This window comes from Cyanobium sp. ATX 6F1, from assembly GCF_024346315.1.
Taxonomy (GTDB): domain Bacteria; phylum Cyanobacteriota; class Cyanobacteriia; order PCC-6307; family Cyanobiaceae; genus ATX-6F1.
Genome location: NZ_JAGQCS010000005.1, coordinates 1 through 223,834 on the forward strand (window position 1 = coordinate 1; position 223,834 = coordinate 223,834).

At 65.7% G+C, this 223,834-nt stretch carries 215 protein-coding genes, 5 tRNA genes, 1 other RNA gene and 3 pseudogenes (1 of these 224 cut by a window edge); 105 read left to right on the forward strand and 119 right to left on the reverse strand.

What is annotated here, in order from left to right; all coding sequences use genetic code 11:
* Together KBZ13_RS08530 and aroC are read left to right on the forward strand one after the other, a co-directional pair.
* Nucleotides 1-470 (forward strand): annotated as a pseudogene (locus KBZ13_RS08530) (photosystem II q(b) protein); the annotation flags it as partial.
* A 136-nt stretch (nt 471-606) separates the two neighbouring features.
* A complete protein-coding gene (gene aroC / locus KBZ13_RS08535) occupies nt 607-1,695 on the forward strand; it encodes a chorismate synthase (protein WP_255008237.1) in 1,089 nt (362 codons plus the stop codon).
* 216 nt (nt 1,696-1,911) lie between these two features.
* Here the strand turns inward: aroC and KBZ13_RS08540 are convergent, their stop codons facing one another.
* The 5 genes from KBZ13_RS08540 to KBZ13_RS08560 all read right to left on the reverse strand — a co-directional run bounded on the left by KBZ13_RS08540 (nt 1,912) and on the right by KBZ13_RS08560 (nt 7,413).
* On the reverse strand, nt 1,912-2,619 hold the full coding sequence (locus KBZ13_RS08540; RefSeq protein WP_255008239.1) for a hypothetical protein: 708 nt from the start codon (nt 2,617-2,619) through the stop codon (nt 1,912-1,914).
* A 76-nt stretch (nt 2,620-2,695) separates the two neighbouring features.
* A complete protein-coding gene (locus KBZ13_RS08545) occupies nt 2,696-3,379 on the reverse strand; it encodes a bifunctional 4-hydroxy-2-oxoglutarate aldolase/2-dehydro-3-deoxy-phosphogluconate aldolase (protein ID WP_255008720.1) in 684 nt (227 codons plus the stop codon).
* Nucleotides 3,366-5,210 carry an ATP-dependent zinc metalloprotease FtsH3 gene (ftsH3, locus tag KBZ13_RS08550; RefSeq protein WP_255008241.1) on the reverse strand — a complete coding sequence of 615 codons (1,845 nt, stop codon included), beginning with the start codon at nt 5,208-5,210 and terminating at the stop codon, nt 3,366-3,368. The genes KBZ13_RS08545 and ftsH3 overlap by 14 nt, the downstream gene beginning before the upstream one ends.
* A 53-nt stretch (nt 5,211-5,263) precedes the next feature.
* Nucleotides 5,264-6,433: a sulfate adenylyltransferase gene (gene sat / locus KBZ13_RS08555; RefSeq protein ID WP_255008242.1), complete on the reverse strand. Its 1,170-nt coding sequence runs from the start codon at nt 6,431-6,433 to the stop codon at nt 5,264-5,266.
* A 167-nt stretch (nt 6,434-6,600) separates the two neighbouring features.
* Entirely contained in the window at nt 6,601-7,413 is an 813-nt protein-coding gene (locus tag KBZ13_RS08560; protein ID WP_255008244.1) for a photosystem II manganese-stabilizing polypeptide, read from the reverse strand.
* Nucleotides 7,414-7,557: 144 nt separating this feature from the next.
* On the opposite strand from KBZ13_RS08560, the gene KBZ13_RS08565 reads away from it, so the two are divergent.
* A complete protein-coding gene (locus KBZ13_RS08565) occupies nt 7,558-7,902 on the forward strand; it encodes a hypothetical protein (protein WP_255008246.1) in 345 nt (114 codons plus the stop codon).
* A gap of 2 nt (nt 7,903-7,904) precedes the next feature.
* Here the strand turns inward: KBZ13_RS08565 and coaBC are convergent, their stop codons facing one another.
* Both coaBC and KBZ13_RS08575 read right to left on the reverse strand, forming a co-directional pair.
* Nucleotides 7,905-9,170, reverse strand: a complete 1,266-nt coding sequence (gene coaBC / locus KBZ13_RS08570; protein ID WP_255008248.1) for a bifunctional phosphopantothenoylcysteine decarboxylase/phosphopantothenate--cysteine ligase CoaBC — start codon at nt 9,168-9,170, stop codon at nt 7,905-7,907.
* On the reverse strand, nt 9,160-9,387 hold the full coding sequence (locus tag KBZ13_RS08575) for a DUF2555 domain-containing protein (RefSeq protein ID WP_255008249.1): 228 nt from the start codon (nt 9,385-9,387) through the stop codon (nt 9,160-9,162). The genes coaBC and KBZ13_RS08575 overlap by 11 nt, the downstream gene beginning before the upstream one ends.
* Nucleotides 9,388-9,430: 43 nt before the next feature.
* Here KBZ13_RS08575 and KBZ13_RS08580 point away from each other — a divergent pair.
* The 4 genes from KBZ13_RS08580 (at nt 9,431) to KBZ13_RS08595 (ending at nt 10,808) form a co-directional block, all read left to right on the forward strand.
* Nucleotides 9,431-9,503 (forward strand) — tRNA-Ala (locus KBZ13_RS08580).
* A gap of 259 nt (nt 9,504-9,762) precedes the next feature.
* Nucleotides 9,763-9,924, forward strand: coding sequence for a PCP reductase family protein (locus KBZ13_RS08585; RefSeq protein WP_255008251.1), 162 nt, complete (start codon nt 9,763-9,765; stop codon nt 9,922-9,924).
* Between the two features lie 89 nt (nt 9,925-10,013).
* Nucleotides 10,014-10,214 carry a hypothetical protein gene (locus tag KBZ13_RS08590; protein ID WP_255008253.1) on the forward strand — a complete coding sequence of 67 codons (201 nt, stop codon included), beginning with the start codon at nt 10,014-10,016 and terminating at the stop codon, nt 10,212-10,214.
* A gap of 255 nt (nt 10,215-10,469) precedes the next feature.
* Nucleotides 10,470-10,808, forward strand: coding sequence for a DUF565 domain-containing protein (locus tag KBZ13_RS08595; protein ID WP_255008255.1), 339 nt, complete (start codon nt 10,470-10,472; stop codon nt 10,806-10,808).
* A gap of 5 nt (nt 10,809-10,813) precedes the next feature.
* On the opposite strand, the gene KBZ13_RS08600 is transcribed toward KBZ13_RS08595, so the two are convergent.
* A complete protein-coding gene (locus KBZ13_RS08600; RefSeq protein WP_255008256.1) occupies nt 10,814-11,851 on the reverse strand; it encodes an aspartate carbamoyltransferase catalytic subunit in 1,038 nt (345 codons plus the stop codon).
* A complete protein-coding gene (locus KBZ13_RS08605) occupies nt 11,848-12,489 on the reverse strand; it encodes a DNA-3-methyladenine glycosylase (RefSeq protein ID WP_255008258.1) in 642 nt (213 codons plus the stop codon). The genes KBZ13_RS08600 and KBZ13_RS08605 overlap by 4 nt, the downstream gene beginning before the upstream one ends.
* A gap of 33 nt (nt 12,490-12,522) precedes the next feature.
* On the opposite strand from KBZ13_RS08605, the gene KBZ13_RS08610 reads away from it, so the two are divergent.
* Together KBZ13_RS08610 and KBZ13_RS08615 are read left to right on the forward strand one after the other, a co-directional pair.
* Nucleotides 12,523-12,918, forward strand: a complete 396-nt coding sequence (locus KBZ13_RS08610) for a DUF6165 family protein (RefSeq protein ID WP_255008260.1) — start codon at nt 12,523-12,525, stop codon at nt 12,916-12,918.
* 69 nt (nt 12,919-12,987) lie between these two features.
* Nucleotides 12,988-13,131 carry a hypothetical protein gene (locus KBZ13_RS08615; RefSeq protein WP_255008262.1) on the forward strand — a complete coding sequence of 48 codons (144 nt, stop codon included), beginning with the start codon at nt 12,988-12,990 and terminating at the stop codon, nt 13,129-13,131.
* 35 nt (nt 13,132-13,166) lie between these two features.
* On the opposite strand, the gene KBZ13_RS08620 is transcribed toward KBZ13_RS08615, so the two are convergent.
* Complete coding sequence (locus KBZ13_RS08620) at nt 13,167-13,466, reverse strand: DUF6679 family protein (RefSeq protein ID WP_255008264.1); 300 nt, start codon at nt 13,464-13,466, stop codon at nt 13,167-13,169.
* A 111-nt stretch (nt 13,467-13,577) separates the two neighbouring features.
* On the opposite strand from KBZ13_RS08620, the gene KBZ13_RS08625 reads away from it, so the two are divergent.
* Both KBZ13_RS08625 and gatC read left to right on the forward strand, forming a co-directional pair.
* Entirely contained in the window at nt 13,578-14,375 is a 798-nt protein-coding gene (locus KBZ13_RS08625) for a creatininase family protein (RefSeq protein WP_255008266.1), read from the forward strand.
* Between the two features lie 45 nt (nt 14,376-14,420).
* Nucleotides 14,421-14,714 (forward strand): Asp-tRNA(Asn)/Glu-tRNA(Gln) amidotransferase subunit GatC, encoded by a 294-nt coding sequence (gatC, locus tag KBZ13_RS08630; protein ID WP_255008267.1) that lies wholly within the window; start codon nt 14,421-14,423, stop codon nt 14,712-14,714.
* Nucleotides 14,715-14,747: 33 nt separating this feature from the next.
* On the opposite strand, the gene crtR is transcribed toward gatC, so the two are convergent.
* Nucleotides 14,748-15,773, reverse strand: a complete 1,026-nt coding sequence (gene crtR, locus KBZ13_RS08635) for a beta-carotene hydroxylase (protein WP_255008269.1) — start codon at nt 15,771-15,773, stop codon at nt 14,748-14,750.
* A gap of 58 nt (nt 15,774-15,831) precedes the next feature.
* Nucleotides 15,832-15,913 (reverse strand) — tRNA-Leu (locus tag KBZ13_RS08640).
* A 53-nt stretch (nt 15,914-15,966) separates the two neighbouring features.
* Here KBZ13_RS08640 and KBZ13_RS08645 point away from each other — a divergent pair.
* Together KBZ13_RS08645 and ileS are read left to right on the forward strand one after the other, a co-directional pair.
* On the forward strand, nt 15,967-16,617 hold the full coding sequence (locus KBZ13_RS08645; RefSeq protein WP_255008271.1) for a Ycf66 family protein: 651 nt from the start codon (nt 15,967-15,969) through the stop codon (nt 16,615-16,617).
* Nucleotides 16,618-16,642: 25 nt separating this feature from the next.
* Nucleotides 16,643-19,591 (forward strand): isoleucine--tRNA ligase, encoded by a 2,949-nt coding sequence (gene ileS, locus KBZ13_RS08650; RefSeq protein WP_255008273.1) that lies wholly within the window; start codon nt 16,643-16,645, stop codon nt 19,589-19,591.
* 9 nt (nt 19,592-19,600) lie between these two features.
* Here the strand turns inward: ileS and KBZ13_RS08655 are convergent, their stop codons facing one another.
* Nucleotides 19,601-19,900 carry a hypothetical protein gene (locus KBZ13_RS08655; RefSeq protein WP_255008275.1) on the reverse strand — a complete coding sequence of 100 codons (300 nt, stop codon included), beginning with the start codon at nt 19,898-19,900 and terminating at the stop codon, nt 19,601-19,603.
* The gene (locus KBZ13_RS08660; RefSeq protein ID WP_255008277.1) at nt 19,900-20,514 is read right to left on the reverse strand and encodes a DUF3177 family protein; all 615 of its coding nucleotides are present in this window, start codon (nt 20,512-20,514) and stop codon (nt 19,900-19,902) included. Before KBZ13_RS08660 ends, KBZ13_RS08655 begins: the two co-directional genes overlap by 1 nt.
* Nucleotides 20,515-20,572: 58 nt before the next feature.
* On the opposite strand from KBZ13_RS08660, the gene KBZ13_RS08665 reads away from it, so the two are divergent.
* From KBZ13_RS08665 to KBZ13_RS08680, 4 genes are read left to right on the forward strand one after another with little or no spacing between them, the layout of a single operon-like run.
* A complete protein-coding gene (locus KBZ13_RS08665) occupies nt 20,573-21,865 on the forward strand; it encodes an FIST N-terminal domain-containing protein (protein ID WP_255008278.1) in 1,293 nt (430 codons plus the stop codon).
* Between the two features lie 4 nt (nt 21,866-21,869).
* Nucleotides 21,870-22,613 (forward strand): tRNA (guanosine(46)-N7)-methyltransferase TrmB, encoded by a 744-nt coding sequence (gene trmB, locus KBZ13_RS08670; protein WP_255008280.1) that lies wholly within the window; start codon nt 21,870-21,872, stop codon nt 22,611-22,613.
* Nucleotides 22,614-23,927: an IctB family putative bicarbonate transporter gene (locus tag KBZ13_RS08675; RefSeq protein ID WP_255008282.1), complete on the forward strand. Its 1,314-nt coding sequence runs from the start codon at nt 22,614-22,616 to the stop codon at nt 23,925-23,927.
* Between the two features lie 34 nt (nt 23,928-23,961).
* Entirely contained in the window at nt 23,962-24,945 is a 984-nt protein-coding gene (locus KBZ13_RS08680) for an N-acetylglucosamine kinase (protein WP_255008283.1), read from the forward strand.
* Here KBZ13_RS08680 and glmM read toward each other — a convergent pair.
* Both glmM and KBZ13_RS08690 read right to left on the reverse strand, forming a co-directional pair.
* On the reverse strand, nt 24,932-26,332 hold the full coding sequence (gene glmM, locus KBZ13_RS08685) for a phosphoglucosamine mutase (protein ID WP_255008285.1): 1,401 nt from the start codon (nt 26,330-26,332) through the stop codon (nt 24,932-24,934). The two genes, KBZ13_RS08680 and glmM, sit on opposite strands and share 14 nt — an antisense overlap.
* A gap of 87 nt (nt 26,333-26,419) precedes the next feature.
* A complete protein-coding gene (locus KBZ13_RS08690) occupies nt 26,420-26,650 on the reverse strand; it encodes a hypothetical protein (protein WP_255008287.1) in 231 nt (76 codons plus the stop codon).
* Between the two features lie 47 nt (nt 26,651-26,697).
* Here KBZ13_RS08690 and KBZ13_RS15735 point away from each other — a divergent pair, with 47 nt between their 5' ends.
* On the forward strand, nt 26,698-28,716 hold the full coding sequence (locus KBZ13_RS15735) for a lytic transglycosylase domain-containing protein (protein WP_255008288.1): 2,019 nt from the start codon (nt 26,698-26,700) through the stop codon (nt 28,714-28,716).
* On the opposite strand, the gene KBZ13_RS08700 is transcribed toward KBZ13_RS15735, so the two are convergent.
* Both KBZ13_RS08700 and KBZ13_RS08705 read right to left on the reverse strand, forming a co-directional pair.
* Nucleotides 28,713-29,204, reverse strand: a complete 492-nt coding sequence (locus tag KBZ13_RS08700) for a hypothetical protein (protein ID WP_255008290.1) — start codon at nt 29,202-29,204, stop codon at nt 28,713-28,715. The genes KBZ13_RS15735 and KBZ13_RS08700 overlap by 4 nt on opposite strands.
* 21 nt (nt 29,205-29,225) lie before the next feature.
* Nucleotides 29,226-29,675, reverse strand: a complete 450-nt coding sequence (locus tag KBZ13_RS08705) for an NIL domain-containing protein (protein ID WP_255008292.1) — start codon at nt 29,673-29,675, stop codon at nt 29,226-29,228.
* A gap of 66 nt (nt 29,676-29,741) precedes the next feature.
* Between KBZ13_RS08705 and KBZ13_RS08710 the strand changes: the two genes are divergently transcribed.
* Nucleotides 29,742-30,311 (forward strand): thioredoxin domain-containing protein, encoded by a 570-nt coding sequence (locus KBZ13_RS08710; RefSeq protein WP_255008294.1) that lies wholly within the window; start codon nt 29,742-29,744, stop codon nt 30,309-30,311.
* Between the two features lie 54 nt (nt 30,312-30,365).
* On the forward strand, nt 30,366-31,088 hold the full coding sequence (thyX, locus tag KBZ13_RS08715; protein WP_255008304.1) for an FAD-dependent thymidylate synthase: 723 nt from the start codon (nt 30,366-30,368) through the stop codon (nt 31,086-31,088).
* Between the two features lie 31 nt (nt 31,089-31,119).
* Here thyX and KBZ13_RS08720 read toward each other — a convergent pair whose 3' ends face one another.
* The 3 genes from KBZ13_RS08720 to KBZ13_RS08730 all read right to left on the reverse strand — a co-directional run bounded on the left by KBZ13_RS08720 (nt 31,120) and on the right by KBZ13_RS08730 (nt 32,836).
* Nucleotides 31,120-31,629, reverse strand: a complete 510-nt coding sequence (locus tag KBZ13_RS08720) for a thermonuclease family protein (protein ID WP_255008306.1) — start codon at nt 31,627-31,629, stop codon at nt 31,120-31,122.
* A gap of 62 nt (nt 31,630-31,691) precedes the next feature.
* Nucleotides 31,692-32,285 carry a dCTP deaminase gene (gene dcd / locus KBZ13_RS08725; RefSeq protein WP_255008307.1) on the reverse strand — a complete coding sequence of 198 codons (594 nt, stop codon included), beginning with the start codon at nt 32,283-32,285 and terminating at the stop codon, nt 31,692-31,694.
* Nucleotides 32,285-32,836 (reverse strand): cob(I)yrinic acid a,c-diamide adenosyltransferase, encoded by a 552-nt coding sequence (locus tag KBZ13_RS08730; RefSeq protein WP_255008309.1) that lies wholly within the window; start codon nt 32,834-32,836, stop codon nt 32,285-32,287. Before KBZ13_RS08730 ends, dcd begins: the two co-directional genes overlap by 1 nt.
* 308 nt (nt 32,837-33,144) lie before the next feature.
* Between KBZ13_RS08730 and ntcA the strand changes: the two genes are divergently transcribed.
* From ntcA to KBZ13_RS08745, 3 genes are all read left to right on the forward strand, one after another.
* Nucleotides 33,145-33,885, forward strand: a complete 741-nt coding sequence (ntcA, locus tag KBZ13_RS08735; protein ID WP_255008310.1) for a global nitrogen regulator NtcA — start codon at nt 33,145-33,147, stop codon at nt 33,883-33,885.
* Nucleotides 33,886-33,985: 100 nt separating this feature from the next.
* Nucleotides 33,986-35,197, forward strand: coding sequence for a DUF3084 domain-containing protein (locus KBZ13_RS08740; protein ID WP_255008312.1), 1,212 nt, complete (start codon nt 33,986-33,988; stop codon nt 35,195-35,197).
* Nucleotides 35,194-35,667 carry a RuvX/YqgF family protein gene (locus KBZ13_RS08745; protein ID WP_255008314.1) on the forward strand — a complete coding sequence of 158 codons (474 nt, stop codon included), beginning with the start codon at nt 35,194-35,196 and terminating at the stop codon, nt 35,665-35,667. Before KBZ13_RS08740 ends, KBZ13_RS08745 begins: the two co-directional genes overlap by 4 nt.
* Here the strand turns inward: KBZ13_RS08745 and KBZ13_RS08750 are convergent.
* From KBZ13_RS08750 to psbH, 4 genes and pseudogenes are all read right to left on the reverse strand, one after another.
* Nucleotides 35,645-35,902: a DUF3146 family protein gene (locus tag KBZ13_RS08750; RefSeq protein ID WP_255008722.1), complete on the reverse strand. Its 258-nt coding sequence runs from the start codon at nt 35,900-35,902 to the stop codon at nt 35,645-35,647. The genes KBZ13_RS08745 and KBZ13_RS08750 overlap by 23 nt on opposite strands.
* Nucleotides 35,899-36,552 carry an aminoacyl-tRNA hydrolase gene (pth, locus tag KBZ13_RS08755; RefSeq protein WP_255008316.1) on the reverse strand — a complete coding sequence of 218 codons (654 nt, stop codon included), beginning with the start codon at nt 36,550-36,552 and terminating at the stop codon, nt 35,899-35,901. Before pth ends, KBZ13_RS08750 begins: the two co-directional genes overlap by 4 nt.
* Nucleotides 36,553-36,793: 241 nt before the next feature.
* A pseudogene (locus tag KBZ13_RS15800) lies at nt 36,794-37,003 on the reverse strand (TatA/E family twin arginine-targeting protein translocase); the annotation flags it as partial.
* Nucleotides 37,004-37,019: 16 nt separating this feature from the next.
* The gene (psbH, locus tag KBZ13_RS08765; protein ID WP_254939294.1) at nt 37,020-37,220 is read right to left on the reverse strand and encodes a photosystem II reaction center phosphoprotein PsbH; all 201 of its coding nucleotides are present in this window, start codon (nt 37,218-37,220) and stop codon (nt 37,020-37,022) included.
* Nucleotides 37,221-37,353: 133 nt separating this feature from the next.
* On the opposite strand from psbH, the gene psbN reads away from it, so the two are divergent.
* Nucleotides 37,354-37,491 carry a photosystem II reaction center protein PsbN gene (gene psbN / locus KBZ13_RS08770; protein WP_255008320.1) on the forward strand — a complete coding sequence of 46 codons (138 nt, stop codon included), beginning with the start codon at nt 37,354-37,356 and terminating at the stop codon, nt 37,489-37,491.
* 2 nt (nt 37,492-37,493) lie between these two features.
* Here psbN and KBZ13_RS08775 read toward each other — a convergent pair whose 3' ends face one another.
* Complete coding sequence (locus KBZ13_RS08775; RefSeq protein WP_255008322.1) at nt 37,494-40,598, reverse strand: alpha-mannosidase; 3,105 nt, start codon at nt 40,596-40,598, stop codon at nt 37,494-37,496.
* A 100-nt stretch (nt 40,599-40,698) separates the two neighbouring features.
* On the opposite strand from KBZ13_RS08775, the gene KBZ13_RS08780 reads away from it, so the two are divergent.
* Both KBZ13_RS08780 and KBZ13_RS15740 read left to right on the forward strand, forming a co-directional pair.
* Nucleotides 40,699-40,818 carry a photosystem II reaction center protein I gene (locus KBZ13_RS08780; protein ID WP_255008323.1) on the forward strand — a complete coding sequence of 40 codons (120 nt, stop codon included), beginning with the start codon at nt 40,699-40,701 and terminating at the stop codon, nt 40,816-40,818.
* A 123-nt stretch (nt 40,819-40,941) separates the two neighbouring features.
* The gene (locus KBZ13_RS15740; RefSeq protein WP_255008325.1) at nt 40,942-44,004 is read left to right on the forward strand and encodes a DUF3769 domain-containing protein; all 3,063 of its coding nucleotides are present in this window, start codon (nt 40,942-40,944) and stop codon (nt 44,002-44,004) included.
* Between the two features lie 33 nt (nt 44,005-44,037).
* On the opposite strand, the gene KBZ13_RS08790 is transcribed toward KBZ13_RS15740, so the two are convergent.
* From KBZ13_RS08790 to KBZ13_RS08820, 7 genes are all read right to left on the reverse strand, one after another.
* Nucleotides 44,038-44,559: a pentapeptide repeat-containing protein gene (locus tag KBZ13_RS08790; RefSeq protein ID WP_255008327.1), complete on the reverse strand. Its 522-nt coding sequence runs from the start codon at nt 44,557-44,559 to the stop codon at nt 44,038-44,040.
* Nucleotides 44,560-44,670: 111 nt separating this feature from the next.
* Nucleotides 44,671-45,312 carry a 3-isopropylmalate dehydratase small subunit gene (locus KBZ13_RS08795; RefSeq protein WP_255008329.1) on the reverse strand — a complete coding sequence of 214 codons (642 nt, stop codon included), beginning with the start codon at nt 45,310-45,312 and terminating at the stop codon, nt 44,671-44,673.
* 4 nt (nt 45,313-45,316) lie between these two features.
* Entirely contained in the window at nt 45,317-46,726 is a 1,410-nt protein-coding gene (leuC, locus tag KBZ13_RS08800) for a 3-isopropylmalate dehydratase large subunit (RefSeq protein WP_255008331.1), read from the reverse strand.
* Between the two features lie 89 nt (nt 46,727-46,815).
* The gene (locus tag KBZ13_RS08805; protein ID WP_255008332.1) at nt 46,816-48,111 is read right to left on the reverse strand and encodes a competence/damage-inducible protein A; all 1,296 of its coding nucleotides are present in this window, start codon (nt 48,109-48,111) and stop codon (nt 46,816-46,818) included.
* Nucleotides 48,112-48,130: 19 nt separating this feature from the next.
* Nucleotides 48,131-49,285 carry a glycosyltransferase family 4 protein gene (locus KBZ13_RS08810; RefSeq protein ID WP_255008334.1) on the reverse strand — a complete coding sequence of 385 codons (1,155 nt, stop codon included), beginning with the start codon at nt 49,283-49,285 and terminating at the stop codon, nt 48,131-48,133.
* Between the two features lie 72 nt (nt 49,286-49,357).
* The gene (gene glyA / locus KBZ13_RS08815; protein WP_315859615.1) at nt 49,358-50,647 is read right to left on the reverse strand and encodes a serine hydroxymethyltransferase; all 1,290 of its coding nucleotides are present in this window, start codon (nt 50,645-50,647) and stop codon (nt 49,358-49,360) included.
* 129 nt (nt 50,648-50,776) lie between these two features.
* A tRNA-Arg gene (locus KBZ13_RS08820) sits at nt 50,777-50,850 on the reverse strand.
* Nucleotides 50,851-50,993: 143 nt separating this feature from the next.
* On the opposite strand from KBZ13_RS08820, the gene KBZ13_RS08825 reads away from it, so the two are divergent.
* The 3 genes from KBZ13_RS08825 to KBZ13_RS08835 are packed head-to-tail and all read left to right on the forward strand — an operon-like array spanning nt 50,994 to nt 51,868.
* The gene (locus KBZ13_RS08825; RefSeq protein WP_255008336.1) at nt 50,994-51,245 is read left to right on the forward strand and encodes a hypothetical protein; all 252 of its coding nucleotides are present in this window, start codon (nt 50,994-50,996) and stop codon (nt 51,243-51,245) included.
* A gap of 22 nt (nt 51,246-51,267) precedes the next feature.
* Nucleotides 51,268-51,558, forward strand: a complete 291-nt coding sequence (locus KBZ13_RS08830; RefSeq protein ID WP_255008338.1) for a DUF3181 family protein — start codon at nt 51,268-51,270, stop codon at nt 51,556-51,558.
* A 40-nt stretch (nt 51,559-51,598) separates the two neighbouring features.
* Nucleotides 51,599-51,868 carry a cytochrome-c oxidase gene (locus KBZ13_RS08835; RefSeq protein WP_255008340.1) on the forward strand — a complete coding sequence of 90 codons (270 nt, stop codon included), beginning with the start codon at nt 51,599-51,601 and terminating at the stop codon, nt 51,866-51,868.
* On the opposite strand, the gene murJ is transcribed toward KBZ13_RS08835, so the two are convergent.
* Nucleotides 51,865-53,490 (reverse strand): murein biosynthesis integral membrane protein MurJ, encoded by a 1,626-nt coding sequence (gene murJ, locus KBZ13_RS08840; protein ID WP_255008341.1) that lies wholly within the window; start codon nt 53,488-53,490, stop codon nt 51,865-51,867. The two genes, KBZ13_RS08835 and murJ, sit on opposite strands and share 4 nt — an antisense overlap.
* A gap of 68 nt (nt 53,491-53,558) precedes the next feature.
* Between murJ and sfsA the strand changes: the two genes are divergently transcribed.
* From sfsA to KBZ13_RS08860, 3 genes are all read left to right on the forward strand, one after another.
* Nucleotides 53,559-54,338: a DNA/RNA nuclease SfsA gene (gene sfsA / locus KBZ13_RS08845; RefSeq protein WP_255008342.1), complete on the forward strand. Its 780-nt coding sequence runs from the start codon at nt 53,559-53,561 to the stop codon at nt 54,336-54,338.
* 260 nt (nt 54,339-54,598) lie between these two features.
* Nucleotides 54,599-55,795, forward strand: coding sequence for a 4-hydroxy-3-methylbut-2-enyl diphosphate reductase (locus tag KBZ13_RS08855; RefSeq protein WP_255008343.1), 1,197 nt, complete (start codon nt 54,599-54,601; stop codon nt 55,793-55,795).
* A gap of 91 nt (nt 55,796-55,886) precedes the next feature.
* On the forward strand, nt 55,887-56,543 hold the full coding sequence (locus KBZ13_RS08860; protein ID WP_261358933.1) for a DUF1997 domain-containing protein: 657 nt from the start codon (nt 55,887-55,889) through the stop codon (nt 56,541-56,543).
* 10 nt (nt 56,544-56,553) lie between these two features.
* Here the strand turns inward: KBZ13_RS08860 and KBZ13_RS08865 are convergent, their stop codons facing one another.
* Nucleotides 56,554-57,015, reverse strand: coding sequence for a DUF4079 domain-containing protein (locus tag KBZ13_RS08865; RefSeq protein WP_255008344.1), 462 nt, complete (start codon nt 57,013-57,015; stop codon nt 56,554-56,556).
* A gap of 90 nt (nt 57,016-57,105) precedes the next feature.
* Nucleotides 57,106-58,704, reverse strand: coding sequence for a bifunctional phosphoribosylaminoimidazolecarboxamide formyltransferase/IMP cyclohydrolase (gene purH / locus KBZ13_RS08870; protein WP_255008345.1), 1,599 nt, complete (start codon nt 58,702-58,704; stop codon nt 57,106-57,108).
* 51 nt (nt 58,705-58,755) lie between these two features.
* Between purH and KBZ13_RS08875 the strand changes: the two genes are divergently transcribed.
* A complete protein-coding gene (locus KBZ13_RS08875) occupies nt 58,756-59,367 on the forward strand; it encodes an alpha/beta hydrolase (protein WP_255008346.1) in 612 nt (203 codons plus the stop codon).
* A gap of 22 nt (nt 59,368-59,389) precedes the next feature.
* Here the strand turns inward: KBZ13_RS08875 and KBZ13_RS08880 are convergent, their stop codons facing one another.
* Entirely contained in the window at nt 59,390-59,761 is a 372-nt protein-coding gene (locus KBZ13_RS08880) for a DUF3155 domain-containing protein (RefSeq protein ID WP_255008347.1), read from the reverse strand.
* Between the two features lie 367 nt (nt 59,762-60,128).
* Between KBZ13_RS08880 and KBZ13_RS08885 the strand changes: the two genes are divergently transcribed.
* Nucleotides 60,129-61,280 (forward strand): sensor histidine kinase, encoded by a 1,152-nt coding sequence (locus KBZ13_RS08885; RefSeq protein ID WP_255008348.1) that lies wholly within the window; start codon nt 60,129-60,131, stop codon nt 61,278-61,280.
* On the opposite strand, the gene KBZ13_RS08890 is transcribed toward KBZ13_RS08885, so the two are convergent.
* Nucleotides 61,246-62,034 (reverse strand): adenosylcobinamide-GDP ribazoletransferase, encoded by a 789-nt coding sequence (locus KBZ13_RS08890; protein ID WP_255008350.1) that lies wholly within the window; start codon nt 62,032-62,034, stop codon nt 61,246-61,248. The genes KBZ13_RS08885 and KBZ13_RS08890 overlap by 35 nt on opposite strands.
* A gap of 73 nt (nt 62,035-62,107) precedes the next feature.
* On the opposite strand from KBZ13_RS08890, the gene tgt reads away from it, so the two are divergent.
* Nucleotides 62,108-63,250 (forward strand): tRNA guanosine(34) transglycosylase Tgt, encoded by a 1,143-nt coding sequence (gene tgt / locus KBZ13_RS08895; RefSeq protein ID WP_255008352.1) that lies wholly within the window; start codon nt 62,108-62,110, stop codon nt 63,248-63,250.
* A gap of 32 nt (nt 63,251-63,282) precedes the next feature.
* Nucleotides 63,283-63,426 (forward strand): photosystem II reaction center protein K, encoded by a 144-nt coding sequence (locus KBZ13_RS08900; RefSeq protein ID WP_254939269.1) that lies wholly within the window; start codon nt 63,283-63,285, stop codon nt 63,424-63,426.
* Nucleotides 63,427-63,466: 40 nt separating this feature from the next.
* Here the strand turns inward: KBZ13_RS08900 and KBZ13_RS08905 are convergent, their stop codons facing one another.
* Nucleotides 63,467-64,198 (reverse strand): WecB/TagA/CpsF family glycosyltransferase, encoded by a 732-nt coding sequence (locus KBZ13_RS08905; protein ID WP_409995633.1) that lies wholly within the window; start codon nt 64,196-64,198, stop codon nt 63,467-63,469.
* A gap of 178 nt (nt 64,199-64,376) precedes the next feature.
* On the opposite strand from KBZ13_RS08905, the gene KBZ13_RS08910 reads away from it, so the two are divergent.
* Complete coding sequence (locus KBZ13_RS08910) at nt 64,377-67,553, forward strand: glycoside hydrolase family 15 protein (RefSeq protein WP_255008728.1); 3,177 nt, start codon at nt 64,377-64,379, stop codon at nt 67,551-67,553.
* Nucleotides 67,554-67,587: 34 nt separating this feature from the next.
* On the opposite strand, the gene KBZ13_RS08915 is transcribed toward KBZ13_RS08910, so the two are convergent.
* The 5 genes from KBZ13_RS08915 to KBZ13_RS08935 all read right to left on the reverse strand — a co-directional run bounded on the left by KBZ13_RS08915 (nt 67,588) and on the right by KBZ13_RS08935 (nt 71,820).
* The gene (locus KBZ13_RS08915) at nt 67,588-68,580 is read right to left on the reverse strand and encodes a Gfo/Idh/MocA family protein (RefSeq protein ID WP_255008355.1); all 993 of its coding nucleotides are present in this window, start codon (nt 68,578-68,580) and stop codon (nt 67,588-67,590) included.
* Between the two features lie 56 nt (nt 68,581-68,636).
* The gene (locus KBZ13_RS08920; protein WP_255008357.1) at nt 68,637-69,956 is read right to left on the reverse strand and encodes a hemolysin family protein; all 1,320 of its coding nucleotides are present in this window, start codon (nt 69,954-69,956) and stop codon (nt 68,637-68,639) included.
* A gap of 100 nt (nt 69,957-70,056) precedes the next feature.
* On the reverse strand, nt 70,057-71,091 hold the full coding sequence (locus KBZ13_RS08925) for an esterase-like activity of phytase family protein (protein WP_255008359.1): 1,035 nt from the start codon (nt 71,089-71,091) through the stop codon (nt 70,057-70,059).
* Nucleotides 71,092-71,146: 55 nt separating this feature from the next.
* A tRNA-Ile gene (locus KBZ13_RS08930) sits at nt 71,147-71,219 on the reverse strand.
* A gap of 10 nt (nt 71,220-71,229) precedes the next feature.
* Nucleotides 71,230-71,820 (reverse strand): Occludin/ELL family protein, encoded by a 591-nt coding sequence (locus KBZ13_RS08935; protein WP_255008362.1) that lies wholly within the window; start codon nt 71,818-71,820, stop codon nt 71,230-71,232.
* A 69-nt stretch (nt 71,821-71,889) separates the two neighbouring features.
* On the opposite strand from KBZ13_RS08935, the gene pyrE reads away from it, so the two are divergent.
* Both pyrE and KBZ13_RS08945 read left to right on the forward strand, forming a co-directional pair.
* Nucleotides 71,890-72,486, forward strand: coding sequence for an orotate phosphoribosyltransferase (gene pyrE, locus KBZ13_RS08940; RefSeq protein ID WP_255008363.1), 597 nt, complete (start codon nt 71,890-71,892; stop codon nt 72,484-72,486).
* On the forward strand, nt 72,483-73,460 hold the full coding sequence (locus tag KBZ13_RS08945; RefSeq protein WP_255008364.1) for a folate-binding protein: 978 nt from the start codon (nt 72,483-72,485) through the stop codon (nt 73,458-73,460). Before pyrE ends, KBZ13_RS08945 begins: the two co-directional genes overlap by 4 nt.
* A gap of 21 nt (nt 73,461-73,481) precedes the next feature.
* Here KBZ13_RS08945 and KBZ13_RS08950 read toward each other — a convergent pair whose 3' ends face one another.
* Nucleotides 73,482-74,957, reverse strand: a complete 1,476-nt coding sequence (locus KBZ13_RS08950) for a TM0106 family RecB-like putative nuclease (RefSeq protein WP_255008366.1) — start codon at nt 74,955-74,957, stop codon at nt 73,482-73,484.
* Between the two features lie 102 nt (nt 74,958-75,059).
* Between KBZ13_RS08950 and KBZ13_RS08955 the strand changes: the two genes are divergently transcribed.
* Complete coding sequence (locus KBZ13_RS08955; protein WP_255008368.1) at nt 75,060-76,511, forward strand: phosphoglucomutase/phosphomannomutase family protein; 1,452 nt, start codon at nt 75,060-75,062, stop codon at nt 76,509-76,511.
* Nucleotides 76,508-77,146, forward strand: a complete 639-nt coding sequence (rdgB, locus tag KBZ13_RS08960; RefSeq protein WP_255008370.1) for an RdgB/HAM1 family non-canonical purine NTP pyrophosphatase — start codon at nt 76,508-76,510, stop codon at nt 77,144-77,146. Before KBZ13_RS08955 ends, rdgB begins: the two co-directional genes overlap by 4 nt.
* A 5-nt stretch (nt 77,147-77,151) precedes the next feature.
* On the opposite strand, the gene KBZ13_RS15645 is transcribed toward rdgB, so the two are convergent.
* Complete coding sequence (locus KBZ13_RS15645) at nt 77,152-78,837, reverse strand: mechanosensitive ion channel family protein (RefSeq protein ID WP_315859616.1); 1,686 nt, start codon at nt 78,835-78,837, stop codon at nt 77,152-77,154.
* A gap of 83 nt (nt 78,838-78,920) precedes the next feature.
* Here KBZ13_RS15645 and KBZ13_RS08970 point away from each other — a divergent pair, with 83 nt between their 5' ends.
* The 9 genes from KBZ13_RS08970 (at nt 78,921) to KBZ13_RS09010 (ending at nt 86,415) form a co-directional block, all read left to right on the forward strand.
* A complete protein-coding gene (locus tag KBZ13_RS08970) occupies nt 78,921-79,952 on the forward strand; it encodes an HAD family hydrolase (protein WP_255008372.1) in 1,032 nt (343 codons plus the stop codon).
* 190 nt (nt 79,953-80,142) lie between these two features.
* Nucleotides 80,143-81,651, forward strand: a complete 1,509-nt coding sequence (locus KBZ13_RS08975) for an arylsulfatase (RefSeq protein ID WP_255008374.1) — start codon at nt 80,143-80,145, stop codon at nt 81,649-81,651.
* Nucleotides 81,652-81,658: 7 nt separating this feature from the next.
* The gene (locus tag KBZ13_RS08980; RefSeq protein ID WP_255008376.1) at nt 81,659-82,621 is read left to right on the forward strand and encodes a formylglycine-generating enzyme family protein; all 963 of its coding nucleotides are present in this window, start codon (nt 81,659-81,661) and stop codon (nt 82,619-82,621) included.
* Entirely contained in the window at nt 82,618-83,172 is a 555-nt protein-coding gene (locus KBZ13_RS08985; RefSeq protein WP_255008378.1) for a hypothetical protein, read from the forward strand. The genes KBZ13_RS08980 and KBZ13_RS08985 overlap by 4 nt, the downstream gene beginning before the upstream one ends.
* 3 nt (nt 83,173-83,175) lie before the next feature.
* Nucleotides 83,176-83,571 (forward strand): DUF1622 domain-containing protein, encoded by a 396-nt coding sequence (locus KBZ13_RS08990; RefSeq protein ID WP_255008380.1) that lies wholly within the window; start codon nt 83,176-83,178, stop codon nt 83,569-83,571.
* Nucleotides 83,568-83,957 (forward strand): YidH family protein, encoded by a 390-nt coding sequence (locus KBZ13_RS08995; protein ID WP_255008382.1) that lies wholly within the window; start codon nt 83,568-83,570, stop codon nt 83,955-83,957. The genes KBZ13_RS08990 and KBZ13_RS08995 overlap by 4 nt, the downstream gene beginning before the upstream one ends.
* Nucleotides 83,958-83,981: 24 nt before the next feature.
* Nucleotides 83,982-84,854: a bile acid:sodium symporter family protein gene (locus KBZ13_RS09000; RefSeq protein ID WP_255008384.1), complete on the forward strand. Its 873-nt coding sequence runs from the start codon at nt 83,982-83,984 to the stop codon at nt 84,852-84,854.
* Nucleotides 84,855-84,940: 86 nt separating this feature from the next.
* A complete protein-coding gene (locus tag KBZ13_RS09005) occupies nt 84,941-85,414 on the forward strand; it encodes a hypothetical protein (protein ID WP_255008386.1) in 474 nt (157 codons plus the stop codon).
* Nucleotides 85,411-86,415, forward strand: a complete 1,005-nt coding sequence (locus KBZ13_RS09010; protein ID WP_255008387.1) for a hypothetical protein — start codon at nt 85,411-85,413, stop codon at nt 86,413-86,415. Before KBZ13_RS09005 ends, KBZ13_RS09010 begins: the two co-directional genes overlap by 4 nt.
* A gap of 16 nt (nt 86,416-86,431) precedes the next feature.
* On the opposite strand, the gene KBZ13_RS09015 is transcribed toward KBZ13_RS09010, so the two are convergent.
* The 6 genes from KBZ13_RS09015 to KBZ13_RS09040 form a co-directional block, all read right to left on the reverse strand.
* A complete protein-coding gene (locus tag KBZ13_RS09015; RefSeq protein WP_255008390.1) occupies nt 86,432-86,908 on the reverse strand; it encodes a DUF1499 domain-containing protein in 477 nt (158 codons plus the stop codon).
* Entirely contained in the window at nt 86,908-87,219 is a 312-nt protein-coding gene (locus KBZ13_RS09020; RefSeq protein WP_255008392.1) for a YciI family protein, read from the reverse strand. Before KBZ13_RS09020 ends, KBZ13_RS09015 begins: the two co-directional genes overlap by 1 nt.
* The gene (locus KBZ13_RS09025) at nt 87,219-88,670 is read right to left on the reverse strand and encodes a carotenoid oxygenase family protein (protein WP_255008394.1); all 1,452 of its coding nucleotides are present in this window, start codon (nt 88,668-88,670) and stop codon (nt 87,219-87,221) included. Before KBZ13_RS09025 ends, KBZ13_RS09020 begins: the two co-directional genes overlap by 1 nt.
* 72 nt (nt 88,671-88,742) lie before the next feature.
* Complete coding sequence (gene hisB, locus KBZ13_RS09030; protein ID WP_255008397.1) at nt 88,743-89,351, reverse strand: imidazoleglycerol-phosphate dehydratase HisB; 609 nt, start codon at nt 89,349-89,351, stop codon at nt 88,743-88,745.
* Nucleotides 89,352-89,380: 29 nt separating this feature from the next.
* A complete protein-coding gene (gene fabI / locus KBZ13_RS09035; RefSeq protein ID WP_255008399.1) occupies nt 89,381-90,163 on the reverse strand; it encodes an enoyl-ACP reductase FabI in 783 nt (260 codons plus the stop codon).
* Nucleotides 90,164-90,225: 62 nt separating this feature from the next.
* Nucleotides 90,226-90,780 (reverse strand): hypothetical protein, encoded by a 555-nt coding sequence (locus KBZ13_RS09040; protein WP_255008401.1) that lies wholly within the window; start codon nt 90,778-90,780, stop codon nt 90,226-90,228.
* Between the two features lie 215 nt (nt 90,781-90,995).
* Here KBZ13_RS09040 and KBZ13_RS09045 point away from each other — a divergent pair, with 215 nt between their 5' ends.
* On the forward strand, nt 90,996-92,195 hold the full coding sequence (locus tag KBZ13_RS09045) for a DegT/DnrJ/EryC1/StrS family aminotransferase (protein ID WP_255008403.1): 1,200 nt from the start codon (nt 90,996-90,998) through the stop codon (nt 92,193-92,195).
* 26 nt (nt 92,196-92,221) lie between these two features.
* Here the strand turns inward: KBZ13_RS09045 and KBZ13_RS09050 are convergent, their stop codons facing one another.
* From KBZ13_RS09050 to folK, 3 genes are all read right to left on the reverse strand, one after another.
* Nucleotides 92,222-93,682, reverse strand: coding sequence for an FAD-binding domain-containing protein (locus tag KBZ13_RS09050; RefSeq protein WP_255008405.1), 1,461 nt, complete (start codon nt 93,680-93,682; stop codon nt 92,222-92,224).
* Nucleotides 93,682-94,242 (reverse strand): NUDIX domain-containing protein, encoded by a 561-nt coding sequence (locus KBZ13_RS09055; protein ID WP_255008407.1) that lies wholly within the window; start codon nt 94,240-94,242, stop codon nt 93,682-93,684. Before KBZ13_RS09055 ends, KBZ13_RS09050 begins: the two co-directional genes overlap by 1 nt.
* 67 nt (nt 94,243-94,309) lie before the next feature.
* The gene (gene folK / locus KBZ13_RS09060; RefSeq protein WP_255008409.1) at nt 94,310-94,927 is read right to left on the reverse strand and encodes a 2-amino-4-hydroxy-6-hydroxymethyldihydropteridine diphosphokinase; all 618 of its coding nucleotides are present in this window, start codon (nt 94,925-94,927) and stop codon (nt 94,310-94,312) included.
* On the opposite strand from folK, the gene bchD reads away from it, so the two are divergent.
* Nucleotides 94,926-96,986: a magnesium chelatase ATPase subunit D gene (gene bchD, locus KBZ13_RS09065; RefSeq protein ID WP_255008411.1), complete on the forward strand. Its 2,061-nt coding sequence runs from the start codon at nt 94,926-94,928 to the stop codon at nt 96,984-96,986. The two genes, folK and bchD, sit on opposite strands and share 2 nt — an antisense overlap.
* 5 nt (nt 96,987-96,991) lie before the next feature.
* On the opposite strand, the gene KBZ13_RS09070 is transcribed toward bchD, so the two are convergent.
* Both KBZ13_RS09070 and KBZ13_RS09075 read right to left on the reverse strand, forming a co-directional pair.
* A complete protein-coding gene (locus KBZ13_RS09070) occupies nt 96,992-97,993 on the reverse strand; it encodes an MlaD family protein (protein WP_255008412.1) in 1,002 nt (333 codons plus the stop codon).
* Nucleotides 97,994-97,997: 4 nt separating this feature from the next.
* On the reverse strand, nt 97,998-98,756 hold the full coding sequence (locus tag KBZ13_RS09075) for an ABC transporter ATP-binding protein (protein WP_255008733.1): 759 nt from the start codon (nt 98,754-98,756) through the stop codon (nt 97,998-98,000).
* Between the two features lie 221 nt (nt 98,757-98,977).
* Here KBZ13_RS09075 and yvcK point away from each other — a divergent pair, with 221 nt between their 5' ends.
* A complete protein-coding gene (gene yvcK, locus KBZ13_RS09080; protein ID WP_255008414.1) occupies nt 98,978-100,294 on the forward strand; it encodes a uridine diphosphate-N-acetylglucosamine-binding protein YvcK in 1,317 nt (438 codons plus the stop codon).
* On the opposite strand, the gene KBZ13_RS09085 is transcribed toward yvcK, so the two are convergent.
* The 3 genes from KBZ13_RS09085 to ndhC are packed head-to-tail and all read right to left on the reverse strand — an operon-like array spanning nt 100,288 to nt 101,947.
* The gene (locus KBZ13_RS09085) at nt 100,288-100,833 is read right to left on the reverse strand and encodes an NAD(P)H-quinone oxidoreductase subunit J (RefSeq protein ID WP_255008416.1); all 546 of its coding nucleotides are present in this window, start codon (nt 100,831-100,833) and stop codon (nt 100,288-100,290) included. The genes yvcK and KBZ13_RS09085 overlap by 7 nt on opposite strands.
* Nucleotides 100,826-101,542 (reverse strand): NADH-quinone oxidoreductase subunit NuoB, encoded by a 717-nt coding sequence (gene nuoB / locus KBZ13_RS09090; RefSeq protein ID WP_255008735.1) that lies wholly within the window; start codon nt 101,540-101,542, stop codon nt 100,826-100,828. Before nuoB ends, KBZ13_RS09085 begins: the two co-directional genes overlap by 8 nt.
* A gap of 42 nt (nt 101,543-101,584) precedes the next feature.
* Nucleotides 101,585-101,947: a photosynthetic/respiratory NAD(P)H-quinone oxidoreductase subunit C gene (ndhC, locus tag KBZ13_RS09095; protein WP_255008418.1), complete on the reverse strand. Its 363-nt coding sequence runs from the start codon at nt 101,945-101,947 to the stop codon at nt 101,585-101,587.
* Between the two features lie 115 nt (nt 101,948-102,062).
* Between ndhC and KBZ13_RS09100 the strand changes: the two genes are divergently transcribed.
* The 7 genes from KBZ13_RS09100 (at nt 102,063) to KBZ13_RS09130 (ending at nt 104,952) form a co-directional block, all read left to right on the forward strand.
* Nucleotides 102,063-102,548 (forward strand): rubredoxin, encoded by a 486-nt coding sequence (locus KBZ13_RS09100; protein WP_255008420.1) that lies wholly within the window; start codon nt 102,063-102,065, stop codon nt 102,546-102,548.
* Nucleotides 102,549-102,553: 5 nt separating this feature from the next.
* Nucleotides 102,554-103,552, forward strand: coding sequence for a photosynthesis system II assembly factor Ycf48 (locus KBZ13_RS09105; RefSeq protein ID WP_255008422.1), 999 nt, complete (start codon nt 102,554-102,556; stop codon nt 103,550-103,552).
* An 86-nt stretch (nt 103,553-103,638) separates the two neighbouring features.
* Complete coding sequence (psbE, locus tag KBZ13_RS09110) at nt 103,639-103,887, forward strand: cytochrome b559 subunit alpha (protein WP_255008425.1); 249 nt, start codon at nt 103,639-103,641, stop codon at nt 103,885-103,887.
* Nucleotides 103,888-103,890: 3 nt separating this feature from the next.
* Nucleotides 103,891-104,028 (forward strand): cytochrome b559 subunit beta, encoded by a 138-nt coding sequence (psbF, locus tag KBZ13_RS09115; protein ID WP_255008427.1) that lies wholly within the window; start codon nt 103,891-103,893, stop codon nt 104,026-104,028.
* 11 nt (nt 104,029-104,039) lie between these two features.
* Nucleotides 104,040-104,159, forward strand: coding sequence for a photosystem II reaction center protein L (locus KBZ13_RS09120; protein WP_255008430.1), 120 nt, complete (start codon nt 104,040-104,042; stop codon nt 104,157-104,159).
* A gap of 15 nt (nt 104,160-104,174) precedes the next feature.
* The gene (locus KBZ13_RS09125; protein ID WP_255008432.1) at nt 104,175-104,375 is read left to right on the forward strand and encodes a photosystem II reaction center protein J; all 201 of its coding nucleotides are present in this window, start codon (nt 104,175-104,177) and stop codon (nt 104,373-104,375) included.
* Nucleotides 104,376-104,499: 124 nt separating this feature from the next.
* On the forward strand, nt 104,500-104,952 hold the full coding sequence (locus tag KBZ13_RS09130) for a hypothetical protein (protein ID WP_255008433.1): 453 nt from the start codon (nt 104,500-104,502) through the stop codon (nt 104,950-104,952).
* A 29-nt stretch (nt 104,953-104,981) separates the two neighbouring features.
* On the opposite strand, the gene KBZ13_RS09135 is transcribed toward KBZ13_RS09130, so the two are convergent.
* Genes KBZ13_RS09135 through gmd form a run of 5 tightly spaced genes read right to left on the reverse strand, consistent with a single transcriptional unit; the run spans nt 104,982 to nt 110,578 of the window.
* A complete protein-coding gene (locus KBZ13_RS09135) occupies nt 104,982-106,028 on the reverse strand; it encodes an NAD-dependent epimerase (protein ID WP_255008434.1) in 1,047 nt (348 codons plus the stop codon).
* Between the two features lies 1 nt (nt 106,029).
* Nucleotides 106,030-107,415: a nucleotide sugar dehydrogenase gene (locus KBZ13_RS09140; protein ID WP_255008437.1), complete on the reverse strand. Its 1,386-nt coding sequence runs from the start codon at nt 107,413-107,415 to the stop codon at nt 106,030-106,032.
* The gene (locus tag KBZ13_RS09145; RefSeq protein WP_255008439.1) at nt 107,412-108,362 is read right to left on the reverse strand and encodes a UDP-glucuronic acid decarboxylase family protein; all 951 of its coding nucleotides are present in this window, start codon (nt 108,360-108,362) and stop codon (nt 107,412-107,414) included. The genes KBZ13_RS09140 and KBZ13_RS09145 overlap by 4 nt, the downstream gene beginning before the upstream one ends.
* A 24-nt stretch (nt 108,363-108,386) precedes the next feature.
* Nucleotides 108,387-109,406 carry a GDP-L-fucose synthase family protein gene (locus tag KBZ13_RS09150; RefSeq protein WP_255008441.1) on the reverse strand — a complete coding sequence of 340 codons (1,020 nt, stop codon included), beginning with the start codon at nt 109,404-109,406 and terminating at the stop codon, nt 108,387-108,389.
* Complete coding sequence (gmd, locus tag KBZ13_RS09155; RefSeq protein ID WP_255008443.1) at nt 109,403-110,578, reverse strand: GDP-mannose 4,6-dehydratase; 1,176 nt, start codon at nt 110,576-110,578, stop codon at nt 109,403-109,405. The genes KBZ13_RS09150 and gmd overlap by 4 nt, the downstream gene beginning before the upstream one ends.
* 98 nt (nt 110,579-110,676) lie before the next feature.
* Between gmd and KBZ13_RS09160 the strand changes: the two genes are divergently transcribed.
* A complete protein-coding gene (locus KBZ13_RS09160) occupies nt 110,677-112,035 on the forward strand; it encodes an exopolysaccharide biosynthesis polyprenyl glycosylphosphotransferase (RefSeq protein ID WP_255008450.1) in 1,359 nt (452 codons plus the stop codon).
* Between the two features lie 31 nt (nt 112,036-112,066).
* Here KBZ13_RS09160 and KBZ13_RS09165 read toward each other — a convergent pair whose 3' ends face one another.
* The 21 genes from KBZ13_RS09165 to KBZ13_RS09260 form a co-directional block, all read right to left on the reverse strand.
* Entirely contained in the window at nt 112,067-113,950 is a 1,884-nt protein-coding gene (locus KBZ13_RS09165; protein ID WP_255008452.1) for a polysaccharide biosynthesis protein, read from the reverse strand.
* Between the two features lie 410 nt (nt 113,951-114,360).
* Nucleotides 114,361-114,633, reverse strand: coding sequence for a hypothetical protein (locus tag KBZ13_RS09170; protein WP_255008454.1), 273 nt, complete (start codon nt 114,631-114,633; stop codon nt 114,361-114,363).
* Complete coding sequence (locus KBZ13_RS09175) at nt 114,634-114,837, reverse strand: CopG family transcriptional regulator (RefSeq protein ID WP_255008456.1); 204 nt, start codon at nt 114,835-114,837, stop codon at nt 114,634-114,636.
* A 101-nt stretch (nt 114,838-114,938) separates the two neighbouring features.
* The gene (locus KBZ13_RS09180; protein ID WP_315859617.1) at nt 114,939-115,742 is read right to left on the reverse strand and encodes a glycosyl transferase; all 804 of its coding nucleotides are present in this window, start codon (nt 115,740-115,742) and stop codon (nt 114,939-114,941) included.
* Nucleotides 115,743-115,983: 241 nt separating this feature from the next.
* Nucleotides 115,984-116,973, reverse strand: a complete 990-nt coding sequence (locus tag KBZ13_RS09185) for a hypothetical protein (RefSeq protein ID WP_255008458.1) — start codon at nt 116,971-116,973, stop codon at nt 115,984-115,986.
* A gap of 8 nt (nt 116,974-116,981) precedes the next feature.
* Nucleotides 116,982-117,569, reverse strand: a complete 588-nt coding sequence (locus tag KBZ13_RS09190) for a serine O-acetyltransferase (protein ID WP_255008461.1) — start codon at nt 117,567-117,569, stop codon at nt 116,982-116,984.
* Nucleotides 117,566-118,708 (reverse strand): NAD-dependent epimerase/dehydratase family protein, encoded by a 1,143-nt coding sequence (locus tag KBZ13_RS09195; protein WP_255008462.1) that lies wholly within the window; start codon nt 118,706-118,708, stop codon nt 117,566-117,568. Before KBZ13_RS09195 ends, KBZ13_RS09190 begins: the two co-directional genes overlap by 4 nt.
* A gap of 129 nt (nt 118,709-118,837) precedes the next feature.
* A complete protein-coding gene (locus KBZ13_RS09200) occupies nt 118,838-119,665 on the reverse strand; it encodes a glycosyltransferase family 2 protein (RefSeq protein WP_255008464.1) in 828 nt (275 codons plus the stop codon).
* 4 nt (nt 119,666-119,669) lie between these two features.
* A complete protein-coding gene (locus KBZ13_RS09205) occupies nt 119,670-120,821 on the reverse strand; it encodes an O-antigen polymerase (protein ID WP_255008465.1) in 1,152 nt (383 codons plus the stop codon).
* Between the two features lie 11 nt (nt 120,822-120,832).
* Nucleotides 120,833-121,564, reverse strand: coding sequence for a glycosyltransferase (locus KBZ13_RS09210; RefSeq protein WP_255008468.1), 732 nt, complete (start codon nt 121,562-121,564; stop codon nt 120,833-120,835).
* 791 nt (nt 121,565-122,355) lie between these two features.
* Nucleotides 122,356-123,390 (reverse strand): transposase, encoded by a 1,035-nt coding sequence (locus KBZ13_RS09215; protein ID WP_409995639.1) that lies wholly within the window; start codon nt 123,388-123,390, stop codon nt 122,356-122,358.
* Nucleotides 123,281-123,904: a transposase gene (locus tag KBZ13_RS15805; protein ID WP_409995634.1), complete on the reverse strand. Its 624-nt coding sequence runs from the start codon at nt 123,902-123,904 to the stop codon at nt 123,281-123,283. The genes KBZ13_RS09215 and KBZ13_RS15805 overlap by 110 nt, the downstream gene beginning before the upstream one ends.
* A 232-nt stretch (nt 123,905-124,136) precedes the next feature.
* Nucleotides 124,137-125,174: a glycosyltransferase family 2 protein gene (locus tag KBZ13_RS09220; protein WP_255008472.1), complete on the reverse strand. Its 1,038-nt coding sequence runs from the start codon at nt 125,172-125,174 to the stop codon at nt 124,137-124,139.
* A complete protein-coding gene (locus tag KBZ13_RS09225; RefSeq protein WP_255008473.1) occupies nt 125,120-126,421 on the reverse strand; it encodes a hypothetical protein in 1,302 nt (433 codons plus the stop codon). The genes KBZ13_RS09220 and KBZ13_RS09225 overlap by 55 nt, the downstream gene beginning before the upstream one ends.
* A gap of 231 nt (nt 126,422-126,652) precedes the next feature.
* Nucleotides 126,653-127,579, reverse strand: coding sequence for an NAD-dependent epimerase/dehydratase family protein (locus tag KBZ13_RS09230; RefSeq protein ID WP_255008475.1), 927 nt, complete (start codon nt 127,577-127,579; stop codon nt 126,653-126,655).
* 5 nt (nt 127,580-127,584) lie between these two features.
* Nucleotides 127,585-129,348 (reverse strand): thiamine pyrophosphate-binding protein, encoded by a 1,764-nt coding sequence (locus KBZ13_RS09235; protein WP_255008477.1) that lies wholly within the window; start codon nt 129,346-129,348, stop codon nt 127,585-127,587.
* Complete coding sequence (rfbH, locus tag KBZ13_RS09240; protein ID WP_255008479.1) at nt 129,345-130,880, reverse strand: lipopolysaccharide biosynthesis protein RfbH; 1,536 nt, start codon at nt 130,878-130,880, stop codon at nt 129,345-129,347. The genes KBZ13_RS09235 and rfbH overlap by 4 nt, the downstream gene beginning before the upstream one ends.
* Nucleotides 130,881-130,940: 60 nt before the next feature.
* A complete protein-coding gene (rfbG, locus tag KBZ13_RS09245; RefSeq protein ID WP_255008481.1) occupies nt 130,941-132,020 on the reverse strand; it encodes a CDP-glucose 4,6-dehydratase in 1,080 nt (359 codons plus the stop codon).
* Nucleotides 132,020-132,790 carry a glucose-1-phosphate cytidylyltransferase gene (rfbF, locus tag KBZ13_RS09250; protein ID WP_255008483.1) on the reverse strand — a complete coding sequence of 257 codons (771 nt, stop codon included), beginning with the start codon at nt 132,788-132,790 and terminating at the stop codon, nt 132,020-132,022. Before rfbF ends, rfbG begins: the two co-directional genes overlap by 1 nt.
* A 54-nt stretch (nt 132,791-132,844) precedes the next feature.
* Complete coding sequence (locus tag KBZ13_RS09255; protein WP_255008485.1) at nt 132,845-133,156, reverse strand: hypothetical protein; 312 nt, start codon at nt 133,154-133,156, stop codon at nt 132,845-132,847.
* Nucleotides 133,156-133,410 carry a hypothetical protein gene (locus KBZ13_RS09260; RefSeq protein ID WP_255008487.1) on the reverse strand — a complete coding sequence of 85 codons (255 nt, stop codon included), beginning with the start codon at nt 133,408-133,410 and terminating at the stop codon, nt 133,156-133,158. The genes KBZ13_RS09255 and KBZ13_RS09260 overlap by 1 nt, the downstream gene beginning before the upstream one ends.
* Before the next feature lie 323 nt (nt 133,411-133,733).
* Between KBZ13_RS09260 and KBZ13_RS09265 the strand changes: the two genes are divergently transcribed.
* The 3 genes from KBZ13_RS09265 (at nt 133,734) to KBZ13_RS09275 (ending at nt 138,641) form a co-directional block, all read left to right on the forward strand.
* Nucleotides 133,734-134,888 (forward strand): polysaccharide biosynthesis/export family protein, encoded by a 1,155-nt coding sequence (locus KBZ13_RS09265; protein ID WP_255008489.1) that lies wholly within the window; start codon nt 133,734-133,736, stop codon nt 134,886-134,888.
* Nucleotides 134,888-136,633, forward strand: coding sequence for a GumC family protein (locus KBZ13_RS09270; protein WP_255008491.1), 1,746 nt, complete (start codon nt 134,888-134,890; stop codon nt 136,631-136,633). Before KBZ13_RS09265 ends, KBZ13_RS09270 begins: the two co-directional genes overlap by 1 nt.
* A gap of 259 nt (nt 136,634-136,892) precedes the next feature.
* Nucleotides 136,893-138,641, forward strand: a complete 1,749-nt coding sequence (locus KBZ13_RS09275) for a hypothetical protein (RefSeq protein ID WP_255008493.1) — start codon at nt 136,893-136,895, stop codon at nt 138,639-138,641.
* Here KBZ13_RS09275 and KBZ13_RS09280 read toward each other — a convergent pair.
* The 4 genes from KBZ13_RS09280 to KBZ13_RS09295 form a co-directional block, all read right to left on the reverse strand.
* A complete protein-coding gene (locus tag KBZ13_RS09280; protein ID WP_255008504.1) occupies nt 138,638-145,153 on the reverse strand; it encodes a type I polyketide synthase in 6,516 nt (2,171 codons plus the stop codon). The genes KBZ13_RS09275 and KBZ13_RS09280 overlap by 4 nt on opposite strands.
* A 4-nt stretch (nt 145,154-145,157) precedes the next feature.
* The gene (locus KBZ13_RS09285; protein ID WP_255008506.1) at nt 145,158-150,089 is read right to left on the reverse strand and encodes a thioester reductase domain-containing protein; all 4,932 of its coding nucleotides are present in this window, start codon (nt 150,087-150,089) and stop codon (nt 145,158-145,160) included.
* A gap of 601 nt (nt 150,090-150,690) precedes the next feature.
* Entirely contained in the window at nt 150,691-151,965 is a 1,275-nt protein-coding gene (locus KBZ13_RS09290; RefSeq protein WP_255008508.1) for an MFS transporter, read from the reverse strand.
* A 198-nt stretch (nt 151,966-152,163) separates the two neighbouring features.
* Nucleotides 152,164-153,354: an aromatic ring-hydroxylating oxygenase subunit alpha gene (locus KBZ13_RS09295; protein WP_255008510.1), complete on the reverse strand. Its 1,191-nt coding sequence runs from the start codon at nt 153,352-153,354 to the stop codon at nt 152,164-152,166.
* 294 nt (nt 153,355-153,648) lie between these two features.
* On the opposite strand from KBZ13_RS09295, the gene KBZ13_RS09300 reads away from it, so the two are divergent.
* Complete coding sequence (locus KBZ13_RS09300; RefSeq protein ID WP_255008512.1) at nt 153,649-154,191, forward strand: 4'-phosphopantetheinyl transferase family protein; 543 nt, start codon at nt 153,649-153,651, stop codon at nt 154,189-154,191.
* A gap of 12 nt (nt 154,192-154,203) precedes the next feature.
* Here KBZ13_RS09300 and KBZ13_RS09305 read toward each other — a convergent pair whose 3' ends face one another.
* The 5 genes from KBZ13_RS09305 to KBZ13_RS09325 all read right to left on the reverse strand — a co-directional run bounded on the left by KBZ13_RS09305 (nt 154,204) and on the right by KBZ13_RS09325 (nt 160,562).
* Entirely contained in the window at nt 154,204-155,538 is a 1,335-nt protein-coding gene (locus KBZ13_RS09305) for a hypothetical protein (RefSeq protein ID WP_255008514.1), read from the reverse strand.
* Nucleotides 155,539-155,683: 145 nt separating this feature from the next.
* Nucleotides 155,684-155,950 carry an acyl carrier protein gene (locus KBZ13_RS09310; RefSeq protein ID WP_255008516.1) on the reverse strand — a complete coding sequence of 89 codons (267 nt, stop codon included), beginning with the start codon at nt 155,948-155,950 and terminating at the stop codon, nt 155,684-155,686.
* A 138-nt stretch (nt 155,951-156,088) separates the two neighbouring features.
* On the reverse strand, nt 156,089-157,933 hold the full coding sequence (locus KBZ13_RS09315) for a fatty acyl-AMP ligase (protein WP_255008518.1): 1,845 nt from the start codon (nt 157,931-157,933) through the stop codon (nt 156,089-156,091).
* A complete protein-coding gene (locus KBZ13_RS09320) occupies nt 157,930-159,228 on the reverse strand; it encodes a cytochrome P450 (protein ID WP_255008519.1) in 1,299 nt (432 codons plus the stop codon). Before KBZ13_RS09320 ends, KBZ13_RS09315 begins: the two co-directional genes overlap by 4 nt.
* A 95-nt stretch (nt 159,229-159,323) precedes the next feature.
* A complete protein-coding gene (locus tag KBZ13_RS09325; protein ID WP_255008521.1) occupies nt 159,324-160,562 on the reverse strand; it encodes a hypothetical protein in 1,239 nt (412 codons plus the stop codon).
* On the opposite strand from KBZ13_RS09325, the gene KBZ13_RS09330 reads away from it, so the two are divergent.
* Nucleotides 160,561-161,076, forward strand: coding sequence for an SRPBCC family protein (locus KBZ13_RS09330; RefSeq protein ID WP_255008522.1), 516 nt, complete (start codon nt 160,561-160,563; stop codon nt 161,074-161,076). The two genes, KBZ13_RS09325 and KBZ13_RS09330, sit on opposite strands and share 2 nt — an antisense overlap.
* Nucleotides 161,077-161,231: 155 nt before the next feature.
* Here the strand turns inward: KBZ13_RS09330 and KBZ13_RS09335 are convergent, their stop codons facing one another.
* Nucleotides 161,232-162,368: an MGDG synthase family glycosyltransferase gene (locus KBZ13_RS09335; RefSeq protein ID WP_255008523.1), complete on the reverse strand. Its 1,137-nt coding sequence runs from the start codon at nt 162,366-162,368 to the stop codon at nt 161,232-161,234.
* A gap of 20 nt (nt 162,369-162,388) precedes the next feature.
* Entirely contained in the window at nt 162,389-163,666 is a 1,278-nt protein-coding gene (gene hisS / locus KBZ13_RS09340; RefSeq protein ID WP_255008738.1) for a histidine--tRNA ligase, read from the reverse strand.
* Between the two features lie 58 nt (nt 163,667-163,724).
* Here hisS and galE point away from each other — a divergent pair, with 58 nt between their 5' ends.
* Nucleotides 163,725-164,795, forward strand: coding sequence for a UDP-glucose 4-epimerase GalE (gene galE, locus KBZ13_RS09345; protein WP_255008525.1), 1,071 nt, complete (start codon nt 163,725-163,727; stop codon nt 164,793-164,795).
* Nucleotides 164,792-166,960, forward strand: coding sequence for a selenide, water dikinase SelD (selD, locus tag KBZ13_RS09350; RefSeq protein WP_255008527.1), 2,169 nt, complete (start codon nt 164,792-164,794; stop codon nt 166,958-166,960). The genes galE and selD overlap by 4 nt, the downstream gene beginning before the upstream one ends.
* A 23-nt stretch (nt 166,961-166,983) precedes the next feature.
* Here selD and KBZ13_RS09355 read toward each other — a convergent pair whose 3' ends face one another.
* From KBZ13_RS09355 to KBZ13_RS09365, 3 genes are read right to left on the reverse strand one after another with little or no spacing between them, the layout of a single operon-like run.
* The gene (locus tag KBZ13_RS09355; RefSeq protein WP_255008529.1) at nt 166,984-167,304 is read right to left on the reverse strand and encodes a thioredoxin family protein; all 321 of its coding nucleotides are present in this window, start codon (nt 167,302-167,304) and stop codon (nt 166,984-166,986) included.
* 35 nt (nt 167,305-167,339) lie between these two features.
* Nucleotides 167,340-168,569, reverse strand: a complete 1,230-nt coding sequence (locus KBZ13_RS09360) for a CCA tRNA nucleotidyltransferase (protein ID WP_255008531.1) — start codon at nt 168,567-168,569, stop codon at nt 167,340-167,342.
* Nucleotides 168,569-170,995, reverse strand: a complete 2,427-nt coding sequence (locus KBZ13_RS09365; protein WP_255008533.1) for a UvrD-helicase domain-containing protein — start codon at nt 170,993-170,995, stop codon at nt 168,569-168,571. Before KBZ13_RS09365 ends, KBZ13_RS09360 begins: the two co-directional genes overlap by 1 nt.
* Nucleotides 170,996-171,197: 202 nt before the next feature.
* Here KBZ13_RS09365 and KBZ13_RS09370 point away from each other — a divergent pair, with 202 nt between their 5' ends.
* The 7 genes from KBZ13_RS09370 to KBZ13_RS09400 all read left to right on the forward strand — a co-directional run bounded on the left by KBZ13_RS09370 (nt 171,198) and on the right by KBZ13_RS09400 (nt 176,844).
* Nucleotides 171,198-171,827, forward strand: a complete 630-nt coding sequence (locus KBZ13_RS09370; protein WP_255008534.1) for a hypothetical protein — start codon at nt 171,198-171,200, stop codon at nt 171,825-171,827.
* A 14-nt stretch (nt 171,828-171,841) separates the two neighbouring features.
* Nucleotides 171,842-172,144 (forward strand): hypothetical protein, encoded by a 303-nt coding sequence (locus KBZ13_RS09375; RefSeq protein WP_255008536.1) that lies wholly within the window; start codon nt 171,842-171,844, stop codon nt 172,142-172,144.
* 108 nt (nt 172,145-172,252) lie between these two features.
* A complete protein-coding gene (locus KBZ13_RS09380; RefSeq protein WP_255008537.1) occupies nt 172,253-172,972 on the forward strand; it encodes a hypothetical protein in 720 nt (239 codons plus the stop codon).
* Nucleotides 172,969-173,985 (forward strand): glycosyltransferase family 2 protein, encoded by a 1,017-nt coding sequence (locus tag KBZ13_RS09385; protein WP_255008539.1) that lies wholly within the window; start codon nt 172,969-172,971, stop codon nt 173,983-173,985. Before KBZ13_RS09380 ends, KBZ13_RS09385 begins: the two co-directional genes overlap by 4 nt.
* A 172-nt stretch (nt 173,986-174,157) precedes the next feature.
* A complete protein-coding gene (locus KBZ13_RS09390; RefSeq protein ID WP_255008540.1) occupies nt 174,158-174,868 on the forward strand; it encodes a sulfotransferase family 2 domain-containing protein in 711 nt (236 codons plus the stop codon).
* A 208-nt stretch (nt 174,869-175,076) separates the two neighbouring features.
* Nucleotides 175,077-175,973, forward strand: a complete 897-nt coding sequence (locus KBZ13_RS09395) for a hypothetical protein (RefSeq protein ID WP_255008542.1) — start codon at nt 175,077-175,079, stop codon at nt 175,971-175,973.
* 10 nt (nt 175,974-175,983) lie between these two features.
* The gene (locus KBZ13_RS09400) at nt 175,984-176,844 is read left to right on the forward strand and encodes a glycosyltransferase family 2 protein (protein ID WP_255008544.1); all 861 of its coding nucleotides are present in this window, start codon (nt 175,984-175,986) and stop codon (nt 176,842-176,844) included.
* Here the strand turns inward: KBZ13_RS09400 and KBZ13_RS09405 are convergent.
* Nucleotides 176,841-177,917 carry a glycosyltransferase family 4 protein gene (locus tag KBZ13_RS09405; protein WP_255008545.1) on the reverse strand — a complete coding sequence of 359 codons (1,077 nt, stop codon included), beginning with the start codon at nt 177,915-177,917 and terminating at the stop codon, nt 176,841-176,843. The two genes, KBZ13_RS09400 and KBZ13_RS09405, sit on opposite strands and share 4 nt — an antisense overlap.
* Nucleotides 177,914-178,801: a glycosyltransferase family 2 protein gene (locus KBZ13_RS09410; protein ID WP_255008547.1), complete on the reverse strand. Its 888-nt coding sequence runs from the start codon at nt 178,799-178,801 to the stop codon at nt 177,914-177,916. Before KBZ13_RS09410 ends, KBZ13_RS09405 begins: the two co-directional genes overlap by 4 nt.
* 28 nt (nt 178,802-178,829) lie before the next feature.
* On the opposite strand from KBZ13_RS09410, the gene KBZ13_RS09415 reads away from it, so the two are divergent.
* Both KBZ13_RS09415 and kdsB read left to right on the forward strand, forming a co-directional pair.
* On the forward strand, nt 178,830-179,321 hold the full coding sequence (locus KBZ13_RS09415; protein ID WP_255008555.1) for an HIT family protein: 492 nt from the start codon (nt 178,830-178,832) through the stop codon (nt 179,319-179,321).
* A gap of 29 nt (nt 179,322-179,350) precedes the next feature.
* Complete coding sequence (kdsB, locus tag KBZ13_RS09420) at nt 179,351-180,121, forward strand: 3-deoxy-manno-octulosonate cytidylyltransferase (RefSeq protein WP_255008556.1); 771 nt, start codon at nt 179,351-179,353, stop codon at nt 180,119-180,121.
* 4 nt (nt 180,122-180,125) lie between these two features.
* Here kdsB and KBZ13_RS09425 read toward each other — a convergent pair whose 3' ends face one another.
* Nucleotides 180,126-181,124, reverse strand: coding sequence for an SIS domain-containing protein (locus tag KBZ13_RS09425; RefSeq protein WP_255008558.1), 999 nt, complete (start codon nt 181,122-181,124; stop codon nt 180,126-180,128).
* Nucleotides 181,125-181,280: 156 nt separating this feature from the next.
* Between KBZ13_RS09425 and KBZ13_RS09430 the strand changes: the two genes are divergently transcribed.
* The 10 genes from KBZ13_RS09430 (at nt 181,281) to KBZ13_RS09475 (ending at nt 194,309) form a co-directional block, all read left to right on the forward strand.
* Complete coding sequence (locus tag KBZ13_RS09430) at nt 181,281-183,122, forward strand: ABC transporter ATP-binding protein (protein WP_255008560.1); 1,842 nt, start codon at nt 181,281-181,283, stop codon at nt 183,120-183,122.
* Nucleotides 183,123-183,126: 4 nt separating this feature from the next.
* On the forward strand, nt 183,127-183,939 hold the full coding sequence (gene kdsA, locus KBZ13_RS09435) for a 3-deoxy-8-phosphooctulonate synthase (RefSeq protein WP_255008562.1): 813 nt from the start codon (nt 183,127-183,129) through the stop codon (nt 183,937-183,939).
* A 62-nt stretch (nt 183,940-184,001) separates the two neighbouring features.
* On the forward strand, nt 184,002-184,517 hold the full coding sequence (locus tag KBZ13_RS09440) for a KdsC family phosphatase (RefSeq protein ID WP_255008563.1): 516 nt from the start codon (nt 184,002-184,004) through the stop codon (nt 184,515-184,517).
* Nucleotides 184,510-185,637: a hypothetical protein gene (locus KBZ13_RS09445; protein WP_255008740.1), complete on the forward strand. Its 1,128-nt coding sequence runs from the start codon at nt 184,510-184,512 to the stop codon at nt 185,635-185,637. Before KBZ13_RS09440 ends, KBZ13_RS09445 begins: the two co-directional genes overlap by 8 nt.
* Before the next feature lie 293 nt (nt 185,638-185,930).
* Complete coding sequence (locus KBZ13_RS09450; RefSeq protein ID WP_255008565.1) at nt 185,931-186,794, forward strand: hypothetical protein; 864 nt, start codon at nt 185,931-185,933, stop codon at nt 186,792-186,794.
* Nucleotides 186,795-187,205: 411 nt separating this feature from the next.
* The gene (locus KBZ13_RS09455; RefSeq protein WP_409995635.1) at nt 187,206-187,703 is read left to right on the forward strand and encodes a hypothetical protein; all 498 of its coding nucleotides are present in this window, start codon (nt 187,206-187,208) and stop codon (nt 187,701-187,703) included.
* Complete coding sequence (locus KBZ13_RS09460) at nt 187,615-188,727, forward strand: IS3 family transposase (RefSeq protein ID WP_255008569.1); 1,113 nt, start codon at nt 187,615-187,617, stop codon at nt 188,725-188,727. The genes KBZ13_RS09455 and KBZ13_RS09460 overlap by 89 nt, the downstream gene beginning before the upstream one ends.
* Nucleotides 188,728-189,071: 344 nt before the next feature.
* Entirely contained in the window at nt 189,072-189,740 is a 669-nt protein-coding gene (locus tag KBZ13_RS09465) for a hypothetical protein (protein ID WP_255008571.1), read from the forward strand.
* A 2,007-nt stretch (nt 189,741-191,747) separates the two neighbouring features.
* Nucleotides 191,748-193,118, forward strand: coding sequence for a hypothetical protein (locus KBZ13_RS09470; protein WP_255008573.1), 1,371 nt, complete (start codon nt 191,748-191,750; stop codon nt 193,116-193,118).
* Between the two features lie 69 nt (nt 193,119-193,187).
* Nucleotides 193,188-194,309 carry a hypothetical protein gene (locus KBZ13_RS09475; protein ID WP_255008575.1) on the forward strand — a complete coding sequence of 374 codons (1,122 nt, stop codon included), beginning with the start codon at nt 193,188-193,190 and terminating at the stop codon, nt 194,307-194,309.
* On the opposite strand, the gene KBZ13_RS09480 is transcribed toward KBZ13_RS09475, so the two are convergent.
* The 4 genes from KBZ13_RS09480 to KBZ13_RS09495 all read right to left on the reverse strand — a co-directional run bounded on the left by KBZ13_RS09480 (nt 194,303) and on the right by KBZ13_RS09495 (nt 198,368).
* Complete coding sequence (locus KBZ13_RS09480; RefSeq protein WP_255008577.1) at nt 194,303-195,403, reverse strand: hypothetical protein; 1,101 nt, start codon at nt 195,401-195,403, stop codon at nt 194,303-194,305. The genes KBZ13_RS09475 and KBZ13_RS09480 overlap by 7 nt on opposite strands.
* Nucleotides 195,400-196,434, reverse strand: coding sequence for a glycosyltransferase (locus KBZ13_RS09485; RefSeq protein WP_255008579.1), 1,035 nt, complete (start codon nt 196,432-196,434; stop codon nt 195,400-195,402). Before KBZ13_RS09485 ends, KBZ13_RS09480 begins: the two co-directional genes overlap by 4 nt.
* Nucleotides 196,435-196,444: 10 nt before the next feature.
* On the reverse strand, nt 196,445-197,158 hold the full coding sequence (locus KBZ13_RS09490) for a heme oxygenase (biliverdin-producing) (protein WP_255008581.1): 714 nt from the start codon (nt 197,156-197,158) through the stop codon (nt 196,445-196,447).
* A gap of 496 nt (nt 197,159-197,654) precedes the next feature.
* The gene (locus KBZ13_RS09495; protein WP_255008583.1) at nt 197,655-198,368 is read right to left on the reverse strand and encodes a sulfotransferase family protein; all 714 of its coding nucleotides are present in this window, start codon (nt 198,366-198,368) and stop codon (nt 197,655-197,657) included.
* Between the two features lie 704 nt (nt 198,369-199,072).
* Here KBZ13_RS09495 and KBZ13_RS09500 point away from each other — a divergent pair.
* A complete protein-coding gene (locus KBZ13_RS09500) occupies nt 199,073-199,819 on the forward strand; it encodes an O-antigen ligase family protein (protein ID WP_255008585.1) in 747 nt (248 codons plus the stop codon).
* 24 nt (nt 199,820-199,843) lie between these two features.
* Here the strand turns inward: KBZ13_RS09500 and KBZ13_RS09505 are convergent.
* Nucleotides 199,844-200,877 (reverse strand): annotated as a pseudogene (locus tag KBZ13_RS09505) (glycosyltransferase family 4 protein).
* Between the two features lie 10 nt (nt 200,878-200,887).
* Nucleotides 200,888-201,601 carry a heme oxygenase (biliverdin-producing) gene (locus KBZ13_RS09510; protein ID WP_255008581.1) on the reverse strand — a complete coding sequence of 238 codons (714 nt, stop codon included), beginning with the start codon at nt 201,599-201,601 and terminating at the stop codon, nt 200,888-200,890.
* Between the two features lie 192 nt (nt 201,602-201,793).
* Between KBZ13_RS09510 and KBZ13_RS09515 the strand changes: the two genes are divergently transcribed.
* Entirely contained in the window at nt 201,794-202,045 is a 252-nt protein-coding gene (locus tag KBZ13_RS09515; protein ID WP_255008587.1) for a type II toxin-antitoxin system Phd/YefM family antitoxin, read from the forward strand.
* A complete protein-coding gene (locus KBZ13_RS09520) occupies nt 202,042-202,434 on the forward strand; it encodes a type II toxin-antitoxin system VapC family toxin (RefSeq protein ID WP_255008589.1) in 393 nt (130 codons plus the stop codon). Before KBZ13_RS09515 ends, KBZ13_RS09520 begins: the two co-directional genes overlap by 4 nt.
* Before the next feature lie 11 nt (nt 202,435-202,445).
* Here the strand turns inward: KBZ13_RS09520 and KBZ13_RS09525 are convergent, their stop codons facing one another.
* Nucleotides 202,446-202,889, reverse strand: a complete 444-nt coding sequence (locus KBZ13_RS09525) for a hypothetical protein (protein WP_255008591.1) — start codon at nt 202,887-202,889, stop codon at nt 202,446-202,448.
* Nucleotides 202,890-202,958: 69 nt separating this feature from the next.
* Here KBZ13_RS09525 and KBZ13_RS09530 point away from each other — a divergent pair, with 69 nt between their 5' ends.
* From KBZ13_RS09530 to KBZ13_RS09555, 6 genes are all read left to right on the forward strand, one after another.
* Nucleotides 202,959-204,404 carry an NADP-dependent isocitrate dehydrogenase gene (locus tag KBZ13_RS09530; protein WP_255008743.1) on the forward strand — a complete coding sequence of 482 codons (1,446 nt, stop codon included), beginning with the start codon at nt 202,959-202,961 and terminating at the stop codon, nt 204,402-204,404.
* Between the two features lie 23 nt (nt 204,405-204,427).
* Nucleotides 204,428-205,840 carry a (Fe-S)-binding protein gene (locus KBZ13_RS09535; protein ID WP_255008592.1) on the forward strand — a complete coding sequence of 471 codons (1,413 nt, stop codon included), beginning with the start codon at nt 204,428-204,430 and terminating at the stop codon, nt 205,838-205,840.
* 108 nt (nt 205,841-205,948) lie between these two features.
* Nucleotides 205,949-206,491: a hypothetical protein gene (locus KBZ13_RS09540; protein WP_255008594.1), complete on the forward strand. Its 543-nt coding sequence runs from the start codon at nt 205,949-205,951 to the stop codon at nt 206,489-206,491.
* 55 nt (nt 206,492-206,546) lie between these two features.
* Nucleotides 206,547-206,828, forward strand: coding sequence for a putative quinol monooxygenase (locus KBZ13_RS09545; protein ID WP_255008596.1), 282 nt, complete (start codon nt 206,547-206,549; stop codon nt 206,826-206,828).
* Nucleotides 206,825-207,211: a cupin domain-containing protein gene (locus KBZ13_RS09550; RefSeq protein WP_255008598.1), complete on the forward strand. Its 387-nt coding sequence runs from the start codon at nt 206,825-206,827 to the stop codon at nt 207,209-207,211. Before KBZ13_RS09545 ends, KBZ13_RS09550 begins: the two co-directional genes overlap by 4 nt.
* Before the next feature lie 7 nt (nt 207,212-207,218).
* Nucleotides 207,219-207,701 carry a hypothetical protein gene (locus KBZ13_RS09555; RefSeq protein ID WP_255008600.1) on the forward strand — a complete coding sequence of 161 codons (483 nt, stop codon included), beginning with the start codon at nt 207,219-207,221 and terminating at the stop codon, nt 207,699-207,701.
* A gap of 38 nt (nt 207,702-207,739) precedes the next feature.
* On the opposite strand, the gene KBZ13_RS09560 is transcribed toward KBZ13_RS09555, so the two are convergent.
* Nucleotides 207,740-209,071: a cation:proton antiporter gene (locus KBZ13_RS09560; RefSeq protein ID WP_255008601.1), complete on the reverse strand. Its 1,332-nt coding sequence runs from the start codon at nt 209,069-209,071 to the stop codon at nt 207,740-207,742.
* A gap of 49 nt (nt 209,072-209,120) precedes the next feature.
* Nucleotides 209,121-210,509 (reverse strand): four-carbon acid sugar kinase family protein, encoded by a 1,389-nt coding sequence (locus KBZ13_RS09565; RefSeq protein WP_255008603.1) that lies wholly within the window; start codon nt 210,507-210,509, stop codon nt 209,121-209,123.
* A 14-nt stretch (nt 210,510-210,523) separates the two neighbouring features.
* Here KBZ13_RS09565 and KBZ13_RS09570 point away from each other — a divergent pair, with 14 nt between their 5' ends.
* Entirely contained in the window at nt 210,524-211,750 is a 1,227-nt protein-coding gene (locus KBZ13_RS09570; RefSeq protein ID WP_255008605.1) for an FAD-binding oxidoreductase, read from the forward strand.
* Here KBZ13_RS09570 and KBZ13_RS09575 read toward each other — a convergent pair.
* A complete protein-coding gene (locus KBZ13_RS09575) occupies nt 211,729-212,556 on the reverse strand; it encodes a galactose mutarotase (protein WP_255008607.1) in 828 nt (275 codons plus the stop codon). The genes KBZ13_RS09570 and KBZ13_RS09575 overlap by 22 nt on opposite strands.
* A 6-nt stretch (nt 212,557-212,562) precedes the next feature.
* Nucleotides 212,563-213,450 (reverse strand): alpha/beta fold hydrolase, encoded by an 888-nt coding sequence (locus KBZ13_RS09580; protein WP_255008745.1) that lies wholly within the window; start codon nt 213,448-213,450, stop codon nt 212,563-212,565.
* A 51-nt stretch (nt 213,451-213,501) separates the two neighbouring features.
* On the opposite strand from KBZ13_RS09580, the gene KBZ13_RS09585 reads away from it, so the two are divergent.
* Complete coding sequence (locus tag KBZ13_RS09585) at nt 213,502-213,804, forward strand: hypothetical protein (RefSeq protein ID WP_255008609.1); 303 nt, start codon at nt 213,502-213,504, stop codon at nt 213,802-213,804.
* Nucleotides 213,805-213,808: 4 nt separating this feature from the next.
* On the opposite strand, the gene KBZ13_RS09590 is transcribed toward KBZ13_RS09585, so the two are convergent.
* Complete coding sequence (locus KBZ13_RS09590) at nt 213,809-214,351, reverse strand: methyltransferase family protein (RefSeq protein ID WP_255008611.1); 543 nt, start codon at nt 214,349-214,351, stop codon at nt 213,809-213,811.
* 146 nt (nt 214,352-214,497) lie between these two features.
* Here KBZ13_RS09590 and KBZ13_RS09595 point away from each other — a divergent pair, with 146 nt between their 5' ends.
* Genes KBZ13_RS09595 through KBZ13_RS09605 form a run of 3 tightly spaced genes read left to right on the forward strand, consistent with a single transcriptional unit; the run spans nt 214,498 to nt 220,479 of the window.
* Nucleotides 214,498-216,927: a phosphoketolase gene (locus KBZ13_RS09595; protein ID WP_255008613.1), complete on the forward strand. Its 2,430-nt coding sequence runs from the start codon at nt 214,498-214,500 to the stop codon at nt 216,925-216,927.
* 14 nt (nt 216,928-216,941) lie between these two features.
* The gene (locus KBZ13_RS09600; protein WP_409995640.1) at nt 216,942-219,446 is read left to right on the forward strand and encodes a glycogen/starch/alpha-glucan phosphorylase; all 2,505 of its coding nucleotides are present in this window, start codon (nt 216,942-216,944) and stop codon (nt 219,444-219,446) included.
* A 7-nt stretch (nt 219,447-219,453) separates the two neighbouring features.
* Entirely contained in the window at nt 219,454-220,479 is a 1,026-nt protein-coding gene (locus KBZ13_RS09605) for an acetate/propionate family kinase (RefSeq protein ID WP_255008615.1), read from the forward strand.
* Here the strand turns inward: KBZ13_RS09605 and KBZ13_RS09610 are convergent.
* The 3 genes from KBZ13_RS09610 to KBZ13_RS09620 all read right to left on the reverse strand — a co-directional run bounded on the left by KBZ13_RS09610 (nt 220,476) and on the right by KBZ13_RS09620 (nt 221,562).
* Nucleotides 220,476-220,952 (reverse strand): hypothetical protein, encoded by a 477-nt coding sequence (locus tag KBZ13_RS09610; protein WP_255008616.1) that lies wholly within the window; start codon nt 220,950-220,952, stop codon nt 220,476-220,478. The genes KBZ13_RS09605 and KBZ13_RS09610 overlap by 4 nt on opposite strands.
* A 54-nt stretch (nt 220,953-221,006) precedes the next feature.
* Complete coding sequence (locus KBZ13_RS09615) at nt 221,007-221,330, reverse strand: hypothetical protein (RefSeq protein ID WP_255008617.1); 324 nt, start codon at nt 221,328-221,330, stop codon at nt 221,007-221,009.
* Between the two features lie 158 nt (nt 221,331-221,488).
* A tRNA-Arg gene (locus KBZ13_RS09620) sits at nt 221,489-221,562 on the reverse strand.
* A gap of 59 nt (nt 221,563-221,621) precedes the next feature.
* Between KBZ13_RS09620 and rnpB the strand changes: the two genes are divergently transcribed.
* Nucleotides 221,622-222,006: RNase P RNA component class A (gene rnpB, locus KBZ13_RS09625), an RNA gene on the forward strand.
* Nucleotides 222,007-222,041: 35 nt separating this feature from the next.
* Entirely contained in the window at nt 222,042-222,755 is a 714-nt protein-coding gene (rnc, locus tag KBZ13_RS09630) for a ribonuclease III (RefSeq protein ID WP_255008618.1), read from the forward strand.
* Nucleotides 222,756-222,774: 19 nt separating this feature from the next.
* Here the strand turns inward: rnc and KBZ13_RS09635 are convergent, their stop codons facing one another.
* Complete coding sequence (locus KBZ13_RS09635) at nt 222,775-222,951, reverse strand: NAD(P)H dehydrogenase subunit NdhS (RefSeq protein WP_255008619.1); 177 nt, start codon at nt 222,949-222,951, stop codon at nt 222,775-222,777.
* 53 nt (nt 222,952-223,004) lie between these two features.
* Here KBZ13_RS09635 and rimM point away from each other — a divergent pair, with 53 nt between their 5' ends.
* Entirely contained in the window at nt 223,005-223,547 is a 543-nt protein-coding gene (rimM, locus tag KBZ13_RS09640) for a ribosome maturation factor RimM (RefSeq protein ID WP_255008620.1), read from the forward strand.
* Nucleotides 223,548-223,588: 41 nt separating this feature from the next.
* A protein-coding gene (locus KBZ13_RS09645; protein ID WP_255008621.1) for a mannose-1-phosphate guanylyltransferase/mannose-6-phosphate isomerase crosses the window boundary here: on the forward strand, nt 223,589-223,834 show its 5' portion. 1,215 nt of this gene lie beyond the right edge of the window; the window shows 246 of its 1,461 coding nt (coding positions 1-246); the start codon lies at nt 223,589-223,591; the stop codon falls past the right edge of the window.

The following is a 223,834-nucleotide window of genomic DNA, read 5'->3' on the forward strand; positions in this document are numbered from 1 at the left end:
GTGTGTTCGGCGGCAGCCTGTTCTCGGCCATGCACGGCTCGCTGGTGACCAGCTCGCTGGTGCGTGAGACGACCGAAAGCGAGTCCCAGAACTACGGCTACAAGTTCGGCCAGGAAGAGGAGACCTATAACATCGTGGCCGCCCACGGCTACTTCGGTCGCCTGATCTTCCAGTACGCCTCGTTCAACAACAGCCGCAGCCTGCACTTCTTCCTGGCTGCCTGGCCCGTGATCGGCATCTGGTTCACCGCCCTTGGCGTGAGCACGATGGCCTTCAACCTGAACGGTTTCAACTTCAACCAGTCGATCCTCGACGGCCAAGGCCGCGTGATCAACACCTGGGCTGATGTGGTGAACCGCGCTGGTCTGGGCATGGAAGTGATGCACGAGCGCAACGCTCACAACTTCCCGCTTGACCTGGCGGCCGCCACCGCCACCCCCGTGGCGCTGACCGCCCCGGCGATCGGTTGATTCGCAACGCGACCTCTATCGGTTGATGGCATGGCCCCCTCGAGAGAGGGGGCTTTTTCATGGGCCGCAGGGGAGCGGAACCGCCGCGCTCCCTGACAGCCCCGACTTTGTAGGCTCCAGCCAACGGGATTCAGCCATGGGCAGCAGCTTCGGGCAGCTCTTTCGCATCAGCACCTTCGGTGAATCCCACGGCGGCGGTGTCGGTGTGATCGTCGATGGCTGCCCGCCCCGGCTGGAACTCGATCTCGGCGCCATCCAGGCCGAACTCGATCGCCGCAAACCCGGCCAGAGCAAGATCACCACCCCCCGCAAGGAGGACGACCGCGTCGAGATCCTCAGCGGTGTGCTGGACGGGGTCACCCTGGGCACGCCGATCGCCCTGATGGTGCGCAACAAGGACCAGCGCCCTGGCGACTACAGGGAGATGCAGATCGCCTTCCGGCCCTCCCATGCCGATGCCACCTACCAGGCCAAGTACGGCATTCAGGCCAGCAGCGGCGGCGGCCGCGCCTCGGCCCGGGAAACGATTGGACGCGTCGCCGCCGGCGCCATCGCCCGCCAGCTCCTGGCCAAAGCCCATGGCACGGAGGTGATCGCCTGGGTGCAGCGCATCCACACCATCGAGGCGGCGATCGACGCCGCTGCCGTGAGCCGCGAGGCGGTGGAGGCCACGATTGTGCGCTGCCCTGATGCCGCCGTGGCCGATCAGATGATCGAGCGCATCGAGGCGATCGGCCGGGAAGGCGACTCCTGCGGCGGCGTGATCGAATGCGTGGTCCGGCGGCCCCCGGTGGGTCTGGGCATGCCGGTGTTCGACAAGCTCGAGGCCGACCTGGCCAAGGCGTTGATGTCGCTGCCGGCCACCAAGGGGTTTGAGATCGGCTCGGGTTTCGGCGGCACCCTGCTCAAGGGCAGTGAACACAACGATGCCTTCCTGCCCAGCGACGACGGCCGCCTGCACACCGCCAGCAACAACTCCGGCGGCATCCAGGGGGGCATCAGCAACGGCGAGGAGATCCGCCTGCGGGTGGGCTTCAAACCCACGGCCACGATTCGCAAGGCCCAGCAAACGATCAATGCCGCCGGTGAAGCGATGACGCTCGAAGCCAGGGGACGCCACGATCCCTGTGTTCTGCCTCGAGCGGTGCCGATGGTGGAGGCGATGGTGGCCCTGGTGTTGGCGGACCACCTGCTGAGGCAGCAGGGTCAGTGCAGTCTCTGGTGATCGCCGCCGGCCATTGCACCTGAACAGACGGGCCTGAAGGCCTTCACTCAGCAGGGGGCGCCGTGATCTTGGCGGCGGTGACGCCATTGGGGCTCGGGGCCGCACCGGTGCTGCCCAGTCGGGTGACCGCCTTGGCCATGCGCTGGGCCACCGAGGAACGGCTGGCCTTGCGCGGAGCGGTCTTGGCCGTGGACTTGGCGGCAGCCCCAGGCTTGCCTACGGTCTTGGCCGGGGGGTCTTGGCCGGAGAGGTCTTGGCCGGGGCGGTCTTGGCGGCAGCGGGCTTGGCTGTGGCTGTTTTGCGGGTTGTCGTCTTGCCGGCGGCGGGCTTGGTCATGGTTGCTTTGGAAGCGGTTGCCTTGGAAGCCGTTGCTTTGGTCGTGGTGACTTTGGTGGAGGTGGCTTTGCGGGCGGCAGGCTTCTTGAGCGCCGACGGCGCGGTGGCGGTCTTGGTGACCGCCGCTTTGGCGGCGCTGGTCCTGGTGGTCGTCAACTTCGCTTTCGCCGTCTTGGTGGCGGTTGGCTTCGCCCGGGTGGACTTGGCGGCGGAGGGCTTGGCCGCTGCTTTGCTGGCGGTCGGCTTGGTTTTGGCTTTGGCGAGAGGAGCCTTGCGAGCCGACGGCCTGGCGGCCCCACCGGAGCGGGTGCGGTGGCTGAGCACAATCGCCCACTCAGCGTCGGTGAGGTTGGCGGGCTTGCTGCCATGGGCATCGGCGACCTTCGCCGCCTTTTCGATGTCGGCGACCAGGTTGGTCCAGGAGGTGGCGAAGCGCTTGTCGGACTGTGACTTGGCACCGCTCTCGACGAGGGTTTCGATCACCCCGGCGGCAGAGACCTTCTTGCGACGCCGGTTGAAAATTTCCTTCTGAAGCTGGGCAATCAGGGCGTCGGCCTTATCGCTGAGCTTGATGGTGATCTGGGACATGTACGTGACGAGGCTGACGTATAACTAACACCTGGACTCAGAGTTGACAACTGATCGACAACCGCAGCGGTTGCGATCAGCGTGAAATCTTCTCCCCCCTGGGAGGCTTCTGGCCCTCCTCAAGCCCCCGCATCAGTTCGCCCAGGCGGGGATCGAGCAACGGCTCCTGGGCCGCGCCATCCAGGGGATCGGCAAAGAGACCCTGACCAAGGGCGACCGCATCCACCCCTTGCCGCAACCACTCCGGCACGTCGACGACCCTCAGGCCACCGGCAGCGATGCAGAACGGCAACGGCCCCATCGGCCCCAGGAGTGATCGCCAGTAGGTGGCTCCAACGCTGGCGGCGGGGAACAGCTTGACCAGGGCGCAGCCCAGGGTGATCGCCTGGTGCACCTCGGTGGGGGTCATCACCCCGGGCACCAGGAGGATGCCGAGATCCCCGGCCTGCTCGATCAGCGTCGGCTCGAGCACAGGAGCCATGGCATAGCCAAGGCCGGCTTCGGCGACGCTGGCCAGGGCCTCTGCTGAGCGCACGGAGGCCGCACCGAACAGCACCTGCGGAAAGCGCAACTGCAGTTCACGGCATTGCTCGGCCCAGGCCGGGTGGGCGCTGAAGGCGATCTCCACATGGCGCAGGCCCAGCCCATTGAGCTGGGCCACCCGGTCCACGAGCGCGAGGGGCTGTGGTGAGCGCAGTACCGCCAGCAGGGGCTGACTCCGCAGGGAGCTCAGCAGCGGTGCCGACTCAGACGTACTCAGCCACCTTCACGTCTCGGTTGATCAGCAGCTCCTGAAGCTCTTCTGCATCCACCGTTTCCTTCTCCACCAACAGATCAGCGAGTTCGTCAAGCACCGGCAGATTGTTCGAGAGCACCTCCCTGGCGCGCTTGTAGGCCTGGGCCACCAGCACGGACACCTCATCGTCGATCGCAGCGGCGGTGTCCTCGGAGAAGTCACGCTCGGCGGCGATGTCGCGGCCGAGGAACATACCCCCCTGGGTGCGGCCCAGGGCCACCGGGCCGAGGCGGTCACTCATGCCGAAGCGGGTGACCATCTGGCGGGCCACCCGGGCCACCTGCTGCAGGTCGTTGGAGGCACCGGTGGTGACCTCGTCCTCGCCGTAGATCAGCTCCTCGGCGACCCGGCCGCCGAGGGCCACGGCCATCTGGTTCTGCAGATAGGAGCGTGAGTAGAGGCCGGATTCCATCCGCTCCTCGCTGGGGGTGAAGAAGGTGAGGCCGCCGGCCTGACCACGGGGAATGATGCTGATCTTCTGAACCGGGTCGTAGTCAGGCATCAGGGCCCCCACCAGGGCATGGCCCGACTCGTGGTAGGCCACCAGCCGCTTGCGCTTCTCGCTCATCACCCGGTCCTTCTTCTCGGGACCCGCCATCACCCGCTCGATGGCGTCGTTGACCTCATCCATGGAGATCTCGGTGAGCTGGCGGCGGGCGGCCAGGATCGCCGCCTCATTGAGCAGGTTGGAGAGGTCAGCGCCGGTGAAGCCGGGGGTGCGGCGGGCGACCCGCTCGAGGTCGACATCCTTGGCCATGGTCTTGCCCCTGGCGTGAACGCCGAGAATCTGGAGGCGTCCGGCGAAATCGGGCCGGTCGACCACCACCTGACGGTCAAAGCGCCCGGGCCGCAGGAGAGCCGAATCGAGCACATCCGGGCGGTTCGTGGCCGCCACGATGATGATGCCGTTGTTGCCCTCGAAGCCATCCATCTCGGTGAGCAGCTGGTTGAGGGTCTGCTCCCGTTCGTCGTTGCCGCCACCCAGGCCCGCGCCCCGCTGACGACCGACGGCGTCAATCTCATCGATGAAGACGATGCAGGGGGCGTTCTTCTTGGCCTGCTCGAACAGATCGCGCACGCGGCTGGCACCCACACCCACGAACATCTCCACGAACTCAGACCCAGAGATGGAGAAGAAGGGAACCCCCGCCTCGCCGGCCACCGCCTTGGCCAGCAGAGTCTTACCGGTGCCGGGGGGGCCCACTAGCAGCACACCCTTGGGAATCTTGGCCCCGACGGCGGTGAAGCGGTCGGGGTTCTTGAGGAAATCGACCACCTCCGTGAGCTCAAGCTTGGCCCCCTCGATGCCGGCCACATCACCGAAGGTGACCTGGGTCTGAGGTTCCATCTGCACCCGTGCCTTGCTCTTGCCGAAGCTCATCGCCGGGTTGCCGCCGCCCCCCTGGGCCCGGCGCAGCAGGAAGAACAAGCCCCCCAGCAACAGCAACGGGAACAGCAGGCTGCCCACGGCCTGCTGCCAGGCCGCCGGCTCGCGGTTGGGTTGCACGGCGATGTCGACGTTGTGGTCGGTGAGCAGCTTGAGCAGGTCTTTGTCGGGGGCCAGGTTGACCACGGCCCGCTGGCCGCCGTTCTCCACCACCTGGGCGGTGCCCCGATCCGGAGAGATCAGCACCCGGGCGATCTGGTTGTCGGTGACCGCCTCGACGAAGTCGCTGTACCGCAGCACGCGCGGGGCGGTGGCTGGATCGGGCCGGTCCAGGAAGGCCGTGCCGATGGCGATCATCACGACCGCCAGCAGCACATACAGACCGGCATTGCGCCACCGCTTCTTCACGTTGCGATCTCCGCTCTAAAAAGGTAAAGGAATGTTAACCGGCGCTCAGGACCTCAGGCGGCCCGCAGCACCTCCACCACGCTACGGAAGGCGAACCATTCCGGAATCGCTTCACCGCTGCGCAGCAGCTTTCGGAACTGGGTCCCGCTCAGATTCTTCACATGCAACCCCCGGGCCTCGGCGTGCTCGGCGGTGACATAGCCCTCCTCCTCCGTGTACACCAGGTTCAAGGACGGCACCGTCTCCATGCCCAGTTCGGGGGCGTGGTCGCGGGCAAAATCCTGGGCCTGGTAGGGGCCGTAGAAATCCTGGCCGCTGATCGAGGATTTGCAGCCGGCCATGTCGCGGCCAATGATGAAGTGGCTGCAGCCGTAGTTCTTGCGGATGATCATGTGCTGGAGCGCCTCCCGCGGCCCGGCCATGTGCATCGAGTAGGGCAGGTAGGCCCAGCGGATGCGCGGATTGGCCACCTCTGCCGCCAGGCGCTCGTAGGTCTGAAAACGCACCTCACCGGCGATGTCATCCCCCTGGGTGGGGCCGCAGGTGGGGTGCACCAGCACCACCGCATCGGCGCTGACGTTGCTGGCGTGCAAGGCGCGGGTGAACAGCTCGTAGTGGGCGCGGTGGATCGGATTGCGGCACTGGAAGGCCACCACGTCTTCCCCCGGAGGCAGGGTGGCGCGCACCTCGGCGGGGGTGCGGCAGGGGAAGACGCGCTTGGGCAGCTCAAGCCCCTGGAGCGATCCGCCCAGGTAGTAGCGGCCGCGTTCGGCCATGATCATGCGCACCGCCGGGTGCTCGATCGAGGTGGTGCCGTAGCAGCCCAGCGCCTCGGCGGGCTTGTCAGGCTCCCAGCGGCTCTCGACGGTCATCACCGCCAGGTCCTGGCCCCGGTAGGTGAGCAACAAGCGATCGCCGACGCCGAGGCGGGCGTCGTTGGTGTCCATCACGATCGGCAGGCCGAACAGCAGGCCCGAGCTGGTGCGGTGCTGCTCGACCACCGATTCATAGTCTTCCTGGTGCATGAAGCCGCCCAGGGGCGAGAAGCCACCCACCAGCAGCAGTTCCACATCGCAGGCGTTGCGGTCGGAGCACTCGAGGGTGTGATCCACCCCCGCCCTGAGCTCCTCCCAACGGTCGTCCGGCAAGCGCAGGTCAACCAGCACACCGCCGTGGGGGGCGATCAAATCGTGGGAGCGGCCTGGGCTGGCGGTGGCGATCATCGAGTCGAGGGCGAACGGTTGGAGGCCATCAGGGGATTCTCCCAGAACGACCGCTGGCGAGGCGGTGGGACGTCTCTCACCCCTGCCCCATGGGGGCCCGTCCGACGCGGGCGCCCATGAAGAAGGGGGCCCAAGGGCCCCCTTTTGAGCACCTGTGGGAGGGCCGATCAGCCCTGCTCGAGGCGGCCATAGAGCTGGCCGGTGATCTTCACATCGACGGCCTTCTTGGTGCCCATGTCGGTGTCAGAGGGCTGAACCGCGGTGAACACGCCCGCAAACTCACCCGTGGCCGGGTCGACCTTGGTGATCGAGAACTCCATGGTGCCGGTGCCATCGACATAGCGCTTGATGCTCTCGCTTCTGAACTCATCCCCGGCGGGAACCAGGCCCTGGGCGTACTCGACACCGGTGGTCAAACCACGGCCCTTGGGATCAAGGAAGTTGCTCGTGCGGTAGCTGGGGGCACGGAAGGGCCCCGAGAAATCCGTGCTGGTGCTCAGGGCAGAGCCCTGGGCCTCAGCGACAAGCTCCTTACTCGAGAAGGTGAAGGTCACTTCTTCGCCGCCGGGGAGCAGCACGGTGATCGGCTGGAAGTCGATCCCACCGAGCTCCTTGAAGGAGAGCGTGTCGGCGTTGACGCTCAGGTCGCCATAGACCTGATCGAGGCTGGAGGTGAAGCGGGTGAGGATCCGGCCGGCCACGAACTTGGCTTCCTGGCGCTTGTTGGCCGGTTCGCCCTTGACGAACACCTCGGTGGGATGGAGGCAGATTTCCCGCAGCTGATAACGGCTGCCGGACGTGAGGGGGATGGAACCGCGAGCGGAATCGGGAAGGGTCGGGCAATCATTGGCCTTACCGGTGTTCACGATGTCGTCGTAGGTGACGTTGGCCCGTTCGACGGCCTTGGCACCCCCGCCACAGGCGGTGACCAGGGTGAGACAGAGCGCCAGCGCGAGGGCCAGCAAGGGACGGAAACGCATGGTGGGGGGGGAGCCGCACAGGCAGGAGAAAACCTCTAATCGGGGTGCGCCCGAGCGGGATCCTACAGGTCCAAAAACGTGATTCCGCGTAGCATGTCGCGGCTCTCAACAACCCGCCATGCGGGAGCTTGCCGCCCCCATTTCATGACCACCGCAGGCCACCCGCCGACCGCCCCCAACAGCCTCGACGACAGCCTCGAGTCCCAGCTGGGACCCCTGCTGGAAGCCATTGACAACCTGGCCCAGGAGCGCGCCTCCGACTCCTATGCCCTGCTGACCCTGCTGCGCCAGCTCGAAGGGCTGCACCGCTCCATCCAGGACGGACCCTTTCGTACCAGCCTGCCGGAACATCGCGAGCGCCTGTTCGATCTGCTGCAGAGCATGGAGCGCAGCGGCGGTTGGCCCTACATCCCGCGGCTGCAGTTGCGCACGTTCATGGATCTGCTCAACCGGGAGCCCGCAGACGAAGACAGCCCCCTGCCGGCCTGAGCTCAGGCCGGCAGCAGCGCCCCCAGGGCCGAGAGCAGCCGGTGGGCCACCGCCAGCTTGGTGGCCGGTTCGATCGCCTGCTCCCGCCCGCCTGGACCCAGCAGCCAGCCCTGGTTGAAGGCGGAGCCGAAGCCGGCACCGGGGCGATCGATCGGATTGGCGAAGAGCAGATCGCAGCCCTTGCGGAGGTATTTCTCCCGCGCCTGGGAGAGCAGATCACCGCTCTGGGCGGCAAATCCCAACAGCCGCTGACCAGCCGGGCGCCGGGCCACCAGTTCGATCAGCAGATCGGGCACCTCCTGCCAGCCCTGGGCCAGGGCCGCCGCCAGGGATCCCTTATCCATCTTTTCAGCCAGGGGCTGGGCGGGCCGGTGGTCCGCCACGGCGGCGGCCATGGCGATCGCATCGGCCCCCGGCTGCAGCTGGTGCAGGCGCTCCTGCAGCTGGGCCGCTGAGTCCACCCGATGGCAGACCAATCCATCGAGCCAGGCGGGCTCCACAGCCAGGGGGCCATGGACCAGATCCACCTCGGCCCCCCGCAGGCGAGCGGCCTGGGCCAGCAGCACCCCCATGCGCCCGGTGCTGGGGTTGGTGAGGCAGCGGGCGGGGTCCAGATGCTCCCGGGTGGGTCCGGCCGTCACCAGCAGGCGCCGGCCGCACCAGTCGCGGCGCCAGCCCCAGACCGCCAATGATTCCAGGGCCAGCAGCAGCGCCTCGGGTTCGGCCATACGGCCCTCTCCGCGGCGATCACAGGCCAGCAGGCCGGCCTGGGGCCCCAGGGGCAGCACCCGATCGAATCCCTGCAGCGCCTGCCAGTTGGCCCCCACCGCGGGGGCGCCCCACATGGCGGTATTCATCGCGGCGGCGGCCAGCACCGGGGCTTCGGCCGCCAGCAACACACTGGCCAGCAGGGTGTCTCCGAGGCCATGAACCCAGCGAGCGAGGCTGGTGGCACTCAGGGGCGCCAGCAGGATCAGCTCGGCCCACTCCGCCAGTTCGATGTGCAGCGGCCGCGGCGCCCGGTGGCTCCATTGATCCGCGTCCAGCAGCACCGGCTGGCGGCTGAGGCTGGCCAGGGCCACCGGGCTCACCAGCCGCTCGGCGCTGGGGGTGAGCACGCAGCGCACCACGGCCCCGCGCTGGGCCAGGGCACTGACCACCAAGGGCAGTTTCACCGCCGCGATGCTGCCGGTGATCGCCACCAGGATGCGCCGACCGGCGAGGGGGTCGGCCGGTGGCGGGATGGGGCCTTCGGCCTCACTCCTCATCGAAGGGTTCCTGGTCCACCAGGTGGACGTAGGGCCGGGCCAGCTCCGGGCGATGGATCGCCAGCGCCCGCATCAGGTGCCAGTCCTGGAGCGCTCCGAACGGGGTGGGGTAGTCGTCCTCATCAAGACGTTGAGCCAACTCAGCTGTGGCCGCTTCGTCGAACGCCTCCAGGAGCTCAGGGGTGATCTGGACCGAGGAGTCGGCAGTGGGGTCCACCAAGGCGGGAGGGCGTGAGTTTTCAGTGATAAGTTTCGCCCAGGGGGAATTAGCTCAGCTGGTAGAGCGCTGCAATCGCACTGCAGAGGTCAGGGGTTCGAGTCCCCTATTCTCCATCTGAGCGACCGCACAACCCAGTGGCCGAGGGACGTATCGCCGTCTTGAGGCGCTCCCCAATCCTGGCCTTCGGATCGGCCATAGGTGCCGATTCGGGTGCAGGTGGGAGACCTCGCCGTCCCAGGCGGCTCCGCGATCGGGAAGCATGCCCTTGCGGAGGAGCGGTGAGCACCGAAACCGGCGAAGGTCGGCCCCCCTGGGTTTTCCAGCGGCCAGCTGAGATCCTTTGATCCACCCCATGCGACCAGCTCAAAGCCCATGCCGTGGACCCCCGAAGCGGAAATCAAGCTCAAGGAGATCCCCTTCTTCGTCCGTCCGGCGGTTCGCCGGCGCATCGAGGCCCTCGCCGGCGACGCCGGCCTGGAGCTGATTTACGTCAGCTTTTACGAATCAGCCAAGCGTCAGTTCGGCCAGAAGTGAAGGTCCCTGCCGAAGGCGTTGGGGCGACAGCAAAACGGCCCGGGACGGCGATGGGGTAAAAGAGAGGTCGATCGAGGCTCCGTTTCTCCATGTCGCAGTCCAAGCGCGAACAGGTGGTCAGCCATCTGCGCTACATCCGTCAGGAGCTGCGCGAGATGCACCAGGGCGTGATGGACGACGGGCTGCTGCCGGAGGCCGGTGAGGTGCGGGGTGTGATGGCCCAGATGGAAGCGCTGCTGGAACTGCTCGAGGGCAAGGGCTCCCGCAAGAACAAGGATGCCGACGGCTGAAAGCGTCCGTCCAGCCCTTGACAAATCCGGCCGCATCTGACGGCTTGCCTGAGCGAGACCCCCAGGCTTTTCTGCAGCTGTCCCCATCATTCCGGCCCGGGCTTCGCCCGGGCTGTTTTATTGGAATCCCCTATCTGTGGTGGAGGAAGGCCACCAGTACGCCAGAAATGGTGTAGACAAGGGCCGGCAGGGCACCGGGCCGGGTGATGGGGATCATCCTGGGGGCTGTCCTGCCCCCTCTTCCCACCCAGGGTCGTGGTTCGAGCGCAGCAGACCCGATTGCACCTGAGCCTGGCCCGATCGGGCCAACGGCTGCAGCGCTGGGCTCAGAACCCCTGGCGGCGTGCCTCTCTGCTGCTGATCGTGCTGCTGAGCGCCTTCGCCTGCGGCAATGCCGTTGCCACGATCACCGGAGCCCTGGCCCTGCTCGATCCCGTGGCGGCCCTGGTGTCTGTGGTCCTGGTGGAGTCTGCCATCCGCCTGCGTCGGCCCCTGCTGCAGGCGGGAGGAGATCCCCTCACTCTGCAACTGCTTGACATGGCCCGGATCGGCCTGCTTTACGGGCTGCTACTGGAGGGCTTCAAGCTGCTCTGAGCCCGTCAGCGCGGTTCCCTGCTGCTCTCCTGATCGGCGGCGGCAAGCAGATAGAGCAGGGCCATGCGGACCGGGATGCCATTGCGCACCTGCTCCTCCACCAGGCTGCGCTCGGGGTCTTCCAGCAGGGCGCCACTGAGTTCCACGCCCCGGTTCACAGGCCCAGGGTGCAGCACCGGCACCGACGGACGCAGGCGTGCCAGGCGGGCATGGTCGAGCCCAAACTGGCGGTGGTACGTGTCCAGGCTGGTGAGCAGGTGCTGGTGCATGCGCTCCTTCTGCAGGCGGAGGGTCATCACCGCATCAGCTCCCTCCAAGGCCCTCTCCAGCTCACGCTCGATCCGCACCCGACCGCGGCCGCTCACCGGATCCTCGGCCTGACCGGGCGGCGGCGCCTCGACGAAGGCGGCGAAGGACTCCGGCAGCAGGGTGGCCGGACCACAGAGCACCACTTCGGCGCCGCAGGCCGTCAGCGCCCAGAGGTTGGAGCGGGCGACGCGGGAATGGAGCACGTCCCCCACGATCACGATCCGGCGACCCGAGAGGGCCTCAAGGGTGGGCTCGTCAGGGGCGAAGTGACGCGCCAGGGTGAACAGATCCAGCAACCCCTGGCTGGGGTGGCTGTGGAGTCCGTCGCCGCCGTTGAGCACCGCCACCCGCTCGCCGCTGGCCTCCAGGGCCCGGGCCAGGCTGGCGGGCACATGGGCGCAGCGATGGCGGACCACGAGCACATCGGCCCCCATCGCCACATAGGTGCGGGCGGTGTCCAGCAGGCTCTCCCCCTTGCTGAGGGAGCTGGAGGCGGGAGCGAAACTCTGCACATCGGCGGAGAGGCGCCGGGCCGCCAGCTCGAAGCTGCTGCGGGTGCGGGTGCTGGCTTCGAAAAACAGGGACACCACCAGACGCCCCTGCAGGGCCGGCAGCCGGCGGGAGCCGCTGCTCGGCAGGTTGCGGAAGCGCTGGGCCAGCTCCAGCACGGTGGCGAAATCGTCTCGGCTGAACGCCGCCAGATCGAGCACATGGCGGTGGCTCCAGCGGCTCATGGGTTCATGGCCCCCTGAACACTCCAGGCCTGGGAGGGGGCTGGGGGACGATCCCCCGGAGCGCGGCGACTGACACTCCGGCTCGCCCGCAGGTACCAGCGCCAGGGCAACTCCTGGCCCCGGGAGACCCCGATCCGCGTGGTCTGCACCAGATCCAGGGGCTGCGGCAACCCTGCGGTGCGGGGGGCCAGCCAGAGGCCACTGGCCAGCGTGGCCGGCAGCCCGTCATGGGAGCGATCGAAGCCGAACCAGCGCGCCAGCAGACCGGGGCCTGCGGCGCGGCGCTCACCCCCCTCCGGCAGGGCAATGGCCCGCAGCAGAACGCCGCTGGCCCAGTCGCTGTGGGCGGTCACCACGTTCACGCAGTGATGGATCCCGTAACTCACGTAAACGTAGAAGCGGGCGGGCGCTCCGAACAGCGTCTCATTGCCTGGTGAGCGGCGACGGTGGCCGTGGCAGCCCGGTTCGCTCTGGTCATAGGCCTCGGTTTCCACCACCACACCCCAGCAATGGTCACCAGTGGCGAGCCGGCGCACCAGCAGGCAGCCCACCAGCTCGGGCGCCACCTGCTCGGCGGCACGCTCGAAGAAGGCCAGCGGCAGCGCCTGTTCAGCAGCGGCGGGGATGGAACGACTCACGGGGCCATGATGCTTGCGCCCGGAGCCATCGGCATGGGAGCTCCTGATCCCGCCCTGATCACGATTCCCGTCTCCATCGGCGAACTGATCGACAAGATCACGATCCTGGAGATCAAGGCCGAGCGTCTCGGTGGGGCGGGGAAAACCAATGTGGAGCGGGAACTGGCGCTGCTGAACGCCACCCTGGCCGCCAGTGGCCTGGCGATCGATCCGGCCTTGCTTGGGGCGCTCAAGGCGGTGAACCTGGAGCTCTGGAGGATCGAAGACGAGATCCGTGAGCAGGAACGCCGGCAGGATTTCGGTGACGCCTTCATCGCCCTGGCCCGTGCCGTGTATGTCACCAACGACCGGCGGGCGGCACTGAAGCGGCAGCTCAACGAGCGCCATGGTTCAGCCCTGATCGAGGAGAAGTCGTACCGCCCCTACTGAGGCCGACCCCAGGGGGGCCGCCGCAGCCCCTGGTGGGGGCCAGAATGGGGTGACCTCGCTACAGGTTCTGTGTCTCTCGCCCTCTCCGGCTTCAATCTCGGCACGGTGCTGCTGGCCGGCAGCGGCCTGTTCGTGCTGGCCACGGTCTACTTCGGCACCAGGGGCGGCTACTACGACACCGACGACTACGACGGCAACGGCACGGCCCACTGATCGGAGCCTGCTGATCGGCGCCCGATTACCTGCGCTCAGCCCTGGCTGCGCAGCTGCTCTGATTCCGGGCAGTCTTCGGCCGTCTCCAGATCCTCGGCCAGGGCCGTGCGGCTGAAGAAGGCCAGCCGGGTGCTCACGGCACCGATCGAATCAAGCCGCACGCTTTCCTCCCAGCTGTGCAGCTCGTCGTCCTCCTCGGCGTCGTAGCGCAGGGTGACCAGGTCCCCTTCGAGCTCGACGACGAGGGCCTTTTCAATCCAGCGCTGCTGGTCCCGCAGGAACACCCACACCGGGCGCTTCTCGCAGCAGAAGCGATGGAGCTTGCGGTGAAGCATGGGGCCTCCGGCGCCTGCACGGCTCCGTCCGGATCCAGTCCGGTCGGATCTGATCCTAGGGATGATGGACTGATTCGCGCCCGATTCAGCCGCGCGCTCCCCACACCTGCCGTGCCCGAACCCTCTCTGCCCTCCAGCACCGAAACGATCCGCCTCCAACTGCGCAGCTGGCCCGAGGTGGAGTCCTACCTGGAGCGCCACAAGGGGGTGATCGTGCCCCTGGGCTCCACCGAGCAGCACGGCCCCACCGGCGCCATCGGCACCGATGCCCTCACCGCCGAGGCGGTGGCCCTGGAGGTGGGCCGCCGCACCGGCGTGCTGGTGACCCCCACCCAGGCCTTCGGCATGGCCGAACACCACCTGGGCTTCGCCGGCACGATCAGCCTCCAACCCTCCACCCTGCTGGCCCTGCTCCACGATGTGGTGCTGTCCCTGGCGCGGCACGGCTTCGAGCGCATCTATGTGATCAACGGCCACGGCGGCAACATCGCCACCGCCCGGGCGGCCTTTGCCCAGGCCCATGCCAGCGCCGCCAGTCGCGGCCTGTCCAACGCGGATCGGCTGCGCTGCAAGCTGGCCAACTGGTTCATGGCCGGCCCGGTGATGCACACGGCACGGGAGCTTTACGGCGAGCGCGAGGGACACCACGCCACCCCCAGCGAAATCGCCCTCACCTTGCACCTGGAGCCCAGCCTGGAGGCCAAGCAACGCCCCCTGCCGGAGCCGGCACCGGCCGGGCCGATCCACGGACCGGAGGATTTCCGGCGTCGCCACCCCGATGGGCGCATGGGCTCCGATCCCTATCTGGCCTCAGCGGCCGCTGGGGCGCGCTTTCTCGATGAGGCCGCCACCGCGCTGACGGCCGATCTGGAGGCCTTTCTGAGCGATGACCCCGCCGCCGCCGATTAGGTTCGCCAGCAGCTGCCGGCCCCCTGGCGCGGGCCCTGAGGTTCCATGAGCAAGATCACCGCCGACGACGTACGCAAGGTGGCCCAACTGGCCCGCCTCGACATCCCTGAGGAGAAGATCGCCACCTACACCACTCAGCTGGAGCGGATCCTCGACTACGTGGCTCTGCTGGAGCAGGTGGACACCACCGGTGTGCCCCCCACCACCCGGGCCGTGGAGGTGGTCAACACCACCCGCGAGGATCTGGTTGTGCCAACTCCGGTGCGTGAGGAGCTGCTGGAGCAGGCGCCCCAGCGGGAAGGGGACTTCTTTCGGGTACCGAAGATCCTGGCCGACTGAGGCCCCGGGGGGGGGAGCACGTTCCAGGCCCGTTCAGCGCAGGGGCGAGACGGCCGTGCGATGCAGCAGCTCCAGCACGTGGCGACGGGAGCGGAAGGTCGGCATCAGCGCGGCCAGCGGGCGCAGCTTGCTGCGCCGCCGCCGGTGACTGCGGATGCCCAGCAGGATGTCGTAGAGCACGTTGAGGCTGTCGGTGCGGCTCTCGAAGATCCCCAGCCGCTGGGGCGAGCCTTTCGCATCCAGCAGGGGCTTGGTGGCCCGGTAGGCCGCCTGGTATTCGAACCAGGGGATCGAGGGCCAGAGGTGGTGCACCAGGTGGTAGTTCTGACCCAGGATCAGGATGTTCATCAACCGGCCGGGATACACCCGGGCGTTGTGCCAGCGGCTGCGCGACTGGAAGGGCCGGTGGGGCAGGTAGTCGAAGAACAGCCCCAGGGTCACCCCGAGCATCAGGGCGGGGGCGAACCAGCAATTGAAGACGAAATCGATGAAGCCGTATTTGATCGAGGCCAGCACGATCGTCAGGAACAGACCCCGCGCAATCCCCCACTCGAGCAGCTCGTTGTGACGCCAGAGGCGCCGCCGGAAGAAGAAAACCTCGTGATAGAAAAAGCGCGGAGCGATCAGCCACAGCGGACCGAAGGTGGAGACGATGTGATCCGGGTCGTGCTTCGGATCGTTCACGTGGGCGTGGTGCTGCAGATGCACCCGGGTGAACACCGGAAAGCTGAACCCCAGCAGAAAGGCCGAGCCGTGACCCATCAGCGCGTTGCCGAAACGGCTGGGATGGGCGGCGTTGTGGCAGGCGTCATGGACCACCGTGCCCTCCAGGTGCAAGGCCAGAAATCCAGTGGCCAGCAAGGCCGGCAGGGGCCAGCCGCCCACGAACCAGCCCCAGATCGTCAGACCCGCCAGGGCATAGCCCCCCAGGAACAGCCCCACGGTGGGATTCCAGGTCGACGGCGCATCCAGAAACTCCCTCGGCACCGAGCGCTGCGCGTGGGGCGAGTGCTCAAGGGCCAAGGGCTGATCAGGCGAGGGGTGCAGAGCTTGCGTCATTGCCCGGGGCCGCACCTGCCAACCAATCGACGCACCACCATAAGGAGAAACTGATCCATGCCCACCGGGGGACTTGAACCCCCACGACCAAAGCCACTGGTACCTAAAACCAGCGCGTCTACCAATTCCGCCAGGTGGGCAGGGCCCGACTGTAGGGACCGGCTCAGAATGGTTGCGACCCGCCTGCTTTCCCATGCTTGCCACCATCGGTGGGACCCTGGCGCTGCTGTTGGGGGTCCTGGCCCTTCTGCTGCCGCTGCTCACCGCCGAGCTGAGCCGACCCCGTGATGCCTTCTGGGGCGCCGTGGTGCTGCTGCTGGGGCTGGTGCTGGTGACCAGCGCCGACCGGCTCACGGGCGCGCCGATGCTGGCGGTGCTCTGCGGCGGATTGCTGATCGGCCGACTGGGCACGGAGGTGGTGCAGCTGCGCTGGCGCCAACTCAGCCCCGAGGAGCAACAGCGGCTGGCCTCGAGCGAGCGCTGGCGGACGGCCGTCTCGGAACTTGCCACCACCGTGGCCCGGCTGCTGAGCCAGGGGGCCCAGGCGGCCTCCGGCCTGCGCCAGGCCCTCGCGCCCCAGCCGAAAAGCACCACCAAGCGCTGGGTGCGGCCGGAGCCGGGCGGGGCTCAAGCGCCCCCGGTCGCGGAGCACACCGAAAGCGGTGCAGGGGCCGCGGAGGTTGAGGAGGCTGCCCCCACGGCCGCCGCCATCGAGCAGAACCAGCAAACCAGCCATGAGCCCGGCACCGTCGAGGTGAGTTCCTTTGCCGCCATCGATGCCCTGATCGAGGCCCACAACGGTGGGGAGGCGGGACGCGGGGCTTGCCCACCCCAGGGTCGATAATCCCCAGTTGATGCCCTCCGGCGCCGTGACCGCCAGCCCGGTCTCCTACAAGGACACGCTGAACCTGCTGCAGACGCCGTTCGGGATGCGGGCCAACGCCAAGGTGCGCGAGCCGGAACTGCAGGCCCTGTGGGCGGAGTGGGGCCTGTACGAACAGCTGAGCCGCGAGAACCCCGGCGAGACCTTCACGCTCCACGACGGCCCCCCCTACGCCAACGGGGCCCTGCACGTGGGCCACGCCCTCAACAAGATCCTCAAGGACATCATCAACAAGCACGCCCTGCTGCAAGGCAAGCGGGCCCGGTTCGTGCCCGGCTGGGACTGCCACGGGCTGCCGATCGAACTCAAGGTGCTCCAGAGCCTGAACAGCGACGAGCGCCAGGCGCTCACCCCCACCTCCCTGCGCGAAAAGGCCCAGGCCTACGCCCGTGAGCAGGTGGCGATCCAGAGGACGGGCTTCGTGCGCTGGGGCATCTGGGCCGACTGGGAGCGCCCCTACCTGACCCTGGAGCCGGCCTATGAAGCCGCCCAGATCGAGGTGTTCGGGCGCATGGTGCTGGCCGGTCACATCTACCGCGGCCTCAAACCCGTGCACTGGAGCCCCAGTTCCCGCACCGCCCTGGCCGAGGCCGAGCTGGAGTATCCCGACGGCCACACCTCCCCCAGCGTCTACGTGGCCTTTCCGGTGACGTCGGTGCCGGCGGCACTGGGCTCAAAGCTGGCGGCTGCCGGCGTCGCCACCGAGGCCGGTGCCCTCGCCGTCGCCATCTGGACCACCACCCCCTGGACCCTGCCTGCCAACCTGGCGGTGTCGGTGAACGGCGCCCTCGACTACGCCGTCTGCCGGGTGGTGGGCGATGCCGCAGGCGCTGGATCAGCCCGCCAGCTGATCGTGGCCGCTGAGTTGGTGCAGAGCCTTCGCGGCGTGCTGGGCCTTGAACTGGAGCCGATCGTTTCCCTCAAGGGCGCCGAGCTCGAGGGGATCCACTACCGCCATCCGCTGCTGGAACGTCACAGCCCGGTGGTGCTCGGAGGCGACTACATCACCACCGAAACCGGCACGGGGCTGGTGCACACCGCCCCCGGCCACGGCGTCGACGACTTCAACACCGGCAAGAAGTACGGCCTGGCGGTGCTCTGCCCGGTGGACGAGGCCGGCACCCTCACCGAAGAGGCCGGCCCCTTCGCGGGGCTCAACGTGCTCAAAGACGCCAACGGCACGATCATCGAGGCCCTCGAGGCCGCCGGCGCCCTGCTCAAGCAGGAGCGCTACGCCCACCGCTACCCCTACGACTGGCGCACGAAGAAACCGACCATCTTCCGGGCCACCGAACAGTGGTTCGCCTCGGTGGAGGGCTTCCGTGCCCAGGCCCTCGCCGCGATCGAGCAGGTGGAGTGGCTGCCGGCCAGCGGCCGCAACCGCATCGAGGCAATGGTGCGCGACCGGGGCGACTGGTGCATCTCGCGTCAGCGCACCTGGGGGGTGCCGATCCCGGTCTTCTATCACCGCAGCACCGGGGAGGTGCTGCTCGATCAGGCCAGCCTCGCCCACGTGCAACAACTGATTGCCGAGCACGGCTCCGATGTCTGGTGGGAGCGGGGCGAGGCCGAGCTGCTGCCGCCGGATCGGGCCGCCGAAGCGGAGCAGTGGCGCAAGGGCACCGACACCATGGATGTGTGGTTCGACTCCGGCTCCTCCTGGGCGGGTGTGCTCGGGGGCCTCCACGACGGCCGTGGCCTGGGCGAGGGCCTCAACTACCCCGCCGACCTCTACCTGGAGGGCTCCGACCAGCACCGGGGCTGGTTCCAATCCAGCCTGCTCACCTCGGTGGCCGTCAACGGCTGTGCCCCCTACCGGCGCGTGCTCACCCACGGCTTCACCCTCGATGAGAAGGGGCGCAAGATGAGCAAATCCCTGGGCAACGTCGTCGATCCGGCGGTGCTCGTCGAGGGGGGTAAGAACGAGAAGCAGGAGCCTGCCTATGGCGCTGATGTGCTGCGGCTGTGGGTGAGTTCGGTGGACTACTCCGCCGACGTGCCCCTGGGGCCGGGAATCGTCAAGCAGCTGGCGGATGTCTACCGCAAGGTGCGCAACACGGCTCGCTATCTGCTCGGCAACCTGCACGACTTCGACCCGCGACCGGTCAGCGAAGGCGGTGATGCCGTGGCGATCGAGGACCTACCCCTGCTGGACCGCTGGATGCTGCAACGCACCGCCCAGCTGATCGATGAGGTGGGCGGTCACTTCGAGAGCTTCGAGTTTTACCGCTTTTTCCAGGCGCTGCAGAACTTCTGCGTCGTCGACCTCTCCAACTTCTACCTCGACATCGCCAAGGACCGCCTTTACGTCAGCGGGGCGGCGGCGTTCAGGCGCCGCAGTTGCCAGACGGTGCTGGCCCTGGTGGTCGAACGGCTGGCGGGACTGATCGCACCGGTGCTCTGCCACATGGCCGAGGACATCTGGCAGAACCTGCCCTACCCGGTGGCGGAGCGTTCCGTGTTCGATCGAGGCTGGCCCCTGGTGCCCGACGGTTGGCGGAGCAGCGATGATCAGGGCGGCGCGGCGGTGACACCGCTGCGGGAGCTGCGCGCCCAGGTGAACCGCCAACTGGAAGACGCCCGCGCCCAGGGGGCAATCGGCTCCTCGCTGGAAGCACGGGTGCAGCTGGAGCCCGCTGCCGGCGCAGCGGGAGAGCCCTGGCGGGTGGCCCTGGCGGTGCTGGAGGCCAGTGCCCACCCGGAGGTGGACAACCTGGTCGACTGGCTGCTGGTGTCGAAGCTGCAGGTGGGCGGTGAGCCCCTGGCCGACCCCCTGGCCGAAGCCACCGAAGCGGGCCTCAGCGTGCGCATCGCCCGCGCGGTAGGCCACAAATGCGAGCGCTGCTGGCACATCGAACCCGACGTGGGCCAGCACACCGCCCATCCCCTGCTCTGCGGCCGCTGCGTCGGGGTGCTGGCCGGCGGGGCGGACTGACGTGCGGCCCTAGCGCCAGGCCGCCGGATCGAGAAACGTCTCCGCTGCGACGGGACCCGCCAGAATTCGCTCCGCCCCAGGCCGCAGGGGGCCTTCCAGCAGCTCGGCCGCGGTGATCTCTGCGGCCCCCGGCAGGGCCGGCTGGTCAGGATCGAAGGCCGTGGGATGGGTGACGCTGCTGGAGAAGCCCCGGAAGATCAGCAGCTCGAAGGCTTCGCTCGCCCCGTCGTCCGCCGCGGGCAGGGTGCCCCGCAGGCGCAGCACCCGATGGGGATGCTCGCGGCTGATCGCCTCCAGGGCCCCAAGCATCAGAACTCCCCGGCCACGCGCCCCTGCTTGGGCAGCCGCACCAGCAGCCACTGCAGCAGGCCCACCAGGTAGGCCACCAGGCCCATGTAACCCACGAAGACCGCGAAGGACGGGGTCCAATCGGCCCCGAAGACGAAATCGAACAGCCGCGCCAGGCCCACATTGAGCCCCTTGGGCGCCTCCAGCCACACCTGGCAGGCGGGCCGCGACACCGAACCCCAGGCGCAGCCCAGGGCGGTGGAGCTGAAACCCGCTCCGATCAGGGCGAACAGGGTGAGCCCCCAGCGCCAGGCCCGAACGGTGAACGGCAACGGGCGCCAGGGGGGCAGATCAGCCAGTTCCTCGTTGATGTCGACCCAGAACCAGAGCGAGGCGATGATCAGCAGCTGGGCCACCACCCCGAGCAGATAGCCCAGGGGCTTGCCGTCGGTCATCAGCAGCACCGTGACCACCAGCAGGCTGGCCACCTTCCAGTAGATGGTCAGCAGGCGCAGCATCGCCCCCTCCCGGCGCACGGCGGCCCAGATCAGCAGCACCAACGGCAGGCCGAGGGTGAACACCACCGCCAGGCGGTAGTCGAGCCACACCAGGGAGCGGTAGAGCAGATCCGGCACAGAGCTGGTTCAACAAGGCGTCATTATCTGCTGTGCCCTGCAGCAGTAGGGTCCGACCATGGCTCCGTTCCCCTTGCTTTCCTGGTGGCGACCGGATGGTGAGTCGGCCCTCTGCCGCACCGCCACCGCCAGCGACGCCTCCCTGGAGGCGGCCGTGGGGGCCGTGGTGCGCGAACTCGACAGCCGCGCCTTCAGCGCCGAGCGGCCCGCCGACCTCGCCCTGGTGTTCTGCTCCACCAGCTACGCCAGCGACCTGCCTCGGCTGCTGCCGCTGCTGCGCGCCCACCTGCACGCCCGCCACTGGATCGGCTGCGCCGGGGCCGGTGTGGTGGTCACCGACGCCGCTGGAGCGAGCCACGAGCTGGAGCAGCAGAGCGCCCTCGGGGTGACGCTGCTGCGGCTCCCCGGCGTTGCCTTGCAGCCCTTCGCCCTCGACACCGAGAAGCTTCCCGACCTGGACGGGGCCGCCCAGCCCTGGATCGACTGGGTGGGGGCCGACCCGGGCGCAGCCCGCTCAATGCTGCTGTTCGTGGACCCGACCAGCTCGGGCCTCAACGACCTGATCAATGGCCTCGACTACGCCTTTCCTGGTCTGGCCAAGGTGGGTGGCATCGCCGGTCACCACAGCGCCGACCATGGCTCCCTGTTCCTCGGTGACCGCGTGCTCACCGGCGCGGTGGGCTGTCTGATCGGTGGGGCCTGGCGGCTGGATCCGGTGGTGGCCCAGGGCTGCCGGCCGATCGGGCCGGTCTTCGAGGTGGAGCGGGCGGAGCGGAACGTGGTGCTGCAGCTCAGTGCCGGTGACCAGCGCAACACACCGGTGGCCTGCCTGCAGACGATCCTCGAATCCCTCACCGCCAGCGAGCGGGAACTGGCACGCCATTCCCTCTTCCTGGGGGTGGCCCGCAACGCCTTCAGCCTCGAGGGTGGTGGCCTTGAGAACGGTGACCGCGAGGCTGAAGCGGCCTTCCTGGTGCGCAACCTGATCGGCGTCGATCCGCGCAATGGCGCCGTGGCGGTGGCGGAGCGCATGCGCGTGGGCCAACAGGTGCAGTTCCAGCTCCGGGATGCCGCCGCCTCCCGCCAGGAGCTCCAGCAGCTGTTGATGCGCCAGCAGCAACGGGCGCCGCAGCCGCTGGCGGCCCTGCTGTTCGCCTGCCTGGGCCGGGGCCAGGGTCTCTACGGCCATCCCGACGGGGATGTGGGAGTGGCCCGGGAGCTGTTCGCGGGTCTGCCGATCGTCGGTGCCTTCTGCAATGGCGAGATCGGCCCCCTGGCGGGCAGCACCCAGCTGCACGGCTACACCGCCAGCTGGGGTTTTCTGGTCAACGAGCCCACTCCGGAGCCCTGAGCCGATGGTGCGCCAGCACGTCAACCCCCTGGGCCTTCTCTACCAGCAGCCCCTGGTCCTGCCGCCCCCGGTGGAGTTGTTCGCGGCTCCGGATCAACCGCTGCACCTGGATGTGGGCTGCGGCCGCGGGCGCTTCCTGCTGGAGATCGCCCAGCGCCATCCGGAATGGAATTTTCTGGGCGTGGAGATCCGCCGCCCTCTGGTGACGGCCGCTGAGGCGGATCGCCGCGCCCTGGGCCTGACCAACCTGCGCATCCTGTTCTGCAACGCCAATGTCAGCCTCCAGGATTGGCTGGGGGCCTTGCCAGCCGGCCTGCTGCGGGGCATCAGTGTGCAGTTCCCCGACCCCTGGTTCAAACAAAGGCACCACAAACGACGGGTGCTGCAGCCGGCGCTGCTGCGCGCCTTCGCCGCCGCCCTGGAGGGGGGCGAAACGGCGGGAGAGCTGTTCCTGCAAAGCGATGTGCTTGCCGTGATCGAGCCGATGGTGACCCTGTGCGAAACCAGCGGCTGGTTCGATCGCCCCGCCGGCGACCCCCGTCCCTGGCGCCAGGACAACCCCCTGCCGGTGGCCACCGAACGGGAACGGCACGTGCTCGCCCAGGGCCTGCCCGTCTACCGGGTGCTCTACCGCCGCAACGGCCAGCCCCTTTGCGACCTGGCCACCCTGGAGGCGGCGCGCGAGGCCGCCGATAATCCGGCCCTACCCGTGGCAGCTTCGGCCGCCGTGGTCCCAGCCGGCGCCTGAATGTCCCCCGCTCCCGCTCCCGTTCCTTGGCTGATGCGCTGGCAGGGGCTGCTGGCCGGATCCGCCCCTGGCCCCCTGGCCCGCCAGCTGCCCACCGTGGCCGGCCTGGTGCTCTGCGCCCTGATGGCGGGCATGCCCCTGGTCACCCGCGGTGGGCTGAGCCTGCTGATCCTGTCCTCAGGGTTGATCTGGGTGCTCTGGGCCCTGCGCACCCCGCCCGGACCGATCGGAGCGATCAGTGGCTGGCTGCTGCTGGCGCTCGGGGTGAGCGTGCTCGCCACCGGCTTCTCGCCGGTGCCCAAGGAAGCCCTGCAGGGGCTGTTCAAGCTGGTGAGCTACCTGGGGGTCTATGCGCTGATGCGCCAGCTGCTGGCGGAGGCGCCAATCTGGTGGGACCGGATCGTGGCGGCCCTGCTGGCGGGCCAGCTGACATCCGCTGTGATCGGGATCCGTCAGCTCTACGGCGACACCGGTGAACTGGCCCGCTGGGCCGACCCGAACTCCGTGGCCGACGGCACGATCCGCATCTACGGACCCCTGGAGAACCCCAACCTGCTGGCGGGCTACCTGCTGCCGATCCTGCCCCTGGCGGTGGTGGCCCTGATGCGCTGGAAGAGGCCCGCCCCGCGCCTGTTCGCCCTCATCTCCCTGGTGCTGGGCACCGCCGCCACCTACCTGAGCTACAGCCGTGGGGGCTGGCTTGGCATGGTGGCCGCCCTCGGGGTGATCGCCCTGCTGCTGGTGCTGCGCGCCACCCGCCACTGGCCGCCCCTCTGGCGGCGCCTGCTGCCGCTGCTGCTGCTGCTGCTGGCGGTGGCGGCCCTGGTGGTGGCAGTCGCCCTGGTGGAACCGCTGCGGATTCGTCTGCTCAGCCTTGTGGTGGGCCGCGAGGACAGCTCCAACAACTTCCGGGTGAACGTCTGGAATGCGGTGATCGAAATGATCAACGACCGGCCCTGGCTGGGCATCGGCCCGGGCAACAAGGCCTTCAACGCGATCTATCCGCTGTATCAGCAGCCCAAGTTCAACGCCCTGAGCGCCTACTCGGTGCCCCTGGAACTGCTGGTGGAAGGGGGCCTTCCCGGGCTGGTGGCGGTGCTGGGCTTGCTCTGGACCAGTGTGCGCCTCGCCCTCGCTCAGCTCAAGGGAGAGGCGGCCTTCGCCCTGCCCGCCCTGGCGGCCCTGGCGGCGATCGCGGGCCTGGGGGTGCAGGGCATCGCCGACACGATCTTCTTCCGCCCGGAGGTGCAGCTCAGCGGTTGGTTCTGCCTGGCCACCCTGGCGGTCACGGCCCGCTCACCCCGGGAGACCTGAGCGGCCCGCCGCCTTCCTTTGCCGACCTGGGCCCATGGCCAACCTGATCGCCGGCTTCGACGCCGGCCAGACCCACACCAGCTGCCGGCTTGCCCTGGTGGCCGCAGACGGCGGGATCCAGCCCGTGGCCAGCGGTGAGGGTCCGGGGGTCAGCCATCTTGCGGCCAGCGGCGGCGAGGAGCGTTTTCTGGCCGCCCTGCGCACGAGCTACGGCGCCGCCCGCGCCGCCCTTGGGAACGGCTCCAGGCCGTCCCTGGCCCTGGGCGCCGCCGCCGCCGGCGCCAGCGGGATCGAAGCGGGCACCGACCTGGAGCAACAAGGCCAGACCCTGATCGCCACCGCCCTTGGACTGCCGCTCGAGCGGGTGCGGGCCAGCGGTGATGAGCGCACGGCCCTGCTGGGGGCCTGCGGCCGCGGGGCCGGCATCCTGGTGATCAGCGGCACGGGCTCGATCGCCCTGGGGCAGGACGGCCAGGGCCGCGAGCACCGCTGTGGCGGTTGGGGCTGGCAACTGGATGGGGCCGGATCAGCCATGGATCTGGGCCGCGATGGCCTGGCCCTGAGCCTGCGCATGGCCGACGGGCGCCTGCCGGAGAGCGCCCTGCGCGCGCGTCTCTGGGCGGCCCTGGCGGACGCCGAGGGGATCACCGGGGCCGCGATCACGGGCCAGTGGATCAAAGCCCAGGTGGTGGCGCCCGGCTTTGCGCCCGCCGGCTTTGCCCGCCTCGCCCCGGCCGTGAACCGGCTGGCGGCCGGCGGTGATCCCGATGCGGCCCGCATCGTGCAGCATTCCGCCAACGCCCTGGTGGAGCTGGTCAGCGGGGTGGCGGAGCGCCTGGAACTCACGGCCCCGGCGGTGTTCGCCACGGGGGGGGCGTTGACGCACCTCGATCAGCTGAGGGACCGTTTCGCGGCCGCACTTCAGAGCGCCCTGCCCGCCGCACGGCTCAGGGAACCCAGGGGCGATGCCCTGGCGGGGGCCTTGCAGGTGGCCGCTGCCCTGCTCAGCTGCGGTTGAGGCTCGCATCGGCCAACTCGGCCAGGTGGCGTGACCAGTGCTCCACCTCCCGCTGCTGGGCGGCCTCCACCATCACCCGCAGCAAGGGCTCGGTGCCACTGGCCCGCACCAGCACCCGTCCGGATCCCGCCATCGAGGCCTCGGCCTGCTCCACGGCGGCGCGCAGGGGTTCGCAGCTCTGCCACTGCTGGCGCCGCTGGCGATCGGGAACGGTGACGTTCAAGAGGATCTGGGGGTAGGGCCTGAAGCTGGTGTCCAGCCAGTCGGCCAGGGAGCCTCCCCTGCCAGCGATCAGCGTGGCCACCTGCAGGGCCGTGAGCAGCCCATCGCCGCTCATGCCGTGGCGGGCCGAGAGGATGTGACCCGATTGCTCCCCGCCCAGGGCCGCGCCGGAGCTCTCCATGGCGGCATGGACGTACTGATCGCCCACGGCGGTGCGCTCGAGCACCCCACCCCGCTGCTCCCAGGCCCGCTCGAAGCCCAGATTGGACATCACCGTGGCCACCAGCCGGTTGTCCGGCAACTGGTCCGCCTCCAGCAGGGCGCCGCCCCAGAGGTAGAGGATCTGATCGCCATCCACCACCCGGCCCCGGCCGTCCACCGCCAGCATGCGGTCGGCGTCGCCATCGAAGGCAAAGCCCATCGCCGCCCCCCGCTCCAGCACGGCCCGCCGCAGGGCCTCCAGGTGGGTGCTGCCGCAGCCCACATTGATCAGGCGGCCATCGGGAACACCGTGCAGCACCGTCAGGTCGGCCCCCAGGGCCTCGAACACCTCGGCGCCGCAGGCCGTGGCCGAGCCCCAGCAGAGGTCGAGCACGATCTTCGCCCCCTCCAGCTGCCGGCCACAGGCGCTGGCGATCAGCGCCTCGCGGTAGTCGCTCAGCAGGTCGCGGCGGTCGCGCAAGGCGCCGCAGCTCAGCTCCGCCAGAGGGACCACCACGGCGCTGGACTCCCCCCGCAGGCCGGCCTCGATCGCCTGCTGCTGCGAGCGATCAAGCTTGGCGCCGGAGGCGCCGAACACCTTGATGCCGTTGTCGTGGGGGGGGTTGTGGCTGGCGGAAACCATCAGGCCACCGGCCGCCCCCTGGCGCCGGATCGTGCCGGGCAACGCCGGGGTGGGGCAGAGCCCCAGATCCCAGACCTCCCTCCCGGCCGCGCTCAGTCCGGCGCTCAGCGCCGCCACCACCATCGGGCCGCTGGTGCGTGAATCGGAGCCCAGCACCACCGGACCCTGGGGCGGCAACACCTGGCCGCACCAGTAGCCCACCTGCAGGGCCAGGGCGGGGGTGAGCTGGGTGCCCACCCGGCCGCGGATGCCGTCGGTGCCGAAGCCCGCGACGGCCGGTCCCAGGGGGGGACCCACCGGCGGGGGGGGCAGATCGGGCATCGCGGCGGCTCGGTTGGCGATGAGGCTAAGCCGACCCGCCGGAGCCCCCAAAGCGACTCAACGCCAGCGCTGGACCCTCAAGGCGACTCAACGCCAGCGCCGGGGCCACCAGGCCCAGCGCAGCAACTCGATCACCGCCCAGAGCAGCAGGCCGCCCACCACCCAGCCGGGCAGCAGAAGCAGCGGCCACCAGGAGCGCAACAACAGCACCAGACCCGCGGCCACCAGCACCATCAGGGCGCGGCGACGCTGGTGGGCGCCGGGCAGGCTGCCCAGCCAGGGGGGCAGACGATCGATCAAGGCCGTGGGCAGACGCATCGAGGCTTGATCGCTGCTCCCCAGAATGCCAACACCGCCAAGACCCCGTGAGCGAACCGCCCGCCCCCGCCGCCCAGTGCCAGGGTCCCCTGCTGATCGCCCTCAGCTGCGCGGGCGCTCTGGCGCTGCTGCTCACGGGCCGCTGGGCCCTGCAGCAACGACCGGAGCTCACCCCCGCCAGCTCGAGCGCTCAACTGAGCTGGGTGCGCCATGGGGAGGTGGACCCGCAGCGGCGCCGGGAGGCCAGCCTGCTGCTGGTGGAGCGGGTCAAGGGGAACCCCGACGAGCAGTACCAGCTCTTGGCGGGCCAGGGCTGGGGCCCGGACATGCTGGCGGCGGTGGTCCTCAAGGGGCAGGCCCTGGCGGCCGAGCGCCGCGGCCGCGGCGTCGAAGCCGACGACCTCTGGAGCAAGCTGTTGCGGCGCTTCCCCCGGGATCCCGCCAGCGCCGACGCCCTCTACGCCCTCGGCCGGCGGACACCCGCCCAGCGGCTCGATCTGCTGCGCCGCTTCCCGGCGCACCCGGCCGCCCTGGCCGGCGCCCTGGAGCTGGGTCCGGCGATCGACCAGGAGAGGTTGGGCACGCTGCACCTGGCGCGCTGGGGTCCCCGCTGGCCTGGCGCAGAAGCCCGCCTGCGGCGCACCTGTGCCGTCAAGGGCGTTGCGCCGCCACCACCCGAGCAGCGGCGAACGCTGGCCCTGGCCCTCGCGGAGCTGGGGGATGGCGCCGCCGCCCTAGACTGCCTGGGCGGGGCGAGCCTGGGCGATTCCGCCGTTGCCCTCAGCCTCGCAGCGGCCCTGCTCAAGGGTGATGGGCCCCAGCAACAGAAAGCAGAGCAGCGGCTGCTGGAGCTGGCCCAGCGCTGGCCGCAGGCGCCAGAAGCCCTCGAAGCCAGCCGGCTGCTCAGCCAGCAGCCGCGACCTGAGGCCCTGGCCCTGCTGGCCCAGTTGCCCGCGCCGCTGCGGGCCACAGCCCCGGTGCAGGCGCGCCTGGTGCTCCAGCATCAAGGCAGTTGGCGGGCGGTGCTGCAGCGCTGGCCCGGGGATCCCGCCAGCTGGGATCTGCAGTGGGAGCTGGCCCGGGGACGGCTGCTCAAGGGCCAGTGGCGCGAGGCCGCCGAGCTGCTGGGCGCTCTGAATCCAGCGCAGCTGGCCGCTCCCCTGGCGGCCCGCCAGCAGTTCTGGCTGGGCTACGCCCAGCGGCAGCTGGGCCAGGAAGCGGCGGCCCGGGGGGTCTGGGAGCGGCTGCTCAGCTCCGCCCCCAGCGGCTACTACGGCTGGCGGGCGGCCCTGCAACTGGGCCAGGCCGGGGCGGCGAATCCACCGGCCCTCAGCGCGCTCACGCCGCCCCCCTGGCGCCCGCTGACCAGCGGCGATGCCGAGTTGGATGAGCTCTGGCGGCTGGATCAACGCCTGGAAACCTGGGAGCGCTGGCGGAACCAGCGCCGCAACCGGCCTACCCTTCAGCCCGAAGCGCTGGTGGTGGAGGGGCGGCTGCGGCAGGGGGTGGGCGATGACTGGACGGGCCTGGCCCAACTGGAGCAGGCCCACCTGATGCTCCCCGCCGGCAGCTGCCAGAGCCGGCAGGGGTTCGATCAGGACCTCCACCCGGTGCGCTTCGCGCCCCTGTTCCTAGGCGCGGGCAAGCGCGAGCGGGTGGATCCGGCGCTGCTGCTGGCGGTGTCCCTGCAGGAATCCCGGTTCACGCCGGCGGTGCGCTCCGCCGCCGGTGCCGTCGGCCTGATGCAACTGATGCCGGAGACCGCCGCCGAGCTGGCCGGCAAGCCACTTAGCCTGGAGGCCCTCCAGCAGCCCGACATCAACGTGCCCCTGGGGGCGCGCTACTTACGGCAACTGCTCACCTTGTGGCGGGGCGATCCCATTCGGGCGGTAGCCAGCTACAACGCTGGCCCCGGCGCCGTCCAGGGTTGGCTCGGGCCCCTGCTGCAACGGCATCCCGAACTCTGGGTGGAGGCCATCCCTTACCCGGAAACCCGGCTGTACGTCAAAAAAGTGCTGGGCAACCGCTGGAGCTACCTGCGACGCGGCCGCGAACCCGCCTGCTAGCCGATTCGGATCAGGTTCTCGGCCTGCAGATGGGCGCCAAGGCCCATGCCGAGCAGCACCAGCAGACTCAGGGCCAGGGCCCCCAGCAACGGCGGTGGCACCACGCGGAGCCGGATCAGGTCCAGGCGGGCCAGCAGCACCGAACAGGCCAGGATCACCACATCGGCCAGCACGTTGAGGTGGAGCAAGTAGAGCCCTCCGGTGATCACCAACAGCAGAGTGACCACCAGGGTGATCGCCTTGCTGGTGGCCATCAACAGCGACAGCTGACGAAACAGCTGATCCGGCATGGCGCAGACCATCACCACCACCAGGGTCTGCAGGCACTGAATCGGCCAGTAGACGGTGTAGGCGAGCCAAGCCTCCTCGGCCCCGTTCCCTTGGTAGGACTGATGGGCCGCCATCCAGTGGGCCCCCATGTAGATGCTGACCGCCACCAGCAGCAGCGTCATCGGCGCCCGGATCGGCAGGGTCAGGTAGCGGAGCATCGTTCTCAGGGCCGTCGTCTCTCAGGGCCTTCGGCTTCCAGGCAGCACCGTATCGGCGGCGGGCCGATCCAGCACCAGAGCAATGGCCTCCAGCGGGCAACTGGGGATGCACTGCTCGCACACCAGGCAGATTTTGGCGTCGAAGTGCAGCTGCCAGCTCGGGGCACGGCTGCTGAGGGCGCCGCTGGGGCAGACGCTCGAGCAGATGCCGCAGTCGACGCAGCGGGCTGGATCGACGCGGATCTCCCCGGGGGCCCGGTTCAGGCCGAGGCCCAGGCTCTCCAGCCAGAGCTCCGCCGCATCGAGCTCGTCGATGTCGCCGGAGAGCTCCACCACCATGGTGCCGCTCTGGTTCGGGGCCACCTGGGCGCGCAGGATCTTCGCGGCGATGTCGAAATCGACCGCCAACCGATAGGTGATCGGCTGGTGCACCGCCTGGCGGGGGAAATGAAGGGTGAGGCGGCGTTTCACGCGGTTCGACCCGTCGCAACGAGGCTAGCGCTGCCAGAGTGCAGTCCTGTCCATCTTCCGCTGACCGTGTCCGGCGACCCTTCCCCCTCCCCAGCGACCGGCGCCACCGCCTCCCTGGGCCGACGGGAGCAGATCCTGCTGGCGCTGATCGCCGCCCTGCTGGCGGTGGTGGTGTTCGTCTTCCAAGGGGGTCTGCGCCGGGAAGCACCCCTGGAGCGCCTGGCCCGCCTGTCGCTCGATCTGCCCGTGGCCCTGAGCGACGGACGGCCCACCCTGGTGGAGTTCTATGCCGACTGGTGTGAGGCCTGCCGGTCGATGGCTCCGGCCATGGAGGCGATCGAAGATCATCACCACGGCGAACTGGATGTGGTCTTGCTCAACGTCGACAACCCTCGCTGGCAGGGCGAGGTCGAGCGCTATGAGGTCAACGGCATTCCCCAGCTGGAACTCTTCGATCGAGACGGTCAACCGATCGGACGCTCCCTGGGTGCCCGCAGCCGAGGGGAACTCGACGCCCTCACCGGTGCCCTGATCGCCCAGACCCCCCTGCCCCGCCTGGCCGGCGTCGGCAGCACCAGCCCCCTGGCCGGCGGCGGCGCCACCGCGGCCGTTACCGGTCCCCGCAGCCACGGCTGATTGCTGCCGCTAAAAAGGCCCCGTGCTTCGCTCAAGCCCACCCGTTCCCCCGCCATGAACCGCTTTCGGGTCGAGCTGATCGCCGCCACCCCCAACCCCCAGCAGTGCGTCTACGCCGCCATGCACCAGGACTACTCCGAGGATTTCGTGGCGGCCGACCGAGCCAACTGGCCCGATGAGACCCGGGCTGGGGAAATCTGCGTCAAGCGGCTGCTGGGGGGCGAACGCGGCCACTACGGCCCCCTGGAACACGGGCAGATCGTGCTGAACGTCGGCTGGTTTCCCCATTCGGTGATGCAGCAGGCCCGCACCCACCGGGTGGGTGTGAGCTTCGATGTGCAGTCGATGCGTTACACCGGCGATCGCATCCGCCGCGCCGCCAACGGGGAGCTGGAGCTTGAGGAGGTCTTCTACCTGCGGCCCGTGGGCAGCTACAGCGACCGCCAGGGCAAGAAGTACGCCTACACGGCCGAGGAGCGCGCCAAGGATCTGGCGCTCTGCCGCGCCGCCGCCGAGCGCTACCGCGACCTGCTTGACGCGGGCTTCGCCGAGGAGCACGCCCGCGGCATCCTGCCCTTCGACTACCGCCAGCACTTCGTGGTGAGCTTCAGCCTGCGGGCCTTCCTGCACTTCATGGACCTGCGGGCCAAGCTCGACGCCCAGGAGGAGATCCGCCAGCTCTGCGACCTGCTCTGGCCCCACTTCGTGGCCTGGGCCCCGGAGATTGCCGCCTGGTACGAGAAGAATCGGCTGCACAAGGCGCGGCTGGCACCCTGAGCGGGCCAAGACGGGCCATGGCCGAGCTAGCTCAGCAACCTCCCCCCTGTCGGCGGCACCAGCGGCGTTCCCAGGCGGCGATCGGCAGCCGCGGCGGGCCCCACACCCCCAGCCCCTGGCGCTGGGCCTGCCGTTCCTCTGAGAGAAAGGCCTTCGCATCGCAACGGCTGAGCTTCTGGCGGTAGACGAGGGCCTGACCACGCCGCACCAGGATCCAGTTGACGTTGCCCCGCTCGCTGAGCAGCTTGGCCACCGTTCGGCCGTAGCGGTCCGTGCCCAGAGGCGTGAGCAGGACCGGGCTGCCCGGAGGCAACAGCGCCCTCAGGGCCGCCCGCGACGCCACACCCCATGGGGGCTGAGCGAGCTCAGGCGCATCGATGCAGGCCAGCCGCAGCTTGAGCCGCCTGCCCTGGACCGCCACCATCAAGCTGTCGCCATCGACCACGGACAACACCTTCGCGCCCACCCGGCTGACGGAGTAATCCACCGAGAGCGGCACGGCGGCCTGGGCTGAACCTTGGGCGGCCAGTAGCAGCGGCAACGCCGCGAGGATGAAGCGCGCAGACCCCGTCCATGACACCGCCCCCGAAGCGCGAACTGCGCTCAGACCTTGGCGAGGGTCACCCGTTCCGGCTGGTGTTGGTACTTGCCGGAACGGTCGCTGTAGGTGGTCTCGCAGGGATCCCCCTCGAAGAACAACAGTTGGCAGATCCCCTCGTTGGCGTAGATGCGGCAATCGGCGCCGGACGAATTGCTGAATTCCAGGGTGAGGTGGCCCTCCCAGCTGGCCTCGGCGGGGGTGGTGTTGACGATGATCCCGAGGCGGGCATAGGTGCTCTTCCCAAGGCAGATCACGGTGATGTTCGCCGGCACCTTCATCTTCTCGAAGGCCACACCGAGGCCGTAGGAGTGGGCCGGCAGGATGAAATAGGACCCGTCCTCGTCCTGGTGCAGGGCGGCGGGTTCGAGGTTGGCGGGATTGAACCGCTTGGGGTTCATCACCGTGCCCGGCACATGGCGGAAGATCAGGAACTCCTTCGGCGAGAGCCGCAGGTCGTAGCCGTAGGACGAGCAGCCGTAGCTGAGCACCGGAGCCGTCCGGTTCTCAGGGTCGAGATGGCGCACCAGCGTGGGCTGGAAGGGCTCGAGCAAGCCTGCGGCGGCCTGTTCGTTGATCCAGCGATCGCACTTAAGCATCAGCTCCCCCGGCGCAACTGGGTGACCTGGTCGGCCATCGCCATCAGCGGCGGCGGCATCGACGGCCCGGTGAGGATCACATCGAGATGCGAAGGGCGCCGCTCCAGGGTCTCGCTCACATCGGCGGCCTCCAGGTAACCCAGTTCGACCGCCAGCCCCAGCTCATCGAGCACCATCAACTCCACCGAACCGGCGAGCAACTGCTCCCGGCTGAACGCCCAGACCTCCTGCACCGCCTGACGCTCCTGCTCGCTGGCGGGGGGGATCTCCAGACAACCGGGCACATCGGGGCGCAACCACTGAAGGCGGCCGCAGAGCCAGAGGCTGTGCCCCAGACCCTGCTCCACACCCCCCTTGAGGAACTGACTGATCAGCACACGACTGCCCAGGCCGGCGGTGCGCAGCGCCTGGCTGAACACTCCGCCGAAGCTGCCGCGGAACGGAGCCGTGTGGATCTGCAACAGACCTTCCTGCTGGCTCACGAGCCGCAGGCTGCGCAGGGGACGGGGGGCACCGTGGTCGAGGCCGGGTTTGCGCAGGCTGGCGGTCATCGGCACAGAAGGGGGAACACGGTGTCGCTCTGCCTGGGGCGCCGCGGCCAGCGAGGTGGCCAGCGACTTGGAGGGCCTGAGCCCCTGATCGGCAGCTGAAATCTGAGGGTGCAGCGGCAGGCGGGCCTGGGTGGCGGACCCTGAATGTAGCGGTGTCGGCCCCACCGGCAAGGCAACGGCACACCATCCCTAGCGCGAACGCACGTACCAGCACCCAGGAGCCAGAAACCTCCAGCGGAGCGATGGTGTCTGTTGATACAGGGGCAGCCAGGGGCGATCTTTAGCTTTTCACCACTTTCCCCGCCTTGATGGTCGGCGCCACCCGCGGTTTCAGCCGCTATAGCAGCGGTCCCAGCTCCGGAACGAGTGGCATGGCCTCCCCAGGCGCGGCTGGATCCGCCCCCACCCCCACGCTTCTGGATGTGATCCGGGGGCTCAGTGGCAGCAGCGTGGAAACGGTGGAGCGCAGCAAAACCATCTTCTTCCCCGGTGACCCCGCCGAGCGCGTCTATCTGCTGCGGCGCGGGGCCGTTCGCCTCTCACGGGTCTATGAATCGGGCGAGGAGATCACCGTTGCCCTGCTGCGGGAAAACAGCCTGTTCGGGGTGCTGTCCCTGCTCACCGGCCAGCGCTCCGACCGCTTCTATCACGCTGTGGCCTTCACCCGGGTGGAGATGGTGACAGCGCCTGCTACCTCCGTGCGCCGGGCGATCGAGGTGGACGCCAGCGTCGGCCTGCTGATGCTCCAGGGCCTCTCCTCGCGGATCCTGCAGACCGAGACGATGATCGAAACCCTCACCCACCGGGACATGTCTTCGCGGCTGGTGAGCTTCCTGCTGGTGCTCTGCCGTGATTTCGGCGTGCCCGGCAGCGAGGGGATCACCATTGACCTGCGCCTCTCCCACCAGGCGATCGCCGAAGCGATCGGCTCCACCCGGGTCACGATCACCCGCCTGCTGGGTGACCTGCGCAACGCCGGCCTGTTGCAGATCGACCGCAAGAAGATCACGGTGTTCGATCCGGTGGCCCTGGCCAAGAAGTTCAGCTGAGCCCACCGGCTCCAGCTCCGCCGCTGTCCCGCTCGATTCGTTCCCGCTCGATTCGGCTGGGTTGGATTCGGATGGATACTGAGAGCCTCCGCTTGGTTCCGTGTCCGGCTGGCTGCTGATCCTGGCTCTGCTGGTGCTCGGCGGAGTGCTCTCCACCTTCGGTGACCGCCTCGGCAGCCGCGTGGGCAAGGCGCGGCTGAGCTTGTTCAACCTGCGTCCCCGCAACACGGCGGTGCTGATCACGGTGCTCACCGGCAGCCTGATCAGCGCCGTGTCCCTGGGGCTGATGCTGCTGGTCAGCGAGCGGCTGCGGACTGGGTTGTTCCAGCTTGATCAGCTGGAGCGCAAGCTGCGGGACAGCCGCAGGGATCTGGCCAGCAGCCAGGCGGAGATCCGCCGGGCCCAGCAGGCGAGCGCGCGGGCCGAGCTCGGCCTGCACCAGGCCCAGGGGCAACTGGCCACGGCCGACCAGCGCGCCCAGAAACTGCGCAACGAACTGCAACCGCTTCAGCGGCAACGGCTCCAGCTGGAGCGGCAGCGCAATCTGCTCAGCCAGGACATCCGGGCCAAGGACGCGGACATCCGGCGCAACGAGGCGGAGCTTGCGACGGTGAACCAGCGCATCGCGGCGGGCGCCAAGGAACTGAAACGGCTTGAAGCGAAGTTGATCGATCTGCGCCGGGGGGACGTGGTGATCAGCAGCGGCCAGCCGTTGGCCACAGCCAAGATCAACCTGGAAAACGCCTCCCAGGCCACCCTCGTGATCAAGGCGCTGCTGCGGCAGGCCAACCTGGTCGCCTACCAGCGCGTGCTGCCGGACCAGGTGGCCAATCGCCAGATCCTGCTGGTGCCCCGCAGCGAGATCACCCGGCTCCAGGGTGTCATCACCAAACCAGGATCCTGGGTGGTGAGCATCATTTCCGCCGCCAATGTGCTGCGCGGCGAACAGCAAGTGCTGGCCTTCCCGGACGTGCGACCCAACCGCCAGGTGATCCGCCGCGGCGATGTGATGGCCACCACCGTTGTCGAGGCTGACCAGCGCAGTCCCGAGCAGGTGCGCAGTCGCTTGAATCTGCTGATGGCGGCCACCTTCACCCGCGCCCAGGGCCAGGGCTCCCTCGCCGACGGCGTGCAGTTCGACGTGGCCAGCTTCAACCGCCTGGGCAAGGAACTGAGCGAGCGGCCCCCGGGCCTGGCCGTTCGCCTGGAAACCGTGTCCGTCCGCAACAGTGACATCGCCGACCCGATCACCGTCGACCTGCGCTGGATCGACGGCCCCTCTCCGGCGGTGCGCAGCCTTCCCCGCCCATGACCCCTGCGCCGGCGGACGGGGCCCATGGCGGCCCCCTGGCGGCCCTGGATCCAGGCCGCAGCAAGTGCGGTCTGGTGCGCACCGATGGCTCGAGGCGGCGGGTGATCGAGGCCCTGGTGTTGCCACCAGAGGAGTGCTGGCAGCGAATCCAGCACTGGCAGGCCGAGGACCCGCTGGCAGCGCTGGTGCTCGGCAACGGCACCGGCAGTGGCGCCTGGTGCGCGCGGTTGTCGCCGCTGCTGCCTGTGATCCTGGTGGATGAGCGCGGCAGCACCCTGGCGGCGCGGCACCGGTTCTGGCAACTGGAACCTCCCGGCCCCTGGAGGCGCCTGCTGCCGGAAGGCCTGCGTCTTCCACCGCGGGATTGGGATGACGTGGTGGCCCAGCTGCTGCTGGAGCGTCACCTGGGGTGGCCCCTGGAGCGGCAGATCCCGGACGGGCGAGCTGTTACAGGCGTGCCCGCACGGTGAAGGCGTAATCGCCTCCCGGCTCGAGCTGGTAGTCGGCCTGCAGCAGAAAGCGCAGCAGGGCGTCCTGAATCAGAGCCCGCCCCAGGGAGGGCTCAACGCTGAGTTCGCCCCGATCGAAGGCCCAGCTGAAGGTCCAATGGAAGCCACCGGCCGTGACCTCGCCCTCCAGCAGTCGTCTGCTGAAGCTTTGGTGCAGCACGCGCAGCTGCGCGGTGGTGGCGGGAAGGCGACTCAGCGCGGTGGAAGCGAATCCGAAGCCAGATTGCCACCGGCCGTCACCTGAAAACTGTTCAGGCGGGTGGCCGCCCGCTCCAGCCCCAGTCGCTGGACGATCTCCACGCCGGCGATCACCTCATCGAGCACCGCACGCAGCAACGGTTGTTCGGCGGCCTGGAAGCGGCCGAGCACATGGGACAGCGTGCGCGCCTTGCGCTCTTCGGGGTTCAGGGCCGGGGCACCGATGCCGATGCGCAGACGCGGAAAGTCCTGGGTGCCGAGATGGGCGATGGCACTGCGCAGGCCGTTGTGGCCACCAGCACCGCCGGAGGCCCGCAGGCGCAGGCGCCCCAGGGGCAGATCCATGTCATCGACGACCACCAGCATCTGGCTGGGATCGAGATCGAACCAGTCGAGGGCGGCGCGGATCGAGCGGCCGCTCTCGTTCATGAAGGTCTGGGGCATCAGCAGCCGCAGGCGCCCGGAACCCTGGTGCAGGTCGGCGAGCAGGCCATGGAGCTTGGCCTGGGAGCGAAAGCGCACGCCATCCGCCGCGGCCAGCCGCTCAAGGGCCATGAACCCGACGTTGTGGCGGGTGGCCTCGTAGTCGGAGCCGGGATTTCCGAGGCCGACGAGCAGCTGGAGCGGCGCGGCCGCAGGAGATGCCATGGACGAAGAGGAAAGACCAGGACCTTTCAGGAGAGCCCTCAAAAGGAGCGATGGGCCTGAGTTACCCAGCCAGTGGCGGTGTTTAAGGGCCTGCGCTGGAGACGGGGGTGCCGTCAGAACTCAGATCGGGATCACCGGCCATGGCCGCCAGCTCGCCCGTGCTTGCGTTAGAGGTGCTTGCGTTAGAGGTGCTTGCGTCAGCGGTGCTTGCCTCGGCGCTGGCTGATTCGGCGCTGGCCAGGGATTCAGCCGCCAGAGTCTCGGCAACGACCGTCTCGGTGTCGATGGCGCGGCGGAACTCCTGCTCGAATTCCCGCGAAGCCGACTGAAAGCCCTTCAAGGTGCGCCCCAGGGTCTTGCCCAGTTCAGGCAAGCGCTTCGGACCGAACACCAACAAACCGATGGCGGCGATGACCGCCATCTCAGGCAAGCCGATCCCGAAGATGTTCATGGGTGGGGGCCGGGCGTCAGCCCAGCGGGTTCCAGTTGACGGTGATGCCGTCGAGCAGCAGCGACTTGTTGTACACCTGCAGGATCACCAGCAGGAAGACAAAGAACAGCAGCATGAACACACCCATCACCGGGGTGGTTCCCCAACCAGGCACGACCTTGCCGTACTCGGAATTCAGGGGGCGGAGCAGATCTCCCAGGCGGGTGCGTTGGGCCATGGCGTCGCAGTCCTCTCTGGCGGGGGATCGTTCTCGGTACTGTAGGCGAGACGCCGCCGGAGGGCGGTGGCTGTCGGGTCTTGTGACGGGACGGCAGCACCCCACGGCCCCTTCCCTTCCCCTGAGATTGTCCATGGATAGCTCCCCTGCCATTCCGATCGCCCTCGCTGTGCTGGCGGTGCTGCTGGGTCTCACGGGTTTTGGGGTCTACCAGGCTTTCGGGCCCCCCTCCAAGGGTCTGACCGACCCGTTCGACGACCACGACGACTGAACTCAAGCGGTAGTCGAGCGGCGGATCCGCCAGCGGGCCAACTGCCAGGGGCGCAGCAGCTGCCCATCGCCGGCCGAATCGCCGTGCTGCCCAGGGAAGCCAGCGATCCGCTCCAGCACCGTCCAGCCCTCCGGCAGGTCGAGCCAGCGACGACAGGGCCCCAGGTTCTGGGCGCTGAGCAGCAGCACGGGCCCCTGGGGCGATGGCCCCTCGACCTTGAGCCCCAACAACTGCAGATCAGGGTGGCCCAGATGCAGGCCATCGTCCGTTGTGCTCCCTGGGCCTGAGCCGGGCCCGGCCGGCCGCAGCCAGAGGGGTTCGCGGAAACGCACCGCCTGCTGGGGAACCGCTCCGGCGCGCCAGTTCCCGAGCAGCGGCAACAGCGCCAGCCGCAGCCGTTGATGGCCCCGATCGGCGCCCGGGTCGGGCCAGGTGGGCCCCCGCAGCAACGACACCCCCAGCCGCTCCGCCGAGGCCGAGACCCCCTGGGGGCCATCGAGCAGCACCGCCAGTCCACCCGCGTTGCCCGACTGGCTCGCCAGCCAGCTGATCGCCGGCAGCTCCCAGCGACTGCGTTCGCGCGCCATCAGCGCCTCGGCGGGCCGCTCGATCACGCCGCCGCTGGTGTCCGCCGCCCAGCGCTCGGCCCCCTGGGCCAGGGGCAGCTCAAGCCGCAGCAGTTCATGGGTCTGCCGCCAGTCCACCGCCAGGATCAGCTCCACCCAGGGGCAGGCGGCCCGCAGGCGCAGCTCCAGCCGCAGGGCACTGGCGCCGCAGCGTCCCCGCCAACGGAACCCGGCGCAGAGGGGCCCCTGATCCACGGGCTCGGGGGGACCGTCCCACTCCAGCAGCAAGGGATGGTCGCGGTAGTCATCGGCCAGATCCCAGGCATCCCAGAAGGCGCCGCGATCGCGCCAGCGGCGCCACTCCAGGGGCGACTCCAGTTGGGCGACTCCGTGCTGGCTCCAGAGCTGCTCCAGCCCCTGGGGCCCCACCTGAACGGACACCAGGCCGTTGCCGAGCCAGTGGCGGCCCTCCATGCCGCCGGGGCGGCTGATCACGGGACCATCGATCGCCGCCGGGGCTTCACCAGCAAGCTCTGGGTGGCCCCCAAGGGAACGGCGCTCCAGGGACAGTGCCGCCACCCCCTGGGGCCCGCTCAGCTGCACCCAGTCGCCGCCGGATGGCGCCGGCTGCCGCGGCAGGGACGAGCCATCGGCCAGGCGCCAGTCGCCCCGGGGCAAGCGCACGGTGAGCGGCGTGGCCCCCAGGGCCTGCAGCTGCACCAGCCACCAGGCGTTCGCCACCGGCCGGGGTCGGGGCGCCAACCAGCGCCCTAGGGCCCCATCCCGCTGGCGCCGCGCCAGGCGCCGGGCCTGACGCCATTGGGGCTCGGCCTGCTCGAACACCTCCGGCACCGCCGTGCCTGGAAGGATGTCGTGGAACTGCTGAAACAGCAGCGTGCGCCAGGCCTCCGTGAGCTCGGCCCGCCCGGCGGCCTCCGTTGCGGAACGGCCCTCAGGGCCGTGGGACGCAGCGCTTCGGAGCGCCTCCGCCAACTCCGCCTCCCGCAGCAGCCGTTCCAGGCTGCGGTTGTGGCGCTTCTGATCAGGGCGGCTGGTGGCGATGCCCCTGTGCAGTTCCAGGTAGAGCTCATCCCGCCAGATCGGCAGCTGAGCCTGGTGGGGCTCCAGCTCCGCCAGGTAGGCGCGCAGGCTGCCGTGGCGCTGGGGCGCCGCCAGCGGTTGCCCCTGCCAAAGCTCCAGTTGCTCCAGCATCTCGGCGGTGGGGCCGCCGCCGTGGTCCCCCACCCCTGGCAGCCAGAGGGCGGTCTCCAGGCCGGTGGAGCGCCGCCAGCTCTGGCGGTAGCGCTCCATCGCCACCGGATCGCCGTCCGTGCCGATCGGGGCCGTCATCAGGGAGAGCACCTCGGCGCCGCAACGGCTGCGCCAGCGGAACAGCCGATGGGGGAAGGGATTGGTGGCGTTCCAAGCCAGCTTGTGGGTGCAGAACCAGCGCACCCCACTGGCGGCGGCCACGGCCGGCAGACCGGCCCCGAAGCCGAAGCTGTCGGGCAGCCAGGCCACGGAGGGCTCCCACTCAGGGAAACGGGAGCGGCTGTAGGCCTGCCCCTCCTCGAACTGGCGCCAGAGGGAGGCCGTCGCGATCAGCACGCAGTCGCTTTCCACCCAGGGACCGTTGATCGGCTCCCAGCGGCCGGCGACCATCGCCGCGCGAATCGCCGCAAACAGCGCCGGGCGGTGGCGCTCCAACCAGGCGTAGAGCGCCGGGGTGGAGTGGCCGAAATGGAGCTGGGGATGGCGCTCCATCAGATCCAGGGCGGAGCGGAAGGTGCGCTCCGCCGCCTGCCAGGTGTCGGCCACCGGCCACAGCCAGGCCAGATCCAGATGGGCATGGCCGAGCACATGAAACCCGGGCTCAGCAGGCGAGGGCGCCATCCCCCTGAGCTGTTCACGCAGGAGCTCCAGACCAGCGGCCCGCTCGGACGGGGAGGCTGGATCGAGGGCCGCCAGCCGCTCGGCCAGTGGGCCTGGGGTGCCCTCGCTCTCCGCCCGCAGGACCACGAGCTCCAGGGACTGGGCCAGCAGCACCCCGTGGGGATCGCCTGAGCCCGTGGGCTCGAGCTCGAGGCGGCTTTGGATCAAGGCGCCATCGTCATGGAGTGGGCTGCGCAGGGTGAGCGCCAGCTCCAGGGGCTCACCTGCCCACCAGCGCTCGGGCAGGGTCCAGCGGCAGGCGGTGTCGAACAGATCGCCGCGGTGCACGCTCTCCCCGTCGACCCGCAGCTCGGCCGCCTCGGCCCACCAACGCAACACCAGGCGGGCCCGCAGCTGGCCCCAGGCCCGCCAGGGCTCCGGGCAGAGGAGGCGCTGGCTCAGCCGCAGCTCCTGGCCGCCGCGGGGCCAGATGATCAGGCCCCGGGCGAACCAGTCGGGCCGGTGCCGCCGGCCCCAGGGGTCGTCGATGGCGAGCGACTCCAGGCCGCCAGGGCGCTGCACCCGCCAGTGGGGATGGAGATCGCGGCTGGACCGTGACCGAAACGTTTCAATCCAGGGGTGAAGCACCGTCTCTGGGCCCTCAGCCATCCAATGCCGTCATCGGTGAGCCATAGGATGATGGCGCTGCCTCAGGGTCGTTCCGGCCCCACCGGGCGCCTGTCACCCCCTGTCACCCGCCGGACGGACCATGCTCGCCCTCAAGGTTTCGGTTTACTCCGTAGTCTTTTTCTTCATCGGGATCTTCGTGTTCGGCTTCCTGGCCAGCGATCCCACCCGCACCCCAAGCCGTAAGGACCTCGAAGACTGAGACAATCTCGGCGTCCGTTGAACCCTGCCGGCTCCTTACCCGTGGCCGGTCTGATCACCCGCCCCGGGCACGCTTGATTCCCGTCGTTGCCATGGGAGGATCAGCCCCGTTTCGGCAGGCTTGGTGAGCGAACGTCTTCCAGCTGGGTTGGCCCTGGGCCTGCTTGGGACGCTTGCCTGCGTCGGATTCACCCCCAGCGTTCGCGCTGAAAACCTCGGCGATGGTGGCGCCGAGAGCGCGGAACCCGCCCCAGCCTTGAATGCGGGGCCATCCCTGCCCCTGGGGCCGCCACCGCTGCCGCCTCTCCCCAGCGCTGAGCAGCCCAACACCCCAGCCCCCAGCGGGGGCGCCACGAAAGCAAACGAGCGCACCGCCTCCAACAGCTTCCCCGCCGAAATCCAGCTCACGGCCGATTCCCAGGCCCTCGACACCCTGCTCAACCGGGCCGTGGCCACGGGCAAGGTGCGGGCCCTGCTGGCGGGGGGTCGCATCCTTGCTGATCGGGTCGAATACGACTCGATCAGCGGCAGCCTCTATGCCAGCGGAACGGTGCGTTTCCAGCGGGGCAACCAATACCTGCAGGCCAGCCGCCTGCGTTACAACCTCAACGAGCAGCGGGGTGAGGTCGAGGAGGTCTACGGCTACCTCGATCTGGAGCAATCGAAGCAGGATTTCGATCTCGAGGCGATCCCCAGCCTGCCCCTGGGACCGGAGCAGCCGATGGCCTGCCCCCCCAAGGTGCCGCCGGTGCCCAATTGGCATCCCTACCCCTGGGCCGCCACCCTCTGGGGCGGCCAGGCCATCGACACCAACTTCGGCCAGACCTTCCTGTTCCAAGGAAGGATGCGGCCGGAATACCTGCTGGGGGTCGGTCTCAACCGCCGCCTCTACAAAGCCGGTCCGATCGCCCTGGAATTCGACTCCACCTTGATGGGCCACCGGGCCGAACCCGACCGGGGCGGTGGCTTCAACCAGGCGGTGCCTTTCTCCCAGAACCCCGGCCAGGCGTTCGGCGAAATCACGTTGGGCGTCGGCTTCCGGGCCTGGCTCTTGCCCAGGCTCAGCGTCGCCTTCGTCCAGGGAGTCAGCCTGCTGAGCCAGAACAGCCTCTATGAAAAAACCTACCGAGAGAACTACAGCCAGTTCCTCAATTACCTGGGCTTCGAGATCGAGGCGCTGGTTTCGCCCCAGTGGTCGCTGGTGGGACGGATTCACCACCGCTCGGGCGCCTTCGGGGTCTACGGCGGTGTGAGCGAGGGCAGCAACGCCTACCTGCTGGGTCTGCGTTACCGCTTCGGCAGTGATGCGAACCCTAAAGGGCCGGTGCAGGTGGCCCTGGCCCCTCCCCTGGGCTGCCCGGATCCCGAACGCGGCAAGCGCCGGCGGGTGCTCACCCTCGCCGATGCGCTTGAGCAGGTGGCCATGGGGCCTCCCACCAGCAGCCCGCCGTCAGCGGCTGGAAACGCCCAGGGCCCCAGCGCAACTCCGAGCGCACCCGGCTCGGGCCTGGCCACCCAACCCATCAGCCCCCAGGAGCAAGAAGCGGCTCGCTACAAAGCGATCCAGACCATCGACCAGCGCATCGGTTCAATCACCCAGCGCCAGGGCCTCACCGCCGGTCGCCGCTTTGGCGCCGGCAGCAACGGCGTCTTCACCTCAACGGACACAGAGGTTTCCTTCGGTGGCGTACGCCCGGCCCAGATTCAGTCCCAGAACACGGCCGCCAACAAGAAACTGGTGAGCGGCACCGTGGGCCGCTGGCGCTTCCAGGCCGCCAAACTCACGATCACACCCGATGGCTGGCATGCCGACCGCATCGGCATGACCAACGATCCCTTCACCCCGGCCCAGACCTGGCTGGATGCTGAAAACGTCGTGGCCCGAACGCAGCCCAACGGCGACATCCTGATCAGCTCCGACCGCAACCGCCTCATCCTTGAGGATCAGCTTCCGATCCCGGTCAGCCGCAACCAGCGCATCCAGAAGAAACAGCAGGTGGAGAACCGCTGGGTGCTTGGCAACGACGGCAAAGACAGGGACGGCAACTTCATCGGCAGGCAGCTGAGGCCGATCAAGATCGGCTCCACGGGAGAACTTGCGCTTCAGCCCCAGTTCCTCCTGCGCAGGGCTGTCCTAGGAACCACCGACAGCTACGTGCTCCCGGGCCAATCGGCCGGTGCCAGCCCCAGCGAACAGCCGGCCGAGTTCTCTGATCTGTTTGGCCTGGTGGCCAACTACACGGGGCCGCTGCTGGGTTTCACCAGCGACGCCAACTTGAGCATCTCCACCTTCAACCCCAAGAACTTCGCCAACGGCACCCGCAGCTGGGGCGATCTCCAGCGGGATGTCCGCTTGCCCCTGGTCGGCACCAGCACCGCCCGGATCTTCGGGGCCTACCGCTTCCGCACCTGGAACGGCTCCCTGGGAGAACAGGACATCTACTCCGCCTATGGCGTTTCCCTGGAAAAACGCGGGACGTTGCCCAACTGGGGGCGCCTGAGCAACAGCTACATCTGGCGGATGGGGGTCGGCAGCTTCCAGGGCAACCAGTTCGAGAGCACCAACCTGACTGATCTCTGGCGTGGCAGCGGCGTGATCGCCATCAACAGCTCCCTGCCGGTGTGGACCGGAAAGCCCCTGCCGCTCACGGCCACCGAGGCCTACCGCAACGTGGGCACCGCGATTGTGCCTGGGCTCACCTTCAACACCAACCTCACCGTCATCGCGGCCTACTACGGCACCGGGGACCACCAGAACCAGTTCAGCTTCTCGGCCGGCCCCACCCTCACCCTGGGCCATTTCAGCAAGCCCTTCCTGGATTACACCCAGCTCACCATCACCGGCGGCGGCACCCTGCTCAACGGACTAAGTCCGTTCAGCTTTGATCGGGCCGCAGATCTGGCCACCATCGGGGTGGGCCTCAGCCAGCAGATCTACGGCCCCCTGGTGCTCAGCGGCGGCATCGGCTTCAACGTGGATGGGCGTTCGCCCAACTACGGCGACCTCACGGGCTCCTACGTGGAGCTCAAGTGGCAGCGACGCGCCTATGAGTTCAGCATCTACTACAGCCCCTACGAACAACTGGGTGGCGTGCGGGTGAAGCTCAACGACTTCAGCTTCAGCGGCACGGGGGTGCCGTTCGTGCCCGTCCACCCCGGCAGTGATGTGGGCCGGCGGCCCTTCTAAAACCACTGGCTGAGCCCAGGGAGGGCGAGCGGTTCAGGGAAGGGGCGGCAGCGGCGGTGGACCGCCATCAGGGCCGCCGATCACCAGATCACTGCCGTAGAGATCGGCACCGGCGATGCGGATCCCCTCGGTGCGGGCACCGGGTGAGAGGGCATGGATCGCCACCGACCCGCGCAGATCAGCTCCCCGCAGATCAACGTCGGCCAGATCGGCATTGCTGAGGGTGGCGTTCTCCAGGCGGGCGCCCACCAGCCGGGCGCCGCTCAGGTCGGCCCCCTCCAGGTTGGCCCCGCGCAGGTCAGCGCCGCTGAGATCGGCGCCGCGCAGATCCAGGCCGATCAAGTGACGGCCCCGCAGGTCGACGCCGCGCAGATCGCAGCCCCGGCAGCTGGGCCAGGGGGCGAGGGCACGGAACGGCGCCAGCGCAATGGGCGTGGCGCCGGGCTCAGTCGGCGGCAGGGGAGAAGCCGCCAGGGAAGCTCCCGCCAAGAGAACCGCCCCCGCGGCGGCACCCTGCAGCCAGCGAATCCAGGCGGGGAAAGGATGGGCAGCCATGTGTTGGTCTCCTTGGGCCTCGCTGATCCCACTTTGATGGACAATCAAGCGACCGTCACAAAGCCAGTGCGGACGGATTCCACGCCGCTCCGGCCGATGGGGGCGCGGGATTCAGGCGGCGGCGAAGCCGTTCAGGTAAGGCAGACGGGCGGCAGTGGCACGCAGCTCGACGTCGTGGGCCAGCAGCTGTGAGGTGGCATCCCACTGGCCGCTGAGCAGCATCTGCCGGGCCCCGCCCGCCAGCGCAAGATCCCAGGAGGCCGCTGTCTCGCCATCGCCGCCAATGGCCTGAATCCGTCCGGCACGCACGTCGAGGGCGAAGCGCTGGGCGGGATCAGCGGTGATCGCCGCCTGGAGGCTCAACACCTGCCCGTGGGGAGAGGTGAAACAGGGAATGCCCAGGGCCAGGCAGTTGCCGAAGAAGATCTCGGCGTAGCTCTCGGCCACGATCGCCCGGATCCCCCAGCGCATCAGCGCCTGGGGGGCGTGCTCGCGACTGGAGCCGCAGCCGAAGTTGCGGTTGGCCACGAGGATCCGCGCCCCCGCGTGTTCGGGGCGATCGAAGGGATGGGCCCCCTTGAGCTCGAGCCGGTCGTCGGCGAACACCTGCTCGCCGAGACCCTCGAAGGTGACGGATTTCAGGAATCGGGCCGGGATGATCCGGTCGGTGTCGATGTCATCGCCGGAAAGCACCAAGGCCCGGCTTTCGATGCGCTCGATCGGGCCAACGGGAAAGCTCATGGAAACGCTCATGGGTTCAAGGGGCCAGCAGCGTGCGCACATCGGAGACATGGCCGGTGACGGCGGCGGCGGCCACCATCGCCGGACTCATCAGCAGGGTGCGGCCGCTCACCGAACCCTGGCGCCCTTTGAAGTTGCGGTTGCTGGAGCTGGCGCTGATCTGGCGGCCCTCGAGGCGATCGGGGTTCATCGCCAGACACATGGAGCAGCCGGGTTCGCGCCACTCAAAGCCCGCCGCCTTGAACACCAGATCGAGGCCCTCCGCTTCGGCGGCGGCGGCCACCTGCTCGGAACCCGGCACCACGAAGGCGCGGATCCCGGGGGCCACGTGGCGACCCTTGGCCACCACGGCGGCGGCCTGCAGATCGCTCAGGCGACCGTTGGTGCAACTGCCGATGAAGCACACGTCCACCGGCAGCCCGGCGATCGGGGCGCCCGGCACCAGATCCATGTAGCGGTAGGCCTCCTCAGCGATCGGGCGCTCATCAGGCTCGATCTGCTCAGGGGTGGGCACGGTTTCATCCACACCGATGCCCTGGCCCGGGGTGATCCCCCAGGTGACCGTGGGGGAGAGGGCGCTCGCAGCGAAGCGCACCTCGTCGTCGAAGACCGCGTCGGCTCCGCTGGCCAGGGTGCTCCACCAGGCGACAGCCCGCTCCCAGGCTTCTCCGGAGGGGGCGGCGGGGCGCCCCTTGAGGTAGGCGAAGGTGGTGGCGTCGGGGTTGACATAACCGCAACGGGCGCCGCCCTCGATCGCCATGTTGCAGAGGGTCATGCGCTCCTCCATCGAAAGGGCCTCGATCGCGGGGCCGGCGAATTCATAGGCGTAGCCCACGCCCCCCTTCACCCCGAGGATGCGAATGATGTGCAGCACCAGATCCTTGGCGTAGACGCCCATCGGCAGACGCCCCTCCACCCAGATCCGGCGCACTTTCAGCTTGCCCAGGGCGAGGCTCTGGCTTGCGAGCACGTCGCGCACCTGGCTGGTGCCGATGCCGAAGGCGATCGCCCCGAAGGCCCCATGGGTGGAGGTGTGGGAGTCGCCGCAGGCGACGGTCATGCCGGGCTGGGTGAGACCGAGCTCGGGGGCGATCACGTGCACGATCCCCTGGCGGCCACTGCCGATTCCGTGCAGGGTGATGCCGTGCTCGGCGCAGTTGCGCTCCAGGGCGACGAGCATCGCCTCGGCCAGGGGATCGGCGAAGGGGCGGGCCTGGGAGCTGGTGGGAACGATGTGATCCACCGTGCCCACGGTGCGCTCGGGGTGACGCACCCCGAGGCCCAGATCCCTCAGGCCGTCGAAGGCCTGGGGGGTGGTGACCTCATGGATCAGGTGCAGCCCGATGAACAGCTGGGTGGCCCCGCCGGGCAGCTCCGCCACGCTGTGCAGATCCCAGACCTTGTCGTAGAGGGTGCCGGCGCTCACCTGGTCCTCCTGCTGTTGCTCTGATGAGCCAGCCTAGAAGGGGCAGCAGCCGAGAGGCCCAACCCCCGCGCGAGCCAAGGGCGAAGGCCTCAGGCCTTCTCCGGCTTTTCCGTAAGTAAGCGCAACCGCATTCGGTTCAGTGCCTCCACCACCGTGAGCGTCTGGATGCCGGCGCGGCCGCGGCGGTCACCGAAACGCACGCCTTCGCTGGTGCTGCCACCGGGGCCGGCCACCGCCAGGTGCACCAGCCCCACGGGCTTGATGTCACTGCCACCCCCCGGGCCGGCGATGCCGGTGACGGCGATCGCCCAGGTGCTGCCGGTGAGCCGCCGGGCCCCCTCGGCCATGGCGAGCGCCACCGGATCACTCACCGCCCCATGGGCCTCCAGCAACTCGGCGCTCACCCCGAGCAGCCGCTGTTTGACCGCATTGGCATAGGCGATCACACCCCCCAGAAACACATCGGAGGCCCCGCTCACCGCCGCCAGGGCCGCCCCGATCCCTCCCCCGGTGCAGGATTCGGCCACCGCCAGGGTCTCGCCCCGCGCCCGCAGCAGCTGGAGCACCACCGAGGCCAGGCTGTCGTCGCCGCTGCCGTAGCAATGCAGGCCGGTGCGCTGGCGCAGCTCGGCCTCCAGCGGTGCCAGCAGAGCCGCCGCCGCCTGCTCCGACTCGGCCCGGGCGGTGAGGCGCAGCTTCACGTCCCCCAGGCCGGCATAGGGCGCCAGGGTGGGGTTCTCCCCCTCCAGCAGATCGGCCACCTGCTCCGCCAGGTTGGATTCGCCGATTCCGGCGAAACGCAGCATGCGGCTGGCGTAGACCCCGCCGCTACCGCCCAGATCCAGCGCGTGCTCCTTCAACCAGGGCCGGGCGGTCTGCTCCCACATGGCGCGGAGCTCACTGGGCACCCCCGGGAAGCTGATCAGCGTGAAACCAGGCTGGGGGCTCCAGATCATCCCCGGCGCCGTGCCGGTGGGGTTGGCCAGGAGCTCGGCCCCCACCGGCAGCCACGCCTGCTTGCGGTTGCTGGCGGCCATCGGCCGACCCCGGCCTGAGAGCTTGGCCTGGATGTCGGCCCACACCCCAGCACGTTCCTGGAGTTCGGCGCCGAAGGCGGCCGCGAGCGCTTCGGTGGTCAGATCATCGGGGGTGGGCCCCAGGCCGCCGGTGCAGATCAGCACGGAACTGCGGACTGCAGCCTCCCGCACCGCCTGGATCAGCCGCGCCCGGTTGTCCCCGACCACGGTCTGGCGGTAGTGGGGCAGGCCCAGAGACGCCAGCTCCTCGGCCAGCCAACGGGCGTTGCCATTGAGGATCGAGCCCATCAGCAGCTCGGTGCCGATGCAGAGGATTTCCACACCGGAGGGGCTCGAGGTGGGGGTCACGGCAACGGGCGCAGCGGAATCAGCGGTGGGGTTCGATGCCGGCCGAATCCGGGTGGGGGGAGCCCTCGGCGACGGATTCGACCTCCTCGTTGCTCACCAGGGCGGCCATCTGGTGGCGGCTGACGATGATCACCCCGATCAGCACCGCCGTGGCCAACCCCAGCCAGAGGAAGCGCATCTCAGCGTTGGCCAGCACCAGGGCCAGGGCCGCCAGCCACTGGGTGAAGGCATAGATCAGCACCACCGTGCGGCGGTGGCTGAAGCCCGCCCGCAGCAGGCGGTGGTGCAGGTGCCGCCGGTCGGGATAGAAGGGGGAGCGGCCGGCGCTGAGGCGCCCCATGATCACCGCCGACATGTCGGCCAGGGGCAGCGAGAGAATCAACAGCGGCAGCAGCACGCTGACGGTGGTGAGCGCTTTGGCCGGCCCGACGATGCTGATCGAGGCCAGGGCGAAGCCGAGGAAATAGGAGCCCCCGTCGCCCATGAAGATCCGGGCCGGGTTGAAGTTGTAGCGAAGGAAGCCGAGGCAGGCCCCCGCCAGGGCCGCCGCCAGCACCCCGGCGGCGCTCTGGTTGAGGCTGAAGCTCACCGAGATCAGGCCGATGGCGGCGATGCCGCCCACCCCCGCCGCCAGACCATCGAGCCCATCGAGCCAATTGATCGCATTGGTGATGCCGACCAGCCAGATCACGGTGGCCAGCAGGCTCAGGCCATCGGGCAGCCCGATCGCTCCACTGCCGGGCCCCGCGGGGTTGAAGGGCAGATCAAGGGCCCCGATGCGCACCCCCTGGCTCCAGACGGCCATCGCCACCGCCACCTGGGCCGCCAGCCGTGGCAGGGGCGGCAGGGCGAAGAGGTCGTCGCCCAGGCCGATCACAAAAAAACAGAGGGACCCCGCCAGGGTGGTCCAGATCAATTGGTCCTTGGCGGGCTCCAGGCTGCCGAACCAGCCCAGGCCCCAGACCAGGGCCAGGGCGAGGGCGAAACCGGCCACGATGCCCACGCCCCCCAGGCGCACCATCGGAATGGTGTGTTGCTTGCGGGCATCGGGCTGGTCGATCAGGCCCCAGCGCAGCCCCAAACGGCGCACCAGCGGCACAATCACAGCGGTGAGCAGGGCCGCGCTCACGAAGGTGATCATCGCGACGGCAACCGGGTTGCTGGTGATCGTCACGCGGGGGGAGAGGCGGGAGTCCCGGTAGGGCCGGGAAAGCTCACCGCAAGCTTAGGGACCCTGGGCGCCGCATCAAACGGGCTGCAATTCACGGGCCGGGCCATAGAGGGGGAACCGGTCCGCCAGGGCCGCCACCCGCTCACGGCAGCGCAACTCGATCGCCACATCCTCGGGCTGCTGCAGCCGGTCGGCGATCACATCGGCCACCTCGATGAAGGCGTCAGCATCGAAGCCCCGGGTGGTGAGGGCGGCGCTGCCCAGCCGCAGGCCACTGGTGACGAAGGGGGATTCGGGATCGAACGGCACCGTGTTCTTGTTGGCGGTGATGTTGATGTCGCTCACCAGGGCGTCGGCCTGCTTGCCGGTGAGGCCCACCGAACGCAGGTCAAGCAGCACGATGTGGTTGTCGGTGCCACCGGAGACCACCCGGATCCCCCGCTCGATCAATCGGCCCGCCAGGGCCTGGGCATTGGTGACCACCCTGGCGCTGTAGGCGCGGAAGGACGGTTGCAGGGCCTCGCCGAAGGCCACGGCCTTGGCGGCGATCACGTGCTCCAGGGGGCCCCCCTGGCTGCCGGGGAACACCGCCTTGTCGAACTGTTTGCCGAACTCGGCGTCGCCCGTGAGGATCAGGCCGCCGCGGGGGCCCCGCAGGGTCTTGTGGGTGGTGGTGGTGACGACGTGGCAGTGGGGGATGGGGCTGGGGTGGTCGCCCGTGGCCACCAGGCCGGCGATGTGGGCCATGTCAGCGAGCAGGTAGGCCCCCACCTCATCGGCGATGGCCCGGAAGGCGGCGAAGTCGATCGTGCGCGGATAGGCGGAGTAGCCGCAGATGATCAGTTTGGGACGGTGCTCCAGGGCCAGCTGGCGCACGGACTCGAAACTTATCTGCTCGGTGGTCGGATCCACGCCGTAGTGGAAGGCCTTGAACCACTTGCCCGACACATTCACCGGCGAGCCGTGGGTGAGGTGGCCGCCGTGGGAGAGGTCCATCCCCAGGATTGTGTCGCCGGGTTGGAGCAGGGCCAAAAAGACGGCGAAGTTGGCCTGGGCGCCGCTGTGGGGCTGCACATTGGCCCAGGCGGCCCCGAACAGCTGCTTGGCCCGCTCAATCGCCAACTCCTCGATCGCGTCGACGTGCTCGCATCCGCCGTAGTAACGCTTGTGGGGGAGCCCCTCGGCGTACTTGTTGGTGAGCACCGAGCCCTGGGCCTCCATCACCGCCTTGGAGGTGAAGTTCTCGCTGGCGATCAGCTCCAGATGGCTCTGCTGACGGTGCAGCTCCTTGGCGATCAGGGCCGCAATCGCAGGGTCGGCGCTGGCCAACGACTGGTTGAGGGCCATGCCCGAGAGGTCCGCCATGGCTGTCCCACCGCCGTTGTCAACCGATCGTAAGAAACCGGACCCCCCGCTGCCCCCCGCAGGACCAGATCGAGAGCGGGCCGAACGGTGGATGTCCAAAAAAAACCGCCCCGGGGGGCGGTTGGCGAGCGCGCCTGGAGAGATTCGAACTCCCGACCCTCTGATCCGTAGTCAGATGCTCTAATCCGCTGAGCTACAAGCGCTTGCTTCGCCATTCTTGACGCACGGGGGGGCCATCCGTCAACTCCGCTGGGGGGCCACCGACGAAGCTCCTTAGAACGAGCGCCGCAGACCGAGCGTCACAATCGGATGACGCGCCCCGGTCCGCCTGGCGGGCCCTCTTCCCATGCCGATCCGCTGGTACGGCCCCGCCGATCCCGCCGACCCCACCTACCGCCACTTCGAGCGGATCGTGAACCTCACCCTGCACGCGGCCCTGTTTGCGGCCGTGAACAGTGGTCTGTGGGTGGTGCAGGGCCTGAGGCACCCCTGGGGGCACCTGAACCTGTTGACCCTGGGTTGGGGCGCGCTGCTGGCTACGCAGCTGGTTGTTGTGTTGAGCCTGCGGCCCCAGCCGGCCCAGGAGCCACCATCGTGAGCAAAGGCCGTCCTCCTTCCCCATGGCACTCAACGCCGACCAGCTCCGCGACCTGCGCAACGCCCTGGCCGATCGGATCTACGTCCAGGTGGCCAGCTGGCATCTCTACCTGGGGGATGCGGGCCTGGCGGATGAACTGGCGGGTGAATGCGCGGCCCGGCTGGAGCTCGGGCCTGTGATTTGCGCCCGCCAGGCGCTCGAAGCCGTGCAGGTGTCGATCGGCGGCGGCAGCGGCCGCCTGCCCCTCTCCAGACTGGTTCCAGCTGGGCAACTGCAGGATCTCGAAGACGTCCTTCAGGACTTCGGACCTTGAGCGGTGCGACCGATAGGGTGGCCTTACCTGCAGAGCGTCCGTGCTGGTGATCGAGGTGACCAACGCCCGCGACGTGGTCCGCCAGCGCATTGGCCGCCTGGGCAGCCGCCTGATCGGCAAGGTGGTGGACGCGGAGGCCCAGGTGGAGCGGGCCCTGATCCAGGAGCTCGAAACGGCCTTTCGCGACTTCGGCATCGAAGCCCGCATCTTCTCGGTAGATGGCCCCCAGATGATGGGCCGCAGTCACCTGGAGATCCCGGTTCAGGTGCGCGAGGAACGCGTGGTGCGCCTGGCCGACGGCAACTCCTAGCGAGCGCCAGGTAGCAGCGCCAACAGCCTTCGGCGCAGATCAGCCGTGAGCTGACGGGCCTCCGGCACACCAATGGCGCTGGCCAGGGCCCCGTAGACCACCAGGCCCACGGCACCACAGACACTGGTTTCGAACAGTCGTCCGACCAGGGTTGCGGGCCAGTCCACGGCCAGCGAAAGGCCCCAGGCCACCAGACCAGCGGCGATCGCCGCGGCCAGCAGCTGCAGGCTGTCGCGGCCCCAGACGCGCAGGGGCAGGCCCCCCAGCCGCTTCTGCAGCGCCAAGAGCAGCCCCAGGCAGGTGATCAGGTTGACGGCCACCGTCGCCAGCACCAGCCCGGGGGCGCCGAAGTTGAGGGCCGGCAGCTGCAGGCCCCAGGGGGTGGGGCCGCCCACCAGGGTCCAGTCGAAGACCACGTTCAGGCCGATGCCCGCCATCGAAAAGCGGAAGGGGGTGGTGCCATCGCCCAGGGCATAGAAGACCCGCACGATCACATCCCGACCCAGGTAGGCCGGCATGCCAACCCCGTAGGCCATCAGCAACCCGGTCACCAGGGCCGTGGCGCCGCCGTTGAAGGCGCCCCGCTGGTAGACGAGTGCCACGATCGGCCCGGCCAGGGCCACGAACAAAGCTCCCAGAGGCAGCATGCTGGCGGTGGAGAGCATCAACCCCTGGCGGATGCGACCGATCAGCTCAGGCCGGTCCTGCGGCGCCGTGAGCCGAGCGAACACGGGCAGCAGCGGCACCAGCAGGGCATTGGAGAGCAGCCCCAGGGGTGTCTGCACCAGCAGACCGGCATAGCCGAGGCCGGCCGCCGCCCCCAGGATCCCTGAAGCGAAGAACAGATCGGTGAACACATTGATCTGCAGCATCCCCGAGGAGAGGGTGGCCGGCCCCATCACCTGCAGCACCTCCCGCACCCCCTCGTGGCGCCAGTCCCAGACCAGGCGGAGCTGGCCGAGCCCCTGACGAGCGAGGGCGGGCAGCTGGATCAGCCACTGCAGCACCGCCCCCAGGAGGGTCGAGCCCGCCAGCACCGCCCCCCCCAGCATTGCCTGGTCGGGGGCGGCAATCGCCGGACCCACCTGCCACCAGAGGATCCCCAGGCCTGCGATCACCGCCACGCTCGAGAGCAGCGGGCTCACCGAAGGCAGCCAGAACTCATCGGCGGCGTTGAGGGCCCCGAAGCCCAGGCCGATCAGACCCGCGAACAGGGCCATCGGCGCCATCCAGCGCAGCTGGATCACGGCGTTGGCATGGATGTCCGGCGCCAGGGCCGGCCCCACCAGACGGATCAGCGGATCGGCGGCCAGCACCAGCACGATCGTCACCCCGATCAGGCCCACCCCCACCAGGGTGTTGATCGCCGCCAGCACATGGGCCCCCTCGGCGCGGGGACGCCGGGCCAGCACGCTGACCATGGCGCTGTGGAACGGCCCGTTGATGCCCCCCAGCAGGATCAGCAGAAACCCCGGGAGCACGTAGGCGTAGTTGTAGGCGTCATAGGCCGCCCCCACCCCGAAGGCGGCGGCGATCACCTGCTGACGCACCAGGCCGGCCACCTTGCTCAGGGCCGTGGCCACCGCAACGATCAGGGCGATGCGGCGCAGGGACTTCGCCATCAGGGTCTGACCGCCGGCCGCGCAGGTGGGCTGATTCTCCACCGCACCCAACCCCTCACCCCACCTCCATGTCCGCGCAGGTCCCCGCCCACCCATCGGCCCCCGTTCCCGTGCTCCGTTTCGAGCCCCTGGTGGAGGGGGTGTTGCGCAAGCGCTACAAGCGCTTCCTGGCGGACATCGAACTGGCCGATGGGCAGCTGGTGACGGCCCACTGCCCGAACACCGGCCCAATGACCGGCGTGCTGATCCCCGGCGGCCGCGTGCGCCTGCGCCACGACCCCCGGCCCGAGCGCAAGCTGGCCTGGACCTGGGAGCAGGCGGAGGTGCCCGGGGCCGATGGGACCCCGATCTGGGTGGGGGTGAACACGGCCCTGCCCAACCGCCTGGTGCGGGCGACGATCGAGGCTGGGCTCCTGGAGCCCTGGCTGGGGCCGATCGGCGCGATCCGGCCCGAGGTGGCCTACGGCGCCGGAAAGCGCAGCCGCATCGACCTGCTGCTCATCCCCAGCGAAGCAGCGCCGGACCCGCGGCCGATCTACTTAGAGGTCAAGAACACCACCTGGAGCGAGGGCACCCTGGCCCTGTTCCCCGACACCGTCACCGAACGCGGGCAGAAACACCTGGTGGAGCTCATCGATCTGCTTCCCGAGGCCCGAGGGGTGCTGGTGCCTTGCCTGAGCCGCGCCGATGTGGAGCGCTTCGCCCCTGGCGATACCGCCGACCCGCGCTATGGAGCCCTGTTCCGTCAGGCCCTGAGCGCCGGCGTGGAGGTGTTGCCCTGCCGCTACCGCTTCAGCGCCGAAGCCGTGCACTGGCTGGGCCTGGCGAGCCTGGATGGTCAGGCGTGATGGTGGTAGGTGATGCCGCGGCAAGGGAGTTTGGTGCTCGCAGCCCGCTCCGGCGGCATCCCTGTAACCAAGCAGGAAGCGAGCGAGGGTCTCGATATCAGCGAGCACGGCATGGAGGCTGACCCCGACTTCGTCTCCTCCTCCAGCTGAGCCACTCGGTCCAGCCTGTTTCCCTGTGGACCCGCGGCCTCCGCCGCGGGTTTTTTCGTCCGCCCGGCCGGCGGTCCCCATAGAGTCGTCAGCAGCCTTGCCTGAACCACGTGGATACCCGTGCTTTCAAGCGCTCGCTTCACCATTCAGAGCGCTACAACCGCCGGGGATTCGGTCGGGCCGAGGAGGTGGCGGGCAGCCTGGAGCAGGCCTACCAGAGCGATCTGATCGCCAGCCTCCGGGACAACGGTTATCAGCTTCAGCACGGTCGCCTGAGCGTCCGCCTGGCCGAGGCCTTCGGCTTCTGCTGGGGGGTGGAGCGGGCCGTGGCGATGGCCTATGAAACCCGCCGCCACTACCCCAGCGAGCGGATCTGGATCACCAACGAGATCATCCACAACCCCTCGGTGAACGATCACCTGCGCGAGATGAACGTGCAGTTCATCGCCGTGGAGGAAGGGGTCAAGGATTTCTCCGAGGTGGGCACCGGCGATGTGGTGATCCTGCCGGCCTTCGGGGCCACGGTGCAGGAGATGCAGCTCCTCAATGAGCGCGGCTGCCACATCGTCGACACCACCTGCCCCTGGGTTTCCAAGGTGTGGAACACCGTGGAGAAGCACAAGAAACACGCCTTCACGTCGGTCATTCACGGCAAGGTCAAGCACGAGGAAACGCTCGCCACCAGCTCCTTCGCCGGCACCTACCTGGTGGTGCTCGACCTGACCGAAGCCCGCATGGTCTGCGACTACATCCGCGGCCACGGCGACCGCTCCGCTTTCATGGCCCGTTTCGCCAATGCCTGCTCCCCCGGCTTCGACCCTGACCGCGACCTGGCGCGGGTGGGGGTGGCCAACCAGACCACCATGCTCAAGAGCGAAACCGAGGAGATCGGTCGAATGTTCGAGCGCACGATGCTTGAGCACTACGGCCCGACCGCGCTCAACGACCACTTCCTGGCCTTCAACACCATCTGCGATGCCACCCAGGAACGTCAGGACGCGATCTTCGCCCTGGTGGACGAACCGCTGGATCTGATCGTGGTCATCGGTGGCTACAACTCTTCCAACACCACCCATCTGCAGGAAATCGCCGTCAGCCGCGGCATCCGCTCCTTCCACATCGACACCCCCGAGCGCATCGGTCCGGGGAACCGCATCGAGCACAAGCCCCTGGGGGGCGAACTGGAAACCGTCGAGCCCTTCCTTCCCGCTGGCCCCCTGCGGGTCGGCATCACCTCCGGCGCCTCCACCCCTGACCGGGTGGTGGAGGATGTGATCCGCCAGCTGATGGCCCTCAGCGAAACCTGATTCGCTGGCACAACCGCCACGGTTTCCCCTGGGTCAAGCCCCTAGATTGCCTCTCTCAGCTCCATCAGAACCCTTGGGAGACCGGAGCCCTTTGACCTCGTCTCCCACACGCACGGAACCGCCCACGGCCTCCGCCCCTGGGCTTCGCCTCAGCTCTGACGAACGGGTGCGCTGCTACCGGAGCGCGTTCGCCGATCTGATGGAGATGTGCGCCCCATCCGAGCTGGTCACCCACTATCTCGATCGCCACGAGGGCTGGTTTCGTCGCTGCGCGGCGCCGATGAAGGTGGCGCCGATCGGTGCCAACGGCTATGCCCTCACCCTGGGGCGCTTCGGCAACTTCGGCTTCGAGGTTGAGCCGAGCATCGGCCTGGAACTGCTGCCCCAGAGCGCCGGGGTGTACCGAATCGTCACGGTGCCCCTGGGGGCGGCCGGAGAAAGCGAGCCCAGCTCGCTCTACGACGTGGAGTTCAACGCCTCCCTGAGGCTGGTGGACTCGATCGACGCCCTCGGCGATGCTCCGCCGGGCCCCCTCACCCAGGTGCGCTGGGAGCTTGATCTGAGCGTCTGGATCAAGCTTCCCAGCCTGATCGGGCTGCTGCCGGAGCCTCTGGTGCAGAGCAGCGGTGACCACCTGCTCCGTCAGATCGTGCGTCAGATCTCCCGCAAGCTCACCTGGAAGGTGCAGGAAGATTTCCACGCCGCCCACGACCTGGAATGCCCCCCCAGGCGCCGGGCGCAGTTCTAGGGCAGGGGCCCTAGGCCGGTGGGCTCAGGATTTTCCCGACGATCTGAAGCCCGGTGAAGGTCTGCCAGAGGAACAGGGTCAGGGCTGTCATGTTCAGCCCCACATGCACCTTTCGGGCGATCAGGTTGCCCTGCTGGATCTGTGGCACCAGCGCCACCGCCACGGTGATCAGCGCAGCGATCCCGAGGCCTGCGATCAGGTGCGGGGCGACGAACAGCTTGCCATTGTTGAGGTAGGTGACGGCCATGCCCCCGAAGCTGCCCAGCACCGTCAGCACCAGCACCAGGCTGCCCACCTTGAAATGACGCTGGGCGAACTTGCCCTTGATCAGTTCCTTGCGCTGTTCGGGCTCCGCCAGCCGGGTGCGCTTGGCCTTGATGCCCAGATACAACGCATAGAGCGAGAGGGCCCCCAGCACGGCCATCAAGAGCGGATGGACGAAATTCAGGGCAAAGGCGAGGGCGTCCGGCATGGGTGGTGGCGCAATCCAGCCGAAGCTAAACCGGCAGGCCCGTCCCGGGGCAAGCGCGAACGACGATCCCCTGCCTCCACGGAAGCGTGCTCAATGGAGAAAGTGGCGCCGCCCGGTGGTGACCATCGCCAGGCCCAGCTCATCGCAGGCGGCGATCGAATCGCCGTCGCGCACACTGCCCCCGGGCTGAATCACCGCCGCGATGCCGTGCTCCGCCGCCAGGCGCACCGTGTCATCGAAAGGGAAGAAGCCATCGCTGGCGAGCACCGCCCCTTGGGCCGCGCCGCCGGCCGCCTCCAGGGCGAGGCGGGCCGAGCCCACGCGGTTCATCTGACCGGCGCCGATGCCCAGGCTGCGGTTCGCTCGGGCCACGGCAATGGCATTGGAGCGCACATGGCGCACCAAGCGCCAGGCGAAACGGAGATCGTCGAACTCCTCGGCCGTGGGCGCCCGGCGGCTCACCACCTGCCAGAGCCGTTCATCGACAGGCCTGTCATCGGGTTGTTGCACCAGCACGCCCCCGAGCACGCTGCGCAGTTGCTGATCGGCGGCCCGGCCGATCGCCGCCGGGCTCAGTTCCAGCAGGCGCAGGTTGCCCTTGGCCGCCAGCCGCTGCCGGGCCTCCTGGGAGAAGGAGGGCGCCACCACGCACTCCAGGAACAGGCTGGCCAGATGGGCCGCCGCCGCCCCGTCCACCGGCGTGTTCAAGGCCACGATCCCCCCGAACGCCGAGACCCGATCAGCCTCCAGGGCCCGCTCCAGGGCCTCGGCGGTGCTGGCGCCGGTGGCCACGCCACAGGGGTTGGTGTGCTTGACCACCACCGCCGCCGGCCGCTCGGCCCCGGGGGCACCCGAGAGGGCGTCGCCGTAGCCGAACTCGCGCACGGTGGCGAGGGCGGCCTCCAGATCGATCAGGTTGTTGTAACTGAGCTCTTTGCCCTGGAGCTGCTCGGCGCCACCCCAACCGGCCCCAGGGGCCGAGAACCACTGGGCGCTCTGGTGGGGGTTTTCGCCGTAACGCAGGCTCTGGCGCAGGGGCAGGGCGAGCTTGAAGACAGCGCCGCTGGTGGTGTCCTCAAGCTCCGAGCGGTCCGATGGGGAGGCGGCCAACCGCTCCCCCATCCAGGCACTGATGGCGGTGTCGTAGCTGGCGGTGTGGCGGAAGGCCTCCAGGGCCAGTTGCGCCCGGTAGGCCCCATCCACGGCTCCGGCCGCCAGGGCGGCCAAAAAACTGTCGTATTGGTCTGGGCTGGTGAGCACGGCCACATCGGTGTGGTTCTTGGCCGCCGCCCTCACCATCGCCGGCCCACCGATGTCGATGTTTTCGATCGCCATCTCCCAACTCACGGCTGGATCGGCCACCGTTTCCCGAAACGGATACAGATTCACCACCACCACGTCGATGGCCTCGATCCCCTGGGCGACCAGATCCGCCTGGTGGGAGGGGTCCTGGCGCTTGGCCAGGATGCCGCCGTGGATGCGCGGGTGCAGGGTCTTGACCCGCCCACCGAGGATTTCCGGTGCCCCGGTGTGCTCGGCCACGCGGGTGACCGGCAGGCCCGCGGCCTCCAGGGCCGCCGCCGTGCCACCGCTGGAGAGCAGCCGGAAGCCGTGGGTGTGATGGAGCGCTTGAGCCAGCGGCACCAGACCCTGCTTTTCCGACACACTCAGAAGGGCAGTGGGCGCCATCTCAATCGCTGAGGCTGCCGCCCCAACCTACGCAGCGAAGCTCAAGCGACCATGGCCGACGACCAACTCAGAGCCGGCCCCGTCGGGGCCAGCCACCGCCTGGTGCTGCTGCATGGCTGGGGGGCTGATGCCGACGACCTGCTGGAGCTGGGGGAGCTGCTCGTCGATGGCGACACCGAAGTGGTGGCCCTGCAGGCGCCGGAGCCCCATCCGCTGGGGGTGGGCCGCCAGTGGTACGACCTGCAGCCGATCGACTGGACGAAACTGCCGGCGGCGCGGGTGAACCTGAGGGAGCGACTCAACACCCTGGGGGAGAGCGTGCCCCTGGGGCGCACCACCGTGCTGGGTTTTTCCCAGGGAGCTGCCATGGGTCTGGATGTGGCCAGTGGCCTTCCCATCGCTGGACTGATCGCCTGCAGCGGCTACCCCCATCCGGACTGGCAACCACAGACGCCCCTGACGCGGGTGCTGCTCACCCACGGCACCGACGATCCGGTGGTTCCCTATGGGGCCAGTGAGGAAGTGGCCCGTCGACTGGAGGAAGCCAACGGCGACGTGGTGCTGCACGGCTTCGACGGCGGCCACACGATCGATCCAGCGCTGTTCCCTCTACTGAAAAGGTTCCTGAGGCAGAGCCGCTCAGCGACACAACCCCAGGAATGATCCCTGGCGGAATCGAGCGCGTTCAGACGAAGGCGTACTCGTACTCCTCCATCTCCTCCCAGTCGTCGGAGCCCATGGACTCCAGGCCAGCAAAGAGAGTTTCCTCACCGATGCGATCGACGATCACCCGCAGAGAGGGGAACAGGAAATGGTTCTCCTCGGCGTACTGAGCGCTGAACAGCCCCTTTTCGCCCCAGAAGAAGCGATCGGTGGTGTGCTCGTTGCGACGCACGTTGAGAATGGCGGGTGCCGCCAGAGTGGACTCGGCGATGTAACGACGAGCTGCCGTGACGGGCTTGTGCTCGCCGGTCTCGAGGTTGTGGGTCGGCACATGGGCCAGGACCCGTTGGCCGGCGAGACGACGACGACTGATCCGCTTGCGCTTCTTGGACATACAACCACTCCCGTTCAAGGGAGGCTTAAAAAGGGACAGGGTGGGTGGACGCTGGGCGCACCACCACGGCAGAGGCCCCCCGATGGGGGAGGTCCGGCACGCCCATACATTCAGTCAGTCCGAGGGGGTCCGGAGAATCCGAGCCGTGACCCACTGACCTGGGGAGAGGTCAGTGGCGACAGAGAGGGGCGTCCGCCTCTGCTGTAACCTTGGCGCAAGCGAATCGCAACAAGGCGGTCACGACAGGAATCCGCGGTCCGCTTCCGGGCTGCGAAGTATTGGTCGATACTGCCACCCTAAGACTTTTTCCTGGATTTCCAACATCCGATCGGGAAATTCATTCGCCCTTCCGCGGCCGAGTCCCTGAATGCAGGTCTCCGAAAGGTTTCTTGCCCTGCTCCAGCAGCAGCTGGCCCAGTTCACGGACCGCCTGGACCTCCGTTCGCTGGTGGTCTACCTGGCCCTGCCCACTCCCGAGGGCAAGCCCGCGCTGGTGCCGGTGGGCTCCTGGCCCCTCGATGGAACCCCTCTGCCACCAGTTGAAAACGACACCGAGCTGCGCCTGCCGGATGCCCAGCGCCGCTGGCTGGCCCTGCGCCATGAACAGGTGCTGCTGGGGGCCCTGCGGGTGGAGACCAACCAGCTGCCCTGGTCCGAACCCCTGACCCAGCGCCTGCAGGCCACCGCCAACGGCCTCACCCTGGCCCTCTGCCTCGACCTGGAGCAGCAGCGCCTGCGTGATCAACTCCTGCGCCAGGACCAGCAGCTCCGCCTGCTGGTGCACCAGCTGCGCAATCCCCTGGCGGCCCTGCGCACCTTCGGTCAGTTGCTGCTGCGCCGGCTTGACGGTGATCAGGCCAACCGCCTGCTGGTGGAGGGCCTCTTGGCCGAAGAACAGCAGCTGAACCGCTACGTGGACGCGATCGATCGACTGGCGGGCCCGCTGCAGCTGGCTCCAGGGCCGGCGGAACCCCAACCGCTGCTGCTCCCCCCCTCGCTCACCAACGCGGGCGCGCGCGACCTGCAGGATCTGCTGAGCCCGCTGCTGCAACGGGCCGCGGCCACCGCGTCGCTCCAGGGGCGCCGCTGGCGTTCCAGCGATCCACTCCCCCCCTGGCGCGGAGATGCCGGGGCCGTGGCCGAAATCCTGGCCAACCTGCTGGAGAACGCCTTCCGCTACAGCCCCCCGGGGGCGGAGGTCGGCCTGCTGGCCCAACCCCTTGGGGCGGGCCTTCGACTCACGGTCTGGGATGGCGGCGCGGCGATCGAAGCGGGTGAACGGGAGGCGATCTTCGGCCGAGGCGTGCGGGGCGCCCGCGGCAACGGCAGCAGCGGCACCGGACTGGGGCTGGCCCTGGCACGGGATCTGGCCCGTTCCCTCGGCGGCGACCTGCAACTGGTGGTTCCGCCGGCGGCGCTGGATCCGGCCCTGCCGGCTGAGGGCAATGCCTTCACCCTGGAGCTGCCGGCGGCCACGGGGGCGCTCACGCCCAGCCCAGCACCACCAGCAGGGCCGTGAGGAGCAGGGCCAGGGAGGCACTCCATTCCACGCAGGCGCCATAGCTGTCGCCGCTGTGGCCCCCCAGCCGGCGCCCGAGACCCAGGGGCACCAGCAGCGCGGGGATTACGCCGCTCCAGAGCACCCAGGGCCAGGCGCCCATGGCCCCCAACCCGGCCCAGAAGCCCCACAGCACCAAGGTGGGCCTCAGCTCTCGCCCCAGCCCCCGCCAGTGGCGGCGATGGAACCCCGCCGTCCCCTCTGCTTCCGGGCGCAGGTAAGGGAACCACTCGATCGCCACCAGGGGGGCGATCCGCCCCCACACCGACGCCGCCACCAGGGCCGCCGGCACGGCCGGTGGCGCCAGGGCCGCCAGGGTGACCAGGGCCGCGCTGCGGAGCAACAGCGCCTGCACCAGGGCCTGCACGCCTGCGGCCCCCACCCGGCTGTCCGCCATCGCCTCCAGGCAGCGCTCCCCCGCCCCGAGGCCATCGGCGGTGTCCATGGCCCCATCCATGTGCAGCCCCCCGGTGAGCCAGAGCTCCAGGGCGATCACCAGGGCCACCTGGGCGGCCACGGGAATCCGGCCGTCACTCGCCCACCACAGCAACCCTTGAACGGCGCCGATCGCCAGGCCGATCCAGGGGGCGAAGCGGGCGATGCGCTCGAAGCGCGGCCGCGGCCAGGGGCCCAGGGGCAGAACGCTGTAAAAGACCCAGGCGCCGGCCAGATCCTCCAGCCAGCGGGGGGCAGGCCATGGCCGCTGCGGGGGCATGGCCTGCCACACGGAAGGCTCTGATCCTGCCGCGGCGCGGCCTAGGTTCGAAAGCTGCCCCCGCCTGCCTGCCTTGACCCGCCCGGCTGACGGGGCCGCCTTCGCCTTCGAGATCACGGCCCGTTGCCCCCGCACCCGGGCCCGCACCGGCCGCTTCCACACCCCCCATGGCGTGGTGGGAACCCCTCGGTTCATGCCCGTCGGCACCGCCGCCACGGTGAAGGGCGTGACCGCCTCCCAGCTCGGCGCCACCGGCGCCCAGATGGTGCTGGCGAACACTTACCACCTGCACCTGCAGCCGGGCGAGCAGGTGGTGGAAGAGGCCGGCGGGCTGCACCGCTTCATGGGCTGGGAGGGCCCTTTGCTCACCGATTCAGGCGGCTTCCAGGTGTTCAGCCTCGGGGCGATCAATCGCATCGACGACCACGGCGTGGTGTTTCGCTCCCCCCGGGACGGGGCCCGGATCACGCTCACACCAGAGCGCTCGATGGAGATCCAGATGGCCCTGGGCGCCGATGTGGCGATGGCCTTCGACCAGTGCCCCCCCTATCCAGCCAGCGAAAACGACGTGGCCGAAGCCTGCACGCGCACCCAGCGCTGGCTGGAGCGCTGCTGCGCCGTCCACAGCCGCGGCGACCAGGCCCTGTTCGGCATCGTGCAGGGGGGCGTCTTCCCCCATCTGCGCGAGCGCTCCCTGCGGGAGGTGGCGTCTTTCGACCTGCCGGGCCTGGCCGTCGGTGGGGTGAGCGTGGGCGAACCGGTGGAGGAGATGCACCGCATCGTGCGCCAACTGGGGCCCCTGCTGCCGGAGCGCAAGCCCCATTACCTGATGGGGGTGGGCAGCCTGCGGGAGATGGCGATCGCCGTCGCCCAGGGCATCGACCTGTTCGACTGCGTACTGCCCACCCGCCTCGGGCGCCACGGCACGGCCCTGGTGGGGGGCGAGCGCTTCAACCTGCGCAACGCCCGTTTCCGCCACGACCACACGCCCCTTGATCCGAGCTGCCCGTGCGTGGCCTGCCGCGGCCACAGCCGTGCCTACCTGCACCACCTGGTGCGCAGCGAGGAAATGCTGGGGCGCACCCTGCTCAGCCTGCACAACCTCACCCAGCTGATCCGCTTCACCGACGCCATGGCCCGGGCGATCGCCGAGGGGATCTTTTCGGAGGATTTCGCTCCCTGGGAACCGGCCTCTACGGCCGCACACACGTGGTAGCGTCCGATTTCAGACCTTGTTCACCTTCCGGGATGGTCGCTTTCAATCTGCATCTGCTGGCCCAGCTACCTGAGGCCTATCAGGCCTTCGGTCCCCTGGTCGACATCCTGCCGATCATCCCCCTGTTCTTCCTGCTGCTCGCCTTCGTGTGGCAGGCCTCGGTGGGCTTCCGCTGAGCCAGCTATTGGGAGGCGTCGGTGGCTTCAGCCTCGACCCTCAACCTCCTCTGAGCACGGCCCAGGCGAAGGCTGGCAGCGAAAGCATCCGTCGCCAGCGGGTGGGTTCCTTCAGCAACCGGTAGAGCCATTCGATGTGCAGAGCTCCCATCCAGGCGGGGGCTCTTTTTTTATGACCAGACCAGACATCAAAGCTGCCGCCGACCCCCATCCACAGGCCGGGCTGACCCTGATGCAGCCTCTGGACCCAGAGTTCCTGACGGGGCACCCCAAGGGCCGCCAGCACCAGGTCGGGCCGGGCTGCCAACAGCTCCCGCTCCAGGGCGGGCCAGGCTTCCTCGGGCTGGTAGCCATGGAGCGCAGCGGTCAGTCGCAACGACGGCCAGCGCTCCAGCAGCTGCCGTTTCAAGGCCGCCATCACCTCGGGACTGGCCCCCACCAGGGCCACGGACCAGCCCACCTCAGCGGCATGGACGAGCAGGGCGTGGGCCAGCTCGATGCCCGGGCTGCGCCGCACCCTGAGGCCCTGACGCCCCAGGGCCCAGACCACCCCCGCCCCATCGGGAATCACCAGCTGGGCCGCCGCGATCGCCTGCCCCAGGGGGCGATCCGCCCGGGCGGCCATGGTCATCTCCGCGTTCAGGGTCACGAGCTGACCGCCACCGTGGGCGTGCAGGGCGATCGCCGCCGCCCGCACATCCGGGCAGACATCCACGGGCACGCCCAGCACGTGGGCCCGCTCCCCCAGCTCAGGCAACCGCTCGGTCGTCATCGATGCCATCAGGGCCAGGGCTGCAGGTGAGAATCTATGGCTGGATCAGCGTTCGTCCCCGCCGCCGACGCCGCACCCGCCCCTTCGGATGACCCTCTCCAGCACCGACCTCGCCAGCGACCACAGCGCCGGCGCCCTCCCCCAGGCCTGCGCCGCGGCCGAGCCGCCCAACGCCCCGATGCGGCTCAGTGACGCCGAGGCGCGCCGCATCCTGGGCCAGCTGGACGAGCAGATCGAGGCTGTGGTGCTGAGGCGTCAGCACCCGATCACCGGCCTGCTGCCCGCCAGCACGGCCCACACGGTTCACGGCAACTACGGCGATGCCTGGGTGCGTGACTGCGTCTACTCGATCCAGTGCGTCTGGGGGCTGGCCCTGGCGCACCGCCGCCTGGGGCAGGATCCCACCCGGGTGTTCGAGCTGGAGCAGCGGGTGCTGCAGCTGATGCGCGGGCTGCTGAACGCGATGCTGCGCCAGGCCCCGAAGCTGGAGCGCTTCAAGCACAGCCTGGCGCCCCTCGATGCCATCCACGCCAAGTTCGACACCGCCACGGGCAATCCGGTGGTGGCTGACGACGGCTGGGGCCATCTGCAGCTGGACGCCACCGGACTGTTTCTGCTGCAGATCGCCCAGCTGACCCGCGCCGGCCTGGTGGTGGTGCAGACCAGCCATGAGCGTGACTTTCTCCAGAACCTCGTCTACTACGTGGCCCGGGCCTACCGGGTGGCGGATTACGGCATCTGGGAGCGGGGCGACAAGGGCAACCACGGCCTGCCCGAGCGCAACGCCAGCTCGATCGGCCTGGTCAAGGCGGCCCTCGAGTCGCTCGACGGGCTCGATCTCTACGGGCCCCACGGGGACGGCCGCAGCCGCCTGCACATTCCCCACGACGCGATCGTGCGCTTGCGCCGCGCCCTCCAGGGGTTGCTGCCGCGCGAATCGGCCAGCAAGGAGGTGGACAGCGCCTGCCTGTCGGTGATCGGCTACCCCGCCTGGGCGGTGGAGGATCCGCGCCTGATCCAGCGCACGCGCACCAAGATCCGCGAGGTTCTCGGCGGCACCTACGGCTACAAGCGCTTCCCCCGCGACGGCCACCAGACGGTGGTGGAAGACCACGCCAGGCTCCACTACGAACGGGAGGAGCTGGCGGCCTTCACCGCGATCGAATGCGAATGGCCCCTGTTCTTCGCCTATGAGCTGGTGACGGCCTGCTGCGAGGAGCGCTGGCAGGAGGCCTGGCAGTGGCGCCAGCGCCTCGAGGCCGTGAGCGTGGTGGTGGAGGGGGTGCCGCTGCTGCCGGAGCTCTACCTGGTGCCCGAAGCGGCGATCGAGATCGAGCGGGCCATGCCGGGCAGCCAGCACCGGGTGGCCAACCCCAATGTGCCCCTGCTCTGGACCCAGAGCCTCACCTGGCTCGGCGATCTGATGCTCAACGGGCTGCTGCTTCCCGCCGATCTCGACCCCTGCGGCCGCCGCCATGGCCGGGCCCTCGGCGCTGAAAAGGTGCTCGTGGGCCTGGTGCCCGCCAACGCGTCGATCGCCGCAAGCCTCAGCGAGGCTGGCCTGCCGGTCACGGAGCCCACGGCCGCAACAGGCTCTGGCCGCCCGCGGGTGGCCAGCTCGAAGGAGCTCTCCGAGCGCATGGCCAACGTGGGCCGCAATCCCCGCCTGGGGTTGAGCGGCCACCCGCCGGTACGCATGGAGGCCATGGCCACGGGGAGGCTGTACACCCATGGCGGCCGCACCCTGGCCTTCCTGCCGGCGGTGCTGGAGGAAGGCACCTTCTACCTGGCCGATGATCCGGAACAGCTCGCCGACACCGTCGGCAGCGAGCTGCGCCACTTGCAACGGCACTGGCGCGGCGGCGGCGTGCCACTGCTCTTGATCCCGGTGGCCGAAGGGCCCTTCCAGCGCAACCCCGAAGCCTTCCTGCGTCTTGGGGAGAACCTCCGCAGTGGCCTGCTCGAATCGGTTCCCGTACAGCTGACCAGCCTCGATGCGGTGCTCGATCAGTTGGGCTGTGTGGCCTTGCCGCCCGAGGCGCTTCCGAAGTCGGCACCGATCGAAGACGTCGATCCGCTGCTGCGGGCCAGCACCAGCCGGCAGCCGCTCACCGCCCGGCAGGAACTGGAGCTTGAACTGGAGGCCGTCGCTGTGGCCGACCTGGCCCAGCGGTTGTGGCAGAGCACCTCACTGCCTGAGCAGGCGGAGCTGCTCGAGCAACTGGTGCGCCGGCTGGGGCCCCATGCGATCCTGCAGAGCCCTTCCAGCAGGGGGCCGGTGAAGCTGCTGGCCCTCGTGGAGACGATCTACCACCGGGCCCTGGCCGAGGCCGAGTGGAGCGTGGTGCGGCGCTGCGCCGGCGTGATGGGGTTGGTTCATCCCCAGTTGGAGGATGCGCTCACCGATCTGCTCGTGCGCCAGAAGCAGGTGGTGGTGGGGCGCAACTACACCCACGACTCTTTGATCAGCCAACCCCAGGGCAGCCTGGCGATCGCGGCGATGATCGAGCGCTTCAGCGGCGAGGACGGCCGCGAATGCATGCTCCAGCAGGAACTGCTGCTGGCCCTCGATGGCCTGGCCCGGTTGGAGCCGGCCCTGCTCAGCGGCAGCCTCACCCTGCAGCTGGGTCAGCTGCTGCTGCTGCTCACCGGCGAACTGGCCAGCGAGCGCGACCTGCCCGCCGATGACGCCTTCGAGGCCCTCTGCGACCTGCCCCCCCACGCGATCCGGCGCCGGCTGCGGGCGGTGCTGGCCGACGCCGACCACGCCAAGGCGGCCCTGCAACGCAAGGAGCAGCTGCACGTCAGCGGGCGCGTGCGCTGGGAGGTGCCTGACCCCCTGGAGGATCTCCCCAGCGGCGGCAACTGGCTGCAGCACCGGCAGCGGCTGGGGGCGTTGCAGCGGGTCCCGGGCGAGTTCTACGCCGGCATCTGGAACCTGCTGCACCACTGCCAGGGGGTGGTGATCGGCGACAAGCTGGAGCGGCGCAACCGCCTGGATGGCGATCTGGTTGCGGAGATGACGGCCGGGGAACGCAACTTCGCCTCCCTTGTGGAGCACCTGCTCAGCAAGATCGAGGCCCCCGAGTACCGGCAGCTCTGCACCGAAACGCTGCTCTCCCTGATCGCCTTCATCGAGGCCAACCCCCGGGTGGAGTTCGCCGATTACCTGGCGCTGGATGTGGTGATCGGCCACGCCGTTCGCGTGGGCTGGCAACAGAAGCACACCTACCAGAACGCCTCCAGCTATCCGCTGCACAAGGCGGAAGCCTGGGAGCACTTCTATGGAGCCTCACCGGCGGATTGCCGGCGTTGGCAGATCCTGGCCCTGAAGGAACTCACCCAGCTCAGCTGAAGGCTGGTCTGGAGGCGCCCCCAGCCCGGCGGCCTCAGATCGGGTGCTTCAGGGCCATGCACTGGGCGGGGTGCTCCACCGCCTGCTCGATCAGGTCGGCCAGCTGCAGGGCTCTCGAGGCCTGCAGCCCGTCCACCGCCGGGGTTTCGCGGCCACGGACGCACTGGAGGAAGTGCTCGAGTTCGGCGTAGAGGGGCTCGATCGAGGTGGTGATCACCTCTTCGATGAAGCCATCATTGCGGTAGAGGAGCTCGCCGTGGTCGGCGGAGATCGACTGGCGGGCCCGGCGGTGGATGCGCAGGCTGCGGTTGAGGAAATCCGTTTCCACCAGGCTGTCGCGGCAGTGCGCGCTGAGGCTGCGGATCTTGCGGTGGGCCATCTTGCTGGCGGTGAGGCTCGCCACCACTCCGTTGGCGAAACCCAGGGTGGCGTTGACGTAATCGATCGGCCCCTCGGCGCTGCAGCCGCCGGCGGCCGCCAGGCGCACCACAGGGGCCCCGGCCAGCTCCAACACCAGATCGATGTCGTGGATCATCAGGTCGAGCACCACCGACACATCGTTCGCCCGGTCGGGGTTGGGGCTGTGGCGGCGGGCCTCCAGCACCACCACATCCTCATTGGCCACCACCTTGAGCAACTCGCGGAAGGCGGGGTTGAAGCGCTCGATGTGGCCCACCTGCAGCAGCCGGCCAGCGGATTCGGCGGCTTGGATCAACTCGGCGGCCTCCTCCTGGCTGGCGGCGATCGGCTTTTCGATCAGCACATGCACTCCAGCCTTGAGGCAAGCCATGCCCACCCCGTGGTGCAGGAGGGTCGGCACGGCGATGCAGACCGCCTCCACCTGGCCGAGCAGCTCATGGTAATCGGCCACCCAGCGGCAATCGAACTGCTCCACCGCCAGCTGACCCCGTTCGGCGTCGGGGTCGGCCACCGCCACCAGCTCGGCGTCGCGCAGCAGGCTGAGCACCCGGGCATGGTGCCAGCCCATGTTGCCGATACCGATGACGCCCACTTTCACCGGGGTCATGGCATCGGTCATTGCGTCACTGTCCACCGGACACCCATTGGGGGAATTATCAACGATCAGCTTCCCTCCCGTACCGATCGTTCACTGGAGCGGTCCTGAGGGCGCTCATCGGGGCCGTCGTTGCTGGGGCGCCGGACGATCTGCACCCGGTCGATGCGGGGGCCATCCATGGCCATGATCTCAAAACCGTGGCCCTGCCAGCGCAGGCTTTCGCCGGCGGCGGGAATGTGCTGCAGGCACTCGAGCAGGAAGCCCGCCAGGGTGTGGTGGCCATCGGCCTCGGGCAGGTGCAGCCCCAGCTGACGGTTGAGTTCGAAGATCTCCAGGTCACCCGCCACCAGCCAGGTGTCGTCCTGGAGTTGCTGCAGATCGTTCTGGTCCGCTTGTGGGTCTTCCTCCTCCCCCACGATCTCGCTGGTGAGGTCGGCCACGGTCACAAGACCCTCCGTGCCGCCATGCTCATCAACCACCACCAGCAGGGGCTGGCCGCCGCGGATCACCGGCAGCAGCTCCGCCAGGGGGGTGATCTCCTGCACCCGCAGCACCGGTGTGACGTAGGGGGCCAGGGGGGTGTCGCCCTGGAGTTCGCCCCGGGCCATCGGTTCCGCCAGGCGGCGCAGATCCAGCAGGCCACGCACATCGTCGAGGGACTGGCCGATCACCGGAAAGCGGGCGTGGTGGGTGGCATGGACTACCTCCATCATCTGGGCAAAGCGCACCCCGATCGGCAGGGTGACCATGCCGGAGCGGGGCACCATCACTTCACGCACCGGGGTGTCCCGCAGGGAGAAAAGTCCTTCGAGGATGTTGCGCTCATCCGGCATCAAGCCGGTGACGCTGTTCGATTCGATCAGCGTCTCCAGCTCGCCCGCTGAGAGCACCGGCACCAGCTGGTCCCAGTTGCGCGGTAGCCCCAGCAGGTGCAGCAGCCCGTCGCCGAGGCGCTCCAGCACGCTCAGCAGCGGTGCCAGGGTGCGGGTGGTGGATTCCAGCAGGGGGGCCAGGAGCAGGGCCGAGGATTCCGGCCGGTGCAGCACCCAGGCCTTGGGCAACAGCCCCCCCACCAGGGTCGCCAGCACCACCAGCACCACGAACACCAGCAGATCGATCCAGGGCCGGGTGACGGTGGGATCCAGCCGCACCGCCACACCGCGGCCGGCCCAACCCAGGGCCACCAGGGCAAGGGCCGCGCCCAGCTGGGTGGCCACCAGGGCCCGGCGCAAGCGCTTCTGCAGCCGTGCCACCGCCTCCGCCCCGGGGCGGCCGTCGGCCTGCAACAGCTTCACCCTGCTGGGCCGCAGACGGATCAGGGCGAATTCCCCGGCGGCGAAGAAGGCCAGCAGCACCAGAAGACCGGCCAGGGCGAGGTAGCGCATGGGCAACAGCAGGAGCCCGATGAACGGGCGATTCAGGCGAATCCGGTCGACGCGACCCTAGGGACCCAGAAGGAACCTTGCCCGGGGCGCTGGTCGCCGCTCAGCCGGGGCAGGCCGCCGTGCGCCGCGGCCGCAGCACCCCCAGCAGGGAGCGCTGGGCGGGGTTGAAGTTGTCATCGGTGACCAGAAGCAGGGGCGGACCCTCCCCCCGGGCCGCCGCGATCGGCTCCCCAGGGCGAACCGCCCCGGCGGGCCCCACCGCCAGGGCCTCCCAGTTTTCCGGAGCCAGGCCGGTGGCGATCAGGTCCCAACTGATCAGGGGCTCAAGGGCTGGGGCGTCCGCGGCTGGATCAACTCCCGCTGCCGTTGATGGTTCGGGAAGGGGATAGAGGGCCAGCAGGGCTCCCCAACCATCCGGGGGCAGGTAGCTGCGCCAGAGCCCCAGCAGCTGCCGCTGGCGGGGCAGGGCGAGCAGTTCGGTGAGGCCCCAGACACCGGGCTGCTTTGGCCTCGCCAGCGGGGGCAGGGCGATGAACGCCCCGGGGCCCTGGAGCGAGGGCGAGAAGCGCAGCAACCGCACCCGGTCAGGGGGGTCCTGGCGCAGGTGGGCTTCGGCGGCCAGCAGCAGATCGCCGGTGGCGGTGCCGCTCGCACCGGGCAGCCAGGTGAGGGCCTCCGGGCCGCGGTTGGATTCCAGCCCCTGCCCCGGCCGGCTCTGCCAGGGCTCCGGCAGCTCCACCGCCCGCTGCAGCAGGCCCGTGGCGGAATCGAAACGCAGCAATTGAGCCGGCCGTTCGGCGCTGCGGCGGCCCTCACTGGAGATCCAGAGTTCTCCGGGGGCACGCGCCAGACCCTCCCCATCGATCCGAGCAGGTAAGGGCGCGTAGGGGCTGCCCGAGAGGGCCAGGGGATCGCTCGCCAGGACAGGTGCTTGGCGAAGCCCCCCCGGATCAAGCGCCACCAGCTGCCCCCGGGGCGCGTCACTGAGCAGCCACAACAGGCCGGTGAGCTGATCAAAGCTGACGGCCGAGAAGCCCCCCAGGGGACGGCCATCGGCCGCTTGCCGGGGGAGGTCGAGCTGGGCCTGCAGATGCCAGCCCGCCTCCAGAGGGCAGGGCAGCGGCAGCTCGATCACGGATGGGCCCCGACGGGGGAACGCATGCCGAGTACGCCCATTCGAGCCGAGGGGATGGGGGTCCCGGGGATCGAACCCGGCTTAGGCGAATTATGAGTTCGCTGCATTCACCAGATTGCTAGACCCCCCGCTGCGGTCTCACCAGAGACCGCGAACGGGCGTGTAGGTGGTGAGCGGCTGACGCGGGACGGGGAAGGACTGCACCGACATCCCGCAGCCCGCCTGAGACAGACCGGAGCAGAAGCCGTTACCCACGTCGGCGGTGCGCCAGGGGATCGGGCTGCTCTGCTCCTCCAGCAAGGCCTGGTAGGTGTTGTCGAGCGCCGAGCCATCCCAGACGATCGTCTGATCGGGGAAACCGAAGGCAACGATCTTGCCGCCATCCCGGCCAGGGGCAGAGATTCCGAGCACATCGGTGATCTGGCCGGTCAGGCTCACGCCCCGGGCGAAGGGTGCGGTGTAGCTGTAGAAGCGGCGCTCCACCAGCTCAGAGGTGGTCTGCACCACGCCGCAGCGGGTGACCTCGACGGTGGAGGCGGGGAAGGCTCCGCTGACCCCGCGCCCCGGCAGCGGCGCTTCGATCGTGGTGTTGCAGATCACTGGGCCGGCCTGGGCCGCAGGCGGGCTCAGCAGCGCCGCGGCCACCAGCGCAGGACCGAGGCCCAGCAGGGCGCTCCAAAAGAGACCGCCAGTGGGGCTCAGGCGGGGATGACGGGGCGCGCGGGCCATGGAGACACTCCTGGATCTAGGCGCAAACTAGACAACTTGGCCGCGCTGTGCCAGGTCCTGTTACCGCCCATGGCTTCTTCGACCGCCCGAACCCTGCCCACCACCCCCCCCGAACGACGCGCCGCCCTGCTGGCGTTGCTGGCCCGCCGGGCCTATCGCCACGGCCAGTTCACCCTCGCCTCCGGCCGCAGCAGCCACCACTACGTGAACTGCAAACCGGTGAGCCTCAGTGGTTTTGGCCTCGCCCTGCTCTCCGCCGAACTGCTGGAGCGGGTGGAGCCGGAGGCGGTGGCGGTGGCGGGGCTGACCCTCGGGGCCGACCCCCTGGTGAGCGGCGTCGCCCAGGCCGCTGCCCTCTCGGGCCGAGCGCTGGATGCCCTGATCGTGCGCAAGGAGGCCAAGGGCCACGGCACCGGCGCCTGGCTGGAGGGGCCCTTGCCCGAAGCCGGCAGCCGCCTCACGGTGCTCGAAGATGTGGTCACCAGCGGCGGCTCCTCCCTCAAGGCGGTTCGTCAGCTTCGAGATGCCGGCTACCGGGTGGAGCGGGTGGTGACGATCGTCGATCGCCAGGAGGGCGGCGAGGCGGCCATGGCCGCCGAAGGGCTGGAACTGGTGAGCCTTTTTCTGCTCGAGGAGGTGGCCGCCACGGCCGCCCAACAACCGTGAGCGCCACCACCTCCCCCTGGGCCTGGCAGCCCGCCCGGCCCAGCCGCCTGGTGGAGTCCGTCAGCCTGATACGCCTGGAGGGCCCAGATAGCCTGCGGGTGCTGCACGGCCAGACGAGCCAGGCGATCGAGGGGGCCCGGGCCGGCCAGCTGCTGGCCACCTGCATCATCGGTCCCACCGCCCGCCTGCGGGGCCTGGCGGAGGTGCTGGTGGACAGGGGCGGGGCATGGTTGGTGGTGACGGCCGGGGAGGGGGCCCTGGTGCACCAGGCCCTCGATCGGGTGCTGTTCCCCGCTGACCAGGTGACGCTGGGGGCGGTGGAAACGGCCACGCTGATCACTCCCCTGGGGCCAGCGCCGGCCGATCCCCTGCCCGCCGCGGCCCCGGGCCACTGGGAACCACTGGGCGATGAGGGTCCGCAGGGCTGGCTGCTGGGGAAGCGGTTGCTCTGGAGAGACGGCCCCGCGCTGCCGGCCCCCTGGGGGGCCCTCTCAGAGCTCGACCCCGTTGAACAGGAGCTGTGGCGGCTGCGCCAGGGCTTCCCCGCCGCCCCCGGTGAACTGAATGACGACACCAACCCCTTCGAGCTGGGGCTGGCCGATCGGGTCAGCCTCAGCAAGGGTTGCTACGTGGGCCAGGAGACCCTGGCCAAACTGAGCACCTACGACGGCGTCAAGCAACAGCTCCGTCGCTTCGTCTCTGCCCCGGGAGCCCCGAGAGCCGCCCTGGCAGCGGGCAGCGTCCTGGTCACGGCGGCGGGGGAGCGGGCCGGCAAGGTCAGCTCCTGCCTGGAGCTCACGGCCAGCTCAGCCGGAACGCGCCAGGTGGTCGGCCTGGCTCTGGTGCGCCGTCAGGCCCTGGCCGAACCGGTGCTCTGGGCGGGTGGAGCGGCGGGCACGGGCTGGGCCCTGGAGCTCTCGTTGCCCGAGGCCTTCGTGGCTCCGCCGCTGGGGGCCGGCCGGCCGAAGCTCTGAGCAGCGCCCGGCGCAGCACCGTCAGCTCCTGCTGTCCTGCTCCAGCAACCACTGGGCCACACGCCAGGTGGCCAGGCCGTCGTCGTGGTTGTAGCGGAAGATCCGGCGCAGCAGGTGATGGCTGCCCCGGGGGGCGCTGGCCGTTCCCGAGCGCCATTGCCGCCACCAGAGCAGGCAGCGGGCCCCATCCACCCCCTTCTGACTCCACTGGAACCCAAGCCAGCCGGCCACCGCCTTGAGCCCATAGCTGTTCACCGGCAGCAGCCAATGGCGCTTCAGCCGCTGGTGCAGATCCAGGCAGCGGGCCCGCAGGGCCTCCAGCTCGGCGTCCGTGGCGCCCTGGCGCTGGGCCAGGCGCACCAGGGCCAGCGATTCGGTCTCGCCGTAATGGAGCACCGGCCAGCCGGGGTAGCGCGCCAGCAGGCGCTGGAGGCGCAGCCAGAGGCGCGCCTCGCCGTGTTCGTAGAGCGCCATCAGCGGGTGGTAGGGGGCGGCGTCGGCATCACCCCAGCCATCCGATCCCCGCTCCAGGCGCAGAAAGCCGTGCAGAAAATCATCGCGGGCATCGGGATCCGATTCGATGTCGTAGATCAGCACCCCCGGCGCCGACTCCAGCTCCGGCAGGGCGGGACCGGCCCCCAGGCGCTGCGGCACCCCCGAGCGCTGCACCCGGGCCTGGGCGACCAGCTGGGCCGCCACCTCCCGGTGCTGTTCCCCGTGCACCTCAAGGGCGTCCGCCAGCTGCTCGGGATCGGCCGCCGCCAGGTCGGCGAGCCTCGGCAGCCCCAGCTCGATCAGCAGCTCCCGGCGCTTGGCGCCGATGCCGCTCACCTCGCTGAGGTGCCCCTCCGCCGCCGCCTCGCGCCCGCAGAAGCCCCGCCAACTGCAGAGGGTGCATTTCTTGCGGTCGGTGGTCAGCGGCGGCATGGGCCCGGCGCCGAGCTCCTCGCCCATGCGCAGCAGCTGCCCGTCCAGCTGGCGCTCCAGGGCTGGGGTCAGGGCCAGCCGTTCCTGCTCCAGCGCGCCACCGGAAACCGCGACCACCAGAGCGTGGTCCACGGGACCCTGCTGGGTGCGGGCCAGAAGCCGGCCCGAGAAACTCATCGCGAGCCGATGCTCGCGGGTGAGGCGGCGGCCCTGGCGGGCGAGCACGGGCCGGTAGGCCCAGCCCCCCCAGCGGCTGTGCCCCTCCACCCGCTGCAGCAGGGGCGGATGGGCCTCCAGCTCCAGACCCCCGGGTCCGGGGCCGCGCAGGCGCAGGCCCACCACCGCCTCGGCCCCCTCCGCGCAGGCCCCTGGGCCATGGCGGGGGCGCCTGGGCACCAGGGCCGCAAAGCTGCGGTACTGATCCTCCAGTTGCAGGCTGCGGTGGGCCGTCCAGAGCCGCTCGGAGGCCTCCCCGTGCAGGTCAAGCCAGGCGCGGCGACGGCAACGCAACCAACTACGCAACAGACGATCGGTGATCGGTAACCGATCGTTCGGCGTAGTTGGCCCCATCGGGGCACGCTACGGCGGCCGGTGGCCTGCCACCAGGCCGGCACGACGACGCCCCCAAGTGCCGCCTCCGGCTGCTACGGCTAGGCCAGCGCGTCCGCACCGATGGCCTCTGCCCCCCTGCCCCTGGTTCCCAGCCCGATCGCCTTCGGCACCGATGGCTGGCGGGGCATCCTCGGGGTGGACATCACCATCGAACGCCTGCTGAGCGTGGCCGCCGCCGCCGCCCGGGAGCTGGAGCATTCCGCCCCCGAAGGTCTGCGCAGCCGCGAGGTGGTGATCGGCTACGACCGTCGCTTCATGGCGCCGGAGTTCGCCGCCGCCATCGCCGCGGCCGTGCGCGGCGCCGATCTGGAACCCGTGCTCACCGACACCCCGGTGCCCACCCCCGCCTGCAGCTGGGCGGTGGTGGAACGCGCCGCCCTCGGGGCGCTCGTGATCACCGCCAGCCACAACCCGCCCGAATGGCTCGGGCTGAAGATCAAGGGCCACTTCGGCGGCTCGGTGGAGGGCGACTTCACCGCCCGGGTGGAGCGGCGTCTGGCGGCGGGGGGGATCACGGTGCCGATCGAGGGCGACACCCCCCTGATCGATGGTTGGGGCGGCTACCTCGATGGCCTGCGCCGCCAGGTGGACACCGCCGCCCTGGCCTCAGGCCTGGCTGAATTGGGCCTGAAGGTGATCGTCGATCCGATGCACGGCTCAGCCGCCGGCGGCCTCGGAGCCCTGCTGGGCGAGGGGATCAGCGAGATCCGCTCAGCGCGGGATCCCCTGTTCGGCGGCCACCCCCCCGAACCCCTGGCCCCCTACCTCAACGAGCTGATCGCCCGGGTGAACGCCAGCACCGCCGCCGGCCAACCGGCAGTGGGGATCGTCTTCGATGGCGATGGCGACCGCATCGCCGCCATCGACGAACACGGCCGCTACTGCAGCACCCAACTGCTGATGCCGCTGCTGATCGACCACCTGGCCGGGGCCAGGGGCCTTCCGGGAAAGGTGATCAAGACCGTGAGCGGCTCGGATCTGATGGCGGCCGTGGCCGAAGACCTGGGTCGCGAGGTGATCGAGAAGCCCGTGGGCTTCAAGTACATCGCCAGCGAAATGCTCGCCGGCGAGGTGCTGATCGGCGGCGAGGAGTCCGGTGGGGTGGGCTTCGGCCTCCATCTGCCCGAGCGCGATGCCCTGCTCGTGGCCCTGCTGCTGCTGGAGGCCCTGGTGGAGGGCGGCCTGCCCCTGGGGGCCCGCCTCAATGCCCTCCAACAACGTTGCGGAGGCGCCAGCGCCTACGACCGCCTCGACCTGCGCCTCAAGGACATGGCCAGCCGAGCGCGGCTGGAGCGGCAGCTGGCGGAAGCGCCCCCCGCTGAGGTGGCCGGCGCCCCCGTGCGCGAGGTGATCCGCACCGATGGCGTCAAGTTGCGGCTCGGGCCGAGCCACTGGCTGATGCTGCGCTTCTCCGGCACCGAACCGCTGCTGCGGCTCTACTGCGAAGCGCCCAGCGAGGAGCGGGTGGCCCAGGTGCTGGCCTGGGCGCGCGCCCTGGCGGAGCAGGCGTGAGCGCCGTCCACGGGTTCGAGGGCGGCCCCAGGGTGCTGGTGATCGCCAGCGGCAACGCCGGCAAGCTGCGGGAGTTCACGGCCCTGCTCTCCGGCCTCAACCTGGAACTGCTGCCCCAGCCGGCGGGCCTGGAGGTGGAGGAAACCGGCGACAGCTTCGCCGCCAATGCCCGGCTCAAGGCCGAAGCGGTGGCCCGGGCCACGGGCCACTGGGCCCTGGCCGACGACTCCGGCCTCAGCGTGGGGGCCCTCGGCGGCGCACCCGGCCTCCACTCGGCCCGCTACGCCGCCAGCGACTCCGAGCGCATCGCACGTCTGCTGCGGGAGCTGGACGCCGCCGGCAGCCCCGAAACTCCTGCCGACCGCAGGGCCCAGTTCACGGCCGCCCTGGCGCTGGCGGACCCCAGCGGCCAGACGGTGCTGGAGGTGGAGGGGATCTGTCCGGGGGAGATCCTCGAGGCGCCCAGAGGCGTGGGCGGCTTCGGCTACGACCCGATCTTCTGGGTTCCCGAGGCGGCCCAGACCTTCGCCGAGATGGACCCGGAGCTCAAACGGCGCCTGGGCCACCGCGGCCGGGCCCTCGAAGCGCTCCTGCCCCGGCTGCGGCCCCTCCTGGACGGATCGCCGCTGGGCTGAACCGCTCAGCCGGGGGGCGCCTCGCCGAAGGGCTGGGCAGGCCAGGGGGGCACGGTGCTGCCGTTGCCGTTGCGCATGGCGTGGTAGCCGGGGGAGAGGATTTCCACGCCAGCGGCCGCAAACTGGTCCTGGATCGCGCCGAGCAGATCGGAGAGGCTGCGGCGGTAGGTCTCCACATCGGCTACGTAGGCGTTGAGCTCGTAGCTGATGTGGAAGTCGTTAAGGGAGGTCTGCAGCACAAAGGGGGGAACCTCCTGGCTGATGCCGGCGGTGGCGGCGGCGGCGGCGAGCATCAACTGGTGCACCTGGCGCCAGGGCACGTCGTAGCCGATGGTGACCGTGGTGGCGATCACCACAGGCTCATCGATCTCCCGCCGGGCCAGGCTGTAGTTGACGATCGAGGCACCGAGCACGGTGGCGTTGGGGATGCTCACCACTTCGTTACGGGGGGTGCGCAGGCGGGTCACCAGCAGGGCGCTGTCGTGAACGATGCCGACGGTACCGTTGATGCTGACCCGGTCCCCCTCCTGGTAGGCGCGGGTGTAGGTGAGCATCAGCCCGCCGATCAGGTTGGCGGCCACGGCGCTGGAGCCCAGGGCCGCCAGCACCCCCACGAACAAGCCCGCCCCCTGGAAGGCCTTGCTGTTGGCACCAGGGATGTAGGGGTAGGCCAGCACCGCCCCCAACAACAGGATGCCGATCCCCACCAGCCGGGCCGTGGGCCGCGCCCACTCGGGATAGAACCAGCGCAGGCGCAGGTTCCCCAGCTCCACCGCCTTGAACCAGGCGTTGCTGGCGCGCATCAACAGCACACTGAGCCCCAGGATCACCGCCACGGAGATCAGGTCGGGAATGGCCCGAACCAACGAAGCGAAACCGCCCACCACCAGGGCCCTGATCTGGCCGGTCAGGGTCTGGGAGAGGGCCTGGGTGGGCGGGAAGAGCCCCAGGAACAGGGGGATCGAGAGGTAACTGACCAGCAGCAGCACGGCGCCATGGACGATCCGGCGCAGGGGGTCGAGCAGGCCGCGGAGCTGGTCGGCGGTGAGCCATTGATTGCCGCCCACGTGAAGCCCCTGAAGGCGACGGTTCGCCGGATCAGCGATCCAGCGCTTGAGCCTCCGGTTGAGAGCGATCTGACCCCGCAGCCAGAGGATGTAAAGCCCCAGGGCCAGCAGGGCCAGGGCCGTGCCCCGGATCCAGTCCTGGCGGCGGTGGGTGCGGCGGTAGCGCTCGATCGCCCCCCGAATCTGCCCCAGATAACGCTCGGCAAGCTGCTGGCGGCTGAGGCCGAAACGGGCCGCGTTGCGATCGTCGACCGCGATCTGGGGATCGAACTCCCCGTTTCGCAGCAGGCCGATGCTGGTGTACGGGGGATCCTCGCGGATCACGAGCTGCGCCGGATCGACGCTGTAGTCGGCGGCCAGGGCCGCCAGCCGGCGGTTGCCCCGACGGGCCATTTCCACCGGGGTCTGGACCCCGACCGCAGCACGGATCTCCAGCACCCGCCGCCCCTCGAGCTCGACAAAGCCCGCCGGCGGCCCCACCGCCGCCGCCGGATTCCCGGGGGCGGCCCCTCCCAGAGCTGTCGGCAGCGCCGCCACCACCGCCACCGCCAGGGCCGCAGCCAGCAGCGCAGCCAGGAGCTGGCGCAGTCTTCGCCCCCAACCAAAGCGACGGGAGTGGCTCACGCGGGCGCGACGAAGGGTTGCACGGAACCTATCTTCTCGAGGCCCCCCAGGCTCGTCTGCCCTTGGGCATCGTTTCTCTTCCCATGCGCGGCAACCTGGGGATCAGGGCGTTGTTCATGGCCGTCCTGCTCCTGCTCACCATGGGCCCGCCCGTCTCCGCCGCCCCCTCCCCCGCGGGGGGCGACCCCCTGCCCTCCTGGCGGGAGGGCCCGGTCAAACGCCGGCTGCTGGCCTTCGTGGCCGCCGTCAGCACCCAAGGCAGCCGCGACTACGTGCCAGCGGCGGAGCGCCTGGCGGTGTTCGACAACGACGGCACCCTCTGGGGCGAGCAGCCGATGTATGTGCAGCTCGCCTTCGCCCTCGATCGGGCCCGAACGCTTGTGGCCCAGCGGCCGGAGCTGGCGGCCAACCCCGTGGTCGCCGCGGCGGCGGCCGGCGATGTCAAGGCGGTGATGGCCCAGGGCACCCAGGGGTTGCTGGAGCTGGTGGCCCTCACCCATGGCGGGATGAGCACGGAGACCTTCGCCCGGATCGTGCGCGACTGGTTCCGCAGCGCCTGCCATCCTGGCCTTCACCGGCCCTACAGCAGCCTCACCTTCGCGCCGATGGGTGAACTGTTGGAGCTGCTGCGCTCGCGGGGGTTCCTCACCGTGATCGTGTCCGGCGGCGGCAGCGATTTCCTGCGGGTGGTCACCGAGGAGCTCTACGGCGTGCCACCGGAGCAGGTGATCGGCTCCACCGTGCGCACCACCTATGCCGTCGAGGGGAGCGTGCCGGTGCTGCTGCGGCACCCCGAGGTGGCCTTCATCGATGACGGGGCCGGCAAGCCGGTGGGCATCCACACCGCCCTGGGCCGGCGGCCGATCGCCGCCTTCGGCAACTCCGACGGTGATTTCGAGATGCTCGAGTGGACCACCGCCGGCCCGGGCGCCCGCCTGGGCCTGATCCTTCACCACGACGACGCCGAACGGGAGTTCGCCTACGACCGGAACTCCCCCTTCGGCCGACTGGATCGGGCCCTGGCCGCGGCCCCGCAGCGGGGCTGGACGGTGGTGAGCATGCGCAACGACTGGGAGCGGGTGTACCGGCTCAGCGCGAGCCCCTGCTCCCCGTGAGGGTGGCGCTGGGCAAGAAGGCGCGCAGGCGGTTGCCTGAAAAAATCATGAATTGTTGACCGCTCCTTAACCGATCACTGGCAGAGTCCAACGGCGCACACCCCCTGACCCGCTCCCCTTGGTCCGCAGCGGCTTCAGACTGCGCTTGCCGCCATCAGCCCCAGGCTCAGCCCTCCACACACCTGATCCCATGCCCAACGGACAGCCCAACATCCTCATCCTCTGGGGCGATGACATCGGCCAGAGCAACCTCAGCTGCTACAGCGATGGCCTGATGGGCTATCAGACCCCCAACATCGACCGCGTCGCCAAGGAGGGCGGCCGCTTCATCCATTACTACGCCGAGCAGAGCTGCACCGCCGGCCGCGCCGCCTTCATCACCGGTCAGAGCGTGTTCCGCACCGGCCTCAGCAAGGTGGGCCTGCCCGGCGCCCCGGTGGGTTTCCAGGCCGAGGATCCCACCATCGCCGAGCTGCTGAAGCCGCTGGGCTACCGCACGGGGCAGTTCGGCAAGAACCACTTCGGCGACCGCGACGAGCATCTGCCCACGATGCACGGCTTCGATGAGTTCTTCGGCAATCTGTACCACCTCAATGCCGAGGAAGAACCCGAACTGCGCGACTACCCCAAAGAAGACGATCCTGAGTTCCCGAACTTCCGCAAGCGCTTCGCCCCGCGCGGCGTGTTGCACTGCTGGGCCAACGGTGACGGCACCCAGCGGATCGAGAACACCGGCCCACTCACCAAGAAGCGGATGGAAACCGCCGACGACGAGTTCATCGTCGAAGCCAAGCGCTTCATCCGCGATGCGGTGGCCTCGGGCGAGCCCTTCTTCGTGTGGTTCAACACCACCCACATGCACTTCCGCACCCACGCTCGGCCCCAGGATGTGGGCCAGTCAGGGCGTTGGCAGTCGGAATACCACGACGTGATGATCTATCACGACAACTGCATTGGCCAGATGCTGGATCTGGTCGATGAGCTGGGCATCGCCGATGACACGATCGTGATGTACAGCACCGACAACGGCCCGCACATGAACAGCTGGCCCGATGCCGGCATGACGCCTTTCCGTAACGAGAAGAACTCCAACTGGGAGGGGGCCTATCGGGTGCCCGCGCTGGTGCGCTGGCCGGGCCAGATCGAACCCGGCACCCTGTTCACGGGCGTCGTCAGCCACCTCGACTGGCTGCCCACGCTGCTGGCCGCCGCCGGCGAGCCCGAGATCAAGCAGAAACTCCTCGATGGCCATCAGGTGGGAAGCAAGAACTTCCACATCCACCTCGATGGCTACAACATGCTCGATTACTGGACGGGCAAGGCAGGCAAGAGCCCGCGGGTGGAGTTCTTCTACTTCTCCGACGACGGCGACCTCACCGGCCTGCGCTACGACAACTGGAAGTTCGTGTTCGCCGAGCAGCGCGTGACCGGCACGCTTCAGGTGTGGGCCGAGCCCTTCACCGTCCTGCGGCTGCCGAAGATCTTTAACCTGCTCACCGATCCCTACGAACGGGCCGACATCACCTCCAACACCTACTGGGACTGGATGCTCGACCATGCCTTCATGCTGGTGCCGGCCCAGGCCTTCGTGGCTGAATTCCTGTCTTCCTTCCAGGCGTATCCACCCCGCCAGAAGGCTGCCAGCTTCACGGTGGGCGATGTGCTGGAGAAGATGATCTCCGCCGGGGGCGCGAGCTGAGCTCCCGATGAGCGTGGCCCCCATCGTCAGCCGTTCCCGGCCGGGTCGCCCCCCGGCCCGGGACATGGCCTGGATTCCAGCGGGATCCTTTGTGATGGGCTCCGACCACCACTACCCGGAGGAAGCCCCGGCTCACCGGGTGGCGGTGGAGGGCTTCTGGATCGATCGCCATCTGGTCACCAACGCCCAGTTCCTGAAGTTCGTGAAGGCCACCGGCCACATCACCCTGGCCGAGCAGCCCGCCGATCCGGCCGATTACCCCGGTTCCCTGCCGGAGTTGCTCGCTCCTGCTTCGATCGTGTTCGTGCCGCCGCCCGGGCCGATCGGCACCGGCGATCCCTACCGCTGGTGGCAGTACGTGGTCGGCGCGAACTGGCGCCACCCGGAAGGCCCCGGCAGCTCGATCCGGGGGCGGGAGCAGCATCCCGTGGTGCATGTGGCCCATGCCGACGCGGCGGCCTACGCCGCTTGGATCGGCAAGAGCCTGCCGAGTGAAGCGGAGTGGGAACGGGCCGCCTGGGGGGGCCGTGAAGGGGCCGAATTCGCCTGGGGTGAGGAGCTTCACCCCGGCGGACGCCCGCTGGCGAACACGTTCCAGGGAGATTTCCCGCACCACAACAGCCTGCTGGACGGCTATGCGGGCACCTCGCCGGTGGGCGCCTTTCCAGCGAACGGCTACGGCCTGTTCGACACCATCGGCAATGTGTGGGAGTGGACGGACAGCTGGTACCTGGACCATGGGGCCAGGTCCGCCGGGGCGGAGGGCTGCTGCGCCTCCGGCTCGGAGGCCCGGGAGGCGAGCATCGATCGCAGCTCCCAGCACGGGGCGATTCCCCGCAAGGTGATGAAGGGAGGCTCCTTTCTGTGCGCCCCCAGCTACTGCCGCCGCTACCGGCCGGCGGCGCGCCTGGCCCAGGGCATCGACACCTCCACCTGCCACCTGGGCTTCCGCTGCCTCGTGCGTCCATGAAGATCCTGCCGATGCTGTGCGCGGCCGCCACCGCCACCGTGGCCTTCAAGGTCACCGAAGCGCTCTCGCCAATGGGGTCGGCCTTCGCCTGCTCGCTCACCATCGCCCTGACGACCTTCGCCAGCGTCCAGCGACCAGCGCTCCCCCTCTGGTCGGCCCTGTTGGGGGCCCTGGTGGGGTCCCTGGTGGGCGCCGGAACCGTGGCCGCCGATCTGGTCAGCGCAGAAGGTTTCACGGAGCTGGCCCCCCAGCGGGCCCTGATCGTGGGCAGCCTGGCCCTGGCGGGGATTGTGTCCGGTGCCCTCCTGGGGGGGAGTCTGCACCGGCCCTCCCTGCGTCCGCCCAGCGATCTGATCAAGGCCGCCAGCGCCCTGACCACCGGCGTCTTCGCCCTGTTCGTGACGCTCAAGTTCCTCCAGGCGGGTCTCGATCCCGCCCGCACCCTCTCCAGCCGCCTGAGCACCTCGCTCACCGTGCTGGTGGCCTCCCTGGTGCTGCCGGGCTGGGTGGCCTACATCCTCTGTCGGCCCAACCCAGCGGGGGACCCCTGATTCATGGCATGGAAGGAGGCAGTGGAGCAAGTGTTGGCGCAGGCCGTGGGGGCTCTGCAGTTCAGCCTGGAAACCCTCTCGGTGGTCTGCGTGCTGGTGGGGCTGGTGCAGACCCTGCGGCTCGCGTTCAGCCAGCGGCGCCGAAGCCGGGGCGCGGACTTCCCCTTTGCCCGGGTGCGGCTGCGGTTCGGCTCCTGGCTCTCGCTGGCGCTGGAGTTCCAGCTGGGGGCCGACATCGTCGCCACCACCACCGCCCCCAGCGATTCCAATCTGATCCGGCTGGCGGTAGTGGCGGCGATCCGGACCTTCCTGAACATCTTCCTGGCCCGGGAGATGGAGCAGCAGCAACGCCTGGAGGAGCGCTCCCACCCCGAAACAGCCCTGCCGCCCCTGCCATGACCGCCAACCTCACCAACGAACTGGCCAAGGAGCGCAACCGGGCGGCGGCGGAGCGCACCTTGATGGCCTGGATCCGCACCTGCCTGTCGCTGATCAGCTTCGGCTTCGGCCTCGACAAGATCGTCGGCGCCATCAACAGCAGTGGTGGACTCCGTGGGGGCCACGCCGAATGGAGCGTGCGCCTGGTGGCCATGGGCTTTGTGATCACCGGCATCCTGGCGATGGGAGCCGCCACCCGCCAGCACCACCGCGATCTCAGGCGCCTCCTGCGCGACGACTTCACTTACAGCCAGGAGCGCTCCCTGGCCACGGCCACGGCCGTGGCCCTGACCGTGATCGGCGTGTTCGCCCTGCTGATGCTGGCGATCGGCGCGATCAAGAACTGACTGTCCCCTTTCCCCATTCCCGCCATGGCCCAAGCTGCTGCCCTGCTGGTGAGCGCCACCCTGTTCGCGATCATGTTCGCGCTGGGGCTGAGCCTGGCCGGCGACAAATTGAACCTGGTGCGCGAGCGTCCCGCCCTGTTCGCCCGGGTGTTGCTGGGCACCTGCGTGCTGGTGCCCCTGCTGGCGCTGCTGCTGCTGAAGCTGCCGCTCAGCGCGGCCCTCACGCCATCGGCGCGGTTCGCCATCGCCCTGATGGCGATCTGCCCCAGCGCTCCCCTCGCCCTGCGCAAGGCCGGCCAGGCCACGGGCAGCCGTCAGCTGGCGTCCCAGCTGCAGGTGTCGGCGGCGGTGCTGGCGATCCTGTCGATCCCGCTGCTGGCTGACGTCTTCACCCAGACCTACGGAATCTCGGGCTGGGACATCGGTCCGCGGGAGGTGGCCCTGCAGATCAGCAAGGCCCAGCTCCTGCCCCTGGCCTGCGGCATGCTGATGCGGCAGTGGCGACCGGGCTGGGCCCAGCGCTGGGAGGGATTGTTCGACAAGCTGGCCAATGGTCTGCTGCTGCTGCTGATCGTGACGGTGCTGGTCAAGACCGGCCACCTGCTCGTTCCCTTCCTCTCCCGCAGTGCCCTGGCCCTGGGGTTCATGGCGGTGATGGTGGTGGCCTCCCTGGCGATCGGCCATCTGCTCGCCGGCAGCGACCCGGAGGAGCGCACCACCACCGCCCTGGTGACCTCGATGCGCAATCCCGGCCTGGCCCTGCTGCTGGCCAGCACCTACGCCAGTGGGATGGAAGGCCTCAAGCTCGCGATCCTGTCCTACCTGCTCATGACAGTGCTGCTGTCGGTGCCGTACCTGCGCTGGCGCAAAACCCTGAGCAGCGGCGTCGGCGCCTAGGCCACGCATCAAACCCTTACAAAACCACGACGAAGCTGCTGAGGGTGATTAACAAGAAAGGAAGCTCCCTCCGCCCCACACGCCCCATGCGCGATCGATCATTGCTGTTGCTGCTTGCCGCAGGAGTGCTCCTGGCCGCGGCCCCCGGCCGCGCCGAGACCCTCTACAAGCTCGATACCCGCTGCAGCGTCGCCAGTGGAGCACCCCAGGCCTGCAGCGTCGAGGCGATCAATGAAGGTGGCGCCACGCTCTATCGCCACCGCATCGGCACGGCGATCACAACGATCCGCATCACCGACAAGCCCCTGAGGATGGAAATCTGGCAGCAGGACACCAAGCAGTGGAAGTTCCTGCAGAGCGCCTCGGCCCGCTTCTCCACCAACACGCTTTGCTTCAACGGCCGTGAGCTGTGCGTGGTGAATCCCAACTACCTCAACAGCGTCAGCCAGGCCCGCTCCGACCTGATCGCCGGTCGCGATCTGGTCAAGGTGCACTTCGATGCCACCGGTCGCACGAACGCCAGCTGCTACGACGAAGGCTGCGAGCTGGACCTGAAATGAAACGCCTCTCTGGACTCGGCCTGGTGCTGGCCGGCATGATCGCCCTCCCGGCCGGGGCGGGGCTGGCCTTCGATCGCGCCCCTGACCTGGGCGCCCAGCAACTGATCGCCCGCGGCGGCGGCAGAGGGGGTGGCGGTGGCGGCTCCCGTGGGGGCGGCGGCGGTGGCGCCCGCATGGGCGGTGGCGGCGGCGGTGGGAATCGTGGCGGTGGCGGTGGCGCCCGTGGGGGTGGTGGGAACCGGGCCAACACTGGCTTCGCCAACGCCGGCGGCGGCCTCAACAGAGGCTCTGGCAAGCCCAGCGGCGGCTGGAGCAACCGGGTGTCCTCCCCCGGGGCCAACCCGTCGATCAACCGCCCAGCGGGCGGCGCGAACCTCGGCAATCGCACCCCGGGGAACCGTCCCAGCGGCGGCCGTGATCTGGCCGGCAATCGCAACCTGAACCGCGACGGAAACCGCAACCTCAACCGAGACCTCAACCGAAACGTCAATCGAGACGTCAACCGGAACATAAACAGAGACGTCAACCGGACCATCAACCGCTCGGCCAACGTCAACCGCAACTGGAACCGCAACGTCAACTTCAACAACGTCAACGTGCGGCCGGGCTGGGCCCGGGCCGGCTGGGGCGTGGCCCGGCCCTGGAACCACGGCTGGTACGGCGGCTGGAACACCCCCACCTGGGGCTGGTGGGGCGCCCGGGCCGCGGCCTGGGGCGTGGGAACCCTGGCGACGGCGGCGATCATCAACGACGCCGTCAACGACGCCATCAGCAGCAACCAGACCACCATCGTGGTGCCGAACACCAACTACCAGTTGCTGTTCGGCTCGGTGCAGCCCTCCGGTACGGCCGGGGTGACCTTCGCCGTCAGCGCCGATGGGAGCACCTACGAGCTCAGCGCCGACTGCAACTCCGGTCTGATCAACGGCCAGGAGCCCCAGAACGCCCAAGAGGCGGAGCTGCTCAACTCGGCCTGCCAGGTGGCCTTCGGCAACGCCTGAGCCGTGGGGCCTTGGCCTACCCCTGGCTGGCCTGGGGCTCGGCCGGGGCGAGGCCTTGCCTGAGCCCATCAACCCGGGCTTGGTTCACCCCCAGATCCGAATCCCCAAGACGGGATTCGGATCGCACCTGCAGCACGCCCCGCTCAGGGTCGGCGAGCAGTTCGAGATCATCGACGAAGCCAAAAAAGCTGCTGGTGGCGGTGGCGTGCAGGTAGGGCTGAGGCTCCTGCTCGTCGAAGCGTTCCACGCGGGTGCCCGGGGTGGACGCCAGTTGAGAAGCCAGACGCCCCAGGGCCAGCGCAGGGTCGGCCACGGGCCAGTCCTCGCGCACGCAGTGGGCCGGGGCCGTGCAGGCGGGCAGCTGGCCGGCCACGGGGCCCAGGGTGTCGGGCACCGGGCCGGCGAAGTGGAACACCAGCAGCAGCGCCGGCAACCAGCTGCCCAGCACCGGGGCCGCCAGCAGACCAAAGGGGGCGAACAGAAAAGCGAGCATCACAGCTGATTGAGGGGGGAGGTGGCCAGATCACCAACGGCGGCGATCCAGCCCTGCAGCTGCCAATCCACGCAGCCACTGGCAATCAAAGGATCCTGCCGCACCAACTCGAGGGCACGGGCGTGATCGGGAGCCTCCAGCAACAGCAGCCCGCCGCCACCGGGGCGCCCTTCGCCGTCCACAAGATAGCCGCTGCTGATGGAGAGGCCTTCGGTCTGCAGCCGTTTCACCCAGGCCAGGTGCTCCAGCCGGTGGGGTTCGACCTCGTCCCTTGGGCGCCGAAAGGTCTCGGTCTTGATGAACCAGGCCATCAGGCCGCGGCCCAGCTGCCGTGCAGGCCGTAGGGAATCGCCAGGGGCAGCGGAATCACCGCCTGCTCGCTGAGGTCGTGGGCGTTGAGGATCACCAGGTCGCTGGCGCCGCGCGCCCCGTTCCAGATCAGCACCAGCACCCAGCCATCATCTTCGGCGCTGGCACCGGGGCGGGGCACCATCACCGGCTCGGTCACGAAGCCCCGGGGGGCAGCGCTCCACAGCCAGCGCTCGCCCGTGCCCAGATCCAGCTTCTCGATCGCCTGCAGCGGGTCGTTGCCGCGCTCCCGCTCGGTCACGGCCATCCAGGCGTAGCGGGCCTCGAGGCCCTGGCGATGGGGGTTCACCATCGCGAACTCGCAGCAGCGCGGCTCCAGCAGCTCCGTGTGCACCGCGCCTGTGGACAGATCGATCCGGCAGCGCTTGAGCTGACCCTCCGGCAGGCTCTGGAAATCCACCTGGCGGAAGTCCACGTCGGGGCCAATCGAGGGGAAATCGGCGTAGAAGATCGAATCCACCACCAGCTCCCCCGCCTGAGCGTCTTCGAAGGCGTTGAGGTGGTGGAACACAAAGCCCTCGGGGGCCTCGATCAGCCGCGGCTCCCCCTCTCCCGAGCGGGGAACCAGCCAGAACTGCCCCTTCTGGCCGGGCTTGGAGCTCAGGCACTGGGCCGCTCCCTTCTGACCGAACACGAAGGGCAGGGGGTTGAAGGCCACGGCGTTCTGCAGGAACACCGCCCAGTTGGGCGTGATCGCGAAGTCGTGCAGGAAGGCGAACCCCTTGAAGCGGCGGCGCTGGTCGGCCACCAGGGCGCCGGCGGCATCGAACTCCATCAGCCGCACGGTGCTGGTGGGGCCCGCCTTCACCCCAAAGGTGACCATGCGGGCGTCGCCGTGGTGACCGGGATCGAAGCGGGGATGGGCGCTGAAGGCTTCCCCAGGCGCCAGAACCCCATCGAGCAGCGTGAGGCCGCGGGTTTCGAGTGTTTCGGGGTCAAGGGCGTGGGGAGAGCTGGCCTCCCACAGGGCCAGCAGCTGATCGCCAAGGCGCACCACGTGGGTGTTGGCGATGTTCTTCAGGCGCAGGTCGAAGGCGTTAGCCAGCAGGCCCCCTGGCTTCTGGGTCCCGAACACCCCGCGATACAGCAGCTTGCCGGCCTTCTCCTCGGCCTCAAAGCCTTCGGTGCGCACGAAACGGTTGCGCAGATGGGCCTTGCCGCCCTCGAAGCGCAGGGCGGTGATCATGCCGTCGCCATCGAAGGGGTGGTGCATCCAGACCCCGTCCCGCTCCAGGCGCCCGGGACCGTTGCGGTAGAGCGTGCCCGCCAGCTCCGCCGGAATCGTGCCGCTGATGGGCTCCACGGCGCCATCGAGTTCCTGGCCCACATTGCGGAAGGCGCTGGACCAGTCGGCGCGATCAAAGGTCGCCTGGGGGCTGGGGGCAACGGTCATGGCGGCGGCAGGCGGGCCTCCATCATCCCGTAACGGAGTGTGAAGCGCGGCGGATTGGCTCGAGCGGGCGGCTCAGCCCCAGCCGCCCGCCTGCTCCAGCACACCCTTGCTGCTGGGCACCGCCCCGGAGCGGCGGGGATCGAGCTCGGTGGCCTGGCGCAGGGCCCGGGCAAAGGCCTTGAAGGCCGCCTCGACGATGTGGTGCGAGTTCACCCCCGCCAGCTGGCGGATGTGCAGGGTGAGGCCGGAGTTGTTGACCACGGCCGCGAAGAACTCCCGCACCAGTTCGGTGTCGTAGCTGCCGATGCGCGGGGCTGGAATCGTGAGGCCATAGCTCAGGTGCGGCCGGCCGGAGCAATCCAGCACCACCTGCACCAGGGCCTCATCCAGGGGCGCCGTGAAGTGGCCGAAGCGCTGGATGCCGCGGCGATCCCCCAAAGCCTGGGCCAGGGCCTGGCCCACGGCGATGCCCACGTCCTCATTGGTGTGGTGGTCGTCGATGTGGGTGTCACCGTTGGCGCTGATCTCCAGATCCAGCAGGCCATGGCTGGAGAGCTGCTGGAGCATGTGATCGAGAAACGGCACGCCGGTGCCCACCTGGCACTGGCCGCTGCCATCGAGATCCAGGCTGACCCGCACATCGGTTTCGCCGGTGGTGCGGTGGATCGTGCCAGTGCGCATGGAGACCTCCTTCCAGGCCAGTGTGCCGCTCACATGCCGGTGATGCAGTAGCCGGCGTCCACATAAATCACCTGGCCGGTGATGCCGGAGGCCAGGGGGCTGGCCAGAAAAGCGGCGGTGGCGCCCACTTCTTCCTGGGTGACAGTGCGGCGCAGGGGGGCCTTTTCTTCCACGTTGTGGATCATGTCGAGGATGCCGCCGATGGCGGAGCTGGCCAGGGTGCGGATCGGGCCGGCGCTGATGGCGTTCACACGCACCTGCTGCTCGGGGCCGAGTTCGGCCGCCAGGTAGCGCACCGAGGCCTCCAGGGCCGCCTTGGCCACACCCATCACGTTGTAGTTGGGGATCGCCCGCTCAGCCCCCAGGTAGGTGAGCGTGATCACGCTCGCCCCCTGGCTGAACAGGGGCTTGGCAAAGCGGCACAGGGGCGCGAGGGAATAGGCGCTCACCTCCAGGGCCCGGGCGAAGCCCTCCGGGCTGATGGCGGAGTAGTCGCCGATCAGCTCCTCCTTGCCGGCGAAGGCCAGGCAATGCACCAGCACATCAATCGAGCCCCACTGATCCTTGACACGCTCGAACACCGACTCGATCTGGGCCGGGTCCTGCACGTTCAGGGGCTCGAACAGGCTGGGATTCAGGGGCGCCGTGAGCTCGCGCACCTTGCCCTCGAAGCGACCCTTCTCATCGGGCAGGTAGGTGACCCCCAGCTCGGCGCCGGCGGCGGCCAGTTGCTGGGCGATGCCCCAGGCGATCGAGCGGTTGTTGGCGATGCCGGTGACGAGGGCCTTCTTGCCGCGCAGATCAAGGAGCATCGCCGGGGGGTCAGGAATCTGCCGATTCTCCCCCAAGGACGGAATCGCCCGAACACCAGGGCTCAGGGCGGAGGCCCCTCCGGCGCCGCGCCGCCCATGGCGTCCTCCTGTTGGCGCACCTTCTCCGGGTCCGCCAGCAGCTGCTTCTCCTCCAGCAGCGGGAACCGCTCCGTCTTCACCGCTTCCAGGGTGCGGGGCGGCTCGATCCAGCTCCAGCTGCTGCGCGGGGCGCGCTCCCGGCAGAGGGCCTCCAGCTCACGCCGTAGGGCGTCGCGCACGTCCTGGCGGGCCACCGCCTCGAACCACTCGGCTCTGGTGGCGAGGCCCGAGCTGAAGGGGGCCGTGCCGTTGCCGTTGAACAGCCGCGCCGCATCCACCACCCAGCGGGGCCGACACACGCCAGACGCGCTGGTGTCGGTCTCCAGCCAGATGTGCAGGCCGTAGCCATCGGGCTGGCTCACCACCGCCAGGCCGTCGTGGGGCTGGTTGCGCTGCAGGGGGAAAAAGCTCCAGCTGGCGCGCCGGTGGGCCGGCACACAGGCGGCGAGGGACAGCCCCAGCAGCGCCGCCAGCAGGGGCGCGAAGGCGGCCTTGGCTCGTCGAGTCGGGGGGCGCAAGGGCAGCAGGCAGCGTCCGCCGATCTTCCCGCATTCCGTAGCCTGGGCCCGTCGCGGTAGGAACCAGCTCGGCCGCCCGCCATGGCCCTGACCGCCTCCACCATGCTGACCCTGGGCACCCCCCTGAGCCTTCATCAAGCAGGTCGAGGTGGAGATCGGCTGCAACATCAAATGGCACCCCGGCCAAGCGCCTGACTGGGCTTAAGGTGCCCTGCATGCAGGTGCCCCCCTTCGACCTCACCGAGCAGCTCGAGCAACTCGGTGACGCCCTTGATGACGCTGTGCTGCAGGTGTTGCGCAGCGGTCAGTACATCGGCGGGGCCACCACGAGTGCGTTCGAATCGGCCTTCGCCCAGGCCACCGGCAGCCCCCACGCCATCGGTTGCAACAGCGGCACCGATGCCCTGGTGCTGGCCCTGCGGGGGCTGGGCATCGGCCCCGGCGATGAGGTGATCACCTGCTCCTTCAGCTTCTTCGCCACCGCCGAAGCGATCAGCGCCGTGGGCGCCACCCCGGTGTTCGTCGATGTGGAGGAGAGCTCCTACCTGATCGACCTGGACCAGGTGGAAGCAGCGATCACCCCCGCCACCCGGGCGCTGATGCCGGTGCACCTGTTCGGCAGGCCCGTCGACATGGGCCGGGTGATGGCGATCGCCGAGGCCCATGGCCTCAAGGTGATCGAAGACTGCGCCCAGGCCACCGGTGCCAGCTGGGCCGAGCGCCCCGTGGGCAGCTGGGGCGATGCGGGCTGCTTCAGCTTCTTCCCCACCAAGAACCTCGGCGCCGCCGGCGATGGCGGTGCCGTCACCTGCCGCGACGACGCCCTCGCCCAGCGGGTGCGGGAGCTGGCGGTGCACGGCATGCCCCGCCGCTACCTGCACACCACCCTGGGTTACAACAGCCGCCTCGACGCCCTGCAGGCGGCCGTCCTCAACGTCAAGCTGCCCTATCTGGAAACCTGGGTGAACCGCCGGCGCGCCGTGGCCGAGACCTACCGCCAGCAGCTGTGCGACCTCCCCAACCTGCACCTCCCGGAAGCGGGACCAGCCGGCCACAGCTGGAACCAATTCGTGGTGCGGGTGCCCAGCTGTCCCGGCGGCCGGAACAGCTGCGGCGGTCAATGCAGCCCCTCGCTCGACAGCGCCGATTTCGGCCTGCCGGAAAGCTGCTGCCGCGACTGGCTCAAACAGGAGCTTCAAGCGGCCGGCGTCAGCACGATCATCTATTACCCGATCCCCATCCATCGACAGCCGGCCTACGCCGAGCTGGGCTACGGCCCGGGCAGCCTGCCCATCACCGAGCGGCTCACCGCCGGGGTGCTCAGCCTGCCGATCTTTCCTGAGCTCAAGCCCGCCCAGCAGCAGCGGGTGGTGGAGGTGCTCCAGGCCCTGGCCAAGCAACCCATGGCCGCCTGACTCAGGGTCTTGGCGTCCCGTCCCGCTCAGCGCAGGGCGGCGTAGAGGGCCTTGAAGTGCGCCTGCTGCCGCCTGTGCTCCACGATCGGCTCCGGATAGCCGCGCCGCTCCAGGGGGGCGATCGCGGCACTGATCAGATCGGCCGTGGCCACGTGGGCCAGTTCCGGCAGCCAGGTGCGGATGTAGTCGGCTTCGGGGTCGTAGCGGCCCGCCTGGGTGGAGGGATTGAAGATGCGCAGGGGCCTCGGATCCATGCCGCTGCTGGCGCTCCACTGCCAACCACCGTTGTTGGCGGCCAGATCGCCATCCACGAGGTGCTGCATAAAAACGCGCTCACCAAGGCGCCAATCGCAGATCAGATCCTTGACCAGGAAGGAGGCCACGATCATGCGGCAGCGGTTGTGCATCCAGCCCGATTCGCTGAGCTGGCGCATCGCCGCATCCACGATCGGCACACCCGTGAGCCCGTCGCTCCAGGCCTGAACACGCACCGGATCGTTCTCCCAGGGGAATCGCTTCCAGAGGGGCCGGTAGGGGCCATCGGCCAGCTCGGGGCTGTGGAACAGGGCCTGCTGGTAGAACTCACGCCAGGCCAGCTCCTGCTCCCAGACGGTGATCGCCTGGCGCTGCTCATCGCTGCCGGCGGCGGGCAGCATTCCCTGGGCCGCGGCCCAGGCCTGGCGGGGGCTGAGGGTGCCGAAGCGCAGGGCGGCACTGAGCACGGATGTGCCGGCGAGGGCGGGCAGGTTGCGGCCGTTGTCGTAGTCGAGCAGAGGGCCCTGGGCGAAGCGGGCCAGCTGCTCGGCGGCGGCCGCCTCCCCCGGGCGGCAGGGACAGAGGGTGGCCCCCGCAAACGGAAACCCCAGCGCCTCAGCCGTGGGCAGCTCCCCCAGCAGGGGCAAACTCCGCCAGAGGGCGGTGGCAGGCTCCGGCAGGGCCGCCGGATCGAAACCCAGCAGATCCGTCGGTGCCGGCATGGGCTCCAGCTCCTGGCCCAGACCTCCCACCTGGCGGCGCCAGCTGCGCCAGTAGGGCCCGTAGACCCGGTAGGGGCCGCCGCTGCCGGTCTGGAGCTGCTCCGGCGGCACCAGCAGCTGGTCCCAGAGGGCGAGCACCTTGGTGCCCTGGGCCTGGAGCGCGGCCGCCACCCGCCGGTCCCGCTCCCGGGCGGCGGGCTCCACATCCCGGTTCCAGGCCACCACCTCGGCGCCGATCGCCTGCGCCAGCCTTGGCAGCTCGATCAGCGGATCACCACGCAGCAGCAGCAGCTCGCTGCCGGCCTCCCGCCAGCGCCGCCCCAGCTCCCGCAGGCTCTCAAGCAAAAACCACACCCGCGCCGGGGCCTGATCAGCGGCCTCCAGCTCCGCTGGATCGAGCACAAACACCCCGGTGACCGCCGGGGTGGCGGCGACCGCCGCCGCCAGGGCCCTGTGGTCGGCCAGGCGCAGGTCGCGCCGCTGCCACACCAGCCACCGCTCTTGGGCCATCAGAGACCCAGCAGCTGTTTGGCGCGGAACCAGGCGGTCACGCTCTTGCCATCGAGGGCCTCATCGCCGCTGGCGAGGGCCGCATCCAGCTCGGACGGCTCCAGCAGCAGCACCTCCAGGTCCTCGTCGTCGTCGCCGGGGGGGGCCTCGGTGAGTTCTGAGAGCTCCCGGGCCAGGAACAGGTGGATCACCTCATCGGAGTAACCGGGGCAGGGCAGCATCACCCCGAGCTCATCCCAGCGCTCGGCGCTGTAACCCGCCTCCTCCTGCAGCTCCCGCTCCATGGTGCTCAGGGGTGTCTCGCCCGGATCAAGGGTGCCGGCAGGGAACTCGAGCAGCCGGGTGGCGACGGCAAAGCGGTACTGGCGCAGGATCACCACCCGCCCGTCATCGAGCACCGGCACCGCCAGGGAGGCCCCGGGGTGACGAATCACGCCGAAGCTGCCCTCGAGGCCCATCGGCAGCTTCACCCGGTTGAGCTCGAAGCGAAGCTTGCGGGCCTCCAGCACCGCCTCGGTGGCCAGCAACTCGTAAGGCTCGGGGGAGGGGAGGGGCGCCATGGCCGCAGCCGCTGAGGCCCCCCAGTGTGGCCGCCGCCGGTGAGGGGCCGTGAACGCACGCGGGGGGTCAGGGGCTGCCTTCCGGCCATCCCGCCCGAGCCGGCAGGCGTTCAGGCGGTGGCACCCCCGCTGGGGTGGGGAGAGCCGCCAACCGCTTGGCCACCGTGCCGGCGGCCCCCGGCAGCTGGAGCTGCGGATCGATGGCCGCCAGTGGCGCCAGCACGAAAGCCCGCTCCAGCAAGCGGGGATGGGGCAGCTCCAGCTCCGCGAGCCTCAGGCGCTGCGGGCCGCACCAAAGCAGATCGAGGTCCAGGTGGCGGGGGCCCCAGCGCTCCCGTCGCACCCGCCCGAAACGACGCTCCAGCGCCAGCAGCTCCGCCAGCAAGGCCTGGGGATCGGGGTGCCCCGGGGCGCCCCAAGCGGCGGCCCCAGCTCCCTCCGGCAAGGCCCCCACCAGGGCGGCATTGAGGTAAGCGGGCTGGCCGGGGGGACCGCCCACGGGCGCCGTGCGAAACAGGGGCGACCAGCGGCAACGTCCGGCCCCCAGGAGCGCCACGAGCCGTTGCTCCAGCAGGGGCCGCAGCGCCAGCAGCGTGGCCAGCGGGTCGCCCAGATTGGCCCCCACTCCGATGGCCAGGGTCTGATCAGCGAGACTGGCGCTCACGTCCACGGGCCGGTCCCCCATGCTCGCAAGTGGCTTCCCCCTGGCGGCGATCACCGGCCACGGCACCTTGAAGCTGGCCCTGCTGCTGGCGGCGGTGGATCCTGCCCTGGGGGGGGTGGTGATCGCCGGCGGCCGCGGCACGGGCAAGTCAGTGCTGGCCCGCGGTCTCCATGCGCTGCTGCCCCCGATCGATGTGGTGGAGGGCAGCCTCAACGGTGACCCCCAGCGCCCCGATGAATGGGACGCGGCCACCCGAGCGCGCATCACCGACCTGGGGGGCGATGCCAGCGGCACCGACCCCACCGCCCTGCTCGCCACCCGGGTGATCCCGGCCCCGTTCATCCAGGTGCCCCTGGGGGTGAGCGAAGACCGGCTGGTGGGCTCGGTGGATGTGACCGCATCGTTGGCCAGCGGCAGCGCCGTGTTCCAGCCCGGGCTGCTGGCGGAGGCCCACCGCGGGGTGCTCTACGTCGATGAACTCAACCTGCTTGACGACGGCCTGATCAACCTGCTGCTGGCGGCGGTGGGCTCGGGCGACAACCGGATCGAGCGCGAGGGGCTCAGCCTCAGCCACCCCTGCCGCAGCCTGCTGATCGCCACCTACAACCCCGAGGAGGGGCCGGTGCGCGACCACGTGCTCGACCGCTTCGCGATCGTGCTCTCAGCCAACCAGGTGGTCAGCACCGCCCAGCGGGTGGAGATCACCGAGGCGGTGCTCTCCCACGGCGAAGCCAGTGGCGATTTCCGGGCCCGCTGGCAGGAGGAAACCGATGCCCTCGCCACCCAGCTGCTGCTGGCCCGCCAGTGGCTGCCGGATGTGACGATCGCCCGCGAACAGATCGCCTACCTGGTGAACGAGGCGATTCGCGGGGGCGTCGAGGGTCACCGGGCGGAGCTCTATGCGGTGCGCGTGGCCAAAGCCCATGCGGCCCTCTCCGGCCGCGACCGGGTGGAGGCCGACGACCTGCAGGTCGCCGTGCGGCTGGTGATCGCCCCGAGGGCCCGGCAGCTGCCTCCCCCGGATCCTGAGCAGCCCATGGAGCCGCCACCTCCGCCGCTACCCCAGGGGGAGCAGCCCCCCGAGCAACCGGAGCCGCCGGATGACCCAAGCAGCGACGACGGGCCGGAAGATGAGCCCGAAGACGAATCAGAAGACGACAGCCCCGAGGACCAGGCGCCCCCCTCGATTCCCGAGGAGTTCCTGCTCGATCCCGAGGCCATCGCCATCGATCCCGACCTGCTGGTGTTCAGCGCAGGGAGGGCCAGGAGCGGCGGCAGCGGCAAACGCTCGGTGGTGCTCAGCGACTCCCGCGGCCGCTACGTCAAGCCGATGCTGCCCCGGGGACCCGTGCGCCGCATCGCCGTGGACGCCACCCTGCGGGCGGCGGCCCCGCACCAGAAGAAACGCCGGGAGAAGGAGCCCCACCGCACCGTGATCGTCGAAGACGGCGACCTGCGCGCCAAGCTGCTGCAGCGCAAGGCGGGCGCCCTGGTGATTTTCCTGGTGGATGCCAGCGGCTCGATGGCCCTCAACCGCATGCAGAGCGCCAAGGGGGCCGTGATCCGGCTGCTCACCGAGGCCTACGAGAACCGCGACGAAGTCGCCCTGATCCCCTTCCGGGGCGAGCAGGCGGAGGTGCTGCTGCCCCCCACGCGCTCGATCACGGCCGCGAAGCGGCGGCTCGAATCCATGCCCTGCGGCGGCGGTTCCCCCCTGGCCCACGGCCTCAGCCAGGCGGCGCGGGTGGGGGCCAATGCCCTGGCCACCGGCGACCTCAGCCAGGTGGTGGTGGTGGCGATCACCGATGGGCGCGGCAATGTGCCCCTGGGCCGCTCCCTGGGCCAGCCCCAGCTGGAGGGGGAGGAGCCGGTGGACCTCAGGGAGGAGGTCAAGCAGGTGGCGAGCCGCTACCGGGCCCTGGGCCTGAAGCTGCTGGTGATCGACACCGAGCGCAAATTCATCGGCAGCGGCATGGGCAGGGAACTGGCGGAAGCCGCCGGCGGTCGCTACGTGCAGCTGCCCAAGGCCAGCGACCAGGCGATCGCCGCGATCGCCATGGAAGCCGTCGCCAGCCTCTGAGGCCCTCAGCGCATGGGGACCGCCGTTGGTCCGCTTTTTTCCTTCGCCGCCGGCTTGAAGCCCGCCTTGGCAGCGCCGTTGGCCCCGGACTTGGCAGCGGACTTGGCGCCACCAGCCTGCTCCGGATAGAGCTCATCGAAGAACTTACCCAGGCCCAGGGTGACGCTGCGCACCCCATCCATGAACTGCGGATCGGCGGTGAGTTTGTTGACGTCTCCGCCGACGGCCTCCCAGCGCGCCGTCAGCTTCTCGGCGTTGGCGGCGGTGCCCTTGAGCTGAGCCACGGTGTTCGGGTTATCGAAGGCGGCGGTGACGTTGCGGATGTGGCGCGAGGCCTGGGCCGCCTCGGAGGTGGCCGTCTTCAGGTTCGCCAGAATCGGATCGGCCTTGAGCACGGCGGCATTGAGATCCTTGACCAGCAACCGGGAATCCAACAGGAAGCGGTTGGCCTGCTTGGAGGTGACATCCATGCTGGAGGTGACGCCGGCGATCCGGGTCACCAGCTTCTGGTCGTTGGCCTGATCCAGGATGTTCTGCATCAAGGCGGTGACGCTGCTGAGGCTGGCGGCCGCCACCCCGGGCACCTCTCCGCCGGAGCAGACCATGGCCTTCGGGTCGCAGTCGGGGGAACGGGGCCGCGGCGTCGGTTCAGGTCCCGGCGGGGCCGTGGACATCAAGGCCACCTCGGCGTCGCCCCCCAGCAGCGAACTGCTCTTGACTTCAGCAAGCGCCGGCCGGCGCAGGCGCAGATCGGGGTCGGTGATCTCCAGCAAAGCCTCCACGGCTCCGGAACTCACCTGGATCCTGCGAACGCTTCCCACCAGCACGCCGCGGTAGGTGACCGACGAGCGGTCAGCCAGGCCGGCGGCATCGGCGAAGCGAACCTTGACTGTCCAGATGTTCTGGTTGAGGGACATGCCCTTGAGCCAGGCCCAGAGCCCGGCCGAACCGGCGATCGCCGCCAGCAACGAGAACCCCACGATCGCCTCGCGCAGACTGCGGCGCATGGGTTCAGAGCTCCGCCGGCTGCATGGGGCCGTCCAGGCTACCGCTCCTGAACTGCACCACAAACGGATTGTCGGTGCAGCGGAATTCCTCGACGCTGCCGATCCAGTGGAACCGACCGTCGTAGAGCAGGGCCACCCGGTCGGCGGCTCGCTCGATCGTGCTGTGAACGTGGCTGACCACCACCGCTGAACCCTTGGCCACCTCGGTGGTCTTGACGATCAGGTCTTCGATGCGGGTGCAGGCCACTGGATCGAGGCCCGCCGTGGGCTCATCGAAGAGCAACAGGGGGGCGCGTCCCGCCGGCTGGGTGGGGTCATCGATCAGGGCCCGCGCAAAGCTCACGCGCTTCTGCATGCCGCCACTGAGCTCGCCGGGGTACATGTCCTCGATGCCGTAAAGCCCCACCGCCTCCAGGCAGCCGCTCACCCGCTCGCGAATCTCCGCCGGCCGCAGGCGACTGTGGCGGTAGAGCAGAAAGCCCACGTTCTCCCGCACCGTGAGCGAGCCCAGCAGGGCGGGGTTCTGGAACACCAGACGCACATCAGGGGGATGGCGCTGGTCGAGGCGCAGGTAGCGCTGCTCGGAGCCGTGGATGCGCAGCCGGCCGCTGGTGGGCAGCTGCAGTCCGGCCATGATCCGCAGGATCGTGGATTTGCCCGCCCCCGAGGGACCGACCACCACCAGGCGCTCGTCGGGGGCCAGCACCAGGTCCACCGCCTCCAGCACGAAGCGATCGCCCCAGCGCATGGTCAGGCGCTCCATCACCGCCACGGGCTCGGGGCTCGAAACCGGATCGCTCACGGAGAAGGGGGCGGGGCTGGGGCCATCTTCGCTTTCGTTCGTACAGTTGCTGCAATTCCACATCGGCACCTCGCCCCAGTGGCTTGAGCCCCCAGACCCCCAGCCCACGGAACCGCGCCGCCCGTCGGCGCCAGCAACGCCCGGGGTGGGTGGGCCGGGGGGATCTTCGCCAGCAAGACCTCATGAGCCGGTCCTGGCGGGCGGCGCGCTGGCTGCAGCCCGGTCTGGTGGTCAAACGCTGGATCCTCACCTCCGGGCTGGGGCTGCTGGTCGCGCTGCTGGGGGTGGCCGTCTGGGCCGACCTCAAGCCGATCTACTGGTTCCTGGAATCGATCAACTGGCTGCTCAAGAACATCACCACCGTGCTGCCGCGGGCGATCACCGGTCCGCTGGTGCTGGTGATCGGTGGTGCCCTGATCTGGCTGGGTCAGAGCCGCAGCTTCGGCTCGATCCAACAGGCCCTCGCACCGGAAAAAGGCACGGTGCTGGTGGATGCCCTGCTGGCCCAGCGGCGCTTGAACCGGGGCCCGGCGATCGTGGCGATCGGCGGCGGCACCGGCCTCTCCACCCTGCTCAGCGGCCTCAAGCGCTACAGCAGCAACCTCACGGCGATCGTGACCGTGGCCGACGACGGCGGCAGCAGCGGTGTGCTGCGGCGAGAGCTGGGGGTGCAGCCCCCCGGTGACATCCGCAACTGTCTGGCGGCCCTCTCCACCGAGGAACCGCTGCTCACCCGCCTGTTCCAGTACCGCTTCAAGGCGGGCAGCGGCCTGGAGGGCCACAGCTTCGGCAACCTGTTCCTCTCGGCCCTCACCGCGATCACCGGCAGCCTCGACTCGGCGATCACCGCCAGCAGCCGGGTGCTGGCGGTGCAGGGCCAGGTGGTGCCCGCCACCAACGCTGATGTGCGCCTCTGGGCCGAGTTGGAGAACGGCGAGCGCATCGAAGGGGAATCGCGTATCGGCCAGGCCGCCAGTCCGATCGTGCGCCTCGGCTGCACACCGGAGCGCCCCCCCGCCCTGCCCAGGGCCCTGGAGGCGATCGCCAATGCCGAACTGATCGTGCTCGGACCTGGCAGCCTCTACACCTCGTTGCTGCCGAACCTGCTGGTGCCCGAACTGGTCGAGGCCATTTCCCGCAGCAAGGCGCCCCGCCTCTACATCTGCAACCTGATGACCCAGCCCGGTGAAACCGATGGCCTGGACGTGGAGGGCCATCTGCGGGCGATCGAGGCCCAGCTGGCCAGCCTGGGGGTGGAGCAACGGCTGTTCACCGCCGTGCTGGCCCAGGAGTCGTTGGAGGAACCCACCCTGGTGGCCCATTACCGCAGCCGTGGGGCCGAGCCGGTTGACTGCGACGTGCGCCACCTGCGCAGCCAGGGCTACGAGGTGATGCTGGCGCCGCTGCAGGGGGCCCGGCCGAGTGCCACCCTGCGCCACGATCCCCGCAGCCTCGCCCTCGCGGTGATGCGTTTCTACCGACGGGGCAAGACTCAGTAGGCGTCCTGGAGCTCGTAGAAGTCAGGCTGGACGTAGTCCTTGCGCAGGGGATAACCCTTCCAGTCCTCGGGCATGAGCAACCGTTTGGGATGGGGATGACCCTCGAAGCGAATGCCGTACATGTCGAAGGTTTCGCGCTCCTGCCAGTCGGCTCCGCGGAAGAGCGGATAGAGGCTGGGGATGGTGAGGTCGCCATCCCGCTGAAGGAACACCTTGAGGCGCACCTCCTCGGGGCAGCTGCCGGCGGCGGGGCTGGGGTCGGCCCCGGCGGCCAGACGCACCAGGTGGTAGAAGCTCACCAGGCGTCCACCGGGGCCCTCGTCGTAGCCCCCCTGCACCTGCAGGTAATCGAAGCCACGGGCCTTGAGGGCGGCCGCCACGATCGGCAGCACCTGCGGCTCCACGCCGATCAGCTCGACGCCCAGGTGGTCGGGGTCAAGGAACTGGTGCTCAAAGCCCTCGGAGCTCAGCCACTGGCTCCAGGGGCCGGGCTGGGGTGCGGCCAGGGTTGGCGCGGGATCGGTGGTGGATTCAGGCATCGCCCTTGTCTGCGAAGGAGGGGACGGGTTCGGTCAGGGCCACCGGCAGGGCGGCCGAGGCGGCCAGGGCCGCCCGCTGGGTTTCAGCCCTCAGGTAAGTGCCATCGACGATCGGCAGGGTCGCCACCATCTGGTGCTCGATGGTGAGATAGCGATGGGTCTGCGCGAGCTGGCCGCGCTCGGCGAACGACTCATTGGCCACCTTCTTGCGCAGCTTGATCACCGCGTCGAAGATCGCCTCCGGCCGTGGGGGGCAGCCGGGAAGGTAGAGGTCGACGGGGATCAGCTTGTCGACCCCGCGCACGGCGGTGGTGGAGTCGGCGCTGAACATGCCACCGGTGATCGTGCAGGCGCCCATGGCGATCACGTACTTGGGCTCCGGCATCTGTTCGTAGAGCCGCACCAGGGCCGGAGCCATCTTCATGGTGACCGTGCCGGCCACGATCAGCAGATCCGCCTGGCGGGGGCTGGAGCGGGGCACCAGACCGAAGCGGTCGAAATCGAAGCGGGAGCCGATCAGAGCGGCGAACTCAATGAAGCAGCAGGCGGTGCCGTAGAGCAGGGGCCAGAGGCTGCTCAGTCGCGCCCAGTTGTGGAGATCATCCAGGCTGGTGAGGATGATGTTCTCGGAAAGAGCGTTGGTGACGCTGGGGGTACCGACGGGACTGCAGCTGGCGGCCCGCAGGTCACGCAGGGCGTCGATCGCCATCGAGGCAGGGGCGGTGGGCGAGGGGGGGGTCAAGGTCATGGTTCAGCTCCATTCCAGGGCGCCTTTGCGCCAGGCGTAGGCAAGGGCCAGCACAAGGATGGCGATGAAGATCAGGGCCTCGATGAAGGCCAGCAGCCCGAGGCGGTGGAAGGCCACCGCCCAGGGGTAGAGGAAGACGGTCTCCACGTCGAAGATGACGAAGACCAGAGCGAACATGTAGTAGCGGATGTTGAACTGAATCCAGGCCCCGCCGATGGGCTCCATGCCGGATTCATAGGTCAGCTGGCGTTCTCCGGCCTGGGAGCGGGGGGAGAGCAGCTTGTTGGTGACCAGGGCCAGCACCGGGACCGCCGCCGAGATCAGCAGGAAGCCGAGAAAGGCGTCGTATCCGGAGAGAACGAACATGAGCAGGGCCGACCTGCGGCGGATTCTGACACCTCCCGGCCAGAGCCGACGCATGGAAGCGCTGGACCCGGAGCCGCTGGATAGAGTCAGAAGAGCGCAATGGGTGACGACGACGATGGAGGCCATCCCCCAGGAGCCGGCGCTGGACGTTCCGGAATCACCCATTGACGAGCCTGCGGACACGGCTGCTGCGTCCGCCGACCACCCAGAGCCCTCGCCGTCGCCTGGGCCGGTGATCGCCGTGGAGGGCTCCAGCCAGGACGCGGCCGACCAGGTCGAAGAAGACGGCCGCGACCACCGCTTCGAATGCCGCAGCTGCGGTTTCGTCTTCGATCCCACCGAGGGCATCCGCAAGCTAGGCATCGAGCCTGGAGTGGCTTTCGAAGACCTCGATCCGCTCAGCTTCCGCTGCCCGGTCTGCCGCAGCAGGGTGGGTGCCTTCAAGGACATCGGGCCACGGAACAAACCCAGTGGCTTCGAGGAGAACCTCGGCTTCGGCCTTGGGGTCAACAAGCTCACACCCGGCCAGAAGAACGTGCTGATCTTCAGCGCCTTCGCCCTCGCCGTCGCCTTCTTCCTTTCCCTTTATTCCCTTCGCTGAGTCCCGTGAAACGGCCGCTGCTCTCCACCCTGCTCAGCCTCGTCCTGGCCCTTGGCCTGGCCCTGGGGGTGGGCGGATGCTCCAGTTCCCATTTGCCGATCGCCCAGACCAGTCCTTGGCAGGCCGTGGAGCTGCCCAGCCGCTCCAATCCCCTGGATCTGGCCTTCAGCGATGACCGTCACGGTCTGCTGGTGGGAAGCAACCGGCTGATCCTCGAAACCGAGGACGGCGGCGCCAGCTGGCAGGAACGTGCCCTGGAGCTGCCGGCCGAGGAGAACTTCCGGCTCCTGAGCATCGATTTTCAAGGCCAGGAGGGTTGGATCGCCGGCCAGCCAGGTCTGTTGCTGCACAGCGATGACGCCGGTCAGAGCTGGACCCGGCTGCTCCTCGACACCAAGCTCCCCGGCGAGCCCTATCTGATCACGGCACTCGGCCCCCGTCAGGCCGAGCTGGCCACCAGCGTGGGCGCCATCTACACCAGCAGCGATGGGGGCACCAGCTGGCAGGCCAAGGTCAGCGACGCCGCCGGCGCCCTGCGGGACCTGCGCCGCGGCAGCCAGGGCGACTACGTGGGGGTCTCGAGCCTGGGGAACTACTTCGCCACCTGGGAGCCTGGTCAGGAGCTCTGGCAGCCCCACCAGCGCATCAGCAGCCAGCGGCTGCAGAGCATGGGCCAGCAGCCCGACGGCCACCTGTGGATGCTCTCCCGCGGGGCCCAGATGCGCTTCGACGGCGACGCGGACAGTCCCGAGAGCTGGGGTAAGCCGGTGATTCCGATCAACAACGGCTACGGCTATCTCGACATGGCCTGGGACCCCAACGGCGCCATCTGGGCCGGCGGCGGCAGCGGCACCCTGCTGGTGAGCCAGGACGGGGGCAAGAACTGGAGCACCGATCCGGTGGGCCGCAGCCAGGCCAGCAACTTCAGCCGCATCGTCTTCCCCGGCGGCGACAAGGGATTCGTGCTTGGGGAGCGGGGCAACTTGCTGCGCTGGGTGGGCTGATGCGTCCCTCTGTAACCAACCAGTGCCCGCACTCCCGGGGCTCTGCTCCTGACCCTTAGGATCACTTAGCTGAATTGCCCGCTGCTATGGCTGCCGGCTCCACCGGGGAACGTCCGTTCTTCGAGATCATCACAAGCATCCGCTACTGGGTCATCCACGCCGTCACCTTGCCGGCGATTTTCCTGGCCGGATTCTTTTTCGTTTCCACTGGCCTGGCCTACGACGCCTTCGGAACTCCCCGTCCGGATGCTTACTTCCAGGCCCAGGAAAGCAAGGCTCCGGTCGTGAGCCAGCGCTACGAAGCCAAGAGCCAACTCGATCAGCGCTTGAATTAAGCCATGACCCAATCCCCCATCGCCACCACACCGCGCAACTATCCGATTTTCACGGTGCGTTGGCTTTCGGTGCATGCCCTTGGCATCCCGACGGTGTTTTTCCTGGGTGCGCTGGCGGCCATGCAGTTCGTCCGTCGCTGAAGCCCATCCCCATGCAACGCAATCCCAACCCCAACAACCTGCCGGTCGAACTCAACCGCACCAGTCTCTACATGGGGCTCTTGCTTGTGTTCGTCACCGGTGTGCTGTTCACCAGCTACTTCTTCAACTGATCCGGAACCTCAGCCATGAGCGGCAAGAAATCTTCCCTGCCTGACGGCCGTCTGCCCGATCGCCTCCCCGACGGTCGGCCGGCTGTTGCCTGGCGGAGTCGCTGGACCGAAGGAACCCTGCCCCTTTGGCTGGTGGCCACCGCCGGCGGCATCGCCGTGATCTTCGTGGTCGGGCTGTTCTTCTACGGCTCCTACGTGGCTGTGGGATCCGCCTGAATTCAAGCTCACCCTCACAACAGCGATCGAGCGGGTCCAATGGCCCGCTTTTTGTTGGGCATCCCACCCACTGAGGAGGAGTCCCCTCCAAGGCGGCTAAATTTCATGCAGCGACGAGCAGAGTTTGTCGGCCTCCTTTTCCGAACCACGGCCCGAGCGCCGCAACCGCCGTCCGCGCAGCCGGGAGCTGTTCTGCCCCGCCCACCCCGAACAACGCATCGAGGGCAACGGCAAGAAGCACTTCCTGCACCTGCTCACCCCCGAGCAACTCAAGGCCCGGGGCATGTCCGACAAAAGGGCGCGGTTGGTGATCAACGCCTACCCCGTCTTGGTGCTGAGCGACGAATGGCTCGAGGAGCTGTTCTGCCCCAGTTGCGGCATGGCCCGCTGGTGCCACGTGCTGCGCCACGACCGAGTCCATCACAGCGTCAGCTGGGCCAAGCGGGATCTGTGGCTGCAGGTGGCCCATGTGGATGCGATCGGCGGCAATCCCACCGTGAGCCAGTACTCCGCCCGGGAAGCCCAGCGCCTGCGCCACCGCCGGGCGGATGGCAAGACCTACTTCGACAAGGGTTGAAGGAGCCGGCCGGGTAGAGGTAAGGGCCCTCAGACTCCGTGATACGCACGGTACCAACGGGCGAACTCGCCCAGGCCCTCCTCGAGGGGAGTGTGGGGAGCAAATCCCACCCAGGCCTCGAGCGCCGAGGTGTCAGCTGCCGTGGCGGCCACGTCGCCAGGCTGCATGGGCTCGAACTGGGGAAGGGCCTTCACGCCCAGGGCGTCTTCGAGCAGCTCGATGAAGCGCAAAAGCGGTGTGGGTTGGCTGTTGCCGATGTTGAAGAGCCGGTGGGGCCCAGCCGCCGTGGCCGGGTTGGGATCAAGGGGATCGAACACCGGATCAGGGGTGGCTGGCTTGTCGAGGCAACGGATCACCCCTTCGAGGATGTCGTCGATGTAGGTGAAGTCGCGCTCCATGCGGCCATGGTTGAACACCCGGATCGGCTCCCCCGCGAGGATCGCCTTGGCAAACAGCATCGGTGCCATATCCGGACGGCCCCAGGGGCCATAGACCGTGAAGAAGCGCAGGCCCGTGGCCGGCAGCCCGTAAAGGTGGCTGTAGGTGTGGGCCATCAGCTCGTTGGCCTTCTTAGTGGCCGCATAGAGGCTTACCGGGTGGTTCACCGGATGCTGCTCGGAAAAGGGCATGCGGCGGTTGCCGCCATAGACCGAGCTACTGCTGGCGTAGACCAGATGTCGCACCCCCTGATGGCGGCAGCCCTCGAGCAGGTGCCCGAAGCCCACCAGGTTGCTCTGGATGTAGAGCGCAGGGTTGTCGATCGAATGGCGTACCCCCGCCTGGGCCGCCAGGTGGACCACCCGATCCGGACGCTCGGTTCCGAACAGCTCAGCCATCGCCGCACCGTCCTCCAGATCCAGCTGGTGGAAGCGAAATCCGCCGCCGTAGGCTTCCGGAAGAGCCTGCAGACGCTCAAGGCGCGCACGCTTAAGGGCTGGGTCGTAGTAGGTGTTGAGGTTGTCAAGACCCAGCACCGTTTCGCCCCGCTGCAGCAACCGTTCCGCCACGGCCGCACCGATGAAGCCGGCGACCCCGGTGACCAGAACAAGACCAGCGCTCAGCTCAGCCTGGTTCACCTCAACCTTTGCCCACCTGCCAGACCTTGAGTCCAGCGGCGCGGGCGGCAGCGGCATCGGCGATGCGACGGGCATCGAAGACCCAGGCGGGCTGCCGCATCACGGTGGCCAGAGCAGGCCAATCGAGAGTGCGGAAGGCACCCCATTCGGTAAGGATCACGATGGCATCAGCGCCTTTGGCCGCTGTTAACGGATCACTCGCCACCTGCCAAACGCCATCGCCGCTGAGCGGCTCGGCCCCAGGGGTGGGTGGTACCCCCAGGTCCTGGCTGATCTGCTCGACGTCCACCTTGGGGTCATAGATCGCCAGCTGGGCGCCCTCCTCGAGCAGGTCGCGGCAGATGGTGATCGCTGGGGCCTCGCGGGTGTCGTTGGTGTCGGCCTTGAACGCGAAGCCGAGGATGGCGAGGCGCTTGCCAGTGACGGTGCCGAACAGATCGGCCACCACGAGCCGGGCGATGCGGTGCTGCTGCCAGGCATTGAGCTCAACCACCTGCTGCCAGTAACGCGCCACCTCGTGAAGGCCGTAATGGCCGCTGAGGTAGACGAGGTTGAGGATGTCTTTCTGGAAGCAGCTGCCGCCGAACCCTGGGCCTGCTTGGAGGAACTTTGAGCCCAGGCGCGAGTCGGTGCCGATGGCACGGCCGACCTCGAGCACATCGGCGCCAGTGGCCTCGCAGAGGGCGGCGATCGAATTGATCGAGGAGATGCGCTGGGCGAGGAAGGCGTTGGCGGTGAGCTTGGAGAGCTCGCTGCTCCAGAGGTTGGTGCGCAGGATGCGCTCGGCGGGCACCCAGTGGCCATAGATCGAGGCGAGGGCCTCAATGGCGTCGGCCTCCTCACCGCCGATCAGCACCCGATCGGGATTCTCCAGATCGGTGATCGCCGTGCCCTCGGCGAGGAACTCAGGATTGGAGAGCACCTCAAAGCTTTTGCCCGCCGGGCCCGCCGCCAGGATCGTCCTGACGGTTTCGGCGGTGCGTACCGGCAGGGTGCTCTTTTCGACCACGATCGTGTGGCCACTGGCGTTGGCGGCCACCTGACGGGCGGAGGCCTCGATCCAGCGCAGGTCAGAGGCCTGGCCGGCGCCAACACCCTTGGTTTTGGTGGGGGTGTTGACCGAGAGGAAGACCATGTCGGCGCCGGAGATGGCGCCATCGACTTCGGTGCTGAAGTGCAGGTTGCGGCCGCGGCAGCGGCCCACCAGCTCGGCGAGTCCGGGTTCGTAGACGGGCAGCTTGGAGAGGTCGTCGTCGTTCCAGGCGGCGATGCGGCGGACGTTGAGATCGACCACGGTGACCTGAATCTCGGGGCAGCGATCGGCAATAACGGCCATGGTGGGGCCACCGACGTAGCCGGCACCGATGCAGCAGATGGTGCGGATCAAGGGGTCACCTCGAGGCGGGCGCGGAAGTCAGCGATGGTGCGCGCCAGGCCCTGAGCCAGAGGGATGGTGGGCTCCCAGCCGAGCTCATGGCGGGCCAGATCGATCATGGGTTGGCGCTGGAGCGGGTCGTCCTGGGGCAGGGGCTGGGTGGTGAGCGGCAGGGAGGGATTGATGGCGGCACGCACCAGCTCAGCGAGTTGGCGGATGGTGAATTCTCCGGGGTTGCCGATGTTGATCGGCCCGGGGTGGCCAGCGTTCATCAGGCGAATCAGGCCCTCCACCAGGTCGTCGACGTAGCAAAAGGAGCGGGTCTGGGCGCCCTCGCCGTAGAGGGTGAGCGGTTCACCCCGCAGGGCTTGGACGATGAAGTTGCTCACCACGCGGCCGTCATCAGGGAGCATCCGCGGGCCGTAGGTGTTGAAGATGCGGGCCACGCGGATCTCCACCCCATGCACGCGCTGGTAGTCAAAGCAGAGGGTTTCAGCGACGCGCTTGCCTTCGTCGTAGCAGGCGCGGATGCCGTGGGTGTTGACACTGCCGCGGTAGCTCTCGGGCTGGGGATGCACCTCGGGATCGCCGTAGACCTCACTGGTGGAGGCGAGCAGCAGGCGGGCGCCGACGCGGCGGGCCAGCCCAAGCATGTTGGCGGTGCCGAGGAAGCTGGTCTTGGCGGTCTTGATCGGATTGTGCTGGTAGTGGATCGGGGAGGCAGGGCAGGCCAGGTGCCAGATGCGATCCACCTCAAGCCGGATCGGTTCAGTGACGTCGTGGCGGATCAGCTCGAAGCGGGGATGCCCGATCCAGCGGGCAATGTTCTCCTTGCGACCCGTGAAGTAGTTGTCGAGGCAGAGCACCTCCTCGCCGGCCTCCATCAGCCGGTCCACGAGGTGTGACCCCACGAAGCCGGCGCCGCCGGTGACCAGGTTGCGGGTGATCGAAGCAGGCATGGAGCTGGGTGAAACGAGGAACGATCAGAGCCGCACCAGCTGCTGCTGGAGCTGCTCGCGGAACAGAGCCACCGTGCTGCGGAGGCCCTCGGCCAAAGGGATGTGGGCCAGCCAGCCCAGGGCCGCCAGGCGGCCCACATCCAGTTGCTTTTTGGGGGTGCCATCGGGCTTGCTGGCATCCCAGTGGATCGCACCGGTGAAGCCCGTGGCCACCGCCACAGCCTCGGCCAGCTCCTTGATGGTGAGATCCACGCCGGTGCCCACATTCAGATGGGTGAGCGGTTCACCCTGATCATCCCGAGGGGCCCCAGGTGCGGCGGGATCCCAATGCTCAAGGGCGAACACACAGGCCTCCCCCAGATCATCGGCATGCAGGAACTCCCTGAGCGGTGAGCCCGTGCCCCAGCAGGTGACCGATGCTGCACCCGCTTCCTTGGCCTCGTGGAAGCGGCGGATCATCGCTGCCATCACGTGGGAGTTCAGCGGGTGATAGTTGTCGCCCGGCCCGTAGAGGTTCGTGGGCATCAGGCTGATCGCATCGAAGCCGTATTGCTGGCGCAAGGCGGCACAGAGCTTGATGCCGGCGATCTTGGCGATGGCGTACCACTCGTTCGTGGGCTCCAGGGGCCCGGTCAGCAGATACTCCTCCTTGATCGGTTGAGGGCAGTCGCGTGGATAGATGCAGCTGCTGCCGAGAAACAGCAGCCGGCGCGTGCCGCTGCGCCAGGCGCTCTCGATCACATGGGTCTGGATCTTGAGGTTGTCGAGCAGGAAATCAGCCGGGTAGGTGTCGTTGAAGTGGATGCCGCCCACCTTGGCGGCCGCCAGCACCACAACATCGGGCCGATTGGCCTCGAACCAGGCTCGCACGGCGGGGCCGTCCTCCAGATCGAGCTCGCTGCGGGATGCCATGAGCAGCTCGCCGTAACCGGCCGCGCCAAGGGCGCGCACGACGGCGCTGCCGGCCATGCCCCGGTGACCCGCCACGTAGATCCGGTCGTCTGGACTGATCAGGGGTGGGCTGGAAGCGGCGGCTCTATTCATGGCTTGCCGATACCGCTAGCGCCGATCACCGAGGTACTGCTGGGGGGGTTCTCCATCGAGCCCACCACGTTGAAGCCCTTGAGGCGCAGGTAAGCCTCCTTCTTGGCCTCCTCCACGTCGTGGGACACCATCTCCGCCACCAGTTCCTCGAGCGTGGTGGTGGGGGTCCAGCCCAGCTTTTGGTGAGCTTTGCTGGGATCGCCCAGCAGCGTTTCCACCTCGGCCGGGCGGAAGTAACGCGGGTCGATGCGCACCACCACTTCACCCGTGCCGGCGCGCGTTCCGATCTCCTCGATTCCTTCCCCGCTCCAGACGATGCCGCCCCAGCCCAGTTCACTGGCGGACAGTTCAATGAAGCGCCGCACGGTTTCCTGGCGGCCGGTGGCGATCACGAAGTCTTCCGGCGGGCCCTGCTGCTGAAGCATCCGCCACTGCATCTCCACGTAATCGCGGGCATGGCCCCAGTCACGCAGGGAATCGAGGTTGCCCATGAACAGGCACTCGTCGAGGCCCGCATCGATCCGCGCCAGACCGCGCGTGATCTTTCGGGTCACGAAGGTCTCACCACGCCTGGGGCTTTCGTGGTTGAAGAGGATGCCATTGCAGGCATACATCCCGTAGGCCTCGCGGTAATTGATCGTGATCCAGTAGGCGTAGAGCTTGGCGACGCCGTAGGGGCTGCGCGGATAGAACGGCGTGCTCTCTTTTTGGGGGATCTCCTGCACCAGGCCATACAGCTCACTGGTGGAGGCTTGATAGATGCGGGTTTTTGAAGTGAGCTCAAGGATGCGCACGGCCTCAAGGATGCGCAGCGTGCCGAGGGCATCGGAATTGGCGGTGTATTCCGGGCTCTCGAAGCTCACCGCCACGTGACTCTGGGCGCCGAGGTTGTAAATCTCGTCGGGCTGCACCTGCTGGATGATCCGGATCAGGTTCGTGGAATCGGTGAGATCGCCGTAGTGCAGCGTGAGCCGCGGGGAGGTGCCGCTGCTGTCGCGCTCGTGGGGATCTTGGTAGAGGTGATCAATGCGATCGGTGTTGAAGCTGCTGGCGCGGCGCTTGATGCCGTGCACCTGGTAGCCCTTCTCCAGCAGCAGCTCGGCCAGGTAGCTGCCGTCTTGGCCGGTGATGCCGGTGATCAGGGCGGTTTTTGAAGGGTTCTGGCTCTGCATGGAATCGAGTGGGCTGCGGGTGCCGGGCCCTAAGTCGCCCAGTATCCCAGCAATGAAGGAGGACCCATAGAGTCGCTCAGCTGAGGCGGGCAACCGGCATGTGGTGGAGGACCCCCTGGCTGAGGCAGCGCTGGCTGCTGATGGGGCTCGCCCTGCTCGATGCGGGCCTGCTGGTGGGGTTCTACAACCTGCTCTTCTGGAACCGCTTCGGTCACTGGGCGGGCTTCACGCCATCGGTGTGGGCCCTGATCGTGCTCTGGGTGGGGGCGTCTTATCTGTTGGGGCGTTACTCCAAACCGGAGCAGGGCCAGCGGGATTCCCAGCGCTGGCGCCTGCTGGCCACGGTGCTGGTGGCGCTTCTGGTGCTGGCGAGCGTGGTGGTGATCTTCAGCTGGGGCCTGAAGGTCGACGATCCACGCACGTTCCGCAGCTTCATCTTGCCGTTGCTGGCCGCCACCGCGGGCTTGTCAGCGCTCGCCCAGCTCTGGGCGAATCGCAGGCAACGGCGCAGGCACCACTGGCTGCTGGTGGGGGACGCCGGCGAGATCAGGATCCTGCAACAGGAACTCCTGGGCGACCAGGCGGCCCAGGGGCTGGAACTGGTTTACTGCGATGGAGCGTCTCTGCATCTGCAGCGCCAGCGCATCAGGGCCGGCCTCGATGGCATCGCCGTGAGTGAAGCGGCTGAACTGGATGACGGCCTGCTCCAGGAGTTGCTGGCCATCCGGGGCAAGGGAACCGCGGTGCGCAGCCTGGTGGTTTGGGCCGAGCAGCACCTTCAGCGCGTGCCACCCGAGCTGTTCTCCAGTCGCTGGCTGGTGCAGGCGGAGGGCTTCGAGCTGCAACCGGGGCGCTGGGGTTGGCGCCTCAAGCGGCTCGGCGATGTGGCCGTGGCCTCATTGTTGCTGCTGCTCAGCGCACCGCTGCTGGCGCTGGCGGCATTGGCGATCAAGCTCAACGACGGCGGCCCGGTGTTGTATGGCCAACGGCGCACAGGGATCTACGGAGAGCCCATGCAGATCTGGAAACTGCGCAGCATGGGGGTGCAGGCAGAAGCCCAGGGCGCCCAGTGGGCTCAGCGCAACGACCCAAGGATCACCTGGATTGGTGCCTGGCTGCGCAAGCTCCGCCTTGATGAGCTGCCCCAGCTGGTGAGTGTGCTCAAGGGCGACATGAGCTTGATCGGCCCACGCCCGGAGCGGCCGGAACTGGAAGGGGAACTCGAGGAGGCGATTCCCCATTACCGCGTGCGCCACTGGGTGCGGCCAGGATTGAGCGGCTGGGCCCAGGTCTGTTACCCCTACGGCGCCAGCGTGGAGGACAGCCGCAGGAAGCTCAGCTACGACCTCTATTACCTGCGTAACGCCAACCTGATGCTGGATGTGCTGATCCTGATCAAGACCCTGCGGTTGGTGGCCCGAGGGCAGGGGGCGGTGCCAAGGCACACCAGCCTGTGAATAACTCGATCACCCAAGGAACCCTGGGCGCTCAACAGGACTGATGGTGGGCGGGAGTGTACTCCGGAACCAGACGGTTTAGTGCCTGCAGGGCCCACTCTGCGTTCCAGGCCTCGATCGCGGCCTCTAGATCGGCCATCCGTTTCGTGAGTTGATCGCGTGGCAAAAAAGCTTCGCGGGCCTGGCGGATCAGGGCGTGGGCGGTGGGGGCATCGGTGTCCGAGAGCAGCAGCTCCTCGTAGAGCTTTTCTCCGGGCCGCAAGCCCGTGAATTCGATCGCCACATCACCGCTGGTGTTGCCCGGCTCCCGCACCGTGCAGCCGGAGAGCCGGATCATCTGACGGGCGAGATCGGCGATCCGCACCGGATCACCCATATCCAGCACGAACACCTCTCCGCCGGAGGCCATGCCACTGGCCTGGAGCACCAGCTGAACGGATTCAGGGATGGTCATGAAAAAGCGGGTGATCGCCGGATGGGTGACGGTGACGGGCCCGCCCTCACTGATCTGCTGCCGAAACCGAGGCACCACCGAACCAGAGGAGCCGAGCACATTGCCGAAGCGCACCATTGAGCAGATCGGCCCGCGCCCTGTGGCCGCTATCGCCGCAGCTGCGTCCTGAACAAGCAGTTCACAGACCCGCTTGCTGGCGCCCATGGCATTGGTGGGCCGCACCGCCTTGTCGGTGGAGATCAGGGTGAAGCGCTCAAGGCCACAGGCAATCGCCGCCTCGAGGGCCGAACGGGTGCCCAACACGTTGTTGGCCAGGCCCGCGCAGACATTGGCCTCCACCAGGGGCACGTGTTTGTAGGCGGCGGCGTGAAAGAGCACCTGAATGCCGTGGTTGCGGATCAGGATCTCCAGGCGCTGCCGGTCGCTGACATCCGCCAGCACGGCGACGATGGGAACCTCCATGGCGGCGGAAAGCAACTGAGCCTCCAGCTGCTGGGCAATCGAATAAAGCGCAAACTCGTTGCGCTCCAGCAGCACCAGCCGGGTGGGTCGGAGGCTGAGGATCTGGCGGCAAAGCTCCGAGCCAATGGAGCCCCCCGCCCCCGTGACCATCACAGAGCGCCGAACCACCGAGGCGGTTAGCAGGGCGCGGTCAGGGACCGAAGGCTCCCGGCCCAGCAGGTCATCGATTTGGACGGGTTTGAGATCGGTCACGCGCAAATCCCCGCAGGCCAACTGAGCCAGCGAGGGCATCGCCAAGACCTGCAGCCCCTGATCGGTGAGCAGGCGGACCAACTGACGCTTGCGCGATCGAGTGGCGGATGGAATGGCGAGCAAAACCTGTCGAATTCCGAACTGATCGATCAGGGCAGGGAGGTGCTCAGGCGAGTGAATCGGCAAGCGCTGCAGCCTTCGGCCCCACAGGCTCGGGTCGTCATCAAGGACAGCCATTACTTGAAAACTGGGTTGATGGCGAAGCGCCTCGACCAGTTGAATGCCGGCCTCGCCAGCGCCGTAAATCAAGGTGGGGGTGCCCTCGGAGGCTCCTGGGCCGGCGCTTTGGCTATGCCAACGCAGCAGATCGCGCATGACAATCCGGCTGACGATCTCCAAGGAAGCGAACAACAGCCAGAACAGGAGCCAGAAGGAACGGGGCGGCTGCACCCCCCCCAGCAGGGTGCTGACCAGCAGCAGCAGCAACACGGCCAGCCCGGCACGGGGCAGGAGGCCATACAGGGAATGGCTGCCGGAATAGCGCGTCAGGCTGCGGTACCAGCCGCTCGAAAGCAGGACCGATAGGCCGATGAACAGGGCCCAGGGAAGAAGGTGCAGCTGAAGCTCGAATTGGGGCGAGGCGTTGTCGAGCAGCCGGAAGGCGAAGGCGGCCCAGAAGGCCAGGGAGATCAGCGCTCCATCCAGGACGAGCAGCAGCAGACGCCTGGGGATGAGCGATTGATCCAAGCGGGCCAGAGACCAGCGGCGCGCCAATCCTGAGGAGACCCTGCCGAGGGTCGGCACGCGTCTGCCAGGGAGAAAGCTGGTCAATGCTGGCGTAAGGGATCGACCGTGAATGGTCATGATTTGATTGTCACAGTCGACGCGTGCCCTGGGCACCTCCGTGTGCCAGCCGTGGATTGTTCGTGTTCTCAGGCAACTAAGTGTACGGAGCAGTAGGGTGTCATCCTTCCAAGCTGAGTGGGCTCCAGTTCCAGAGCAGGAAGCCAAGCAAGGCGCCTGACAGGGCGACGAGGGGTAGCAGCGTTGGCGGGATCAGGGCTGCCGACATCACATCTGCGGCCAGAAAGCCGCGACGGAGCATGGAGACTGAAATTCGATCCCCAATGGGCAATGCACTTTTAGTAGCACCAACATCAAGACGGACGCTTCAAGGCAAATCCCACAGCACCACCAAGAACCAGCTGAAGAACCCCGGTAGCCCAGTCAGCACGCTTCTCAGGTATCGGCCGGAAGAAACTGAGCAACAAGATCGCTGCGGAGAACTCAGCGATAGCACCGATCGACACAACCGCATTGCCCTCGAGCCGATGTCTCTGCCTGCGGTCATCGGGGTGTTCAGCACTTCTGACTTCCACGCCACCGGTGAGATCCAGAAGGGTCTTGAAATCGGCGTTGGGATCGCTCATTCAAATGCTCACGAGGGTTTCTCGTTGGTCGTCCTTCACGAATTGGAGCGTGGCACCAGCGTCTTCCCGCTCCTTAACCAGCAAATACAAGGCGAGGGCACGGCGGAACACGTCGGTTTTGGTGAGCCCCTCTGAAGTGGCCAAAGATTCCAGTCGCTCACTGAGGCGATCAGGCAGACGCACTTCCAGGCGGGAGGCTGTCATGGGCTAAAACCGGCATTGATACGGATGATATTAGGGTGAAAACTGGGTTTCTTACGGAGGAATTCCGCCTTTTCTACCTTGCCCCCCTCTGGGCCTCCCCATCACACCCGCGCCGCCACCGCAAACGGCACCGCCACCCGCTGATCGAGCCACAGGCCCACCAACAGCTCAAGGGCCGCAAGGGACATCACCCAAGCCAAGCCACCAAGCAGCAACGCAATAGCAAGCAGGCCGGTGGCGCCGATGTAGAGGCTGGAGACGCGAGCATGGGGCCAACCGGCCTGGTGCAGGCGCTGGAACAGGTGCAGGCGGTGGGCCTGGAACACGCGCTGGCCGGCCAGCAAACGGCGGGGCACGCAGAGGCAAGCGTCGCCGAGCAGGGGGGTGGCCACCAGCAGCAGGCCCAGGGCCAGGGGCCAGCTGGGGGCTTGCAGCACCACGCCGGCAAACACGGCGCCGAGGAAGGTGCTGCCCACATCACCCATGAACACCTTGGCGGGGCTCCAGTTCCAGAGCAGGAAGCCGAGCAGGGCGCCCACTAGGGCGGCGAGGGGCAGCAGCGCTGACGGAATCGGACCGGTCAACCCGGGGCTGGAGAACAGCGCTGTGGTGAACAGCACCGCCATGCAGCCGGCCACCAGACCATCGAGGCCGTCCATGAAGTTGGTGAAGTTGATCACGGCGGTGATTGCGATCAACAACAAGGGGACCTCCAGCCAGGCCAAGCCGAAGGGCAGGGGCGAAAGCACAACCAGGGCTACGGCCGTCAGCACTTGCACCAGGTAGCGCAGGCGGGCGGGCAGGTTGAAGCGATCATCGCCCAGGCCGAGGGCGGCCAGGGGAAGGGCCACTGCGGGCAACCAGGCAGCAGCGCCAAACCAGGGAGCGAGCAGCAGGGAGGCCAACCCCGCAACGATCACAAAAGCCACCCCCCCGCCACGGGGTGTGACACGCTGGTGGGCGCTCCGGACATTGGGAGTATCGGGGAGACGCTTGGCAAGGAAGGGGATCAGGCGGAGAAGCAGTAGCCAGCAAAGGCATGCCGACAAAACAAACGCTGTCAATGGAAACAGACAAGAATCTCGCAAGTCAATAGCTTGAGAAAAGACAAAAATACAAGGATATCAAGAAAATGACGCACAATTATTAAAAGTCAAAAATGTCAGCGAGCCAGCCAGATATTGAATAGCGCAAAAGAATCTCCTGGGAAAAAGGAGAAAATGAACTCTCTAAAAAAGTGTGATCAATGAATGGTCTTTTTCGATCTATAACAAAAACGTTGGCTTCAGAAAAAAAATCGTAGTCACGGACAAGAGGGTTTGTAGTAACAAGCTTCTTCCCGGAACCGAGTGCCTCAAACGTCCTCATCGTCAATCCAGCTTGACGAGGGTGAGCAATATCAAGAACCACCTTAGAATGCAGAAACACAGAGTGGAGGAGATCCTTCGCAAGTGGCGTAAATTGAAAGTCGGAGCGTTTGGCATGTCGCATGTTCCATTTAGACAACCGATATGCCTGAAAGACCCAAGGTGCCTGCAAGTATAGATACCAGAAGCACAAAATATTCGAGGGAAGACAGGAATTGAGGTTATTAACAACAGAAAAGCGGTCGCTATGCGCTGTACCAACAAAACTTATATGGTATTTAATAGAAGGAGGGCGATCCGAAGGCGCAAAACCACTACCATAAAAGAGCGCACGAAAACGAAGCCCATATTTGATCGCATCTAACGAATCAAAGGTGAATATAGAATCATACAATCTAAAGCATTTTTTCACAGTAGGGCGATTAGTCACAGAGTCCCACATGTAAAGTATGAAACGTGCCGCAGGAAAACATTGACGCATAAATTGAAGAAAAGAAGGGGTTAATGTTTGCCCGTTGATCACAAAAATATAGTCATATCTTGAAACTCCAAGGCGACTCAACAGACGCTTATAAAGACTAGTTGCGGCTGGAGTGACCAGAAAAGGGAAAAATCTAGTCAATGCCTTCCCCATTGAACTATCGAAGGGCCTATCCGGCATCCAATCTACCAAGGCCCCAAGCTTCTCTAACTCAGAAACGATCTCCAAGTGATATCCAAATATTGGAGGAGCAAAAAAAAGAACACGTTTGCCGACAAGAAAACCCATGACTACAATCAGGCAATCGGCTTGGCAGAATTAACATTACGGGCAGGAGATCCGACTGCCAAGTAGCCAGACGGAACAGAGGCTAGGACAACTGAATTAGCGCCAACCTGGCTTCCATTACCGAGGTGAATCCCACCAAGCACTACCGCGCCCGCTCCAATTGAGACACAATCACCGATCGATGGTCGGGTGAGCAAACTAGGCATGAAGTCCAAATCGCGCGCTCCAATCGTGACACCTTGAAAAATTGTGGCATTTGAACCAATTCGCCAAGCCCCAATTACAGTGCCCTGAGTATGTGGCAGAAAAAGCCCCGGCCCAATGGGACAAGAAACAGAAATTTCAATTCCAAAAATAGCAAAGTTTAGAAATGATATAGACTTAGCCAGGATGCCAAGGTTGTGCCGATAAAAGCTATGTGATAAGCGATAAAGAAGTACAGGCAAATATCTTGGAGAAACGCCTGAAATCCACAATTGCAGGCAAGATGGCAGAGCTTCCTGTCCATAGATCAATTGGAATTGGCGAATTAGATCTGCATGAACTAAGTTGACAGTTCCCAAGTACAACACTTTACCAGCATCAGAAATCGTCATCCCATTAGCTTGCGATCACGCAACTCAGAATTCGCACGCTCTAGTTGGTCTTCTGGCAGAGGCTGAGATTGAACCCAAGCAGCAAAACGATCCAATCCTTCCGCTAAGGTGATTCGGGGGCAATCAGGCAGCAGTTGACGCAGCCGGGTGATATCGGCAAAATTATGTCGTATATCACCCAATCGATATTCGGAGGTAATGCGCACGGGGGCTTGCATGTTTAACGATGCCATGAGTTGCTTAGCAACTTCTAATACACTTGTGGAAATTCCACTACCCACATTGATGACGCGATTGATAGGCTCAGAAGAAAGAGCGCAAGATTGGATGGCCCTCGCCACATCTTCTACATGAACAAAGTCTCGAGATTCAAGCCCATCCTCAAATATTGGCAGCTCAAGTCCGCGGCGGATTCGAGTAGAAAAGATAGAAAGAATACCAGTGTAGGGATTATTTAAGGATTGTCCTTCACCAAATACATTTTGAAGTCTTAGTATAGCATAATCCATACCAAGTGCACCACATGCCACTCGAACTAAATCTTCTTGTGCATATTTTGTGGCAGCATAGATAGAAGCAGGGAGCACTTGATCTGATTCACGGGTTGCTACGGCTTGAAGTGGAAAGCCGCACACGTTGCATGAAGGCTCCCATTTATGGGCAGAAAGCTCGGCTAAGCTTCTAGATTGGGGAAATTGGCGGACAGAGCTTCCAACACAGGCAGGACAGATGAAGGATCCCTCTCCATAAACAGAACGACTGGATGTAAGAACAATACGCTCTACAGTCCTATTGGGTGAATTAGCAATAACGTCTAATAGAAGTGCGGTTCCTTGGGAATTAACTTGATTATAATTCGCTATAGCATACATAGATTGCCCAGTACCGGTTTCAGCCGCGAGATGCACTACACACTCAACTCCATCAAGTGCTTTAGAGAGAGCCTGTGGATCGAGTATTGAGGCTCGGACAAATTCAACAGAAGAGCTTGATAACCAACTCAAGCCCGAAGGAAGTTCACCATGTACCTGTGAAGACAGAGAATCTAGAATGCGAATTTGAACGGCAGAAGACTTAAGAATTCTGCAAAGATTTGCACCAATAAATCCAGCACCACCTGTAATCAGTATGGTAGTCATACTTAAATTGACAAATGAGGTGAGAATTGCAACAAAAGTCTTGTCAAAGAATGTGGGGAGACGGGGTCATTAAATGGGGTGTGGCACAAGATCCTAAAGAATCTACATCAACGTTCGATTTTATGCTTTTCAGGACGGCAAAAGACGACCAAACCAATTGAGGAGAATTCTCCTGAGAAATCTTAATATCTGAAAGAGAACAAACAGCACAGTAGAAAGAGAAGAGAGCGATCCACGCTTTCGACAATTAAGTATATTCTCAATATTACCAAGATACATCGCTAAGACATTACTGCTAAGTCTAACACGATTAGATTTAGCTGGATTGGCATGATTGCTATAATCTCTTGTATCATACTCTACCAATCCTAATCTCAAAAGCAATATCGACCCCTTTTCGGCAAGCCTATTATAAAAGTCACCTTCCTCTGCAAATCTTCTACCAAAAGGGAATAAACCAGCAGCAAGGAATGACTCAGAACGAACAACAAGGGTTGACGGCTGAATATAGTTTCGCAGGAGAAGATCTAAGGTTCTCAAAGAAGTTACAGTGTTTTCCAATATACCAGTACAATTAGGCGAGTCGATTAAACAACATGCCACAGCCATAATGCTTGGGTGGCAAAAAAGAGGAATCTGAAACTCCATCTTATTAACGGCCCATTGATCATCGGCATCGCAAAACGCAATGAAGTCAACACCTGCACTTAAGGATGCATTAATACCAGTATTTCTAGAATTTGACACACCTTGATTAACCTGATGGGTAATAATGTCTACCAATCCAATGAATCTATTGGCCAGCCCACCAATCAACATCTTTGAAGATAGAGGAGAAGAGCAATCATTGACGATAACGATGAGGCATGGCGGAAGGGTCTGATTGGCGACAGATGAAATCGCATTAAATACCTCTGGACCATTATTGTAAAAAGGAATAACAACGGAATATTTCATTTTACTATTTCAGGCTCTTGCGGCCAATGGCCAAGCATGAAGTAGCAGTAAGTGTATTTGAAGCAAAAAACAACAAAAGAATAAATGCTATAAAATAAGTAGGAAGAAAAAAGAAGTTCGAAAAAAATGACGTCAATATAGTCATTAAACAAAGCGCCATGGCTGCAGATGCAAATATATTTTTTTCCTTAGTACGTTTATAAAGTGATGAGGCAACAAACATGCCATAAATAACAATGGATAGGTAAAAGCTAGCAAACCAGCCAGCCTGCTTAAAGGTTAGGAAGCCGGTACTAACATTCAAAGCAGGATTGTCTAAGTCAATCGAACAATTTAATACGCTATATTGGCCGGAGAAGAAGCTCCTTAATGGTGAAGGAAAAAGAGAGAGGATAGGCGAAAATTCATCAGCGCACGTATCAGCCCATGCAGAATTTAGATTACCCAACGGACTAGTAAAATATACTAGCACCCATGTAAAGCCAGAAGGCAGTAAAGCCAGCAAGCCCTTTGTTCTTTCGTCAAAAAGAGAAAGAAAAGGATTGGCATATTCACCACGTGAATCGCCAATGATGCCGAATACTATAATAAGAACAATCACTCCCAAGATAAATGGAACTATATTTTTTACCGAAATTTTAATTTGATTTAAGTAGAAATAAGTAGCCACTAAGTAGCAGATAAAGAATACTAGGTGCCCCCTCCTAACAGTTAAAACCTGGTAAAGAAGGATTGAGCCAACACCAATGATTCTAGACGAGCGAGAGAGCCTATCTGAAAAAGATAGATAAGGAAGGAGCAAGAGTGCGATTGCATTCATAAAGCCGCCGAGGCCTTTTGTCCCCCATTCTCCATAGTTATTGAAGCCAAGGCTAAAAATTGGAAGAGTGCCTTGTGTAGCAATCTCGAGTATCGTTAATCCTATCCAAAAAGCATATATATATCTAACAATAGATGAGACTTGTTTAGTGGAAAAATTCCAGCGTGTCAAGGAAACTATAGGAACAGACGAAACCGCAAAGAAGACTAGGACTGGCGCAGATATCAACATAACTAGTAAGTTACTAGAAACTTCTTGATAATGCGCCATTGGGAAAGCTATATATAGACCGAGGCAGGAAACTAATAACAGATAATAAGCCTGAAGAAATAACATCATGATCCCACTTAAATTAATTGAGCCAAACCAAGCTTCGCTATCCTTAATATGAATAATACATACTGCAAGCCTGGCATAGGCTCTGTTTTGAGCTGAACTTCAAAGAACTCGAGAAGGTAATGAAAAGAATCGCTTGAACTGTAACCAGACAAACCATAGCAACCTGCTATAAATGAAGAATGAACTGTAGCCACACCAGCAGTTACAGCTATCTTAAGAAAGTAAGCATCTGCCATCATCGGAAATCTTGAAGAATATAAGCCAAAACGATGGTGCAGTTGTGTTTTTATGAGGGTGCCGACCGAATGAGATGACCCTATACCATGCATTCCAAGCAACCAGCCTAATTTTTGCCTTGGATAAATAATTTGACGCCCCCTTCTTATTGCAGAAAATATTAAGTCAGGCTCATTATTAAGTCCTATTAAAGTATAATAGTTTTCTATGGCACATCTATCCAACGTATCGTCCGCTCCTACCACTAGATAATATTGGGTTTGAACATGAAGAATAGCACGATTTAACCCATGATAAATGGAGAAATCTTCACCCCTAAGAATATTTTTATTCTCTAGTTCCGTTGCTTCAACGATGTGGATAGTATCGTCGATTGATCCAGAGTCTGCGACGAGCCAAATAAAGTCAAGCCTTGACTGCGCTTCTAAAGACTTGGCCAAGCTCCCAATATGCCGAGCAGCATTTTTTGTAGGAGTTACAATGGTGATTTGATTATTAATCATGCAAGATCGAATCGATCAAGGACAATAAATTTGAGGCACTTAAAGTCAATTAGAATTAACCAGAAGCCTGAACGCAAGATACAATTTAAAGATGGGTAACAGAGCAGCTCGAATTATTGCCATTCCTGAGCCAACCTGAAGAGGCCGCAAAGAGATAACCCGCAAGTGCGGATCTACCCCACCCAACCCCTTGCTAGCGCTGCCGCCTCCTGGCAAAGCGCCTCGAGATGGACGGGGGGCGGGCGGAATGGTCCAGGGATTGGGCTGGCCTCCCATGCAGGCGGAGCTGAGGGCAACCGCATCGGTGTTGCGCCGCATGGCTGTTAAGCAGATCCGTGTGGGCCGGAAGATCCACTCCGTAACTATGCAGCCGGTGCACCCAGCCATAGCCGGTGGCAGCCCGGTGGAGGTAGATGGTGGGGGGCATGGCTGGCCGATGTCCTGCTTTGGAGCGGAGCTTGCGGTCCATCCGGCCACGGGCATCGAGATCTTTCGGTGGTCTGCCCCGTGATGGCCTGGATCTGTGGCTGTGCTGCTGCCGGCTGGTGGAGATGTAGGCATTCAGCCCGCGCTGCCCACAGGCCTTAAGATTCAAGGTGCTGCAGTAACCTGCGTCTGCCGTGAGCACCACTGGCAACTGGCTGGTGTTGGCCAGGGTCCGCTCCAGCAACCGCTTCGCGGAAGCCAAGGCCTAGGAGCGTGTCGCACGTTGAGCCCGACCAAGGCCTGACACAGCGGCTGGTGGTTCAGCGAATTGATTGGCCAAAAAGCCAGCCGCATTGAGGGGGACCTCAGGCCCTCGCCACCACCACCCTGAACAACTTGAGGATGTTGTGGGTGGTAGCCATCAGGGCCCATTCCCCATTCACCTGCTCCAGGCCCCGCAACCAGAACCGATCCAACCGCCTGGCCCCCTTGATCTGGCCAAACACCGGCTCGACCACCGACTTGCGCAAGGCGTAGACCGCCTGCCCTGCTTTGGAGCTGAGCTTGCGATCCATCCGGCCACGGGCATCGAGATCTTTCGGTGGTCTGCCCCGTGATGGCCTGGATCTGTGGCCGTGCTGCTGCCGGCTGGTGGAGATGTAGGCCTTGAGTCCGATCTGCTCGCATGCCTCCAGGTTGGCGCTGCTGCAGTAACCCGCGTCTGCCGTCAGCGCGGCGGGCAACTTACCGGTGTTGGCCTTGATCCGCTCCAGCATGGGCATCAGATGCACCGCATCGCTGGCCTGGTTGCTGACGCCGATGGCCACGATCACCTGGTGATCACCATCGACGGCGGCCTGGGCGTTGTAGCCCTGGATCCAGCCATCACTGCCCTTGAGGATGTGGCTGTCGGGGTCCGAAAAGTTCCTCTGAGCCTGGGGCTTGGGATTGCCCGTCGCATCGGTGGGGAGATGGCGGTGCGGCATCGCCATGGGATCGGCTTCTGCGGCTGTGACCGGTGAGGCGAGTCCAGCAACCTCTGCGTTCTCTATCGCCAACTTCTGGGCGTCATCCGCCCGTTTGCGGGCACCACGAGCACGCCGTGCCGCGCGCTTGCTGGCCTGGGCATCGCTACTGGCCTCAGCCTCGGTTGCTTTCTGCTCTGCTTCCTCAGCCTGCTCTGTGTGTTGGCGAGCCTTGCTTGCTGCCGCCTCGGCCTCCAGCTCAGCCTTGGCCTTGCGGATCCACTCCAGCCGGCTGCTGCGCCGCTGCAGCTCCTCAGGAAGTTCATCACCCCGCTTCTCTTTGCCGTACTGGCCGTCTTCCTGGGCGTCGATGATCTCTGCCTTGCGCAGCAGCGCCCGCATTTCGGCTTCCAGCTGCTTCTCGCTCCTGAGCATCCGCTCGTGACTCATGGCCTTGTGCTTGCTGGCGTTGGCTTTGACCTTGGTGCCATCCAGCGCCACATGACCCAAGCTCACCAGCCCCGCCTTCTGGCACAGCCGCAGCACCTGAACAAACAAGCCGGCCAAAGCCGTGAGATGGCGCCGGCGAAAATCGCTGTAGCCGTAAGGCTTCTGCGTAGCAGTAACGGCTGTGGTCGGGTTGCTGGTTGCCGGTCAGGACCCGGAAGGCGGCGTCCTCCCAGCAAGTCTTCTCAATCTTGCGGGAGCTGGGCAGCCCGACGCAGTAGGCATACAGGAGCAGCACCACAATCATTCGGGGCTCATAGGCCTTTTCGCCCCGAGGATCCTTCTGGCGGTAGACGGCGTGGATCGCCTCGAGATCCAGCTCAGCGGCCAGATCCAACAGGAAAAACACCAGGCTATTCTCTGGAAGCCAATCCACCGGTGAGGGTGGCAGCAGCAGCGTCTGCTCGGGGTTCCATGGACGGAAGGATTTGGGCCTGACCATGACCCATTCTCCCGCCCAGAGCCGCTGCTGTCACAGGGATCTGGGCAGATTCAGGGCCGTCTGTGGAGAGGCTGGGCGCTGATCTATGTGCGACAAGCTCCAAGTGGGTTCCTGGCGAATCCATCCACTAAAACTCAATCAGCTCGCTTATAAATTGGCCTGCCCTAATGCTAAACACTTCAAAAAATATCGGCCAATACAGAAACATAAATATTTATGTATCAGCCATGTCTCAAATCGCACTTCTGAAATACCCCAATGCCGAATGGAAGAAACGCAGCCAAGGCCTTGGCATCAGAAGAAGGGGGAAGCATGTTATCCAGAAAACTGGGTAACGATATAGGGCCGGAATCAAATTCAGCAAAGCATGACGCTCTGATTGCATTCCCTGAAATACGGTCGCACCACGACGAGAAGAGTAGATAACCCTAGGCAGATATGAATACAGATAGGTAGTAATTAGAGCCAACTCTAACTTTCGATTGCCTCGTGTGCTCTCTTGAACAAATTTTGGATAATTGACCCCAAAAGTCCTTAGCTGCTGATACCCTCCGCTATTGCCCAAAGTAGCAAACACACAAGGCTCCTTGGATGCAATAAGAACAGAGGCTCGGCAAAGTAATGGAAGAATCCATCCCAATTGAATAAGAGACGTACCCAAACCTTCTTCAATCTGAACGAGTCCAACCCCCCTAGAACGCATTGACAAAGAATTAACAACCCAAGAGCTTACAAAAGTAGTCCTTATGTTTATCTTTCGAGCATAGTCAAGCATCTCGAACGACTCCAACTCGAGCTCCTGAAGCCTTGGCATGGAGATCTCGTAAATATTTGGCGCCCAATAAGATTCTAAATATAGAAGTGTTGGGCGAATTGTATATAGCTTTTGCAGTAGCTTTCCGATTAATCCTTGGCGCGGCATATCATCATCGCTAATTATCCAAAAATAGTGGGTCTTGACCCTAGAAAACAACTCTAGAAAAATTCGATCTGGGCCAATATTGGATTCTAATCTAAATGAAGACACAAAAGGATTCTTGGCCAAAAAGTTTTTGACAAACTCTGCAGTGCCATCATTACTACCATTATCACCGATTACAAGATGAACATCAGCCTCAAGTCCGCAAAGCTCTGACTCAAGGGAAGATAAAAGCCGAACAAGAAAGCCAAGCCGATTAAAAGTGGGAACTAGAATTGTCAGAAGCTTTTTATGACTCATGCCAAATGAGATGCCTTCACTATCTTGAACACCCGAAATGCGAAGAAACAAGACATCAAACTTACAACTGAATAGCCAAGAAGCATTGTGCTCAGATTCATCCTGCTGCCAATAATTAATACCGGCAGCATGGCCAATGCGGTAAAGATAGATACCATTAAAAGTGGCTCATCTCTGTGAGCACGCAGATAAATCGACAAGCAATACGTGATGCCAATAAACAGCGTTGCAGTAGCAATTAGCCAGATGTCAACTGGGTCAAGGATTCTAGTGGCTAAGATTGGCCATTGCTGCACTCCAAACAATGCCCCTAGGGCTGCGCCTTGTGTCACTAGAACTAGAGATATTATTGACAATCGAAGACTTCGAAAAAATAGACAATCTAATGAGATAAACTCTCCATTGGCAATCATTTTTGCAAAGTCTGGCGCCAGCGCCGTTGTGAACGTGCTGCCTACAACAAGTAATGAACTCATGACATTCATAATCAAACCAAGCCTTCCAGCGACTGCTGGCCCAAAAGATCTGAATGCAATCGGTGTAAATAGCTGAAAGATGAAGTATCCACTGATCCAGCTGAGCGAAATCTTCCATTGCATCGGGAAGATTTTGACCTTCCATAGTGCCAATAAATCCCGCCTTGCAAGCGAACTTCCTTGACGCATCTTTCGATAGGGCGCCGCTAGAGGATGCTGATAAAGCCAATAAGTAGAAAACATCGCGGCGGTCAAAGGAATGGCAACGGCAGCCCAAAGCTTGAGCCCAGAACTCAGCGCCAATAGAAAGAATAGACTCCCAAAGATGCTCTGCTTAGTTCTCATCGCTGACACATCAGCCATGCAGCCTATTGCCTCAAGGTAAGTGAGCTTTCCACTTTGAGCTAGATTCCACGCCGTGGCCGCTGAGAGCATCAACCATGGCGCCATCCAATCTACCGATGAGTGACTACTCTTAGAGAAGAAAACAAAGCCAACCGTAGTACTTACAACAAAGAATCCAAGCGCCATCGCCCGATACACTAATCGGGTTGACAATAGAGTTGCAAACTGTGAATTGTCATCAGGATTATTTCTAGGCTTGCCGTCGCTTTGGCTTGCATGCTGAGCCGAAAAGATATATATCAATACCTGACCCAAGCCTAATTCGAAGAAAACCTGAAGCGCGATCAACGAGTAGAAGGTAAAATAATAACCCTGCTCAACAGTATCAAGAAAAAATGGAATCGCCAAGAAGGCTAGAATGCCAGAAAGGAAACTCCACCCCCTTAAGACAAGAGTATTGATAACATTGCGATTCATCTCTGCCTCAACCTTGCTGGGCCACAGTGAGTCTAGAGAAGGATTTCAAACTAAAACTCAAAGAAAAATTCCATGAATTGCACTGTCCATAAAGGATACTCATTCTACACAAATTGAAGCAGGCTCTATGCGAGAACAGCGCGTGCCAACAGAAGATTGGTGTCTAGCCAAGATTCACCATTGAAGTAATCTTGCATAAAAAATGCATGCAGCAAAGTATAAAAAACTAAATCAAGCCGCGCGCAGTATACTCATTGCAACCGCCGAATCGATAACTTGGCCTTCGATTGAGCATAGATTGACTCGAAATACATTAGCAAGGCTACGATAAGCCACACTACTAGCGCTATAAATATCTGGCTTTGAATCTGGATCGACGTGTAGAATTGGAGCGGGCAGATTAAAGCAATTGGAAACAATTTCTGCAAGGTTTGCCAAATCCACTACTGCATTGACCGTGGCCACCGGGCTCAAAGGAGGAGTGTCCTCAATAAAAAGCCAGCCTATTGAGAGCTTCGCGATATCTCCCGCATTCCCATACCCCCTTATCACCGGATGGCTGGACTTAACGACGATCCTCTTTCCCGCAGCGGCTTGCAGCAAAAAGTCACCTAAAGCATACTTCTTCGGATCACGCATCCAGCGGCCGCTCAAGGCATAGATCCGCAACACCATCGTGGGTGCGATCGAAACTAACAGCCGCTCTTCTTCAAGCTTTAAGCTTCCGTAAAGCCTCTGAGCAGTGGAAAGACGACCGTTGCCTTCAACATATTCATTTTCCACCAACTTGGCAGCGCCAGAGGAGATCTCCACGACACGTGTCGATGGACTCGCCTCCAAAGCCTTGACCACCCACTCTGTGATCTGGCGATTGGTTGAAACATACGCCTCTTCCCCCACTTCTTGCAAGCGGTCAGGGGTCAGGAAGGCACAGTGCAAGATGCCCCCTATGGTCTCTTGCCTCGCCAGCATTGGCAACGCCTCCAGCGGTTGCACTGGGAGACTGAATCCTCCGGGAAGTTGCAAGCTACCCGCCCGGCTGGCAAAGGCTCGGACACGGAGCTTGAATTCCTCAGGAGAGAAAATTTTCTGAAGTTCATCGATCGCCGTACGGCCAAACCATCCTGTGGCGCCAGTGACCGCGATCAAGCCCTCCATGCCGATCAGGTGGACTCCATCGACAAAGGGCTTGACTCCGGTTCCATCTCGCCAAAGCGCCTACCGAAAGCCAGCTTTGGATACACCTTGCTGACCTGGGACAGAGTCACCTCAAGCAAATAAGGCCCTGGCTCACGCAGCATCCCCGCCAAAGCTTCCTGGGTGAGATTGGATTGGTCGAGACGCTGTGCTGGAATTCCATAGGCCCCAGCCACAGCGACGAAATCCGGTGCCGAATAGCCGGTCACCGTGGATTGCAAATTATCGCCGAAATACGACTCCTGGAACTGGCGCACCATTCCATGACAGCTGTTGTTGAACAGCAGAATTTTGAGATTAAGTTGGTTGCGGAACAAAGTTTCCAGCTCCTGCAGATTGAGCTGGAAGCTGCCATCGCCGCTCACAAGAATGGTACACGCATCAGGTGCCGCCATCGCCGCACCGATCGCTGCAGGAAGACCAAAGCCCATCGCCCCCATGCCACCAGAGGTGAGAAAGCGATCACCCCGATAGAAAGCAAGGCTCTGAGCGGCCCACATCTGATGCTGGCCTACGTCGGTGACATAGAGCGTTCGATTCTCAGACTTGGCTCCACAAAGTTCCTGAAGCAAAGAGACCGGATTGATCTCATTTTCTCCAGCCTGGAACTCCAACTCTGCGGGGAACTGTTGACGAAGGCTGGTGATCCGATGCTGCCAGGCCAGAGGGGTTGAACCAAGGGGTGGCTGGGGAGTGGCCCGCGTCATTGCAGCGGCCAACTCAGCAATGCTTGCCTGAACAGCCTGCTGGGGTTTGATGCGTACTCCGATCTCTGCGGTATCCACATCCACCTGCCAGATCTGCTTGCCCTCACAAAAGCTCTCCAGGTCAGCCCCGGTTTGGCGAATGTCTAGGCGGCTGCCGACCACCACCAGCAGGTCCGCCTCCCCCAGGATCTTGTTAGCCCACCGATTGCCATAGGACCCGATAAAGCCCACCCGCTGGGGATCGCTGGGGCCGAGCACATCCACGGCCATCAGCGAGAGCACCACGGGAATGGCCAGATGGGCGCTGATTCGTCTGGCTGCCTCTCTGTTTTGAAAGCTCGAAGCACCACCTCCGAGGAGTAACAGTGGTCGCTCGGCTCGGGCAATGGCCTCGAGAAGATCAGCCACTCGGCCTGCCAAAACACCTTCCTGGGTAGAAAAAGCCGGAGTGGGAGCGATCCATTGGCGTGCCTGCTCAATGGCTAGATCAGCAAGTTCTGGCGGGATATTTTCTGCCTGGACATTCATCGGAATGTCTACCAGGCAGGGGCCCTGACGACCCTCCAAGGCAACCTCAAAGGCAGTCACCAGAACACTTGGCAGATCAGCCGCCTGCCTCACTTGAACGGCCCACTTACAGATCGGACGGGCCATAGTCACGATATCGGTCTCCTGAAAACCCAGCTGCCGGACACCGGTTTCAGCTTTCAGCTCATGGGTGTTCACCTGCCCAGTGATGAATACCGCCGGCGTTGAATCGAAGTAACAGCTACCGATGGATGTGAGCAGATTGGTGGCGCCCGGGCCACTGGTGGCCAGGGCAACACCGGGAACGCCACTCACCCGCGCAAAGCCTTCGGCGGAGAAGCCCGCTCCTTGCTCGTGATGGCAGGAAACAATCTGAATAGCAGTAGTGCGGCTCAGGGAATCCAGCAGGTGGGTGATCATGCCACCCACCAGCTCGAAGGTATGGGTCACACCTCTTGCTTCGAGATATCGGGCGACGAAATCAGAGGCCTTCATACATATGTCCCAGCCATGACTCCAGCCGCACCGGCTCGCTCTGCGACGAAGGCATGGATGATCCCAATCTCCCGATCGATCATCTCCTCGGTGAGTCCTGGATAGGTACCGAGGAACAAGGCCTGCTGCATCAACTGATCGGCTCCGGGCAATTCGTCCACCGCCAACCGCATGGCCTCGGGGCGATCTTTCCGCAGCTGCACAAAGGCAGGCTGCCTTAGCAGGTTGCCGCCAAACAGCATGCGGGTGCCCACGCCCTGCTCCGCCAGATACCGGCCCATATCAGAGCTGCTGAAAGGCGCCTCGGCCTTCACGAGGAGCAGGAAACCAAACCAACTACAGTCCGTGCGGCATTCGCTGGCATCCCAGCTGCAGTCACCTGTAGTGGCCGCGTAACCCGTGGCATGGGTGGGCAGGGAGAAACTCAGCACCTCCGACAACCCATCCAGCCCCCTGCGCAGGCGCTCCCAGTTGCGCTTACGGGCCTCAATGAAGGCAGGCAAACGGCGCAACTGCACCCTTCCGATGGCCGCCTGCGGATCGAGAGGTTTGAGGTTGTAGCCGAAGTGGGAATAGATGTACTTATGGTCATATCCCTTGGGTAGTTCCCCCAACTGCCAGTCGTAGCGCTTGTTGCAGGTGTCGTCCTTACCGCTGGGGCACCAGCAATCACGACCCCAATCGCGCAGGCTCTCAACGATGCGCCGCAGCAGGGCACTGCTCACAATGTTGACTGAGCCGCCCTCGCCCATGGTGAGGTGATGGGGCGGGTAAAAGCTCTGGGTACTCAGATCGCCCCATGTCCCCGTCCAGCGCGCCACCCGATCGGGGCCCTCATCGAGGCCTGGGCTGTTCTCAGAAATGCCCAGGGATTCCGCCAGCACCCGGGGCATCGAATAGCTGCATCCCAGGGCATCGCAATTGTCTTCGACAAGCCAGAGGTTGTGCCTGCGGCAGAAGGCCAGCACAGCTCCTAGATCGAAGGGATTCCCCAGGGCATGGGCCAGCATCACCGCCTTCGATTTGCCAGGGCTGTAGGCCATCTCCAGCTGGTCGACCCGCACATTAGAAGTGCTCGGATCATTGTCGACAAACACCGGTACACAACCGTTCTGCAGGATCGGCGTGACGGTGGTAGGGAAGCCGGCGGCGCAGGTGATCACCTCATCGCCCGGCTTCAAGCGCCGCTCGGTGGGCAGCAGGTGGGATGTGAGTGCCGAGAGAGCCAGCAGGTTCGCCGACGATCCTGAGTTCACTGCCAGGCAGGCCCGCACCCCCAGAAAGGCCGCCAGTTCGTTCTGGAAGGCCTCGCCTTCCTTGCCTAGCGTCAGCCAGAAATCCAGCGTGCTCGAGACCGCCGCCTCAACCTCGTCTTCTGTGAACACACGCCCCGCGTAGGGGATCGGACCGCTGCCGTTGCTGCTGGGTCGCAACGGATCAGAAGCTGGGCGAAAGGAGGCATGCACCTGGAGGGCGTACTCCCGGGTAAGGTCGAGGATCTGCGCTTTGAGCGCCTGGGGGGTGGGTGGCATCGAAAGGAGTACGGCGTTGACAGGAATGAGCGGGAAGGGAAGCCTGTAAAGGGGGCGACGCTAAGCGGAGCGGGCGTAGGCCTCGATGTCGGCCCGGCAACACCCCGTTGGATCGGATCCAGCGTGGACGGAGCGATACCAGCCCACGGTGCGCTCGATCGTCTGGGCGAAGTCCCAACGCGGCCTCCAGCCAAGCTGGTGATGGGCCTTGTCGATTTGGAGGTGCAGCAGGTTGGCCTCATGGACCGCCGCTGGATCGCCCTGGTCCACCCAGCGGCCATTCCAGTGCTCGAGGATCGATTCCACCAGCTCCCGCACAGGGCGATTACTGGCCAGGGTGGGGCCAAAATTGAAGGCCTCTACCGGAGGTTCTGAGCTGGTGGCCAGGCGCTCGGCCAGCTGCAGGTAGCCACCGAGCGGCTCCAGCACGTGCTGCCAGGGGCGGGTGGCGCCAGGGTTGCGCACGGCGATGGGCTCTCCTGCCGCCAGGGCGCGCATGGCATCGGGCACGATCCGATCCGCGGCCCAGTCGCCTCCGCCGATCACGTTGCCGGCCCGGGCCGTGGCGATACGCAAGTGGTTGCTCTGATGGGGCGCCGTGCCGCAGAAGCTGGCCCGCCAGCTGGCGATGGCGATCTCAGCGCCGGCCTTGCTCGCGCTGTAAGGGTCGTGGCCGCCCAAGGGGTCGTTCTCGCGGTAGCCGTAGAGCCACTCTTGGTTCTGATAGACCTTATCAGTGGTCACCATCACCACGGCACAGGGATGGGATAAAGGCTTGAGCGCCTCCAGCAGGTGGAGGGAGCCCATCACATTGGTGGCCCAGGTGCCCAGGGGATCGAGATAGCTGCGTCGCACCAAGGGCTGGGCGGCCAGGTGCAGCACGATCTCCGGTTGGGCCTCCTGCACCCATTGGCTGAGGACCTCCCGATCGGTCAGATCAGACTCAAGGTGAAGAAACCTCCCATTTAGGGCAGGCTGCAACGCACGAAAGAGGTTGGGGGCCGGCTCGGCCTCCAGGGCATAGCCCCACACCTCAGCGCCAAGCTCCACCAGCCACATAAGCAGCCAACTGCCCTTGAAACCGGTGTGGCCCGTGAGCAAGACGCGCTTGCCAGGCCAAAAACTTGAATCTGGGTTCATCACCAGACTTTCCAAGGGGCGTGGCGGGATTCCCAAAGCTCCTCCAAGTTCACCCGGTCGCGCAGGGTATCCATTGGCTGCCAGAAGCCTGTGTGCTTATACGCCGCCAATTGCCCATCCTTAGCCAGGCTTCGCAGCGGCTCCTGCTCCCAGATTATCTGGTCGTCAGTGATGCGCTCGATCACTGAGGGCTCAAGCACGAAGTATCCGCCGTTGATCCAGCCCCCATCTCCTTCGGGCTTTTCCTGAAAGCCATGAACGATGTTCTGCTCGTTAAAGTTCAGGGCACCAAAGCGACCCGGAGGCTGTACAGCCGTAAGGGTGGCCTCGAGGCCGTGGCTGCGATGAAAAGCCAACAAGGCTGTGATGTCGACATCGGCAACCCCGTCGCCATAGGTGAAGCAGAACGACTCATCGTTGATGTAATTCCTGACCCGCTTGAGCCGTCCACCTGTGAGCGTGGCTTCTCCTGTGTCCACCAAGGTCACCTTCCACGGCTCGGCCGCCTGGCGGTGCACCTCCATGTGGTTGAGATCCATGTGGAAGGTGACATCGCTCGTGTGAAGGAAGTAGTTGGCGAAATACTCCTTGATCACATAACCCTTGTAGCCACAGCAGATTACAAATTCGTTGATGCCGTGATGGCTGTAGGTTTTGAGGATGTGCCAAAGGATCGGCTTGCCGCCGATTTCCACCATCGGCTTGGGCTTGAGGTGGGTTTCTTCGCTGATGCGAGTGCCTAAGCCCCCGGCGAGAATAACGGCTTTCACTGTGATACTTAGCGCAACAAATGTATAGCCGCCAGAGAATTCAGCGGTGAAGGATCAGACCAGCCTGGAGATAGAAAGATTGGCCTCGCTGGCCATTGGAACCAGTTCAAGGCTAATGCGCTGGTCAAAGCTCACAAATCGGCCTCCCTTGGCGGCGTCAAGCTCCAGTAGGTAGGCATCGGTGATCTGAAGGGGTCCCAAGAGCAGGTCCCAGCGATTGAGGCCGTGCTGCAACAGGCTGATCTCCTGAGACCAAAACTGATGACTGGCGTCTTCGCAGGCCTCTACCAAGCGCTCTGCCAAATGCGCCACAGGCCGAGGATCGAGCAGGGCGATGATCACATTGATGTCGAGCAATGCGCTCATCAAATTCCATCCTGATCACGCAGCTGATCAACCTGCTCGTTGGTAACCAGTTTCTGAGTGCTTGCGTTGAAGGGTCTGAATCCAGCAACAGAGCTGGATCGAGTGATGCCTCCCGACCCAGCCTCAGTCACTTGACTAGACAATGCAGCTCGGATCAAACGGGAGACGACCTTCCCAGCCGAGGTGCCTTGCCGCATCGCCAGCTCCTTGGCCGCGGCGAGCAAGTCGTCTTCAATGTCCAAAGTGGTGCGCATGGCAACAGCGCAGCAACTGTATGGACCCAGTCGACCTTCGCCGAACCGTGGGCACCAAAAGCCCTCCAGCTCAGGATGGGAGCTGTGCTCGACCATCTCAGACTCTTAGCCCCACACCATAAGCCAGGCATCCAAGGCAATTCATTGAGGTTTGGGGAAAGCCCCTGCATCAGGCCAGAAGGCGCCGGTTCGATCCGGCGCCCATCAGCTCAGAAAACCGAGAGAAGCCATCCGCTCCACCACAAACCAAAGCGCACCTTGGCTTCCTGGCCACGGTCCCAGAAGCCATACGCTTAGTCCACTGAGCTTTCGCACGCTTCACCTTGCGCTTGATTGCCCTGCTCGCGCCTCTGGCACTGCTCGCGCCATCCATGCCTTCGCTGGCGGCAGCGGCGATCCCTTCACCGGCTGCGCCGGTGCCCAGCGCAGCCGCCAGCCCCCAACGCAGCCGGGTCGTCTACGACACCTACATCGTGGGTCCTGGAGACACGCTGCAGATCGAACTGCTCGACATCCCTGAATTCAGCGGCAGCTTCTCGATCGGCCCTGATGGCACCCTCTACCTGCCAAGGCTGCGGGCGTTGTATGTGGAAGGCCTCACCATCGAGGAGCTGCGCTACTTCCTCACCCAGCAGTTCAAAGCCTATGTGCGCAAGCCGGAGATCTACATCCGGCCACTGGGCTATCGGGCTGTGCGCGTCTACGTGGGAGGGGAGGTGAAACGTCCAGGTTTCTTTACTCTTTCTGGTGTTCAAAACCCAGAAGTAGAGAGTCCTGAAACTTCAGCCACAGAAGCAACCTTGGGTCCTGCTCAAACCGTTGAGCGCTCACTCTCAAGGCGGGGAATTGCAGGAGGGTCCTCCAGTCTCACTCTTTTCCCCACCCTGTTCGACGCTATCCGCACGGCCCAAGGGATCACCCCCTACTCCGATCTTTCCCAGGTGACCGTGACCCGCCGTCAGCCGGTCAGTGCAGGCGGCGGCAAGGTCAGGGCCCAGGTGAATTTTCTTTCCCTGATCACCGAAGGGGATGAAACCCAGAACATTCGCCTCTTCGATGGTGATGTGGTGAATGTGAGTAAGAGCCCGATCGTGCTGCGGGAGCAGCTGCTCAAGGCCGGCCAGACCAACCTCAGCCCCCAGTTCCTTCAGGTGTATGTGAGCGGTCGGGTCAAAATCCCGGGGCCAACAACCCTGCCCCAAGGCTCCTCCCTCAACCAGGCGATCGTGAGTGCGGGCGGCCTCAAGCTGCTGCACGGCAAGGTGGAATTCGTGCGCTTCACCCGCGAAGGCGAAATTGATCGGCGCCAGTTCAAGTACAGCCCCAACGCCCCCCTGGATGCCCCCAACAACCCCGTGCTGATGGCTGGCGATATCATCCGAATCAACGATTCGGCCCTCTCCGGCTCGATTGAAGTGCTCAATGAGTTCGCCGGACCGTTCGTGGGTGCCTATTCGGTCTACAGCATCTTCAAATAATGACATCCGCTCCCGCAACGGCAACTCCCGCTGGCCCCCAGCCCAGTGATGACGAGATTGATCTCGGCCAAGTGGGGGCCGCCCTGGCCCGGCGCTGGAAGATCTTGGCTGGTGTGGTCGGCGGAACGGTGGTGCTGGCGGGTTTGTGGACGTTGACCCGAAAGCCTGTCTGGGAGGGCAATTTTCAGATTGTCTTGGCGAGACAACAGGGCCAAGGCGGCAAACTCGCCCAGCTAGCCGCGGCCAATCCCATGCTCGCCAACCTCGCTGGCTTAGGCGGTGGGGGCACTGATTCCCTCGAAACCGAAGTGAAGGTACTGGAGAGCCCTTCCGTCCTCAAGCCCGTTTATGACCACGTCCGATCCACCAAGGAACGCAACGGCCAAAATGTGGACGATTGGGACTTCACAACTTGGGCAGAAAAGAACCTCTCAGTCAAACTAGAAAAAGGAACAAGTGTTCTGAATCTGTCCTACCGCGACACCGATCGCTCACTGGTACTGCCAGTCATCGAAAAAATTTCCAGAGCCTACCAGGCCTATTCAGGTCGCGATCGCCAACGGGACCTCAGCCAAGGGGTGAGCTATCTCGAACAGCAGGTTGGCCTGGCCCGCTCCCGGGCCAACGCCTCCATGCGACGGGCCCAGTCCTATGCCTTGACCCATGGACTTGGTCTTTTAGACGGCCTTCCCGCCTCGGCCTCTGCGAGTTTGCCTTCCTCGGCATCAGGGGGGCCGAGCAATTCGGTAGAAGGCAGCCGTGAGGCAGCTCAGAACCAGGTGAATCTATTACGCCAGCAACTATTGGACGCCAAGGCTTCAGGCAACCGGGTGCTTTATCAGGCCCCCCAACTGGCGGCCAACAAAGATCTCTACTCCAAACTCCAAGAACTGGAGGCGCGCCTGATCCAAAAGTCTGCACTCCTCCAACCAAAGGATGAATTGATCCAAGCGCTGCAACGGGAACGCGTTGGATTGATCGGTTACATCAATCAACAGACCGTTGGATTGGTAGCCGGCCAATTGGCCACGGCCGAAGCGGCCCTTCAATCCCTCGAGCGGCCCCGCGAAATCGTCCTTCAACACAGGGCCCTGGTCAGTGAAGCCCTGCGTGATGAAAAGCTTCTCGCCGAATTAGACGGCCAATTGCAGGCGTTGCAGCTCGAGAAAGCCCGCCGCACCAACCCCTGGGAGTTGATCTCCACGCCCACGTTGCTCGACAAACCTGTCGCGCCGAAGAAGGGCCGTAACCTGGCCCTGGGACTGCTGGCGGGCCTGGTGCTGGGTTCCGGGGCTGCCCTTGTTGTTGATCGCCGCAGCGGCCGGGTATTCAGCCGTGACGAACTTCTCCAGCAACTTCCCTATCCCCTGCTGGCCGAACTCGATGCCCATTCCTCAAGCGGCTGGGACTCCTCCTTGAGCCTGCTGGCGGAAGGTCCGCTCCACGGTTCTCGCACCTTGGCCCTGGTGCCGATCGGCGATGGCCCGGTGCAGGAAAGCTCCAAGGATCTGGCCCTTGCCCTGCAACGGGTTCTGCAGCAGCTCAATCCCGAGGGGCCTTCCACAGTTGTGACCTCCAACGCAGACCTGGTCAGTGCCCGCCATGCCGACCGCCAGCTGTTGATCACTGCCACCGGGGCCATCGGCCGGGAGCAGCTGACAAAGTTGCGCCAGCAGTTGGAGCTGCAGGGTAAACCCGTCGCTGGCCTGATCCTGCTGACACCCTCTCGGTCGGCCGATGGCTGATCAACGCCGGGGGCGTCCTTATTTTTTTCACCTGAGCCGCTGCCTGGTTTTGGTCGCCCCCTTGCTGGCCGGTTCGGCCCTGGCCCAGCCCAATTGGCAGCCTCTGGCCCCTTCGGCAGACCCCTCCCAGGGCAAGCCCAGGCAAAGTCCCCAATTCCTACCGGTACCCAGCAGCGCCGCCAGCAGTGGACAGGGACAGGGGCCCATCTGGCAACCCGTCGAAGGCACAGCTTCCGTTCCGAGTCGACCGCCCCAATGGATGGCAGTGGAACCTGGGCCTCCAGGCCCCGAGGCACCCATCACCGCCTCCGGCCCGGTCGCGAAGCCAGGGGGTCCAACGACTCCTCCCCGCACGACTCCCACCAGCCAGGCCGAAGCCGACGCCCTCCTGGAGATCTTACCGATCACAGCGAGCGACTACCTCCCCCTGCTGCGCCTCGGTCTGGCGGTGCCCACCGCCAACCAGTTACCCGAGCAGAGCTGGCAGTTCAGCTACGGCCAGGTGGCGCCCTTTGGCGGCGGTGGCCAGGCCGGCGGCACCGGCAACCAGAACTACTACGCCCGTTTCGATGCCGGGGTCACCGATCGGTTGCAGTTCTCGGCCTTCTATTCAGTGGCGGATGACCCCCTCTACGCCCTGATCAGCGGCCGGGGCCAACCCTTCAACATCTCCACCCAGCCTGCCAACTACATGGAGGCCTTCGGCGCCGCCCTCCAGTGGCAACTGGCCGCAGGCCAGAGCTGGAAGCTGGGCCTGGGAGGCTCGCTGGAGCAATTCAACGTGGGCAGCGGCGGCTGCGATTCCTTCAGCTGCAAAACCAACCGCAGCTACAGCCCCAACATCTTCAACAACAGTGGCCGTCGGGTGTTCACCCGCAACCTGGTGGGCTCAATCGCTCTGCCGATCAGCTGGCAGGCCACCCGCACGCTTCAGTTCACCGTCACCCCCGGGGCCAGCTTCCTGCCCCCCACCCAGGGAGCGGGGAAAGGGGGCGCCGGCACCTTCTACGGCACCAACCTGACCCTCGCGGCCGGCGCCAGCTGGCGGTTGGCACCCCAGCTCACCCTGTTTGGCTCGGGGCTCGTGCCCCTGGGCCCTGGCACCAACAGCTTTGATGCCAACCTCAGTTTTTCGCGCGTTCCGATCCTTACCGCCGGGTTGAACTACGCCATCAACCCTCGCATCGCCTTGGAGGCGGCCGTCACCAACGGTTGGGGTGCCACCCCCGCCACCGCCCTGCTGGCCCTCCCGAGCGACAACAAGCTCGGCTTCACAGGCCGCTTCATCTACAACCCCGGCGCCCTTGATTCCACTGCCCTGGAGATGAGTGCCCGCCAGCGCAGCCTCGCCCTCGGTGGCCTCACGGTGAACATCGCTCAAGTTCCACCCGATGGCACCCTCCAGCTCTGGGCCAACGCCGACAGCCTTGGCAATCTGTTTGGTTTCGCCGGCTATTCCCTCTCCAATGACTTCCAACTCCAATACAGCGGCGGCGTGTTCAACAACATTCGCCCCGCCACAGACCTCAGCAGCACCTACGCCACGGACGGGGGCTACAACGAACGCTGGGGTGGCAAGGGGATTGTGTTCAACCAGCTGCGCGGCGCGCCATTCTCTTCCGGCGGGCGCATCACCGTGGGCCGCAACCTTGATCCCGACAGCTATCAGGGCTATGTGTTCTTCGAGACGATCAACACCTGGGAGGCGACCAAGTGGCTCGCTCTCAACCTCAACCCCAAGATCGCCTGGAGTGGCGTCAGTTCTCCCTGGGGTGTGGGCCTGAGCGCCAATGTGCAGCTGGGTCGCAGTTTCCAGCTGATCCCCGAACTCAATCTCGTGGGCTCCGAATTCAGCGCCAGCAACGGCACCCTCGCCCTGCGCTGGCTGGCCAGCGACAGCGGTGCCATTGATCTCTACGTGAGCAATGCTGCCGGCCTGCTGGACATGGGCCAGCTGATGGGCAACCGCCAGGTGCGCTTCGGCGGACGCCTACTGCTGGCGTTCTAATCACCCCGCAGTTGCCGCACCAGATCCTCAATCGGCATCGCCGCAACCGCTTCGAGCTTTTGATCCCAGGCGAGGTTGGAAGCCACCGTTTCCAACGGATCAGGGTCTGGAGACTGCGGCTCTGGCTCCGTCAGAAATAGCACCTCCACAAGGAAGTGATCCACCAGATCATCCACCGTGGGTTTCTCGAAGACCAGCGATTCGGATAGCGAAACGCCAAGATTTTTCTCCAGCAGCACATTGAACTCGAGCGCCATCAGCGAATCGAGCCCCATGTTGAAGAGCGGTTCGGACGCATCGATCTGCTCCGCCTCGGCCAGGCCCAGCACCTTCGCCAATTGTTCCTGCACAAACCTTCGCAGCACGGCCTGGCGTTCCATCGCCGGGGTGGCCTGCAGCACGGCCAGAAGGGCGGGGGGGCCTGCGTCGCCTGCCGCTGACGCCCCAGCAGCGCCGGCGCCAAGCAGACTCGCCAGCAAGGTCCGCTGACCCCGGGGAGCCTGGCGCACCAGTCGCTCCCAGTTGATGTTGAGCACCGCCACGTTGCCGCAGCTGCCCCTGCCGAGCAGGCTCTCCATCGCCACCAGGCAGCCCGCCGCTGGCAGCAGGCCCACGCCCAGCGCCTTGAGCCTCTGGCGATCGCGTCCAGTCATGGCCGCTGCCATCCCCTCCCCCTCCCATGGCCCCCACTGGATCGCCAGCCGATGGCTGCGGGCCGCCCGGCAGGCACCATCGAGAGCCCCATTGGCTGCTCCATAGCCGCTCTGACCCGGGGAACCCAACAGCGCAGCCATCGAGGAGAAGGCCACGCCGAAGTCGAGGGGTTGCTCCGCAAGGGCCGCCTCGATGGCCAGCCAACTGCTGTATTTGACGGCCAGTGCCGCCGCCAGGCGCTCCGGTGTCTGGCGCTCGATCAGGCCGTCATCCAGTTGGCCAGCTGCATGGAAAAAGCCTCGAACCGGCCTCTCCAGCGCGCCAAGGCCCAGCCGCAAGCGATCGGCGGCATCCGCCGCCGCCAGATCGAGGGCCAAGCGATGCAGTCGCACCCCCTGGCGCTCCAGGCTCGCCATCAAGGCACGGGCTGGCGGTGGGGGCTCGTCTGTGGAGCGGGACACCAGTACCAACTCCTTCGCCCCCTGCTCAACGAGCCAGGGCAGCAACTGCCGGCCGATGCCCCCCAGGGCACCACTGACCAGGTAGGCCCCTTCGCCATGGACCCTCAAGGCCGACGGCCTGGGGGGCTGGGTGATCACCACCTTGCCGGTGTGGCGGGCCTGGGCCATCAGCCGGAAGGCCTCGACGCTGCGCTCGTTCGGGAAAACGGTGATTGGCAACGGTGTGAGCTGGCCATTACTGAGCTGCTCGATCAACCGCACCAGGAGCTCACGGACCAGCCCAGGCGTCGCCGCCGCCACCTCCAGCAGATCGAAGGGCAGATAGCGGGCATCGGGGCGCTGTTCAAGCGCCTGATGGCGGCTCCAGATCTCGATCTTGCCGAGCTCGATGAAGCGCCCCCCCGTCGCCAGGGCGCGGAAGCCGGCCTCCACCCCGTCGCCCTTGAGGCTGTTGAGCACCACATCGACGCCGCGGCCAGCGGTGTGCTCCAGCACCTGCTCGGCGAAGGCGAGGCTGCGGGAGTCGAACACCGCTTCCACTCCCTGGGCCAGAAGTTGCTCCTGCTTGGGAGCGCTGGCCGTGGCCAGGATGCGGGCTCCGCATTGGCGGGCCACCTGCAGTGCAGCCTGGCCCACGCCGCCGGCTGCCGCATGGATCAGCACCGTTTCACCGGGCTGCAGACCAGCGAGCTCCACCAGCCCGTACTGGGCGGTGAGGAAGGCGGTGGTCACACTGGCGCCCACCTCCGGGTCCATGGCCGCCGGCAACGGCACCACCAGCTCGGCCCGGCAGCAGACATGGCTGGCCAGGCTGCCCACCGCCAGGGCCGCCACCACCGTCTGGCCGATCAACCCAGGGGGCACGGCCTCACCGCAGGCCACCACCTGGCCGACGCACTCGCCCCCGAAGGGCACCCGGGCTTCCTCGTCGAGCCCCAGCTGACGGCTGTAGGTCCGCAGCAGACCGAGGGCATTGAGCACATCACGGAAGTTGAGACCGGTGGCCGCCACGGCGATCAGCACCTCGCCAGGCGCCGGTTCCTGGGCAGGCATGGGCTCCGCCCACAGGGTTTCGAGGCTTCCGAACGAGCCAATCGCCCAGCGAAAACGATCAGGCGGAAGGGGAAGCAAGCGCTCAACCCGAGCGGCGCCGTTCTGCCAGCTGATCGACGCCTCCTGCTCGAGCAGCGCCCAAAGCCGTGGCCAGTCGTTCGCTCCAGGAGCCTCGGCCCGATCCTCCGGCAGCCCGAGCTGGCTCCAGCTCAGCTGCCCCTGCTCGAGGGCAGCGGTTCTGCTGAAGGCCCCAAGGGCTCCCTGGGCGGGGCCGTCCCCCTCCAGCACCAGCATCACCCGGCGGGGCTGGGGGGAGCGTTTCGGGTCGCTGCCAAGTTGCTGGGCAAGGGCCAGCAGAGCCCCGAGCGCCTCCTGCAGAGAATGGCTGGGCAGGTTCGGCCAGAACAGCACCGGGCCCGGACCTGGCACCGGCTCCCCCAGCCCAAGCCGGCCGACCTCCCCACCCTCCTGGGCCACCCAGGCCAGGAAGGGAGCGGCCTGGTCCTCGCTGGCACCCACCAGCCAGGAGACCTGGGGCGGGCGAACCGGCGCTCGCTGTGGTGTCCCCTGGGGCTCCGCCGGCAAGCACGTCCAGACGCTCTGATACAGCCAATCCGCTGGATGGTCGGCCCCAGAGCGTGCCTCCTCCGGCAGGGGGAACAGCCAATCGAGGGCCTGGCGGGGAAGCCGGCGCAGCCGGAAGCCACCGATCCAGCCGATCACAGCCTCCGGTCCGGCCAGGCTCGGGTCGAGCAGGAGCAGCTCAGCTTCCACGAAAGCCGCGTCGTCATGGGCGACCAGCCGCACCTGGACCTGCAAACGATCCGGCAGCGGCAACCGGGCCAACCAAACGCGCTCAAAGCCGACGGGAAGGAAGACCTGGCCGGCCGCCACGGACGGATCAATCGTGGCCGCCACCACCTGGAGACAGGCATCGAGCAGGGCCCAGTCCCTGGCACCCGGCGGGCGGGCCAGTTCGGCCCAGGCCCGGCCTTGGTCCTGCCTGAGCCCGACCACCCCACGGAAGCTGGGGCCGTAGACCAGTCCGATGCGCTCCAAAGCCGCGTAGAAACCCGTCAGCTCAACCGCCATGGCCGTGGAGGGGCATTCGCAGGGCTCGAAGGGCGCGGCTGGGCTCCAATCGCCGGAACCGGGCAGCCGGCCACTGCCATGGAAGCTCCACCGGGGCTGCTTCTCGTCCCCCTCAGCGTGGGCCTTGGGCCACTCCAGACTGTGAAACTCCAGCTCCTGGCAAGCGGGGCCCTCGGCGATCACCAGCTGCAAGCGCACCGGGGACTCGTGCAGCTTGAGGCTGCGCTCCAGCTCCAGCCCTTCAATGGCCAGGGGTCTCCCCTGCTTCTGGAGCTCCTGCAAGGCGAGGATCAGGAAGCCAGCGGCGGGGAACACCGCCTGGCGGCGCAGGGCGTGGTCGGCCAGGTCGGCCTGTCGCTCCCCATGGAGCACGATCTCGAAGCGCTGCTCCCTACCACCGGGGAGGTCGAGCCGCCTCAGCTGCCCGTCGTCATTTGGACAGGGGGCGGATCCAGCCGAGACGCCACCGCTGCGAGCTGCCACCTCAGCGGGGGACCCCAGGATCTGATCCAGCCAGAGACTGGCCGGTTCCTTCGACTGCCCGAACACGGGCCACCAGAACCGCTGGCGCTGGAACGGGTAACCGGGCAAGTCAACCCAGCGGTGGGGGAAAGGCTGGTGGAAGCCGATCCAGTCGACCCGGTGGCCCTGTCGATGCAACTGGGCCAGGCTGGTGAGCATGACGCGCACGTCCTCGTGACCGGGGCGCAGGCTGGGCCACCAGGCCAGGGACGGTTCCTGTAAACACTGGCGCCCCATGCCGGTGAGGGTGGGGCGGGCTCCGATCTCCAGGAAGGTCTGGGCGCCCTGGGCTGCCAGGCAGTCCATCCCCCTGGCAAACTTCACCGGACGAATCAGGTGATCACACCAATAGGAGGGATGGGCGATCTCCTCGCCGGCAAGGCGGCCCGTGAGGTTGCTCACCAGAGGCTGACAGGGGGGCTGGAAGCGAATCTGGGCCAGCTCCTGCTCGAAAGCCTCGAGCATCGGTTCCATGGCCGGGGAATGGAAGGCATGGCTCACCGCAAGGCGGTGAACCGCCAGCCCCTGCGCCTGGGCCTGGCGCTCCAAGCGATCCAAGGCCTTGAGTGGACCGGAGAGCACGGAGTTGGCGGGCCCGTTGCTGGCGGCGACCGTGAGCTGGGGATGCTCCCGCAACAACCTCTCCAGCTGGTCGGCCGTGGCCAGCAGGGCCGCCATGCCACCGCCGGGGGGCAGCTCCTGCATCAGACGCCCCCGGGCCACCACCAGCCGGATGGCATCTTCCAGGCTGAACACCCCAGCGAGATGGGCGGCCACCACTTCCCCAACGCTGTGACCCATCAGCAGGTCTGGGCGGATGCCCCAGCTCAGCCAGAGCTGGGCGAGGGCATAGCCCACGGCGAACAGGGCCGGTTGGGTGTAACGGGTCTGGTTGAGGGCAGAGGCGGCGGCCTCTTCCCTGCCAGGAGCTGGGTAGAGCACCCCGGCCAGAGGCTGGGGCAGCAGCGGGTCAATCAGGCGGGTGCAGGCCTCGAACGCCTCCTGGAACACAGGGTGGTGACGCAGCAGCCCTTCAGCCATGCCCAGGGTCTGGGATCCCTGGCCGGTGAACAGGAAGGCGAGCTTGCCGGGGCGCCGTGAGGCCTGGCCCCAGATGACCCCAAGGGGCTCCTCGCCCGCGGCGAAGCCATCGAGCTGCTGCTGCAAATCGGCGTGACTCGCGGCCAGGCAGACCAGTCGGCGTGCCAGCTGACTGCGCCTCTGGTTGGCCGTGGCGCAGAGATCCACCAGGGACAGACCAGGCTGCTCACGCACCAAGCCGGCCAGGTCGCTCGCTTTCTGCCGTAAGGCCGCATCGGAGTGGGCCGAGAGGCAGAGCAGTTGAAGCGGCAGTGGATTCGGTGCCTGGGGCTGCGCACTCAACCCAGCCGCTGGTTCGGGCGGCTCTCCCAGCACGACATGGGCATTGGTGCCGCCAAAACCGAAGGAACTGACCCCCACCACGACCGCTCGATCCGCTTGCGGGAACGGCTCCAGGGAGGTCTGGACCCTGAGCTTCAGCCCGCTGAAATCAATGCCGGGATTGGGGTTGCGAAAATGGAGGCTGGCGGGAAGCTGGCGGTGATGAACGCAGAGGGCGGCCTTGATCAGGCCGGTGACCCCGGCCGCAGTTTCGCCATGGCCGAGGTTGCTCTTCACCGAGCCCACCCGGCAGGGCTGGTCATGGGGCCGGCCTTCCCCGAGCACGGTGCCGAGGGCCTGCAGCTCCACAGGGTCCCCCTGGCGCGTTCCCGTGCCATGGGCTTCGACGTACTGGGTGGCGGCCGGATCGATGCCGGCGCGCTGGAAGGCCTGGCGGACACAGGCCACCTGGGACTGCAGATTGGGCGCCACCATGCCGTTGCTGCGGCCATCGGAATTGATCGCCGTGCCGTGAATCAGCGCATAGATCGCATCACCATTGGCCAGGGCAGCCGAAAGAGGCTTGAGCAGCACCGCTCCAGCCCCTTCGGAACGCACGTAGCCATCGGCGCTGGCATCAAAACTCTTGCAGCGGCCATCGGAGGAAAGCAGCCCGGCCTTGCAGAACCCCATCTGGCTGCCAGGGCTGATCAGGGCCTGGACGCCACCCGCCAGGGCCGCAGCCGACTCGCCCCTCCACAGGCTCTCGCAGGCCAGATACACGGCCACCAGCGACGAGGAACAGGCCGTGTCCACGGCGAAGCTTGGACCCTTGAAGTCGAAGAAATAAGAGAGCCGATTCGCTGCGATCGAGCCGGAGTTCCCCGGCAGCACAAAGGGCTCGTTATCGGGAACGGCATAGTTCTCGGTGGAACTCCAGAGCAGATTTCTGTAATCCGCCGCGGAGATTCCGATGAACACTCCCACCGCCTTGCCGCGCAAAGCCTCCACCGGCTGACCCCCATCTTCGAGAGCACGCCAGGCCACCTCGAGCAGCAGCCGTTGCTGGGGATCCATGCAGATGGCCTCCCGGGGTGAGATGCCGAAGAAGGCCGCATCGAACTGGTCGATTCCCTCGATGAAGCCCCCATGCCGCACGTGCTGATGCAGGGGCCGCTGTGGATCGGGATCGAAATGGAGCGCCAGATCCCAACGATCCGGCGGCACCTCGCGGATCGCATCGCGGCCCTGGATCAGCAATTGCCAGAAATCGGCAGGAGAGTCGACTCCGCCCGGCAGGCGGCAGCCGATCCCAACGATCGCGATCGGCTCTGGGGGGCAGGCGGCTCGGGGCTCGGGGCGGCTCAAGTTTTTATCCAGGTCGGCCGGACAACGCCCGCAGGAAGAGGCCGGAATAGCGCTCGATCAGCTCCTCGCGGCTCGGGCAGACCACGCCGAGCGAGCGCAGCACGGCCTCGGTTTGATCGCAACTGGGCCTGGATCGCAAGCCGGGCGTCATCAACTGGGAATAGGTGAGTTGTTCACTCCCCCAGCGCTGCGAGAAGAAGGGGAGGAGGGGGTAAAGCGGATTGCTGGGTTGTTGCGACAACGCCTCAAGCCAGTCCTGAAGCGGAACGGGCTGGGGGCTCTGATCACGGAATCCCGCCAGCAGGTCGCTCCAGAGCACGGGCCTGGGGTGGTTCAGGTGGAAGACCCGACCGGCATGCTCGGACTTCCAGGCCAGGACGCCGACGGCGGCACTCACATAGTCGACCGGCACCAGATCCAGCTCCGCCATCACGTCGAGGGTCTGGCCCAGCTCCAGGCAACCCCGCACCAGGCGGTGGATGTAATCGTCGGCGTTCCAGGCTCCCGTCAAGGAGTGACCGCCGATCAGGGGCGGACGATAGACCGTGACCGGCAGACCCCGGGCGGCGGCGGCCAACACCAGGCGCTCACTGACCCACTTGGTCTGGGAGTAGCCGAGCACGATCCCCCGCCATTCGCTGAGGTCATCGGATTCAAGGAACTCCCGATCGCGGTAGGCGGCTGCCTCGGCCACCGCCGTGCTGGAGATGAACTGCACCGGCAGGGGGTGTAGGCCAGCCACCGCCAGGCGCAGGACCTCCAGAGTTCCCCCCACATTGGCGGCCCGGAGTTGGCTGTAGGGGAGGGTGTAGCTGAGCTGGGCTCCGTTGTGGAGGATGCCGTCCAGTCGTTCGGCCAGGGCCTTGAAGCTGGCGGCCTCCAGGCCGAAGCGGGGCTTGGCAAGGTCACCCGCCACCCCGACGATCCGCTCGCCGTAGGCCTCCTTCCAGAGGCCGTAACTACGCAGGTTGGCCTGCACCCGCTCCCAGGCCCCCTGGTCGGAATCGGCGCGAGCCAGGCAATGGAGACGGAGTTCGGGCCAGCGCTCCAGCTGGTCGGCCAGCAGATGGGCGCCCAGAAAGCCGGTGGCCCCGGTCACCAGCACCGCCCGGCCGGGGCCATCCTGCCGTGGGGCGTCTTGTAGTGGGCCGTCCGGGTCAGGCCCAGGGGTGTTGAAGGGCCAGTGCCAGTCAGCCGGCAAAACAGCTTCTACGGCCAGGTCGGTCTCCGCACCGACAGCCGTCACGGATGGGCTGGCCCCTTCGATCAGCAGGAGCAGGTGGCTGGCCAGGCTCCCCAGAGAGGGATCCCCCGCCATCGCTCCGAGTCCCAGGCTCACCCCCAGGCCGGCCTGGACCGCCGTGGCCAACTCCACAGCCATCATCGAATCCATGCCGAGCACCTGGAGGTCGGTGCCGGCCTGAAGATCGGCCCGGTCATAGCCGCCCAGCTCGGCGAGCACATCGGCCAGGCAGCTCAGCATGGCGGCTTCGGCCTTGACCCCACCATCGATCCCCTCCAGCTCCCTGATCACGGTGAGCTCCTGGGTCAATGCCTTGAACCGGGGCACAAAGCGATCATGGTCCTGCTCTTCCAGTTCCACGACCACCGCCCTGGCCTCGCTGCTGCCCATCCAGCGCTCCAGGCTGGCGAGGGCCTGCTCAGGCTTGATCTTGCGCAGGAAATCGGCCGTCCCCGCGGCCATCCCCTCCCCCGCCCAGGGGCCCCAGTTGATGCTCATCGCCGGCCAGCCCTGGGCCCGCCGCTGGGCCATCAGACCATCGAGGGCTCCATTGGCGGCTCCGTAGGCGACCTGCCCCGGCGATCCCAGCAGTCCGGCCACGGAGGAGTAGCAGAGGAAAAAATCAAGAGGCAGGTCACGACTCAAGCGGTCGAGGTGCTGGGCACCCAACACCTTGGCGGCGGCAACGGCAGCGCATCGCTCAGGTGTCTGGTTGATCAGGAGGCCGTCATCCAGGACCCCGGCGGCATGAATGATGCCCTGCAGCGGCAGGCCACTGGCCGCCATACGGGCGAAGACGGCTTCGAGGCCAGCGCCATCGGCCACGTCCACGCTCTCCACCGTCACGGTGGCGCCGAGGGCTTCGAGTTCGGCGATCACGGCCAACTGGGCCGGATTGGCCGGCCGCCGGGCCAGCAGCACAAGCTGGCGGCTTCCGGCCCCAACGAGCCAGCGGGCCGTGGCCAGACCCAAGGCCCCCAGCCCCCCGCTGATCAGCACGGTGGCGGCGGCCCGCAGCGCCGGGCCAGGGGCCACAAACAACTCGGGAGGCGCCGGATCCAGGGACACCCGTTCGACCTCACCAGACTGAAGCCGTCGTTCTTCGAGCGTGGCCAAGGTGGGCGCCCGAGAGAGCAGGTCAGGCAGATCGGCGCCGGCGGGATCGCACCACAACAGGGCGCCGCCCTGGGGTCCGGCTTCCCGGATCCAGCAGCGGGCGAGGGCCGCCAAGGCCTCACCGCCTGGCTGGTCTTGGCCACTCAGGGCCCAGTGCACGGCCTCGAGGCGACCGCTGCGCTCTAGCAGGCCCTGGAGCAGGGGCAGCCAGCCCTGCCAGAAGGGCTGCCCGGCCAGGGCTTCGGCCGCCGGCGGCCTGAGAGCCGTCAGCAGCACGACCGAAGGCCGGCCGCTGGCGGCCTCCGGGTTCGCCAGCGGTCCACCCAGCCAGGCATCGAGGTCATCGAGGTCGGCACACCAACGGGCCCCGGCCCCGATCCGTTCCGCAAGCTTCGAGCCGATGGCGGCCGTTCCACCGAGCAAGGCCAGGGGAGCGGAGCTTGGATTCGAGGCTGGTTTGAGCGTCTCCAGCGCTCTCCAGCAACGCCAATGGTCGAGGTGAAAAGCCTGTTTGGCGTGGATCCGATCGTGCTCCTCGATCCAGAAAGCGCCGCGTTCGAACGGAACGGTGGGGAGCACCTGACGGGGCCAGAGCTTCGAGGGCGAGAGCGGACGCCAATCGATCGGGCAGCCGGCCAGCCAGAGTTCAACAGCCCGGGTGATCCCCGGAGCCTCGAGTGGAAGACGCAGGCTGTACCCGTGGGCTGTGAGTTCCTCGCTGGCAGCGGAAGCTTCCACCAGGCGTGGCCGCGAAGGGAACGCCGCAATCGTCTTGGCCAGGTCCACCGAATCGGTTCCGTAGACCACCGCGCCAGGTTCCACGCCGAGGCGCGCCCAGTCCCCTACCCAGTCACTGGCCTCTGGCGACGACGGGCCGAAAAGGTCCCAGGCCAGGCGAGGAGGGGAGGCAGGAGCTTCCCCCCAGCGCAGCGCTGAAGCTTCTTCTACTTCCAGCCAATCGCCGAGGGCGGCAGCGGCGGCGATTGGTGTCGCCGCCCGCAAGGCCAGGCGCCAGCGAAGGCTGCGGCGGCCCTCGCGACTGGTGGCACACACGGCCTGCCAGTTCGCCTGGGGCACAGCGGGCAGACAGCGCACGAAACGCTCCACCAGCTTGTGAAGACTCGACTCCGTCGAGGCAGAGAGCAGCAACCAGTCGTCAGCCGAGGGGGAATCGGCTGGGGCAAGGATCGACTCCGTCGGGGCCTGCTCGACGATCACATGGGCGTTGGTGCCGCTCCAGCCGAACGAACTCACCGCCACCCGGCGCAGGCCGCCCTGACGGGGCCAGGGCTCCAGGACCTCCGGCAGCCGAAGCGCCCACTGGTCCCAGTCCATCAGGGGTGTCGGTCGGCGCAGGTGCAGGTGAGGCGGCACCAGCCCCTTCTGGACCATCAGGATCCCCTTGATCAGCCCGGCGATTCCGGAAGCCCCCTCCAGGTGGCCGATGTTCGTTTTCACCGAGCCCAGCAGCAGCGGAGCATCGCGATCCGGACTGGCATAGATCGGAGCCAGGGCCTTCAGCTCGATCGGATCGCCCAGGGCGGTGCCGGTGCCGTGGGCCTCCAGCACGTCGATCTGATCCCCCTCCAATTGAGCCAGGGCGAGGGTCTGGCGCATCAGGGCGGCCTGTGCCTCGCCGCTGGGAACGGTGAGCCCTGCCGTGGCACCGTCCTGGTTCACGCCGCTACCGCGCAACACCGCCCAGATCGGATCGCCGGCCGCCATCGCATCGGCCAGCCGCTTCAGCACCACCACGCCACAGCCCTCACTGCGCACGTAGCCATCGGCGGCGGCATCGAAGGATTTGCAACGGCCATCGGCCGCCATCATTCCGCTCTTGGCCAGGCAGAGGCTGTTCACCGGCGAGAGGATCAGGCTGACGCCGCCGGCAAGGGCCAGGTCGGAGCCGCGATCCCGCAGGGAGCGACAGGCCAGGTCCACCGTCACAAGGGAGGAGGAGCAGGCGGTGTCGACCGCCAGGGAGGGTCCGGTGAGGCCAAGCAGATAGGAGAGCCGGCCTGGCGCCATGCTCAGGCTGGAGCCGGAGGCGAAATAGAGGTCGAATCGCTCGTCACCGACCTCGCTGCGCAGTTGGCGCCAGGCGTAATCGTTGGTGCAGATGCCCATGAACACCCCCGTGGCCGTGCCCTTCAACCGATCGGTGGCGATGGCCGCCGATTCCAGGGCCTCCTGGGCCACCTCGAGGATCAACCGCTGCTGGGGATCCATCGCCTGGGCCTCCCGGGGGGAGACGCCGAAACTGGCGGGATCGAACTGGTCGACATCCGCCAGGAAGCCCCCTCGGCGGAAATGCATCTTTCCTGGCCGGCCAGGGTTGGCATCGAAAAAGTCTTCGATCGGCCAACGGCTGGGGGGCACCTCACTGAGCCCGTCACACCCCTCGCAGAGAAAAGACCAAAAGGCTTCAGGGCTGTCGAGGTTCGGCTTGCCTTCACCACCGGGGAAACGGCAACCCACACCCACGACGGCGATGGGTTCAGCCTGGAGCAATTGACGCTGGTCGTGGGCCTTTTGGGCCAGCAAGGCCAACTGGAGCGCGGAAAGACCCTTAACCATCGAGCCAGTATTTCACGACACTCTCAACATCGACCTCGAAAAGGGTCCCCCAGTCAGCCCCCCACAACGAAAGCCTGATCTTCGCTGCGACGGTAGGGGCCCCCATGGCCGCAGGTCCTGGACAATCCAGGGCAGTGAGCACCAGGCTGGGGTGGCGCTCAGCCCACTCCTGGAGGGCATTCTGGAGCTCCTTCCTGCATTCGCACGGGGCCCTGCCACCCGTTGAGATCACCGGGGAAGCCGCTGCTCCAGCAGAGGCAGGCCTGGAGAAGGGAGCGGTGCCAGGTCTTCTGGCTGGAAGCGCCGTTGAAGCAAGGGCCCCCAGCAACGCCATGGGCCGGGGAAGAAACAGTTGCTTCTAACAATGGGGCCACGGGCTCGGTGATGGCCAAGAAGTTGTCGGCCGTTCTGATCACACTTGAGGATGAAGCCGAAGCCCCATCCTTTTCCGCGCCGTAGAGAATTCAGCGCCGAAGGGGACCGACGACCAGCTTGACCAGATCGACATGGCCGCGGCCGATCTGAACAGCACCGGTCTTTGTTCATTCCCCGCCGCCTGATCAGCCAACCATGCCCGCCCCGTCAGGAATCCAAACACGCCTCAGAAAAGTGTTGCCGCTTGACGTCCCTGTCGCTTGATGTGTTCCGACTGCCAGACAAGTACCACGAGCAGCAACCAACCGACAGCCCAAAGTCCGATCGCCATCGGTCTCCCGGCGGAGGATCCCATCGTTTCCCGGATCCAGCCCGGCCAGAACGTCCAGGTCATCGCCGGCTGGAGAAAGCGATCGACGAGCAGGGCGCTGCTGGAAAACGCCACGAGCCGCGCTCCCCACTCCATCGCATAGCGCGCCGCGAACAGGCGGGGCTGCTGTTCAACGGGGATCACCGCTTGCCAGAGGCACTGCAGAGCGGCTCCGCTGATCGGAACGCCCACGGAAAAAAGGGCAAGTCCAAAAAACCAGACCACGGACATCCGCTCAAACACCACAAGACCAGCGCCGATCAAGATCACGCTTTGAAAGGCCAGGGCTGAAAGAAGCGCCGCAGCCCAGTGCCGACGCTGCACCATCCGCCAAGCAACGACACCCATCACAAACCCGGCCGCCCCGACCAGAAGGGCGACCCCGAGGCGGGTGACGCCGCTGGCCGTGAGCACCCAGGCGGGGAAAAGGATTTCACAAGCAGCCATCGCAAAGGACACGGTGGTGCTCAGCAGTAGCAATGGTCTGGTCAGGGCGCCCATCCAGAGCTCGGCCACACCGGCCCGCAGACCAGGCATCCAGGTCTGGCGCGGCTGAAGGGGGACGAGAGCGGCCCTCGGCCAGCGGACCAGGCCCACGCAGACCAGCGCCACCAGACAGGTGCCACCGTCGAGGGCCAGAGCCCCCGCCAGCCCGCCGATCCCCACCAACACAGCTCCCAGCAGGGGGGCCGTTGCCATCACCAGTCCATCACCGCTGGCGAACAGGCCGTTGGCCCTGCCCAGCTGCTCGATCGGAACCATCTGCGGGATGAGGCTCGCGAAACAAAGCACCAGCGTCGCTTCCGCGACAGCCGCGACAGACAGGAGAGCCAGGATCAGGCTGAGGGGAGCCGTCTCGCGGTAAAGAGCAAGCGCCAGCAGCAAGGTGACGGTTCCACCTAGGCCATTGGCGAGGACCATGACGCGGCGCCGGGGCCAACCGGCCAGCCTTCGACCCAGCAAGGGCAACGCCAGCAGCTTGGCTAGCAGGATCACGATCGCCACCGTCGTGAAACTGGCCAGCTGGCCATCTCGCTGGAACAACCAAAGGCCGAGCGCATACAGGCTCGTCTGGGTTCCGAAGTTGGACACCAGCTGACCTGCCCACAGAACAGTGAAGGCTCTCGGCAAGCGAATGCCTTGCAAGGGGGGCTGGATCCTAGGAGCGTGTCCCTCTCGGACAGGCCAGCATCCTGTTAAGTCCGATGGCGGCAAGCCACTGATCGATGGCCCCCTTGGGTGAGCCAAGGCGCGGCTGAGCCGATGGAGCGAGCGTGAGGGGCCTGCCGAGCAGTTTCATCGCTGAACCTGAGTCTGTACCTGCACGCTTCAAGCGTCGGAGTTCTCCTGCCCGTTCAACTGAGCCAGAGCATCCCAATAGGCCTCTCTGAACCAGGCAATGCGCTGCTCCTCAAGCCCGAGCAAAGGCTCCTCGATCATTGAGCCTGCAGTCATCTGCATCGCCTCGCAGATCACGTGATCCTCATTGGTAATGCGCCTTAAATAAATCCCAACAAAAAACGGCAGCCAGAGGTCTGTCCATCTCCGGAACAGAAGGTGAAACCAAGAAGCTTTAGGGCCCTGAAATGGCACCTGGTAGTACCAGCTACGGACGACGGTGGAATCGAAAGCCACGGGGATGTACTGTGTAATTGATACATACCATGTGTAAAGAACACGATAGTGATTAACCAAAAAGTTTGGGAAAATATTTAGGACCCTATAGGCATCAGGCCGATAGTCTTCGTCTTTGCAATTATTGGCCATGACCGACAAGTCGTTAGGCTTTCCATTGTGGAAAAATCCACTATGCGGTTCGAATCTTGGATAATAGGCTTCTTTGGGATCAAGGTATCCATCCTTCCCGAAACTAGTAGGATGGACGGCTACTGCGTGGTACTCCTCAAGCGTGATTTCATAAAGAAGTTTCCAATTCGCTTTAACGACGCTGGAGGCGAAAGCCGGCCGAATGCCAGGTCGACAGAACGTCTGCAGAATTGGCCAGGCTTCGCCGAGATACTCCTCAAGACTTTTATTGTGGTTGGAGAGTGGGGAATCTGCTTTGGTGTCAGGCTCGGATCTCGTCAAATTCTGGAGAGGAAACCTACCGAAGATCAGCACACCGCAGGTGGCGATCTCAACCTCCCTAAGCCTTGCGCCCAGCTGCTTCGGGGAAACACCAAATAGCTTCTTGCACTGGGGAATGCCCACCGCTTCCCCTTCTTGGTTGTAGATCCAGTGGTGGAACGCACAACGGACCAGACCAGACCCCTTCGCTGCCGTGCGAATCGGGTAAAAGCGATGACGGCAAACATTCTCGAAGCCCTTGATCGATGCCCCAAACCGCTGAACAAACACCGATGCTCCGCCCAAGGTGCAGCGAATCCAATCGTTGTCGTTGGGGATGTCCGTACTGAGGCCCAGCAACGTCCAGCTCTGGCCCAGGGCGGCTTGTTCGCTTACATAGGCCTCAGGGTCCCTGATTGAGCGGGCCCAATCAGATCGATGCTTCCAACTCATTCGAGAAGTTATGCCTGCCATTCAAACTGAAGCCACCACAATCAATAGTATGACAAAATTAGCTGTCTTGAATACGTCCGGGTCAATTCGCCACTGGATCTTGTGGATTGACCACGAGCTAAAGATTGGAATGGTTTCGTAATGCCTGCAACCGTGGTCCTTCACCCCAAGGCCTGGTGGCCGGAGAGACCATGGGGTGAGCTCGATCCATCGCCAGCTGCAGCTCCGACTCTCTGGCTAATCGATCGTCGTCAGGACGGTTTGGCAGAACTTCGACCGGAGCTCCTGCGTCTCTTGGCCCCGGAGGAAAAAGCCAGATTCGAGAGGTTGCGGCGGCCCGATGATCGCGACAGGTTCCTGCTCGGCCGTGCTGCCCTGCGGCTTCTGCTGGGCGCCCTGTGTGGCGTGGAGCCCGCCGGGCTGGAGCTGTTGGTCGGCCCCCATGGCAAGCCCCGGCTAGCGGCTGTCACCGCCTCACAAATGCCCCTCAGACCGCCAGAATTCAATGTCGCCCACTCTGGCGATCTCGTGCTGCTGGGTGTCCACGCCACCCGGCCGGTTGGGGTTGATGTGGAGTGGCACCGCCCAAGCCTGCCATGGCAGCAGATCGCCAGCCGCTGCCTGGCGTCGGCAGTCTGCCAGCAGATAGAGGCGTTACCTCCGCCTGCAAGGCTGCCGGCCTTTCTGCGTCACTGGTGTCGGCTCGAGGCTGAGCTGAAGGCGCGGGGAACTGGCTTCGCGACCTCGCCAGAACAAAAAAAGGCCTCCCTGTCAGAGGTCGTCCTTCATGATCTTCGGCTTCCGGAGGGCTACAGCGGCGCCGCTGCCTTGGTGTGAGATCTCACTTCTCTAGTGTTGGTCAAGCTGAGCCAAGGTGGGACGCATAGCCTCGAAGGCTTGACGGTTGACCCTGAGGCTTTTCACAATGGATGCACCTGATGCCATCAAACCCAGTTCTCGGTTGATGGGCCAGAGATAGGACATCGGTTTGAAGGCCTGGCGCATTGTTGTGTGCAGCTTTTGATGGTATTTGAGATTCACATGATGTCCTTCGTGCTCCTGACACAAAGACTGCTCAAGCCAGTACAGAGCCTCCTGATGGGGAAGACCATACAGAGAAGACCTTAGGATCTGGTAGAGGGGGAGAATGAATGTGCTGTCACTTCTGAAGATTCCAGGCAGCACAGCAGATAGCCCACCCAACATCATCTGCTGGCCTCGATAGAAAATCAGATTGGCCATAAGATGCTCGTAGGCCGTGGGCCTTGGGAACTCCTTGTACAAGTCCTGAGAGATTAGCTGTGATGTCGTTGTATGAAATGACTCGTCAAGCATGTGGTAATAGGAGATAGCCGTTGGTGCCGGAATGAAGTCACCCGCACGCTCCAGGCTTCGGTGAAACTGAAAATAAGAATGCTCATAGTTCTTTAGAAGAATATTAGCCAGATAGCGAATCGCATAGAAAAAGCAGGCCGAGAAAGGAGAGGCCCCAAAGCTGATGGTCATGATTCGCGACAGCGAAGCAGGAACAACCTGGCCAAGTAAACCAGCCCGCTGTACCGGTATGGGCTTACCGCTTCTCTGCTGAGAACGGAGAAAATCCGAATAGGAGCAAGACCCTCCTCCGCTTGAAAGCTTAAGGATCATCAGGCGGCAAGCTTCGTCTTGAAGCTTTGTCCAGTTCAGCGCTGGAATCTTCAAGCTGAGAAGAGAGGGTGGCGCGCTGGAATTCTTTGTGTTTCTGCGCGAAGTCGCGCTTAAGCTGCTTAGACGAGGACGGACAATCCGCTCAGAGCCAAACAAGGCCTTTCTGGTTGCATAACCAATGGCATGAAATGCATGAATATGCTGATGCTCTTGCTCTGTTTCGAGAGATAGCTCACTGCAGAGTGCTCCAAATCCTCCAACCGCAGAGAAAACGCCCTCTGTTACGTTATTATAGAGAACTGCATTGGCTTCCGTCGCGGCAGTCTGGTTGTATTGCGTGACCCAATAGAGATGATTCAACGCCAGCTTCTGCTCAGGCGTAGATTGTCTATACAGGTTAGTGCCAAAAAACAAGGAAAGCTCCTGCGGCCCCCAATAATGAGAGCGATTGGCTTCATAACAATAGCCACCCTCAATAGACTCGATCTTTTCCGTGTAGCGAGATTCGCAATTATTTCTATAAGTTGTTTCAGCCAAGATCTCATGTCGCTGCAGGGGGGAAGCTGCTCCCTGCTCTGACTGGATTTGGGTCGTATCGACGGGAGCTGGCATAGCACTATAATCGCTTTGAGCGCAATTCAAACAGAAACCAACATTGCCCAGTGGCCCTGAGATGATGGGACTAGCTTAAAGAAGTTGACGCGATCTCCTCAGCAAGGCCACCACTGAGACTTTCAATTGTCGTGTAATTATAAAGAAGGGTCGGATTGATCCTGCGTCCTAACCACTCTTCCAGATCGCCCGTCAAACTGATTGCCAAGGAGGAGTCCAATCCCAATTCTTGAAAGTTGGCCGTGGGATCAATCGTGTCTACAGGCACTTCAAGAAGATCCGCAAGATAATGGATTAACCAGGTATCGATATCTTGCGCCGTGATTGCAGTAGCCATGGTACACGCTTCTCCATATTATTAACTTAGAACTTAGCACAAGAGCAATCGCCTTTAAGCAATTGATCAGCAGACCACCACGACCTAAGGATAGTTGCCACACCCCATCGCCAGGGCCGGCTCTCCAGCCGCCAGGGTTCACTCCCCCAGCCCCAGAAGGTCTGCGGAGACGGCCACCCGTTCTGATTGGGCTGAGGGCAGGATCCAGGAATGAACGACAGCAAGACTCCCACTGAGAAACTCACTCCGACAGTCAGCCCGTCTGACTTTGCCACTCGTTGTCCTGGGGATCGTGGCGGGCCTGATCAAAACCACCGCCTGGACACGGACACCATGCACGGAGAGAACGCGCCGGCGGATTGTCTCGGTGCATTGGATCAAATGAATCGACCGGAGCGCCTTCCCCTCAATTTCCTGAACAACGACCACCTGCTCACTTCCCTCCCCCTCCAGGGAGAACGCCGCCCCACCACCAGACTGCAAGCCGCTGAAGCAGCGCTCAACGGTCAGCTCGATCTCATGGGGATACAAGGTTTTCCCTTGGAGAATGATAATGTCCTTGATCCGTCCGGTAATGAAGAGGTTGTCATCCTGTATGAATCCCAGGTCTCCTGTTCGAAGGAATGGACCCATCCCAGAATCAGCCAATGTGGCTGAAAAGGTTTGCTCTGTTTCGAGCCCGCGATTCCGGTAGCCCCTGGCCACACTCGCTCCTTGAACCCAGATTTCTCCAACCCGATCGGCAGGGCAACGGGCTCGATTCAAGGGATCGACGATCAGAACCTGATGATGAAGACCCTCACGCCCGCAGCCCACGATGGTGAGGCTCTGGTCAGAGGGAGCCGTGGAGGGCACAACCCGGTTGACCATCAGATCCGGCCGGCTGACGGTTTTCACAACGATCGGCCTCCGATCCCTGATCCCTGTGACAAAGAGCGTAGCTTCGGCCAAGCCATAGCATGGATAGAAGGCTTGGGGATTAAATCCACAACCAGCAAAGCGATCTGAAAAACGCCGGATCGTATCCCATCGAACAGTTTCTGCGCCCGTGAAGGCAAGGGTCCAGCTGCTCAGATCCAATTGCTCACGCTGGTCGTCTCTGATCTTCTGAACACACAATTCATAGGCAAAGTTAGGGCCACCACTGCTCGTTGCCCTGTAGTGACTGATTGCCTGCAGCCACCTGAATGGCCTCTGGATGAAGTGAAAAGGAGACATCAGAATGCAAGGCCTGCCAATATAAAGCATCTGCAAAATGTTTCCGATCAAACCCATGTCATGAAAATGGGGGAGCCAGCCCATTCCCATGGTGCTCTGATCATGCTGAAAGGCCTGCCGGATCAGCTCTTCGTTGGCAAGAACATTGGCGTGGGACACCACAACCCCCCTGGGGGCGCCGGTGGTACCCGAGGTGTATTGGTAGAACGCCGCGGAATCAACGGAACGATCGGGATGATGCCAGCTGGGATCCTGGTCCCCAGTGAGGTGATCGGTGGCCAGCCAACGCAGCGGCCGCGCCCATTCGCAGGTGGTGGCACCCTTTTGCAGGGTCTCCAGAATGTCGGAACGGGTCAAGACCAAGCTGGTGCCGGCATCGCGGAGGATCGCCGAGAGGCCTTCGAGCCTCTTCAAGCCTGGTGGCGTTTGAAGCGGGATCGCCACGAGGCCGGCGTAGAGGCAACCGAAGAAAGCCTCGATGAAGCTCAGACCTGGTTGATAAAGCAGACCAACCGCCTCAGATCCAGGCTCACAGACCTGCAACCAAGCGCCGATCCGTCGGGCTTGTTGATCAAGTTGGAGGTAGGTGATTTCCTCCGCCTCCCGCTCTCCATCGCTCAAAAAGACGTAAGCCACGCACTCTGGCTGGTGCCGAGCCCTGTAGCGAAGGAGATCGACCAGGGTCTGAACGGGCTGTTTTGTCAGCCCTCCCCCCCCACAGCCAGCAGGCGGCCAGGGCCAGGAACCAGCGGGCGGCTCGATCACAAGCGCCGCAGCTTCACCCGCACCCCATTGACGGAGCGCAAGGTCAACCGCGCCACCAGCTCGGGACTGTGGCCTGGATCCGGCAGGATCTCGTAGCGGCGCACCAGTTCGGCCAGCACCAGCAGCGCCTCTTGCAGGGCGAAGGCCGCACCGGGGCACTTGCGCGGCCCGAGGCCGAAGGGCAGGAATGCCTCCCGCGCCATTCGGCGCTCCTCGGTGCTGGCCTGGTCGGCCAGGAAACGCTCGGGTCGAAAGCTGTTCGGATCGCTCCAGTGCTGCTCGTGCCGCTGGATCACCCAGGGGGAGATGGTCAACAGGGAGCCCACAGGGCAGCGCTGATCGAGCAGGTTGGTGGTCAGCTGGGCTTCACGCATGAAAAAGCTCACGGGGGGGTAGAGCCTGAGGGTTTCGTTGAACAGGGCCGCTCCGTAGGGCAGCTGGCGTAGGGCCTCGAAGCCCAGGGGGCCGTTCTGACCCGCCAGGGCCGCCGTCACCTCTTGCCGCAGGCGCCCCTGCGCCTCCGGAACCTGGGACAGCAGATACACCGCCATGGCCAGGGCACTGGCGGAGGTTTCATGGCCCGCCAGAAAGAGAAAGCAGACCTGATCGACCAACTCCTCCAGGCTGAAGGAACTGCCTGTGAGCGGATCGCGGGCCTCCAGCAGGGCCTGGAGCAGATCCTGGCTGCTCGCTGCCTGGCCAGGGGCGGAACCAGAGAGGCGCGCCTCGATCGCCTGGCGGATCCAGACTCTGATCCGCCGGGCATGGGTGGCCAGGTAGCGATTGAGCAAACTCTGGGGCAGACGCAACAAGCGCAACATCACCGCTTGACCGGCCCGTCGTTGGTAGCGCGAGAAGTCTTCAAAGATCACAGCCGCCTCAGGCCCCGCCAGCGGCCGCGACAAAATTGTGCGAACGATCACATCGGCGGCCACCAGGGTCATCTCGGCGTCGATCCCCACGGTGCGGCCATCAGCCAGGGGGTCGAGCCGCGCGATCAGATCATGGGTGGCCGCCTCCATCTGGGGGAACACTCGCTGCAGCTGGGCCACCTGGAACGCCTGATCCACCAGGCGCCGTTGCCGCTCCCACTCCGTTCCGTTCACTGAGAAGATCGCCCGGCCGATCAGGGGCTGGAGCACCCAGAGCGTGAACGGATGCTTCGGAAATTGCTCCACCTGCTCCACCATCAGCCGACGGACAGCCGCGGGCTGATTGACCAGGAACAGGTTGAACCCGAAGAACCGAATCCCGCCGATCGGAATCTGAAAATCCCAGGCATTCAGCAGGCCCAACCAGGAATGAAGGCCGCGAATCAATCGAATCAGGTAGTTCGGCGTAAAGGGCTCTGGGCGGGGATGGACAGGCTCAAACGCGAAAGGGCAAGGCATCATGAAAACGGGTGCTCGTTGAGCACCGAACCTGCGGCCGGCTTCAGCACAAGCTCCAAGTAGTCAAAGCCGCCACTGCGCTCCGGGTCAGCCGTGGCAATGTATTCGAAATGAAGACCCAATTGATGTTTAATCACTTCCCAAAGTGATGTGAGGGCCTGGCGCTGAGCCAGCGGGATCAGTTCCATCACCAGGTAGGCGGGTTCAGGAATGTCTAAACCACAACTGGCGTAGGGATCGACCCCCGGAAAACAAAGGAAATCGTCGGTTGAGCTAACATCAAGCCAGGGCAATCGGGGCTCTAGGCTAAGTTCAACAAGATCCCGGTGAAAAGTTTTGGCACTAGCTTGTTCAGCAAGAAAAGGAAGGATCTGACCCAGTGTCAGTAGGCTCAGCTTGGGGCCAATCACAGCGAATCCCGGCTGGCGGCGCAGCTCCGCAGCCAGCATGGCCATCACCAGAGAGCCGATACTGTGGCCGACAATCAGGATCTCGGCAGCTGGCTCACGCTGCTCAAGCTCCAGGATCGCCAATGCATGAAGCTTGAGACGACCCCTGAGTGCACCATCACCAGATTGGCCGATCAAACGGGTGAACTGCATGCTGCGAAACATCCACACGATCTTCAGCTGCTCGGCCAGTTGCCAAGCCACCACTAACACTCCTAGACCAATCGTAAGCGCCAACAACCAGGGTAACGGTGCCACCAATCCTGTGGTAGCAGCCAATGAACCGACAACAAATCCGGCCAAGATGGCAAGAAGCATGGCCACCAAAGCAACACCAAACGGAACCAAGATACAGATTGCCGCTGGGTAGGAAATACGGCGGATTCGCCAGAGGGCACCTTGCAGTAGGTAGTAGTTGTACATGAGCAAACCAGACCGAAGAAGACGAATGGGATCGCGCACCCAAGCTCCACGTACAATGTCATCCCAATGCAAGAAACAATAATCAAGATTACATACAACTGCACCAACATCACCTTCTTCCTTGACCTGCCAGCGACTCAACAAACCTCGGCCATCCTTACGCCTAGGACCCATCGAAAAGACACGGCCCGTGCGCTCAGTGAAGCGGGTCAGTTGCTGAGAGAAAAATCGATGATAAAAAGGCGCCCCACGTGGATCAAAGCCACTGACATAGTAAACTCGTCTTCCAACAGAGTGGTCTGGCACTTCCATCATCAATTCACGCCCACACGCAATGCTGCGACGACCCGGCTTTTGCTTAGCCATGAGCTTAGCGGCCACCATCCTGATCGCCCCCAGTGCTGACGGCTCCCCTGCTGCCCAACCGCTTCTGAGGGGAAGCCAAGGGTCATATACCACTTCGATCTACGTGGCCACCACACCTGAAAAGGCCTGGAAGGTGCTCACCAACTATGAAGCCACCGCAACCGCGATGCCGGACATCAAACTGGCCAAGCTGATCAGCCGCCAGGGCAATAAGTTAGAAGTCGCCCAGACGTATCAGGCCCCCTACACCTTCGGTTTGCGCATCAAGGCCCGGCTCGCGATCACTGAGAATCCGCCCCGCCAGATGAGCTATCGGCTGATCAGCGGTGATCGCATCCGCAACTTGGAGGGCAACTGGAGCCTCACACCCGTCAAAGGGGGCGTGCTGGTGAAGCACCAGATCAAGATCGATCCTGATCTCCCTGCGGTGTTGCGTCCACTTTATTTTGAACTCAGCGAAACCAACCTGAAACAATCAATGAATATCCTCCGCAACCTGATGGAGCGCAGCTGAGCGATTCGATCATCAACGGTCTCAAGTCCCTGGAGCCTGACCCCGAGCGCAGTCTGCTCTGTCAGAGTGAGATGTCAAAGTAGGCAACATCAAATGCCCACGATCGCAATCAGATTGGATGTGGCACTTGAACCTTGAGGGATGATCGAAAGTGCTCAGACCTGCATCAATGCATCAGGAAGGAGATAGCGCACCACGGCCAGAGGGTCAGAGCTGAGGCGGGCCTTGGAATAGCGCTGCCGCCAGGCGTGATAAGCGGCAGGGTCATCAAGCAAGCGTCCAACATGATTGGCAAGATCACCGGGCTTGCGAATCGAAAGCTGCAGATCACGCGCTTGGAAATAGCGAAGAGCCAACAACTCTTGGGGCATGGTCACTCCATGGCAATTAAAGATGAGCGGACAGCCCAGGGCAAGAGCCTCGGTGGCCGTGCGCGCGCCCGGCCGGGCCACCATCGCCCAGGCCTCCCGGTAGAGCTCAACCATCTCCGCTGGACCCTGAAATCCCAATGCCTGCACGGGCAGACCCGGATGAGCACGGGCCCAGTCGTGTAGTTGCTCCACCACCCCAGCCCGCTTGCCGCAGAGGGCTACCACCCTCAGACGACCAGAGAAAGGGAGCAACGCATTGAGCTGCGCCTCGTGATTGTTGGCACCGTTGGAACCGCTGCCAAGCACCAGCAGGGGCAGAACGGGCGGATCACTGGACGACTCTAAAGAGGTCAGTCGCTGGTCGTCATGGAAGGGCGGATGCAACAACGGACCGAGCACCGCAATACGTTCGGGCGGATAACCTCGGTGCCGCACTTCCTCCGCCACCTCCTCAGTAATCGCCCAGAAACCATCAGCCTTAGGGCTTACCCAATTGCGGGTGAAGCCAAAGCCCCCATCCAACTCGGTGCAGCACGTAACACAACGCAACTGGGTGCCAACCACCCGCTTGGCCAAATCAAAGTGGCCCCGATTGATGTGGGGATGAGTGGAGATCAGTAAATCGGGCCCCTGGCTACGGAGGGTGCGCACCAGGTACCTGTGGCCGTAAATAACTGTGCCAGGTTTGGCATGATCTTCAAACTCCAAAAGTCGCCAGTAAATCTGATGCAGCCACGGCGCTCGGCGTTGAATCCAATTATAGAGATCGGTCCCGGCGCGGGCCACCCAGCTAGCATTCTCCAGCACAGAATCGATCTTCACCTCAACCGTGGGGGCCAGGATCTTGAGCCATTCGGCAATCGCTTCGGCAGCGGCGTCATGGGCCGTTCCTGAGCTTGAGGTGTAAATCAGCACGCGCATCCGCTCAGTTTCCCATCGTTTCAACCCAGCCGCGCCTGCAGACCAGCCAGGTCTGCCAGGGGCAGGCGCAGCTCCTGGGCTGGATCGCCCGATCCCTCCCGCAGGGCCTTGAGCAGCAACTCGCCGCTTTCCGCTTCCCCGTCGCCGATCACGGCTGCCCAGCGGGCGCCGCTGCGGTCGGCGCGCTTGAACTGCTTGGCGAAGGCGGAGCCGCTCAGATCCAGCTCCACCGCCAGCCCCCGCTGACGCAACCCCCGGGCCAGAACCAGCGCCAGTGGCTCGGCCCGCTCCCCGCGGCTGACCACATACAGGTCCGGGGCAGGGGCCGCCGGCAGTGCGGCTGGATCCCCCTGGGCCAGAAGCACCAGCAGCCGCTCCATCCCCAACGCCCAGCCGATCGCCGCGGTAGGTGCGCCCCCGAGCTGCTCGATCAGGCCGTCGTAGCGGCCGCCACCGCAGACGGTGGCCTGGGCCCCCAGCTGATCACTGGTGATCTCGAAGGCGGTGTGGCTGTAGTAGTCGAGGCCGCGCACCAGCCGGGGGTTGAGCTGGAAGGGGATCACCAGGGCCGCCAGGGATTCCTTCACCCGCTCGAAACGCTCGCGGCTCTTGTCGCTCAACGCCGCCGCCAGGGTGGGGGCATCCGCCAGCAGCGCCTGGGTGCCGGCGTCCTTGGAATCGAGAATGCGCAGGGGGTTGGTGGCCAGGCGGGCCTGGGAGTCGGGGTCAAGCTGATCGTGTCGGGCCTCCAGGAAGGCCACCAGCTCCTGGCGGTAGCGGGCGCGATCCTCACCGCTGCCCAGGGAGTTGAGCTCCAGGGCCAGGCCCTGCACACCCAGGTCCGCCAGCAGATCCCAGGCCAGGGCGATGACCTCGGCGTCGCTGCGGGGGTCGTCAAAGCCCAGATACTCCACGCCGATCTGATGGAACTGACGCTGGCGCCCCGCCTGGGGCCGCTCATAGCGGAACATCGGCCCGCCGTACCAGAGCCGCTGGGAGCCCTGGCTGAGCAGCCCGTGCTGGAGAGCGGCGCGCACCACCGAGGCGGTGCCCTCCGGCCGCAGGGTGCAGCGGCGCTCACCCCGATCGAGGAAGGAATACATCTCCTTGCCCACCACATCGGTGGCCTCGCCGATGCCGCGGGCGAACAGCTCGGTGACCTCCATCACGGGGGTGCGGATCTCAGCGAGGCCGGCGCGGCGGAAATGCTCCCGGGCCGTGGACTCCACCCCTTGCCACAGGGGCGTCGCGGCGGGCAGCAGGTCCACCATGCCCCGCAGGCTCTGCAGCTTCTCCACACCCTGGGCCAGAACTGGGGCCATCTTGGGCGATGGCCCCAGCCCTAACCTCAGGTCCATGGCCCAGCTCCTGATCACCGGCGGCGCCGGCTTCATCGGCAGCCACACGGCCGTGGTGCTGCTGGAGGCGGGCCACAACCTGGTGGTGCTCGACAACTTCGACAACAGTTCGCCGGAGGCGCTGCGGCGGGTAGCGGAGATGGTGGGGCCGGAGGCGGCGGGGCGGCTGAGCTGGATCGAGGGCGACATCCGCTCGAGCGCCGATCTGCAGCGGGCCTTTGCGGCCGCCCCCGCGCCGATCGAGGCGGTGGTGCACTTCGCTGGCCTCAAGGCGGTGGGGGAATCGGTGGCCAAACCACTGCGCTACTGGGACGTGAACCTCAGCGGCAGCCGCTGCCTGGTGGCGGCGATGGCCGAGCACGGCTGCCACACGCTCGTGTTCAGCAGCAGTTGCACGATCTACGGCGTCCCGGAGCAGATGCCGATCAACGAGACGGCCCCGATCCAGCCGATCAACCCCTACGGCCATACGAAGGCCGCCGTCGAGCAACTGCTGGCGGATGTGGTGGCCAGCGAAGCGCCGGAGCTGGCCCGCTGGCGCATCGCGCGCCTGCGGTACTTCAACCCCGTGGGCGCCCACCCCAGCGGCCGGATCGGCGAAGACCCCTTGGGAACACCCAATAACTTGTTTCCTTTCGTCAGCCAGGTGGCGGTGGGCCGGCGCGAACGCCTCACGGTCTATGGCCGCGACTGGCCCACGGTCGATGGCACCGGCGTGCGCGACTACATCCATGTGATGGACCTGGCCGAAGGCCACAAGGCCGCCCTGGAGGTGCTGCTGGCGGAAGCGCCCCAGCTGCTCTCCTTGAACCTGGGCAGCGGCCAGGGCCAATCGGTGCTGGAGGTGGTGCGGGCCTTCGAGGCCGCCAGCGGCCGATCGATTCCCTATGAGCAGGTGGATCGGCGCGCGGGTGACGCCGCGATCACCGTGGCCGACCCGTCGCTGGCGGAGGAGCGGCTGGGCTGGCGCACCCGCCGCGGCCTCGGGGAGATCTGCCGTGACGGCTGGGCCTGGCAAAGCGCCAACCCTTCTGGTTACAACACCCCCGGCTCTAACAGCTCCGGGTGACGCCTGCCCCCGCGCCCCAGCGTCAGCTGCTCCTGGCGGGCGGTGGCCACAGCCATGCCCTGGTGTTGAAGCGCTGGGTGATGCATCCCCAGCACCGGCCGAAGGTCTGCCGCATCACCCTGGTGAGCCGCGCCAGCACGGCGCTGTATTCCGGGATGGTGCCGGGCCTGGTGGCGGGGCTCTACCTGCGCGAGGCCTGCGCCATCGACCTGCGGCGGCTCTGCCGCCTGGCGGGGGTGAGCTTCGTGCGGGCCGAAATCCTTGGCCTGGAGCTGGAGCAGCGGGAGCTGGTCCTGGAAGGCCGGCCGCCCCTGCGCTGGGATCTGCTCAGCCTCGATCTGGGCGCCGAGACAGCGGCCGTAGGGGCGGGCGAGATCGCTGTGAAGCCCTTGGAACCGTTTTTGGACTGGTGCGCGGGCTTGGGCACAGGCGCTTCCGGGGAAGCGGCGGAGCTGCGGATCCTGGGGGGCGGCGCCGCGGCGGTGGAGCTGGCCCTGGCCCTGCAGCGCAGGGTTCGCCCGCGGCTGATGCTGCGGGGCGAGGGATTGCACCTGGGTTCAAGGGCCGCCAACGCCTGCGGCGAGCGGCTGTTGGGGCGGGCGGGGATCCTGGTCGAGCGGCATGCCGAAGCACCCGAGGCGGTAGGTGCTGCAGCAGGCGCGGAGCCCGCCCTCGCCTGCACCGGCAGCAGGGCCCCTGGCTGGCTGGCGGCCTCGGGGCTGGCCGCTGATCCAGCCACGGGGCGCCTGCTCACGGAGACCAGCCTGCAGGTGGTCGGGCATCCCGCTGTGTTCGCCAGCGGTGACTGCGCCCTGATCTCGGACGCACCTCGGCCCCCCTCGGGGGTCTGGGCGGTGCGAGCGGCTCCGGTGCTGGCCGCCAACCTGGAGCGCCGGATGGCACAGCCGCCACGCCCATTGCGCCGCTGGCGCCCCCAACGCTGGGCCCTGCAGCTACTCGGCGATGGCGGGGCGCTTTCGGATCAACCCCAGGCACTGGCCTTCTGGGGTCCCTTCGCCCTGGGGCCCTCGTCCCTGCTCTGGCGCTGGAAGGAGCAGATCGACCGGCGCTTCATGGAGGGCTTCGCGGCCCTGGGGGCGATGACGGGCGGCTCCGAAGAACAAGCGACAGCCATGGCCTGCCGGGGCTGCGCCGCCAAGCTCGCCGCCGCCCCCCTGGGCAAGGCCCTCGCCCGCCTCGATCCAGGGGCGACCTCCGACCCCGAGGACGCCCTGGTGGTGGGCCCAACGGCCGAGGGCGGCCTGTTGTTGCAAAGCCTCGATGGCTTTCCGGCCCTGGTGGACGACCCCTGGCTGAACGCCCGGCTCACCACCCTGCACGCCTGCTCTGACCTGTGGGCCTGCGGCGCCCGGGTGCACTCCGTGCAGGCGCTGGTGACCCTGCCGCGACTCGGAGAGACTCTTCAAGAGGAGCTGCTGCTGCAAACCCTGGCCGGGGTGCGAGCGGTCCTGGAACCCATGGAAGCCCAGCTCATTGGCGGCCACAGCTTGCAGCGCCTGGATGCGGGCGAGGAACTGAGCCTGGCGCTGACGGTGAACGGGCAGGCCCCGCCCGGGCGTTTCTGGACCAAGGGGGGCCTGCGGCCGGGCGATGCGCTGCTGCTGAGCCGGCCGATCGGCAGCGGCGTGCTGTTCGCCGCCGCCCAGGCGGGCGCGGCCCGGCCCGAATGGATCGATGGGGCGCTGGCGCTGATGGGCCAGAGCCAGGCAGCGCTGGTGGAGCTGCTGGCGGGCTTCGAGGTGCACGCCTGCACCGACGTGACCGGATTCGGGCTGCTGGGCCACCTGGGCGAGATGGTGCAAGCCAGCCGCCGGGTGGATCCGCAGCTGACCGTGGCGCTGGAGGCCGCCGCCGTCCCCGCCCTGGAGGGGGCCCTGGAGTTGTTGGGACTGGGCTTCGCCAGCAGCCTCGCCCCCGCCAATGCCAGCGCCCTGGCCCTGCTGGAAGGCCCGATCCAATGGGTGGACTCCTGCGCGCCGGATGGGGTCAGTCGAAGAGCTCAGGAGGGCCTGCTGATTGATCCCCAGACCAGTGGCCCGTTGCTGGTGGCGCTTCCCGGTTCCCAGGCCCCCGAAGCGCTGCAAACCCTTCGCGGGGCCGGTTTCCCCCAGGCGGCCGTGATCGGGCGGGTCGCTGGGGCCTAAATCGCCTGGGCCCTTCTGGGCGCTCAGGCAACCGGGCTGGGAAGACCGGCTGCGACCGCCAGGCGTTCGCGGAACTCCCCTTTGGGCAGTCCGCCTTTCACTTCGCCGTGGACCTCGAAGCTGCCCTCCGGATCGCTCACCACCAGGTAGGTGGGCCAGCCCATCCCCTCCTTGTTGGGGTACTGGCTGAGCAGCACCGGGCGGTACTTGTGGTAGGTCGTGGTGTCCTGGAGCATCACGCTCACGAACTCCAGACCCAGTTCGGAAGCCACCTTGGCGTCGTAGTGGGCCATGCGGTGGCAGGTGCCGCAATCCACGGAGCTGAACTTGATCACGGTGGCCATGGCCGTCTCGGCAACGAGCCGGGAAGGTAGCGAACTCAGGGGCGCTCCTGGTCGAGGCGCTGGGCCCGCCGCGCCCGCAGCGCCTGCCCCAGGGCCGGACCCGGCGTCAGGCCCTCGGCGATCAGCTCCGTGGCGGTGACCGGTGCCTTCAAGTGACGCCAGCGCAGCCACCAGCGCAGCAGGGGCCGACGGGGGCCGAGGCCCGCCGCCAGGGCCAGGGCCACCGCCTCCGCCGACCCACCCCGCTCTTCCAGCGCCTCGCTCCAGCGCGAGGGCGACCAGCCGGCGCTGGAGCCCTGCACCGCCGCCAGCCACTGGCGCAGCTGAACGAACTGGTGCAGCAGCTTCTGGCCGTGGTGGGGCAACTGCAGCCGGGCCGCCAGCGCCGGAAGATCAGCCACCACCGCCAGCCAGGCCGGCAGCAGGGGTAACGCGAAGCGCTGGGCCCAGCGCAGCCGGCGCCGCCAGTGGCGGTCGTTCTGGAGGGCCTCCTCCACCAGGGGCAGGGCCCCCCAGGCCTGCAGACAGCCCAGGGCCTCGCGCCAGTCCTCCCGCTCCAGCAGCAGATCCAGCTCCATGCGCAGGCGGGTGCCCAGGGCCGGTGGGGCCAGCTCCGGAGGATCTCCCGGCCGCCAGGCCCAGGGCCAGGCGGCCAGGGTGCGCCGCAACTGCTCCAGGCTGCCTGGCGCCAGCTCGAACCCAAGCCGGGCGGCGTAGCGGGCCGCCCGCAGCACGCGGGTGGGGTCATCGTTGAGGCTGCTGCCGTGGAGCAGGCGCAGGCGGCGGGCCGCCAGATCCGCCTGGCCGCCGTGGGGATCCAGCAGCTCCAGGGCCACCACACCGCCGGCGGCGGGGGCCAACTCCAGGGCCATGGCGTTGATTGTGAAGTCGCGGCGGGCCAGGTCATCGGCCAGGGCGGCGAAGCGCACCACGGGGTTCTCTCCAGGGGCGGGGTAGCTCTCCTGGCGGGCGCTGGCCAGATCCAGCAGCACCCCATCGAGCTCCAGTTCCGCCGTGCCATAGGCCCCGTGAATGTGACAGAACCCCAGCCGCTCCGGACCGGCCCAGACCCGTAGCCGCTCCGCCAGTTCCGGGGCCGAGCCCTCCAGCACCAGATCCAGATCCACCAGGCCGCGCCAGGGGTCGTTGTGGACCTGATGCAGCAACAGATCACGCACGGCGCCCCCCACCAGGGCCAGCCGCCGGCCGCCGGAGTGGGCCACCAGGGCCTCCAGCAGCCCAGGAGGCAGCCCAGGGAGTTCCATCAGGCCGAACCGCCGCCGGTCGGATCGCCGCCCAGGGCTTCGATCGGCGCCAGGCGCGGATCAAGGATCTTCGGCCCCATGCCCGCGAACTTCACCGCGATCGAGACCTTCTCGCCGCTGCCGAACAGATGGGTGACCTTCCCCTCACCGAAGTTGGCGTGGCGCAGGCGATCCCCCACGCTCCAGCTGCGCGAGATCCCCTTGCGGCGCACGGCGTTGGCCGGCGCCCCCGCGGCCCCGCCGGCGGCGGTGCGCAGACTCTCATCGCGGTCCACCCGGGTGAGCCGCTCCAGCCGCTGCTCCCGCCGCAGGGCCGCGCCACCGCTGCCCGGCAGATCGCCCTGGATCAACTCCGCTGGCAGCTCCGAGAGAAACACCGAGGGCACGGCCGGCTCGCGCAGGCCGCCCCAGAGCCGCCGTTCGCTGGCGTGGGAGAGGAACAGGCGCTCCTTGGCCCGGGTGATGCCCACGTAGCAGAGGCGCCGCTCCTCCTCGAGGGCGGCGGGATCCTCCAGCGAGCGGTAGCTGGGGAACAGCCCCTGCTCCAGACCCACCATGAACACCACGGGAAACTCCAGACCCTTGCTGGCGTGCAGGGTCATCAGGGTGACCCGGTCGGCGGCGGTGTCCTTGCTATCGGCGTCGCTGGCCAGGGCGGCGCTGGCCAGGAACCCTTCCAGGGAGCCCTCCTCGTTCTCCTCCTGGTACTGCAGGGCGGCATTCACCAGCTCCTGCAGGTTGCGGCGCCGCTCCTCGGCCTCATCGGTGCCCTCGCTGATCAGCTCGGCCACATAGCCGCTCTGCTCCATCACCCGCTGCACCAGCTCCGAGGGGGCCGCGTCCTGGATCCGGCCGGCCAGATCGCCGATCAGCTCACTGAACTGGAGCAGGCCCCGGGCGGAACGCCCCCCCAGGGACCGCACCGCCTCGGCGTCGCTGACCACATCCCAGAGGGGGATTCCCAGCTGACTGGAGGCATCGGTGAGTCGCTGAACTGTGGTCTTGCCGATGCCGCGCCGGGGCACGTTCAGCACCCGCAACAGGCTGACGGTGTCGGCCGGGTTCACCAGCAGGCGCAGGTAGGCGAGCACGTCCTTGATCTCGCGCCGGTCGTAGAAGCGCAGGCCCCCGACCACGATGTAGGGGATGCCCCAGCGCACCAGCGATTCCTCCATCGCCCGCGATTGGGCATTGGTGCGATACAGCACGGCCATGTCACCCCAGCGCAACTCGGGGTGGTTGGCATCGAGCAGGCGCATGCGGTGCACCACCGCCTCGGCCTCGGCAATCTCGTCGTCGCAGCGGGTGAGCGTGATCGGTTCGCCTTCGCCGCGGGTGGGACGCAGCACCTTGTCGATGCGTTCGCTGTTGTGGGCGATCAGGGCGTTGGCCGCCGCCAGGATCGTGGCGGTGGAGCGGTAGTTCTCCTCCAGCTTCACCATCGTGCGGGTGGCGTCGTCGGCGGCGCGATCGCCGAAGTCGTCCTGGAAGCCCATCAGGATCGTGAAGTCGGCCGCCCGGAAGCTGTAGATGCTCTGGTCGGCATCGCCCACCACGAACACTGAGCGATCGGCCCAGTTGGTGAACTGCTCGGGCTCCTCGCCGCCCGTGACGATCAGCTTGATCAGGTCGTACTGGGTGCGGTTGGTGTCCTGGTATTCATCCACCAGCACGTGGCGGAAGCGCCCGTGCCAGTAGTGGCGGACCTGCTCATTCGCGCTTAAAAGCTGCACCGGAAGCAGGAGCAGGTCGTCGAAGTCAAGGGCGTTGTTGGCGGCCAGGGCGCGGCGGTAGCGGCGGTAGGCCTCGGCCATCTGCTTGCCCCGTTGCCCCTGCTGATCGGCCTCGAGCTGCTCGGGCAACCAGCCCTGGTTCTTGGCGTTGCTGATCGCCCAGCGCACCTTCTTGGGTTCGAAACGCTTGGGATCCAGGCCCAGTTCCTGGGTGACGATCTCCTTGACCAGGGTCTGGGCGTCGGCCTCGTCGTAGATCGAGAACTGGCGGGTCCAGCTCAGGCCCTCGGGATCGGTGTACTTGTCGATGTCGAAGCGCAGCAGCCGCGCGAACAGGGCGTGGAAGGTGCCGATCCAGAGGTCTTTGATCACTTCGCGATAGATGCGGCTGCGCAGCTGGCGCTGCTCCACGGCGCTCAACGTGCTGAAGGGCTGGCCGAACTGGCTCTGGGCGAGCTTCTGGGCCAGCAGGACCTCCAGCCGCTCCTTCATCTCCCTGGCCGCCTTGTTGGTGAAGGTGACCGCCAGCAACTGGGCCGGATCGACACCGTGGTGACCGATCAGGTGGGCGATCCGGTGGGTGAGGGCGCGAGTCTTGCCACTGCCGGCGCCGGCCACCACCAGCAGCGGGCCGTTGTGGTGATCCACCGCCCGCCGCTGGGCGTCATTGAGGCCGGCCAGAAAAGAAGTCAAAGGGGCAGCCTGGCCCTGGCCTGGGTCTGAGGAGTGGGTTGGGGCAGCCATGCCGGGGAGCCTAGGAAGGAGGGACGGGGAACCCCATCGGCGAAACCGCGTAAATTCCCGACGCCAGCGTCTTGCCCATGGCCAGGGAAGCGGCCGACCGCTTGCCCGCCTTCACTGCCGAGAGCCAACGAAGCGATCTGAACCGATGGAGATGACCTGGGCGGAAAAGCTTGAAAGGGCTGACGTGCATCGCCACCCCTTGCCCCACCTGGTCATCGATGATTTCCTGCCGGAGGACCTTTTGGCGGCAGCCCTCCGGGGCTTCCCGGACCGTGGCCTGATCAGCGATCTGGCCTGTCGATCCGAGGATCTCCAGGCCAATTCAAGGGCCAGCCTGGATCTGTCCACGGTCCAAGGGTGTGATGACTCCAGGCTTAACGATCTCAAGGCCTTCTACCAGGCCCTCGGAATCGAGGCGCTGATGCGTTCGCTGTTCGGCAGGCTGCGACCCTTCCTCGAAAATCCACTCGAGGCCAAAACGGAGCAGCTCCCCTATCTGCCGCGGATGTCGATGGGCGACCGGCAGAACTGGCTTCAGGGGATCCCATCCCTGTCTTACGACATCCAGCCGGGAATCAACCCGCCTCAATTCGCAGGACTGGAGCCCCATCTCGATGACAAGTACGAACTGTTTGCCGGCTTGCTGTATCTCCATCCTTCAGAAACACCCCCTGTGGGCGGTGATCTCATCCTCTACGAACACCGCCCGGGCGCAGTGTTCGATGGCACCCGCCTGAAGGGGAATGCCTATGGCCTGAAGCCAGTGAAGCGAATTGCCTAAAGCACAATCGATTCGTGGTTCTACTCAACGGAAAATCAGCCTTGCATGGGGTGACGCCCTACCTGGAGAGCGACAACCAAGCGCCGAGAAGGCTTTTCAACATCATCGTTGAAGCCTACAATCTTCCTTACAAGAGTTATGGCTACTGGGATTTGGCCAGAGGCAAAAAAACCACCAACCTCAAACATGCCGCCAAGGGCGCGATCAATCTGTTGCGGCACCAATTGGCACGGGCCCTGTTCCCAGCTCGGGTCGCGGCTCAGCTGCGGAACGGCACGCCTGTAGAGGTGATGGATCGCTGGGAGTTCTGGGGCTGAGTGCTGGCGTCGGGATGGCGCCCCTGACCCTGCGGCTAAATTGATTGGCTTGCTACGCCGCCCTGCGGTGCTTCCCACAGGCCTGTGGCTCTTGCCGCCTCCAACACCATGGCCGCTTCACTCGGAACAATTCCCATCTTCATTGGCCACGACCCGCGTGAGCGGGCCGCCACCGCCGTGCTGATTGACACCCTTTCCCAGCACAGTTCCCTGCCGCTGGCGATCACGCCGATCGTCACGCCCCAACTGGAGGCTCTGGGGGTATTCCGGCGGGAACGGGATCCCAAGCAGGCCACGGCTTTTTCCTTCACCCGTTTTCTCGTGCCCCATCTGATGGGCTATGGGGGCTGGGCCATCTTCATGGACTGCGACATGCTCTGCCGTGGGGATATCGCCGAGCTCTGGGCCGAGCGGGATGATCGCTTTGCCGTGCAGTGTGTGCAGCACGAGCACAACCCCAATGAGGTGGTGAAGTTCCTGGGTGAACCCCAGAGCCCCTATCCCAAAAAGAACTGGAGCTCGCTGATGCTGCTCAACTGCGGACGCTGCACAGCATTGACCCCCGACTACGTGAACAGCGCCAGCGGCCTGGAGCTGCACAGGTTCCACTGGCTGGCCGGCGACCATGAGATCGGACCTCTGCCCGAGCGCTGGAATCACCTGGTGGATGTGCAGCCCGCCCCGCTGGAGACCGCGGCCCAGGGCGGCCCCGCCCTGCTGCACTGGACCCTCGGGGGGCCCTGGTTCCGGGAACAGCGCACCATGGGTGGTGTATTGGCCGCCGAATGGTTCTCCGCTCGGGATGACGCCATGAAGCTGTGGGATTGACCGCGCCCGGCCTCAGCGTCGTCACGGTCTGCATGAATCGGCGCGAGCACCTGCTGCACTCCGCCGCCGCCCTCAGCCGCTGGCCCCACCACAAGGAGCACCTGATCGTTGACTGGAGCAGCACCGAGCCCCTGCGGCGGGCTGACCTCCCGGATGATCCCCGCCTGCGGCTGGTGCGGGTGGAGGGCGAACCCAGCTGGAACCTCTGCCGGGCCTACAACTTCGGGATCTCCCGGGCGCGGGGTCCGTGGATCCTCAAGCTGGATGCCGACTGCTGGCCGACCGCCGACTTCGATCCATCGCTCGTGGTGCCCGATGGATCCGGAGGCCCTGGCCCAGCGGAAGGGGCCTACGCCCTGGGCAGCGGTCCGGATGGGCGCAAGGGTCAGTTTCTGATCGCCAAGGAGCTGTTCGCAGCCATTGGCGGCTTCAACGAATATCTGGTGGGCTACGGCTTCGACGACAAGGATCTGAAGATCCGGCTTCGGGTGTTCAGCGGCCGGGAGCCCCTGGAGATCCCCCCCACCTGGCTGGAGGTGATCGCCCATACGGACGCCGAGCGGGCGGAGCTGTGGCGCGGCGAACAACGCAGCCTGATCGGCCAGTCGCTCGGTACGGCTCGGATGCGTGCGTCCCGCCTTTCCAACCGTCTGCTGGTGGCCTACCACCCCTGGAGCAGCCACTCCATCGCCAGCGAGTACCACGAACAACCCGATGGAACCTGGCTGGTGCGACCCGACTCGGTCCCGTCACCCTCGACGGAGGTCGCCGAGGAGATCGGCCATGTGCGGCGGATGACCTTCTGGGGCTACTTTTTGGCGATCCCGGAACCCTGCCTGGAGGTGCTGCCTTATTCCATGTTCCCGCCGGCCCGGCGTGGCCGCTGGGACGTGCGCTGGTGGCATCGGCTCTACTGGTACACCGGCCGGCAGCTGTTGACGCTCCCGGTCTGCCTTCTGGCCTCGACCCGTGGGCTGCTGATGGAACTCAAACAGCGGTTCGGCAGGGCCTGAGCCCGCTCACCGGGCTGCCCATCGGATTCGCTTTCAAGCCAATCAATCTTGAGGCGTAGCCAGTGCTCCGGGCCTTTGGGCAGAAACCGCAGCGGGGCCTCATCCGGGCCGATCCTTCCGACCGAGCCGAGACGTAAACTTCCCCAAAGACTACCGAAATAGGCCCGGCCTTATGGCACCCAAAGCCTTGGTCAACAAGATCAACAATGTAACGATCTTCACCTCTCCGAAATGTTCATGCAGGAGTGTCAGTGACTTTGCCTGGGAAGTCGCGAAACTGAGCGAAATACGAAACAGAGAGAAGGTCAACATCATCGTCTTTCGGAACCCCTTCAACCGCCTGATCAGCGGATTCCTCAACAAGTACGTCGAACACACCAAGTATGTCGATGACGCCAAGAGGAAGAACCCCCGGGTCGACCTCCATTCATTTGAAAATTTTCTCGGTGAGCTCAGCTCAAATGGCCTCAAGCTGATCGACAAGCTCCACTTTACGTCCCAGATCTCAGCCTACAAGCGCCGGACATTCGACCTCGTCTTCAACTCAGAAGATCTAGAGCCCCTGCAGAACTACATCAATTCCATGTTTCTCACCAGCGTGGAGATGCCTTTTCGAGTCAACAAATACGGAGCCAAGAACCTTGGGGAATCGCCGTCAGCTGCGGCAGCTGATTCACTTCCCTGCGATCCCTGGAAACTCGATGCTGGCCGCCTGCTGGAACTCATCAAGAGCAAGCAGACTCCTGCCTACTCAGACTTTTACAACCCATCCCTCAAGGCCATCGCTAAGGCGTTCTATCACGATGACTTCAGCTTTCTCACTGCCTGCCTGGATCGAGGCCTGATCGATTCGGGTTTTCACGAACGCTTGACCACCATCTGAGGGCCTCTGCCTGGATCAAGCCATCACGCTCAGATGCTCTGGACATCTCATCACTGAATGGCGAATCAATGATGTCCCTTCAGGCCGATGTCCTGGTTCTGTTCATTTCAAGCTCGACCTCGGGTTTCGCCAGCTGCCAACCTGAACCAAAACTTGCTGGTTCGGGCCTGATGCTGGTTCCATCGATCCAGAAGCCAGTGGCGCGAGCGTGAGCGGAATCAGCCTCTATGTCTGCTTCAACCAGGTGAACTACCTGGCCGCCTGGCGCCAGCGGTTGCTGGAGCGGCCGCGGGATCTGAGCCTGCTGCTGGTGGAGCCCAGCCGCGTTCGGCCCGATGCCAGCAAGCCCTGGCCGAGAGGAATCGCTCACCTGCGCGGCCCCAGTGGCCCATGGACGATGGCGGTGCTTGTGCTGCTGGCGCTGCTGGGGCTGATCGAGCGCATCTACATCCCCCACCGGCGCGAGGCAGGGCGGGGCTTGGGCTTCGTTCTGTCGCGCTGCCGCCACATCCACCTGCTCGATGACGGCCTCGACCAGTACCGGGGCCAGCCCCGTGCCCTCATTACCGGGCAGTTCCCCCTAGGCACCCCCCTCTACCTCTTCTCCGACGCGCTGCCGTTTCGTGCCCCCTGGTGCGCCCGTTTCGCCTGCCGGGAGCTGGGGGGCTTTCCGCTGCCTGCCGGCGATCCCGGCGGTGAGGCCCTTTTGGCCTCTCGCCAGCGGCCGGCCAGCCTGGTGGTGGATGCCCCAGGCCTCGATTGGCTGCCGCCGCTGGAGGCCGACCTGCCGCCGCCGCGGTTGGTGCTGGCCCATCCGGCTGCCGGTAAACGCAGCTGGCCAGCGGCCCCCACGCCGCCGTCCTCCTCAGCGGCCACTTCCCCTGCTCGATCAAGGCCGAACCCCGATTGGCTGGTGCTCCACTTCCCTGGACCGCTGCTGATCGGCGAGAGCTTCCTGCTGGTGATCGCCCTGGTGCACCGCCCTGTCGACTGGCCCCTGCTGGTGGCCCTGCCGCCGGCGGTGGACCCCCAGCTCCGGGCCATGGTGGAGTGCCTCTGCGCCCAGCGGCCGGCCAGCCGCCTGCTCAGAGCGGTCCCCCCCTGACGCCGTCCTGATGGATCCCTCGCCTGTTCCGATCTCGGTGGTGATCAACACCCTCAATGAGGAGGCCAACCTGCCCTACGCCCTGCGCTCGGTGCAGAGCTGGGCAGCGGAGGTGGTGGTCTGCGACATGCACAGCGACGACGCCACCGTGGCGATCGCCCGCTCCTTCGGCGCCCGGGTGTGCCTGCACGAACGGCTCGGCTTCGCCGATCCGGCCCGGGCCTATGCCATCGCCCAGGCCCGCCACGACTGGGTGCTGGTGCTCGATGCCGACGAGCTGATTCCACCCGCTCTGGCGCGGCGATTGGCGGGGGTGGTGGCCGAGGGAAGCTGTGACATCTGCTGGATTCCGCGGCTCAACTATTTGCTGGGGGCGGCGCTGCCGGGCATGGGCTGGGGGCCAGACGAGGACGCCCAGATGCGACTGTTTCGGCGGCCGGCGGTGGAGGTCACCGGCGACATCCACCGTTTCTTTCATGCCCGCCCCGGCGCCCGCGAGCGGCGTTTGAGCTACGTGCCGGACGGCGCCATCGTTCACTTCAACTACATCGACCTCTCCCACGTCCTCGCCAAGCTCAACACCTACACCTCGATCGAGGCGGCCGAGGCGCGGGCGCAGGGGCGGCGAGCTTCACTGCTGTGGGCCCTGCTGGTGTCCCTGCGGCGGGAGTGGTGGGGGCGCTGGCTGCGGGGCCGGGGCTACCGCCTGGGCTGGCGGGGTCTGCAGCTCACCGTGATGATGACGATCTACCGCTTCGTGGTGCAGGCCAAGTTGGCGGAGCTGCAGGCGGGCATCAGTGCCGAGGGTGTCCGCCACAGCTACCGGCAGGAGGCCGAACGCTGGCTGATCGATCCTGACCACACCACTTAGGACAGCTCCCGCAACAGTCCTTCCACCTGACGGGCCGTATCGCTCCAACGAAAATGAGCGGCGCGGGCAAAGCCCGCTTCTGCGAGCCGGGCCGCCAGCGCCGGCTCCCGGATCAGAGCCCCCATGGCCGCGGCGATCGCAGGCACCGAACGCGGCTCCACCAGCAGCGCCGCCTCACCTACTACCTCCGCCAAAGCCCCAGCGCGGGCGGCGATCACCGGGGCGCCGCAGGCCATGGCCTCCAGGGCAGGCAGGCCAAAACCCTCCCACAGGCTCACCAGTACCAGCGCCCGGCAACGGTTCAACAGCTGCAGGCGCTCTTGGTCACTCACCCAGGGAAGCCAGTCGCAGCGACCGGCGATCCCCAACTCCAGGGCCAGGCGCTGGAGCTTCGGGGTGTAGCGCCGGTCGTGGGGGCCCACCAGGGTGAGGCGATGCTCCCGATCCGCCAGGGCGGCGAAGGCCCTCAGCACCCGCTCCAGGTTCTTGTGGGGGTCGTGGCGGCCCAGCACCAGGAAGAACGGCTGGCGCTCCAGGCCGAGGGGACGCAGCTGACCAGGGTTGAAGCCGAGCCGAATCGGCACCAGGCGCCGCAGCGGCACCCCCAGGCGCCCGTGCACTTCCCGGGCGGTGGCCTCGGAGTTGCACAGCACCCGCAGCGCCCGGTGCAACACCAGCGGCACGTAGGCGAGGTGGTACGCCAACAGCGGTGTCAGCTGGGGGTAACGCAGCGGCAGCAGATCGTGGGCGAGCACGATCGAACGCACGCCTACCAACAGGGGCGCCTCAGGCAGGGGGGAGAGCAACAGCGGTGCTCCGCTCGCCCGCATCAGCTTGGGCAACTGGCGTTGGGTCCAAATCAGCCGCCTCATGTGCCCCGCGCGGCCCTGCTCGGGGGAGAGATCATCGGGGATCGCCACGCTGCCGGGACGCTCACCATCGAGCGGATCGAGCAGGGGAACGAGGGCGGGATCCAGCGCCGCCACCAGCTCCCTGGCCACCACGCCGATGCCGGTGGGCCGCTCGCTGAGGTAGCTGCCGTTGAACAGAGCCAGCGGGGTGGGTGCGCTCATGGGCGCTCCTTCGGGGTCGTCAACGCCTCGGCCGTCGCCGCAAACACGGCAGCGCTCTGGCGGGGCTGCAGGGGCAGCCGCAGGAGCGCCTTCAGCCACAGACGGGCCAGGCGGAGCCCCAGCACCCAGCGCGGGCGGTGCCGCCGCAGGAAGCGCAGATAGCTGACGGTGGAGAGACGAAGCCGTCGCTCGCTGGGCGTATGGCTGCCCTCGCCCCGCTGATGAATCACAGCCGGATCGGGCAGCCAGAGCACGGGAGCACCCTGCCCAGCCAGGCGCAGGCAGAGGTCCATGTCCTCGTAATAGAGGGGGAAGGCCGGATCGAAGCGGGCCGGCGGGGTGTGGGCCTGGGGGCGGAGGGCCAGGCTGCAGCCGCTGAGCCAATCAACACTCAGATACCGGGCACTTCCCCCCGAAGCAAGCGCCTCGATGAGGCTGGATTCCGTGAGCTTGCGGCGCCTGAAATCCAGCCCCGGATCCATCCAGCCGCCGCTGGGCTCGAGGGCTCCATTGGCCTCACGCACGGCGGTGCCGGCCACGGCCTGCGCCGGCAGGGTCGCCAGGGCGGAGGCGAGTGTCGCCAACTCATCCCCCCGCGGCAGGGCGGTGTCGGGATTGAGCAACCACACCCAACCGCGCCAGCCCAGCTTCGCCAGGTGGTCAAAGCCTCGGTTGCAGCCGGCGCCAAAGCCCTCCCCTTCCTTGGCGCGCAGCACGTCCAGCCTGAAGACATCGCCCACCTGGAGTTCGTCCGCCTGGAGCGGCGCCGACTCCGGGGCGTTGTCGACCACCAGCCAGAGCGCCGGCGGCAGGCTCTGATGAGCCAGGTCGGCCGCCAGCGCCTCCAGCGCCGCCTGGCTGCGGTAGGCCACGCTGAGCAGCACGGGTGAGGAGCCAGGAGGAGGGCTGTCGATGATCGATTCACCGCTTAGGGCAGCTTCGCAGCCCGATCAGGCGACGTGCGGAGTCTGCCGACTGCACAACGACCAGGACGCGATCAGCCACTTCGAGATTCACCGTGAGCCGTTGTGGTTGTTGCGGCACCACCCCCTACCCGCCCCGCTGCCAGGGTGGCTGATGCTCGATGCGCGACGCCACCTGGGCGGTCCGATCGACTTCAACCCCGAGGAGGCCGCTGGCTTCGGGCCGGTGCTGCAGCGCGGCTGCGCCCTGGTGCGCGAGCTCACGGGTTGTGATCGGGTCTATGCGATCGCCTTCGGCGAGGGGGCCCGCCACCTGCATCTGCACCTGATCCCCCGCTTTGGCGGCGAACCCGCCACGGAGGCCTGGCGGGTCGCCGACCTCTACCGCGCCATGGAATCGGGGGCCCGCCCGCCGGCAGACCTGGAGGAGGTTGCGGTCCTGGTGCGTCGGGCCCGTGAACGGACGGCCCTCTGGCGATAGGCTCCGGCCCGAACTGGCTGAACAGCCCGATGCAATGCGTGGTGGCGGTGCCGGCCCGGCTCGAATCCTCCAGGCTGCCGAACAAGGTGATGGCCGACATCGGCGGTCGGCCGATGCTGCAACGGGTGCTGGAGTGCTGCCGCGCCGCCCGTCGCCCGGCAGCCGTGGTGCTCTGCACCGACAGCGACCGGCTCCGGCAGGCCGCAGGGGACTGGGGCTTCCAGGTTCTGATGACCAGCCCGGCCTGCAGCTCCGGCAGCGATCGCCTCGCCTCGGTGGTGGACCAGCTGGTGGCGCTCGCAGGTGGGAGTGACCCAACTCAGACGGTGATCATCAATGTGCAGGGGGATCAGCCGTTCATCGACCCGGATGTGATCGACGCCATGGCCGAGGAATTCGAGCAGCGCCATCCCACACCGGAGGTGCTCACCCCAGTCTACCGGATGGGGCCCGAGAAGGTGCACAACCCCAATGTGGTGAAAACGCTGCTGGCAGCCGACGGCCGTGCCCTCTACTTCTCGCGCTCGGCCCTGCCCCACGTGCGCGGTGAGGAGCCCGACCGCTGGCACGATCACGCCCCCTACTGGGGCCATGTGGGCCTCTACGGCTACCGGGGCGACGTGCTGGCCCGCTGGGGCCAGTTGCCCCACTCGCCGCTGGAGCACACCGAGAAACTCGAGCAGTTGAGGCTGATCGAAGCCGGCATCACCTTGGGGACCTTTCCCGTGGACGGGGACTTCCTCTCGGTCGACACCGAGGAACAGCTGGAGCAGGCCCGCGTGCTCGCGCGCGGGGCCTGAACGCTCAACGGCCGGAAGGACCAAGCCCCGCCTGGACCAGGTCATGCAGGCGCAACAGGCCCAGCATCGGCCCCTGGTCCGCCAGCACGGGAAGCACCCCGATGGGTTTGCGTCGGTTGCGCTCCATCCGCTCGAGCGCTTCCACCGCCAGCAGTTCGGGGCCCACGGTGATCGGATCGGCCGTCATCAGCTCGGCGGCGCACAGCTGGGCCCAGGCCATGGGGGGGTGGTGCTCCAGGGCCCGCCGCAGATCCCCATCCGTGATCAGCCCCGACAGCCGTTCCCCCACTCCGGGCTTGCGCACCCAGCAGGCCCCCACCCCATCGCTGGTGAGCTGGGAGATCACCGCCTGGAGGCTGTCCGCCTCATCGAGGGGATGAAGGCGCTCGGCGGGCACCATCAGGTCGGCAACCGTCAAGGTGAGCTGCTTGCCAAGGGCGCCGGCCGGGTGGTTGAGGGCGAAATCCGCCGGCGAGATGCCCCGCCGCTCCATCCAGACCGCCGCCAGGGCATCGCCGACTGCCATGGCCACGGCGGTGCTGGCGGTGGGGGCCAGATTCAGCGGACAGACCTCCCGATCCACCGAACCGTCGAGCACCACGTCACAGCCCCGCGCCAGGCTGGAGTCGATCCGGCCCACCAAGGCGATCCGGGCGGTGCCGCGCCGGCGCAGATGGGGCACGATCTCGATCAGCTCCTGGGTCTCACCACTGTTGGAGAGCAACAGGGCCACGTCCTCGGGTGCCACCACCCCGAGATCACCATGCAACGCGTCCAAGGGGTTGAGATAGAGGGCCATCAGCCCGATCGAGGAGAAGGTGGCGGCGATCTTGCGGGCCACGATGCCGCTCTTGCCCACGCCGGTGATCACCAACTTGGAACGTTGGTCGGCGCAGCGATCGAGCAGCATCAGCGCCGCATCCACCTGGGCGCTGTCCAGGCGCTCGGCCGCCGCCGCAATCGCGGCCGCCTCCTCCTCAAGACAGCGCGTCAGTGCCGACATTCCAGCCCTACCCCAGCAGTGGCGCGAGTGTATGGCCCGCTTCCAATGGAGTAGGTGCGCTTGCAGGGCTGGCCAAGGAACTCAGCTGCGGCGGAACGGGTCACATACCGTTTAAACAAGATTGACCCTGCTCCGCTGGGATCTTCGCTCCGATTGATGCCCCGCCCGCCCATCAAGTTCAGCAGCAGGACGGTGAAGCAGCTGCGCCGCTTGCTCGCCTACCTTCCAGCGGAACGGTTCCGGGCGCTGCTGGTGCTGGTGCCGCTCTCGATCGTCCCTGGCCTGATCGACCTGGCCACCGTGGCGATGGTCGCCCGTTTGATGGGGTCCCTCGTCGGCAGTGATCTCAAGGACACCGTCCCGGGCGTGAAGGTGTTTGGCGGCAATGCGATCGACCAGAGCCTCTGGTTGATCGTGCTGCTGATCGCTCTGTCCTGGGTGGGCTCCCTCAGCAAGCTCGGACTTCAGTTCTGCCAGCAACGACTGACGGCTCGAATCTGGATCGATCTCTGCAATCTGATCCACTCCAGGGTGCTGGCCCAGGGCTATGAGTTCCACCTCAGCAGGAGCACCTCCAAGCTCTCCACCCTGCTGCTGAGCCATATCAAGAAAACCTCCAATTCCGTTGTCAATCCGCTGCTGCGGATGGTGGGGAGTGTGTTTTCGATCCTGCTGCTATCCCTGGGCGTGTTGGTGGTGGGGCGCTGGCTGGCGGTGGTTCTGATCAGTTGCCTGGTGGCCGCCTACCTGATCCTCTCGCTCCTGATCACCCCCTACCTGCGTCACGCCTCCAAACAGAAACTGAGGCTGGAAACCCGATCGGCCCACATCCTCGCCGAGTCCCTGGGATCGATCCGCGACATCCGGCTGACCGGTTCGGAGCCCTATTTCCGCGATGCCTTCGTCTCCACCGGTGAGAAGGCCAAGCAGCTCTCCTGGGCCTCAGAGTTGCTGCCGGTCATGCCACGGATGCTGATCGAGCCCTTCGGCATCACCCTGATTTTCGCCGTCGGGGCCGTGCCGGCTCTGCTCAGCGGCGATCGCAGCCAGATCGTTCACATCGTTCCCTTCCTCGCCACGATGGCCGTGGTCGCCCTGAGGCTCACCCCACCCCTGCAGGATTTCTTCTCCGCCCTCACCCAGTTGCGAGCAGGGCTGCCTGTGATCGAGAAGACCCTCGAGTATCTCGACCTGCCCCAGTCCAGACCCACCTTGCGGACCCCCGGCGTCCCTACGCCCGAGGGCATCTTCCCTAACCGCACCATCCGCCTCAACGACATCTGGTACAGCTACCCAGGGAGCCAGGATCCTGTGCTGAAAGGGGTCACGCTCTCGATTCCGGTGGGCTCCCGCATTGCGCTGGTGGGGTCGACCGGCAGCGGCAAGACCACCACCGCCCACCTGTTGCTCGGTCTGCTCACCCCCCAGCAGGGCCGCCTGGAACTGGACGGCATCCCCGTCAACGATCTGGATGTCCCGGCCTGGCAGGCGAGCTGCGCCCAGGTGCCCCAATTCATCAACCTGCTGGATGCGAGCGTTCTGGAAAATGTGGCCTTCGGTTTGCCTGAAGTCGCCATCGGCTTCGATGAGGTCTGGGATGCCCTTGATGCCGCCCAGCTGGCGGAATTCGTCAGCGAGATGCCCTACGGACTGCATACCCCTGTCGGTGAAAACGGTCTCCAGCTCTCCGGAGGTCAGCGTCAACGCTTGGCCCTGGCCCGTGCCTTCTATCGACGCGCCCGCTTCCTGCTCCTCGACGAAGCCACGAGCGCGCTCGACAACCGCACCGAGAACGACGTGATCGAAGCCCTGGAAATGGTGGGGCGTCGCTGCACCACGGTGGTGATCGCTCACCGCCTCAGCACGGTGATGCGCTGCGATCGCATCTATGAATTCGAGGCCGGCAGGATCAAGGCCTCCGGTACGTTCGAGGAGCTGCAGAACCGATCGGACACGTTCCGGGATCTGGCCTCGCTCGAACGCAAACTCGTCAGCTGATCCCATGAGCTTCACCCTGATCGCCGGCCCCTGTGTGATCGAAAGCCCCGAACTGGTGCTCTCGGTGGCGGAACGGGTGAAGGCGATCACCGATCGATTGGGCATCACCTACGTGTTCAAGGCCAGCTTCGACAAGGCCAACCGCAGCTCCGGCGGCACCTTCCGCGGACCGGGGGTGGAAGAGGGTCTTGAGGTGTTGGCGGAGGTGAAGCGCCGCTTCGGCCTGCCAGTGCTGACCGACATCCATGAGAGCCAGCAGGCCGCGCCGGTGGCCGCCGTGGTCGACGTTCTCCAGATTCCTGCCTTCCTCTGCCGCCAGACCGACCTGCTCCTGGCCGCGGCCAAGGCGGTGGAGGGCACAGGCAAAGTGATCAACGTGAAAAAAGGCCAGTTCCTCGCCCCCTGGGACATGGCCCAGGTGGTGACCAAGCTGCGGGAGGCTGGCGTGGAGAACCTCTGGCTCACCGAGCGGGGTTCCAGCTTCGGCTACAACACCCTGGTGGTGGATTACCGCAGCCTGCCGCAGCTGAAGGCCCTGGGCTGTCCTGTGATCTTCGATGCCACCCACTCGGTGCAGCAGCCCGGTGGACGCGGCAGCAGCAGCGGCGGCCAGCGGGAATTCGTGGCGCCCCTGGCGCGGGCGGCCGTTGCCGTGGGGGTCGATGGGCTCTTCCTGGAGGTGCACCCCGACCCCGACAAGGCGCTCAGCGATGGTCCGAACATGGTTCCCCTCCATCGCCTGGAGCCACTGCTGGAGCAGCTGATGGCGATCAGGGCTCCCCTGCTCAGCCAGGGTGAAGCCGTCTCCGTGCTGTGAGCGCCTGGCGGGCTTGGCCCAGTGGTGTGTCCCTGCTGGGCCGATGGCGCTGCAACCCGCGCTTGCGGACGCTGAAGTTGCTAGTGCTGGATGTGGATGGGGTGCTCACCGATGGTGGGCTGTGGACCACGGAATCCGGTGAGGTGATCAAGCGCTTCGATGTCAGAGATGGTCTGGGCATTCGGCTGCTGCAACAAGCCGGTCTGGAGGTGGCCCTGCTGAGCGGTGGCAAGAGCGGAGCCACCAAACAGCGGGCCCGCTACCTCGGAATCCACCACTGTGTAACCGGCGTGAAGGACAAAGTCGCTGCCCTGGGCGCGCTGCAAAGGGAGCTCGGGGTTAACCCGGAGCAAACGGCCTACGTCGGCGACGATCTCAACGATCTGGCGGTACGGCCCGTGGTGGGGCTCCTGATCGCTCCTGCCGATGCGGTGGCTCCCCTGCGCCGCCAGGCCGACTGGGTTCTCAGCCGCCGGGGCGGGGATGGCGCCGTGCGGGGGCTGGCCGAGGCGATCCTGCAGGCCCGCGGCCTCTGGACTCCCCTGGCAGGGAAGGGCTGGCGTGAGCGCAATGATTGAGCCGGCGCGAGCGATGGGCCAGGCCCTGCGCCTGCGGTTGCGTGACTGGTTGCGAGCTGGACGGCTCGGTCCCCTGGGAGCTGTGGCCCGTTTGGACCGCGACCAGTGGATGGCCCTGGCCGCCTACAGGGGCTTGGTGCACCAGGCCTACAGCGCTCGCCCCTTCGCCCCACAGGTCAGCGCCGACCTCTGGAACCAGGGCGCCTTTCAGTCGTCAACCGGACGCAAGAACTTCTTCAGCCCAGCGCGCCGGGAGCTGGAGAACTCTTCCCACCACTACGGCCACGACATACAACTCAAACGTCAGGCCGGCTTGCCCCTGATCGGCCCTCCGATGCCCTTTCTGCTGGAGCACGGACTCAAGGTGGCCCAGGGCTCCACATTCGAGAGTCCCAAGCCATGGACGAAGGGCTACCTCTGCATGGGCCCCCTGCGGGCCCGCTGGCTGACGGAGCGGTTTGGCCTGCCGGCCATGGCCATCGGCCCCTGGATCGCCTACGCACGACCCGTGCTCAGCAGCGACGCCATCGCCCGTCTGCGGCATGAGCTCGGCCCCACCCTCCTGGTGGTGCTGGCCCACAGCTGGGATCAGGTCGAGCGCCGCATGGACCATGGGCGCTGCGTCGAAGCGGTGCGCACCAGGGCCGAGGCCAGCGGCTACCGCTCGGTGATCTGGCTGCGCCATTGGAAGGATCCCGAGTTGCAAGGGTTGCCGCCGCAGTGGATCGTGGCCTGCAACGGCCATCGCTCCAACCCCTGGTTCCTTGATGCGCTGCGCACCCTGCTGGAGCTGAGCGATGGGCTGGCCAGCAACGCCTTCGGAACCCACATGGGCTACGGGGTGGCCCTCGGCAAGCGGCTGCACTGGGTCGATGTGGAGGTCGATCAGGATGTCACCGCACTCACCGGCGACAAGGCGGAGGAGGAGGTTCTCGAATGGCAGGAGCGCCAACGGCTGAGCAACACGCTTCGAGAGCTGCTTACGGATGGGACATCCAGCAAATCCAGAGGAGCCGTGTATAGCCTGCTTGATCCATTCTGGGGCTTTGGTCGTACCCAAAGCCCTGAGGAGCTGCTCCCGCTATTGCGCGGGCAAGGCATCTATAAAATCAGATTTTAGTGCTTAACCCTGCTTATCCGCATTCCGGGCATAGACAAACTCACACATTTACCAATGAGTGTTGAATCATTTGGCGGCATGCCCTAGCAATCACAATTCGAGCTTCTTTCACGACCGCCTGATGAGTCGGATCTACCTGAGAGAACCTAGAGAGCCCTCGGCGTAGATGTAGATAATGCTGAAGGTTGGCTCACGAAGAGTATTTAGGACGCCCCTTCTTTATGGCCACAGCGAACACGCACCTCATGCACTGTGATAAAATTCTTCTCAGCTCATTTGTTCTAGCCTGAGTCGTGACAAACTTCGACGATACTGGTTCACTTATCGAATCAGCTGAATGGTACGACTACCCATATGGTCACATGGTCGGCAGGATTTCCATACCTGCCCACTTCATGCTAGACGGGAACACGATTGATCAATCTAGTGGGGAGCTTTGTGCATACGGCCTAGGGAAACGCAGGCAGAATTCAGGAAGCGAGTACAAAGAGGCAACAAATAAGCTGTTAACTTTTCTAGAGGATAACTCTGAGTTGAAAGCCTTTATGCTTGAAAATTCGCAAAACGCATTGGGATGCAACTTAGATGAAGCCAATGTTACAACAAACGCTAGAAAGTGTGTTGATGAGTCAAGTTATTACTTAAGTCCACACGCAGATTGTCCTAAAACAATTTGCGCTCTTATCATTTATCTTTGGCACGGCAAGCGTGGAACAAGCCTCTATCGCCTGAGTCATCACTCTTGTATGCCTCCGTCTACTGAGCATGGCCTCCAAGAAAGGGAAAATAACTTTACCGGCAGAAAAGAGTTTCAACAAGCCAGTCTCGATGTGATAACAACAGTAAAGCCTGAATGTTATGCAAACTTTAAACATGTCACGACCATCTATCCAGATTTCTGTTCATTCTTATTTATCCCGAACACACGGTTCCGGCATGCCATCCAAGATCTGCCTACAAGTTATCATGGTGTTTCCTCTAAGCTTCAGGATACTGAACTTGATGAGCAACGACAACTAATTCTAATAGACATGAAAATCTGCGAGAAACCAAAGATTGGTCTACGTTCACGGGCAAAGTCCCAACTCAACCAAAGACTTAACCAAGCTAAGAAGATAGCAATGACAATGCAGAAGACTGTGTCGAGTGTATTTTAAGATGCAAACAAATTCTGCATAAATTATTTCTTAAAAGTCTGATGACTTGCTGAAATGTAGGCTGTCAATGATCTTGATTCTTGAAACAAGAGAGTGAAGCCATCCCGTCTTGCGCGAGTAGTTTCGTATACACAAAAGATCTACTCAGGGATCATTAGCCAAAGCACTTAACAATTGAACTTTGAAAACCAACAGATGAAATGCATCTAGCAGTTGTTTAAACATAGCCAGTACAGCCTCACAGCCCCCGGTTTCAGGAAAGATGTCACCCCTCAAATCGATACACCTGGGGGCTTGAGGACATGACCAATGCGCGGATACAGCGAAGCCGTCAGGGCTGATGTGAGGAGGCGGATGAGCCCGCCGCACAGGCAGAGCGTGGCCCGGATTTCAGAAGAGCTCGGCATCCACGTGATCACCCTCTACAAATGGAGAAAGACCTGGCGGTTGCAGGGAGAGGTGGTGCCAGCATCCGAGAAGGAACCAGAGGGCTGGAGCGCTGCCGACAAGTTCACGGTGGTGCTGGAGACGGCAGGCCTCAACGCCACTGAGCTCAGCGCCTACTGCCGCGAGCGGGGCCTGTTCCCAGAGCAGGTGAGCCGCTGGCGGCAGTCAGCCCAAGATGCCAACGCCAAGCCGGTGCTGACGATGGCCGAGCAGAAGGAGCTCGAGAAGCTCCGTGCGCAGGATCAGCGGGAGATCAAAGCCCTCAAAAAGGAGCTGCAGCGCAAGGAAAAGGCCGAACAGCCATGGCAGAGATGGCGGCATTGCTGGTGCTGCGAAAAAAGTGGGAAGCCTTCTTCTCGGAGGACGCGGACGCTTGACCAGCGCCGCCCACCGGCAGAAGGCGATCATGCTGATCGGCGAGGCGAATGCCACTGGCGCCAGACTGGTGAGCGCCTGCCGTGAGATCGGTATCTGCCTGCGCACCCTCAAACGCTGGCGTAAGGCTTTTGGTGGTGATGGGGGCGGTGTGGATGGCCGCAAGGGCAGCAGCCGGCATGTGGCCCACCGCCTCAGCGAAGAAGAGCGCCAGCGGATCCTGCACACCTGCAACCAGCGCGAGTACGCCTCGCTGCCACCGGGGCAGATCGTGCCATCCCTGGCCGATCAGGGGCTGTTCATTGGCTCAGAGAGCAGCTTCTATCGGGTGTTGCACCAAGCTGGCCAGTGCCACCGCCGCGGGCGTGCCCGGCTGCCCCAGGAACCGCGCTCTATGCCGCGCCTGATGGCGGATCGAGCCAATGCGGTGTGGTCGTGGGACATCACCTATCTGCCCACCACGGTGCGGGGTGTGTGGCTGTACCTCTATCTGGTGGTCGACGTCTGGAGCCGCAAGGTGGTGGCCTGGGATGTGGCTGAGGTGGAATCGGCTGAAATCGCCGCTGATCTGGTGCAGCGGGCCTGCCTCAAGGAGCGCTACCGCCGCCCCAGCGGCTTTGGCAGCCACCAGTGCCAGCAGCCGCCGCTGATCCTCCATGCCGATAACGGCAACGCCATGCGTGGGGCGACGCTGGAATCACGGCTGGAGGAGATGGGCGTGCTCAGATCCTTTTCCAGGCCAAGGGTCTCAAACGACAACCCCTACTCAGAATCCCTGTTTCGAACGCTCAAATACCGGCCCGACTACCCCAATCGGCCTTTTGCCAGCAAAGCGGAGGCGTGCGAGTGGGTAGCGGCATTTGCCGACTGGTACAACCACCGGCACCGCCACAGCGGCATCAAATTCGTCACGCCCCACCAGCGCCACAGTGGCGCCGCCATGGCCATTTGCCAGCAGCGAGCCGATGTCTACGAAAGGGCCCGCCGATCCAATCCAACACGCTGGAGCCGAAGCATCCGCTGTTGGCGCCAACCCGAAGAAGTGTGGATCAACAAGCCGCCAGAAGAGCCAAAATCGATGCTGGCGTTATCCTTGACTCAGGCCGCCTGAGTGGCCGGCAAGGAGTGACAACTTTCCTGAAAGCTACCGCAGTTAGAATGGTCGCTTTTTCCAATCGCTAACCTTCACCAATTAAAATGGTAAGGTGCTCGGCAACTTTCACCCCTTTAGTTATATTTTGGTACTATTTGTAAAGTTTTTGCGTCAACAACCAGCTTTTACTGTAAGAGATAAAGGATTCAATGCTATAGATTAGGGATGCTACATCACGAATATATTCTGCGCGGATCATGGCTGTCCAACCTTAACCTTAGGTCAATGCCACAACAGATTATATTGACGATTATAGCCCAAAAAATCAATCTCGCCTAGCATCAAACTTTCGAAAATAAAAAATGCACAAGACAATGAGAGAAAAGAGCAAGGCGAGTAGACCTTACAGCTTAACTATATGCACAGTAAATTATAAAACAGAGGCTATTTTAGGTCTCAATAAACGCTTGCTATTACAGTTAAATTCTAGCGTGGATATTACTTGGCTGGTTGTCAATAATACGCGTTATGATGAGGAGAGGTCCAGTCGCCCACTTCTTGACACTTATTTTACCGAATTACCATGCGTGGCGAGACCTAAAAATATATATGGCATGGATAGCTACCATCATGGCTTTGGGTTAAATAGTTGCCTAGAGCATGTTCACACAAGGTACATGCTCGTATTAGATCCAGATTTCTTTATCTTAATGAATGACGCAATACTGCATGTTCTTTTACACATGAATAAGCACGGTCTCGCTTTTTTTGGCGCTCCATGGCATCCAAAATACATAAAAAAGTATCGAGACTTTCCGTGCCCACACTGTCTATTCATTGATACTGATATTGCCAAGGTAGAGAGTTTGGACTTTGCTCCAAAATACGAAGATGGCAAGCTTACTGATCGTCAATTTCTTCCAGACTGGGCTCTTTGGAAGCAATTTGCAGGTTTTTTAAAGCTATGCAAGGGAATTGATAAACTTACATCTCAAATCGTCAAGCAAGATTTAATCAAAACTAACAATTGATTCTCAATAGGTGCTTCTTTGGATACAGGGTCACGTATTTTCTTAAAGTACGCCCAACAACCTAATATCAGCCTAGAGATTCTTGATCCTTTGTGGCACCAAAGTCAATCCCTGAATAGATCGACACTCCTCTATACGCTTAGAGCTATGATAGACACTTTGATGCCAAGATTTCTGCGTTTCCACTATTTACGCTATTCATCCTGTAAGAGTCTTTTTGAAGAAAATTTTGAATTCCCTTCACCTGAGGAATTTTCGTGGAAAAATAAATATTTTGGATTCCATCTCAGGCAATATCCAAGATCTATTCATGGACGAGAATATATTTGGAAATACATTGATGATTTTGTCCAGACTGAGTATCTAAACAAAGATGCTCGTGGACTTTAGTGGCCCTTCCGTGAGGGGTGGTGGTTGGCCTCTACTGGAACAATACAGACTCAGTGATTTTTTAACGCTGAGAGATAGGCGCTATTTTGACATAAATCACGTAGAGAATTCTGGCTTCCAGTGAGCAATAAGGTCATACATAGCAGTATCTTACGGATACGTGGGCCAGGCTGACTTCCGCATTCCAGCCATCCTTACAGGCTCTGATGTACTCCTTCTACTATTTAACCGATTGCCACAGACATTCCACCATAATGTTGTCATGGCCACATGCTTCTGCAAAGCATTGGCAATGCTTTCGGCCTGACAATTTAATCCTATTTTTATACTTAATGCAGCCGCCCCAGTACGTCGGTTGAAGTTAATTGACAACCTTGATTGGAGTGGGAGATACTGGACTTGTGGCTAGTTCCCAGGCCCATCTCCAGAACCTACAGTCAAAACTCCGTTTCAAAGCTGTTGGAAAGCTCCCCGGTGAGAATGTGCCTTGAGTACAGATTAACGATGGCCACCAGGTAGAGGAAGCCCCTTCCGCAGGGGGATGTAAGTGATATCAGCTACCCAGACCTGATTCGAGGCCTTGAACTTTTCCAGATCCAGAAGACACGGGAAACGTTCTGACGTATCGCCAGGAATTGTGGTCATGGAATTGGGGTACCGAGCCCGTAACCCCACATACCGCATGAGGTGCCGTACCTGGTCACGCCCAACCTAGATCCCATCTGCGGCCTGGTAGTCGACCATGAATCGGCTGCCGGAAGCAGCGTCTGCCAGGAACCCGGCATCGATTCTGGCCATAATTCCGGGGTCCTCGGGCCTAACCGAAACCAGCTCTTAGTAAAGGGTGGATTTCGCCAGTCCCAGCAACTCACATTGACGCCAGATCGTGAGCTGAGGATGAATCAGATCAAGCAATCTACGCAGTTAATGGGCGGTCGAAGAACTTCCACATTGTTTAAATCATTCCAGCTCCATCTTGAGTTTCCCGATTCCTTGAAGCAGCTCAGCATCTCTGTTCAGTAGATCTCCATTCTCCTTATTCCTTCTGCCTTTACAGAACAGATCGCCGGAACCCTCAAGCAGTTGCTTTTCCATTGGCTCACCTAGACTAGGCGGAGGGCATGGCGAGCCTCGATCTCTTGAAGGGTCTTGCTATCGGAAATGGCCACTATGGCCAAACAGGCCTTGAACTCGGGACTGTGGGTTCTGCGCTTGGTCATGGTTGGCAAACTCCGGATTGGGGCAGTACACCGCCTCAGAGGTTAGCGATGGCCTTGGTCCAGATAACCACGACACCCCAGTGCTTGCCTCAAATCTTACTGCCTTCTGCAAGATCAGAAATGATGGCGTATTCATGCTACTCTGCAGCCGCAATGAGCTAATGGATTGGTCGTGAGTGCTTATAAATCTTCAGAAATTCCCAGAAATAGGGGACAAGCTAGCAAGAGTTACACCGCAAGAACTCAACAACCAATACGCCTTAAAGATACGACCAAAATAATTACCTTTGTCACTAGCGACGAAGCCTCTTCATTTTTATGTGATCTAGTATGTTAAAATTGTGATTAATTGCTTCACATCATTATGCTCACACGTACATCATTCGCCATTAATAGCATGGAGATGGACCCCGCCGTTGCTGATGCTCCCTTGAAAGTGGCATCTTCAAAGATACGATTCATCGGCTGCCGCGAAGAGCTTTTATTAGCCAGCAGCGCAGTTGCGACTGCGCTGCTCACGCTCTATCTTTTTATCATTAAGTATGGGCTGTTTTCAAAGCTTGAAAGTGATTGCAATCTACGCCTACTGAATTCTTCTCTTGCCTGGATTGATCATGGCTACTGGAAGCTCGGTGGCTTCCTCTATTTTCAGGAGGAATACGATGGAACCCTCCCTCTCAATCTCTACAAATCACATTCTCCCTATTATGTTTTACCTCATTTCTGGGCCACCTCACATGCTGGAAAAGATGCATTTTGGGTAGTTACCGGCTTAATTCCTGTCCTCGTTGCGTTCGTACTTTCGTTGGCCTTGGCTGTGATCGCCTGGGGCTCAATTAAGGCGCTGTCAACGAATCATTCCTGGGCCAAGTTGAGGGGAGCCCCGTTCGTAGGCGCTACGGCGGCGTTCTCAATCACGTTCACCAGTGAGCCAATCTGGAGTTTGGCATGGAACAGCTTTGATGGATCTTACTCAATCGTCTTCCTCACCGTGGCGATTGCCCTAACTTGTCTCTTTAACGGACGGCTGATCCGATGGCTTTCCATGCTGTTCGTTCTTTTGGCCAGCCTTGCTTGCGCGAGATTTGGCCTAGTGATGCTTACCTCTCTTCTAATCATTCGATTCATAGCCTTGGCCCGTCGTACCTCTGGGGCAAGATTCGCAGGTTCGGCCTTTTTCTCCTGGCCTGTGATCGGATTGGTTTTCCTGCTTTCCATGAGCCACTTCGTACGGGTGGCGCTTGCTGCTCGCCTGCTCGGATTGCAATTCAGAGGCAGCGATCTTCTACCGCGGATGGGGCTTTCCAGCTGGTGGGAGAGGGCCGGTCAAGGGCCTCTGAACTATCTGACACCACTGGATGCCTTCACCTTTCTCTGGAGACAGTCGGGAAACGTGATTAATAACCTGCCAATCTGGATCTCGATTCACCACTTGATGATTTGGACCCTAGCCATCGTGTCCATGGCAATGGTTATGGGTGCTCGAAACTTCTTCCCAACTCGTCCCTGCCTCGAGCTGCTGCTCTTCCTACCCCTGACGTGGACAATTTTACTGAACCAGTCGGCGGCGGAGCACCCCGATCTGGTGGCGATTCTCTGGGTACCTTCCTACGTATTGGGGTTGGCTTTTTTAGCCACTCAACTATTTGCATTTCTACGCCGTCACCTCCGAAAAACACACTGCTATCTCTACATGTCTGGCCTCTTGTGGTTGTTCTTTCTATGGCAAAATCAATACATCATGCGGGCCTACCCGCAGCTGCTCTGAGCTGAATCTCATATGTTTCCCAGCGCTAGCCCTTATCGCATCGATCAGGTCACAGCAGCTCCCCTGCTGATGGCAAGCCTCTTCGGGTGCCAGCTGGCAGCGGCGACCTGGATGTCATGGGCCGCGGTCAATGGGCGCCGGCGCGGCTGGTGGATCGGCGCAGGGGTCCTGCTGAGCCTGGTGGCCCTGTTCTTCGCCCTCGCCACCTGGGGGACCAGCGACATCACCAAGCTGAACCACTTCTTCGCGATCTACCCGGGTGGTGGCACGAAAGGCGAACCGTTCTGGGTGTTGGTCGGCCCGCTGATCGTGGCCTCTCCGTACCGCATGGCGGCGGTGCACGGTCTGGTGGCAGCCGGCTATGCCGCCGCACCGATCCTGCTGGCCTGGCGCTGGAGAGCCCTGGCCTGGGGGGGCTGGTGGAGTCTTCTGATCTGCTGCAGCCCCATGCTGCGAGGATTTCTGCAGAACGCCCACACCAGGCAGGCCCTGGCCCTGCTGCTGCTGCTGCCCCTGATGCTCTGGGCAGGGCGCCTGGTTGATCCCCGTCGTCCAGTGATCGCGGTAGGGGTGATCTGGTCTGCCCTGGTTCACACCACTTTCCCCATCAACCTGCTGCTCAGCCTGTCCCCCCTGCTGATGCGCGATCGGGCGACCGGATCGCCCATCAACCGCTGGCGGTTGCTGCTGGCCCTGGGCGTCCTGGTAACCCTGGTTGTAGTTGTAGCTCCGCGCGCCTTGGAGAAAATGGCTGCCTATGCCGCCGTTTCCTTCTTCAACCACTACTCCGTCACGCGGTACGTTCAGCGCTTGCAGTGGACCTTGGCTCTGGGCGTCGCCCTCACCTGCTGGCGACGGCGCCTGGGAGCCATGCAGTTGTTGAGCTGTTCCCTGAGCCGGCAGCTGGCTCTGTTCTCACTGCTGTTTCTGCTGATTCAGGCCTCGGTCGAATGGGAGTGGTTCCCCCAACTCACCTTCCGGTTTGCCGACGGTGTGGGGTTCTTTCTATTGATCACCTATTTGGCCTGGATCCACCGCTACCAGGCCTACGCCTTCCTGCTGCCCGCCCTGCTGTTCACCCTTCACTACTGGTTGTTCGAACGCATCCTCAACACCGAAACGCTGGCCTGCGGGGCAAACGACTCCTTCCTTTGCATCCCCGACCGCTGGCCCTGGCAGGTGCGCTACTGATAGCTCCTCAATTGCGCCGTGAGCAGCGCCATCCGCCTCACCCTCAGCGCCCTGTGGAGAAACTCCAGAGGCCTGCGCCTGTAGAGGCGATTGCCGGACCAGAGCGGCGCCAGTGACAGCCACACCACGGCTGCACCGGTGAGGCAGCGCACGCCGTAGAGGGCCGAGCTCAGGCCGGCCACCACGATCAATCGCTCGGGAGCCGCGGCCTCAAGGGCCCGCACCAGCACCTCCAGGGGCACGGCACTGCGGATCTGTCCGCTGACGCCGCCGGGAAGATCACGCCCGAAACTCCCCGGGGCTGGGGCCTTGGGATGGTCGATGAGCAGCAGAGCATCCCTGTGGCGATCGAAGCCATGACAACGGCCCAGCTGGCGCAGCCAGCGCTCGAGCACCGAGACGGAGATCTGGTTCAAGGGGAACTGGTGAGCCAGGTTGGGAACGGAGCAGAGCCAGATCGGCCGATCGGGTGGCGTCCGCTCCAGGCAGCTCTGAACGAAGACCTGGCACTGCTGCCGCTGGCTCGCTGCCAGGGCAAGGAACAACGTCCGGCGCATGGCCACAGGTACAGGCCTGGCGAGCTCAGGAGGTCGATGCCAACACGGTTGGCGTCCGTCGAGCACGTAATGCACCTGGCGATCGCCGAAGGCGATCGGACATCCCAACAGACTTGGAACGATGGCCCGCAGTTCACGGCCCGTGCGGTAGTAGACCCCCAAGCCATCGCCACACACCACCACGGTAGTAATCCCGAGCCGTTGCACCGGTTCGCGTTGTCCTTCCTGCCACAGGTTGTTGAGGCAGACCAGATCCCAGCCGCCAGGCCGAAGGTCTTCAGCGCGAGCGATCAGTTCCACCGCGCCGAAGCGAACGGGATCCTCACGCCGCAGCAACGCCAGCCAGTTCTCGATCGCCTGGTGCTGGGCCTGCAGCCGCTGCGCATCTCCGGTGATCACACCGGTGAACAACAGGCGCACCTCAGCGCCAGCGGCCTGGGTCTCGGGCAGGTCGAACACCACGGCCAATTGGTTCACCAGGTGAATCAGCCCGCCTGTGAGCACCAGCACCCGCAGGCGAGCAGGCTTCTCGATCAAAGCCTCGTTCCGCCCAGACGCCTGAGACGACTTCGCAGCTGAGCCAGGCGCACCTCTAGCCGACTGGGGGACATGAGCGGCGCATCGCCCGCCAGCAGCCGGTCCCAGTGGGCGTCGATGGCCACCAGAGCTTCGCGCCAGCGCAGCTGCAGCGCCCCCTCGGAGCACTGATGCAGCCGCTCGGCCAAGCGCACCGGATCGGCCAGGAAGGCGGCCGGGTCGGCCACCGCCGCCGCGATCCGCTCCAGATCGGCGCTGAGGGTGCCTGCGCCGATCTGGTGCCCCAGACGGCCGGGGTCGAGGCCGTCGGCGAGGGCATGGTTGAGGCTGCTGAACACCACGCAGCCGCTGGCCATGGCCTCCAAGGGCGGCAGTCCGAAGCCCTCGCTCACCCCCCGGCCGCGCCAGTAGTCGGCGGAGTCGTAGAGGTAGACCCTGGCGGAACGGAACAGATCCACCAGATCCTCCACCCAGCCGCTCTGCACCTCCACCCGTAGCCCCCGGGCCCGTAGCGCGGGCACCAGCTGCCTGAGCACATAGGCGCTGCTCTTACGCGCCTGCACCAGCACGTCGATCGGCCGCCGGGCGACCCGGGCAGGATCGCGCACGGCGCCGTCGTCGCCCCAACGGGGCTCGATCGCATTGGGCACCAGAAACAACGGGTTCCGCGGGGCCCGATCGCCCCAATAGCCCAGGGTGTTGGGGCTCACCGCCAGCACCGGCACCCCGGGGGGGAGATCGAAGCCATAGCCGCTGCTGTGGGCGTGGTAGGCGCTGGGGCGGCCCCGCAGACGCCGCAGCAGCTTGGGCACGTCGAACCCCCAGCTCACCACCCACAGGGCCTGGCCGGGGCTTGGTTCGTTGCGCAGCAGATCGGGAAGAAACGGCCTGCCCGGCTCCCGGCGCCGGTAGGTGACCAGCTCAGACCCCGTGAGGGCCCCTACCAGGCGGGCGGTCTGCAGTTCCACCTGCAGGCCGCCGCAGCGGAACTTCCCCGTGGTGCCGGGGACCAGAAAGCGGAGCGGACGCAAAGCCGGGCGCTCAGGCGGCCACGACCTCAGTGCTGCCGGTGCGCTGACGGCGGGTGAGGAAGCCGAACAGCACCTTGCCGATGGCGGCCACCAGGTTGCCTTCGAGCTCCTGGAACATGGTCATGTTCAGGTGGAACGCCTCATTGGCTTCCTCAACGATGCGATCGGCCGTGGCCTGGTCGATCGGCAGCTGATCGAGGGTGGCGCGGTAGGTGACCTTGAAGGCCTTCTCGTCGTCGATGGCCTCGAACTCGTAGAAGTTCAGGCCATCAGTTTCGCCCAGGTTCATGGCCTTCTGGGCAATGTTCTTGAGGATCTGGCCGCCAGAGAGATCGCCCAGATAGCGGGTGTAGTGGTGGCCCACCAGCAGCTCGGGCGACTCAGCCGCCACTTGGTGGAGGCGGGCCACGTAGGCGGCCGCCGCGGGTGAGGGCTTGATCTGGTTGCGCCAGTCGGGGCCGAAGTAGTAGGCCAGGTCGGCCTCGAGGCTCTCGCGGCGGTTGAGCTGCTCAAAAGCCACCGGACCCACCACGGGATGGTTCTTGAGCTTGCCGATTTCCTCCTCCATCGCGGCGTAGACGAAGTAGAGGTCGGCCACAAGCTTGCGGTAGCTGGCCTTGTCAACGACCCCCTTGAGGAAGCAGGTCACGAAACCGGTGTTCTCGGCCATGGTGTGGGACTTCTTGGTCCCTTCACGCAGTTGGGTGGCAAGGGCGACGGTCATCGTCGAAACGGGCGCTCGAAAACGCGGCATGGCAGACGTTCAAAGCTACGCGGGGGCTTCCGGTGACCGGCGGCAAGGTTGCGAAGGGTTACGCGCCAGCCAATCTCCTCGAACGGATCGGTCTACCGGTCGACCAATCGATCAGCTCAAGGGTCGTCCCACCAGTCTTGCCAGAAGGCCAATGAAAATAAGATCGAAGACGCCCACTGTCAACGACACGCCGAGCAGCACAAGCAGACCTCGCAGCCGCTGTCTGGGCAGGTAGCCAAGGAGCGCGCTGATCTGGTACGAGGTGGCGCTGTTAAGCAACCTGCCCTGAGGGAGACGCACTCTGCGTCGGAATCGTGAATCCGGGCTACTGCCTACAGAGCCAGCCCTTTGGTACTGCCCACCCGTGGATTCACCGAAGCCAGAATAGTTAAAGTCGTATAGTTAGTGGTACCCGGCACAACCACCTCCCGATCCACCACGAGGCCAGCCAGAGAACCGTTCGACCTCAGGCCAGGGGTCCGGCCGTGGATGCGGGCCACGGGTAGCCGCCAATTTGGTAATCCTGCCCATACAGTCGGTTCACCCGCGCACGCAGCCCCGGAGTGAAGAACACATCGAGCCTGCTGGCAGCACCCTTCAGCTTCGCGGGCTTGCCCGGAACACTGAACTGGCGCTCGATCCTGTGGGGGCCGCTCAGATCAAGCCCGGTTGTTCGAAGACCGCGGCTGCCAAGCAGCGCCGGGAGCCATTGAGCAAGCTCCTCAAGCCGATAAATGGCATCGTATTGATCCGGAGGCAAAGCCAGCAGATCAACCTGAGGCCACCAGTGGGCATCATCGTGCAAGCCACCAGCCTCCAGGTAAGCGACAAAGCGAGCGAATCCTTCAGCGCTAGCATCACCAAAGCCGCCAGCGCTGCTATAGCGATGGGAGTGGCCAGAGCCAACTTTTTCCAAAAAGGCAGAAAGTATCCGTGCTTCCGGATGCCGCATCACAGCAAAATAGAAGCAGCGCTGAAGCCGCAACAACTCGATGGGTTGCTTCAGCACTTGTCTAATGTTCATGCCAATTGCAATGGCATCATCCTTAGCCCTATGATAGGGCTGGAGCGGATTTGCAGGAACCCCGGCAATCGCATCTCTAAGATACAAAAGCATTGAGGAATTGCCACTTTTCTTAATACGATTATAAACAAGTCCCTGTCTAGGGTAAAATACCAAGCTGTGGGCAGTGCTTGGATTGCATCCCCGGCGTCCGCTGAGAGCATTGAACAGCCTTGCCGCTAGCCGATCCTTGATCCCTATTTCGCGGCCTTTTCCGATACGGATTGATCTCGGAGGCTCCCATTCATTCTGCATTCGTTTTCCCACACCTGGCTCGTATCTACACCAACACGATAGGCTCTATTGTGAGCGGTGTTCTCATGGCTCCTGCGCACAGCCACTATATCAGATACTTCACCGCAAGCATCAGCGATGAACCGCCGATGGATTGTTAAACTTGCTGAAGCAGCATTGCTGGCTTTGGCGATCACGGCCATTTGACTGATGCCAGATGAGCCGCAGATCAGCGCTGCACTGACCACCGCGTGGGTTCTCGTTGGCCTATGCGGACAAGCAAAATCAAGGATCTGGGCATTTGCGGTAGGTACAATCATACTACTGAATTTGCGAGGAATTGTGCTGAGTGAAGGCCCACGGCCGGTTTCCCATATGGATTACGTGCTTCTGATTGCAGCTTTCCTGAGCGGCCAGGGCAAGAGCCTGTGATTATTGGCGGTTGCAGGCAACAAGCCTCTGCCTGGCAGTCGCCACAGGAGCCGCGCTGAACATGAATCGTATCCTAGTCCATATCCTCGCCAGCGATATCGAAGGATTCAAATTAGGGGTTTTTACTGATTAACCATACGGCCCTGCTGTCAGGCTTGGCTGCCGTTGCAGGTGCGGCGGCTTTCCAGCTGACCAAGAACCAACCCATCCGCCTGCTGATCGGACTGGGCACATTGCTCTATACAGTCATGGTTCTTGGAACCCAGTCAAGAGCCGGACTGGGTCTCATTCCCATCACCCTGATCATGGGATGGGCACTGCGCCATGGCGCAATGAAACGTCACTGGAAAACCTTCAGACTGAAAGGCCCAGAGGCGGCTGTATTAGCTGGCACCTCAATCGTTCTTTTAGGTGTTTTCATTCTTCGCGAAACTCCCCAGATTCAAGAGCTCACAAAGGCAGCCACCGAGCTCTACGGAGAAGAAAATCTTATTAGTGACCAAGGCCGGATCGATCTTTGGCGTTGCTATGCAAGTCTACCTTTCAGTGGCAACAATCGCTTTCTTTTTGGGGCAGGCTATGGCAAGGCTCGCCAACTCTGCCAAATATTCCTACCTGGTCACGATCGACCGCTGACTCATGCTCACAACCTACCCCTGCAAATCTGGGCCAAATCTGGCACCCTGCCACTTGCGGCGCTGCTAGTTGCGCTTGCAACTCTGGGGCTTCGGCTATGGCGTCGACTACGCTTTAACGCCACCATCACGGGTCTAACTGCACTTTTCATGTACGCACTTTTATTCAACCTCCTAGAGCTAGGCATGCTCAAGGTGCGGTGCCCCTTCTCACAGCGTTGTTTGGCCATCTACTATCGACTGCTCTTGCGGAACAACCGAAGCTAGGCGCCGAACGCGATGCAAATGCGGTCAAAGTAAACCAAGTTTGCTTAGAAGTACATCCTTGAATAGACGAAAACGCAACGCACGGGGTGATGGAACCTTAAGCATGCTGGAGCGCTGGTTCAGAACCCGGTGCCAATGATGCCTGATCTGCTCAAGCCCCAACCGCCAACGCTGCAACAGAACTTCCTCGCCCACTTGCTGAAGCAATGTCTCCAATTCAGCGACCGCAGGCTGCCAGACCGTTGGCTCCGCAACAGCCGCCACAATCCGCCGAGATCCACCTCCAGCGTGCCGCAGCCGATCTGATGGCCCACCACCCCTGGATCCAGCAAGTCTGCCAAGGCGTTGTTATGGCTGCTGAACACCACACAGCCACTGGCCATGGCCTCCAGGGGCGGCAGTCCGAAGCCCTCGCTCACCCCCCGGCCGCGCCAGTAGTCGGCGGAGTCGTAGAGGTAGACCCTGGCGGAACGGAACAGATCCACCAGATCCTCCACCCAGCCGCTCTGCACCTCCACCCGTAGCCCCCGGGCCCGTAGCGCGGGCACCAGCTGCCTGAGCACATAGGCGCTGCTCTTACGCGCCTGCACCAGCACGTCGATCGGCCGCCGGGCGACCCGGGCAGGATCGCGCACGGCGCCGTCGTCGCCCCAACGGGGCTCGATCGCATTGGGCACCAGAAACAACGGGTTCCGCGGGGCCCGATCGCCCCAATAGCCCAGGGTGTTGGGGCTCACCGCCAGCACCGGCACCCCGGGGGGGAGATCGAAGCCATAGCCGCTGCTGTGGGCGTGGTAGGCGCTGGGGCGGCCCCGCAGACGCCGCAGCAGCTTGGGCACGTCGAACCCCCAGCTCACCACCCACAGGGCCTGGCCGGGGCTTGGTTCGTTGCGCAGCAGATCGGGAAGAAACGGCCTGCCCGGCTCCCGGCGCCGGTAGGTGACCAGCTCAGACCCCGTGAGGGCCCCTACCAGGCGGGCGGTCTGCAGTTCCACCTGCAGGCCGCCGCAGCGGAACTTCCCCGTGGTGCCGGGGACCAGAAAGCGGAGCGGACGCAAAGCCGGGCGCTCAGGCGGCCACGACCTCAGTGCTGCCGGTGCGCTGACGGCGGGTGAGGAAGCCGAACAGCACCTTGCCGATGGCGGCCACCAGGTTGCCTTCGAGCTCCTGGAACATGGTCATGTTCAGGTGGAACGCCTCATTGGCTTCCTCAACGATGCGATCGGCCGTGGCCTGGTCGATCGGCAGCTGATCGAGGGTGGCGCGGTAGGTGACCTTGAAGGCCTTCTCGTCGTCGATGGCCTCGAACTCGTAGAAGTTCAGGCCATCAGTTTCGCCCAGGTTCATGGCCTTCTGGGCAATGTTCTTGAGGATCTGGCCGCCAGAGAGATCGCCCAGATAGCGGGTGTAGTGGTGGCCCACCAGCAGCTCGGGCGACTCAGCCGCCACTTGGTGGAGGCGGGCCACGTAGGCGGCCGCCGCGGGTGAGGGCTTGATCTGGTTGCGCCAGTCGGGGCCGAAGTAGTAGGCCAGGTCGGCCTCGAGGCTCTCGCGGCGGTTGAGCTGCTCAAAAGCCACCGGACCCACCACGGGATGGTTCTTGAGCTTGCCGATTTCCTCCTCCATCGCGGCGTAGACGAAGTAGAGGTCGGCCACAAGCTTGCGGTAGCTGGCCTTGTCAACGACCCCCTTGAGGAAGCAGGTCACGAAACCGGTGTTCTCGGCCATGGTGTGGGACTTCTTGGTCCCTTCACGCAGTTGGGTGGCAAGGGCGACGGTCATCGTCGAAACGGGCGCTCGAAAACGCGGCATGGCAGACGTTCAAAGCTACGCGGGGGCTTCCGGTGACCGGCGGCAAGGTTGCGAAGGGTTACGCGCCAGCCAATCTCCTCGAACGGATCGGTCTACCGGTCGACCAATCGATCAGCTCAAGGGTCGTCCCCCTAGTCTGATACCAGACTTGGTGCTGAGCAGATGACCACCTTCAGCGCCCAAGAGGCCAAAACCCACTTCGCCGCCTTGCTCGATCGGGTGGAACGGGGGGAAAGCCTGGTGATCAGCCGACGCAACAAGACCATTGCCGAACTGCGTCCGCTGGCAAGCCCCCTTCCCAGCGCACCCCGTCAACTCGGCCAAGCGGTGGATGCGGGTATCCCCATCCCGCCCAGCTTTTTTGAACCCCTTCCCGATGACCTTCAGGCCGCCTTTGAAGGCCTGGTCCCATGAAGCCAGGCCTGCTGCTCGATAGCTGCACCTTTCTTTGGATGCTGCGAACGCCTGATGAGCTTTCGAGCAAGGCCCGAGACGCGCTTGTCGATCCAAGCAGACCCCTTTTCCTCAGCGTGGTGAGCGAGTGGGAAATGGTTCTCAAAGCCCAGGCCGGACGACTTCCGTTTCCCGAGCCCCCTGCCGCTTACATCCTGCGGGAGCGCTTACGCCATGGCATCGAAACCTTGCCCTTGCAAGAAGGTGCGCTCACCCATCTCAGCAAACTGCCCGACCATCACCGCGATCCTTTCGATCGCATGCTCATTTGTCAGGCGATCGAGCACGGCCTTGAACTGGTGACCTCGGACCGAGCCATCCAGCTCTATCCGATTCGAGTGCTCTGGTGAGCCCTGGCCTTTCAGGCCGCCAAGCGCTCGCCCTCAAACAGCTCAAACAGCTCCCGGCAGAAGGTCTGCAGCTTGGTGACCACGGCGGCCTCGGGCAAGAGACTGCCGTTGGGTTCCCAGGCGCCCACGGTGGCCAGGCGCCACTGCTCGCCGTGGAAGGTCATGCCGCTGATCAACACCCCCAGAAGCCGCGGACGCTCGGTCGATCCGCGCTCCGGTCGCTGGGCCAGGCGCAATTGCACCAGCAAGCTGCGGCACTGCAGCCGGGGGCTCCAGCCGGGGAAGTGGAAGGCCAGGTCGATCGATTCCCGCTCCTGAAACTGACGCGTGAGCGGGTCATCGCGCCAGGGGTTGAGGTTGGCCTTGGCGGCGGGGAACTGCTGACGAAACAGGCCGGCCGCCGTGGCGATCGCCTGGGTGATCTCCAGGGTGCGTGCCTGATCCGCCGCGTTCATGCCGTTTCCCCTGAGCAGAACGGGGTGAATGCGCAACCTAATCTCGGCGCTCCGCAACTGCTGGCGTCGATGGCGATCACCGAACAGAAGGCCTACGAGAAGCTCACGCCCCCCACCAACGGCACGGCGATTCGCTTCGAGAACGGCCAACCGATCGTCCCAAGCGACCCGATCATTCCCTTCATCCGCGGCGATGGCACCGGCGTCGACATCTGGCCCGCCACCCAGCGGGTGCTGGATGCGGCGGTGGCCAAGGCCTACGGCGGCGAGCGGCGGATCGAGTGGTTCAAGGTTTTCGCGGGCGACGAGGCCTGCGAGCTCTATGGCACCTACCAGTACCTCCCCCAGGACACGCTCACGGCAATCGAGCAGTTCGGCGTGGCGATCAAGGGCCCGCTGACCACGCCGATCGGTGGTGGCATCCGCTCACTCAACGTGGCCCTGCGCCAGATCTTCGATCTCTACTGCTGCGTTCGCCCCTGCCGCTACTACGAGGGCACCCCCAGCCCCCACAAGCGGCCGCAGGATCTCGATGTGATCGTCTACCGGGAGAACACCGAAGACATCTACATGGGGATCGAGTGGGCCTCCGATGACCCGGTGGGCATCGAACTGATCCGCCACCTCAACGACGAGGTGATCCCCGCCAACGGCAAGCTCAAGGGCCGCCGCATCCCCGAAGGGGCCGGCATCGGCATCAAGCCGGTGAGCAAATTCGGCACCCAGCGCCACGCGCGCAAGGCGATCCAGCACGCCCTTGGCCTCGAGGGCGCCAAGCGCCACGTGACCCTCGTGCACAAGGGCAACATCATGAAATTCACCGAAGGTGCCTTCCGCGACTGGGGCTACGAACTGGCCACCACCGAGTTCCGCGACGTCTGCGTGACCGAGCGCGAGAGCTGGATCCTCTCCAACCTGGAGCGCAACCACGGCCTCACGGTCGAGGCCAACGCGCGCATGATCGAACCAGGCTACGACAGCCTCACCCCCGAGAAGAAAGCGGCGGTGGATGAGGAGGTGAAGGGGGTGATCGAGGCCATCGGCGAGAGCCACGGCTACGGCAAGTGGAAGAGCATGGTGCTCGTCGACGACCGCATCGCCGACAGCATCTTCCAGCAGATCCAGACCCGGCCCCAGGAGTATTCGGTGCTCTGCACCCTCAACCTCAACGGCGACTACATCTCCGACGCCGCCGCCGCCGTGGTGGGGGGCCTGGGGATGGCCCCTGGCGCCAACATCGGCGACAACGCGGCGATCTTCGAGGCCACCCACGGCACGGCCCCCAAGCACGCCGGCCTCGATCGCATCAACCCCGGTTCGGTGATCCTGAGCGGCGTGATGATGCTCGAATACCTGGGATGGCAAGAGGCGGCCGATCTGATCACCGCCGGGATCAGCGCCGCCATCGCCAACGGCGAAGTCACCTACGACCTGGCGCGGTTGATGGAGCCCCGGGTGGAGCCGGTGAGCTGCTCGGGCTTCGCCGAGGCCGTGGTGCGGCACTTCGGGGGGTGAAGCAGCGGGGCAGACTGGCTCCTATGAGCGCCCCACTGCCTGCCACTGAGCTGCCTGCTCCTGCCCTGTCAGCCGCGTCCCCGGCGGCCCCGGCACTGCCGGCCAACCCGGCCAGCGACCCCTGCGTGCACTGCGGCTTCTGCCTGCCCAGCTGTGCCAGCTACCGGGTGCTGGGCACGGAAATGGATTCGCCCCGGGGGCGCATTCACCTGCTCAAGGCGATTGAAGCGGGCGAACTGGAACTCGATGCCACGGTGGCGGGCCACTTCGATTCCTGCCTGGGCTGCCTCGCCTGCGTCACGGCCTGCCCCTCGGGCGTGCGTTACGACGAACTGATCGAGGCCACCCGGCCCAAGCTCAACGCGCCGGAGCTGCGCAGTCCCGGCCAGCGCCGCTTTCGTCAGCTGCTGTTTGCGCTGCTGCCCTACCCCCGGCGGCTTCGGGCGCTTCTGACGCCGCTGCGCCCCTACGCCGGCACACCGCTGCAACGACTGGCGCGCTCCAGCGGCCTCACCCGGTTGCTCGGGCCGGGGCTCGAGGCGATGGAGCGGCTGCTGCCGCCCCTGGCACCCGAGGCGTTCACAGATGATTCCCCCCTGGTGGTGCCCGCCCAGGGCGAGCGGCGCCACCGGGTGGGGCTGGTGCTGGGCTGCGTGCAGCGGCTGTTTGATCCCGAGGTGAACCGGGCGGCCATCGAAGTGCTGAGCGCCAATGGCATCGAGGTGGTGATCCCCCCGGCCCAGAACTGCTGCGGGGCCGTCACCCACCACCAGGGGGAACTGGAGCAGACCCGGCAGCTGGCGGGGGATCTGATCATCGCCTTCGACGCCGTGATCGGCCCGGGCAAGCCGGCGGGGAGTGAACCCCTGGATGCCGTGCTGGTGGCGGCCTCCGGCTGCGGCCACACCCTCAAGGCCTATGACCGCCTGCTGGCGAACGAACCCGCCTGGGCCGCCCGCGGCAGCGCCTTCGCCGCCCGGGTCGAAGACATCCAGGAATTTCTGGAACGCGTCGGCCTGAGCAAGGAGGCCATGGCGCGCCTGCAGCCCCTGCGCCACGGCGATGGCACACCCGCCAGCGCCGAGCGGCCTCTGCGGCTCGCTTATCACGACGCCTGCCACATGCTCCACGGCCAGGGGATCTCCGAGCAGCCCCGGGCGTTGCTGCGGCGCATCCCCCACGTGCAGCTGCGCGAGGCCACAGAAGCAGGGGTGTGCTGCGGCAGCGCCGGCATCTACAACCTGGTGCAGCCCACCGAGGCCGCCGAACTGGGCCGCCTCAAAGCCCAGGATCTCTCCGGCACCGGCGCCGACCTGGCGGTGAGCGCCAACATCGGCTGCACGCTGCAGATCCGTCAGCACATGGAAGGCACCGGGCGAGCGATCGAGGTGCTGCATCCGATCCAACTGCTGGCACGGAGCCTCGCAGGCAGCTGAGGTTGGTGGGGGTGACGGAGGAGTCCCCTGGTGAGGCTGTGAAGGGAGGGGAGGCGCGATTGACAGCCTCCGGCCCCCTGCGCAGGATGAGCGCATTGGGCCCTATCCATGCGCCGCAAGCCCACCGAGGACTTCCTCCTGTTCCTGTTCGGTGGGGCCCTGTTCGCCGCCGGCATCGTGCTCTTCACCAGCCAGGTGATGGTGGGCTCCCAGGGGTCGTTGGGGTTGGGGGGCTGGTTCGGAAGGGGCTCGGCCGGCCGCGGAGGCAGTTTCTTCGGTGGGCTGATGGGCTTCGACAATGGCCAGGGTTTCGGTCTGCTGATGGTGCCCCTCGCCATCGGCGCTGCCCTGCTCCTGGCCGGCACCTACCGCAAATTGGCCTGGCTTCTGATCGGGGCCACCTCCGCCGCCCTCGGGGTGCTGGTGCTCCAAAGCCTGGTGTTCAGCTTCCGGCCCACCAGCCTGTGGAGCCTGCTGGCGATGGTGGCCATGGTTGGTGGCGGCGCCGGCCTGATGTTCCGCTCCCTGCGTCAGTACCCCGACCAGGAACGGGAGCGCAACCGCAGCGATCTCGATGACCTGCGCAGCGAACTCGACCGCCTGCGCCGCCAGCTCGATGACGGGCCCGAGGGCCCCGGCCAACAGGATTGAATCCCGCTGAGGCCTGCGCTGGCGCTGCTTGACTCAGGGGCTACGCCCAGCGCCCATGCCCCACGTGCTGATCCTCCATGCCGTGGAGAGCTATCCAGCCTGGAAGCGGATCTTCGATGACGCCGCCAGCATCCGCCGCAAAGCCGGGGAACGCAGCTATCAGCTGCTGCGGGAGGCCTCCGATCCGAACCACGTGATTCATTTCTCCGCCTGGACCTCGCTCGAGGCGGCGCGCGCCTTCTTCGAATCGCCGGGACTGGTGAAACTGCGCCAGGAGGCCGGCGTGCATGCCCCCACCTTCCTCTACCTCGATGAAATCGAGCAGGGCGATCTGTGAAAAGCACCACGGTGAAAAGCATCAGCCCATATGGGAACGTCTACGCCGAAGACCAACGCCACCGCTGGACGCCGGTGGCGGGGCTCGAGCACCAGGCCGAGGAGCTCACCTTGAGCCTTGCTCCCGCCACCGGCGAGATCACGCGCCTGACCCGCTTCCACCCAGGCGCTGATACGGCCGCCTTCGGCGCCAAGGTGCATGCATACCCGGAAGAGGTGTTCATCGTCAGTGGGCGGCTGTTCGATGCGGCCTTCGGGATCTGGCTGGAGGCCGGCCACTACGCCAGCCGCCCGCCGGGTGAGGTCCATGGGCCCTTTCGGACCGATCAGGGTTGTGTTGTGTTGGAGATCTCGTTCCCCCAGCGCGCCGCCCCCGACTCCTGATCCAGCCATGGCCGCTCCATCCCCCTCAGCTGTCCTCAGGGCCCTGGTCACGGTGGGCGGCCTCCTGGCCCTGGGCCTGCCCACCGACCTGCTGGCCAGCCCAACCAAACAGCCCGGATCCGCCGCCACGCCCCTGCCCGCCCAGATCTGGAACGACTGCGCCCCCTGGGACGGGGCCGCCTTCACGGTCACCATGCCCTGGCCCGCCCGGCCCAACCGACCGGCCGCCACGCTCTCGATCGCGATCTGGAAGGGGCCCAACCTGAGCGAACCGAGTGCGTTCGACTTCCCTGCCGACGCCAGGATCGGCTCGATCACCCTGCAGCCAAGACCAGGGGTGGACGGCCTGCTCAAGGGCCGCGTCAGCTTCCGATCGGTGCTTCCGGGCCAGCCGGTGCTGGGAAGCTTCGACCTGGTGAGCCCCATGGGTGAGCGGGTGCGGGGCCGCTTCCGGGCCACTTGGGTGACACGCCAAGCGCTTTGCGGCTGACGGGGGCCTCAAGCACCCCGATCAGGCCCGGCCTTGCCTCAGGCCAGCTGCTCAGCGGGGGCGGGTTTGATCACCAGCCGCAGCAACACCGGCGCCAGGAAGGTGGTGCCGATCACCATGAGCAGAATGGCCGCCTCCAGGGCAGGCGTGAGCAGGCCGGCCTGGGTGCCGAGCCCAAGGAAAATCAAGCCGACTTCACCCCGGGGCATCATCCCCAGCCCCACCACCAGCCGGTTGGTGGGTTCCTTGCAGAGGTAGCTCCAGCCGGCCACCACCTTGGTGACCACCGCCACCGTCAGCAGGAAACCGGCCACGATCAGGCCCTCCCGGTTGGCGGGATCCATCGGATTGAGCACCGACAGGTCCATGGTCGTGCCGATCAGCACGAAGAACACCGTGGAGAACAGGCCGACCAGAGGTTTCACCGCCGCCTCGATCGCCTTGATATGGCGGGAGCTGCTGAGGATCAGGCCGGCGGCGAAGGCCCCCAGGGCCGCCTCCAGGCCGATCGCCTGGGAGGCGAAGCAGGCCACACACAGCACCAGGAAGGAGGCCACCACCACCTCACCGGGGGCCTTGAGCTGATCCAGCGCCCAGTCGAACAGGGGAGCGGCCGTGCGGCTGAGCACCAGTGACACCACCACGAACACCACGGCGGCTAGGCAGAGCTTCACGATCGGCCCGATCGCCACGGTGCCGCTGGCGGCCAGGGCCACCACCACCGCCAGGATCACGATGCCGAGAATGTCATCGAGCACGGCCGCACCGATCACGATCTGTCCCTCCTTGGTGCGCAGGAACTTGAGTTCGCTGAACACACTGGCGGTGATGCCGATGCTGGTGGCGGTCATCGACGCTCCAGCAAATACAGCCGGAATCAGCGGCACGTGGAAGATCCAGAGCAGGCCAAAAGTGCCGATCGCGAAGGGCAGCACCACCCCCGTGGTCGCCACGGTGAAGGCCTGGGTGCCCACCGCCATCAGCTCATCGAGATCGCTCTCCAGGCCCGTGAGGAACAGCAGCGAGAACAGGCCGATGGTGGCCACCGCCTGCAGGTTGGGGAAGGTTTCGGCATAGAGCTCCCGCACCTCCGTGGGGCCCAGGTGGGCCAGGGACGAGATGGTGTTCACGAACCAGGAGCTGAGCTCACCCTGGGTTTCAGGCGGCAGGATCAGGTGCAGGCCCGAGAGGCCGATCAGCACCCCGGCGATCAGTTCCCCGAGGATCGTGGGCAACTGCAGCCGCACCAGCACTTCCGCCAGGGCGCGGGCGGCAATGAAGATCAGCACGAAGCGGCCAACCCCGATCAGGGTTTCGGCCACCTCGATCTCGTGGCTGCCCACCTCAAGCAACAGCGCTGGAAAGGTCATGAAGTGCTTGCAAAGCCGGCTGCCCGGGCCCGTACGGATGGGCGTGACCCTAGGTGCTTCCGGCTGGATCGGATTGATCCCAGTGGACGTCGCGGGCGCTGGCCATGTGCCGCCAGGCCATGACCAGGGTGGCGGCCTCGCCCAGGTTCCCCGGGAAGGTGAGCACCGGCAGCAGCGGGAAGCGGGGATGATCAGCCGACAGCCACACCAGGGAAAGCCCCGGCAGCAACTGACCCTCCAGCCGCACCGCCGCCGCATCCAGCCCCTCGGCCAGCAGGGTCTGGGTGGTGATGCCCCCCTTGCTGATCAGATAGCTCAGATCCTGCGGCAGGGCGGCGGCGATTCGGGCCATCAGCGCCGCTAGCGCCTCACCGAAGGCCCGGCGTTCGGCTTCGTCGACACAGCTGGCTTCACCGCGGCTGGTGAACAGCACAGGGGTACGGCCCTGCCGGCGCAGGCTTTGCATCGCCTCCAGGAGCTCCGTCTCAATCCCCTCACCGGGCGGTCTCCCCTGGCGCAGGTTGTCGAGCACGCGTTCCACCGGCAACTCGACACCGCCGCAATCGGGTTCCGCCAGCAGGGCTGCCAGCTGCTCGTCCGCCAAGGGCACATGGGAGCCCACCAGCACCGCCCCCGGGGCGGGGCCACGCCGCAACGCCGCCAGGCCAGCAGCATTAAGGGGCTGGGGCGTCAGGGCCGCCAGGGCCCGGATCAGCCCCGCCGCCGACTGAATCAGCAGGCGCGCTCCGGTCTCCTGGGCGGTCCAAACAGCCGCGGCCAGGGCCTCCAGGTGCTGGGGCCGCTCGGCATCGGCCACCACGAACGGGTTGCCGCGCAGGCTCAGGAGTGTGTCAGCCAGGGCTCGGGCTCCTGCGGGGCTGGCGATCGCCGCTTCCAGCTCGGTGCGGCCGATCCGCCGCACCGCCGCAGCTGGCACGCGGCCGCCCGTCTTTTGCTCCACCCAGTCCGGCAGGAAACTGCTGCTGTAACCGAACAAGCGGTCGCGGCCGAAGGGTGTGCTGTGCACGGGCTCCCCCTGCAACAGGTGCACCCCGTCCACCGTGGTGCGTCCCCCCTCCAGGAAAGCCGGCACCAGCAGGGTGGCCTCAAACGGACCCAGTTCAGCGGCGATCACCTCCACCTCCAAGGGGAAGTGACCCCGCAGGGTCGAATCTCCCCGACTCACCAGCAGCCAGTCCTGGAGACCCGCCTCCTGGCGGGCCGCCTCAAGCGCCCGGCAGATCTCCCGCACCCGCTCGGCCACCTGCTCGGGCGGCAGGGCTCGGGTGTCGGTGAGTAAGAACAGCAACGGCGAGGGATCGTTCAGAGCTTCCACCAACGCCGGCTGGTCCCAGCGCAGCAGCAGTGGGCAGCTGTGAACCGTCTGGGAGCCTGTGGGGTCGTCGTCGAAAACGACGATCTTCGGGAGCGCTCGCATGGCACCATCGTGCCGTGATCACCCCGGATCCCAGGGAGTTGCCGGAGCTGGTGCGCCAGCTGCACGCCGAGGCCACCCCCTGGCTGCCCGCCGGTCACGGCAGCCGCCTGCATTGGGGTCCGCCCAGCCCGAAGGCCACCGCGGTCAGCTGCCGGCGGCTGGATCGGCTGATCGACCACGCCGTCGGCGATTTCACCGTCACCGTCCAGGCCGGTCTGGGGCTCAAGGAGCTGCAAGAAGCCCTGGCGGAGCGGCAGCAGTGGCTCGCAATTGATTGGCCCTGGGGCAGCGGCTCCGATGGCAGCGACTCCGGCAGCGTCGGCGGTCTGGTGGCCCGGGGCCTGGCCGGTGGTCTGCGGCACCGCCACCTGGGGGTGCGCGACCAGGTGATCGGCATTGGCCTGCTGCGCAGCGACGGCATTGCCGCCCACGCCGGCGGGCGGGTGGTGAAGAACGTGGCGGGCTACGACCTGATGCGCCTGTTCACCGGAAGCTGGGGATCCCTGGGCCTGATCACCGAACTCACCCTGCGCACAGCGCCCGTGCCGCCCCAGCGCCGCGGCCTGCTGCTGCTGGGGGAAGGCGAGGCCCTGGAGCGCCTGCGCCGCTGGCTGCTCAGCTCCAGCCTCACCCCTGAACTGATTGACCTCTGGGGAGCGGCGCTCACAGCCCAGACGGGCCTGGAGCCAACCCCGGCGCTGCTGCTCAGCCTGGCCAGCGTCAGCCCCGAGGCCCTGGCCGAGCAAATCGCGGCGGTCGCCGCCGAAGCCCGCGCCCAGGGCGTTTACCCCCAGCCCCTCGACAGCGAGCGCCTCGAGGCCCTGCGGGCCCTGGGGCTGGGCGATGGCCTGCTGAGCCAACCAGCCCCCAAAAAAGAGGAGCGCTGGTTGCTGCGGCTGGGGGTGCTGCCCGCCCACGGCGCCGAGCTGCTGGCCCACCGCCTGCTTCAGGCGGTGCCGCTGGCCCTCGGGGCCGGCAGCGGCCTGGGGCTGGCCTGGGCGCCGGCGGGCGCAGGTCTTGGTCAGCTGGCGCCCTACCAGGTGCAGGAGCTGCGGCGGCGCTGCATCGATCTGGGCGGCTATCTCACGGTGCTGGAGCAGCCCGAGGGGGCGGAACTTGCCGCCTGGGGGGACGCCCCCGATCGGCTTCTGATCGAAGCGCTCAAGCGCCAGTTCGACCCCCTGCAGCAACTGGCCCGGGGCCGGCTGCCAGGGGTGGCTCAGGCCGGCGTCAGCCTGTAGCGGGTCAGCAGATCCAACGCTTCTCCGGGAGCCAGTCGCTGCAGCCGGTCGCCACTGAGCAGGGCGCCACGGGGGGCCGTCCAGGGCTCCAGGCAGACCATCGGCCGGGGCGGATCGCTCCAGACCACCACCAGATCCAACGGGGCCGTGGTCTCCAGGCTGATCGCCTCGCCCCTTGCCGTGTCCAGCAGTCGCACCTGCTGCGTCGGGGCAGCCAGCAAGTCCACCCCCTGCGGCAAGCCCTCCAGCAGTTCGGCGCTGGTGGCCGGCTCCATCGTGAGCTGGTTCACCACCTGCTCAGGCAACCCCTCGATCCGCGCCTCTTCCAGGGACGTGACCTGAAAATAGGGATGGAGCCCGAAGCTGAACGGCAAGGGCTGATCCCCCGGGTTCTCCACCCGGACCCGGATCTCCAGCGCCGCACTCTGGGGGCGCACCTCCAGGCTCAGGCGGAAGGGATGGGGAAACAGGGCCAGGGTGCTGGGGTCGTCGCACAGCTGCAGCCGCACCCCCTCGCCGTCCTCCAGCAGCGCCAGCGACCAGGGCCGGTCACGGGCGAAGCCGTGCTGGGGCAACGGGTGATCCGGCAGGCCGCCGCAGATCGGAAACAGCACCGGGATGCCGCCGCGCACCGAGAGGGCCGGATCGGCGAAACGCGCCGCATCGAAATAGAGCCGCTCGCGGCCGGCGCTGCTCCAGCCCGTCACCAGGCCGCCCCGTTCAGGCACCAGTAGCAACTGATCGCCCGTGGCGGGGTGGGTGTAAGTCCAGTGGGGGTAGGGCTCGGCGCGTTGGCTGAGGGGCATGGGGGATCAGGGTGAAGGGGGCAGTGGACGCGGATCCTGGAGCTCGGCCAGCCAGCCCAGCAGCTCCTTGTTCACCACCGCCGGCACCTCATCGTGGGGGCAGTGGCCCGCCTCCAGCAGCACCTCACGGGTGCCGGCGGGGGCATGGGCGAGGAACCGGGCCCGACGCCCCTCGGCGTTGATCCAGGGATCCTTCAGGCCCCAGATCAGCAGCAAGGGCGCCTGGAGCTGCTCAAACAGCCCATCGAGGGGCTGGCCGCGGGGGATGTCGAAGACGGTGCGGAAGACCCCAAAGGCACCAGGATCCCTGGAGGGCCGCCGGATCGCTTCCACCAGCTCCGCATCCACGTTGGTGCGATCCACATACACCTGGTTGAGGGTGCGGCGGATCGTCGCCGGCCGGCGCAGGTTCTCGAACAGCAGCCGCTGCAGCACAGGGCTGCGCAGCAAGGCCGAACCCACTGTGGCCCGGGCGATGGCGCCCCAGCCCTGCGGCTCCCGTTGTTCGGCGCTGAACGGGCCGGCGGCGTTGAGCAGCACCACCCCCGCCGCCAGCTCGCCCAGGGCCACCGCGGCCGCGAGGGCGGAGTAGCCCCCCAGGGAGTTACCCACGAGCACGGTGGGGCGGCCGATGCACTCGCGCACGTAGGTCGCCAGCTGATCGCGCCAGAGGTCGCCGCCGTAGGCCAGTCCCTCCGGCTTGGCGCTGCGGCCGAAGCCGAGCAGGTCGATGGCGTGCACCTCGTGGCGCTCCGCCAGCACCGGGATGTTGAAGCGCCAGTGGTCCGTGGAGGCCCCGAACCCATGCACCAGCAGCAGGGCAGGCCCCACCGGGGCGTCCGGGGTGCGAGACAGGCTGAACACGGAATGGTCCAGATACGACCAGGGGGCCATGGAACGGCGCAAGGTCGTCGATGCTAGGGAGCTTCCATCGCAGGCCACCCCGTGCCCGACTGGTCCCCCCTGCTGCCGGGCTCGGCGCTGTGGGCCCTGGCGCTCTACCTGCCCCTGAGCGCCCCCCTGGCCCGCTTCGAGCAGGCCCTGGGGGAGGGCCCATTGGATGAGCGGCTCCAGCAGGTCGCCTTGATCCTCAGCAGTCTCGCCCTGGCCCTGGTGGTGGGGTTGCTCACCGACCTGGCCGTGAGCTGGGCCCTGGGACCCGCCTGGGCCAGCAGCCTGGGGCTGATGGCGGTGCTCGCCGGCCTGTTCTGGAGCCTGGCCAACCGGGAAAACGATCAGGATCCCTGAAGCCTCAGGCGCGCCAGTCGAGCCAGGGCAGCCCCGGCACGATCGCCGCCGTGGAGGTGCGGTAACCGGCGTAATCCGGGTGTTGGAGCAGCAGCTGCCGCTCCTCGCGCCGGGCCTTGCCGCCAAGCACAGCGGCCAGGGCCAGCAGCAGCAGCAGGTGCAGGACGCTGCCGAGGGCCAGGGCCATCCCCAGGGCAGCGATCAGAACGGCCTGATAGAGCGGGTGACGCACCCGGCCATAGGCCCCCGTGGTCACCAGGGGCGCCCCGGGCATGGGGTCCGGCAGGGGGGTGAGGCTGGGCCCCAGGTTCAGGAAGGCGCGCAGAGCTTGCGCCAGTCCGACGGCCACGGCGCCGGCACCCAGCAGCCGCAGGGCCAGGGGCCACACCAACCCAAGGGCGGCCGGGGGTGGAAAAGCTGGCAGCAGCAGCAGCAGGGCGATCAGCAGCAGCTGGGCCAGCAGCCACCACTCCCCGCGGCGGTTGTCCAGCCAGCCGCCCCAGCTCAGGCCCCAGCCCCTGAGGGTCTCCGGCAGGGGATGGCTCATCGCGGGGCCAGGCGGCTCTCTCCACTCTGACCAGCCCCGAAGGGGATCGCTGCGGAGGGTTGGTGTCGAGACCCTGGCTTGTGATGCTCCATGCCCGTCCCTTGCCGAACTCTGGCTACGGTCCGACGGTCCGGCGCCGCGACCCTATGGAACCCCTCACGATCGAGGTCGACCCGCAGAGCCTGGTTGACCCCGGCGCGGAGGAACTGGCCCTGATCGACGCCTGGTGGCGGGCGGCCAACTACCTGGCCGTGGGAATGATCTACTTGCAGGACAACCCCCTGCTACGGGAGCCGCTGCGGCCCGAGCACATCAAGAACCGGCTGCTGGGCCACTGGGGCTCCAGTCCGGGTCAGGCGTTCATCTGGGCCCACGCCAACCGGATGATCCGCCGGCACGACCTGGACATGATCTACCTGTCGGGGCCGGGCCATGGAGCTCCGGGGGTGCTGGGCCCCACCTACCTCGATGGCAGCTACAGCGCGGTCTATCCCGACAAATCCCAGGACGCCGATGGGATGCGGCGCTTCTTCAAGCAATTCTCCTTCCCCGGCCACATCGGCAGCCACTGCACCCCCGAAACCCCGGGCTCGATCCACGAGGGGGGCGAACTGGGCTATGTGCTCTCCCACGCCTGCGGCGCGGTGTTCGACAACCCGGAGCTGATCGCCCTGGCCTGCGTCGGTGACGGGGAGGCCGAGACCGGCCCCCTGGCCACCTCCTGGCACATCAACAAGTTCCTCAATCCGATCAGCGATGGCGCCGTGCTGCCGGTGCTGCACCTGAACGGCTACAAGATCGCCAACCCCACCCTGCTGGCCCGCATCGGCCATCAGGAACTGGAGCATCTGATGCGCGGTTACGGCTGGAATCCGCTGTTCGTGGAAGGGCACGAACCGGAGGCCATGCACCGGGCGATGGCCGCGGCGATGGATCAGGCGGTGGGGCAGATCCTGGCCATCCGCCAGCAGGCCCGCTCCAGCGGTGAGGCCTTCCGGCCCGCCTGGCCGATGATCGTGCTGCGCTCCCCCAAGGGCTGGACCGGTCCGACGGAACTCAACGGCAAGAAGCTGGAGGGTTTCTGGCGCTCCCACCAGGTGCCGCTGCCGGCGCCGAACAAGGATCCCGAGCAGTTGCGGATGCTGGAGGACTGGCTGCGCAGCTACCGGCCCGAGGAGCTGTTCGACGCGGGCGGAACCCTGATCCCGGAGCTGCAGAGCCTCTCACCGGCAGGCGGCCGCCGCATGGGCTCCAACCCCCATGCCAACGGCGGCCAGCTGCGCCGCAAGCTGCAGCTGCCGCCGATCTCCCACTACGCCGTGCCGGTGGATCAGCCCGGCCAGGAGGAGGTGGAGAACACCGCGCCGCTCGGGGCCCTGTTGCGCGACACCATTGCCCGCAACCCCGATTCCCTGCGGGTGTTCGGGCCCGATGAAACCGCCTCGAACCGGCTGCAGGCGATCTACGAGGTCAGCAAGAAGGTCTGGATGGAGGAACTGCTTCCGGAAGACGTGGGCGGCGGCGAACTGAGCCGTTCAGGTCGTGTGGTGGAGATGCTCAGCGAGCACACCCTGGTGGGAATGATGGAGGGCTACCTGCTCACCGGGCGCTACGGCTTCTTCCACACCTATGAGGCCTTCGCCCATGTGATCGCCTCGATGTTCAACCAGCACGCCAAGTGGCTGGAATCCTGCATCCACCACGCCCCCTGGCGCGCCCCGATCGGCCCCTGGAACTGCCTGATTTCCAGCACCGTCTGGCGCCAGGACCACAACGGCTTCACCCACCAGGACCCGGGCTTCATCGACCTGGCCGGGAACAAGAGCGGCGAGGTGGTGCGTGTGTATCTTCCGGCCGATGCCAACTCCCTGCTGGCGGTGGCCGAGGAGGCCTTCCTGGAAACCAACGTCTGCAACATCATCGTTTCCGACAAGCAGAAGCATCTGCAATACCTCTCCCTGGAGCAGGCCCAGCGGCATGTGGCCAAGGGAATCGGCCTCTGGGAGTGGGCCAGCAACGACGACCGGGGCACCGAACCCGACAACCCGGATGTGGTGATGGCCTGCGCCGGCGACATCCCCACCAAGGAGACCCTCGCCGCCGTCGAGATCCTGCGCAGCGAAATTCCGCAGCTCAGAGTCCGGGTGATCAACGTGGTCAAGCTGTTTGCTCTCACCCAGCCGAGCGAGCACCCGCACGGGCTGAGCGACCGGGATTTCGACAGCCTGTTCACCACCGATCGGCCTGTGATGTTCAACTTCCACGGCTACCCCTGGTTGATCCACCGGCTCACCTACAACCGCACCAACCACGCCAATTTCCACGTTCGCGGGTACAAGGAAAAGGGCAACATCAACACCCCTTTGGAGCTGGCGATGAACAATCAGATCGACCGCTTCAACCTGGTGATCGACGTGATCGACCGGGTGCCCTCCCTGGGCTCCCGCGCCGCCCACGTGAAGGAACGCATGAAGGATCTGATCCTCGAGAACCGCGCCTACGCCCATACTCACGGCATGGACAGCCCTGACGTGACCGACTGGCGCTGGAACCCCGCCCTGGAGGATCGGCTTTGAGCGACACCCTGCCCATGGAGCTAAGGCTGCCCACCCCGGGCTGCAACGCGGACACCAACCGCAACGGCCTCACCGCTGACGACGTGTTCGCCGGCATGACCGAGCACCTGTTCTTCAGCCTCGGCAAGCTCGCCCCCGCCGCCAACCACCACGACCTCTACATGGCCCTGAGCCATGCGGTGCGCGACCGGCTGATGACCCGCTACCTGGCGGGCATCGAGGCGATCAGCGCCACCCCTAAGCGGGTGGTGGCCTACCTCTCGGCCGAGTTCCTGGTCGGGCCCCAGCTGGGCAACAACCTGTTGATGCTGGGCATCCAGGAGCAGGCCAGCGAAGCCCTGCGCCGCTTCGGGGTGAATTCCCTGGAACAGATCACCGAGATGGAGGAGGAACCGGGCCTGGGCAACGGCGGTCTCGGTCGCCTGGCGGCCTGCTACCTGGAATCCCTCTCCAGCCTGGAAATCCCCGCCACCGGCTACGGCATCCGCTACGAGTTCGGGATCTTCGACCAGCTGATTCGCGATGGCTGGCAGGTGGAGATCACCGACAAGTGGCTTAAGGGGGGCTGGCCCTGGGAGGTGCCCCACCCGGACCAATCCTGCTTCGTGGGCTTCGGTGGCCGCACCGAGAGCTACCAGGACGACCTGGGCCACTACCGCGTGCGCTGGATCCCGGTGGAGCATGCTATCGGCATTCCCCATGACGTGCCGGTGCTGGGCTACCGGGTCAACACCTGCAACCGCCTGAGGCTGTGGCGCGCCGACGCCGCCGAAAGCTTCGACTTCTACGCCTTCAACATCGGCGACTTCTACGGCGCCGTCGAGGAGAAGGTGGGGTCGGAAACCCTCTCCAAGGTGCTCTACCCCAACGACGGCACCGACGAGGGCCGCCGGCTGCGGCTCAAGCAGCAGCACTTCTTCGTCAGCTGTTCCCTGCAGGACATGCTGCGCAGCCTGGAGCGCCGCGGCCTGCCGGTGACGGACTTCCCCAAGCACTGGACGGTGCAGCTGAACGACACCCATCCGGCGATCGCCGTGGCCGAGCTGATGCGGCTCCTGATCGACGACAAGCGTCTGACCTGGGATCAGGCCTGGGAGATCACCAGCCAGTCACTGGCCTACACGAACCACACGCTCCTGCCCGAAGCGCTCGAGAAATGGGGCCTCGACCTGTTCGGCAGCCTGCTGCCCCGCCACCTGGAGCTGATCTTCGAGATCAACCGTCGCTTCCTGCAACAGGTGCGCCTGCGCTTCCCCGGCAACGAAGCGATCCTGCGCAAGGTGTCGATCATCGATGAGGAGGGTCGCAAGGCGGTGCGCATGGCCCACCTGGCCACCGTGGCCAGCCACCACGTCAATGGGGTCGCCGCCCTGCACAGTGATCTGGTGAAAAGCCAGCTCTTCCCGGAGTTCGCCAGCCTCTGGCCCGAGAAGTTCACCAACATCACCAACGGCGTCACGCCCAGGCGCTGGCTGGCCCTGGCCAATCCACCGCTGGCCGCTCTGGTGAGCGAGGCGATCGGTGAGGGCTGGGTCGCCGACCTCGCTCAGCTGCGCCGGCTGGAGCCCCTCCAGCACGATCGGTCCTTCCTGGAGCGCTGGGAGCAGAGCAAGCTCGCCGGCAAGAAACATCTCGCCCAGTACATCCACCGCACCAACGGCCTGCTGGTGGATCCTTCCTCCCTGTTCGATGTGCAGGTGAAGCGGATTCACGAATACAAGCGCCAACACCTCAACGCCCTGCAGGTGATCGCCCAGTACCTGCGCATCAAGAATGGCCTGGCTGATGGTGAAGCGCCGCGCACGGTGATCTTCGGCGGCAAGGCAGCGCCGGGCTACTACATGGCCAAACTTATTATTCGTTTTATCAACGGCATCGCCGAAACAATCAACTCCGACCCTGACATGGAGGGTCGTCTGCGGGTGGTGTTCCTGGCGGACTACACCGTGAAGCTTGGGGAAAAGGTCTACCCCTCCGCCGATCTCTCCGAGCAGATCTCCACCGCCGGCCTGGAGGCCTCAGGCACCGGCAACATGAAGTTCGCCATGAATGGCGCCCTCACCATCGGCACCCTCGATGGGGCCAACGTGGAGATCCGCGAGCAGGTGGAAGCGGAGAACTTCTTCCTGTTCGGCCACACCACCGAGGAAATCGCCACCCTGCACGCCTCGGGCTATCGCCCCTGGGATCTGGTGCACACGATCGAGGAACTGCCGGAGGTGATTCGCCTGGTGGAGCAGGGGCATTTCAGCCACGGTGATGGAGATCTGTTCCGCCCGCTGCTGCAGAACCTCATCGGCCGCGATCCCTTCTACGTGTTCGCCGACTTCAGCGCCTACCTCAAGGCCCAGCAGGAGGTGAACCGGGCCTGGGCCGATCGGGAGCGCTGGAACCGGATGTCGCTGTTGAACTCCGCCCGCTCGGGCTTCTTCTCCTCCGACCGCTCCATCGGTGAATACGCCGAGCGCATCTGGCAGGTGGCCCCCTTCCCCGTCACCATCAGCTGCGATCTCGACTGAGCGGGCCGTGGAGCTTGCCCTGGTGGTGAATCTGGGCAGCTCCAGCCTCAAGGGCGCGGTGATCGATCGCGCCGGGGAGCGGCTCTGGCAGGGGCAGGGCCCCGGCGGCAGCGGGGCATCGCCCTGGTTGGCAGAGCAGCTGGAGCCCTGGCGCGGCCGACTGACCCTGGCGGCCCACCGGGTGGTGCACGGGGGAGAGCGCTTCAGCGGGCCGGCCCGGATCACACCGGAACTGGTGGAAGCGCTGGAGGCGCTGGTGCCCCTGGCGCCGCTCCACAACGGGCCCGCCCTGGCCTTGATTCGCGCCTTGATCGCTTGGGATCCGGCGCTCGAGCAGTGGGCCTGCTTCGACACCGCCTTCCACCACCACCTCCCGGAGGCCGCCTACACCTATGCCCTGCCGGCGCGCTGGCGGGCCCAGGGGCTGCGGCGCTTCGGCTTCCACGGCCTCAACCACCAGCACGTGAGCGAGACGGTGGCCGCCCGCCTGGGCCACCCCACGCAACTTCGGCTGATCAGCTGCCACCTGGGGGCGGGTTGCTCCCTGGCGGCGATCCAGGCCGGCCGCAGCATCGACACCACCATGGGCTACACCCCCCTGGAGGGTCTGGTGATGGCCAGCCGCAGCGGCTCTGTGGACCCCGGCCTGCTGCTGCATCTGATGCGCGAGGGCCTGCGCCCCGATCAGATCGATCAGGCCCTCAGCCGCGAAAGCGGCCTGCTCGGTCTCTCGGAGCTCAGTGGCGACTGGGCCGAGCTGCGCCGCGCCGCCGCCGCGGGCCACCGGGGCGCCAGGCTGGCCCTCGCCGTGTTTCAGCACCGGCTGCTGGCGGGCATCGGAGCCATGGCCGCCAGCCTCGGCGGAGTCGATGCCATCGCCCTCAGCGGCGGCATCGGCGCCAACGATGCCCTGTTGGAGATCGAGCTCAGGGAGCGGCTGGGCTGGCTGGGGCCGATCGAATGGCTGCGCGTTCCCTCCGATGAGGAAGGCCTGATGGCCCGCCAATGCCTGGCACTGGCAACCGCGGCTTAGCTGCGGTGGTCGGGCAGGTCGGGGGTCTGGTGCAGCAGGCGATTCAGGCGCAGCCGATCGGCATTGAGGGGATCAGGGGCCAGCTCACCGGCCTGCTCCTTGAATTTTTGCTCCACCTCCTCGGGCACCCGCACATCGAAGATGCGCTCCATCAGCGCCTCGATCGAGAACAGGTGAGCATTGATGTTCTCCAGGTCGCCGATGGCCTGCTGCATGGCGTCGTTCTCCTCTGACGGTGGCTCGGGAGCTCCCTTGGCCCCGGCTGCCGTGGGCGGTGCGGCAGGTGGTGTCTCAGCGTCACCGTGGATCTTCTGCAGGTCTTCGAGCACCCGCCCGGCCAGGGTGCGAAAGGATTGCAGCGCAGCCCAATTGAGCTCCTGCTGCTGGCGCAGGGTGGGGTTTTCGCGAATCAATCGGTCGTGTTCCCGATAAAAACGCTGGCAGTCAGGGCATTGGCAGGGCTCTTCGGGCACCGCACTCCCTTGGTTCTCAAATTCCATCATGGCATTGCCCAGCCCTGGCTTCTCTCAAGCCGTCATCGATCCGGCGTCGTACTCCGGACCGTCGTCACACTCGAGCACGACGGGGAGGGGAATTTCGATCGAGCTGACCACCCCGATCACGTCCCGCAGCCGCATGGAGTCGGCAAACCAGCCCATGGCCTGCTCCACATCCCCGCGCTTCTCGGCGTCGGTGGCCTGATCCTCATGGGCCTCCGCCAGCAGGGCCAGCCAACAGAGGCAGCGGGCCTGAACCACGGAAAGGTCCAGGTCACCTCCCTGGTTGGCGGCGATGCGCTCACTTTCCTGTTGCACCAGCAGCCGCAAGCGCAGATCGTGAAGCTGGGTCATCGGGGAAGGACGACTGGGCCCACGCTAGCTGCAGGGGCCCGAATGGAAAGACCACCACCCGTAGCGCAGGCTACCGGCGCCAGCCTTTGTTTACGGGCCATGGTGAAGCGCTGGCGGGGTCCCTTTCTCCAACGAGCGTGCTGACTGGGGGCTGCCTACGGGGCTGGCGGGACTCGAACCCACGACCTACGGTTTAGGAAACCGTCGCTCTATCCGGCTGAGCTACAGCCCCCTGGCTGGCCATTATGGGCGCCGCCTGCGGGGTCAGCCCACGGGGGCATGATGGAGCTCGAAAGCAGGCGAGGTGGTCGCAATCGGGGGTTCACCCCCGGTTGAGGAAAGTCCGGGCTCCCCAATGTCCAGGCCTGCTGGGTAACGCCCAGTGCGGGTGACCGTGAGGAGAGTGCCACAGAAACACACCGCCGATGGCCCGGGCTTGCCCGGCGCACAGGCAAGGGTGCAAAGGTGCGGTAAGAGCGCACCAGCAGCATCGAGAGGTGCTGGCTCGGTAAACCCCGGCTGGGAGCAAGGCCCAGGGACAACGGTTGGCCATGACACCCGTCCCGACCTAAGTGCGCCGCTCGAGGCCGTTGGTAACAACGGTCCCAGATAGATGACCGCCCCGGATCGCTTCGGCGAACCGGAACAGAACCCGGCTTACGTCCTGCTTTCACCCCTTCGCGGCCCCAACGGACCGCCCCTCCCGATCCGATGTCGATCACGAGCGAACGCCGCCAGCAGTTGGTTGCCTTCCTGGCGTCCCTGGGGCTGGAGGAGCCCCCGGATCTGGGCCCGATCGATGAGGCCCTGACCCACACCTCCGCCGGCCGGGCCCGCAACCATGAGCACCTGGAGTTCCTGGGCGATGCGGTGCTCAGGCTGGCGGCGTCCGAACACCTGCAACGCCACCACCCGCAACTCAGCGTTGGTGCTTGCTCAGCCCTGCGCGCCCAGCTGGTGAGCGACCGAGCCCTGGCCGACCTCGGCGCCGCCTGTGGGATCGAATCAGTGTTGCTGCAAGCGGAGGCCACCCGCCGCGACCCGCTGGCCGCCCCCACCGTGCGCGCCGAGAGCACCGAAGCGCTGATCGGTGGCCTCTACGAAGCCTGGGGCAGCCTGGAGCCCGTGCACCGCTGGCTGGCGCCCCATTGGCAGCGCGCCACCGCCGAGCTGCTGGCGGACCCTCACCGCCACAACTGGAAGCAGGCGCTGCAGGAATGGAGCCAGGGCTTGGGGCTGGGGCTGCCGAGCTACGCGGTCGAGGAACGCCACAGCAGCCATGGCCACCCGGAGCGCTTCCATGGCCGGGTGCAGCTGGCGGGGAAACCCCTGGGTGAGGGTTACGGCCGCTCGCGCCGCGATGCGGAGCAACAGGCGGCCCGTCAGGCCCTGGAGCGGTTGAAGCAGGAGCAGCCCAGCCCCTGAGCGGGTGCCAGCACGGCGCTCAGACCTTTTCCAGGTGCTTGAGGGGCAGGGTCACCAGCTTGTCCCAGTTGCCGCCCTCGAACAGCACCGCCGCCCGCACATCGCTGATGCGCTGCACGAAGCCGCGGTAGCCGTCGTAGATGGAGCGGGCGTCGCGCACCACCACGGTGGAGCCCGGCAGGATCAGTTCAGCCATGGGGTCAGCCCGTCGTGCCGCCATTATCGGCTCAGGCGCCCGCAACCGACGCGATGGATGAGTGGCTGATGGTGGGCAAGGTGGTGGCGGCGCAGGGTCTGCGCGGAGAGCTGCGCGTGGTGCCCCGCAGCGATTTCCCGGAACGTTTCACCGCCCCCGGACCCCGCTGGTTGCGCCTGAAGCAGGCAGAACCCCGCCCGGTGGATCTGGTGGCCGGGCGGCAGCTGCCGGGCAAAGAGCTGTTCGTGGTGCGCCTGGCGGGCATCGACAGCCGCGAGGCCGCCGAAGCCCTCGTCGGCCAGGAACTGCTGGTGCGCGGCGACGACCGGCCGGAGCTGGCCGAGGGGGAGTTCCACCTCAGTGACCTGGTCGGTCTGCAGGTGCGGCTCGAGGCCGATGGCCGCAGCATCGGCACCGTGGTCGATCTGCTCTCGGCCGGCAACGATCTGCTGGAGGTGGAACTCAACGCCGAAGGTGCGGGGGAGGGGAAGGGGAGGCGCGTGCTGGTGCCGTTCGTCGAGGCGATCGTGCCCACGGTGAACCTTGCCGAGGGTTGGCTGGGCCTGACACCACCACCGGGGTTGTTGGATTCCTGAGGGGCCCCATAGCATCAGCTCCCATGCCCGGCTCTGCCCCCATGAGTTCCTTGGCCAGCGCACCGACCTCGCTCGTGCCGGTGATCCTGTGCGGGGGCACCGGCACCCGGCTCTGGCCCCTGTCGCGGGCCAGTTACCCCAAGCAGTACTGGGCCCTGGCCGGCCAGGGGGAGGAGACCCTGCTGCAACAGACCCAGCAACGGCTCGAGGGCCTGCCCGGCCTGGCCCCGCCGCTGCTGATCTGCAACGAAGACCACCGCTTCATCGTTGCCGAGCAGATGCGCCAG

Coding starts and splice junctions, on each gene's coding strand:
- KBZ13_RS08675 (WP_255008282.1), top strand. CDS start 22,614: ATGTCCCCCGCTCCCGCTCCCGTTCCTTGGCTGATGCGCTGGCAGGGG.
- KBZ13_RS09150 (WP_255008441.1), bottom strand. CDS start 109,406: ATGAATAGAGCCGCCGCTTCCAGCCCACCCCTGATCAGTCCAGACGAC.
- KBZ13_RS09465 (WP_255008571.1), top strand. CDS start 189,072: ATGCACAAGACAATGAGAGAAAAGAGCAAGGCGAGTAGACCTTACAGC.
- KBZ13_RS08990 (WP_255008380.1), top strand. CDS start 83,176: ATGGCATGGAAGGAGGCAGTGGAGCAAGTGTTGGCGCAGGCCGTGGGG.
- KBZ13_RS09120 (WP_255008430.1), top strand. CDS start 104,040: ATGCAACGCAATCCCAACCCCAACAACCTGCCGGTCGAACTCAACCGC.
- nuoB (WP_255008735.1), bottom strand. CDS start 101,542: ATGGCGATCGACGCCCTGCGTGACCTGCGGGCCGCCAGCTGCAGTCCC.
- KBZ13_RS09370 (WP_255008534.1), top strand. CDS start 171,198: ATGACCTGGGCGGAAAAGCTTGAAAGGGCTGACGTGCATCGCCACCCC.
- gmd (WP_255008443.1), bottom strand. CDS start 110,578: ATGCAGAGCCAGAACCCTTCAAAAACCGCCCTGATCACCGGCATCACC.
- KBZ13_RS09615 (WP_255008617.1), bottom strand. CDS start 221,330: ATGACCCAGCTTCACGATCTGCGCTTGCGGCTGCTGGTGCAACAGGAA.
- KBZ13_RS09595 (WP_255008613.1), top strand. CDS start 214,498: ATGGAACCCCTCACGATCGAGGTCGACCCGCAGAGCCTGGTTGACCCC.
- KBZ13_RS09295 (WP_255008510.1), bottom strand. CDS start 153,354: ATGAGTTGGAAGCATCGATCTGATTGGGCCCGCTCAATCAGGGACCCT.
- KBZ13_RS08910 (WP_255008728.1), top strand. CDS start 64,377: ATGCGGCTCAGTGACGCCGAGGCGCGCCGCATCCTGGGCCAGCTGGAC.
- KBZ13_RS09010 (WP_255008387.1), top strand. CDS start 85,411: ATGAAACGCCTCTCTGGACTCGGCCTGGTGCTGGCCGGCATGATCGCC.
- KBZ13_RS09015 (WP_255008390.1), bottom strand. CDS start 86,908: ATGCTCGCTTTTCTGTTCGCCCCCTTTGGTCTGCTGGCGGCCCCGGTG.
- coaBC (WP_255008248.1), bottom strand. CDS start 9,170: ATGAGGAGTGAGGCCGAAGGCCCCATCCCGCCACCGGCCGACCCCCTC.
- KBZ13_RS08900 (WP_254939269.1), top strand. CDS start 63,283: ATGGTCGCTTTCAATCTGCATCTGCTGGCCCAGCTACCTGAGGCCTAT.
- KBZ13_RS09235 (WP_255008477.1), bottom strand. CDS start 129,348: ATGAAGGCCTCTGATTTCGTCGCCCGATATCTCGAAGCAAGAGGTGTG.
- KBZ13_RS09330 (WP_255008522.1), top strand. CDS start 160,561: ATGAGCTTAGCGGCCACCATCCTGATCGCCCCCAGTGCTGACGGCTCC.
- KBZ13_RS09425 (WP_255008558.1), bottom strand. CDS start 181,124: ATGTCGGCACTGACGCGCTGTCTTGAGGAGGAGGCGGCCGCGATTGCG.
- KBZ13_RS08745 (WP_255008314.1), top strand. CDS start 35,194: ATGACCCCTGCGCCGGCGGACGGGGCCCATGGCGGCCCCCTGGCGGCC.
- KBZ13_RS08915 (WP_255008355.1), bottom strand. CDS start 68,580: ATGACCCCGGTGAAAGTGGGCGTCATCGGTATCGGCAACATGGGCTGG.
- KBZ13_RS09255 (WP_255008485.1), bottom strand. CDS start 133,156: ATGAGCGCATTGCTCGACATCAATGTGATCATCGCCCTGCTCGATCCT.
- KBZ13_RS09270 (WP_255008491.1), top strand. CDS start 134,888: ATGACATCCGCTCCCGCAACGGCAACTCCCGCTGGCCCCCAGCCCAGT.
- KBZ13_RS08610 (WP_255008260.1), top strand. CDS start 12,523: ATGGGAGCTCCTGATCCCGCCCTGATCACGATTCCCGTCTCCATCGGC.
- murJ (WP_255008341.1), bottom strand. CDS start 53,490: ATGGCGAAGTCCCTGCGCCGCATCGCCCTGATCGTTGCGGTGGCCACG.
- KBZ13_RS09125 (WP_255008432.1), top strand. CDS start 104,175: ATGAGCGGCAAGAAATCTTCCCTGCCTGACGGCCGTCTGCCCGATCGC.
- sat (WP_255008242.1), bottom strand. CDS start 6,433: ATGATCGCCACCGCCAGCCCAGGCCGCTCCCACGATTTGATCGCCCCC.
- KBZ13_RS09325 (WP_255008521.1), bottom strand. CDS start 160,562: ATGGCTAAGCAAAAGCCGGGTCGTCGCAGCATTGCGTGTGGGCGTGAA.
- KBZ13_RS09445 (WP_255008740.1), top strand. CDS start 184,510: ATGATTGAGCCGGCGCGAGCGATGGGCCAGGCCCTGCGCCTGCGGTTG.
- KBZ13_RS08890 (WP_255008350.1), bottom strand. CDS start 62,034: ATGCCCCCGCAGCGGCCATGGCCTGCCCCCCGCTGGCTGGAGGATCTG.
- KBZ13_RS08905 (WP_409995633.1), bottom strand. CDS start 64,198: ATGACGACCGAGCGGTTGCCTGAGCTGGGGGAGCGGGCCCACGTGCTG.
- KBZ13_RS09600 (WP_409995640.1), top strand. CDS start 216,942: ATGGAGCTAAGGCTGCCCACCCCGGGCTGCAACGCGGACACCAACCGC.
- KBZ13_RS09490 (WP_255008581.1), bottom strand. CDS start 197,158: ATGACCGTCGCCCTTGCCACCCAACTGCGTGAAGGGACCAAGAAGTCC.
- KBZ13_RS09380 (WP_255008537.1), top strand. CDS start 172,253: ATGGCCGCTTCACTCGGAACAATTCCCATCTTCATTGGCCACGACCCG.
- KBZ13_RS09025 (WP_255008394.1), bottom strand. CDS start 88,670: ATGACCGTTGCCCCCAGCCCCCAGGCGACCTTTGATCGCGCCGACTGG.
- KBZ13_RS08775 (WP_255008322.1), bottom strand. CDS start 40,598: ATGGCTGAGGGCCCAGAGACGGTGCTTCACCCCTGGATTGAAACGTTT.
- KBZ13_RS09195 (WP_255008462.1), bottom strand. CDS start 118,708: ATGACTACCATACTGATTACAGGTGGTGCTGGATTTATTGGTGCAAAT.
- KBZ13_RS09190 (WP_255008461.1), bottom strand. CDS start 117,569: ATGACGATTTCTGATGCTGGTAAAGTGTTGTACTTGGGAACTGTCAAC.
- crtR (WP_255008269.1), bottom strand. CDS start 15,773: ATGACGCAAGCTCTGCACCCCTCGCCTGATCAGCCCTTGGCCCTTGAG.
- KBZ13_RS08600 (WP_255008256.1), bottom strand. CDS start 11,851: ATGAGCCGCTGGAGCCACCGCCATGTGCTCGATCTGGCGGCGTTCAGC.
- KBZ13_RS09470 (WP_255008573.1), top strand. CDS start 191,748: ATGGAGATGGACCCCGCCGTTGCTGATGCTCCCTTGAAAGTGGCATCT.
- pyrE (WP_255008363.1), top strand. CDS start 71,890: ATGGCTTCTTCGACCGCCCGAACCCTGCCCACCACCCCCCCCGAACGA.
- ndhC (WP_255008418.1), bottom strand. CDS start 101,947: ATGTTCGTTCTCTCCGGATACGACGCCTTTCTCGGCTTCCTGCTGATC.
- KBZ13_RS09475 (WP_255008575.1), top strand. CDS start 193,188: ATGGCAAGCCTCTTCGGGTGCCAGCTGGCAGCGGCGACCTGGATGTCA.
- yvcK (WP_255008414.1), top strand. CDS start 98,978: ATGAGCCGGTCCTGGCGGGCGGCGCGCTGGCTGCAGCCCGGTCTGGTG.
- dcd (WP_255008307.1), bottom strand. CDS start 32,285: ATGCTTAAGTGCGATCGCTGGATCAACGAACAGGCCGCCGCAGGCTTG.
- sfsA (WP_255008342.1), top strand. CDS start 53,559: ATGTCCGCGCAGGTCCCCGCCCACCCATCGGCCCCCGTTCCCGTGCTC.
- KBZ13_RS09225 (WP_255008473.1), bottom strand. CDS start 126,421: ATGAATCGCAATGTTATCAATACTCTTGTCTTAAGGGGGTGGAGTTTC.
- hisB (WP_255008397.1), bottom strand. CDS start 89,351: ATGCGCACTGGCACGATCCACCGCACCACCGGCGAAACCGATGTGCGG.
- KBZ13_RS08975 (WP_255008374.1), top strand. CDS start 80,143: ATGCCCAACGGACAGCCCAACATCCTCATCCTCTGGGGCGATGACATC.
- pth (WP_255008316.1), bottom strand. CDS start 36,552: ATGGCATCTCCTGCGGCCGCGCCGCTCCAGCTGCTCGTCGGCCTCGGA.
- KBZ13_RS08540 (WP_255008239.1), bottom strand. CDS start 2,619: ATGTCCCAGATCACCATCAAGCTCAGCGATAAGGCCGACGCCCTGATT.
- kdsB (WP_255008556.1), top strand. CDS start 179,351: ATGCAATGCGTGGTGGCGGTGCCGGCCCGGCTCGAATCCTCCAGGCTG.
- rfbG (WP_255008481.1), bottom strand. CDS start 132,020: ATGAACCCAGATTCAAGTTTTTGGCCTGGCAAGCGCGTCTTGCTCACG.
- KBZ13_RS08995 (WP_255008382.1), top strand. CDS start 83,568: ATGACCGCCAACCTCACCAACGAACTGGCCAAGGAGCGCAACCGGGCG.
- KBZ13_RS09545 (WP_255008596.1), top strand. CDS start 206,547: ATGCCCCACGTGCTGATCCTCCATGCCGTGGAGAGCTATCCAGCCTGG.
- thyX (WP_255008304.1), top strand. CDS start 30,366: ATGAACCGCTTTCGGGTCGAGCTGATCGCCGCCACCCCCAACCCCCAG.
- KBZ13_RS09515 (WP_255008587.1), top strand. CDS start 201,794: ATGACCACCTTCAGCGCCCAAGAGGCCAAAACCCACTTCGCCGCCTTG.
- psbH (WP_254939294.1), bottom strand. CDS start 37,220: ATGGCCCAACGCACCCGCCTGGGAGATCTGCTCCGCCCCCTGAATTCC.
- KBZ13_RS08980 (WP_255008376.1), top strand. CDS start 81,659: ATGAGCGTGGCCCCCATCGTCAGCCGTTCCCGGCCGGGTCGCCCCCCG.
- psbF (WP_255008427.1), top strand. CDS start 103,891: ATGACCCAATCCCCCATCGCCACCACACCGCGCAACTATCCGATTTTC.
- fabI (WP_255008399.1), bottom strand. CDS start 90,163: ATGCTCCTTGATCTGCGCGGCAAGAAGGCCCTCGTCACCGGCATCGCC.
- KBZ13_RS08880 (WP_255008347.1), bottom strand. CDS start 59,761: ATGTCCAAGAAGCGCAAGCGGATCAGTCGTCGTCGTCTCGCCGGCCAA.
- KBZ13_RS08560 (WP_255008244.1), bottom strand. CDS start 7,413: ATGCGTTTCCGTCCCTTGCTGGCCCTCGCGCTGGCGCTCTGTCTCACC.
- rnc (WP_255008618.1), top strand. CDS start 222,042: ATGTCGATCACGAGCGAACGCCGCCAGCAGTTGGTTGCCTTCCTGGCG.
- KBZ13_RS09520 (WP_255008589.1), top strand. CDS start 202,042: ATGAAGCCAGGCCTGCTGCTCGATAGCTGCACCTTTCTTTGGATGCTG.
- KBZ13_RS09005 (WP_255008386.1), top strand. CDS start 84,941: ATGCGCGATCGATCATTGCTGTTGCTGCTTGCCGCAGGAGTGCTCCTG.
- KBZ13_RS09145 (WP_255008439.1), bottom strand. CDS start 108,362: ATGCCTGCTTCGATCACCCGCAACCTGGTCACCGGCGGCGCCGGCTTC.
- galE (WP_255008525.1), top strand. CDS start 163,725: ATGGCCCAGCTCCTGATCACCGGCGGCGCCGGCTTCATCGGCAGCCAC.
- glyA (WP_315859615.1), bottom strand. CDS start 50,647: ATGGCGGACCTCTCGGGCATGGCCCTCAACCAGTCGTTGGCCAGCGCC.
- KBZ13_RS09185 (WP_255008458.1), bottom strand. CDS start 116,973: ATGGGTTTTCTTGTCGGCAAACGTGTTCTTTTTTTTGCTCCTCCAATA.
- KBZ13_RS09205 (WP_255008465.1), bottom strand. CDS start 120,821: ATGTTATTTCTTCAGGCTTATTATCTGTTATTAGTTTCCTGCCTCGGT.
- psbN (WP_255008320.1), top strand. CDS start 37,354: ATGGATAGCTCCCCTGCCATTCCGATCGCCCTCGCTGTGCTGGCGGTG.
- KBZ13_RS09045 (WP_255008403.1), top strand. CDS start 90,996: ATGCAGGTGCCCCCCTTCGACCTCACCGAGCAGCTCGAGCAACTCGGT.
- KBZ13_RS08700 (WP_255008290.1), bottom strand. CDS start 29,204: ATGCTCCGCTACCTGACCCTGCCGATCCGGGCGCCGATGACGCTGCTG.
- KBZ13_RS08920 (WP_255008357.1), bottom strand. CDS start 69,956: ATGCGCTACCTCGCCCTGGCCGGTCTTCTGGTGCTGCTGGCCTTCTTC.
- KBZ13_RS09510 (WP_255008581.1), bottom strand. CDS start 201,601: ATGACCGTCGCCCTTGCCACCCAACTGCGTGAAGGGACCAAGAAGTCC.
- KBZ13_RS08970 (WP_255008372.1), top strand. CDS start 78,921: ATGCGCGGCAACCTGGGGATCAGGGCGTTGTTCATGGCCGTCCTGCTC.
- KBZ13_RS09415 (WP_255008555.1), top strand. CDS start 178,830: ATGATCGATTCACCGCTTAGGGCAGCTTCGCAGCCCGATCAGGCGACG.
- KBZ13_RS09565 (WP_255008603.1), bottom strand. CDS start 210,509: ATGCGAGCGCTCCCGAAGATCGTCGTTTTCGACGACGACCCCACAGGC.
- KBZ13_RS09355 (WP_255008529.1), bottom strand. CDS start 167,304: ATGGCCACCGTGATCAAGTTCAGCTCCGTGGATTGCGGCACCTGCCAC.
- KBZ13_RS08655 (WP_255008275.1), bottom strand. CDS start 19,900: ATGCTTGGGGCCCTGGAGGCGATCAGCCGCGAGCATCCCCATCGGGTG.
- KBZ13_RS08730 (WP_255008309.1), bottom strand. CDS start 32,836: ATGACCGCCAGCCTGCGCAAACCCGGCCTCGACCACGGTGCCCCCCGT.
- KBZ13_RS08565 (WP_255008246.1), top strand. CDS start 7,558: ATGACCACCGCAGGCCACCCGCCGACCGCCCCCAACAGCCTCGACGAC.
- KBZ13_RS08790 (WP_255008327.1), bottom strand. CDS start 44,559: ATGGCTGCCCATCCTTTCCCCGCCTGGATTCGCTGGCTGCAGGGTGCC.
- KBZ13_RS09390 (WP_255008540.1), top strand. CDS start 174,158: ATGGCACCCAAAGCCTTGGTCAACAAGATCAACAATGTAACGATCTTC.
- KBZ13_RS09540 (WP_255008594.1), top strand. CDS start 205,949: ATGCGCCGCAAGCCCACCGAGGACTTCCTCCTGTTCCTGTTCGGTGGG.
- KBZ13_RS09535 (WP_255008592.1), top strand. CDS start 204,428: ATGAGCGCCCCACTGCCTGCCACTGAGCTGCCTGCTCCTGCCCTGTCA.
- KBZ13_RS08985 (WP_255008378.1), top strand. CDS start 82,618: ATGAAGATCCTGCCGATGCTGTGCGCGGCCGCCACCGCCACCGTGGCC.
- KBZ13_RS08665 (WP_255008278.1), top strand. CDS start 20,573: ATGGCTCCGTTCCCCTTGCTTTCCTGGTGGCGACCGGATGGTGAGTCG.
- KBZ13_RS08935 (WP_255008362.1), bottom strand. CDS start 71,820: ATGGCCCGCGCGCCCCGTCATCCCCGCCTGAGCCCCACTGGCGGTCTC.
- KBZ13_RS09215 (WP_409995639.1), bottom strand. CDS start 123,390: ATGCTCAGGAGCGAGAAGCAGCTGGAAGCCGAAATGCGGGCGCTGCTG.
- KBZ13_RS09175 (WP_255008456.1), bottom strand. CDS start 114,837: ATGACAGCCTCCCGCCTGGAAGTGCGTCTGCCTGATCGCCTCAGTGAG.
- KBZ13_RS08885 (WP_255008348.1), top strand. CDS start 60,129: ATGCAGGTCTCCGAAAGGTTTCTTGCCCTGCTCCAGCAGCAGCTGGCC.
- KBZ13_RS09260 (WP_255008487.1), bottom strand. CDS start 133,410: ATGCGCACCACTTTGGACATTGAAGACGACTTGCTCGCCGCGGCCAAG.
- KBZ13_RS08585 (WP_255008251.1), top strand. CDS start 9,763: ATGCCGTGGACCCCCGAAGCGGAAATCAAGCTCAAGGAGATCCCCTTC.
- bchD (WP_255008411.1), top strand. CDS start 94,926: ATGCTCGCAAGTGGCTTCCCCCTGGCGGCGATCACCGGCCACGGCACC.
- KBZ13_RS09100 (WP_255008420.1), top strand. CDS start 102,063: ATGGAGGCCATCCCCCAGGAGCCGGCGCTGGACGTTCCGGAATCACCC.
- KBZ13_RS09525 (WP_255008591.1), bottom strand. CDS start 202,889: ATGAACGCGGCGGATCAGGCACGCACCCTGGAGATCACCCAGGCGATC.
- KBZ13_RS09085 (WP_255008416.1), bottom strand. CDS start 100,833: ATGCCTGAATCCACCACCGATCCCGCGCCAACCCTGGCCGCACCCCAG.
- purH (WP_255008345.1), bottom strand. CDS start 58,704: ATGGCGCCCACTGCCCTTCTGAGTGTGTCGGAAAAGCAGGGTCTGGTG.
- KBZ13_RS09055 (WP_255008407.1), bottom strand. CDS start 94,242: ATGGCGCCCCTCCCCTCCCCCGAGCCTTACGAGTTGCTGGCCACCGAG.
- KBZ13_RS08780 (WP_255008323.1), top strand. CDS start 40,699: ATGCTCGCCCTCAAGGTTTCGGTTTACTCCGTAGTCTTTTTCTTCATC.
- KBZ13_RS09230 (WP_255008475.1), bottom strand. CDS start 127,579: ATGGAGGGCTTGATCGCGGTCACTGGCGCCACAGGATGGTTTGGCCGT.
- KBZ13_RS09360 (WP_255008531.1), bottom strand. CDS start 168,569: ATGGAACTCCCTGGGCTGCCTCCTGGGCTGCTGGAGGCCCTGGTGGCC.
- KBZ13_RS09210 (WP_255008468.1), bottom strand. CDS start 121,564: ATGATTAATAATCAAATCACCATTGTAACTCCTACAAAAAATGCTGCT.
- KBZ13_RS08830 (WP_255008338.1), top strand. CDS start 51,268: ATGGCACTCAACGCCGACCAGCTCCGCGACCTGCGCAACGCCCTGGCC.
- folK (WP_255008409.1), bottom strand. CDS start 94,927: ATGGGGGACCGGCCCGTGGACGTGAGCGCCAGTCTCGCTGATCAGACC.
- KBZ13_RS08795 (WP_255008329.1), bottom strand. CDS start 45,312: ATGAGCGTTTCCATGAGCTTTCCCGTTGGCCCGATCGAGCGCATCGAA.
- KBZ13_RS09635 (WP_255008619.1), bottom strand. CDS start 222,951: ATGGCTGAACTGATCCTGCCGGGCTCCACCGTGGTGGTGCGCGACGCC.
- trmB (WP_255008280.1), top strand. CDS start 21,870: ATGGTGCGCCAGCACGTCAACCCCCTGGGCCTTCTCTACCAGCAGCCC.
- KBZ13_RS08875 (WP_255008346.1), top strand. CDS start 58,756: ATGGCCGACGACCAACTCAGAGCCGGCCCCGTCGGGGCCAGCCACCGC.
- rimM (WP_255008620.1), top strand. CDS start 223,005: ATGGATGAGTGGCTGATGGTGGGCAAGGTGGTGGCGGCGCAGGGTCTG.
- KBZ13_RS08590 (WP_255008253.1), top strand. CDS start 10,014: ATGTCGCAGTCCAAGCGCGAACAGGTGGTCAGCCATCTGCGCTACATC.
- KBZ13_RS09020 (WP_255008392.1), bottom strand. CDS start 87,219: ATGGCCTGGTTCATCAAGACCGAGACCTTTCGGCGCCCAAGGGACGAG.
- glmM (WP_255008285.1), bottom strand. CDS start 26,332: ATGCCCGATCTGCCCCCCCCGCCGGTGGGTCCCCCCCTGGGACCGGCC.
- KBZ13_RS09200 (WP_255008464.1), bottom strand. CDS start 119,665: ATGAAATATTCCGTTGTTATTCCTTTTTACAATAATGGTCCAGAGGTA.
- KBZ13_RS08620 (WP_255008264.1), bottom strand. CDS start 13,466: ATGCTTCACCGCAAGCTCCATCGCTTCTGCTGCGAGAAGCGCCCGGTG.
- KBZ13_RS09560 (WP_255008601.1), bottom strand. CDS start 209,071: ATGACCTTTCCAGCGCTGTTGCTTGAGGTGGGCAGCCACGAGATCGAG.
- KBZ13_RS09430 (WP_255008560.1), top strand. CDS start 181,281: ATGCCCCGCCCGCCCATCAAGTTCAGCAGCAGGACGGTGAAGCAGCTG.
- rfbH (WP_255008479.1), bottom strand. CDS start 130,880: ATGCCACCCACCCCCCAGGCGCTCAAAGCGCAGATCCTCGACCTTACC.
- KBZ13_RS09400 (WP_255008544.1), top strand. CDS start 175,984: ATGGATCCCTCGCCTGTTCCGATCTCGGTGGTGATCAACACCCTCAAT.
- aroC (WP_255008237.1), top strand. CDS start 607: ATGGGCAGCAGCTTCGGGCAGCTCTTTCGCATCAGCACCTTCGGTGAA.
- KBZ13_RS09575 (WP_255008607.1), bottom strand. CDS start 212,556: ATGCCCCTCAGCCAACGCGCCGAGCCCTACCCCCACTGGACTTACACC.
- KBZ13_RS08680 (WP_255008283.1), top strand. CDS start 23,962: ATGGCCAACCTGATCGCCGGCTTCGACGCCGGCCAGACCCACACCAGC.
- KBZ13_RS08825 (WP_255008336.1), top strand. CDS start 50,994: ATGCCGATCCGCTGGTACGGCCCCGCCGATCCCGCCGACCCCACCTAC.
- KBZ13_RS08950 (WP_255008366.1), bottom strand. CDS start 74,957: ATGGGGCCAACTACGCCGAACGATCGGTTACCGATCACCGATCGTCTG.
- KBZ13_RS15805 (WP_409995634.1), bottom strand. CDS start 123,904: ATGGTCAGGCCCAAATCCTTCCGTCCATGGAACCCCGAGCAGACGCTG.
- KBZ13_RS09275 (WP_255008493.1), top strand. CDS start 136,893: ATGGCAGTGGAACCTGGGCCTCCAGGCCCCGAGGCACCCATCACCGCC.
- psbE (WP_255008425.1), top strand. CDS start 103,639: ATGGCTGCCGGCTCCACCGGGGAACGTCCGTTCTTCGAGATCATCACA.
- KBZ13_RS09310 (WP_255008516.1), bottom strand. CDS start 155,950: ATGGCTACTGCAATCACGGCGCAAGATATCGATACCTGGTTAATCCAT.
- KBZ13_RS09160 (WP_255008450.1), top strand. CDS start 110,677: ATGTGGTGGAGGACCCCCTGGCTGAGGCAGCGCTGGCTGCTGATGGGG.
- KBZ13_RS09580 (WP_255008745.1), bottom strand. CDS start 213,450: ATGGCCCCCTGGTCGTATCTGGACCATTCCGTGTTCAGCCTGTCTCGC.
- KBZ13_RS09170 (WP_255008454.1), bottom strand. CDS start 114,633: ATGAGCGATCCCAACGCCGATTTCAAGACCCTTCTGGATCTCACCGGT.
- KBZ13_RS09405 (WP_255008545.1), bottom strand. CDS start 177,917: ATGAGCGCACCCACCCCGCTGGCTCTGTTCAACGGCAGCTACCTCAGC.
- KBZ13_RS09070 (WP_255008412.1), bottom strand. CDS start 97,993: ATGCGCCGCAGTCTGCGCGAGGCGATCGTGGGGTTCTCGTTGCTGGCG.
- KBZ13_RS08645 (WP_255008271.1), top strand. CDS start 15,967: ATGCTTGCCACCATCGGTGGGACCCTGGCGCTGCTGTTGGGGGTCCTG.
- KBZ13_RS08865 (WP_255008344.1), bottom strand. CDS start 57,015: ATGCCGGACGCCCTCGCCTTTGCCCTGAATTTCGTCCATCCGCTCTTG.
- kdsA (WP_255008562.1), top strand. CDS start 183,127: ATGAGCTTCACCCTGATCGCCGGCCCCTGTGTGATCGAAAGCCCCGAA.
- KBZ13_RS08955 (WP_255008368.1), top strand. CDS start 75,060: ATGGCCTCTGCCCCCCTGCCCCTGGTTCCCAGCCCGATCGCCTTCGGC.
- KBZ13_RS09555 (WP_255008600.1), top strand. CDS start 207,219: ATGGCCGCTCCATCCCCCTCAGCTGTCCTCAGGGCCCTGGTCACGGTG.
- KBZ13_RS09530 (WP_255008743.1), top strand. CDS start 202,959: ATGGCGATCACCGAACAGAAGGCCTACGAGAAGCTCACGCCCCCCACC.
- KBZ13_RS08690 (WP_255008287.1), bottom strand. CDS start 26,650: ATGCGTCTGCCCACGGCCTTGATCGATCGTCTGCCCCCCTGGCTGGGC.
- KBZ13_RS09075 (WP_255008733.1), bottom strand. CDS start 98,756: ATGGAGCGCCTGACCATGCGCTGGGGCGATCGCTTCGTGCTGGAGGCG.
- KBZ13_RS09590 (WP_255008611.1), bottom strand. CDS start 214,351: ATGAGCCATCCCCTGCCGGAGACCCTCAGGGGCTGGGGCCTGAGCTGG.
- KBZ13_RS09335 (WP_255008523.1), bottom strand. CDS start 162,368: ATGCGCGTGCTGATTTACACCTCAAGCTCAGGAACGGCCCATGACGCC.
- ntcA (WP_255008310.1), top strand. CDS start 33,145: ATGGTCGGCGCCACCCGCGGTTTCAGCCGCTATAGCAGCGGTCCCAGC.
- KBZ13_RS09285 (WP_255008506.1), bottom strand. CDS start 150,089: ATGGTTAAGGGTCTTTCCGCGCTCCAGTTGGCCTTGCTGGCCCAAAAG.
- KBZ13_RS09000 (WP_255008384.1), top strand. CDS start 83,982: ATGGCCCAAGCTGCTGCCCTGCTGGTGAGCGCCACCCTGTTCGCGATC.
- gatC (WP_255008267.1), top strand. CDS start 14,421: ATGAGCAAGATCACCGCCGACGACGTACGCAAGGTGGCCCAACTGGCC.
- KBZ13_RS09050 (WP_255008405.1), bottom strand. CDS start 93,682: ATGGCCCAAGAGCGGTGGCTGGTGTGGCAGCGGCGCGACCTGCGCCTG.